This window comes from Jeotgalibacillus sp. 10bf12 (assembly GCF_055597105.1).
In genome coordinates, this window is sequence record NZ_CP200276.1 from 461,370 (window position 1) to 692,055 (window position 230,686).

General features: G+C 43.4%; 213 protein-coding genes, 4 pseudogenes, 4 riboswitches and 1 other annotated feature (2 of these 222 only partly in view). Of the genes and pseudogenes, 70 read left to right on the forward strand and 147 right to left on the reverse strand.

What is annotated here, in order from left to right; translation table 11 throughout:
• The 4 genes from DH10bf12_RS02140 to DH10bf12_RS02155 form a co-directional block, all read right to left on the reverse strand.
• A protein-coding gene (locus tag DH10bf12_RS02140) for a LamB/YcsF family protein (RefSeq protein ID WP_471736974.1) crosses the window boundary here: on the reverse strand, window positions 1-650 show its 5' portion. It extends 109 nt beyond the left edge of the window; only the first 650 of its 759 coding nucleotides appear in the window; its start codon is at window positions 648-650; its stop codon lies off the left edge, out of view.
• The gene (locus DH10bf12_RS02145) at window positions 637-1,635 is read right to left on the reverse strand and encodes a 5-oxoprolinase subunit C family protein (RefSeq protein WP_471736975.1); all 999 of its coding nucleotides are present in this window, start codon (window positions 1,633-1,635) and stop codon (window positions 637-639) included. Before DH10bf12_RS02145 ends, DH10bf12_RS02140 begins: the two co-directional genes overlap by 14 nt.
• A complete protein-coding gene (gene pxpB / locus DH10bf12_RS02150) occupies window positions 1,632-2,324 on the reverse strand; it encodes a 5-oxoprolinase subunit PxpB (protein ID WP_471736976.1) in 693 nt (230 codons plus the stop codon). The genes DH10bf12_RS02145 and pxpB overlap by 4 nt, the downstream gene beginning before the upstream one ends.
• A gap of 168 nt (window positions 2,325-2,492) precedes the next feature.
• Window positions 2,493-3,044, reverse strand: coding sequence for a VanZ family protein (locus DH10bf12_RS02155; RefSeq protein ID WP_471736977.1), 552 nt, complete (start codon window positions 3,042-3,044; stop codon window positions 2,493-2,495).
• A gap of 141 nt (window positions 3,045-3,185) precedes the next feature.
• Between DH10bf12_RS02155 and DH10bf12_RS02160 the strand changes: the two genes are divergently transcribed.
• Window positions 3,186-3,377 carry a hypothetical protein gene (locus DH10bf12_RS02160; RefSeq protein WP_471736978.1) on the forward strand — a complete coding sequence of 64 codons (192 nt, stop codon included), beginning with the start codon at window positions 3,186-3,188 and terminating at the stop codon, window positions 3,375-3,377.
• A 327-nt stretch (window positions 3,378-3,704) separates the two neighbouring features.
• Here the strand turns inward: DH10bf12_RS02160 and DH10bf12_RS02165 are convergent, their stop codons facing one another.
• Window positions 3,705-3,908, reverse strand: coding sequence for a hypothetical protein (locus tag DH10bf12_RS02165; protein WP_471736979.1), 204 nt, complete (start codon window positions 3,906-3,908; stop codon window positions 3,705-3,707).
• A 212-nt stretch (window positions 3,909-4,120) separates the two neighbouring features.
• Here DH10bf12_RS02165 and pulA point away from each other — a divergent pair, with 212 nt between their 5' ends.
• Together pulA and DH10bf12_RS02175 are read left to right on the forward strand one after the other, a co-directional pair.
• The gene (gene pulA / locus DH10bf12_RS02170) at window positions 4,121-6,985 is read left to right on the forward strand and encodes a type I pullulanase (RefSeq protein ID WP_471738173.1); all 2,865 of its coding nucleotides are present in this window, start codon (window positions 4,121-4,123) and stop codon (window positions 6,983-6,985) included.
• 208 nt (window positions 6,986-7,193) lie between these two features.
• A complete protein-coding gene (locus tag DH10bf12_RS02175) occupies window positions 7,194-8,135 on the forward strand; it encodes an L-lactate dehydrogenase (protein ID WP_471736980.1) in 942 nt (313 codons plus the stop codon).
• Window positions 8,136-8,346: 211 nt separating this feature from the next.
• Here DH10bf12_RS02175 and DH10bf12_RS02180 read toward each other — a convergent pair whose 3' ends face one another.
• Window positions 8,347-10,065: an ABC transporter ATP-binding protein gene (locus tag DH10bf12_RS02180; protein WP_471736981.1), complete on the reverse strand. Its 1,719-nt coding sequence runs from the start codon at window positions 10,063-10,065 to the stop codon at window positions 8,347-8,349.
• A 339-nt stretch (window positions 10,066-10,404) separates the two neighbouring features.
• Here DH10bf12_RS02180 and DH10bf12_RS02185 point away from each other — a divergent pair, with 339 nt between their 5' ends.
• Window positions 10,405-11,862 (forward strand): alpha-amylase, encoded by a 1,458-nt coding sequence (locus tag DH10bf12_RS02185; RefSeq protein ID WP_471736982.1) that lies wholly within the window; start codon window positions 10,405-10,407, stop codon window positions 11,860-11,862.
• Window positions 11,863-12,180: 318 nt separating this feature from the next.
• On the opposite strand, the gene DH10bf12_RS02190 is transcribed toward DH10bf12_RS02185, so the two are convergent.
• Window positions 12,181-13,551 carry an aspartate kinase gene (locus tag DH10bf12_RS02190; protein WP_471736983.1) on the reverse strand — a complete coding sequence of 457 codons (1,371 nt, stop codon included), beginning with the start codon at window positions 13,549-13,551 and terminating at the stop codon, window positions 12,181-12,183.
• A 265-nt stretch (window positions 13,552-13,816) separates the two neighbouring features.
• Here DH10bf12_RS02190 and DH10bf12_RS02195 point away from each other — a divergent pair, with 265 nt between their 5' ends.
• Window positions 13,817-14,608 carry an NAD-dependent epimerase/dehydratase family protein gene (locus DH10bf12_RS02195; RefSeq protein ID WP_471736984.1) on the forward strand — a complete coding sequence of 264 codons (792 nt, stop codon included), beginning with the start codon at window positions 13,817-13,819 and terminating at the stop codon, window positions 14,606-14,608.
• A gap of 44 nt (window positions 14,609-14,652) precedes the next feature.
• Here the strand turns inward: DH10bf12_RS02195 and DH10bf12_RS02200 are convergent, their stop codons facing one another.
• The 3 genes from DH10bf12_RS02200 to DH10bf12_RS02210 all read right to left on the reverse strand — a co-directional run bounded on the left by DH10bf12_RS02200 (window position 14,653) and on the right by DH10bf12_RS02210 (window position 17,581).
• The gene (locus DH10bf12_RS02200; RefSeq protein ID WP_471736985.1) at window positions 14,653-15,852 is read right to left on the reverse strand and encodes a peptide ABC transporter permease; all 1,200 of its coding nucleotides are present in this window, start codon (window positions 15,850-15,852) and stop codon (window positions 14,653-14,655) included.
• A gap of 19 nt (window positions 15,853-15,871) precedes the next feature.
• Complete coding sequence (locus DH10bf12_RS02205) at window positions 15,872-16,102, reverse strand: excisionase family DNA-binding protein (RefSeq protein WP_471736986.1); 231 nt, start codon at window positions 16,100-16,102, stop codon at window positions 15,872-15,874.
• A 213-nt stretch (window positions 16,103-16,315) separates the two neighbouring features.
• Window positions 16,316-17,581, reverse strand: a complete 1,266-nt coding sequence (locus DH10bf12_RS02210) for a helix-turn-helix domain-containing protein (RefSeq protein WP_471736987.1) — start codon at window positions 17,579-17,581, stop codon at window positions 16,316-16,318.
• Window positions 17,582-17,698: 117 nt separating this feature from the next.
• Here DH10bf12_RS02210 and DH10bf12_RS02215 point away from each other — a divergent pair, with 117 nt between their 5' ends.
• Window positions 17,699-18,997, forward strand: a complete 1,299-nt coding sequence (locus tag DH10bf12_RS02215) for an MFS transporter (protein ID WP_471736988.1) — start codon at window positions 17,699-17,701, stop codon at window positions 18,995-18,997.
• Window positions 18,998-19,050: 53 nt separating this feature from the next.
• Here the strand turns inward: DH10bf12_RS02215 and DH10bf12_RS02220 are convergent, their stop codons facing one another.
• The 5 genes from DH10bf12_RS02220 to DH10bf12_RS02240 form a co-directional block, all read right to left on the reverse strand.
• A complete protein-coding gene (locus DH10bf12_RS02220; protein WP_471736989.1) occupies window positions 19,051-20,259 on the reverse strand; it encodes an NAD(P)/FAD-dependent oxidoreductase in 1,209 nt (402 codons plus the stop codon).
• Window positions 20,260-20,343: 84 nt separating this feature from the next.
• Window positions 20,344-21,987: a diguanylate cyclase domain-containing protein gene (locus DH10bf12_RS02225; RefSeq protein WP_471736990.1), complete on the reverse strand. Its 1,644-nt coding sequence runs from the start codon at window positions 21,985-21,987 to the stop codon at window positions 20,344-20,346.
• 167 nt (window positions 21,988-22,154) lie between these two features.
• Entirely contained in the window at window positions 22,155-23,441 is a 1,287-nt protein-coding gene (gene aceA / locus DH10bf12_RS02230) for an isocitrate lyase (protein ID WP_471736991.1), read from the reverse strand.
• 73 nt (window positions 23,442-23,514) lie between these two features.
• Window positions 23,515-23,814, reverse strand: a complete 300-nt coding sequence (locus DH10bf12_RS02235; RefSeq protein ID WP_471736992.1) for a hypothetical protein — start codon at window positions 23,812-23,814, stop codon at window positions 23,515-23,517.
• A 313-nt stretch (window positions 23,815-24,127) separates the two neighbouring features.
• Window positions 24,128-26,290 carry a malate synthase G gene (locus tag DH10bf12_RS02240; RefSeq protein WP_471736993.1) on the reverse strand — a complete coding sequence of 721 codons (2,163 nt, stop codon included), beginning with the start codon at window positions 26,288-26,290 and terminating at the stop codon, window positions 24,128-24,130.
• A gap of 171 nt (window positions 26,291-26,461) precedes the next feature.
• Here DH10bf12_RS02240 and DH10bf12_RS02245 point away from each other — a divergent pair, with 171 nt between their 5' ends.
• Entirely contained in the window at window positions 26,462-27,016 is a 555-nt protein-coding gene (locus DH10bf12_RS02245; RefSeq protein WP_471736994.1) for a biotin transporter BioY, read from the forward strand.
• Between the two features lie 191 nt (window positions 27,017-27,207).
• Here the strand turns inward: DH10bf12_RS02245 and DH10bf12_RS02250 are convergent, their stop codons facing one another.
• The 16 genes from DH10bf12_RS02250 to DH10bf12_RS02325 are packed head-to-tail and all read right to left on the reverse strand — an operon-like array spanning window position 27,208 to window position 42,310.
• Entirely contained in the window at window positions 27,208-27,537 is a 330-nt protein-coding gene (locus DH10bf12_RS02250; RefSeq protein WP_471736995.1) for a helix-turn-helix domain-containing protein, read from the reverse strand.
• A 53-nt stretch (window positions 27,538-27,590) separates the two neighbouring features.
• Entirely contained in the window at window positions 27,591-28,487 is an 897-nt protein-coding gene (gene galU / locus DH10bf12_RS02255) for a UTP--glucose-1-phosphate uridylyltransferase GalU (RefSeq protein ID WP_471736996.1), read from the reverse strand.
• 23 nt (window positions 28,488-28,510) lie between these two features.
• Window positions 28,511-29,806, reverse strand: coding sequence for a glycosyl hydrolase family 28-related protein (locus DH10bf12_RS02260; RefSeq protein ID WP_471736997.1), 1,296 nt, complete (start codon window positions 29,804-29,806; stop codon window positions 28,511-28,513).
• Window positions 29,803-30,972: an NAD(P)-dependent oxidoreductase gene (locus DH10bf12_RS02265; protein WP_471736998.1), complete on the reverse strand. Its 1,170-nt coding sequence runs from the start codon at window positions 30,970-30,972 to the stop codon at window positions 29,803-29,805. Before DH10bf12_RS02265 ends, DH10bf12_RS02260 begins: the two co-directional genes overlap by 4 nt.
• Window positions 30,973-31,014: 42 nt before the next feature.
• Window positions 31,015-32,406 carry a lipopolysaccharide biosynthesis protein gene (locus tag DH10bf12_RS02270; protein WP_471736999.1) on the reverse strand — a complete coding sequence of 464 codons (1,392 nt, stop codon included), beginning with the start codon at window positions 32,404-32,406 and terminating at the stop codon, window positions 31,015-31,017.
• A gap of 25 nt (window positions 32,407-32,431) precedes the next feature.
• Complete coding sequence (locus DH10bf12_RS02275; protein WP_471737000.1) at window positions 32,432-33,718, reverse strand: O-antigen ligase family protein; 1,287 nt, start codon at window positions 33,716-33,718, stop codon at window positions 32,432-32,434.
• An 18-nt stretch (window positions 33,719-33,736) separates the two neighbouring features.
• Window positions 33,737-34,663, reverse strand: a complete 927-nt coding sequence (locus tag DH10bf12_RS02280) for a glycosyltransferase family 2 protein (RefSeq protein WP_471737001.1) — start codon at window positions 34,661-34,663, stop codon at window positions 33,737-33,739.
• A 45-nt stretch (window positions 34,664-34,708) separates the two neighbouring features.
• The gene (locus DH10bf12_RS02285) at window positions 34,709-35,488 is read right to left on the reverse strand and encodes a sugar phosphate nucleotidyltransferase (RefSeq protein WP_471737002.1); all 780 of its coding nucleotides are present in this window, start codon (window positions 35,486-35,488) and stop codon (window positions 34,709-34,711) included.
• A 44-nt stretch (window positions 35,489-35,532) separates the two neighbouring features.
• On the reverse strand, window positions 35,533-36,213 hold the full coding sequence (locus DH10bf12_RS02290) for a CpsD/CapB family tyrosine-protein kinase (RefSeq protein WP_471737003.1): 681 nt from the start codon (window positions 36,211-36,213) through the stop codon (window positions 35,533-35,535).
• The gene (locus DH10bf12_RS02295) at window positions 36,210-36,959 is read right to left on the reverse strand and encodes a YveK family protein (protein WP_471737004.1); all 750 of its coding nucleotides are present in this window, start codon (window positions 36,957-36,959) and stop codon (window positions 36,210-36,212) included. The genes DH10bf12_RS02290 and DH10bf12_RS02295 overlap by 4 nt, the downstream gene beginning before the upstream one ends.
• 1 nt (window position 36,960) lies before the next feature.
• On the reverse strand, window positions 36,961-37,668 hold the full coding sequence (locus DH10bf12_RS02300; RefSeq protein ID WP_471737005.1) for a sugar transferase: 708 nt from the start codon (window positions 37,666-37,668) through the stop codon (window positions 36,961-36,963).
• A 28-nt stretch (window positions 37,669-37,696) separates the two neighbouring features.
• Entirely contained in the window at window positions 37,697-38,557 is an 861-nt protein-coding gene (gene rfbD, locus DH10bf12_RS02305) for a dTDP-4-dehydrorhamnose reductase (RefSeq protein WP_471737006.1), read from the reverse strand.
• Window positions 38,545-39,567, reverse strand: coding sequence for a dTDP-glucose 4,6-dehydratase (gene rfbB, locus DH10bf12_RS02310; RefSeq protein ID WP_471737007.1), 1,023 nt, complete (start codon window positions 39,565-39,567; stop codon window positions 38,545-38,547). Before rfbB ends, rfbD begins: the two co-directional genes overlap by 13 nt.
• On the reverse strand, window positions 39,564-40,130 hold the full coding sequence (rfbC, locus tag DH10bf12_RS02315; protein ID WP_471737008.1) for a dTDP-4-dehydrorhamnose 3,5-epimerase: 567 nt from the start codon (window positions 40,128-40,130) through the stop codon (window positions 39,564-39,566). The genes rfbB and rfbC overlap by 4 nt, the downstream gene beginning before the upstream one ends.
• Before the next feature lie 15 nt (window positions 40,131-40,145).
• Window positions 40,146-41,150 (reverse strand): WaaS/CpsH family glycosyltransferase, encoded by a 1,005-nt coding sequence (locus tag DH10bf12_RS02320; RefSeq protein ID WP_471737009.1) that lies wholly within the window; start codon window positions 41,148-41,150, stop codon window positions 40,146-40,148.
• A gap of 29 nt (window positions 41,151-41,179) precedes the next feature.
• Window positions 41,180-42,310: an SDR family NAD(P)-dependent oxidoreductase gene (locus DH10bf12_RS02325; protein ID WP_471737010.1), complete on the reverse strand. Its 1,131-nt coding sequence runs from the start codon at window positions 42,308-42,310 to the stop codon at window positions 41,180-41,182.
• A gap of 469 nt (window positions 42,311-42,779) precedes the next feature.
• On the opposite strand from DH10bf12_RS02325, the gene DH10bf12_RS02330 reads away from it, so the two are divergent.
• Window positions 42,780-43,904, forward strand: coding sequence for a glycosyltransferase family protein (locus tag DH10bf12_RS02330; protein WP_471737011.1), 1,125 nt, complete (start codon window positions 42,780-42,782; stop codon window positions 43,902-43,904).
• Between the two features lie 44 nt (window positions 43,905-43,948).
• Here DH10bf12_RS02330 and DH10bf12_RS02335 read toward each other — a convergent pair whose 3' ends face one another.
• On the reverse strand, window positions 43,949-45,733 hold the full coding sequence (locus DH10bf12_RS02335; protein ID WP_471737012.1) for a S9 family peptidase: 1,785 nt from the start codon (window positions 45,731-45,733) through the stop codon (window positions 43,949-43,951).
• A gap of 349 nt (window positions 45,734-46,082) precedes the next feature.
• A riboswitch (FMN riboswitch) is annotated at window positions 46,083-46,217 on the forward strand.
• 134 nt (window positions 46,218-46,351) lie between these two features.
• Between DH10bf12_RS02335 and DH10bf12_RS02340 the strand changes: the two genes are divergently transcribed.
• The 3 genes from DH10bf12_RS02340 (at window position 46,352) to DH10bf12_RS02350 (ending at window position 48,455) form a co-directional block, all read left to right on the forward strand.
• On the forward strand, window positions 46,352-46,930 hold the full coding sequence (locus DH10bf12_RS02340) for an ECF transporter S component (RefSeq protein ID WP_471737013.1): 579 nt from the start codon (window positions 46,352-46,354) through the stop codon (window positions 46,928-46,930).
• A gap of 78 nt (window positions 46,931-47,008) precedes the next feature.
• Window positions 47,009-48,235, forward strand: coding sequence for a peptidase T (gene pepT / locus DH10bf12_RS02345; protein ID WP_471737014.1), 1,227 nt, complete (start codon window positions 47,009-47,011; stop codon window positions 48,233-48,235).
• 19 nt (window positions 48,236-48,254) lie between these two features.
• A complete protein-coding gene (locus DH10bf12_RS02350; protein ID WP_471737015.1) occupies window positions 48,255-48,455 on the forward strand; it encodes a hypothetical protein in 201 nt (66 codons plus the stop codon).
• A gap of 323 nt (window positions 48,456-48,778) precedes the next feature.
• Here DH10bf12_RS02350 and DH10bf12_RS02355 read toward each other — a convergent pair whose 3' ends face one another.
• Together DH10bf12_RS02355 and DH10bf12_RS02360 are read right to left on the reverse strand one after the other, a co-directional pair.
• Window positions 48,779-49,321 carry a hypothetical protein gene (locus DH10bf12_RS02355; RefSeq protein ID WP_471737016.1) on the reverse strand — a complete coding sequence of 181 codons (543 nt, stop codon included), beginning with the start codon at window positions 49,319-49,321 and terminating at the stop codon, window positions 48,779-48,781.
• 10 nt (window positions 49,322-49,331) lie between these two features.
• On the reverse strand, window positions 49,332-50,510 hold the full coding sequence (locus DH10bf12_RS02360; RefSeq protein WP_471737017.1) for an Alp7A family actin-like protein: 1,179 nt from the start codon (window positions 50,508-50,510) through the stop codon (window positions 49,332-49,334).
• Window positions 50,511-50,837: 327 nt separating this feature from the next.
• Between DH10bf12_RS02360 and DH10bf12_RS02365 the strand changes: the two genes are divergently transcribed.
• Entirely contained in the window at window positions 50,838-51,449 is a 612-nt protein-coding gene (locus DH10bf12_RS02365; protein WP_471737018.1) for a YIP1 family protein, read from the forward strand.
• A gap of 50 nt (window positions 51,450-51,499) precedes the next feature.
• On the opposite strand, the gene iadA is transcribed toward DH10bf12_RS02365, so the two are convergent.
• The 6 genes and pseudogenes from iadA to gltB form a co-directional block, all read right to left on the reverse strand.
• Window positions 51,500-52,672 carry a beta-aspartyl-peptidase gene (gene iadA, locus DH10bf12_RS02370; protein WP_471737019.1) on the reverse strand — a complete coding sequence of 391 codons (1,173 nt, stop codon included), beginning with the start codon at window positions 52,670-52,672 and terminating at the stop codon, window positions 51,500-51,502.
• Between the two features lie 10 nt (window positions 52,673-52,682).
• Window positions 52,683-54,116 carry a DEAD/DEAH box helicase gene (locus DH10bf12_RS02375; protein ID WP_471737020.1) on the reverse strand — a complete coding sequence of 478 codons (1,434 nt, stop codon included), beginning with the start codon at window positions 54,114-54,116 and terminating at the stop codon, window positions 52,683-52,685.
• Window positions 54,117-54,410: 294 nt separating this feature from the next.
• Window positions 54,411-56,444, reverse strand: coding sequence for a catalase (locus DH10bf12_RS02380; protein ID WP_471737021.1), 2,034 nt, complete (start codon window positions 56,442-56,444; stop codon window positions 54,411-54,413).
• 170 nt (window positions 56,445-56,614) lie between these two features.
• Window positions 56,615-58,184 (reverse strand): annotated as a pseudogene (locus DH10bf12_RS02385) (IS3 family transposase).
• An 84-nt stretch (window positions 58,185-58,268) separates the two neighbouring features.
• Window positions 58,269-59,756 (reverse strand): glutamate synthase subunit beta, encoded by a 1,488-nt coding sequence (locus tag DH10bf12_RS02390; protein WP_471737022.1) that lies wholly within the window; start codon window positions 59,754-59,756, stop codon window positions 58,269-58,271.
• A gap of 18 nt (window positions 59,757-59,774) precedes the next feature.
• Window positions 59,775-64,352 (reverse strand): glutamate synthase large subunit, encoded by a 4,578-nt coding sequence (gene gltB, locus DH10bf12_RS02395; protein WP_471737023.1) that lies wholly within the window; start codon window positions 64,350-64,352, stop codon window positions 59,775-59,777.
• Between the two features lie 442 nt (window positions 64,353-64,794).
• On the opposite strand from gltB, the gene DH10bf12_RS02400 reads away from it, so the two are divergent.
• Window positions 64,795-65,259: a glutathione peroxidase gene (locus DH10bf12_RS02400; protein WP_471737024.1), complete on the forward strand. Its 465-nt coding sequence runs from the start codon at window positions 64,795-64,797 to the stop codon at window positions 65,257-65,259.
• 128 nt (window positions 65,260-65,387) lie between these two features.
• Here the strand turns inward: DH10bf12_RS02400 and DH10bf12_RS02405 are convergent, their stop codons facing one another.
• From DH10bf12_RS02405 to DH10bf12_RS02420, 4 genes are all read right to left on the reverse strand, one after another.
• A complete protein-coding gene (locus DH10bf12_RS02405) occupies window positions 65,388-66,236 on the reverse strand; it encodes a glycerophosphodiester phosphodiesterase (RefSeq protein ID WP_471737025.1) in 849 nt (282 codons plus the stop codon).
• 146 nt (window positions 66,237-66,382) lie between these two features.
• Complete coding sequence (locus DH10bf12_RS02410) at window positions 66,383-67,375, reverse strand: zinc-binding dehydrogenase (RefSeq protein WP_471737026.1); 993 nt, start codon at window positions 67,373-67,375, stop codon at window positions 66,383-66,385.
• A 14-nt stretch (window positions 67,376-67,389) separates the two neighbouring features.
• Window positions 67,390-67,842 carry an ATP-binding protein gene (locus DH10bf12_RS02415; RefSeq protein ID WP_471737027.1) on the reverse strand — a complete coding sequence of 151 codons (453 nt, stop codon included), beginning with the start codon at window positions 67,840-67,842 and terminating at the stop codon, window positions 67,390-67,392.
• A gap of 16 nt (window positions 67,843-67,858) precedes the next feature.
• Window positions 67,859-68,155, reverse strand: coding sequence for a hypothetical protein (locus tag DH10bf12_RS02420; protein WP_471737028.1), 297 nt, complete (start codon window positions 68,153-68,155; stop codon window positions 67,859-67,861).
• A 122-nt stretch (window positions 68,156-68,277) separates the two neighbouring features.
• Between DH10bf12_RS02420 and DH10bf12_RS02425 the strand changes: the two genes are divergently transcribed.
• Window positions 68,278-69,072, forward strand: coding sequence for a TIGR00266 family protein (locus DH10bf12_RS02425; RefSeq protein ID WP_471737029.1), 795 nt, complete (start codon window positions 68,278-68,280; stop codon window positions 69,070-69,072).
• Between the two features lie 40 nt (window positions 69,073-69,112).
• On the opposite strand, the gene DH10bf12_RS02430 is transcribed toward DH10bf12_RS02425, so the two are convergent.
• Entirely contained in the window at window positions 69,113-69,541 is a 429-nt protein-coding gene (locus DH10bf12_RS02430) for a hypothetical protein (RefSeq protein ID WP_471737030.1), read from the reverse strand.
• Window positions 69,542-69,651: 110 nt separating this feature from the next.
• On the opposite strand from DH10bf12_RS02430, the gene DH10bf12_RS02435 reads away from it, so the two are divergent.
• The gene (locus DH10bf12_RS02435; RefSeq protein ID WP_471737031.1) at window positions 69,652-70,368 is read left to right on the forward strand and encodes a 3-ketoacyl-ACP reductase; all 717 of its coding nucleotides are present in this window, start codon (window positions 69,652-69,654) and stop codon (window positions 70,366-70,368) included.
• Window positions 70,369-70,584: 216 nt separating this feature from the next.
• On the opposite strand, the gene DH10bf12_RS02440 is transcribed toward DH10bf12_RS02435, so the two are convergent.
• From DH10bf12_RS02440 to DH10bf12_RS02450, 3 genes are read right to left on the reverse strand one after another with little or no spacing between them, the layout of a single operon-like run.
• Window positions 70,585-71,181 carry a class I SAM-dependent methyltransferase gene (locus DH10bf12_RS02440; RefSeq protein WP_471737032.1) on the reverse strand — a complete coding sequence of 199 codons (597 nt, stop codon included), beginning with the start codon at window positions 71,179-71,181 and terminating at the stop codon, window positions 70,585-70,587.
• A gap of 19 nt (window positions 71,182-71,200) precedes the next feature.
• Window positions 71,201-71,701, reverse strand: coding sequence for a hypothetical protein (locus DH10bf12_RS02445; protein ID WP_471737033.1), 501 nt, complete (start codon window positions 71,699-71,701; stop codon window positions 71,201-71,203).
• Window positions 71,702-71,703: 2 nt separating this feature from the next.
• Window positions 71,704-73,197, reverse strand: a complete 1,494-nt coding sequence (locus DH10bf12_RS02450; protein ID WP_471737034.1) for a GGDEF domain-containing protein — start codon at window positions 73,195-73,197, stop codon at window positions 71,704-71,706.
• A gap of 233 nt (window positions 73,198-73,430) precedes the next feature.
• On the opposite strand from DH10bf12_RS02450, the gene ytaF reads away from it, so the two are divergent.
• Window positions 73,431-74,048, forward strand: coding sequence for a sporulation membrane protein YtaF (gene ytaF / locus DH10bf12_RS02455; RefSeq protein WP_471738174.1), 618 nt, complete (start codon window positions 73,431-73,433; stop codon window positions 74,046-74,048).
• Window positions 74,049-74,129: 81 nt separating this feature from the next.
• Window positions 74,130-75,110, forward strand: coding sequence for a sodium:calcium antiporter (locus DH10bf12_RS02460; protein WP_471737035.1), 981 nt, complete (start codon window positions 74,130-74,132; stop codon window positions 75,108-75,110).
• Window positions 75,111-75,153: 43 nt separating this feature from the next.
• Here the strand turns inward: DH10bf12_RS02460 and rlmN are convergent, their stop codons facing one another.
• Window positions 75,154-76,215 (reverse strand): dual-specificity RNA methyltransferase RlmN, encoded by a 1,062-nt coding sequence (rlmN, locus tag DH10bf12_RS02465; protein ID WP_471737036.1) that lies wholly within the window; start codon window positions 76,213-76,215, stop codon window positions 75,154-75,156.
• Window positions 76,216-76,408: 193 nt separating this feature from the next.
• Between rlmN and DH10bf12_RS02470 the strand changes: the two genes are divergently transcribed.
• Together DH10bf12_RS02470 and DH10bf12_RS02475 are read left to right on the forward strand one after the other, a co-directional pair.
• Window positions 76,409-77,518, forward strand: coding sequence for a glycerate kinase (locus DH10bf12_RS02470; RefSeq protein ID WP_471737037.1), 1,110 nt, complete (start codon window positions 76,409-76,411; stop codon window positions 77,516-77,518).
• Between the two features lie 78 nt (window positions 77,519-77,596).
• The gene (locus DH10bf12_RS02475) at window positions 77,597-78,583 is read left to right on the forward strand and encodes an LLM class flavin-dependent oxidoreductase (RefSeq protein WP_471737038.1); all 987 of its coding nucleotides are present in this window, start codon (window positions 77,597-77,599) and stop codon (window positions 78,581-78,583) included.
• Window positions 78,584-78,770: 187 nt separating this feature from the next.
• On the opposite strand, the gene DH10bf12_RS02480 is transcribed toward DH10bf12_RS02475, so the two are convergent.
• A complete protein-coding gene (locus tag DH10bf12_RS02480) occupies window positions 78,771-82,442 on the reverse strand; it encodes a chitobiase/beta-hexosaminidase C-terminal domain-containing protein (RefSeq protein ID WP_471737039.1) in 3,672 nt (1,223 codons plus the stop codon).
• A gap of 272 nt (window positions 82,443-82,714) precedes the next feature.
• Between DH10bf12_RS02480 and DH10bf12_RS02485 the strand changes: the two genes are divergently transcribed.
• Entirely contained in the window at window positions 82,715-83,080 is a 366-nt protein-coding gene (locus DH10bf12_RS02485; RefSeq protein ID WP_471737040.1) for a PH domain-containing protein, read from the forward strand.
• A gap of 34 nt (window positions 83,081-83,114) precedes the next feature.
• Here the strand turns inward: DH10bf12_RS02485 and DH10bf12_RS02490 are convergent, their stop codons facing one another.
• Window positions 83,115-83,699, reverse strand: a complete 585-nt coding sequence (locus DH10bf12_RS02490; RefSeq protein WP_471737041.1) for a TetR/AcrR family transcriptional regulator — start codon at window positions 83,697-83,699, stop codon at window positions 83,115-83,117.
• A 162-nt stretch (window positions 83,700-83,861) separates the two neighbouring features.
• Here DH10bf12_RS02490 and DH10bf12_RS02495 point away from each other — a divergent pair, with 162 nt between their 5' ends.
• From DH10bf12_RS02495 to DH10bf12_RS02505, 3 genes are all read left to right on the forward strand, one after another.
• Complete coding sequence (locus DH10bf12_RS02495; RefSeq protein WP_471737042.1) at window positions 83,862-84,758, forward strand: ABC transporter ATP-binding protein; 897 nt, start codon at window positions 83,862-83,864, stop codon at window positions 84,756-84,758.
• On the forward strand, window positions 84,755-86,359 hold the full coding sequence (locus tag DH10bf12_RS02500) for an ABC transporter permease (RefSeq protein ID WP_471737043.1): 1,605 nt from the start codon (window positions 84,755-84,757) through the stop codon (window positions 86,357-86,359). Before DH10bf12_RS02495 ends, DH10bf12_RS02500 begins: the two co-directional genes overlap by 4 nt.
• Before the next feature lie 131 nt (window positions 86,360-86,490).
• Window positions 86,491-89,655 (forward strand): hypothetical protein, encoded by a 3,165-nt coding sequence (locus tag DH10bf12_RS02505; protein ID WP_471737044.1) that lies wholly within the window; start codon window positions 86,491-86,493, stop codon window positions 89,653-89,655.
• A 41-nt stretch (window positions 89,656-89,696) separates the two neighbouring features.
• Here DH10bf12_RS02505 and DH10bf12_RS02510 read toward each other — a convergent pair whose 3' ends face one another.
• The 8 genes from DH10bf12_RS02510 to DH10bf12_RS02545 all read right to left on the reverse strand — a co-directional run bounded on the left by DH10bf12_RS02510 (window position 89,697) and on the right by DH10bf12_RS02545 (window position 98,083).
• Window positions 89,697-91,115: a glycosyltransferase family 2 protein gene (locus tag DH10bf12_RS02510; protein WP_471737045.1), complete on the reverse strand. Its 1,419-nt coding sequence runs from the start codon at window positions 91,113-91,115 to the stop codon at window positions 89,697-89,699.
• Entirely contained in the window at window positions 91,115-92,149 is a 1,035-nt protein-coding gene (locus DH10bf12_RS02515) for a HEAT repeat domain-containing protein (protein WP_471737046.1), read from the reverse strand. The genes DH10bf12_RS02510 and DH10bf12_RS02515 overlap by 1 nt, the downstream gene beginning before the upstream one ends.
• Window positions 92,149-93,777 (reverse strand): GGDEF domain-containing response regulator, encoded by a 1,629-nt coding sequence (locus DH10bf12_RS02520; RefSeq protein WP_471737047.1) that lies wholly within the window; start codon window positions 93,775-93,777, stop codon window positions 92,149-92,151. Before DH10bf12_RS02520 ends, DH10bf12_RS02515 begins: the two co-directional genes overlap by 1 nt.
• Before the next feature lie 125 nt (window positions 93,778-93,902).
• Window positions 93,903-94,775 carry an amidase gene (locus DH10bf12_RS02525; protein WP_471737048.1) on the reverse strand — a complete coding sequence of 291 codons (873 nt, stop codon included), beginning with the start codon at window positions 94,773-94,775 and terminating at the stop codon, window positions 93,903-93,905.
• Window positions 94,776-94,816: 41 nt separating this feature from the next.
• Window positions 94,817-94,901, reverse strand: a riboswitch (cyclic di-GMP riboswitch).
• Window positions 94,902-94,950: 49 nt separating this feature from the next.
• Window positions 94,951-95,718: an ABC transporter permease gene (locus DH10bf12_RS02530; protein WP_471737049.1), complete on the reverse strand. Its 768-nt coding sequence runs from the start codon at window positions 95,716-95,718 to the stop codon at window positions 94,951-94,953.
• On the reverse strand, window positions 95,715-96,446 hold the full coding sequence (locus DH10bf12_RS02535) for an ABC transporter ATP-binding protein (protein ID WP_471737050.1): 732 nt from the start codon (window positions 96,444-96,446) through the stop codon (window positions 95,715-95,717). The genes DH10bf12_RS02530 and DH10bf12_RS02535 overlap by 4 nt, the downstream gene beginning before the upstream one ends.
• Window positions 96,447-96,539: 93 nt before the next feature.
• Window positions 96,540-96,872 carry a thioredoxin family protein gene (locus DH10bf12_RS02540; RefSeq protein WP_471737051.1) on the reverse strand — a complete coding sequence of 111 codons (333 nt, stop codon included), beginning with the start codon at window positions 96,870-96,872 and terminating at the stop codon, window positions 96,540-96,542.
• A gap of 56 nt (window positions 96,873-96,928) precedes the next feature.
• Window positions 96,929-98,083: an MFS transporter gene (locus DH10bf12_RS02545; RefSeq protein WP_471737052.1), complete on the reverse strand. Its 1,155-nt coding sequence runs from the start codon at window positions 98,081-98,083 to the stop codon at window positions 96,929-96,931.
• A 339-nt stretch (window positions 98,084-98,422) separates the two neighbouring features.
• Here DH10bf12_RS02545 and DH10bf12_RS02550 point away from each other — a divergent pair, with 339 nt between their 5' ends.
• Complete coding sequence (locus tag DH10bf12_RS02550; RefSeq protein ID WP_471737053.1) at window positions 98,423-99,073, forward strand: DUF429 domain-containing protein; 651 nt, start codon at window positions 98,423-98,425, stop codon at window positions 99,071-99,073.
• Here DH10bf12_RS02550 and DH10bf12_RS02555 read toward each other — a convergent pair whose 3' ends face one another.
• The 13 genes and pseudogenes from DH10bf12_RS02555 to DH10bf12_RS02615 form a co-directional block, all read right to left on the reverse strand.
• A complete protein-coding gene (locus DH10bf12_RS02555) occupies window positions 99,074-99,625 on the reverse strand; it encodes a TVP38/TMEM64 family protein (RefSeq protein ID WP_471737054.1) in 552 nt (183 codons plus the stop codon).
• 114 nt (window positions 99,626-99,739) lie between these two features.
• Window positions 99,740-101,383, reverse strand: a pseudogene (locus DH10bf12_RS02560) (AMP-binding protein).
• A gap of 444 nt (window positions 101,384-101,827) precedes the next feature.
• Window positions 101,828-102,040 (reverse strand): hypothetical protein, encoded by a 213-nt coding sequence (locus DH10bf12_RS02565; protein ID WP_471737055.1) that lies wholly within the window; start codon window positions 102,038-102,040, stop codon window positions 101,828-101,830.
• 60 nt (window positions 102,041-102,100) lie between these two features.
• Window positions 102,101-102,361 carry a hypothetical protein gene (locus DH10bf12_RS02570; protein ID WP_471737056.1) on the reverse strand — a complete coding sequence of 87 codons (261 nt, stop codon included), beginning with the start codon at window positions 102,359-102,361 and terminating at the stop codon, window positions 102,101-102,103.
• A gap of 55 nt (window positions 102,362-102,416) precedes the next feature.
• Window positions 102,417-103,487: a branched-chain amino acid aminotransferase gene (locus DH10bf12_RS02575; protein WP_471737057.1), complete on the reverse strand. Its 1,071-nt coding sequence runs from the start codon at window positions 103,485-103,487 to the stop codon at window positions 102,417-102,419.
• A gap of 292 nt (window positions 103,488-103,779) precedes the next feature.
• Window positions 103,780-104,406, reverse strand: coding sequence for an NUDIX hydrolase (locus tag DH10bf12_RS02580; RefSeq protein ID WP_471737058.1), 627 nt, complete (start codon window positions 104,404-104,406; stop codon window positions 103,780-103,782).
• A 78-nt stretch (window positions 104,407-104,484) separates the two neighbouring features.
• The gene (locus DH10bf12_RS02585) at window positions 104,485-105,114 is read right to left on the reverse strand and encodes an esterase/lipase family protein (protein ID WP_471737059.1); all 630 of its coding nucleotides are present in this window, start codon (window positions 105,112-105,114) and stop codon (window positions 104,485-104,487) included.
• 128 nt (window positions 105,115-105,242) lie between these two features.
• Window positions 105,243-106,268, reverse strand: a complete 1,026-nt coding sequence (locus tag DH10bf12_RS02590) for a LacI family DNA-binding transcriptional regulator (protein WP_471737060.1) — start codon at window positions 106,266-106,268, stop codon at window positions 105,243-105,245.
• Between the two features lie 29 nt (window positions 106,269-106,297).
• Window positions 106,298-107,146 (reverse strand): carbohydrate ABC transporter permease, encoded by an 849-nt coding sequence (locus DH10bf12_RS02595; RefSeq protein WP_471737061.1) that lies wholly within the window; start codon window positions 107,144-107,146, stop codon window positions 106,298-106,300.
• Entirely contained in the window at window positions 107,147-108,088 is a 942-nt protein-coding gene (locus DH10bf12_RS02600) for a carbohydrate ABC transporter permease (protein WP_471737062.1), read from the reverse strand.
• A 75-nt stretch (window positions 108,089-108,163) separates the two neighbouring features.
• A complete protein-coding gene (locus DH10bf12_RS02605) occupies window positions 108,164-109,447 on the reverse strand; it encodes an ABC transporter substrate-binding protein (RefSeq protein ID WP_471737063.1) in 1,284 nt (427 codons plus the stop codon).
• Between the two features lie 12 nt (window positions 109,448-109,459).
• Complete coding sequence (locus DH10bf12_RS02610; RefSeq protein ID WP_471737064.1) at window positions 109,460-110,803, reverse strand: GH1 family beta-glucosidase; 1,344 nt, start codon at window positions 110,801-110,803, stop codon at window positions 109,460-109,462.
• A gap of 210 nt (window positions 110,804-111,013) precedes the next feature.
• Complete coding sequence (locus tag DH10bf12_RS02615; protein WP_471737065.1) at window positions 111,014-111,256, reverse strand: type B 50S ribosomal protein L31; 243 nt, start codon at window positions 111,254-111,256, stop codon at window positions 111,014-111,016.
• Between the two features lie 167 nt (window positions 111,257-111,423).
• Here DH10bf12_RS02615 and selD point away from each other — a divergent pair, with 167 nt between their 5' ends.
• The 5 genes from selD (at window position 111,424) to DH10bf12_RS02640 (ending at window position 114,908) form a co-directional block, all read left to right on the forward strand.
• Window positions 111,424-112,488, forward strand: coding sequence for a selenide, water dikinase SelD (gene selD, locus DH10bf12_RS02620; RefSeq protein WP_471737066.1), 1,065 nt, complete (start codon window positions 111,424-111,426; stop codon window positions 112,486-112,488).
• Window positions 112,485-113,537, forward strand: a complete 1,053-nt coding sequence (gene mnmH / locus DH10bf12_RS02625; protein WP_471737067.1) for a tRNA 2-selenouridine(34) synthase MnmH — start codon at window positions 112,485-112,487, stop codon at window positions 113,535-113,537. The genes selD and mnmH overlap by 4 nt, the downstream gene beginning before the upstream one ends.
• Window positions 113,538-113,579: 42 nt before the next feature.
• Entirely contained in the window at window positions 113,580-113,942 is a 363-nt protein-coding gene (locus DH10bf12_RS02630; RefSeq protein ID WP_471737068.1) for a fluoride efflux transporter FluC, read from the forward strand.
• A complete protein-coding gene (gene crcB, locus DH10bf12_RS02635) occupies window positions 113,939-114,289 on the forward strand; it encodes a fluoride efflux transporter CrcB (RefSeq protein WP_471737069.1) in 351 nt (116 codons plus the stop codon). Before DH10bf12_RS02630 ends, crcB begins: the two co-directional genes overlap by 4 nt.
• 334 nt (window positions 114,290-114,623) lie before the next feature.
• Complete coding sequence (locus DH10bf12_RS02640) at window positions 114,624-114,908, forward strand: hypothetical protein (RefSeq protein WP_471737070.1); 285 nt, start codon at window positions 114,624-114,626, stop codon at window positions 114,906-114,908.
• Between the two features lie 10 nt (window positions 114,909-114,918).
• On the opposite strand, the gene DH10bf12_RS02645 is transcribed toward DH10bf12_RS02640, so the two are convergent.
• Window positions 114,919-115,266: a hypothetical protein gene (locus tag DH10bf12_RS02645; protein WP_471737071.1), complete on the reverse strand. Its 348-nt coding sequence runs from the start codon at window positions 115,264-115,266 to the stop codon at window positions 114,919-114,921.
• A gap of 211 nt (window positions 115,267-115,477) precedes the next feature.
• Here DH10bf12_RS02645 and DH10bf12_RS02650 point away from each other — a divergent pair, with 211 nt between their 5' ends.
• Window positions 115,478-117,679: an EAL domain-containing protein gene (locus DH10bf12_RS02650; RefSeq protein ID WP_471737072.1), complete on the forward strand. Its 2,202-nt coding sequence runs from the start codon at window positions 115,478-115,480 to the stop codon at window positions 117,677-117,679.
• A 38-nt stretch (window positions 117,680-117,717) separates the two neighbouring features.
• Here DH10bf12_RS02650 and DH10bf12_RS02655 read toward each other — a convergent pair whose 3' ends face one another.
• A complete protein-coding gene (locus tag DH10bf12_RS02655; RefSeq protein ID WP_471737073.1) occupies window positions 117,718-119,370 on the reverse strand; it encodes a glycoside hydrolase family 13 protein in 1,653 nt (550 codons plus the stop codon).
• 93 nt (window positions 119,371-119,463) lie between these two features.
• Between DH10bf12_RS02655 and DH10bf12_RS02660 the strand changes: the two genes are divergently transcribed.
• A complete protein-coding gene (locus tag DH10bf12_RS02660; RefSeq protein WP_471737074.1) occupies window positions 119,464-120,063 on the forward strand; it encodes a class I SAM-dependent methyltransferase in 600 nt (199 codons plus the stop codon).
• A gap of 447 nt (window positions 120,064-120,510) precedes the next feature.
• On the opposite strand, the gene DH10bf12_RS02665 is transcribed toward DH10bf12_RS02660, so the two are convergent.
• Window positions 120,511-121,974, reverse strand: coding sequence for a gluconokinase (locus DH10bf12_RS02665; protein ID WP_471737075.1), 1,464 nt, complete (start codon window positions 121,972-121,974; stop codon window positions 120,511-120,513).
• Window positions 121,975-122,273: 299 nt separating this feature from the next.
• Here DH10bf12_RS02665 and DH10bf12_RS02670 point away from each other — a divergent pair, with 299 nt between their 5' ends.
• Window positions 122,274-123,623, forward strand: a complete 1,350-nt coding sequence (locus DH10bf12_RS02670; RefSeq protein WP_471737076.1) for an FAD-dependent oxidoreductase — start codon at window positions 122,274-122,276, stop codon at window positions 123,621-123,623.
• Between the two features lie 137 nt (window positions 123,624-123,760).
• On the opposite strand, the gene DH10bf12_RS02675 is transcribed toward DH10bf12_RS02670, so the two are convergent.
• Together DH10bf12_RS02675 and DH10bf12_RS02680 are read right to left on the reverse strand one after the other, a co-directional pair.
• Window positions 123,761-125,302, reverse strand: a complete 1,542-nt coding sequence (locus tag DH10bf12_RS02675; RefSeq protein ID WP_471737077.1) for an esterase/lipase family protein — start codon at window positions 125,300-125,302, stop codon at window positions 123,761-123,763.
• A 317-nt stretch (window positions 125,303-125,619) separates the two neighbouring features.
• Window positions 125,620-126,597 (reverse strand): ring-cleaving dioxygenase, encoded by a 978-nt coding sequence (locus tag DH10bf12_RS02680; RefSeq protein ID WP_471738175.1) that lies wholly within the window; start codon window positions 126,595-126,597, stop codon window positions 125,620-125,622.
• Between the two features lie 167 nt (window positions 126,598-126,764).
• On the opposite strand from DH10bf12_RS02680, the gene DH10bf12_RS02685 reads away from it, so the two are divergent.
• From DH10bf12_RS02685 to phnC, 9 genes are all read left to right on the forward strand, one after another.
• Window positions 126,765-127,265, forward strand: coding sequence for a hypothetical protein (locus DH10bf12_RS02685; protein ID WP_404406151.1), 501 nt, complete (start codon window positions 126,765-126,767; stop codon window positions 127,263-127,265).
• Between the two features lie 17 nt (window positions 127,266-127,282).
• Window positions 127,283-127,450: a hypothetical protein gene (locus tag DH10bf12_RS02690; RefSeq protein WP_471737078.1), complete on the forward strand. Its 168-nt coding sequence runs from the start codon at window positions 127,283-127,285 to the stop codon at window positions 127,448-127,450.
• A gap of 105 nt (window positions 127,451-127,555) precedes the next feature.
• A riboswitch (TPP riboswitch) is annotated at window positions 127,556-127,659 on the forward strand.
• Window positions 127,660-127,739: 80 nt separating this feature from the next.
• A complete protein-coding gene (locus DH10bf12_RS02695; protein WP_471737079.1) occupies window positions 127,740-128,330 on the forward strand; it encodes a YkoF family thiamine/hydroxymethylpyrimidine-binding protein in 591 nt (196 codons plus the stop codon).
• Window positions 128,323-128,895, forward strand: a complete 573-nt coding sequence (locus DH10bf12_RS02700) for an ECF transporter S component (protein ID WP_471737081.1) — start codon at window positions 128,323-128,325, stop codon at window positions 128,893-128,895. Before DH10bf12_RS02695 ends, DH10bf12_RS02700 begins: the two co-directional genes overlap by 8 nt.
• Entirely contained in the window at window positions 128,888-130,267 is a 1,380-nt protein-coding gene (locus tag DH10bf12_RS02705; protein ID WP_471737082.1) for an ABC transporter ATP-binding protein, read from the forward strand. The genes DH10bf12_RS02700 and DH10bf12_RS02705 overlap by 8 nt, the downstream gene beginning before the upstream one ends.
• The gene (locus DH10bf12_RS02710) at window positions 130,239-130,934 is read left to right on the forward strand and encodes an energy-coupling factor transporter transmembrane component T family protein (RefSeq protein WP_471737083.1); all 696 of its coding nucleotides are present in this window, start codon (window positions 130,239-130,241) and stop codon (window positions 130,932-130,934) included. The genes DH10bf12_RS02705 and DH10bf12_RS02710 overlap by 29 nt, the downstream gene beginning before the upstream one ends.
• 190 nt (window positions 130,935-131,124) lie before the next feature.
• Window positions 131,125-132,030: a phosphate/phosphite/phosphonate ABC transporter substrate-binding protein gene (gene phnD / locus DH10bf12_RS02715; protein WP_471737084.1), complete on the forward strand. Its 906-nt coding sequence runs from the start codon at window positions 131,125-131,127 to the stop codon at window positions 132,028-132,030.
• Window positions 132,031-132,041: 11 nt separating this feature from the next.
• Window positions 132,042-132,794: a phosphonate ABC transporter, permease protein PhnE gene (gene phnE, locus DH10bf12_RS02720; protein WP_471737085.1), complete on the forward strand. Its 753-nt coding sequence runs from the start codon at window positions 132,042-132,044 to the stop codon at window positions 132,792-132,794.
• A gap of 12 nt (window positions 132,795-132,806) precedes the next feature.
• On the forward strand, window positions 132,807-133,547 hold the full coding sequence (phnC, locus tag DH10bf12_RS02725; protein WP_471737086.1) for a phosphonate ABC transporter ATP-binding protein: 741 nt from the start codon (window positions 132,807-132,809) through the stop codon (window positions 133,545-133,547).
• Window positions 133,548-133,746: 199 nt separating this feature from the next.
• Here the strand turns inward: phnC and DH10bf12_RS02730 are convergent, their stop codons facing one another.
• The 3 genes from DH10bf12_RS02730 to DH10bf12_RS02740 form a co-directional block, all read right to left on the reverse strand.
• Window positions 133,747-135,441, reverse strand: coding sequence for an FAD-dependent oxidoreductase (locus tag DH10bf12_RS02730; RefSeq protein ID WP_471737087.1), 1,695 nt, complete (start codon window positions 135,439-135,441; stop codon window positions 133,747-133,749).
• Window positions 135,442-135,564: 123 nt separating this feature from the next.
• Window positions 135,565-136,356: a cytochrome c oxidase assembly protein gene (locus DH10bf12_RS02735; RefSeq protein WP_471737088.1), complete on the reverse strand. Its 792-nt coding sequence runs from the start codon at window positions 136,354-136,356 to the stop codon at window positions 135,565-135,567.
• Window positions 136,357-136,797: a DUF2243 domain-containing protein gene (locus DH10bf12_RS02740; RefSeq protein WP_471737089.1), complete on the reverse strand. Its 441-nt coding sequence runs from the start codon at window positions 136,795-136,797 to the stop codon at window positions 136,357-136,359. It lies immediately after the preceding gene.
• A 155-nt stretch (window positions 136,798-136,952) separates the two neighbouring features.
• Here DH10bf12_RS02740 and DH10bf12_RS02745 point away from each other — a divergent pair, with 155 nt between their 5' ends.
• Window positions 136,953-137,819: a pirin family protein gene (locus DH10bf12_RS02745; protein ID WP_471737090.1), complete on the forward strand. Its 867-nt coding sequence runs from the start codon at window positions 136,953-136,955 to the stop codon at window positions 137,817-137,819.
• Window positions 137,820-137,860: 41 nt separating this feature from the next.
• Here the strand turns inward: DH10bf12_RS02745 and DH10bf12_RS02750 are convergent, their stop codons facing one another.
• The 3 genes from DH10bf12_RS02750 to DH10bf12_RS02760 form a co-directional block, all read right to left on the reverse strand.
• Window positions 137,861-138,364 (reverse strand): hypothetical protein, encoded by a 504-nt coding sequence (locus DH10bf12_RS02750; protein ID WP_471737091.1) that lies wholly within the window; start codon window positions 138,362-138,364, stop codon window positions 137,861-137,863.
• Between the two features lie 315 nt (window positions 138,365-138,679).
• Window positions 138,680-139,069, reverse strand: a complete 390-nt coding sequence (locus tag DH10bf12_RS02755) for a hypothetical protein (RefSeq protein ID WP_471737092.1) — start codon at window positions 139,067-139,069, stop codon at window positions 138,680-138,682.
• 68 nt (window positions 139,070-139,137) lie between these two features.
• Entirely contained in the window at window positions 139,138-139,590 is a 453-nt protein-coding gene (locus tag DH10bf12_RS02760) for a nucleoside deaminase (protein WP_471737093.1), read from the reverse strand.
• A 166-nt stretch (window positions 139,591-139,756) separates the two neighbouring features.
• On the opposite strand from DH10bf12_RS02760, the gene DH10bf12_RS02765 reads away from it, so the two are divergent.
• The gene (locus DH10bf12_RS02765) at window positions 139,757-140,317 is read left to right on the forward strand and encodes a DUF2179 domain-containing protein (protein ID WP_471737094.1); all 561 of its coding nucleotides are present in this window, start codon (window positions 139,757-139,759) and stop codon (window positions 140,315-140,317) included.
• A 40-nt stretch (window positions 140,318-140,357) separates the two neighbouring features.
• On the opposite strand, the gene DH10bf12_RS02770 is transcribed toward DH10bf12_RS02765, so the two are convergent.
• The 4 genes from DH10bf12_RS02770 to DH10bf12_RS02785 all read right to left on the reverse strand — a co-directional run bounded on the left by DH10bf12_RS02770 (window position 140,358) and on the right by DH10bf12_RS02785 (window position 143,623).
• On the reverse strand, window positions 140,358-140,807 hold the full coding sequence (locus DH10bf12_RS02770) for a GNAT family N-acetyltransferase (RefSeq protein WP_471737095.1): 450 nt from the start codon (window positions 140,805-140,807) through the stop codon (window positions 140,358-140,360).
• A 161-nt stretch (window positions 140,808-140,968) separates the two neighbouring features.
• Complete coding sequence (locus DH10bf12_RS02775) at window positions 140,969-141,880, reverse strand: HD domain-containing phosphohydrolase (RefSeq protein ID WP_471737096.1); 912 nt, start codon at window positions 141,878-141,880, stop codon at window positions 140,969-140,971.
• Window positions 141,881-141,950: 70 nt separating this feature from the next.
• Window positions 141,951-142,529 carry a hypothetical protein gene (locus DH10bf12_RS02780; RefSeq protein WP_471737097.1) on the reverse strand — a complete coding sequence of 193 codons (579 nt, stop codon included), beginning with the start codon at window positions 142,527-142,529 and terminating at the stop codon, window positions 141,951-141,953.
• 251 nt (window positions 142,530-142,780) lie between these two features.
• Window positions 142,781-143,623 carry a methyl-accepting chemotaxis protein gene (locus DH10bf12_RS02785; RefSeq protein WP_471737098.1) on the reverse strand — a complete coding sequence of 281 codons (843 nt, stop codon included), beginning with the start codon at window positions 143,621-143,623 and terminating at the stop codon, window positions 142,781-142,783.
• Window positions 143,624-143,800: 177 nt separating this feature from the next.
• Here DH10bf12_RS02785 and DH10bf12_RS02790 point away from each other — a divergent pair, with 177 nt between their 5' ends.
• Together DH10bf12_RS02790 and DH10bf12_RS02795 are read left to right on the forward strand one after the other, a co-directional pair.
• A complete protein-coding gene (locus DH10bf12_RS02790) occupies window positions 143,801-144,640 on the forward strand; it encodes an aldo/keto reductase (protein WP_471737099.1) in 840 nt (279 codons plus the stop codon).
• Window positions 144,641-144,776: 136 nt separating this feature from the next.
• Window positions 144,777-145,670, forward strand: a complete 894-nt coding sequence (locus tag DH10bf12_RS02795) for a fructose bisphosphate aldolase (protein ID WP_471737100.1) — start codon at window positions 144,777-144,779, stop codon at window positions 145,668-145,670.
• A 206-nt stretch (window positions 145,671-145,876) separates the two neighbouring features.
• On the opposite strand, the gene DH10bf12_RS02800 is transcribed toward DH10bf12_RS02795, so the two are convergent.
• The 9 genes from DH10bf12_RS02800 to DH10bf12_RS02840 form a co-directional block, all read right to left on the reverse strand.
• Window positions 145,877-147,460 (reverse strand): malate:quinone oxidoreductase, encoded by a 1,584-nt coding sequence (locus DH10bf12_RS02800; RefSeq protein WP_471738176.1) that lies wholly within the window; start codon window positions 147,458-147,460, stop codon window positions 145,877-145,879.
• A 159-nt stretch (window positions 147,461-147,619) separates the two neighbouring features.
• Window positions 147,620-148,123, reverse strand: coding sequence for a hypothetical protein (locus tag DH10bf12_RS02805; protein WP_471737101.1), 504 nt, complete (start codon window positions 148,121-148,123; stop codon window positions 147,620-147,622).
• A 111-nt stretch (window positions 148,124-148,234) separates the two neighbouring features.
• A complete protein-coding gene (locus tag DH10bf12_RS02810; RefSeq protein WP_471737102.1) occupies window positions 148,235-148,882 on the reverse strand; it encodes an IucA/IucC family C-terminal-domain containing protein in 648 nt (215 codons plus the stop codon).
• A gap of 35 nt (window positions 148,883-148,917) precedes the next feature.
• On the reverse strand, window positions 148,918-149,952 hold the full coding sequence (locus DH10bf12_RS02815; protein WP_471737103.1) for a FecCD family ABC transporter permease: 1,035 nt from the start codon (window positions 149,950-149,952) through the stop codon (window positions 148,918-148,920).
• Complete coding sequence (locus DH10bf12_RS02820) at window positions 149,949-150,953, reverse strand: FecCD family ABC transporter permease (RefSeq protein ID WP_471737104.1); 1,005 nt, start codon at window positions 150,951-150,953, stop codon at window positions 149,949-149,951. Before DH10bf12_RS02820 ends, DH10bf12_RS02815 begins: the two co-directional genes overlap by 4 nt.
• Before the next feature lie 62 nt (window positions 150,954-151,015).
• The gene (locus tag DH10bf12_RS02825; protein ID WP_471737105.1) at window positions 151,016-152,005 is read right to left on the reverse strand and encodes an ABC transporter substrate-binding protein; all 990 of its coding nucleotides are present in this window, start codon (window positions 152,003-152,005) and stop codon (window positions 151,016-151,018) included.
• A gap of 223 nt (window positions 152,006-152,228) precedes the next feature.
• Window positions 152,229-153,395: an MFS transporter gene (locus DH10bf12_RS02830; protein WP_471737106.1), complete on the reverse strand. Its 1,167-nt coding sequence runs from the start codon at window positions 153,393-153,395 to the stop codon at window positions 152,229-152,231.
• A gap of 416 nt (window positions 153,396-153,811) precedes the next feature.
• Window positions 153,812-154,702 carry an N-acyl homoserine lactonase family protein gene (locus tag DH10bf12_RS02835; RefSeq protein ID WP_471737107.1) on the reverse strand — a complete coding sequence of 297 codons (891 nt, stop codon included), beginning with the start codon at window positions 154,700-154,702 and terminating at the stop codon, window positions 153,812-153,814.
• A gap of 176 nt (window positions 154,703-154,878) precedes the next feature.
• Window positions 154,879-156,018, reverse strand: a complete 1,140-nt coding sequence (locus DH10bf12_RS02840; protein ID WP_471737108.1) for a M50 family metallopeptidase — start codon at window positions 156,016-156,018, stop codon at window positions 154,879-154,881.
• A gap of 229 nt (window positions 156,019-156,247) precedes the next feature.
• Between DH10bf12_RS02840 and DH10bf12_RS02845 the strand changes: the two genes are divergently transcribed.
• Window positions 156,248-156,811, forward strand: a complete 564-nt coding sequence (locus DH10bf12_RS02845) for a sugar O-acetyltransferase (protein WP_471737109.1) — start codon at window positions 156,248-156,250, stop codon at window positions 156,809-156,811.
• A gap of 56 nt (window positions 156,812-156,867) precedes the next feature.
• Here DH10bf12_RS02845 and DH10bf12_RS02850 read toward each other — a convergent pair whose 3' ends face one another.
• Genes DH10bf12_RS02850 through DH10bf12_RS02860 form a run of 3 tightly spaced genes read right to left on the reverse strand, consistent with a single transcriptional unit; the run spans window position 156,868 to window position 160,574 of the window.
• The gene (locus DH10bf12_RS02850; RefSeq protein ID WP_471737110.1) at window positions 156,868-158,217 is read right to left on the reverse strand and encodes a PTS ascorbate transporter subunit IIC; all 1,350 of its coding nucleotides are present in this window, start codon (window positions 158,215-158,217) and stop codon (window positions 156,868-156,870) included.
• A gap of 34 nt (window positions 158,218-158,251) precedes the next feature.
• Entirely contained in the window at window positions 158,252-158,533 is a 282-nt protein-coding gene (locus DH10bf12_RS02855) for a PTS sugar transporter subunit IIB (RefSeq protein ID WP_471737111.1), read from the reverse strand.
• 1 nt (window position 158,534) lies between these two features.
• The gene (locus DH10bf12_RS02860) at window positions 158,535-160,574 is read right to left on the reverse strand and encodes a BglG family transcription antiterminator (RefSeq protein ID WP_471737112.1); all 2,040 of its coding nucleotides are present in this window, start codon (window positions 160,572-160,574) and stop codon (window positions 158,535-158,537) included.
• A gap of 175 nt (window positions 160,575-160,749) precedes the next feature.
• Here DH10bf12_RS02860 and DH10bf12_RS02865 point away from each other — a divergent pair, with 175 nt between their 5' ends.
• Window positions 160,750-161,601, forward strand: a complete 852-nt coding sequence (locus DH10bf12_RS02865) for an HAD family hydrolase (protein ID WP_471737113.1) — start codon at window positions 160,750-160,752, stop codon at window positions 161,599-161,601.
• A gap of 65 nt (window positions 161,602-161,666) precedes the next feature.
• On the opposite strand, the gene DH10bf12_RS02870 is transcribed toward DH10bf12_RS02865, so the two are convergent.
• Window positions 161,667-162,929, reverse strand: coding sequence for a M48 family metallopeptidase (locus tag DH10bf12_RS02870; protein WP_471737114.1), 1,263 nt, complete (start codon window positions 162,927-162,929; stop codon window positions 161,667-161,669).
• A 146-nt stretch (window positions 162,930-163,075) separates the two neighbouring features.
• Here DH10bf12_RS02870 and DH10bf12_RS02875 point away from each other — a divergent pair, with 146 nt between their 5' ends.
• Together DH10bf12_RS02875 and DH10bf12_RS02880 are read left to right on the forward strand one after the other, a co-directional pair.
• The gene (locus tag DH10bf12_RS02875) at window positions 163,076-163,381 is read left to right on the forward strand and encodes a nucleotide pyrophosphohydrolase (RefSeq protein WP_039812614.1); all 306 of its coding nucleotides are present in this window, start codon (window positions 163,076-163,078) and stop codon (window positions 163,379-163,381) included.
• A 25-nt stretch (window positions 163,382-163,406) separates the two neighbouring features.
• Entirely contained in the window at window positions 163,407-164,162 is a 756-nt protein-coding gene (locus DH10bf12_RS02880) for an alpha/beta hydrolase (RefSeq protein WP_471737115.1), read from the forward strand.
• Window positions 164,163-164,206: 44 nt separating this feature from the next.
• Here the strand turns inward: DH10bf12_RS02880 and DH10bf12_RS02885 are convergent, their stop codons facing one another.
• Window positions 164,207-164,599 (reverse strand): VOC family protein, encoded by a 393-nt coding sequence (locus tag DH10bf12_RS02885; RefSeq protein ID WP_471737116.1) that lies wholly within the window; start codon window positions 164,597-164,599, stop codon window positions 164,207-164,209.
• A gap of 95 nt (window positions 164,600-164,694) precedes the next feature.
• Between DH10bf12_RS02885 and paiA the strand changes: the two genes are divergently transcribed.
• Entirely contained in the window at window positions 164,695-165,213 is a 519-nt protein-coding gene (gene paiA, locus DH10bf12_RS02890) for a spermidine/spermine N(1)-acetyltransferase (RefSeq protein WP_471737117.1), read from the forward strand.
• 47 nt (window positions 165,214-165,260) lie between these two features.
• Here the strand turns inward: paiA and DH10bf12_RS02895 are convergent, their stop codons facing one another.
• The gene (locus DH10bf12_RS02895; RefSeq protein ID WP_471737118.1) at window positions 165,261-165,737 is read right to left on the reverse strand and encodes a hypothetical protein; all 477 of its coding nucleotides are present in this window, start codon (window positions 165,735-165,737) and stop codon (window positions 165,261-165,263) included.
• 119 nt (window positions 165,738-165,856) lie between these two features.
• Between DH10bf12_RS02895 and DH10bf12_RS02900 the strand changes: the two genes are divergently transcribed.
• Window positions 165,857-166,258, forward strand: coding sequence for a (deoxy)nucleoside triphosphate pyrophosphohydrolase (locus DH10bf12_RS02900; RefSeq protein WP_471737119.1), 402 nt, complete (start codon window positions 165,857-165,859; stop codon window positions 166,256-166,258).
• A gap of 24 nt (window positions 166,259-166,282) precedes the next feature.
• On the opposite strand, the gene DH10bf12_RS02905 is transcribed toward DH10bf12_RS02900, so the two are convergent.
• The 3 genes from DH10bf12_RS02905 to DH10bf12_RS02915 all read right to left on the reverse strand — a co-directional run bounded on the left by DH10bf12_RS02905 (window position 166,283) and on the right by DH10bf12_RS02915 (window position 172,271).
• A complete protein-coding gene (locus DH10bf12_RS02905; RefSeq protein WP_471737120.1) occupies window positions 166,283-169,156 on the reverse strand; it encodes a DEAD/DEAH box helicase in 2,874 nt (957 codons plus the stop codon).
• A 1-nt stretch (window position 169,157) separates the two neighbouring features.
• Window positions 169,158-171,074, reverse strand: a complete 1,917-nt coding sequence (locus DH10bf12_RS02910; protein WP_471737121.1) for a 3'-5' exonuclease — start codon at window positions 171,072-171,074, stop codon at window positions 169,158-169,160.
• A 159-nt stretch (window positions 171,075-171,233) separates the two neighbouring features.
• Window positions 171,234-172,271: a DmpA family aminopeptidase gene (locus DH10bf12_RS02915; RefSeq protein WP_471737122.1), complete on the reverse strand. Its 1,038-nt coding sequence runs from the start codon at window positions 172,269-172,271 to the stop codon at window positions 171,234-171,236.
• A 108-nt stretch (window positions 172,272-172,379) separates the two neighbouring features.
• Between DH10bf12_RS02915 and DH10bf12_RS02920 the strand changes: the two genes are divergently transcribed.
• From DH10bf12_RS02920 to DH10bf12_RS02935, 4 genes are all read left to right on the forward strand, one after another.
• Window positions 172,380-173,483 carry a GGDEF domain-containing protein gene (locus DH10bf12_RS02920; RefSeq protein WP_471737123.1) on the forward strand — a complete coding sequence of 368 codons (1,104 nt, stop codon included), beginning with the start codon at window positions 172,380-172,382 and terminating at the stop codon, window positions 173,481-173,483.
• A 218-nt stretch (window positions 173,484-173,701) separates the two neighbouring features.
• Complete coding sequence (locus DH10bf12_RS02925; RefSeq protein WP_471737124.1) at window positions 173,702-175,003, forward strand: protoglobin domain-containing protein; 1,302 nt, start codon at window positions 173,702-173,704, stop codon at window positions 175,001-175,003.
• 21 nt (window positions 175,004-175,024) lie between these two features.
• Window positions 175,025-175,840: a GNAT family N-acetyltransferase gene (locus tag DH10bf12_RS02930; protein ID WP_471737125.1), complete on the forward strand. Its 816-nt coding sequence runs from the start codon at window positions 175,025-175,027 to the stop codon at window positions 175,838-175,840.
• A gap of 92 nt (window positions 175,841-175,932) precedes the next feature.
• Window positions 175,933-176,235, forward strand: coding sequence for a hypothetical protein (locus DH10bf12_RS02935; RefSeq protein ID WP_471737126.1), 303 nt, complete (start codon window positions 175,933-175,935; stop codon window positions 176,233-176,235).
• A gap of 35 nt (window positions 176,236-176,270) precedes the next feature.
• Here the strand turns inward: DH10bf12_RS02935 and DH10bf12_RS02940 are convergent, their stop codons facing one another.
• From DH10bf12_RS02940 to DH10bf12_RS02975, 8 genes are all read right to left on the reverse strand, one after another.
• Window positions 176,271-176,843, reverse strand: a complete 573-nt coding sequence (locus DH10bf12_RS02940; protein WP_471737127.1) for a DUF1349 domain-containing protein — start codon at window positions 176,841-176,843, stop codon at window positions 176,271-176,273.
• A gap of 89 nt (window positions 176,844-176,932) precedes the next feature.
• Complete coding sequence (argS, locus tag DH10bf12_RS02945; protein WP_471737128.1) at window positions 176,933-178,621, reverse strand: arginine--tRNA ligase; 1,689 nt, start codon at window positions 178,619-178,621, stop codon at window positions 176,933-176,935.
• Window positions 178,622-178,669: 48 nt separating this feature from the next.
• Window positions 178,670-178,882 (reverse strand) — a binding site (T-box leader).
• Window positions 178,883-179,037: 155 nt separating this feature from the next.
• The gene (gene rbsB, locus DH10bf12_RS02950; RefSeq protein ID WP_471737129.1) at window positions 179,038-179,973 is read right to left on the reverse strand and encodes a ribose ABC transporter substrate-binding protein RbsB; all 936 of its coding nucleotides are present in this window, start codon (window positions 179,971-179,973) and stop codon (window positions 179,038-179,040) included.
• A 33-nt stretch (window positions 179,974-180,006) separates the two neighbouring features.
• Window positions 180,007-180,939: an ABC transporter permease subunit gene (locus tag DH10bf12_RS02955; RefSeq protein ID WP_471737130.1), complete on the reverse strand. Its 933-nt coding sequence runs from the start codon at window positions 180,937-180,939 to the stop codon at window positions 180,007-180,009.
• A gap of 1 nt (window position 180,940) precedes the next feature.
• Window positions 180,941-182,410 (reverse strand): sugar ABC transporter ATP-binding protein, encoded by a 1,470-nt coding sequence (locus DH10bf12_RS02960; RefSeq protein WP_471738177.1) that lies wholly within the window; start codon window positions 182,408-182,410, stop codon window positions 180,941-180,943.
• A gap of 17 nt (window positions 182,411-182,427) precedes the next feature.
• Window positions 182,428-182,817 (reverse strand): D-ribose pyranase, encoded by a 390-nt coding sequence (gene rbsD / locus DH10bf12_RS02965; RefSeq protein WP_471737131.1) that lies wholly within the window; start codon window positions 182,815-182,817, stop codon window positions 182,428-182,430.
• Window positions 182,804-183,679: a ribokinase gene (gene rbsK, locus DH10bf12_RS02970; protein WP_471737132.1), complete on the reverse strand. Its 876-nt coding sequence runs from the start codon at window positions 183,677-183,679 to the stop codon at window positions 182,804-182,806. Before rbsK ends, rbsD begins: the two co-directional genes overlap by 14 nt.
• Window positions 183,680-183,690: 11 nt before the next feature.
• Window positions 183,691-184,662 (reverse strand): LacI family DNA-binding transcriptional regulator, encoded by a 972-nt coding sequence (locus tag DH10bf12_RS02975; protein ID WP_471737133.1) that lies wholly within the window; start codon window positions 184,660-184,662, stop codon window positions 183,691-183,693.
• A 312-nt stretch (window positions 184,663-184,974) separates the two neighbouring features.
• Here DH10bf12_RS02975 and DH10bf12_RS02980 point away from each other — a divergent pair, with 312 nt between their 5' ends.
• Complete coding sequence (locus tag DH10bf12_RS02980; RefSeq protein ID WP_471737134.1) at window positions 184,975-185,145, forward strand: Fe3+ hydroxamate ABC transporter substrate-binding protein; 171 nt, start codon at window positions 184,975-184,977, stop codon at window positions 185,143-185,145.
• A gap of 12 nt (window positions 185,146-185,157) precedes the next feature.
• On the opposite strand, the gene DH10bf12_RS02985 is transcribed toward DH10bf12_RS02980, so the two are convergent.
• From DH10bf12_RS02985 to DH10bf12_RS02995, 3 genes are all read right to left on the reverse strand, one after another.
• Complete coding sequence (locus tag DH10bf12_RS02985; RefSeq protein WP_471737135.1) at window positions 185,158-185,709, reverse strand: DUF488 domain-containing protein; 552 nt, start codon at window positions 185,707-185,709, stop codon at window positions 185,158-185,160.
• Between the two features lie 151 nt (window positions 185,710-185,860).
• Window positions 185,861-186,952 (reverse strand): ABC transporter permease, encoded by a 1,092-nt coding sequence (locus DH10bf12_RS02990; RefSeq protein WP_471737136.1) that lies wholly within the window; start codon window positions 186,950-186,952, stop codon window positions 185,861-185,863.
• Window positions 186,949-187,671 carry an ABC transporter ATP-binding protein gene (locus tag DH10bf12_RS02995; protein ID WP_471737137.1) on the reverse strand — a complete coding sequence of 241 codons (723 nt, stop codon included), beginning with the start codon at window positions 187,669-187,671 and terminating at the stop codon, window positions 186,949-186,951. Before DH10bf12_RS02995 ends, DH10bf12_RS02990 begins: the two co-directional genes overlap by 4 nt.
• Before the next feature lie 171 nt (window positions 187,672-187,842).
• Here DH10bf12_RS02995 and DH10bf12_RS03000 point away from each other — a divergent pair, with 171 nt between their 5' ends.
• The gene (locus tag DH10bf12_RS03000) at window positions 187,843-188,433 is read left to right on the forward strand and encodes a TetR/AcrR family transcriptional regulator (protein WP_471737138.1); all 591 of its coding nucleotides are present in this window, start codon (window positions 187,843-187,845) and stop codon (window positions 188,431-188,433) included.
• Between the two features lie 124 nt (window positions 188,434-188,557).
• On the forward strand, window positions 188,558-189,541 hold the full coding sequence (gene guaC, locus DH10bf12_RS03005; RefSeq protein ID WP_471737139.1) for a GMP reductase: 984 nt from the start codon (window positions 188,558-188,560) through the stop codon (window positions 189,539-189,541).
• A gap of 240 nt (window positions 189,542-189,781) precedes the next feature.
• On the opposite strand, the gene DH10bf12_RS03010 is transcribed toward guaC, so the two are convergent.
• Entirely contained in the window at window positions 189,782-190,276 is a 495-nt protein-coding gene (locus tag DH10bf12_RS03010) for a lactoylglutathione lyase family protein (RefSeq protein WP_471737140.1), read from the reverse strand.
• A 117-nt stretch (window positions 190,277-190,393) separates the two neighbouring features.
• On the opposite strand from DH10bf12_RS03010, the gene DH10bf12_RS03015 reads away from it, so the two are divergent.
• Window positions 190,394-190,735 carry a winged helix-turn-helix transcriptional regulator gene (locus tag DH10bf12_RS03015; protein ID WP_471737141.1) on the forward strand — a complete coding sequence of 114 codons (342 nt, stop codon included), beginning with the start codon at window positions 190,394-190,396 and terminating at the stop codon, window positions 190,733-190,735.
• Window positions 190,736-191,077: 342 nt separating this feature from the next.
• On the opposite strand, the gene DH10bf12_RS03020 is transcribed toward DH10bf12_RS03015, so the two are convergent.
• Genes DH10bf12_RS03020 through DH10bf12_RS03045 form a run of 6 tightly spaced genes read right to left on the reverse strand, consistent with a single transcriptional unit; the run spans window position 191,078 to window position 196,626 of the window.
• The gene (locus DH10bf12_RS03020; RefSeq protein ID WP_471737142.1) at window positions 191,078-191,836 is read right to left on the reverse strand and encodes a glycerophosphodiester phosphodiesterase; all 759 of its coding nucleotides are present in this window, start codon (window positions 191,834-191,836) and stop codon (window positions 191,078-191,080) included.
• A gap of 18 nt (window positions 191,837-191,854) precedes the next feature.
• Window positions 191,855-193,195 (reverse strand): ABC transporter substrate-binding protein, encoded by a 1,341-nt coding sequence (locus DH10bf12_RS03025; protein ID WP_471737143.1) that lies wholly within the window; start codon window positions 193,193-193,195, stop codon window positions 191,855-191,857.
• Window positions 193,196-193,209: 14 nt separating this feature from the next.
• On the reverse strand, window positions 193,210-194,016 hold the full coding sequence (locus DH10bf12_RS03030) for a carbohydrate ABC transporter permease (RefSeq protein WP_471738178.1): 807 nt from the start codon (window positions 194,014-194,016) through the stop codon (window positions 193,210-193,212).
• A 2-nt stretch (window positions 194,017-194,018) separates the two neighbouring features.
• Entirely contained in the window at window positions 194,019-194,942 is a 924-nt protein-coding gene (locus DH10bf12_RS03035; protein ID WP_471737144.1) for a carbohydrate ABC transporter permease, read from the reverse strand.
• The gene (locus DH10bf12_RS03040) at window positions 194,939-196,045 is read right to left on the reverse strand and encodes an ABC transporter ATP-binding protein (RefSeq protein ID WP_471737145.1); all 1,107 of its coding nucleotides are present in this window, start codon (window positions 196,043-196,045) and stop codon (window positions 194,939-194,941) included. Before DH10bf12_RS03040 ends, DH10bf12_RS03035 begins: the two co-directional genes overlap by 4 nt.
• A complete protein-coding gene (locus DH10bf12_RS03045) occupies window positions 196,042-196,626 on the reverse strand; it encodes a glycerol-3-phosphate responsive antiterminator (protein WP_471737146.1) in 585 nt (194 codons plus the stop codon). The genes DH10bf12_RS03040 and DH10bf12_RS03045 overlap by 4 nt, the downstream gene beginning before the upstream one ends.
• 447 nt (window positions 196,627-197,073) lie before the next feature.
• On the opposite strand from DH10bf12_RS03045, the gene DH10bf12_RS03050 reads away from it, so the two are divergent.
• Window positions 197,074-197,223 carry a BhlA/UviB family holin-like peptide gene (locus tag DH10bf12_RS03050; protein ID WP_471738179.1) on the forward strand — a complete coding sequence of 50 codons (150 nt, stop codon included), beginning with the start codon at window positions 197,074-197,076 and terminating at the stop codon, window positions 197,221-197,223.
• A gap of 118 nt (window positions 197,224-197,341) precedes the next feature.
• Here DH10bf12_RS03050 and DH10bf12_RS03055 read toward each other — a convergent pair whose 3' ends face one another.
• Window positions 197,342-197,893, reverse strand: a complete 552-nt coding sequence (locus DH10bf12_RS03055; protein ID WP_471737147.1) for a sigma factor-like helix-turn-helix DNA-binding protein — start codon at window positions 197,891-197,893, stop codon at window positions 197,342-197,344.
• A 161-nt stretch (window positions 197,894-198,054) separates the two neighbouring features.
• On the opposite strand from DH10bf12_RS03055, the gene DH10bf12_RS03060 reads away from it, so the two are divergent.
• The gene (locus DH10bf12_RS03060; RefSeq protein WP_471737148.1) at window positions 198,055-200,481 is read left to right on the forward strand and encodes an N-acetylmuramoyl-L-alanine amidase family protein; all 2,427 of its coding nucleotides are present in this window, start codon (window positions 198,055-198,057) and stop codon (window positions 200,479-200,481) included.
• A 32-nt stretch (window positions 200,482-200,513) separates the two neighbouring features.
• On the opposite strand, the gene DH10bf12_RS03065 is transcribed toward DH10bf12_RS03060, so the two are convergent.
• The 9 genes from DH10bf12_RS03065 to DH10bf12_RS03105 all read right to left on the reverse strand — a co-directional run bounded on the left by DH10bf12_RS03065 (window position 200,514) and on the right by DH10bf12_RS03105 (window position 207,720).
• Window positions 200,514-201,092 carry a hypothetical protein gene (locus DH10bf12_RS03065; RefSeq protein ID WP_471737149.1) on the reverse strand — a complete coding sequence of 193 codons (579 nt, stop codon included), beginning with the start codon at window positions 201,090-201,092 and terminating at the stop codon, window positions 200,514-200,516.
• Window positions 201,093-201,621: 529 nt separating this feature from the next.
• A complete protein-coding gene (locus DH10bf12_RS03070) occupies window positions 201,622-201,972 on the reverse strand; it encodes a hypothetical protein (RefSeq protein WP_471737150.1) in 351 nt (116 codons plus the stop codon).
• A 137-nt stretch (window positions 201,973-202,109) separates the two neighbouring features.
• Window positions 202,110-202,472 (reverse strand): GNAT family N-acetyltransferase, encoded by a 363-nt coding sequence (locus DH10bf12_RS03075; RefSeq protein WP_471737151.1) that lies wholly within the window; start codon window positions 202,470-202,472, stop codon window positions 202,110-202,112.
• Between the two features lie 113 nt (window positions 202,473-202,585).
• Entirely contained in the window at window positions 202,586-203,134 is a 549-nt protein-coding gene (locus tag DH10bf12_RS03080; protein WP_471737152.1) for a hypothetical protein, read from the reverse strand.
• Entirely contained in the window at window positions 203,134-203,424 is a 291-nt protein-coding gene (locus DH10bf12_RS03085) for a hypothetical protein (protein WP_471737153.1), read from the reverse strand. The genes DH10bf12_RS03080 and DH10bf12_RS03085 overlap by 1 nt, the downstream gene beginning before the upstream one ends.
• 185 nt (window positions 203,425-203,609) lie before the next feature.
• Window positions 203,610-204,569, reverse strand: a complete 960-nt coding sequence (gene nadA, locus DH10bf12_RS03090) for a quinolinate synthase NadA (RefSeq protein ID WP_471737154.1) — start codon at window positions 204,567-204,569, stop codon at window positions 203,610-203,612.
• Window positions 204,566-205,438, reverse strand: a complete 873-nt coding sequence (gene nadC / locus DH10bf12_RS03095; protein WP_471737155.1) for a carboxylating nicotinate-nucleotide diphosphorylase — start codon at window positions 205,436-205,438, stop codon at window positions 204,566-204,568. The genes nadA and nadC overlap by 4 nt, the downstream gene beginning before the upstream one ends.
• Window positions 205,407-206,978 carry an L-aspartate oxidase gene (gene nadB, locus DH10bf12_RS03100; RefSeq protein ID WP_471737156.1) on the reverse strand — a complete coding sequence of 524 codons (1,572 nt, stop codon included), beginning with the start codon at window positions 206,976-206,978 and terminating at the stop codon, window positions 205,407-205,409. The genes nadC and nadB overlap by 32 nt, the downstream gene beginning before the upstream one ends.
• A 325-nt stretch (window positions 206,979-207,303) precedes the next feature.
• Window positions 207,304-207,720 carry an organic hydroperoxide resistance protein gene (locus tag DH10bf12_RS03105; protein WP_471737157.1) on the reverse strand — a complete coding sequence of 139 codons (417 nt, stop codon included), beginning with the start codon at window positions 207,718-207,720 and terminating at the stop codon, window positions 207,304-207,306.
• Window positions 207,721-207,828: 108 nt separating this feature from the next.
• On the opposite strand from DH10bf12_RS03105, the gene DH10bf12_RS03110 reads away from it, so the two are divergent.
• Window positions 207,829-208,272, forward strand: a complete 444-nt coding sequence (locus DH10bf12_RS03110) for a MarR family winged helix-turn-helix transcriptional regulator (RefSeq protein WP_471737158.1) — start codon at window positions 207,829-207,831, stop codon at window positions 208,270-208,272.
• Window positions 208,273-208,359: 87 nt separating this feature from the next.
• On the opposite strand, the gene DH10bf12_RS03115 is transcribed toward DH10bf12_RS03110, so the two are convergent.
• From DH10bf12_RS03115 to DH10bf12_RS03140, 6 genes are read right to left on the reverse strand one after another with little or no spacing between them, the layout of a single operon-like run.
• Window positions 208,360-209,172: a sugar phosphate isomerase/epimerase family protein gene (locus tag DH10bf12_RS03115; protein ID WP_471738180.1), complete on the reverse strand. Its 813-nt coding sequence runs from the start codon at window positions 209,170-209,172 to the stop codon at window positions 208,360-208,362.
• Window positions 209,169-210,143, reverse strand: coding sequence for a DUF6005 family protein (locus DH10bf12_RS03120; protein WP_471737159.1), 975 nt, complete (start codon window positions 210,141-210,143; stop codon window positions 209,169-209,171). Before DH10bf12_RS03120 ends, DH10bf12_RS03115 begins: the two co-directional genes overlap by 4 nt.
• On the reverse strand, window positions 210,136-210,405 hold the full coding sequence (asbD, locus tag DH10bf12_RS03125; protein WP_471737160.1) for a petrobactin biosynthesis protein AsbD: 270 nt from the start codon (window positions 210,403-210,405) through the stop codon (window positions 210,136-210,138). Before asbD ends, DH10bf12_RS03120 begins: the two co-directional genes overlap by 8 nt.
• The gene (locus DH10bf12_RS03130) at window positions 210,402-211,634 is read right to left on the reverse strand and encodes an AMP-binding protein (RefSeq protein WP_471737161.1); all 1,233 of its coding nucleotides are present in this window, start codon (window positions 211,632-211,634) and stop codon (window positions 210,402-210,404) included. Before DH10bf12_RS03130 ends, asbD begins: the two co-directional genes overlap by 4 nt.
• The gene (locus tag DH10bf12_RS03135; RefSeq protein ID WP_471737162.1) at window positions 211,622-213,343 is read right to left on the reverse strand and encodes an IucA/IucC family protein; all 1,722 of its coding nucleotides are present in this window, start codon (window positions 213,341-213,343) and stop codon (window positions 211,622-211,624) included. Before DH10bf12_RS03135 ends, DH10bf12_RS03130 begins: the two co-directional genes overlap by 13 nt.
• Window positions 213,318-215,201 carry an IucA/IucC family protein gene (locus tag DH10bf12_RS03140; RefSeq protein ID WP_471737163.1) on the reverse strand — a complete coding sequence of 628 codons (1,884 nt, stop codon included), beginning with the start codon at window positions 215,199-215,201 and terminating at the stop codon, window positions 213,318-213,320. Before DH10bf12_RS03140 ends, DH10bf12_RS03135 begins: the two co-directional genes overlap by 26 nt.
• Before the next feature lie 131 nt (window positions 215,202-215,332).
• Between DH10bf12_RS03140 and DH10bf12_RS03145 the strand changes: the two genes are divergently transcribed.
• The gene (locus DH10bf12_RS03145) at window positions 215,333-216,523 is read left to right on the forward strand and encodes an MFS transporter (RefSeq protein ID WP_471737164.1); all 1,191 of its coding nucleotides are present in this window, start codon (window positions 215,333-215,335) and stop codon (window positions 216,521-216,523) included.
• 264 nt (window positions 216,524-216,787) lie between these two features.
• Here the strand turns inward: DH10bf12_RS03145 and DH10bf12_RS03150 are convergent, their stop codons facing one another.
• The 6 genes from DH10bf12_RS03150 to hppD form a co-directional block, all read right to left on the reverse strand.
• Window positions 216,788-217,117 (reverse strand): YerC/YecD family TrpR-related protein, encoded by a 330-nt coding sequence (locus tag DH10bf12_RS03150; protein ID WP_471737165.1) that lies wholly within the window; start codon window positions 217,115-217,117, stop codon window positions 216,788-216,790.
• A gap of 27 nt (window positions 217,118-217,144) precedes the next feature.
• Window positions 217,145-218,575: a Na+/H+ antiporter NhaC gene (gene nhaC, locus DH10bf12_RS03155; RefSeq protein ID WP_471737166.1), complete on the reverse strand. Its 1,431-nt coding sequence runs from the start codon at window positions 218,573-218,575 to the stop codon at window positions 217,145-217,147.
• A 112-nt stretch (window positions 218,576-218,687) separates the two neighbouring features.
• Window positions 218,688-219,839, reverse strand: coding sequence for a homogentisate 1,2-dioxygenase (locus tag DH10bf12_RS03160; RefSeq protein ID WP_471737167.1), 1,152 nt, complete (start codon window positions 219,837-219,839; stop codon window positions 218,688-218,690).
• Window positions 219,840-219,853: 14 nt separating this feature from the next.
• Window positions 219,854-221,128: a fumarylacetoacetase gene (gene fahA / locus DH10bf12_RS03165; protein WP_471738181.1), complete on the reverse strand. Its 1,275-nt coding sequence runs from the start codon at window positions 221,126-221,128 to the stop codon at window positions 219,854-219,856.
• 23 nt (window positions 221,129-221,151) lie between these two features.
• Window positions 221,152-222,102 (reverse strand): hypothetical protein, encoded by a 951-nt coding sequence (locus DH10bf12_RS03170; protein ID WP_471737168.1) that lies wholly within the window; start codon window positions 222,100-222,102, stop codon window positions 221,152-221,154.
• Window positions 222,103-222,108: 6 nt separating this feature from the next.
• Complete coding sequence (gene hppD / locus DH10bf12_RS03175; RefSeq protein WP_471737169.1) at window positions 222,109-223,230, reverse strand: 4-hydroxyphenylpyruvate dioxygenase; 1,122 nt, start codon at window positions 223,228-223,230, stop codon at window positions 222,109-222,111.
• A gap of 482 nt (window positions 223,231-223,712) precedes the next feature.
• Between hppD and DH10bf12_RS03180 the strand changes: the two genes are divergently transcribed.
• From DH10bf12_RS03180 to tnpC, 5 genes and pseudogenes are all read left to right on the forward strand, one after another.
• Window positions 223,713-223,955, forward strand: a complete 243-nt coding sequence (locus DH10bf12_RS03180; protein ID WP_471737170.1) for a YuzB family protein — start codon at window positions 223,713-223,715, stop codon at window positions 223,953-223,955.
• Window positions 223,956-224,027: 72 nt separating this feature from the next.
• Window positions 224,028-225,161 carry a Leu/Phe/Val dehydrogenase gene (locus DH10bf12_RS03185; protein WP_471738182.1) on the forward strand — a complete coding sequence of 378 codons (1,134 nt, stop codon included), beginning with the start codon at window positions 224,028-224,030 and terminating at the stop codon, window positions 225,159-225,161.
• Window positions 225,162-225,413: 252 nt separating this feature from the next.
• The gene (gene tnpA, locus DH10bf12_RS03190) at window positions 225,414-225,740 is read left to right on the forward strand and encodes an IS66 family insertion sequence element accessory protein TnpA (RefSeq protein ID WP_471736260.1); all 327 of its coding nucleotides are present in this window, start codon (window positions 225,414-225,416) and stop codon (window positions 225,738-225,740) included.
• On the forward strand, window positions 225,737-226,096 hold the full coding sequence (gene tnpB / locus DH10bf12_RS03195) for an IS66 family insertion sequence element accessory protein TnpB (RefSeq protein WP_204731097.1): 360 nt from the start codon (window positions 225,737-225,739) through the stop codon (window positions 226,094-226,096). The genes tnpA and tnpB overlap by 4 nt, the downstream gene beginning before the upstream one ends.
• Window positions 226,097-226,135: 39 nt before the next feature.
• A pseudogene (gene tnpC / locus DH10bf12_RS03200) lies at window positions 226,136-227,736 on the forward strand (IS66 family transposase).
• Between the two features lie 358 nt (window positions 227,737-228,094).
• Here the strand turns inward: tnpC and DH10bf12_RS03205 are convergent.
• Together DH10bf12_RS03205 and DH10bf12_RS03210 are read right to left on the reverse strand one after the other, a co-directional pair.
• Window positions 228,095-228,412 carry a DMT family transporter gene (locus DH10bf12_RS03205; RefSeq protein WP_471737171.1) on the reverse strand — a complete coding sequence of 106 codons (318 nt, stop codon included), beginning with the start codon at window positions 228,410-228,412 and terminating at the stop codon, window positions 228,095-228,097.
• Window positions 228,409-228,744 (reverse strand): DMT family transporter, encoded by a 336-nt coding sequence (locus tag DH10bf12_RS03210; protein WP_471737172.1) that lies wholly within the window; start codon window positions 228,742-228,744, stop codon window positions 228,409-228,411. The genes DH10bf12_RS03205 and DH10bf12_RS03210 overlap by 4 nt, the downstream gene beginning before the upstream one ends.
• A 63-nt stretch (window positions 228,745-228,807) precedes the next feature.
• Window positions 228,808-228,903, reverse strand: a riboswitch (guanidine-I (ykkC/yxkD leader).
• A gap of 295 nt (window positions 228,904-229,198) precedes the next feature.
• Between DH10bf12_RS03210 and DH10bf12_RS03215 the strand changes: the two are divergent.
• Window positions 229,199-229,597: pseudogene (locus DH10bf12_RS03215) on the forward strand (alcohol dehydrogenase catalytic domain-containing protein); the annotation flags it as partial.
• 97 nt (window positions 229,598-229,694) lie between these two features.
• Window positions 229,695-230,686 carry the 5' portion of an IS256 family transposase gene (locus DH10bf12_RS03220; RefSeq protein ID WP_471736684.1) on the forward strand. Its footprint extends 253 nt past the window's final position, so 992 of the gene's 1,245 nt are visible here — the first part of the coding sequence; it begins with the start codon at window positions 229,695-229,697; the stop codon falls past the right edge of the window.

A 230,686-nucleotide genomic window follows, 5' to 3' on the forward strand; every position in this document is an offset into this window, starting at 1 on the left:
TCAATGCTGATATCTTTTCCGTTTACGTCGCGTACAAGACCTTCTTTGACTATGCGCACCACCTGATGAACAGCCTGATCATCATTTTCGATGAGCGCATTACTTTGCGTTCTCGGCGTTAATGTACCGTCCGGCTGATACGTTCTGTCAGCAAACACCTCTGAAGCAGTTGTCAGACCGACATGCTTGCCTGCACGGATTAGTTCTCCTCCTGACAAGCCAAATAAAATCAGTTCAGGATCAAGATCATATACTGCTTTTGCAATCGCACCGGCAAGCTTGGCATCCTTTGCAGCTGCATTGTACAGTGCACCGTGCGGCTTTACATGCTGAAGCGTGCCTCCCTGTGCTTTAACAAAGCCGTAAAGCGCACCAATCTGATATAACGTGAGGTCGTATGCTTCCTCTTCAGATACGTTCAAATTGCGCCGCCCGAAGCCACTCAAATCCGGGAATCCCGGGTGTGCCCCAATCGATGTGCCATTTTCAAGTGCCAGCTCAACGGTTTTTCTCATCACAGAAGGATCACCGGCATGGTAGCCACAGGCAATATTCGCGGATGTAATAAATTTCAGTACTTCTGCATCATTACCCATTTGATAAGCACCAAAGCTTTCGCCCATGTCACAGTTCAGGTCAATCTTCACCATCTAATCCCTCCAGTTTCATAGTGATCATCCGTTTTAATTCCTGCCATTCTCTTTCACGTTTTTTAAATAGAACCTGCGCTTCCTGAATCGAAATTTCTTCAAAGCTGATTGATTCGCCAGGCTTTTTTTGGATCAAAGCAGGAAGGTCTACAGAAGCAATCTGCCCAATTTTCGGATAGCCGCCGAGTGTCTGCCTGTCTGCAAGCAGGATAATCGGCTGTCCGTCTGCAGGGACTTGTATTGTTCCGAAGGCGACGCCCTCTGAGAGCATATCTCCATTTAATCTGCACGCAAGATCCTCCCCATCCAGACGGAAGCCCATCCGGTCAGACTTCTTGGAAATTTTATAATCCTGACCCAAAAAGGATGTTCTGCTTTCCTCAGTGAAATCCTGATACTGTTTTCCGGGAATCACTCTCATGACTGAACGGCTGTAAACGTCGCTGGTGTAGGCACTTGATACAGACCAGTCAACCGGGTTATTTAATATACTTTCAAAAATTCTTTGTGTGCTAAGACTTCGTTCCCCAACTTCAATGACATCTTCTTTTTCAAGGCTGCGGCCTTCATACCCACCGATCTCAGCCCTGAGATAAGTGGATTTGCTGCCAAGCACCTCTGGCACGTTAAAGCCTCCGCCAACTGCGATTACGCCCCTGCAACCGACTTTAGAGAACTTCATATGTAATGTACTGCCTTTTTTCACTGCAACCGGTCGCCAAAGCGGTGCCGGCTTGTCATTAATGGTTGCAGAAAAATCCGCACCGCATATTGCAATCAGCTGATCTTCCTGAAACTCGATAGTCGGTCCTGTCAAAGTAATCTCAAGTACCGCTTCATCTTCCGGGTTTCCTACCAAATAGTTGGCTATGCGTAATGAGAATGTATCCATTACGCCTGAAATAATCATGCCGGATTCCTGATGCCCCCGGCGGCCATTATCCTGAATTGAAGACAGCAGCCCTGGTTCTACTACTTTCATCATGTCTGCCACTCCTCAAATTCATTTTCTGTAATTGCATAAAATTCAATTCTGTCTCCTGCCCGTAAAAGGAAGGATTCATCTCTTGTTAAGTCAAAAAGCTTTTCAGGCGTTCTTCCGATGATCTGCCATCCGCCGGGCGTTTCGATGGAATACACGCCGGTTTGTTTACCGGCAATGCCTACAGACCCTGCCGGAATGGCTGTTCTGGGATTATCTTTGCGGGGTGCTGCAATAGAAGCATCCAGTCCGCCGATATAAGGAAACCCAGGTGCAAAACCGAGCATATAAACGGTGTAATCACCATTTTGATGGCGTTTAATTACCTCATCAGGTGACATTCCGGCGTGCTGTGCCACTTCTTCAAGATCCGGTCCAAAATCACCGCCATAACAGACTGGAATCTTAACTGTCCGTTGCTTAAAGCTTCCACCCGTTTTCACGCCTGCCGCCTTTTCCTTCAGAAAAGATACAACGTGTGCATAAGGATCTTCTTTTTGAAGCAGCTGAGCCAGGTCATAATGAACTGTCAAGGAAGCATACCCGGGCACTGCTTCATATAACCAGTCCGGCTGCTCCTGTTGGATTTCATTTTTCAGACATTGGACTTCAGCCAGTACTTCGCTGCTTACTTCCTGTTTAAAATGAATCAATACCGCCTGATCACCGAGCGGGTGGTAAGTTACGTTCATCCAATTCCTCCTGTGCAATGGAAAATAACTGATGTCTATTTTAAATGTCGTATATTGTCTGAACATTCAACCCTTACGAAATAGATTATCGTAATGTGTGTTTTACTGCAAACCTTCTATTATTTATAGTGACTTGTTCACTATCATTTTAAATACAAAAAGAGATGCCTAAGCACCTCTTTTTGTATCACCCATTATTTTTATCATCACGCTTGTCAGCAGGTACATCAGAAAACCACCTGCTGTATTCATGATCAGATCATCAACGTTAAAGCCTCTCATCCATGCAATACCTAAGTAAGACAGGACAAGCTGAGTCGTTTCAATCAGCAGACTTGTGAAAAATAGAATCAGCAGTGCTTTGAAGAACCCTTTTCTAAACAGAGCCGCTAAGAAAAATCCGTAGGGCATAAACATGATAAAGTTATAGAGAGTTAAGCTTGCATTTTGAAAGAATGATTCACTTTGAAGGTTACGGTAAGTAGCCCATTCGTCTAAAAAATATAAAGGTTCGAGCTGAACTCTGAGTGGTGCATCCGGGTTAGGCGGAAAAGAAAGTGTCCCGAGTGTGACATGGACGACCGCTGTCACATAGATCCAAAATAAAATCAGCATGTATCTTTTTGAAGTTGATCGCTTTTTCTTGTTCAAGTCACGCGTTATTGCAAATAATCCGATGACTGCAGCTATGACAGCCGCCGGCAGCGCAATCGAAGTCATATATTTCCCTCTTTCTATTCGTCTAATCTTATCCTATTTGATTAACCCAAAAAAAGAAATCAAAACATTTTTCAGAAAATACGAAACTTTTTCCTTTTTTTAACGTCTAATACATATAAGTGTATTTTAGGAGGGAGATTGATGGTGCAGTTTGCAGGGAAATGGTCTGTATACATATTATTTCTTGCAGCAATATTGATTAGCATTGTACTTATTTTTGCTTTTTTATTTCGGGGAGATTTTATGGATCTTGTCATTGGGATTTTTCAATCTCCAGTAAGCGAGGATGACCAGGGGTTAGTGGATCTGGTGAAGTTTTATGTGTATGCCTGAACGACAGAAAAGCCCTTGATGCCCGTCACCTGACTGTGGTGAAGCGCATCAAGGGCTTTTTTCTTGTGTAATATGGGGATTCGGTCCATGCCTGCTGGTGATTCCCTTCAATTTAGAAAGTTATCCATCAGTTTGAATTTTAATCTCTCAAAATTGAAAATGATTGCTTCAATTTTGACTATGATTCATTCATTTGATTTAAATACGTGGTATTACCTTCAAACTGCGGAGGTATTCCATCATTCAGGTGCACAATTCAATCATTTCTGCATGCTATCCCTTCATCAATGTAAAATGCCATTTTCTCCACTAAAAAACCGGATCCCCTTATGATCCGGTTTCTCTCTCCTGCAGGTATTTCTCATACGCTTCTGCCACACGGTCTTTAGCCGGCTTCTCCTCAAGCGGTTTGGCCAGTTGAATCGTAAATAGAAGTGCAAAAGCAATGACGCCACCCACAATCGGTCCTGCGATCATAAAAATTATGGTAGCAACAAAAAGTCCTCCCAGAAAATATCCAACTACTCTCATGTAAAAACCTCCTATGAAAATACTCCCGTTTTCTGATCTTTCAGAACATATAGTCACAATTTGTTCACTAGTACAATAGATTCGTTTTGTGCAACTTTTGTGCAAACGCTTTCAATCAGACTATACTCACCTTATAATCCTAACCATACCAAACATTAGGAGGAATGTAAGTGAATCGCAAAAAGTTTCTTGCAGGATGGTTATCATTTTTAATGGTCATTTCTTTACTGCCGGTTGTGCAACCGTTTGCCTCAAATACTGCACAAGCAGAAAGTAATACATATTCAACATTAATTGTTCATTATGAGGAAGCCCCTGAATCAACTCAGGACTGGAACCTTTGGGTCTGGCCTGAAGGCGGCGATGGACAGGTTAACGAATTTACAGGCGAAGATGAGTTTGGAAAGATCGCAACTGTTGATCTTGAAGGTTCACATAATCGCATCGGCTTTATTGTAAGAACTGATACTTGGGAAAAAGACGGTGGTGACCGCTGGGCTGAGACTGAAGCAGGCGTTGCTGAGGTCTGGATCAAGTCCGGTGATGACACAGTCTACACTTCCCCGCCGGATGGTGAATACCGTGAGTTCCCTGAATTCAATGAAGTAGATGTCACGCTTCACTATTACCGTTTCGATGGAAACTATGAAGGCTGGAACCTATGGGCATGGCCTGGTGATGGCAATGGTGAGGAAATCCAGTTTACAGGTGAAGATGATTTTGGCGTGACTGCGAATTTTACCGTTTCAAGCGATGAGCTGTTCAATAAAGTCGGCTTTATCGTAAAGAAAACTGAAGGTGAAAACGCATGGGCTGACCAGGAGAACGGCGACCGCTTCATTACAAAAATCAATGAAGATGGCACCGCTGAAATCTGGATCGTTCAAAGTGATAAAGGTATTTACTATGATTCGAAATATATTGATTCTACACCGCGTATTGTCAGCGCAACAATTGATGAAGTAAACGAGATTACGTTGACGACTAATCTGCCGATCGATACTGCATCTGCAGATCCTGGCATTACGTTAAACGGACTGACGATTGCAGATATCCGTCCTTTTGAAGGGACAGATCCAGTGACAAACAAAGTGACGATTGAAACGGTGGAAGATATCGATCTTACACAGACTTACACGATCGAAACGGACTTTTTCGGCGATGCAACTGTTCAGGTTGGAAAAGTGGTTCGCTCTGAATCGTTTGATGAGATGTACTTTTACGATGGCGATGATTTAGGTAATACTTATTCGGAAGAACAGACTGATTTCCGTCTGTGGGCACCGACTGCAAGCGAAGCAAAGCTTGTTCTTTATGACACGTGGGATGCAACAGAAGGTGAAGAAATTGTCATGGATGCTGCAGAAAAAGGTACGTGGACAGCATCAGTTAAAGGCGACCTTCACAATCAGCTTTATACGTACAAAGTAAAGATTGGCGATGAATGGCGTGAAGCGGTTGACCCTTATGTACGCTCTACATCAGTTAATGGAGATAAAGGGGCAGTGCTTGATCTGGACCGCACGAACCCTGAAGACTGGGAGACATTCTCTAAAGGGGAAAGTCCTGAAGATGCAACGATTTATGAACTCCATGTTCGCGATCTGTCAATCCAGCCTGAGAGCGGCATTGAAAACAAAGGCAAATATCTTGGCGTGACTGAAAAAGGAACGACTGGTCCTGAAGGCTATGCAACCGGGCTTGATCACATTTTAAACCTTGGTGTGTCTCACGTTCAGTTCCTGCCAATCTATGATTACCGCACAGTGGATGAAACAAACCTGGATACACCTCAGTTCAACTGGGGATATGACCCGAAAAACTATAATACGCCGGAAGGTTCATATTCAACTGACCCCTATGATCCTGAAGTAAGAGTGACTGAACTGAAGGAAATGGTTCAGACGCTTCATGATGAGGACCTTGGCGTCATTATGGACGTTGTGTACAACCACATGTATGCAGTGAATGAATCGAATTTCCATCAGCTTGTGCCTGGCTACTATTTCCGCTATAACGAAGACGGCTCGCTTGCAAATGGGACCGGCGTTGGAAATGATACAGCCTCTGAACGTAAAATGATGCAGAAGTTTATCGTAGATTCTGTTTCATACTGGGCAGAAGAGTATGAAATGGATGGCTTCCGCTTTGATTTAATGGGCATTCATGACACAGATACAATGAATGAAGTGCGCGATGCACTTGATGAAATCGATCCTTCAATTATTGTGCTTGGAGAAGGATGGGATCTGAATACCCCGCTTGATGCTGAACTGAAAGCAAATCAGAAGAATGCTGAAGACATGGACCGCGTTGCACATTTTAATGACACAATGCGTGATGGCGCAAAAGGAAGCGTGTGGGAAGATACTGACCCGGGCTTTATCAATGGTAAACAGGGTATGGAAGACATCATGCGCCAAAGTGTAGCAGGCGGACTTGCCTATGACGACAGCTTTGCGACATACCGTGACCCTGATCAGGTCGTACAATACGTTGAAGCTCATGATAATCTGACACTGTGGGATAAGCTTGAGAAAACAAACCCTGATGCAACAATCGATGAAATGAAATCTATGCATAAGCTCGGTTCCTCAATCGTGCTGACGTCTCAGGGAATCTCATTTATCCATGCAGGACAGGAATTTATGCGCACAAAGGGTGGCGACCATAACAGCTACCAGTCACCTGACAGCGTGAACCAGATGGACTGGGAACGCCGTGCTGCATTTAACGATGAAGTGGAATACATGGCAGGCTTAATTGACCTTCGCCAGAACTATGATGCATTCCGACTAACAAATGCTCAGGCAATTAATGAGCGACTGACATTTGCTGCATCCCCTGCCAATACAATTGCTTATACGCTTCAGGAGAAAAAGAACCGTCACCTGTTTGTCGTGCATAACGCAAACAAAGATGCCGTTTCCGTTTCCCTGCCTGGTAAAGGTCCGTGGAAAGTACTTGTGAACAGTGAAGAAGCTGGAACTGAAGTATTGTCTGTGGAAAAAGGTAAGAGTGTTAAAGTGGATGGATTAAGCAGTATGGTATTACTGAAAGATGGAAAACTGAAGTAAGTATAAGACCCCTGATGCCTGATGAAGGATCAGGGGTTTTGTTTGTGAGTGCTTGTCTGGGGTATTTGTGGTTTAAGGATCAATATAAGGAGTTACAGCTTAACTTTTTTCTTTCACAAAAATATATTGTGAAACTATTCACAATATCATCTCTATCGCTTATAATGAAAACAGAACATCATTCTAATTGAAAAGGTGTGTTGAGAAAATGGTAAAAGGAAATCGCGTAGCATTAATTGGAACAGGCTTTGTTGGCTCAAGTTATGCTTTTGGACTGTTAAATCAGGGAGTAGCAGACGAACTGATTATGATCGACCTGAATGAAGAAAAAGCTAAAGGTGACGTACTCGACCTGAATCACGGGAAAGTCTTTGCACAGCAATCATTAAATATCTCATTTGGCACATACGCAGACTGTAAAGACGTTGATATCGTCGTGATTTGTGCCGGTGCGAACCAGAAGCCCGGGGAAACCAGGTTACAACTTGTAGAAAAGAACCTGAAGATTTTCCATTCTATCGTCACACAGGTAGTCGACAGCGGCTTTGACGGGATCTTCCTAGTAGCGACAAACCCTGTAGACGTCTTAACTTATGCGGTCTGGAAGTACAGCGGATTTCCAAAAGAGCGCGTGATTGGCTCCGGTACCATCCTAGATACAGCACGCTTCCGTTATCTGCTTGGAGAATATTTCAATGTCGCACCGCAAAACGTCCATGGTTATATCATCGGAGAACACGGTGACAGTGAGCTGCCAGTTTACAGCTCAGTTGATGTCGGTGGTGTAGCAGTGCTTGATATGATTAAAAAGCACCCTGAATACACGCAGGAAGATCTGGATGATATTTTCGTGAATGTACGTGATGCTGCCTATCAGATTATTAACAGTAAGGGTGCTACTTACTACGGCATTGCAATGGGTCTGGTACGGATTACAAGAGCGCTCCTCCATAACGAAAATAGCATTCTGACGGTTTCTGCACTGATGGAAGGTGAATACGGTGAGGAAGATGTGTATATCGGCGTTCCAGCTATTATCAATCGTAACGGTATACGCGAAGTCGTAGAGCTGAATTTAAGTGACAAGGAAAAAGAACAGTTCGCTCAAAGTGCAAATGTGCTGAGAGAGATTTTGAAGCCTCATTTTTAAGTGAAAAAACCAGCTGGTGCGCAGGCATCAGCTGGTTTTTTGTGGATATTTGTTATGTGGCGGAGTAGGTCAAATGACATGAAGTGGTGAACACTACGGGTTTTGCGTCGAACAATAGCATTTAAGTGGTGAACACTACCTGTTATCCGTCGAACACCAACCATTTCCCATCGAACATTCATTATTTCCCGCCGAACCAACAACCCCCTCATCACACCTGCTCATACTGAACCCGGTGCAGATTCGCAAAAATTCCGTCCTGCTTGAGCAATTCTGCGTGCGTACCGTCTTCCGCGATCCCCTCTTCTGTCACAACGACAACCCGGTCTGCTTTCCGGATCGTCGCAAGTCTATGCGCAATGACAAGCGTTGTACGTCCTTTCGCAAGCTCTTCAATCGCACCCTGAATCATCGCTTCTGTTTCTGTATCAAGCGCTGAAGTTGCTTCATCAAGAATTAAAATAGAAGGGTTCTTCAAGAACATTCTCGCAATCGCAATTCGCTGCTTCTGCCCGCCTGAAAGCTTCAATCCGCGCTCACCAATCTGCGTGTGATAGCCGAGCGGAAGTCCATCCACGACTGACTGCAGATTTGCTTTTTTCGCAGCCTCCATGATCTCTTCTTCTGTCGCATCAAGCTTTCCGTAAGCGATATTTTCACGCAGCGTTCCTGTGAAAAGGAAGACATCCTGTTGCACGATGCCGATCTGACTTCTGAGCGACTCCTTCGTCATATCACGAATATCCATCCCATCAATCTTGATCGCACCCTCTTTTACATCATAGAACCTTGGAATCAGTGAGCAGATCGTTGTTTTACCTGCACCGGACGGCCCGACGAACGCTACAGTTTCCCCGCGGTTCAGCTTGAGGGAAATATCGCTCAATACACCTTTTTGTTCATCATAGCTAAAGGATACACGGTCAAATTCAATCTCACCTTCTAAATGGTCAACCTCTTTTGCATCCGGACGGTCAGTGATGACAGGTGCCTGATCAAGTAAGTCTGTAAAACGTCTGAAACCGGTCATTCCTTTTGGATACATTTCAAGCAGCGCACTGATTTTATCAATCGGTTTAAAAAGAACATTAATGTATAAAACAAATGCAACAAGCTCTCCATAAGTCAGCTCGTTATTCAGGCTCAGATATGCCCCGAATACGAGTACAACGAGCACAATCAGGCGTGTCATGATATACATACCTGAAAGGCTGAACGCCATCACTTTGTAAGCGCCGACCTTTGACTGGCGGTAATGGCGGTTATCTGTCGTAAAGCGTTTAATTTCATGCTTTTCATTTGTAAATGACTGAACAACGCGCGCACCTGATACACTGTCTTCCACACGGGCATTTACTTCAGCAATATTGCCATACATCGCTTTCCACGCTGTATTCATTTTGATATTGGCATATGTAATCAGCCAGATCAGAAACGGTACAACAATAATCGCGATCAGCGCAAGCTTCACATTAATCGTCAGCATAATCCAGAACGCCCCGATAAATGTCATCACCGCAATAAATAAATCCTCAGGTCCATGGTGCGCCATTTCCCCGATATCAAACAGGTCGTTTGTGATCCGGCTCATAATATGACCGGTTTTTGTATTATCAAAGAATGAAAACGACTGTCGCTGCACGTGCTCAAACAGCTCCTGACGCATATCTGTCTCAATATTGATCCCGAGTTTATGACCCCAGTAGTTTACAACGTACTGAAGAGAGGTACTTGAGAGATAGAGAAACAGGAGCAGAAAGCTGACCAGGGTAATCGCCTGCCAGTTCCCTTCCGGCAGCAGGCTGTCAATAAACCATGACACCGCAAGCGGAAAGCCGAGCTCCAGAATCCCTACAACAACAGCACAGCTGAAATCAGCAATAAATAGCTTTTTATGTTGCTTATAGTAAGAAAAGAATCTTTTTAACATCATTCGTACTCCCTTGTGAAATATGTAACTTTTATTTTACAGCAACCAAAAAATAGTGCCACAACTATTTTCGATATACGAAATAAAATGGATTCAAAATTGTCTGATTACTTTATTTGCTCTATAATCACTCTATTAAGATTTTATTTTTAAATTTATAAAATTTAAACCCAGTTGTCCCTTGGAGTGAAGGACGAAGACTCCTGCGGCATAGAAGCGACAGCTGAGACCCCGGAGAGCGAAGCTTGAGGAGGCTCAGCGCGCGGCCGCGGAAAGCGAAGTCCTTCACGGAGAGGGACAGCGTTATTTAAAACGAACTATTAATAAGGAGGAATTCACGTGGAAAGAAATCACACAATGCTTCAATTCTTCGAGTGGCACGTCGCTGCAGACGGCGACCACTGGAAAAGACTAAAGGATGCCGCACCCGAACTGAAAGCCAGCGGAATTGACGCAGTCTGGATTCCTCCTGTTACAAAAGGTGAATCACCTGATGATAACGGCTATGGCGTATATGACCTGTACGACCTTGGAGAATTTGATCAAAAAGGTGACGTCAGAACGAAATACGGAACAAAAGACGAGCTACACGAAGCAATCCAGGCCTGCCATGAAAATGACATTCAGGTCTATGTGGATGTCGTCATGAATCATAAAGCAGGCGCAGATGAAAAAGAAACGTTTCAGGTCATTGAAGTAGACGCTGAAAACCGCCTTGAAGAAATCTCTGAACCATTTGAGATCGAGGGGTGGACGAAGTTTACTTTCCCTGGGCGTGACGGCAAATACTCCGACTTCCAGTGGAACTTTAATCACTTTAACGGCACAGACTTTGATGCCCGTGAAGAAAGAACTGGCTTTTTCAAAATCGTCGGTGAGGGAAAAGACTGGAATGATCAGGTGGATGATGAGTTTGGAAATTATGATTACCTGATGTTTGCAAACATTGATTACAATCATCCTGAAGTTCGCGACGAAATGATCAATTGGGGTAAATGGATGTCAGATACGCTGGATGCTGACGGCTACCGCCTTGATGCGATCAAACATATCAGTCATGAATTTATTGATGAGTTTATCAGACAGGTGAAAGAACATCGCGATGGTAACTTTTATATGGTCGGTGAATACTGGAACGAGGACATTGAAGCATGCGGCAACTTCCTTGAGGCCACTGATTATCAGCTTGATTTATTTGATGTCCAATTACATTATAAGCTGCACCGTATTTCTGAAGACGGCCGGGACGCTGACCTTTCAACTCTTTTTGAGGGAACACTTGTCGGTGAATACCCGATGAATGCTGTGACGTTTGTAGATAACCATGATTCGCAGCCTGGCGAGTCGCTTGAGTCATGGGTGCAGGACTGGTTCAAACAAAGTGCCTATGCACTTGTTCTGCTCCGTGCAGACGGTTACCCTTGCGTATTCTACGGGGATTACTTCGGAATTGACGGAGAAGATCCAATTGAGGACAAAAGTGAAGCAATCGATCCGCTGATTTATGCACGCTATCACTGTGCTTATGGTGAGCAGGACGATTATTTTGATCATCCTGCTACGATCGGCTGGGTCAGACGCGGCGTTGAGGAAATTGAGGGATCAGGCTGTGCCGTAGTTGTCACAGTTGGTGATGAAGGTGAAAAGAGAATGTTTGTCGGTGAACATCGTGCAGGTGAAGAGTGGACGGATTATACAAATTCGATTGATGAGCCTGTAGTAATTGATGATGAAGGGTATGGTACATTCCCTGTTCAAGCGGGCAGTGTTTCTGTTTGGGCCTTGCCGGCTGAATAATGAGATATAAATAAAAGCCGGAGACAGTGTGTCTCCGGCTTTTATTTATTATGGCTATTTTAGCGTGTGACACGGGTTGAAGGTGGGATATGGTTTTTCAATCAATCTGGTGGAAAAAGCGTCAATTTTGTAGATGATTGCTTCAATCCTGAAATGATTCATTCAATATGAGATTTAATTCCTTCATTTCACTTCAAAGCGATTTTTATCCTTCAATTCAGACCGTTATTCCCTCAACCTAAGATTATTCCCATCAGCGACGAACACTTTTGCATCAGCCGCTCCCTATCCTTTTCACCAACCATTGGTTCTACAACGCTATGCCTCCTGTCCAACCTCAGCCGGGAAATAAACATGGTACAGGCTGCGTACTGCTTTTTCAACGTCTGCTACATTCACACCAAACATCATGCTGACCTCACTTGATCCCTGGTTAATCATTTTGATATTGGCCCCTGCCTGAGCGAGTGCCTGCGTAGCTTTTGAAGCGATTCCAATTGTCTGGTTCATGCCTTCTCCGACGACCATAATCATCGCAAGATCACGCTCAACATAAAGATCCTCTACCTGGAGCTCTTCACGAATGCGATTTAGTACGCGTGCTTCCTGTCCGTTATAAAGCTGATGAGAACGTAGAATCACAGACATATTATCAATTCCTGATGGCGTATGCTCATAAGACACACCTTCATCCTCTAAAATGGCGAGCAGCTTGCGGCCAAAACCGAGCTCTCTGTTCATCAGGTATTTCGTCATGTTAATACTGCAGAACCCTTCATCACTGGCAATCCCAATGACCGGGTGCCCATCCAGTTCCCGGCTGGCTACGATTCTTGTTCCTTTTGCTTCAGGACGATTTGTATTTTTCACACAAACAGGGATTTTCTTATGAACGACCGGCTGCAGCGCTTCATCATGGAAAACCGAAAATCCCGAGTATGCTAGCTCCCGCATTTCACGGTACGTCAGTTCTTTTAATTCACGCGGCTGATCGACCATTTTCGGGCTGACACAGTAAATTGAATCTACATCAGTAAAATTTTCATATTCTGTGGCATCAAGTCCGGCCGCGATAATTGAACCTGTGATATCAGAGCCGCCACGCGGGAAAGTGACGATATTCCCTTCATAGGAGTATCCAAAGAATCCCGGTATCACCAGAACCCCCTCAATATCTTTCAATTTGGCAATCTCAGGATAAGATTCCGGCAGAATTTGTGCATTTCCCGGCTCATCCGTTACAATCATGCCTGCTCTTTTAGGCGAAATATAAGTCGCTTCTCTGCCAAGGGACTTTAAGTAAGTAGCCATCACTTTGGCGTTCAGGTCCTCCCCACTTGCTTTCAAACCATCAAGCAGACGGTCCTTTGACTGCCTGTACATTGAGATCACTTCATGAAGATGCCCTTCGACTTCTGTCATTAAAGATGAATCAAGCCCCAACTCATCGATAATATTCTGATACCTATTTAACACGGCCTGAAAAGATGATTCATCAAAGTCCCGTTCACCCACACTTTCAGCAAGACGGATGAGTAAGTCGGTTGTTTTTGTATCTCCTTCATGACGCTTACCAGGTGCTGAGACAATGACTGCTTTACGCTCAGGATCCGCTGCCAGGATAGAGGCGACTTTTTTATACTGAGTGGCACTTGCGACTGAACTGCCGCCAAACTTTACTACTTTCATGAAGGCAAAACTCCTTTTGTTTGTTTCATTTTCAAAACGTTTATATTCAGGTCAAAACACAAATGTTCTTTCCATAAAAACACTTGTATTTTCTAGAAAGATTTTAATGACAAGTATACAAGGTTCCCATGACTGTGTCACCCTTATTTGCTGAATATTTAAATTGATAACGCTTACAAATAATATTTTTTTGAAATTCGGGTTGTATTGCTTTAAAAAGGGAAAGGTACAAGCATGACTTGATACAGAAAGGCAGTGAAATAGAATGGGCAAAGTATTATTAACAGGCGCTTCAGGCGGACTTGGAACGGTTTTGGCTCATGCACTGAAAGATGAATTTGAACTGGTACTGACGAATCGTTCCACATCTGATGAACTTCCGGAGGAGCTGCCGTTTATTGAGGCGGATTTAAATGACTATGAGGCGATTGAAAGTATTTTTAAGGAACACGATATTGAAACTGTCCTGCACTTTGGCGGACTACCTGTGGAAAATGAATTTGAAGAGATTCTGGATGCTAATATACGCGGAACGTATCATATTTACGAAGCGGCAAGAGAGCATGGCGTGAAGAGAATTGTGTATGCGAGCAGTATTCATGCTGTAGGATTTCTGCCGGCGGAAGGTGCACCTTATGATACAACAACTGAAACACGTCCGGACACTTTCTACGGTTTGAGCAAAGTATATAATGAAGATCTCGGAAAGCTTTATCACGATAAGTTTGGCATGGAAGTTGTGAATCTGCGGATTTGTGGCTGTGTGGAGAAGCCTGATTCACGGGAGCATCTGATGATCTGGCTCAGTTATGCAGATCTGACCCAGCTTGTCCGCAAATCGATTACGGCTGATATTAACGAAGTTGTCACGATCTATGGCATTTCTAATAATAAACAGAGCTTTTTTACTGTAGATCCTGATAATCCACTTGGCTATGCGCCGGTTGATGACGCCAATGAATACATGGATGATTTACCAGATTCATTTGGGCATCCGGATGATTATAAATATGTGGGCGGACATGAATTTGTGAAGAAGGATGCTGCTGAGGACTAAAATAAAAAGGTGCCGGATCAGATCTGATCCGGCACCTTTTTTCATTAATTGGCTAACATCAGCCTGAGCTTTTTCCCATCTTCAATCATATTACCCCGAAAATCGCCGATCCCCGGTATATTGACAGTCTGCTTATTCACCAGCGGTTTTTCAGTTAAATTCAACTGTAGCTTATCTGCATGCAAAATGGACTGGGAGTAATGAGTAAGTGCCGGCTGATTGATCAGGTATTCCTGCTCCTGAATCTGCATCGTAACAAAATATTGATGTAGTAGCTGATGATCAACATTCACCATATTCATTGGATCAAAAAACACCGCTTTCATCGGACCTTCGATTGTCAGCTGATAACCGTCATAATCTGAAAAGGACTGGATCGTTTTCATTCTTGATTCCTGAACCATCCGGTAAATTCTCGATGCTTCCCCCTGCAATTTGTATTCACAATTTGCTTTAGCCCCATCACAAATACCAGCTTTTTCTTTTATACATTCATACAGCGTACACTCTTCATGAAAATATTGATGCTTCCACTCAGGATATAATTCATCAAGCAACAGACATAGCGCTAACCCGGAGCTATAGCAGCTTCTTCGTAAATGCAACTCCGCTTCCTCGTGCTGCAGCAGCTTTTCTTTATAACCGTTCTCTGCATCAGCCCCCTGTTGAAGAGATGCATATGCCTTCATTTCTGCGTACCAGGCAGGGCCTTCAATCGTTTCAATCAGGTTTTCATAATGAAGAGAGTCGCCGAGCAGTTCTCTTCTTTGCTCTCTCAACACGATAAAAGCCTTTAACTGCAACAGCCTCTCAGCATCAGAGGAGGCATCAATCGCTGCACGTAAAACGGTCCGCTCTTCCAGCCGAAGACTGATGTTCTCTTCAAGAAGCGGATATTGAACACCCAGCAATTCATCAGGAAATCTTTTTTCATCCATTAACGTCTGATAACCGTGAAACAGTTCATGCATTAAAATCGCATAAGTTCCTTCAAACGAACCTGGTTTCTCAACATTGACGATTGCAGTCGGCACATCCTCAAATAAAATCAATGTGTTTCCGACAAATCGCTTATCCCACTCAAAAACAAGCGGTTCATCCTCACCCTGACAAATCGGATGATTGAATACATACACGTACTCTCGATTATACAGCGCATAAGCAGTCATCCTGAAGCCTGGCCATATTTGATCAAGGTCTGCTGATTCCAGCTTTTCTTTGAGCTTTCTTGTAAAAGAAATCATCTGGTCACCTCCGTTTCTCTTAGTCTTCATCCTTCACATCATAACTCTCTGGAATCGGCTCATTCTTCCACTCTTCAATGAGCTCTTTTGCTTTTTCCACCTGTTTTAAATGCTGGTTAAATTGCTCTTTATTAATCAGGTATTGCTGTCCGTCATGAACAGCCTTAATTTTATTTTCATAGATCAGCTGTAAAATTGACTGCTCAGACATATCCAGATAGGCTGCTAATTCTTTTGTTGTAAGATACATTCTCTACACCCTTCATATGTCACGTATATTTCTATCATTCACATAGGTAATTATACACTCAAACCCTATAAATATCACCTTTTAAATTTCTACCCTGTATGACAGTCACATGACAAATTAACTATTTTCCCACAATTTTAAAGCAGAGACGCACTGTATAAACCGTAACAGTGCCCTCTGCCTGTATTCCCGCTATCTATAATCATAATCTTCTTATGATCTGTTATCCAAATTTGCTTTCGTTTTTTCCCATGTTTCCAAAATAAAATGATGGTACGGCGTCTCCGGCAAATCAGCTACTCTTGCTTTTGCCTGATCCGCATGAATCATTGCTGTTTCAGGATCGCCATTTTCAATGAGACAAAGTGCCATATAGGCATCTGCAGTGGCAAGCATGGAGATGTCGAATGGGTGATGGGCGAATGTTGGGAATTCAAATTGTTTTAGTTCCTCATACGCCTGATCAATATTTCCAAGACCGTAGTTTGCACTTCCGCGCTCCAGATATATAAAGCCACTTTCCTCCATCTCGGCAAACTCTTTGTTCTGCCTGATATCATTGAGCATCTGAAGAGCTTCTCCATGCTGCTTCAAATAAATGTTTTTATAATGAATTTCCATGAACATTGTGCTGGTGATGCCATCGTATCGCTCAGTGAATTCTGCGAACTGTCGTGATTTTTTTAACGCATAGCGCCTTTTCTCTTCATCGCCTTTTAATAACGAATGAAATGAAACGAGACGATAAACATCATCCATTAAGTAATAAATATTTTTACGCTTTGAAAAAGAAATAATGCTATCGAGAATTTCTGCTGCTTCCTCATATTTTCCTACCGCAAATAACAATACGGCTTCTAAATGATCTGATTCAATCTGCACAAGCGGATCCGCCAGTAACTCTTTTTTGTAGTAAGCTCCTTTGTAAACTAAAAGCTGATCAAGGGCTTCCTTGTAATCGTGCTGAATAAATTTATTCAGGACAATTCTCATTTGCGCTTTGTATACACTATGGTTCAATGACAAATATTCGTAGTATTCAATCGCCAGTCCAATATGATTCAATCCACTCTCACTTTTTCCATCATTTAAATCAATCCGACCTGCAATTTCATGAAAGCGACCAGTTTCATATGTTCTCGGTAAATCTTGATGAAGTATTTTTTCCAGCTCTTTTCTGATTTCCTGCTCGAGCCGTTGAAACTCCTTTAATGTCTTAGCCTGGTATACCGCCTGCATCATTTCTTCTATCTCAACCAGCTTCGTCTTCATCTCTTCACTCGACTCTTCAGCCAGCAAGAGCTGAACATTCACACCAAGCTGCTTTGCAATATGCTGAAGGCTCTCCATTGAAGGATTTGACCGTCCGTTTTCAATCAGACTCAGCATTCCTTTAGACATCACATCTCCTGCCACATCCACTAGCGTCATTTTCTTTTCTTTACGTAATTTCCGTATGTGTTCACCCAGACTGCTCATGCTGTTCACCCTCTGATTTCTTTTTGTTTAATTATATTAAACTTTTCTGTTGATTACAAAGAAAAAGCATGGTATGATTTGTTTAATTAAATTAAACTTTTGAAAAGAGGGGTTTATATGACCGACCAGCAGCGACTGCAAAAAGCCACCCGGAATTTGTTTTTCTTCACAGGCGGCGAGTTTATCGGCACGATTGGTGCACATATCTTTATGTTCGGGATCAGCTTTTTCGTTTTAACATTAACGGGTTCTGCTTCAAGCTTTGCTCTGACATTCCTTTGTTCGATGGTACCGAGAATTATACTTGCTCCCATTGCCGGTCATGTAGTCGACCGTCTGCCACGGAAAAAAGTTGTTGTGACTGCTCACGCCCTTATGACTGCGACAATGCTGCTGGTCTTTTTCTACACACTGTCATTTGGATTAAGCATGCCTGTTATTTATATCACTGCCGTACTCATTGCCATTTTTTCAACGTTTGCAGGCATCGGGCTGACCGCTTCTATTTCAAATTTCGTTGATGGTGCACGCATTCAGAGAGCCGTTTCATTAACTCAGTCCTCTACTTCACTGGCAACCATTCTGGGTCCTGTTTTAGGTGGACTGATGTATGGCTTCCTATCAATCGAAATGTTTTTCTTAATTCACGCAATCGCCTATGCTATTACAATGATTTGTGAAATAAATATTGATTTTTCTCTATATAAGAATGAATCGCACTCTGAGGTCACACAACAAAACGAACCGATGATTGCCAGTCTGAAAGCCGGCATTACCTTTGTAAAGGGACATCGTGTGCTGCTGCCCATTATGCTGGTGGCGCTTTGGGTAAACTTCTTTTTCATGGCAGCTGTAGTAGGACTGCCTTACATTATCATCGAAGTACTCGGTGCCACATCCAGTCAATTTGGATTGGTAGAAGCGATGATTGGTGCCGGAACACTTGCCCTTTCAGCCTTTCTTTCAACCCGTAAAGAATTTCAAAAGCCGATCCGGACGATGCGTTTTGGCATGATCAGTATTGGATTTCTATTTGCACTGTTAGCACTTCCGCTATTGATTCCAATGGGTTCGCCAGCATTTATCGTCTATTACATGGCTGTGAACTTCCTGTTTGGTGCAGCAATGATCATCATTAATACGCCAATCCTGGTGCTGATGCAAAAAACAACACCTGAGCATTACCGCGGAAGAGTCTTTGGACTCCTTGAAATGGTGGCATCAGGTATCTCACCAATCGGTCTGATCTTATTCGGCTTCTTATATGACTTTGCTGCCCCGGCGCTGATTATCCTAATTTCAGCCGCTCTCCTGATCCTAGTGACAGTAATCGGGTTACGACCTTCTAAAGTAGATGATGAATCTGCGATTGAAACAGTAGTAGAGGAACAGACAGCGAAGGTAGCTGAGGCTTAATTTTAAGATTTCACCCATTGAAAAAAGCCGGGAAGCTCCCGGCTTTTTCATATTCACTCTCTTCCCGGATCCACAATCGCCGCTTCATCCGGATCATGTTCTCCAAAAAGCATTTCACGCAGCAATTTTGCCCCAAGCTTACTGTACACAGTCCCATTACCGCCAAATCCAAGACAGTAATAAACCCCTTCCTTTTTTGGGTCCTTGCCGATAAATGGAAGACCATCTTCTGACTCTCCAAATGCCGCTGACCATAAATATTCAGCTTTAATGTCGAGTTCAGGGAAATGCTCTTTTACTCTGTTAATCAGTCTTTCACCGCGATCCTGAAGTTTTTCATCACTTACATCGGCATCCATCTTATCTTCATCCAGCCCTCCGGCGATTACTCTGCCGTCTTCTGTTGTTCTCATATAAAAGTAAGGACGCTTTGTTTCCCAGATCAGCGCCCGGTAAATCCATGACTCCAGATCTTCAACCGGGTTGGTTGTTATCGCATAGGTTCGATTTAACTCGCCGCCAAATCTGTCTGCTAAAGATTTTGCTTCATATCCGGTACAGTAGATGACGCGATCAGCAATGATTTTACCGTCAGCTATTTCTAACACATGCTTTCCGTCCACTGTCTGGAGGTTTTCAAGCAGCGTATGCTCATAGATTTGAACCCCACGTGTCTGCGCGCTTTCAAACAGTGATCTGATTAATCGGAATGGATTCACCTCTGCATCCCCATGCGTCATTAGGGCTGCCGGCTTTCTGAAGCCATATAACTCTTCAATTTTATCCGCTTCAAAATACTCTACTTCAAAGCCATGGTCAGTTAATGCTTTATATTCTTTCTTCAATTTTTCAATATCTGATTCATCTGATGCATAATACAGGCTTGGTCTTCTGATAAAATCCACTTTACCAGGCAGGGTTCCTGCTACCTTTTGCAGCTCTTCAACTGCATTCAGACACATTTTATAAAAGGTAACTGCTCTCTCTTCACCAATTTCATCTATAAATTCATGCAGCATTTTATCATTCGAATATTGAAGAAGGCCGGTGTTTGCGGATGAACTGCCTTCTCCGACACCACCTTTATCTACTACTGCAACCTTCAGCTGGGTATGGGACAGTTCTTCAGCACATAATGCACCTGCCATCCCCCCGCCTACAATCAGTACATCGATATGATGCTCTTCTTTTAAAGCCGGAAAAGACACGTCTCTTTCTGCAGTCTCCGGCCAGTATAGTTTCCCATTATGTAATTCAGTCATATTCTGCACTCCCTCTCTGTGTTTATTTATACCCTGCTCTGCTGCCTGGCAAAACTGCATAAAAAAATAAGCACGTCAGTGTGCTTATTTTCCGTACAGCCTCAGCATATTTTTCCCATTATCCTTCGCACTGTATAAGGCTTCATCCGCCTGTTTGATTAATTCACGCTTATTTTTCCCGTGGCGCGGATAAATAGAAATCCCCATACTGGAAGTGACATCAAGCTGCTGGCCGCTGATTCTGTAAGGCTTGCTCAGCGTATTTAATACTTCACCCGCTTTTTTCAGTGCATCTGCGTCATCTGAAATGTCCGGAAGCAGCACAAGGAATTCATCTCCGCCGAGTCTTGCTACGAGCTGGTTTTCATTCATTTCATTACGGATCCGGTTTGCAAAAAGTTTAAGCAAATCATCTCCGGCATCGTGACCGAACGAGTCATTGATTTCCTTAAAATGATCCATATCGATATAAAGTAGCGCAAACTGGCGTTGATTTTCTTTTGCGTCTGCAATAATCTCATCAATTTTTTCAGTAATGTGGCGGCGGTTTGGGAGGCCTGTCAGGCTGTCAGTGAACGCCATCTTTTTCAGCGCTCTTTCCGCTCTGTTACGCTGCGTCATATCCTGACCGACTTCATAGATTCCGATCGTCTCACCATTTACTCTGATTGGAAGTGTTTTAATTTTGAGCTCCACTTTGTTTCCTTTTTTATGAGACACCTCTGCAGTATATTCTACTGACTCTCCCTTTAGCGTTTTATGGACAGCTTCTTCATATTGCACTGATCGAGAATCAATATGACAAGATAAAAGGTGTGTATCCATTTGCAGAATTTCTTCTTTTGTGTAGCCGAGGATATCTGTTACAGCACCATTGACATCTTCAACATGGCCGTTTTTATCAATTGCCCAGATCATGTCCGGGTTCTCATCAAATAAAGACCTGAATCGCTCTTCACGCTCTTTTACTTCCCTTTCAATCTCCTTTAGCTGCGTAACATCTTTATACATGACAATTGCATAAGAGCTTTGATTCAGCTTCACTGGTCGATAGGAAGCCAGCACATCAATCACTCTTCCATCCTTACACACCCTCTGTCTCTTCATATTTTCAAACGCATGTCCGCTAAATAATTTTGCTAAAAAAGCTTCATGTTTTTCCTGATTATGCCCTGTGAAAAAAGGAGGAATTAAAACCCCCTGGATTTCATCTTCACTATAGCCAAGCATCTCTTCAAACGCCCGATTCACTCTATAGATAGAACCATCTTCATTCATAAAAAAAATAGCATCTGAGGCATGATCCCATACCAGACCAAGTTCAGCAGAAGTTTCAGCAAGGTTTTCTTCAAGTAATTTACGGTCTGTTACATCCCTAGTGATTGATAACACATGAGATACTTCATAATGCTCATTTAAAATCGGATTAAGTGTAGTCTCTCCAATCCACCCGTCTTCTCCAACCAACTCAAATTGAGTGTGCAACTTCGTATTTATTACCTCTATATACTTTCCTCTTATATAATCAGCACGCTCCGGGATATAAATATCTTCAAAACTTCTACCCAGAATGGCCTCGTCCAGACCCAGTTTCTTTTTTCCTTGCTCATTAATAAATTCATATATAAATTCAGGACCCGGAAGGACTTCAAGTATCAATACAATGTCAGATATCCTGTCCATCATCGTGATAAATGGGTATATACTATTTTCATATTTCTGTTTCATTAACTTAACCTCCATTCATCTGACATAGTACTTTTATCATACCACCATTGTACAAAAGTTAAGCGTGTCAATAGGCTAAAAAAATAATTTCAAATATGATTAACTTATTTACATAGAATAACTGAAAAAAACGCCCTATATGGAGGGCGTTTTTTTCAGTTATTCCATTATGCTTTCTGAAATTGATCTGCTTCTGTTGAGCCTGACAACGCTGTTGTTGAGGAAGTTCCGCCTGAGATCACCATAGACACTTCATCAAAGTACCCTGTTCCAACCTCGCGCTGGTGACGTGTTGCTGTGTAGCCATTCTCTTCTGCATCAAACTCTGCCTGCTGCAATTCAGAGTATGCACCCATGCCCCGTGCTTTATAGCCTCTAGCCAGTTCGAACATGCCGTAATTGAGTGAATGGAATCCTGCAAGCGTAACGAACTGGAATTTATACCCCATTTTACCCAGCTCCTGCTGGAATATTTCGATCGTTTCATCATCCAGCTTCTTTTTCCAGTTGAATGAAGGTGAGCAGTTATAAGCTAGCAGCTTACCAGGAAACTTCTCATGAATCGCTTCAGCAAATCTGCGCGCTTCATCAAGATTCGGTTCAGATGTTTCACACCAGATCAAATCTGCATAAGGTGCATATGCAAGGCCTCTTGAAATCGCCTGGTCAAGCCCATCATTTGTGCGGAAGAACCCTTCAGGTGTACGCTCACCTGTAATAAACTGATGATCGTATGGATCAACGTCACTTGTAATCAGGTTCGCTGCATTTGCATCCGTACGGGCAATGATTACTGTTGGTACGCCCATCACATCAGCTGCAAGTCTTGCCGAGATCAGGTTTTTAACGGCTGTCTGTGTTGGAAGCAGTACCTTTCCTCCTAAGTGACCGCATTTCTTTTCAGAAGAGAGCTGATCTTCCAAGTGAACACCGCCTGCTCCTGCTTCAATCATGGCTTTCGTTAGTTCAAACACGTTCAGGTTACCCCCAAAGCCAGCTTCCATATCTGCTACGATTGGGGCGAACCAGTATGTATCGCCCTTTCCTTCAGCCTGCTGAATCTGATCTGCACGCTGAAGTGTCTGGTTAATTCTTTTTACTACCTGCGGCACACTGTTTGCCGGATATAAGCTTTGATCCGGATACATATGGCCTGAAAGGTTCGCATCCGCTGCAACCTGCCAGCCACTCAGATAGATCGCCTTCAGTCCTGCTTTTACCTGCTGCATTGCCTGATTTCCAGTGAGGGCGCCAAGTGCGTTAATGTAATCTTCCTCATGCATCAGATTCCAAAGTCGTTCTGCACCCATTCTTGCAAGTGTCTGTTCGATAACAACTGACCCTCTTAATTTGATTACATCTTCCGGCGTATAAGGGCGCTGAACTCCTTCCCAGCGCTCCCCTTGCCAGTTTTGCTGTAGCTCTTCAACCTGCTGATTGTTTGTGTTTGTCATGATATCCATCCCCTTTTGTATTATTACAATTCATTTATTTTAAACTTGTTATATAACACAGTGGCCAAAAAAATTAATCTACATCAGAGCAACATTCAATTGCATCTTTGAAGGTATCATATTCCATCCCGCATGCTCTGCAGTGATTCAGTTCAACCCGCTCTTCACGCTTTCTGAATACAACAACGTCTGAGATCTGTTCCGGTACAATTTCAATTTCGCCTGTTGGGTGGTGGTGAAGGCGGTGTGCTTCGTTTCCGTAAACGAATAGCGTACCGTCCATTTCACGGTTTGTTTTACCGTTCATCAATTGCTGGGTTACCCACTTTTCAATCAGTTCCTGATTAGATGTACCTGTCATTTGTGTTTGCATTTGTCATCCCTCCAAATGGTTTTGTTTTCCTTTGATTGATATTAATATATAACAGAGTATTTTATTTTGCAACTGTTTTATAACAGAAAATTTAAATTTTTTTGAAAATGGGTTTGGCTTAGTAGTTTGGCGTGGATCGCAGCTCCAGGCGGACGCTTTTCGCGGCCGGGCGGTGAGCCCCCTCCGTGCCATTACAGGGGTCTCACCTGTCCCTTTCCGCCGCAGGAGTCGCCGCCTTCCGCTGCGATCCGCGCTGCAATTCATACTAAGTTTAAATTAATGCATTGTAATACAAAACTTTTACTTGCTAACTTTATGACTCTTTCAAAGCCATCATCTTCTCTTTATATTCCAGTCGTCTCTTGTGCAATATCGGTTCTGTGTACCCGCTTGGTTGTTTTGTACCTTCAAAGACCAGCTCTTTGGCTGCCTGGAAAGCGACTGACTCCCCGAAGTTCGCACTCATCGGCTGGTAGGCAGGGTCGGATGCATTTTGCTGGTCAACGACTTTTGCCATTTTTTCTAAGACCTGGATGACCTGTTGTTCTGTTACAACATTATGCTGGAGCCAGTTGGTGATGTGCTGACTTGAGATGCGCAGCGTTGCGCGGTCTTCCATCAGGCCTACGTTATGAATATCAGGCACTTTTGAACAGCCAATACCATGTTCAACCCAGCGTACAACATAGCCAAGGAGGCCTTGTGCGTTATTTTCAAGCTCCTGCTCGATGTCTTCAGGTGTCCACTGCTGATCTGAAAGTGGGATCGTCAGTAATGCAGGCTTGCGATTTGTGATTTGATTGCGCAGTGATGCCTGAATACTTTTCACCTTAAGCTGGTGGTAGTGAAGCGCATGCAATGTAGCCGCTGTTGGTGACGGAACCCATGCTGTGTTCCCACCGGCTTCAAGGTGACCGGTTTTCTGTTCCATCATATCTTTCATTCTGTCAGGCATTGCCCACATGCCTTTTCCGATCTGTGCTTTGCCTGGCAGACCGCATAATAGACCATTGTCAACATTTGATTTTTCATACGCATTCAGCCAATCGGACTGCTTCATTTCACCTTTTCTAATCACAGCACCAGCCTGCATAGACGTATGGATTTCATCACCTGTACGGTCAAGGAAACCTGTATTAATAAAGACGATCCGGTCTTTTACAATATAAATACAGTTTTTCAGATTCAGTGTTGTTCTCCGCTCTTCATCCATCACACCAATTTTAATCGTGTGACGCTCAAGCCCAAGCAGGTCTTCCACTGCATTGAACAAACGATTCGAAAATGCGACTTCCTCTGATCCGTGCATTTTCGGTTTTACGATATAAATCGATCCCTTTTCAGAATTTCTTCGATTTCCTTTAATATCATGAAGCGCAATCAGACTGGTAATGACCGCATCTGCAATGCCTTCAGGAATTTCATTTCCATCGCGGTCAAGGATCATTCCGTTTGTCATCAGGTGACCAACGTTTCTGATTAAAAGAAGCGAGCGTCCTCTCAGCTTCAGATCTCCACCATCACGACCTGTATAATAACGATCATCAGAAAGTTTACGATTAACGGTTTCCCCGCCTTTAACAAACCTTTCTGTAAGTGTCCCATTCATCAGTCCTAGCCAGTTGCGGTAGACAATTACCTTATCCTCAGCGTCAACTGCAGTAACTGAATCCTCACAGTCCATAATCGTTGTCAGTGCTGCTTCAACACATACATCCTTTACACCGGCTTTGTCTGTCTGACCAATCGGGTGCTTGTGATCAATTCTAATATCGAGATGCAGATCGTTGTGCTGTAATAGTACAGCCGTAGGGTGATCAGCAGAGCCCTGATGTCCCCTGAAAGCATCTGGATCTTTCAATGCCGTCTTCCCATCACTCGTTTCAACTGACAGCTGTCCATTTTCAATAAAATAACGTTTCACTTCTGCGTGTGACCCATTTTGAAGAGGGACTGCTTCATCCAAAAACCTTTTTGCATAGGCAATCACTAGCTCTCCCCGTTTCGGATTGTAGGATGACCCTTTTTCAGCGCCATTCTCCTCGCTGATCACATCTGTTCCATAAAGTCCGTCATACAGACTGCCCCACCTTGCATTCGCAGCATTGATCGCATACCGGGCATTATTCACAGGTACGACAAGCTGTGGTCCGGCCTGACTGGCGATTTCGCTATCAACGTTTTGAGTGGTAATCTGAAAATCCTCTACTTCATCTTCAAGGTAACCAATTTCTTTTAAAAAGCGTTCATAGTCTTCTCGCTGATCCTGCCAGTTGTATGACTGGTGCCATTCATCAATTTTCTGCTGCAGTTCTTCCCTCTTATGTAACAGCCGGCCGTTTTCAGGTGAGAACGCGTGGACAATCTCACTGAATCCATTCCAAAAATCTTCACTATTCATTCCGGTATCCACTAATGCCTCTTTTTCAATAAACTCATATAGTGCAGGATTTACCCGTAGACCACTCTTATTCATTTTTATCTTCCTCCTTTTGTTATATAACAGTTTATTTAATTATTTATTATTATATAACAAAAGATTTCAATTTCAACTGTTTTCTAAAATTTCTAAAAGTAGTAGCAACTATTCATTTATTTGTGTAAACTATAATTTGTTATAAGTTAACTCATTTAGGGGGGAATTCAAATGTCATCAGACCGTTTAAGAATGTATTTATTTAGCAGTATGTTAGCAGCCGTCACCGCAATTTTTGCACAGATTGAAATCCCGCTGCCACTGGTGCCCATCAGCGGTCAGACGCTTGCAGTCGGCATAGCGGCAACCATTTTAGGCAGCAGGTACGGTGCGTTTTCGATGGTGATCTATATGATGCTTGGCATCATTGGACTACCTGTATTTGCAGGCTTTGCAGGAGGCGCTCATATCGTAGCAGGTCCGACAGGCGGTTATATCGTAGGGTTTATTGCAGCAGCATTTTTCACGGGACTTTTTTTAGAAAAAACAGCATTTACATATAAAATGGCAATCATCGCTAATCTGATCGGTATGATCGTTACCCTTACATTCGGTAGCATCTGGCTCAAGATTCTGCTTGATCTCTCATGGCCTGCAGCACTGGCAGCGGGAGTGACGCCGTTTTTGGCAGTAGGTGTGATTAAGGCTTTGCTTGCGGCGTGGATTGGGATTGCTGTGAGGGATCGGTTAAAGAGTTCGCAGATGAGTTTTGGGAGGGTGGCATAAACCATCTCATATTTTACGATTAAAATCTTTATAGCTAGACTGTTAAGTAACAGAAAAACACTTGATATCAAGTGTTTTTCTGTTACTTATGATTTTATAACTGAACGCGATTTCAAGATCTTACATTTATATGAATCTCGATTTACTTCGATCTTCCTATCGTTTTTTACGTTTTGCCAAATTGTTTTTGGTTAACATTTGAGGTGTTTTTTAAACTTCAGATACTGTTGAAACTCAATAAAGTCTTCTTTGGACATTCCTTCTTTTATGCCTTCTTCTATTAACACAAGCCATTCCTGATCTAGAATTTCGTTATGAAAGCTCTTTTCCTCATCTACCAGGCTTTCTACAGATACTTCGAGTGTACTTGCAATTTTTGAAAGAATAAATAATGACGGGTTACTCTTCTTATTATTTTCAAGATTAGATAAATACGACTTTGATACATTGGATTTATTAGCTAAACGGGAAACAGAATACCCTTTTTTCAACCTAAGATATTTGATTTTATCCCCAATCATTTTCACTTCCCCTTTATTTTATTTAAGTACTCTCTAAAGAGAATCATTGGTTTTCAGTATGTTACTGTATTTTTTAATTCAATCGTTCTGACAACTTCCTTTAGATACTCTTTAAATTCCCCTTTAATAGATACATCATTTAATGCAAATTCAATAGTCGTTTTTAAAAATCCCAATGTTTCCCCAACGTCATAACGTATGCCTTCAAATTCGTATGCGTATACCTCCTGCATATGATTCAGCTTTTCTATTGCATCAGTAAGCTGTACTTCTCCTCCTGCTCCTGTTTCCTGATTTTCAAGCAACTTAAATATGTCTGGTGTAAGAACATATCTCCCGAGAATCGCAAAATTTGATGGAGCTGTTCCTAATGACGGCTTTTCTACAAACCCTTTAACATGAATCAGTCTCTGGTCTCTTCCTGCAGGATTGATAATGCCATACCGGTGAGTCTCTTCTTCTTTTACCTGCTGAACGCCAATGATTGACGTTCCTGTCTGCTCAAACTGATTCATAAGTTGCTTGATGCAAGGGACGCTGCTCTTTACGATATCGTCCCCCAGCAAAACGGCAAAGGGCTCATTCCCAATGAACTGACGGGCACACCATACAGCATGTCCTAAGCCCTTAGGTTCTTTTTGTCTAATATAGTGAATATTCGCTAAGTTTGAAGTAAACTTTACCTTTTCAAGTAAATCAAACTTTTCTTTCTCTATTAGATTCCGCTCTAACTCAGATGCATAATCAAAGTGATCTTCAATCGCTCTTTTTCCTTTACCAGTTACAATGATAATATCCTCGATCCCTGCAGCAACGGCTTCTTCAACAATATATTGAATCGTAGGCTTATCCACAATCGGGAGCATTTCTTTAGGCATCGCTTTAGTAGCCGGCAAGAATCTCGTTCCAAGACCCGCAGCAGGGATAATCGCTTTTTTTACTTTTTGCATATTATGATCCTCCTTCGAACGTTTTAATTACTCTTTAGAAATTCCTGCCATTCATAACCATCTTCAGTTGCAACACAGATATAAATTCGGTCGCCTCCACTACGTTCAACTAATATTGTCTTTCCTCTCCATAAAGCTGATGCTTCCGGAAGCTCTGTTGCTGTATACACACCCATACCGTCGAAGTAGCTCTGATCATTCATTCTGGTCAGCACTGGCGTTCCATCTTCATTGAGAAGAAACTGATTTTGCAGTAGTTCATCTTTATCCGATTTAAATCCTGTCAGCTCAAGACGACCTTCTGTACTATCCTGAGTTCGCAGCAGTGAAAGATTTCCGCCTGTTTCTGTATTAGTTTCTGTATAGAATGTATCTACTGAAACCATTGAATTCCATTTCATTGTAAAAATTGAAGAATCCGTTTCAATTTCGTTATCATATGCTCGTCCACCGATAATTTTTATATTTGAATCATTAATATCAAAAAATGCACTGTTTTCTTTTCGCAGGTTATTTCCCTCAAAGTGCGGACTGATCACCACCACGTTAAAGCAGTAGTCAAATTGAAAAGCTGTTTCCATATTGGCCCACTCAGCATTCAGTTGAATCAGTGTCATTTCACTGGCACGCTCAAACACAAACGGTACCACATCAGGTTCATACCGGTTATCCCGAAGACCGTTGGAGGTATAGATATTTTCTATCACGCTACCCGTATTCCCGCCTTGGGGTGGCACCAGATGGATCGCATTTTTAGCATATTGATACACATAGATGTTTCTCATATTTACTGAAAAAGCATAGTTTTCTTTATCCTGTGCAATGTAAAAGCCTCTGTAGACTGATACCATATGGATGCTTTCAAAGACTGAGTTAGCAACTTGTTCTTCAAACTGAATGGCATTGCGCTCAGTAAATTCACTCTGATCCCACCCTTCATAACTAAGTCCAAGGTTTCTGACATCATTTTTTGAGCCTGTAATCCTGAAGATCGGCTCATTTGCAGTACTGTAAATTACTGCTGTATCCATGCCTGAACCTTCAATTCTTTTTGAATCCACTTCAAGTGAACCGGTAATTAAGTAAGTCCCCGTCGGAAAATAAATATGATCATTCTCCTCCAAAGCCTGCCGGATCGCCTCTGTGTCATCCTGCTCACCATCTCCAACGGCTCCGTATTCCTTCACGTTCATGTAAGCAGAGTCTCCCATTTCCGGACGGGATTCTATTGTTCCGTGTGTCTTTTCATCCTCAGGCCAAAGCGAGATGAGGGCAATCACTCCGCTTAACAGCACAAGCATCATCATTAACTTTTTCATTTACTCGCCGCCTTGTATTGATTCAGCACTTTCTTTTCTGTTTCCAGCCAGGCGTTAAGCGCTATCGTTTCATCTATATCCACATCTGCCAATGAAATCAGCTGTCCTTCCTCAATATTATTCAGCAGCACTGCGTTTTCAAATAGTCCGATCGGTAAGTGGCCTTCATGTTCCTTAATTCTGACCGCCTCTCCTCTTACGTCGAAGCTGCCATTTGCTGATTGGATTTTTTCACCTTTTCTGATTGCTCTTTTTGCAATTGACCCTACACTAACGGAAGGTAATGATGAGTTATTGAGCAGCACGCCCCCACCATTCATTACACGCTTAATCGTTTTAACAATCTCAAGGTGGCATAAGTGATAGTTCTGAACGAGGGTATAAAATGGACCTGGACCAACCTTAAGATATTCAAGCGCACTCTGTTGATCTTCCTCATGCTCAGCTGTAATAAAAACACCAGCAGGACCTTGTGGACATAACACGTAGTCACTGATTGGACTTCCGAGCTGTTTTGCCTTTTCAGCTAGCTGCTCACCGCCTGATTTGATATCTGCAGCAGCGGGACCTAGTAAACCGTCCTGATAAATATCCACACCTAGGCCGTTTGAAACCAGTGCCTGTTCAATTTGAACTTTAGTACCGTCAGTAAATGATGTAACTTTCGCAAGGCTTAAATTGTTGCGCTTACTCCAATACATCATTTCATCACGATCCGGATTTAAATTGATAAACCCTTTAATGTTGCCGTACACAAGAGGTTTAAATCCCATCTGAATAATATCTTCATGCAGAGCTGCAATACATCCAGGCTGATCTCCCTCTGCTTCAGTTATAAAACCTCTTTCAGATAAATACGACCCTGAAGTGACATGCAGCTCAGCGTTCATTGTCACAACAGGTAATCCAGCTGAAAAAGCTTTCAAGACAATTTCCGTCCCATAGATCGGATCGCCGCTGCACTCTACAATGAGATCCGAATTGTCTATAAATCTGTCTACTTCATTTGTAAACTTCTCCTGATACGGAGATGAATGAAAGTCATTCAGGTTTCTTCTTGTCAGTACACTCGTTACTGTCATGTCTTTCCGCAAATGTAGTGCCCTGATCAGTCCAGTAGCGATAAACCCTGTGCCTACGATCCCTACTTTTGTTTTTAAGTACATTTTTTACACCTCTCACTCGTTAATGATGCTGCCTGTAAAATATTAAATCAGCTTTCTTGCAGGTCTCATTCTGATGATTTCTTTTCTGACCAGTCCATATACGCCTGTAAAATCAGCATATCCCTTTATGTGGAGCGCGCGGTAAACGCTGATAATCATATAGATTTGAGCAAGGACACCTGGCACTAAGAAGCCTAGCGCTACGCCTGCTCCTCCAAAATGCTGACCTGCCCAGCCAGCTGTTCCCATGGAGATGAAACCTGTTATGATCGTAATCAACATCAACTTTCTTTGAAAACCGGTCATTGCCAGCAAATTCGCTGCTGTGCCGCTCCAGATCACCATTAAGTGCTTAAAAGCAAGCAGGAAAAGAATCAATGCTCCACTTCCGTATACTTCTGATCCAAAGATAAGCCTTAATAATATCTCTCCAAAAAGTATAAATACTATAAAAAGCAGGAGCGCCGGAATGAAAGCTAAAGCAGTGACAGTCCTGAGCGTTTTTTCAAATTCTTTTATTCTGCCGGCTGCAAACTTGCTTGCAATCATCGGCTGTGTCACAGAGTTCAATATGATAAAAGGCATAGACATCAGAATCGCCAATTTGGCCGCCGCTCCGTAAATCGCTATATCGTGCTGAGTGCCAATGATACTGATCATCCAGATATCAGCCTGTGTAATAAAAAAATAACTGAGTGCTGTAATCATGAATGGGAAAGTAACTGGCAGGATCTTTCTTATTGATAAAGTTGGTTGATCACTGAAGTGTTCACTTTTTTTAATAACAGAAAGTTTTTTTATCAAAATAGCCAGCCCAAATATATTAGATGCTGAAATTGCGGTCACCCAAAGGACGATCACAGAATGGATGGATAAACTGTACCAGTCAAACTGACTGGTTAACGTCAGCAATACAATAAAAATGACTGTAGATGAAAGCCCCCCGAAGATCGTAGCGAGCTTAATATCCTGAAAACCTCTGAATGACTCTCCAATTACTACCTGAAAGCCATTTGCAATCATCCAGAAAATCAATACCAGCGTAATGGCAGTTAACCCTTCAATGCTGAAAATGTATAATGCGATCATTTCAGAAGTGAAGAAATATAAAATACCGACTGCTACTGACCCGGCAAGGGTACCCAGAAAGGCTGCTTTAATCATGTACAGGACATTGCCCGGCCTGTCCTGAGAAAGATTGTCCGCTACATACTTAACAACTGTTTGTTCAAAGCCGGCGGTGGATGCGTATGCGCCGAAGATCGCAATATTAAATACAAGAAAGTATAAACCAAGCTCTTCTGTCAGCAGAATCCTTGCAAGTGTCGCGTTGATCACTAACGTCATAATTGAAGTCGAAAACTTTCCGAGAAATGCCCATATACCTCCTGATCTGATCCTTTGACTGTCTGTTTCTGTAGCGCCTGTCGTCACGCCCGCTCACCACCTTTTTAATTCCCTAATCGATTTTCGCTTTAATCACTTTTAATGAATGCCAAGCCTCATCAGACTGAGCAGCAGCCTGCTCTTTTTTCTCCAGACTGTTTTTCACTGCCAGTGTTCCGAGTATAAAACATACATAAATGGTTGTTGTTTGAAGGAGAGATGCCGTCAAAAAAGAGTAATTAATAAACAGTGCCAGTGTTAAAATCTTGTGATGAGTAATAGAAAAGAACGTATATACGATAAAAATTGTGAATAAAATCCCTCCGATGATCCCATATTCAACAAGTAATTTAATGTAGGCAATCGGGTGAGCTGTAATATGTGAAGGAGATAATTCATCAAACGTGTAGTTAGCTGAATAATACTCCTGTACACTTCCTGCACCGTATCCAAAAACCACTGTTGATGTATCTTCTGTCCGGAAAAACTCTCCGTATGCCTGCCATGGTGCTATAAACCTTACATGTCCACTCGTTCTTGGTGTATTAAATTCCTCAAGACGTTCCACAAATATTTCACCATACCCCTGGGCGAACATAGTAAAGACTGAAATGCCACAGATCAGCGTGATCAGAATAAACTGAACAGGCTTCATTTTAATAAGCAATGGAACTGCTACAATCGCCAGGATAATGAACCCTGTGCCCGAAAATGACAGCAGCATTCCTACAAAGAACAGCATCATGACCATGATCCTTCTTCTTGTGATAAATTCAATAACCAGCCCAATCGCCAGCATCTTAGAGAAAAAAGACGGTTCAAGCATGAACATGCCGTTCGCTTTAATAATCGGTGAATCCCATGACATTGGGTTCAGCGTATTATAATCCTGCAAAATAAATTGATCTGGAAGCGACTCAAGCGGATCATAGAAACCTCCACCTGTGAACTGTGCTGCATATTGTCCGATTCCAATGATGGCAATAATGACCATCATCGTCTGATAAGTAGATAAAATATAATCCAGGCTGCCTTTTTTCCTGTGTATAAAAAGCAGCGGTAAGTAAAAAACAATCACAGACAGCAGGGAGGCGACACCGACTGACCTGAGTTCCATCAGTGCGTAAAAACTTACCAGGCTCAGCCCGCTTACTGCCAAAAGGAACAACGTCAGTCTCCGCTGATCTATCTCAATTGTGTTCAGTACATATAAGACTGTGATCGAGAGCAATGATAATAAAAAGACGGGGGAAAGTTGAATTTCTCCTACTGTAACGGCGAATCTCTGTAAGAATATAAGACTGAATAATATTAAAAAGATAAAAAATTTTTCTTTATTGGAGATTACCGATTCATTCACGCTTTCCCCTCCTCTCACCTAGTCCGAGAACTGTCCGATTTGATTTCTTACTCCATGTAAAGCGCCTTTAAAAATCATCCTGCTCCGCTTTAGCTTGTTATCTTTGTTAAAAACATAAAGCAGGTGGAATTTCACGATTCTGTATGCCATATAAAAAAGTGCTATCCCCTTATACTTGGGATTGTTCCTTTTTACAAACAAATAGCCATTCCGCATCAGATAGTACGCATAATGTGGTGATAATTCCTCTGACTTAGTTGAACTGGATTCCTTGTGATAGATCAGGGAATCCGGCACGTAAACGATTTTCATACCTGCTTTTTTTGCTTTCAGGTTCCAGTCAGTATCTTCATAGTAGATAAAGTAATCCTCATCCAGCCATCCGATTAATTCGATTAGTTCCCTGCGAAACAACATGCTGCATCCTACGACAAAATCCACTTCTTTTCTTTCATTGAACTTTTCCGACTCCGGCTGATCGATGCCATATGGTTTGCTTGTGCCAAGGTACTGATTGATAGAACCACCTGCAAACCACACTAGATTATTATTCATATTAATAATCTTAGACCCTACAATCCCGATTTCTTTATCTGACTCCATTTCTTCCACAAGTCTGGTTAGCGAATGCTGATCAGCAATTGTATCGTTATTAAGCATCCATAAGTATTCGTATCCCTGCTCATAAGCTGCTTTCATGCCGACGTTATTTCCGCCGGCACAGCCTATGTTACCGCCTGACTGAATCATCGTAAGCGGAATACTGAATGCCCCTGAAAGCTGGTCTGCTCTCAGCCTTTCATAAGATTGGTCTTTGGAGTCATTATCTACAAGAAAGACATGGAAGTTCTGATAGCTTAGCTTTTCAAGAGAATACAGGCACTCCACTGTGTCGTGATAAGCATTCCAGTTCAACAAAATAATCGCGACTGACTTCTCGTTCACGCAACAGTTCACCTCGTTTCAGTATTTTTTCTTAATAAAGAACAATCAGATCGTCGCAATCTTCAGCTTTTTCGCTACAGCCGGTACTTCCTGTTCTGTATCCTTCAGATCAATTACGATATTTTCAACAATTTTATTTGCACGGGCCAGCGATTCATGTGTACCGGCATCAATCCACTCACCTTCTACAATGCCAAATTGCAGTTCATTCATATGAATATAAGCATTATTCACATCTGTAATCTCAAGCTCTCCGCGTCGTGATGGCTGTAATGTTTTAATAATGTTGAACACTCTGGCATCATACATATAAAATCCGGTCACCGCATAATTTGATTTTGGCTGTGTCGGCTTTTCTTCAATCGAGACAATGTGATCCTTTTTCACCTCTGCTACACCAAAGCGCTGTGGATCACTCACTTCCTTCATAAGAATCTTCGCGCCTCTTCCCTGCTGCCTGAATTCTGTCACATACGGCGTAATATCAGTAGTGAAGATGTTATCTCCAAGTATGACAGCCATTAGATCATTCCCGACAAATTCTTCTGCAAGATCAAGTGCCTCAGCGATGCCGCCTGCCTGATCCTGCACTCTGTAAGTAAGTTTAAGGCCCATCTCAGAACCGCTGCCAAGAAGGTTAATAATATCACCAGCGTGATGTCTGCCGGTTACAATCATCATGTCAGTAATTCCAGCCTGCTTCAGCTTTGCAATTGAGTAAAAAATCATCGGATATTTTCCTACCGGAAGTAAGTGTTTATTCGTCACCTTCGTCAATGGGTTAAGTCTGGAACCTGTACCACCCGCTAAAATAATCCCTTTCATTACGCTCACTCCTTAGATTAAATTCTTAATAAAGAACAATACATTTAAAAAAAATGTGACTTTTTTAGTTTCCTTTTATCCTGGAGTACTATTCCGATAAAATGTGAATGTCCTTTTTTTAGATTTTCTTTTGCTTTCAGCGCTTTTTCTTTTTTTGTTTCCCCAAATCTGATCACCATGACAGAAGCATCTGAGCAACTTGTAATAATTTGAGCATTGGCGTTTTCCACAACAGGTGGACAATCAATCAGAATAAAATCGTACATCCGTTTGAACTTTTCAAGAATTACTGTCAATTGCTCTGTAATAAGGTTAATTCCCGCTTCTTTTTGCGATCCTGCCGTCATAATACTTAATCCCTCAACAGAAGTAGGTAAAATAGATTCATTTATTCTCATATGAGGGTCAGTCAAAATATCAGTCAGTCCATACTGATTTTTCTTTCTAAAAAAATAGTGGACTGCCGGCTTTCTAATATTCCCATCAATGATTAGCACTTTTTTTCCTTTTTGCGCCATAACGACACCAATATTCACCAATGCGGTGGTTGTGCCCTGTTCTTTATAAGCTGACGTCACGGCAATTGTCTTCATTGAAGTGCTCTGTGTGAGAAATTCAATATTGGTTCTGATCACCCTATACTGCTCACTGTAAGGTGACATTGGCTGCTGTTGCGTAATAATATACCTTTTATCTGCTTTGCTTTTTTTAGAAAGTAAGCTCATTCAGCCTCCCTCCCCAGTTTTTTATAGGTAGAATAAACGTGTTGAACGTCCTTCGCTGTTGCCTGCTCTTTTGGCTTTTTATGCCGCTCTTTAGATATCGTGCCCAGTATGGGACTGTTAAGCAGTGTAGCTGCGTCTTTCTCTGAATCAATGGTTGTACTGAAAAGTTTTTGTACAAATACAACTGAAAGACCAATACCGACTCCTGCAACAATTCCTACGATCATAAATAACATTGTCCCCGGACTGTTGGATTCTGCATTTAATTTTACTTCAGCCGGCGGAAAAAGCATCACGTTATCAATTCGCATAATTTCCTTTACTCTTTGCTGAAATACGTCAGCAGTTGCATTTACGATCTGAACAGCTCTTCCATAATCCGCATCCTTCACCGTAATCGTAATAACCTGTGAATCATTTTTACTTGTGACATCAATTTGCTTTTCCAGATCTTTTAAAGATGTATTGAGGTTCAGGTCACTGATCACTTTTTCAAGGACTACGTCAGAATAGATAAAGTCACTGTAGGTATTCGCATATTGAAAGTTTGTCATCACTGTGTTGTAATCCAGCGTTTCTGACTGATTATTGACGACAATTTTTCTGGAAGCTTCATATGAAGGATCAACCATATAGCTGGATACAAGGCCACCCAGTAAAGCGAACACCAACCCTGTCAACAGGATAAACACGATTCTTCTTTTAATTACTGACCAGAACTCCCGGATTTTTAGTGACTGCTCCACTTTAGTAGGCCCCTTTTCTCTGCAAAACATATAGTATGCTTTTTACTAGGATTTTCACATCCAGTGTCAGGGTTTGATGATGGATATAGTAGAGTTCAATATCCACCCGTTCAGGGTACCCCACTTCACTCCGGCCACAAATCTGCCAGTAGCCTGTCACACCCGGATCTACAGATAAAAACTGTGGAGCACGTTCTCCATATTTTTTGAGTTCTTCTTCGACAATTGGTCTGGGTCCCACCAGACTCATTTCTCCTTTAAGCACATTAATCAGCTGAGGCAGCTCGTCCAGGCTCGTCTTTCTGAGAAATCTGCCGATACGGGTTATTCTTGGATCATCCTCTGGCTCAAGCTTAAAGTTATTCTCGATATACTTCTTATACAGGATTTCGTTGTTTTTTAAATAATCTTCTGCATTCCTAACCATCGAACGGAACTTATAAATATAGAATTCTTTCCCATTTTTCCCAAGCCTGCGCTGTTTAAAAAACACAGGGCCTTTTCCTTCTCCAAAAAGGTAAGTAGCCGCAATACATAACAGCAGTGGCGATAACAGGATCAGACCGGCCAGCGAGCCCATTACATCGATGATTCTTTTTACTAATAGATAGGTTTTATGCTTATTCAGCACAAGACTGTTTTTTCTGACTGGTGTTTTGTAAGGCACAGCAATTGGTGCGGGTACCTCTCTTTCTCGATCCATTCTCATGATCTTCACCCTCTCTGACGGTATTTTCTTACGATGAAATCAAATAATGAGTCAGAAATTCTTCAAGCGCTTCTCTCCAGTGCCTCACCTCTGCAAAACCATTCTCTTTCCATCTGCCATGGTCCATAATTGAGTATGCCGGACGTGTCGCCGGACTGTTAAAGTCCTCCGTTTTACAAGGTTTAACAGATACGTTTTTGCCTGCTAGATGAAATATCTCTTTTGTAAACTCATACCAGGAACAGCTTCCTGAGTTTGATAGATGATAAAGTCCAAATTGATCTGTCATCATTAACTTTGCAATCGCATCTGCCAAATCGCCAGTATAGGTTGGGGAACCGAACTGATCATTGACGACAGTGACTGTCTGATCCTGTTCACCAGCTTCAAGTATTTTTTTCACAAAATTGTTTCCATATCTGCCGTAAAGCCAGGAAGTCCGAATGATGAAGTGTTCACTGAGAATCTCCCTTACATGGTCTTCCCCGCGAAGTTTGGATTCCCCATATACACTTAGTGGATTCGGAGTTTCCTCCTCACGGATCGGATATTGCGACGTTCCGTCAAATACATAATCTGTGCTGATATAAACCATTTTCGCTCCGATTTCTTTCACTGCCAGCGCTACATTTCTGGTTCCGGTTGCGTTTACTAAAAACGCTTTTTCAGGTTCCTTTTCAGCACGGTTAACATCTGTATAAGCTGCGGCATGAATCACTACATCAGGTTGATAGCTGTTCACCACACTTTGAACTGCTGCAGCATCTGTTACGTCAAGTTCAAGCCTGCTGAGACCTTTTACGTGATGTCCTGCACCGGTTAGTACCTGACACACTTCCTGACCCAGTTGACCTTTACTTCCTGTCACCAGTACTTTTAATGAGTGCATAACTGATCACCAGATTTCTTTGGATGATAAAATGAGTACGATCCATTCATTATATTTTCCCACCATTCTTTGTGATCAAGATACCATTCTATGGTTTCTTTAAGTCCTTCATCGAAATAATAGGAAGGCTTCCATCCAAGTTCAGTTGTAATCTTAGTTGGGTCGATTGCGTAACGCTTGTCATGACCTGGACGATCAGTCACGTATTTGATCAGATCTTTTGAAACATTCAGTTGATCTGTAATCATGTGAACAATCTCATTGTTTGTTTTTTCATTATGACCGCCGATGTTATAGACTTCCCCTGCCCTACCTTTATGGACAACCAGATCAATTGCATTGCAATGATCTTTTACATGAAGCCAGTCTCTGACATTACTGCCATCACCATAGATCGGCAGCTCTTTCCCCTGCAGCGCGTTGGTGATCAACAGTGGAATAAGTTTTTCAGGAAAATGATTAGGCCCGTAATTATTTGAGCACCTGGTAATGTTCACATTCATTCCGTATGTCTCGTGATAGGCTTTTACAAGTAAATCAGCTGCAGTTTTACTTGCTGAATAAGGACTGGTTGGTGACAGAGGTGTTTCTTCAGTAAAATATCCCGTCTCTCCAAGACTGCCATATACTTCATCAGTAGAGACCTGGACAAATTTACTGATGCCGAATGCTTTTGCTGCATCGAGCAGACACTGAGTGCCAAGCACATTGGTTTTAACAAATACATCAGGTCCAGTAATGCTCCTGTCTACATGAGACTCAGCAGCAAAGTTAACAATGGTATCGATACTGTATTGCTTAAGGATTAGCTCTACCAATTCTCTGTTTGTAATACTGCCTTTTACGAATACATAGTTTGCATGTCCTTCTACCTCTTGAAGGTTATAAAGGTTCCCTGCGTAAGTGAGCGCATCGAGATTGACAACAAAATGTTCTGTCTGCTCAGCCAGCAGGTGTTTGACAAAGTTACTCCCAATAAAACCTGCTCCGCCAGTGACAAGGTATCTCATGCTTTAACCCCCTCCCATGTAAAATCGTATTCAGCCTGGTCAAATAATGGATGATTGCTGTCTTTATCTGATAAGACAGGTGTTGAAACAGGCCAGTGGATACCGATTAACGGATCGTTCCACACAAACCCTCTATCATGTTCTCCTGCATACACTTCATCAACTTTATATTGCACTTCGGTATCTGGTACAAGTGTACAAAACCCATGAGCAAATCCTTTTGGTACTAAAAGCTGCCTGTGATTATCTGCAGTTAAGATATAACCCTCCCACTCTCCAAATGTCGGAGAGTTTCTTCTCATGTCCACAATCACGTCATATATAGCTCCACTAGTCACTTTCACTAGTTTTGATTGTGCTTTTGGATTTAATTGGTAATGCATCCCTCTAATCGTTCCGGCATATTTTGATAGAGATTGATTTTCCTGCACAAAATCTATATATAATCCATATTCTTCTAATGTCGTCTTTTTATAACTTTCCATAAAATATCCTCTACTGTCCAAAAACAGAGTAGGTTCAATTAACAGTGCATCTTCAAATTTTGTTTTAATCACCTTCATCAATGGATTCTCCTCTCACTTCACATTTGAAATGTTATGGATTAACTGTTTTCGGTCAAAAAAGATTTCATGTATCCACTCATTCAATGAATACTTCTCATAAGTTTCATTATCTGGATTTATATATTCCTCATAGATAAATGCCGAATCAATAACAGGCGCGTGACGATCTATCACACGGATATTCGAAGGATTGTAAAGGTCATAATCTCCGATTGATTCATTTGTTGTGATCAATTTTTTATGTGCACCAAATACTTCGATCGTCCTCATTGTGAGACCGTTTTGCTTCGGTCTTTCAATATCAATAATCACTCTGGATCTGTTAAAAAGCTGTGCAATCTCTTCTTTTGACAGCTTTTGATATTTAAGTTCACTTTTTCCGTACTTTCTTATATCCCGGTTGAAAAACCACTTTAAGTAATACAGTTTTTTACTGGGGTAATAGTGATAAAAGTAAAAATTCAGATTTTTTTCTTTAAGCTGATGCTCGATTCTTTTTAATACGCTGAACCTGTCTGTATGAACCGTGCCTATAAAAAGAACATCGATGTCCTGAATGGTTTTGGACTCAGCTGATTTTCTATACTCATCAATGAAAAATAATGGTCTGAAGTGCATATCTTTATAGCGGGCAGCGTCATTTTGATCAAATGTATAAACTGTGTCGAACATACTTTTGATTGCCTTGGAGTTTGGAGAATAACTCAGCGCATCCCACATATAAAGAATGAACTTTGCATTTTTGTGAATGCTTCTTAATCGTACTAAATGATCTTTTGATATGACTTCACCCTTAATTACAAATATAAAATCATAATCACGGTTTCTCGTTTTTTCTATTATATTGTTGTAATATGCATTATTTTTTGGTGCCAGCAGCTTTCTATTTACTCTGATCAGAGACTTAGTCAGAAAATCATTTTCAGGACGTTCGTCAAAATAATCCACTTCACAGCCAAACGACTCAAGCTTTTGACAAATTTCTCTTTCATAACCGAAAAAATTCGCTGATATCATTAATATCCTTTTACCTCTATACAGCGTCTTCATTTGTATAGGCCCTTTTCTTTCATTTCCTTCATGGCATGCTCATAGCGGTCTTCTTCTACTTCCTGACTGTTCACCCAATCTGTAAATTTTTTTATTCCCTCATTGAAAGTAAAAGAGGGTGTAAATGTAAGAGCTCCTGTCACTTGCGTTAAGTCAGCGAAATTGTGTCTGATATCCCCCAACCTGTAGTGACCACTTACATGCCATTTTACATTCGACTGATAGTGATAAAGTAACGCGCTTGCCACTTCGGTTACACTGACTGCTTTCCCAGTTCCAACGTTAAAGACTTTATGGTTCGCTTCATCAAGTTCAATCGCTTTGACCGTAGCATCTGTAACGTCATCAATGTAGACAAAATCTCTACTCTCCTCACCATCTTCAAAGATCATCAGATCGTTACCATTTTTAATTCTTGTTGAGAAAATGGATAGTATCCCTGTGTATGGATTTTTAAGTGATTGACCAGGACCATATACGTTTTGATATCTAAGCGCAACAGCCGGAATATTTAATGACTTCCCTGTCAGCATCACCAGATTTTCCTGGCCGAACTTTGTGAACCCGTAAACGGAAAGTGGGTTAATACGAGAATCTTCAGAAGTAGCCAGGACTTTTACTTCGCGTGAGCACTTAGGGCACTTCGCTGAAAAATCCCCTTTCGACAAATCTTCATCCGATCGGCTATCAGGGAATACTTCGCCATGGTCTTCACAAAAATACTTTCCTTCACCGTAAATAGCTCTTGATGATGCCACCACAATTTTTTTGATTTGCTGTTGATTTGCAGCAATCACATTCAGTAAATTCACTGTACCGTTAATATTGACATCAATATATTTTTCCACTTCATACATTGATTGGCCCGTTCCGGTTTCAGCAGCAAGATGTACAACAATATCAACATCTTTTAAAGCTATTTCAAGGTCCTCTTTATTTCTAACATCTCCAAATATGAATTCTACCCGGTTTTTTATCCGTTGGAATAATTCAGACTTTTGAGAGTCCTCACCATGAATCTGTGGTGAAAGATTATCTATTACTCTTACTTTGTATCCTTTCTCCAGTAACTTCATAGATAACGAACTTCCAATGAATCCCGCTCCACCTGTAATTAATATTCGCATGTTCTTACCTCCACTCCTTAATTCTCAATAAAGAACTTTAAAGGAAAAATAAAAAACAACCATTATGTTATTTTGTTCTTTAAAAAGAACGTTTTTCATATTGTAAACCCATTTCACTATAAAATCAATCATATTATAAAAGATTTTTGTGAATATTTTTCCTTTAAATTTATATGGTTAATTTATATCTATAAAACTTTCTTTATCAGCACGATCACTAATACCCAAAAGGGTGCTGTGATACATATACCTAGTACGCATCCCTTTGAAAATCCGGACTTCTCACTCATATTATTTATCCTCCCGACAGCTTTTAAATCTCACCTGATTTGTATTAGTGTAATTCATTTACAGAAAAAATTCTACACCGTTTGTTCTTTATGTAGAATATTTTAAGCATATATCTTCTTTTTTTCTTCGATATTCTTTATAATGAACAAAAGAACTAAAAAGAAATAGGAGTGATTTGATGAAAATACTGCTGATGGGTGTACAAAAAATCAAGTTTATGCCATATATCGACTTTTATCTCACCAACCTGAACACAGAGCAACATGAGGTTCATTTGTTATTTTGGAACCGTGATGGAAAAGAAGATTTGACAATTGATTCAAATATCGTCCTTCATGAATTTGAGCATATGCAGGAGGATGAAGTGTCGAAGGTTAAAAAAATCAAAGGCTTTATAAAGTATCGCAGACATGCAATGAAACTGATCAGAAAAGAACAATTTGATTTTGTCATTATCCTGAATACAGCAACAGGTTTTCTGGTGCAGGACCTTTTATGGACATCCTATCGAAAGAAATATATTTATGACTACAGAGACCCTACCCATGAAAACTTATTCTGGTACAAGTTACTGGTAGGAAGGATCGCAAAACATTCCTGCGTCACTTTCGTCAGCTCGGACGGCTTCAGAAAATTTCTACCTTCATACAATCATATTAATTCTTCACACAACCTTCTTACTGAAGCACTGAGAAAAAGAGACATAAGAAATCAACTGCCAAGAAAACATCATCCTGTAAGAATCCGTTACTGGGGAATGATCAGGGATGAGGAAATGAATAAAGTTTTGATTAAAAAGCTTGCTAACGACCCAAGGTTTGAACTTCATTACAATGGAAGAATGCAAAAGACAGGCAGAAATCTCGAAAGCTATTGTAAACAGCAGCAGATTCACAATGTATTTTTTCACGGTTCCTATCTTCCTCATGAACGTTACAAATTTATAAGAGAAACAGACATTCTGCATAACATTTATAAAGAAGATAAATTATTATCACAGGCAATGGGAAACAAATTTTATGACGGGATCATTCATTATATCCCTCAAATTTTCACAGCAGGGTCTTTCATGGGCAGAAAAGGTACTGAAAGCGGAACAGGGATAGAGTACGATCCTCAGGACCCTGATTTTGCAGACAATTTGTATAACTACTACGTTTCGATGAGGTGGAATCAATTTATCAAAAATTGTGATGATTGCCTTGATCAGATTTTGATTGAATATTACCAGGGGCAGCAGATTCTGCAGAACATATTTGACCCACGTTCTGAAATCATTAAACCCTCAAAAGCTACTTCATAGTATGATACAGGCTGAGACGTACTCGTCTCAGCCTGTTGTAAATATCAATTAATATATTGATCAAAAAACGCCAGCACTTCCTCATACACCATCATCTCATTCGCCTTCTTCGAAAACCCATGCCCCTCATCATCCAGCACCAGGTACTTCACATCACGCCCTTTTCCTTTCAGCGCTTCAACAATCTGATCGGATTCCGCTTTCACTACGCGCGGATCCTTTGCACCCTGGATAACGAACATTGGTTTTGTCATGGAATCGAGGTATTCGATCGGTGAGTCTTTAGTCAGTCTCTCTTTATCCTCTACCGGATCCCCCACCCACTGCTTCATGACAGGCTTCCAGTGTTCCGGAACCGATTCGATAAAGCTGAACAGGTTACATGGTCCGAAAATATCTACCACTGCTTTGAAGTAGTCTGCGTGACGGCCGTGGAGTAACAGTGCCATGTAGCCTCCGTAGCTTCCGCCCATGAGCAGGACTTTGTCGCGGTCAGCGAGTCCTTGTTCGAATAGATACTCAAGTCCTTCGATATTATCAAGGCGAGGTCCGTGGCCCCAGTCACCCTCTACCATTTTCGAGAACTTTAATCCATATCCTGTCGAGCCGCGGAAGTTTGGTGCGAAAATGCTGTAGCCGCGGTAGACCAGGAATTGAAACAGCGAACGGAATGTTGCACGTTCTGCTGCCTGTGGTCCTCCGTGGGGCCACAGAATCACATGACCATTGCTGTTTTCAGGTTTCGCTTTAAAGAACTGTGCTTCGATTTCGAGACCATCAAATGATTTGTAAGTGTGAAGCTCCGGCTCCGCCATTTCTTCTTCTTTTACACCCGGCACGTTGTATTTTGTCAGCTGCTTCCACTGCCCATCTTTTCTCATATAAATGTTTGCCGGTCTGACAGCGGTTCTGCCTGCGAGGTAAAGGTTGCCTGAATCAGCTACCTTCAGTCCTGCAATTTCAGTGGTTGGAATATCGATTTCATTTAATGACTCTTCTTTCAAATCAAATTGATAGAGCTTATCCTTTACTCCTTTTTCAACGCTGATATAGAGACTATTCGATGACTGATCATAGTGAACGCCATCGAAGTCTTCCATTTCAATCGCAGCCACTTTTTCAAATGATTCATCCTCTAGGTTAAAGCGGGCAAGATAGGAGAAATCTTCCCCGTAGTTCGTGGTAAAGTAAATCAACGTATCAGATACGAATTCCACACCTGAAACCGTATGCTGTTCTTCACGGTCCGGTGTCAGATAAACTTCCTGACCATCTTTTTTTACGAATGCCAGCACGTATGTATTTGCATAGTGCTTTACATAAACAACCGCCTGTTCATCAGGGCTTTTTGCTGTCAGGTACGTTGCTGCATCTTTACCTTCATGAATAATCTTTTCTTCTTGTTCCTTGATGTCATAGCAATATGACTTCAGGTAAGTCTGATCTTCTTTAGTAGAAGTATAGTACAGTCGCTCCCCGTCTTTACTCAGGTTCAGCCCCATATGACGTGCGCCTTCATGCGTGCGCAGCGGTTCAAGACTTCCACCCGTTGGCGGTACTGTATAGATCTGACCGTTCTCGTCCCCGTCCTGATCCATAATAGCAAGTATATATCGTCCCTGTTTGTCATACGCAAGCTCTGAACAGCTTTGATTATGGAAACTGAGCGGGTATGGAAATGCATTCGGCAGATCCATTGCCCAGAGATTATATTTCCCGTTTAAATTTGTACTGAAAACGAGCTGTGTTTCTTCTTTATTTACTGTAAATGTCTGAATGCCGAATGTCTGAAAGAAGTTTTCGACATCAGGCTGTCTGAAGTTAATCATCTGTTAAAATCCTCCCTGTTTGTTTCGTTCTCCGTAATATTCTATCTATTGATACTAAACTCCTTTTTTTAGTTGAAATTAGTAGGGATGATTTTATGCAGGCTGCGACTTTTGCAGCCAGATTAGAGAATAGAGCATTTAAAAGTGTGAGCAGCTACTTCAACAGTCTGAGTATGTCATTCAACCCGGGTGTGTCGCTACCTCAATCAGCGTGATACAGCACTCAACACGTCAGATACGTTACTCAAGCGAAGAATTTCATATCATCTCCGCGATGGACACCAGCCAAAACTTTTAAATTGAATCCTCATTCACTCTGCGCTATACTAAAATCCTAAACTAAATATCGTTCCATCTTCAGGGCAGGGTGAAATTCCCGACCGGCGGTAAATGTAAGAGTGAGCCCGCGAGCGAATAGGGAGCTATTTGCTGACTCCGTGAGAACCGGAGGCCGACAGTATAGTCTGGATGGGAGAAGATGGAGGCAAGAATAAGGGATAAGCGATAAGCTGACCCTTTATTTCGTGCTGAATTCTCCCTGCTGATTGCGCCGAATCTGCAGGGTTTATTTGTGTACGAAGCCGAAACTTCTGTGTGGAACGAGGACAGGAGCTACTCATGTTAAAAAACACACAACTTTTAGTTAAGCTATCTATGCTTAGCGCATTGGCATTTTTACTGATGATGCTCAATTTTCCACTTCCGTTTTTACCGGATTTTTTGAAAATTGACTTCAGCGATGTGCCAGCTTTACTTGCAGCAATCATGTTTTCACCAATGGCTGGTGTGATTGTTGAAGCACTAAAGAACATTCTGTACTACCTTTTTAAAGGCAGCGGTGTACCAATCGGCGAGCTTTCAAACTTTATTGCCGGATGCGCATTCATTCTGCCTGTAGCGTTCTTCTATCACAAACGCAAAACAAAAGGCGCACTTGCCAAAGGACTTGTTGCCGGAACTGTAATCATGGTTCTGCTGCTTGCAGTACTCAATTACTTTTTGATTCTGCCTGCATATGCGTGGTTCTTTGGAATGGATTACATGCTTGATCCAGCTGTTAAGTTAGGACTGACAACCGGCGCAATTATTCCATTTAACTTGATCAAATCAGCATGTGTCGCAGCACTATTTATTCCGTTATTCGTAAAACTGAAGCCGTGGATCCGTCAGCAGTCTATGCAAACCGGACCCGTTTAACAATTAAGCACCAGTCGGGCGTTTTCCTGACTGGTGCTTTTCCATGCTATAATAAAGAAAAATGCTGGAGGTTAACTCATGCAACAGAAACTGATGGACCGCTTGATTACATATGCAAAAATTGATACACAATCTGATCCGGATTCACCTTCTACACCTTCCACTGAAAAGCAGTGGGACCTGCTTCGCCATTTAGAAAAAGAGCTAAAGGAAATTGGCCTGGAAGAGGTTGAAACAGATGACCACGGTTATCTAATGGCTACCCTTCCTGCAAATACTGAAGGTGACATCCCAACAATCGGATTCCTTGCGCACGTGGATACTGCGACTGACTTCACAGGAACAAATGTAAATCCACAGGTAGTTGAATATAACGGTGGAGATATTCAATTAAATGAAAAAGTGACGATGTCTCCGGCTGAATTTCCGGAGCTGAGCAAATATAAAGGTCATACACTCATTACTACTGATGGCACTACGCTATTAGGCGCTGATAATAAAGCAGGTATTGCTGAGATCGTGACTGCAATGGAGCACCTGATCCAAAACCCTGACATTAAACACGGAAAAATTCGTATTGCTTTCACACCGGATGAAGAAATTGGCCGTGGTCCTCATAAGTTTGATGTTAAACGCTTTGATGCTGACTATGCTTACACAATTGATGGCGGCCCACTTGGAGAGCTTCAATACGAAAGCTTTAATGCAGCCGGTGCAAAGCTGACGATTCATGGAACGAATGTTCACCCTGGAACAGCTAAAAATAAAATGGTGAACTCACTTAAGATTGCAATGGAACTGAATCAGATGCTTCCTTTAGACGAGGCACCTGAATTCACTGCCGGCTACGAAGGTTTCTTCCATTTAATGCAGATAAATGGAGATGTTGAAAAAACTGAGCTTCAATATATCATCCGCGATCATGACCGCAATAAGTTTGAGAAGCGCAAATCTATATTGCAGCGCGTAGCAGATGAAGTAAATGCTAAGCACGGTGACGGGACTGTGGAACTGTCTATTGAAGATCAGTATTACAATATGCGTGAAAAGATTGAACCTGTGCACCACATTGTGGATATCGCTGAAGAGGCAATGAATGCACTCGGTATTGATGCGATCATTGAGCCAATCCGTGGTGGCACGGATGGTTCACAGCTTTCATATATGGGACTGCCAACACCGAACGTTTTCACCGGCGGGGAGAACTTCCACGGGAAATTTGAGTATATCTCTGTGGATAACATGGAAAAAGCGTCTCAGGTGATTGTTGAAATCGCCAAACGTTTTCCACATGTGGATAAGTGATTATTGAAAGGGGTACATTGTGGACTTAAGAAAACTTGATTTAATTTTAAGTGTCGTTTTACTGATTAATTCTATCCGGATTTTTTATCTGATTGTGACTAAAGAAGATCCGGTTCCATTTGATTATATGGTGTTATTTTTCTCTACTGTCGGAGCTGTTATTTTATTTATGAACAGCCGCCGCAGGAAGATGAAAGAAGAGGGTCGTTTAGAGGAATAAATTTTGATGGCGGGACATTTAGAATGTCTCGCTTTTTTAATCGCTACACTACACTTCAGGTAGACGCTTTCCGGACGGTTGTTGCTGAGCCTCCTCAGTCTTCGCCTTGCGAGGTCTCAGCTTCCAACTAATCGTCCCGGAGTCGCAGCCTTACGCTTCGTTCCACTGAATTGGTAATTCATCAAATCATTTTGTTTTTCAAACATGACTAAACACTCTTTTGTTCATAACTACAATTTTTATTTTTAGTATTTTTATAAAATATGTAATTTTATTAATAAAATAAAAAGGAATCTATAACCAATAGATTCCTTTTTAATCATTTATTTATTCATTTTATCCAAGAAACTTCCTAATAAATCATCTAAATCTTCTTCTTTTTCTTCCTGAACCTCTTCACGCTCTATTTCGATGGAGTCAATTTGATCAAGGTCATCAAATTCAGGCGTTGGCTGAACAGGCTGCGCTGACTGTGGCTCTCTAACAGGCTGTTGATCTTCTTCCTGCAGGTAAAGCGCCTCATCTACTGATAAAGAGGTACTGTTCATGGATGCCAGGATTGCTGTCGCTCTCACAGGATCATTTAACAGTTGATAGACGATGTTACCAAGCAATGCTTCAGAGTGTGCATGTCTGAGCCATGCCCGCTGTTCTTTGGATAACTGCTTAGGGATTGGTACGGTAATCGTCTCCCTTTCTTTCTGAGAGTTCTTACCGAGACCTTCAAGTGCAAATTCCGCAATTTTACTTGAGAAGTTTCTTTTTTCAGCTTCTTTCAGCCTTTGCAATTCCCTCAGCAAATGGTCCGGTGTATCAGAAGGCAGGCGAAATGTAATCGCCTGGCCCTTCTTAATCGTACCACTCATTTAGTACACCTTATTTTGAAGCTGCTTTCGCTTCAGTTTTCTTAGGAGCAGCTTCCTTATTATTTCTGCGCACAAAGTCATTGATCAGCTTATGATAAGCGTTAGCCATCATCCAGATGCTTTCTTTTTCATCTTCAAAGAAATCAATGTTGTAGCCATCCAGATTGTTATTGAGCGTCTTTAAGTACTCTTTTAACACCATCGAACCACCACCGACAAAATAGCAGATTTCTGTCTGTGAATTCTTAGCCCATACGTTACGAAGGTGACGGTATTCTTTCTTCGCCAGGTCAAGAAGGATGCGGTCAGTAATATCATGCACACTTGTACGTGACCCCTTAACCATGATGTGGTTGCGGTCATTTTTCTTTGTGATGATGTCTACTACATCACGGCGCGTATCCAGCTCTACACCATGGCGTGAGCGGATCTCTTCACGAATTGCTTCAAGTGATTCAGATACACCCAGGTTAAAGCCCTGTGCCTTATCATCGTCAACGTTTCTGTTGCGGATAACTGCGATATCTGTTGATAATCCGCCGATATCCTGAATTAGAATCTGCTTATCAATCAGGTCACGGTTAATGATCTTACCTTCGTTGTCCATCACAAGGTTAATAAATGCGGCAAATCCCTCAGGGTATACTTTTACTTCTTCAAATTTAATATTTACTTTCTTACCCTGGAACTTAGGTGTTACCAGGAATTCCACCTGATGTACCGATCCCAGAAGCTGAGAACGGAAACCTACGTCCTTGCCCTCTTTTACTTCTCTAAGAGGAAGTCCTGTTCCGAGTGTATAAGTTGCATCAATCACGTTATTTTTCGCTTCAAAGCCACTCTCAGCACGTGCTGCATCAAGTGCAATACTTGCAAATAGCAGTACAAGCGACTGATCTTCCTCTGATTTGCTGCTGCCAGGGTCCAATTCTGTCGCATTGTCACTCTTTGTTGCAAGATTACCAACACGGTAAATTGCGTTGTTATCCTGTAGGGCAGGGGAGTGCACACGGATATGTAAGCCATCCAGTGGATCTTTTTCGTGAAGATCTTCAATTCCGATTACCGGGCGATCCTCGCGATCTCTTGCAATAACGTTAGGGATATTTAGTTCATAGTCTGATTGGCCAAATAGAGCTTTTACTGAATCATTTCCAACATCAACTGCTGCAATTCTTGTTTTAGTCATAATAAACCTCCTGAAATAAATCTACGGATTAAATCCGCTCCTATTAACTTTATATAAGAGTCACTGAAACGTCAATCAATCTTAAGTACTGAAAAATCTGAAACGTTGTATACAAATAAGTATACATGTTTACCATTACGTACACATGCTGTTAAATCAGCATGTGTACAATATTGTTTACATGTTTACATAATTGTATACATAATGTTTACAATTTGTTTACAAGTATACGTTTTTGTATACAATCTATCTTTTCTCTATTTTAAGGAAAAATATGAAACTAAATGTAAGTACATCCGTATTAAAATGATAGGGAGGCGTTAGAAAATGAATCCATTTTTAACAGTTTGGTTCAAACCAAAAAGCACAACAGAATATATAATGGAAAATAAAACGATTAGATACTCCATTATCCTATTTATCCTGTCTACATATTCAAATGTTTTAGGAGGATTACAGGAGTCAGGCTTTGTCGTAGGCTGGTCGCCATGGTTAGTCACAATATTAATCATAATAGCCGGTCCTATCCTTGGGGTGATGGGGTTTTATGTAGGGAGCTGGCTTTATACGATTGTCGGTAAATGGATGAACGGGAGTGGGACGTTACACAACATGAGAAAAGCAATTGGTGTGACAGCCATACCTAACCTTGTCCTGATCCCTCTTTTATTAATATATATCCTCATCTACGGAGAGCTTTTTTTTCAGAGACCTGCGTGGAATGAGTTTACTTCACTGCCAACAGGGCCCTCAATGATATTAAACTTGATCACACTTGCAATCGGTATGTGGAATGTAGTAGTTGTTAGTAAAGTGATAGGAGTTGTACATGGCTTTTCTAGCTGGAGAGGGCTCGGGGTTTCACTTGTTATCGCTGTATCGCTGGGAATTCTCGCGATCCCGTTTATCTTTATCATTACTGGATTGATGCTAGCTTAAATTCATAAGAAAAAGCGCTTCTATATAACTAATTTCAGAAGCGCTTTTTGCTATTCAAACGTACCTTTAATAACAGCTTGTTGATGATCCACCATTAACTGTCCCATCGCTAACACACTGTCAATCAGGTAATCGTTTTGTTGTAAAAGAACAATATCAGCATCTTTTCCAACTGCAATGTCACCTTTTTGTGAGAGCTTTAGAATCTTAGCAGGGTTTCTGGTAATGACCTGAATCGCTGTACTAAGGGCGATTCCTTCATCAGTTACAGCGTCACGAACTGCTTCGAACAATGAGGTAACCTTGCCTAACTGCAGCCCGATTAACTCACCATCCTTATCAAAATCAGGAAGGCTTGCCTGACCATCAGATGTAAATGTAATCAATGCTGGATCTACGCCTGCTTCAAGCATTTTTTTCAATGCCAATGAGGACTTCACTTCCCCTTCCTCAAGAAACTTAGGAATTGTACTAGTTGTAAAGTCCACATATCCACCTTTTTTCGCATATTCGATCCCCGCTTCAAATAAATGAGGGTTCCGGTTAATATGAGTTGGATAGAACTGCTTAATCGGTATATCAGTTGTTTCAACCACCTGCTCTATCAACGATAAATGGTCATAGCTATCCCCTACATGAATATTAACGATGCCTGCCTTACCGGATAACATACCACCAACCCTTGCAGCAGATGCGATTTTAGCGAGCTCCTGAACAGTTGGTTGTGAAGATCGGTGGTCTGAGATGGCAATCTCTCCTGCGCCAATGACGCTATCGATCAGAATAAGATCATCTTCTATCTGTCCGGTCAGCGTTTTGACAGGAACCTGATATGAGCCTGTGTGCACATAACAGGTAAGTCCTTCTTCCTCAAGCGCTCTGGCTTTGGCAATGAGCGATGGCATTGTACGCGTTGTTCCGTCAGTACCGATGACCCCTACGAGTGTAGTGACACCACCGAGTGTGGCGTCTGTCAATTGCAGTTCAGGCGTACGCGTTTTATAGCTGCCTTCTCCTCCCCCGCCCATAATATGAACATGGGCGTCAATAAATCCGGGGACAGCGATCTTTCCATCCGCCTCGATTAGTGTAAGGCCTGGAGTGTGAGGAGGTAAGTCAATATGATCTTCAATCGCTGCTATGCGTTTATCAGCAATTAAGATATCTTTTACTCCAAGATGGTCAGGGCTATATACATCTGCCTGTTTAATCAGTGTTATCATGAAATCCCTCCTACTTTTTCGCAGGATATACCTTAAGCTTCTTCCCTTTAATCGTTGTTTCTTTTAAAGCACTGATGACCTTATAGCCTTTGCCATTATGAATTTCAATAAATGAGCAGGTCGGTTCGATCGTGATAATACCAATATCATCTGCCGTTACACCATCAATTGAAGTAATGGTACCGACAAAATCTCCGGCTCTCAGTTTTTTCTTCTTGCCGCCATTTATATAGATCTTTAAGATGTCTTCACTTACTTTTTCAATGGCCGCTGTTTTTCGTTCCTGCTGTTCTTCCATCTTAGACCAGAATGCACCAATATCAGCAGGTGGCACTGAATGAAGTTCAGTTAAGTCAGCGTTAGTGTAATCAATTATAGCTGCAAGGCGGTCATCTTCCCGACCTTCTTCAACAAATGAAACTACTTTACCGCTCTGACCTGCTCTTCCTGTTCTGCCGCTTCTGTGGGTGTATGCAGGAAGCTCAAGGGGCAGATCGTAGTTCAGAACTAACGATACATTAGCTACGTCGATGCCACGGGCAGCAATATCTGTTGCAATAAGATATCTGAAGTCTCCACGCTTGAATTCATTCATCACGTCAAAGCGCTCTTCCTGGACCATACCGCCATGAATTTTGTCGCAGGAATATCCCGCACGGTCAAGGCGCTCTGTTAATTCATCTGTGCGGTCCTGTGTTCGGCAGAAGATCATACATGTATCAGGGTTTTCACTCATTGTTATCTGCTTTAACAGCTCAAATTTCTTTTTTTCTTCTGTTTTCATGTAATAATGCTGAATCAGATCTTCCACTTTATGCTGAGAGGCGATTTCGAAGCGCTCAGGCGTTTTTAACCATTTAGCAGCCAATGACTCTACTTCCTCAGAGAAAGTCGCTGAGAAGAGCGCTGTGAGCCTCTCTTTTGGCATGAAAGCCATAATCGCTTCAACCTGTTCGATAAATCCTCTGTTAAACAGTTCATCTGCTTCATCAATGATGACATATTTTAACTTTGAAGGATCAAAGGTACCTTTTTCGAGGTGGTCCAGTAGTCTGCCCGGTGTTCCTGATATAATATGCGTTTTTTGTTTCAGTTCAAGTTTTTGTTTTGCAAAAGGCTGTCTTCCGTAAAGTGCTGCTGCTTTCAGGCGTTTGAAACGGCCGATCGCCAGTGCATCAAGACGGACCTGGTCTGCCAGTTCGCGTGTTGGCGTGATGATCAGTGCCTGAGGTTTATTTTCCTCCCAGACGACTTCATCACTGATTGGAATCACATAAGCGGCTGTTTTACCGCTCCCTGTCTGTGCTTTTGCCATCAGGTCGTGTCCAGCTTTTATGGCAGGAATGACCTGCTCCTGTACTTCTGTTGGTGCTGTATATGAAAGCTTCTCAAGTGCTTCTGTAATGGAAGGGCTGAGATTAAATTGTTGCCAGGTGTTTGTCATGTGTTGCTCCTTTATTGAGTGATGCTGTTTAGTATACCACGGAAGACACATAAAAAAGAGGCTCGGACATATTAAATGTCTGAGCCTCTTAAAACGTTTCGCTACGCTTCAGGCGGATGCTTTCCGGACGGTGGTTGCTGAGCCTCCTCGCCTTTGGCTGCGGGGTCTCAGCTTCCCACTAATCGTCCCGGAGTCACCGCCTTCAGCGAAGCTGCACTTAGTGTTTTCATAAAAGAAACCGTGCTATTTAAGGTCTTTAATCATACCTCAAATTCTGTTCAAATATCTAATACTTCAAACTTCACGACTCCAGTGACGGTGTTCTTTGATTGCTTCAATAAATGAATGTGTAAAGCTGTCTGCATCATTGCCATGTACGACACCAGGGCTGTCCGCAATCTCATTTGCTTCAAGCCACTTCGTTCCTTCATGCGTTGCACCGATTGGCTTAAAGTGCATAAACGCTTCATTCAGGAAGTAGGAGGTCGTCTGAACGAATTTTTTGCTGAGATCCTTACCACCTACTGCGTATAGTGCATCATAGAGCACAGAATCTGCAGTCAGGAAGGTCTGATCCACTTTCAGTTCAGAGCCGTCTGCACCTTTCAGTACACTCATGGTTTCACTCACCACTTCAATCTCTACACCTTCACTTTCAAGCTTTTCGACGATTGAAGGTACATTACCTTCAAACCCGTCACCTGCAATCAGCAGCACTTTACGCGTTTTTGCAGATTTAACTGTGTTTTCCTGACTTAGTGCAGGTGAAGACTTCGTTACACCTGAATCATTGCCCTGAGGTGCTTCAAGACCGATGTTTTTAGCTACTTCAGTTGCAAGCTCCATGCTGACATTTGCAAACATATCAACGACCTGCCGTCTTACTGACTCACTTTTAACTTTACCAAGCTCAAAGCTGAAGGCATTTGTCATATGCTCTTTTTCAGGCGCACTCATACTGTTATAGAAAAGGGTTGCCTGGGAGAAGTGATCCTTAAAGCTGTCACTTCTTGCGCGGACCTTACGCCCTTCCATCTTCTCCTGATAATGCTCAAATCCGCCTTCTTCCGGCGTTGCTGGCTCAGGCGTATTGTTCTCAAGAGAGTTCTTATGATAGGCTACTTTACCTTTATTAATGGTTTGTCTGCCATAGCCGTCACGCTGGTTGTTAAAGAACGGGCATACAGGACGGTTGATCGGAAGCTCATGGAAGTTAGGACCGCCAAGGCGGATCAGCTGCGTATCTGTATAGGAGAACAGTCGTCCCTGAAGCAGCGGATCGTTTGTGAAATCAATTCCCGGCACAAGATGCCCAGGATGGAATGCAACCTGTTCTGTTTCTGCAAAGAAGTTATCCGGATTACGATTCAGTGTCATTTTACCAACGATTCGTACCGGTACATCTTCTTCCGGCCAAAGCTTTGTCGGATCCAGTACATCAAAATCAAATTTGAATTCGTCTTCTTCAGAAACCAGCTGAACGCCAAGCTCGTATTCAGGATAGTCACCGTTTTCAATTGATTCAAACAGATCTGCTTTATGGAAGTCAGGATTTTTTCCGTTCAGCTTCTGCGCTTCATCCCATACAACCGAATGCGTACCAAGTACAGGCTTCCAGTGGAATTTCACAAAATGCGCTTTTCCTTCCGCGTTAATAAAGCGGAATGTATGAACGCCGAAGCCTTCCATCATCCTGTAGCTTCGCGGGATTGCACGGTCAGACATCGTCCACATGACCATATGGGCAGATTCCTGATTATTCGCTACAAAATCCCAGAACGTATCATGGGCTGAAGCTGCCTGCGGAATTTCATTATGCGGCTCAGGCTTTACTGCATGGACAAGATCCGGGAATTTAATTGCATCCTGAATAAAGAAAACAGGAATGTTATTTCCAACAAGATCGTAGTTCCCTTCTTCTGTATAAAATTTCGTTGAAAAACCACGCGCATCACGTGCAAGGTCGGCTGACCCTTTAGATCCTGCTACTGTTGAGAAACGTACGAATACAGGTGTTTTCCGTGAAGTATCTGTTAAAAAACCTGCCTTTGTCACATCTTCAAGTGAGTCATATAATTCAAATTCACCGTGGGCACCTGACCCCCGCGCGTGAACAATTCGTTCAGGAATACGCTCATGGTCAAAGTGGGTCATTTTTTCTCTGAAGTGAAAGTCTTCGAGGAGGGTCGGCCCTCTGACACCTGCTTTCAGTGAAAATTCGTCTTCTGATATTTTAAGCCCCTGATTGGTTGTCATCTTTTTACCGGAGTCATCTGTTTTGAACTGTTCAAGCTGCTGCTGCTTTTTGTTCGGATTTTCATTACTCAATGTAGTTCCTCCTTATGTAAATTTGTGATGAATCTGCCTTTATCTGTTTCCCTGTTAATTGTTTCGACAAACAAATTATGATGAGAATTTCAGAAAATAAAAAGCACCCCACTTTAAAAGTGATGAACTGCGCCCTGTCAAGTAGACAGTAAAAAAGAAAAAGGTTAGCACTACGCTGCGGCCTGGTACCGATACTCCATTGGTGCCAGGTTGTTTAATTTCTCTTGATAACGTCCCTCGTTGTAAAACCGCATATATTGATCAATGTCGTTGACCAATTCTTCATAACTCTTGTACTGTTTCAATTCATACCTTTCACATTTGAAGTGCCCGAAGAAGCTCTCTATCGGCGCGTTGTCGATGCACTTCCCAACGCGAGACATACTGCGCGTGATCCCTGCTTCTGTCGTGATGTAGCGGTATTCCTTCGAGGTATACTGTGACCCACGGTCGCTATGGAGTAGGGGAGTCGCGTCTGGGTTCGCTTCGATGGCTGCCTTCAGGGTGTCCATTACCAAGGCGTTGTTGTTGAAGTGACCGATCTGATAGGCTACGACGGACCCGTCGTACAGGTACATGATCACACTCAAATAAGCCTTATTCCCAAGACCATAATGGAGGTGCGTGATGTCCGTCACCCATTTCTGGTTGGGCTGACTCGCTGTGAACGCGCGATTCAAGATGTTATCTTCGATATTGACATAGCTGGTCTTCGTACAGTAGCCGTTTGACTGGCGAATGAAAGACTTCAGTCTGAGCTTGATCATCAGGCGACGGATCCGTTTGCGATTGTACTGCTTTTTGAACTGGCGGTTGATGAACATTGTGATCCGCCGGTAGCCCAGAATCCCCTGATGCTTGTTGAATATCTTTTTGATTTCTCCGAGTAGCCATTCATTTTCTTCCTCTTGGTCAGTCGGCGTATGGTTCAGCCATTTGTAGTAACCGGATCGCGAGACACCGACCAGTTGGCAGAGTAGTTGGATCGGCGCCTTCGTTTCCTCATGGTACTCATGGATCGCCTGGAACCGATGTAGATGACTGCCTATTCGCGCATTCTGTCCCTCCTTTCGATCTCCTTCAGCTTTTTTAAGAGGCCGTTTTCCGTTTCAAGATATTGATTACGATGGTCCAGTTCTTTGATGCGGAGCTTCAGTTTCTCTACTTCTGTCAGGTCCGGCTTAGACTCCAGGGATTTCCCGCGGCGATCGTGAAGTGCCGTCTCTCCGTCAGCCTGATATTTCCGTACCCATCCATAGACCTGTTGATACGAGACCTGATATTTCTCTGCAGCCCTGTGATAGTCAAGGTCGTGGGCGATTGCGAATTGGACGATCTCTATCCGTTCCTGTAGTGTTGTCTTACGTCCTGTACTCATCTTTTATTCCCCTCACTAGTGGATTTCAAGTCTCTCCCACTAGTGTAACGCTTTATCCACCTTCGTAAGACAGAGGAGGTTGAGATGTTGAAACGAGCACAGGTCTCACTGAGGCTCCCTTGACCCGCCAGATAATAGTCCACTGCCTGTCGTTTCAATTCTTGGGAGTACGCTTTCCAGGTCTTCGATTCCTTCAATCCGTCGATGCCATCTGATTGATATTTACGAATCCAATCTCTGAAGGTCTTTTCAGTGATCTGATAATCTCTTGAGACCACACCCACCGACTTCTTCTCCTCTAAGATAGATAACACTGCTTTTAATTTTTCATCTAATGTATGACCAGTCGTCCTTTTAGACACAAAAATGCCCCCTTCAAAGTAGTAGAGAATTTTTATTATTTCTCTGTCTACTTCGAAGGGAGCATATCATGAGGTGCCTGCTGTTTAAGGTAATACTGTCGAGCCCATCAGGTAGCGATCGCATTCGCGTGCTGCTTCACGGCCTTCATTGATTGCCCAGACAATCAGACTCTGCCCGCGTCTCATGTCACCTGCTGAGAATACGCCTTCTACGTTTGTACGGTAGTCGCCGTATTCAGCTTTCACAGTAGAACGTTCAGTTGTTTCAAGCTCAAGCTGATGAATGAGTCCCTGTTCCGGTCCGCTGAAGCCGATTGCAAGCAGGACAAGGTCTGCTTTCCAGACTTTTTCTGTTCCTGGAATCGATTCACGGATACGGTTGCCGTTTTCATCGATACGAAGCTTAACGTTGATTGTGTGTACTTCTTTTACGTTGCCATTTTCATCACCGACAAATTTAGTCGTCTGTACAGCGAAGGCACGTGGATCAGAACCGAATTTTGCAGCTCCTTCTTTTTGGCCGTATTCAATACGGTGAACAATTGGATACTGCGGCCACGGGTTACCCCTGGCATCACGGATCGATCCTTTTTTATCATAGATATCAAACTGAGTCAGGCTGCTGCACTCGTGACGGATCGCAGTTGCCAGACAGTCAGTTCCAGTATCTCCCCCACCGATAACGATGACATCTTTTCCTTTAGCAGAAATGTAATTACCATCTTCAAGGTTCGTATCAAGAAGGCTCTTTGTGTTGGCATGAAGGAAGTCCATTGCATAATGAATGCCCTTCAGGTCACGGCCTTCAACAGGAATATTCCGGTGCACCTGAGCACCACCGCAGAGAATAATTGAATCAAATTCATCACGCAGCTTCTGTACCGGCACATTTCCGCCGATCTCAGCGTTTGTTTCAAATTGAATACCTTCTTCTTTCAGGATATTCACACGTCTTTCAACAACTGCATACGGCAGTTTCATCTCAGGTATACCATATGTCAGCAGTCCGCCTACGCGGTCACTCTTTTCAAATACAGTGACCCAGTGGCCTGCTTTATTCAGCTGTGCTGCTGCAGCAAGACCTGCTGGCCCTGAGCCGACAACAGCAACCTTTTTACCTGTACGCTGTTCAGGCGGTTCCGGTACAACCCATCCTTCATCAAAGCCGCGCTCGATAATAGAACGCTCGACTGAACGGATGGCAACAGGGTCTTCATTAATTCCAAGTACACATGCCCCTTCACAAGGTGCAGGACACGCAATACCTGTGAACTCAGGGAAGTTGTTTTTCTCATGCTCACGCTCAAGTGCTTCCTTCCACTTCCCCTGATAGACAAGGTCATTCCATTCAGGGATTAAGTGGTTAACAGGGCACCCTGTTGTCTGTCCGTTGATTTCTGTTCCTGTGTGGCAGGTAGGCACGCCGCAGTCCATGCAGCGCGCTCCTTCCAGCTTCACTTCTTCTTCAGGCATCCGCGCAGTGTAGTCTTTCCAATCCTTAATTCGTTCTTTAGGATCACGCTCACGCTGCGAATGACGCTCATATTCCATGAATCCAGTAGCTTTCCCCATCAAATCCCTCCTTAAAGATTAGTGCGCAACGGCTTCACGCTTGCTTTCTTCAAATGCAGTCATCTCTGCTTCTTCCTTCGTTGAGCCACTTTCAATCAGTTCTGAAATACGTGTATTAATCTTCAGATACGCTTTTGGCACTACGCGGATAAACTGCTCTGAGTACTTCTCCCAATACGTTAGAATCCGTTTGCCGTGACCGCTTTCTGTATATTCAACATGCTTTTCAATCATGTTATAAACGTCCTGCTTCTCCTGTGAATCCACTAACGATTCAACAAGGACAAGCTCTTCATTACAACGCTCTCTGAATGAGCCGCTCTCATCGAAAATGTATGCGACCCCTCCGGACATACCAGCTGCAAAGTTACGACCGGTTTCACCAAGCACAACGACACGTCCACCTGTCATATATTCACACGCATGGTCTCCAACACCTTCAACAACAACTTCCGCTCCACTGTTACGGACACAGAAACGCTCTCCTGCCACCCCGTGGATGTAGGCTTCACCATCAGAAGCACCATAGAATGCTACGTTCCCGATGATGATATTCTTCTCAGGCGGGAATGTCACAATTGGATCCGGATGGACGATGATCTTACCGCCGGATAATCCTTTTCCTACAAAGTCATTGGCATCACCAATCAAACGAAGGGTCATACCCTTAGGAATAAAAGCACCAAAGCTCTGTCCTGCTGATCCTTTAAACGTAAAGTTAATTGTATCCTCAGGAAGTCCTTCTGCACCGTAGCGGCGTGAAATTTCACTGCCGAGCATTGATCCTGTTACTCGGTTAATATTCCGGATTGCAGTCGTGAAGAAGACTTTTTCCCCTTCTTCAATGGCTTTTTTCGCCTGCGGAATCAGCTCCTGGTAATCAAGCGTTTTTTCAAGCCCATGATCCTGATTATGCATATGATAACGGCCTACTTTTGCCGGAAGATCCGGTGAGTAAAGTAGTGGAGAAAGGTCGATGTCTCCAGCTTTCCAGTGCTCAATGTTCGGGTTGCGTTCAAGGAAATCTGTGCGTCCGATCATTTCGTTGACTGTTCTAAAGCCAAGCTCAGCCATGATTTCACGTGTTTCCATTGCAATAAATCGCATAAAGTTCTCAACATGGTCAGCATCCCCAGTGAACTTTTTACGCAGCTCCGGGTTCTGTGTTGCCACACCAACCGGACAAGTATCCAGATGACATACGCGCATCATGATACAACCAAGTACAACAAGTGGTGCTGTTGAGAAGCCATATTCTTCTGCTCCAAGCAGAGAAGCCATGACAACGTCACGTCCTGTCATCATTTTTCCATCTGTTTCAATCACAATTCTGTCACGCAGACCATTCAAGAGTAATGTCTGGTGCGTTTCAGCAAGACCGATTTCCCAAGGGAGTCCTGTATGCTTCAGACTCGTTCTTGGTGCAGCACCTGTCCCGCCGTCATAACCGCTGATCAGAACAAGGTCAGCACGCCCTTTTGCAACGCCGGCAGCGATTGTGCCGACTCCTACAGCTGATACAAGCTTCACGCTGATACGCGCACTCGGGTTCGCATTTTTCAGGTTATGAATCAGTTCTGCAAGGTCTTCAATTGAATAAATATCATGGTGCGGCGGAGGTGAGATCAGTTCAACACCTGTTGTTGAGCCACGCACTTCTGCAATCCATGGATATACCTTCTTACCCGGCAGGTGTCCACCTTCACCAGGTTTCGCGCCCTGCGCAACCTTAATTTGAATCTCATCTGCATTCACAAGATAATGACTCGTTACACCAAAACGGCCTGATGCAACCTGCTTGATCGCACTTCGGCGTGAGTCTCCATTTGGTGATGGCTTGAAGCGTTCAGGAGATTCCCCACCTTCACCGGAGTTACTGCGGCCGCCGATCCGGTTCATCGCAATCGCAAGTGCTTCGTGCGCTTCCTGCGAAATAGAGCCGTAAGACATCGCACCTGTTTTAAATCTGCGGCAGATCGCTTCTAGAGATTCAACTTCTTCAATCGGGATGGATTGTCCTTTTTTAAATCTCATTAAGCCTCTCAGCGATTGAAGATTTGCACCTTCTCCTGCCAGCAGCTGTGAGTATTTTTTAAATGCAGCATAATCATTCGTACGGCATGCATGCTGCAGTGTATGGATCGTACTAGGGTTATACGTGTGATGCTCTCCATCTGCACGGTACTGGTAATCATCACCTGAATCCAGGCTTGGCGTACCGGCGCGCTTATCTTTATATGCGCGGTCATGACGAAGAAGCACTTCTTTTTCGATCATATTCATTTTGATACCACCGATTCTTGACGGCGTTCTCGTAAAGTATTTATCTACTACTTCAGAGTGAATACCAAAGGCTTCAAAAATCTGTGCCCCTCTGTAACTCTGAATTGTTGAAATTCCGATTTTAGACAGCACTTTAATGACACCGTCTGTTGCTGCACTGATATAGCTTTCAACAGCTTCATCGTGCGTCTTACCTTCAATTTCGCCCGTTTTAATCAGATCGCGAACCGTTTCAAATGCAAGATACGGATTAATACCTTCAGCACCATAGCCGAGCAGCGTTGCGAAATGATGAACTTCTCTCGGTTCACCGGACTCAATTAAAATACTAACTTTTGTACGCGTACCCTGACGGATCAGGTGATGATGCAGACCCGCTACTGCCAGTAATGCAGGGATCGCAGCCTGACCTGCTGTTACACCGCGGTCAGAAAGGATAAATAATACTTTGCCATCTGCTACAGCCTGGTCAGCTTTCTCAAAAATAGCTTCCATCGCAGGCTCCAGACTGCCTTCCTTTGCATCAAACAGCGTTGAAAACGTTACTGCACCAAACCCATCAAGGTTTTGCTGGCGCAAAGATTCAAGCTCTTTATTATTTAAGATTGGTGTCTTAAGACGGATATGTTTACAGCTTTCAGGTCCCGGCGCAACAAGGTTCCCTTCAGGTCCAATTGTCGTTTCCACCATTGTAATCAGTTTTTCACGAATGGCATCAATAGCAGGGTTCGTCACCTGTGCAAACAGCTGTTTGAAATAGTTATATAAAAGCTGAGGCTTTTTTGACAGCACAGCAATTGGTGAATCATAGCCCATTGACCCGACAGGATCTTTACCCTCTGAGACAAGCGGCTTAATAATTTTATTTAATTCTTCACGTGTGTAGCCGAATGCAACCTGCTGCTCTGCAAGGTCTTCTCCTGTAATTTCAGGTGCAAGCTCTTTAGGCTCTTCCAACTCTTCAAGATCCTTCAGATTTGTCAGCCACTCTTTATAAGGCTGCTCAGAAGCAATTTGAAGCTTCACTTCCTCATCCGGAATAATTGTGCCTTTTTCAAGGTCAACCAGCAGCATCTTTCCTGGTGTCAGACGTTCTTTATACTCAATATCATCAGCAAAAATATCAAGGGCACCTACTTCAGAGCCAAGTACGATCATACCGCTCTTTGTCACGTAATAACGCGCAGGACGCAGTCCGTTACGGTCAAGGAATGCACAGATCTGGTTACCGTCTGTTGTTACAAGCGCAGCAGGTCCATCCCACGGTTCCATTAATGTACTGTGGTACTGGTAGAAATCGCGCTTTTCATCGCGGATTGTATGATCATTTGACCATGGTTCAGGCACCATCATCATCGCTGTATGTGCAAGCGAACGACCTGACAGGTGCAGGAATTCAAATGCGTTATCAAACATTGAAGAGTCACTTCCGTCGTCATCAATGACCGGCAGGATTTTTTGCAGTTCATCTTCGTTAAAGTGTTCAGACGCACACATTTTTTCACGTGCTCTCATCCAGTTCACATTTCCCCTGAGCGTATTAAATTCTCCATTATGAATCGTATAACGGTTCGGGTGGGAACGTTTCCAGCTTGGGAAGGTGTTCGTACTGAAACGTGAGTGGACTAGCGCTAGCGCGGATTTGAAGTCTGGGTGATTCAAGTCAATGTAGAAAGAATCCAGCTGTTCCGGGATCAGCATCCCTTTGTACACGATGGTTCTTGTTGAAAGACTGCTCACATACACATCTTCAAAGCCTTCAATGACAGGCAGTTCACGTTCAATTCTGCGGCGGATCACAAACAGCTTACGTTCAAAATCCATTTGATCCTTCAGATCGTCAGAAGCTTCAACAAAGACCTGGCGAATCGCAGGCTTTGATTTTGTTGCAACCTTACCAACGAATGAATCATTAATCGGTACCGGTCTCCAGCCAAGGAAGCCTTGTCCTTCTTCCTGAATGATCTGTTCAATTAACTCTTTACTTTTCATTCTCGTGTTATGTTCCTGAGGCAGGAAAACCATTCCTACGCCGTACTTACCTGAGTCAGGAAGAAATATATTCTCTTTTTCACATTGTTTTTGAAAGAAGCGGTGTGGGATCTGTGTCAGGATTCCGGCTCCGTCACCGGTACTTGTATCGGCTGACTGACCTCCACGGTGTTCGAGGTTACATAGAATGTTAATCGCATTCTGAACGATATTATGCGTCTTTTCCCCATTAATATTGGCGATCATACCAATACCGCATGCTTCGTGTTCGAGTTCCGGGCTATATAAACCCTGCGGATCCGGATAACCAGTCTTTTTCATCTAAACGTCCCCTCTCTTTTTTAAAAGTGTGAAAGTCGTTCTTCATTTGTGGTGAAGAGAGGCATTTGCCCATAGTACTTTCATTTTCGAACTAGTATATCATGAAAATAACATTCACATAAAATTCAGATAACGATTTTTATTGTATTTTTATGAATAAAAATGAATGAAAACGCTATCATATAGGGGTTTAGTATATACACAAAGCCCTTATACCCCTTGATATGTATACGTTTCTTTTAAATATGAAGAAAAATTCAAAAAAAAGATGATTTTTTATAAAAAAACACTCTCGCTATCTCAATCTCACATGATCATTACCTAATCATGTAAGAAAATTGGTACGATTTGATAATATTTCTGTACATGAGTGAACAAAAGTGCACGGCTTTTTTAATTTTGCTATGCTAAAGAAAGTGAAGACTTAAAAGGAGGCTTACATATGAACAAAGTTTATGATTATACGGTGCGCAAAACAAATGGGGATGTCATCTCCCTTGATGCCTATAAAGGACAACCGCTCCTCATTGTAAATACTGCAAGCAAATGCGGCTATACCCCTCAATTCAAGGGCCTGCAGGAGTTACATGAAAAATATGAGGAGAACGGTTTAGTTGTTCTTGGATTTCCATGTGACCAGTTTGCTAATCAGGAGTTTGAAAATATCGAAGAAACAACAGAATTCTGCCAGGTCAATTACGGTGTTACTTTTCCACTGATGGCCAAAGTACAAGTGAATGGCGAAGAAGCTGAAAACCTTTTTAAGTTTCTGAAAGAAGAAAACGGTGGGGACATTAAATGGAATTTCACAAAATTCCTGATCGATCGCAACGGCCAGGTAGCAGGACGCTACGAACCTGCTGTAGAGCCTGCTGAAATGAAGAAAGATATTGAGAAAGTTCTTTAATTGCTATATTTCAAATTTAATACAGGATGATAAGAATTAATTAACTCTCTAACGTTTTATTAAAACTTTAGTGAAGCGCAGCGGAACGAGTAAAGGGGCTCAGACGAGATTGTCTCAGCCCCTTTTTTCTATTCTGTCACCGTCTGAACTTCCTCTTCAACCGGCCATCTTGAAAAATCAGTGATAATCCCATCAACGCCGTAAGAAACAGCTTTTTGAATTAATCTCTTATCCTTCTTCGACCACACCAGCACTTTTCCGCCGCGGTCATGGATTTCATCGACTGTTCTTTTAGCAACAGCAGAAATATTAAAATTAATGTAGGTGGCAAATGAGGTCAAATCATCTAATTGCCATAATGATACGGGTACAAAAGAGGCTTTCATGAGGACTGCGATTTGGAGGTCCGGGTCGAGCTCATGGATACGCTTCATTGCGTCAATATCAAATGACTGAACGATGACACTTTCTGTTGCGGGATATTGTGATAATACTTCCACCACTTTTTCTTCAATGCCTGGATATAATCCAGGGTGCTTGACTTCAATCAAAAGCCCAACCTGCCCGTAAAATGATTCCATTAACTCGTTTAGCGTAATAATCGGCTCTCCATGATAGTCAGGGTGAAAATGAGAGCCTGCTTCGAGTGATTTTAATTCCTCAAGCGTCATATTTCTGATCAGACCGTTTCCATTTGTGGTTCTGTCGACTGATTCGTCATGCATGATAATCAGTTCGCCATCTTTGGATAAGTGCACGTCTGCTTCAATAAAGTCCGCTCCAAGCTCTATTCCTTTTTGAAAAGCTGCATGTGTATTTTCAGGCGCATAACTCGCTGCCCCTCTGTGAGCGACTGAGATCATCCCTTCAACACTCACTTCTTTAGCCGGCTGACTGATATACCCCACCAGTAAGATCAGACAGGCACTCAGTAATGTAAGGAAGGTCAGTCGCCTTCGTTTCCACATCCTGATCATTTTCAGTTCCCCCTCGTTCAATAAGTCTGAATTTTCTATTTATATAATAGTATATCACATTTCAATGAAGGTGGTGGGGGTATTTGTCCTGTATGGCTCATATAATAACCCCTGCAGCTTATTCACTGCAGGGGTATCTGTAAAACTTATGAAATGCTGAAACCAATCTTCCCAAGCTGTTCAGCCTTCTCTATCCGCTCAAAAGCGGCTTTATAATCTGATAAATCATATACCTGATCCATGACCGGATGAATCTGGTGCTGTTCAATAAAAGCGATCATGTCATCCAGCTCTTCAGCACTGCCCATTGTTGAACCGAGCAGATTCTGCTGTCCATAGAACAAGTCGCGCAGGTTAATCGTTACTTCATCACCTGCCGAAGCACCGAATGTCACGATTGTACCGCCTTTTCTAAGCTGTTTCAGTGATTTATTAAAGGTTGCTGCCCCGACGCACTCGATAACAAGGTCCATTTTTGTTCCTTCAAGCGCTTCTTCCCAGTTCCCTTCACTATCAATGGCATGATCAGCTCCAAGCTCAAGTGCCTTCTGACGCTTTTCTTCAGAGCGTGAAGTAACATAAACGGTAGCACCGGCTGCTTTAGCAAATTGAAGAAGAAATGTTGCGACACCGCTTCCGATACCAGGGATCAGCACTTTCATTCCTTCTTTCACCTGACCGCGCGTGAACAGTGCTCGATAAGCCGTCAGCCCCGCCAGTGCCACAACGCCTGCTTCTTCCCAGCTGAGGTGCTCAGGCTTTTTCACAGCATTATCCGCTGGTAAGACAATACTCTCAGCAAATGTTCCATGCCCAGGCAAACCTACAATATCAAACTCCGGTGGGGGTGCATCCGTATTGTGTTTCCAGTTGATGCCTGGATTCACAATGACTTCATCACCTTTACTGACATTCGTTACCCCTTCTCCTATTTCATCCACTACACCTGCACCATCAGATCCTACAACCAGTGCAGGATCCTCTTCTTTGTGGCGAGTTAAGACAAATAAGTCTCTATGATTAAGCCCGGCTGCTTTCAGTATAATGCGTACTTCCCCGGCTTTCACCTCAGACTGATCCAGTTCTCCGTATGTAAGACCATCCATTCCTTTTGGTCCTTTATGAAATACAGCTTTCATCAATAAAACCCCTCTCAAAATGAATTATTTGCTTCAATTGTCAAGCACTCTTTTCCTTTTCGTACGACAGATTTTCCATTTAAAAATGAATAAGGACCACCCTTACCGTCCACTGTCATAACTAATAACTGACCAGTTCCATAATTCAGTTCAATCAGATCAAATTCAGCAGATAAAGGCGGTGTCGTTTCCTCATAGATCCGGTTATGAAATGATTCAATGTCCAGATTATCGGGTACACCTAAAATGTTTTTACCATGCCCTTTTACACGATCAGCAATACCAAAGACGACACTGCCGCCTCCGCCATTAGACATACAGATTGCGTATTCAACCATCTTGCGCACGTTGTCCTCAGTTTTATTACTCCACTGTTTAAAGTCCAGATCCTGCCCTTCAAAATCATCTGCAACATGAGCGTCCAAGCGGCCGATCAGCTGCATAATCTGATGAATGGATTTCATCATTATCACCCTCAGCCATTTAAAATAACGGAATTATAAAGCTTGCAATCAACAGTATCACTGCAGCTGCAATTGATGGAGTAAAAAAGATCACTGCTTTTTCAAAACGTGGATTATAATGTCCATTGCTTTCAGTTACTGCATGCGCTTCACCCATATTAGAAAAAAGACCGCCTGAGGAACCGAAGAAGAAAGCGCCTGCTAAAAAAACCAGACCTGTAAACTGCCACTCCATAAAAGTAAAACTGACCAGCAGATAAGCGGCTGCAGTCATCAGGACAAGAAAGATCGCAAGCCAAATTAAATATCTTTTCATCCAATCCCCTTTCAACCTGCCTTAAATAGTATTCTTCCCTTTATAGTTTATCAAAAACATGTTCTGATTTTTCAGTAAAATAGGTTATGATGGAAGAAATAATGAAAAGGAGTGAAGGCAGTATGAATAATCATGAAATTGATTTCAAGCTTTATGGAGACGACATGCAGTTTGTAGAAGTGGAGCTTGATCCGCAGGAGACTGTAATTGCTGAAGCAGGCAGTCTGATGATGATGGATGATTCAATCAGAATGGAAACAATTTTCGGAGATGGTGCAGAATCCTCAGGCGGTTTAATGGGCAAGCTGCTTGGTGCGGGAAAACGCGTGTTAACTGGTGAAAGCTTATTCATGACTGCCTTCACAAACGAAGGTAGCGGAAAAAAGCACGTCAGCTTTGCATCCCCTTATCCGGGGAAAATTATCCCTCTTGACCTCAGTTCAATCGACGGGAAACTGATCTGTCAGAAGGATGCTTTTCTAGCTGCTGCTAAAGGAGTATCAATCGGCATTGAGTTCCAGCGCAAAATCGGTACCGGCTTTTTTGGCGGTGAAGGCTTTATTATGCAAAAGCTTGAAGGCGATGGAATGGCGTTTGTACATGCAGGCGGCACGATTCATAAAAAAGAGCTGGGGCCTGGTGAAGTGCTGAAGCTTGATACAGGCTGCCTGGTCGCCATGACAGGCGGAATTGACTACAACATTGAAATGGTCGGCGGGATCAAAACGGCGATGTTTGGCGGCGAAGGTTTGTTCCTTGCTACGCTGCGTGGTCCTGGCACTGTATGGGTTCAATCGTTACCATTCAGCCGCCTTGCAAGCCGCGTCTTCTCAGCTATGCCGCGTAATGGCGGCTCAAAAGGTGAAGGCAGCGCTGCAAGCGGACTGTTTGATATCCTCGGCGGTGACAGAAGATAAAGCAAAAGCCTCTCAGGGGACACCCCTTGAAAGGCTTTCATTATTCACCATATATTTCTTTATAAGCAAGTACCTTTAATGCTTTTAATTCTTCTTCAGTCAAAGATTGCTCAAGCTTACCGATCACTTCCTGCTCAGAAAGGTGTCCGGATTCCGCATCCGCCTGAATCTTTTGAAGCTCCCCAATCCCCACCTTCTGAATCATCACACGGGTTGCCTCTGCTCTAGTTGTAAATGCCAGGTCTTCGTCATGCTGCGCTGCCTTGGCCTCTTCAAGATAACTGCTTAAGACAGGATCCTGCTCAATATAAGTCTTTACCTGGTCCATCTCGCCAGTCTGCTCCAGGTCAGCAGTAACCGATTCAACGACCTGATCCGCTGCCATTTCAGTTCCGAAATAATAAACTGCATATAAGCCCCCGCCAATCACTACAGCAAAGACCATTAAACCAATCAACAGCTTTTTCATCATCTCACCTCAACAGCCATTATACAGAAAACCCCTTTTTTCTGCATGTTTTCGATAACAGGAATAAGTGAATAGTATAAAGAGAAATTGAATCAGAGAGGATGTACTGAATGCAAACACTAAAAGGTAAAAAAGCAATTATCACTGGCGGAAGCCGTGGGATCGGGGCTGCCACTGCGATTGAACTGGCAAAAGAAGGCGTCGATCTTGGTATTGTCGGAAGATCCGGGGAGCACCTTAATAACATTAAGAACCAGTTGAACCAATACGGGGTGCAGGTTGAAACTGCCGAAGCTGACGTCAGCTATGAAGAAGACATTCAGCACGCAATAAAAGAGCTGACTGATAAATTAGGACAGATTGATATTCTGATTAACAATGCCGGTGTCGGTGCTTACGGAGAATTTCTTGATCTGACAACGGAGGACTGGAATAAAGTGCTGCAGACAAACGTCATGGGTATTGTTCATACAACTAAAGCAGTCCTGCCGGGAATGATTGAGCGCAAAAAAGGAGATATTATCAACATTTCATCAATGTCAGGACTGAAGGGCACCAAAGGCTCAAGTGCCTACAGCGCATCAAAATTCGCTGTTAACGGCCTGACTGAATCACTCATGCAGGAGGTCCGCCCGCATAATATCCGGGTCTCCACGATTACACCCAGCCTGGTTGAAACTGACTTAACCCGTGGACAGGACGGAGAACGCAATCCTGATAAATTCACGCAGGCAGAAGACCTTGCAGAATACATCGTCAGCCTGCTGAAGCTTGAACAGCGCTCATTTATTAAGACCTCAGCAATCTGGGCGACAAATCCTTTTTAATTGTACTGACAGAAAAACATACAAGGATGGTTATCACAGAATAGACTTTTCCTATGACCCTTCTGCGAAGCGGAAGGTGGCGACTCCGGGACGAAAAGAGGGAAGCTGAGACCCCGTAAGGCGAAGCCTGAGGAGGCTCAGCAACCTCCGTCCGGAAAGCGTCCACCTGAAGGGCAGCGAAACGGTTACTACATATACTCTACCTCACAAAAACCTTTACTCTCCATACTCAAAAATCACAAACCGTTCATTATGATTATTCTCAACCAGACCCGGAACCGGAATCTGCTGTGTCAGATGAAAAGCAGAATGCTCTTCAATATGATGAATATATTCAACCGTTGGATAATACAGAATAATCGTTGCACGCCTCGGGTGCTTTTCAAGAGACAATGATATTCTGCTCAACACAGCCGAAAATATCTGGAGCGAAAAGGGATTAAAAAAGTAAAACACATCCTGATCAGCTTTTATTTCATATTTTTCAGCATAGGCTCGTTCAAACTGAATGCTGCCTTTTTTCAGCTTCCGTTTTGCAAGATAGGAAGATTGATTTTCAAGCGCCGCCTGATAAAGTCTCGGATTCATTTCAATCCCTGTGACATCAGTTCCAAACCGGTGGTGCAGATAAAATGAAACGCGTCCTTTTCCACATCCATAATCCACTACACTTCTCCCCTTGAGAGTATAAGCCTCACTTAACGCATCCAGCCCCACATAAGGCGTAGCTTCATAGCGGTTATGGTGAATGGAAGAACTGACCGTTTCAAGCAGGCTCGATGTCTGAATGGAAAGCTGTTGATCTTGTATCATGAGTCCCCCTCTTTCTATTTCAATCGATCATTTCTTCCGCTTTAAATTGCATTTTATTAAACACTTCTTCTTTAATTTCCAAAAGTGTTCGCGGGTTACTCGCAATATAAGAACTGACCACTAAATATTCTTTATCTGTTAAATGGGATTCTGATGATAGCCGGTCAAGTGCAGGCAGCCTGAAATCTTTAATTGGCAGATAGGCAAGGTCAAAAGGATGGCTGCCTTTCGTAATAATCACTTTGACGCCTTGTAATCTCGGGAAAAACATAGAATGATAATCCAGCTTAAGCGTAATGTCCGCAATGTCCGCATGCTTCAGCTGGGGCAAATGGCTTGGAAGTGCGGTAAAGAAAACCATCTGTTCATATGAATACACAAATTCATTAAGTGACAGCCCAAGCCTTTTTGCCACACGCTCTGCTTTTAATTTTAATGAGCGCAGATAAAGCGGTCTGGTTGTCATTAAAAAGACAGTGGTGAATGCAATAATGTTCAATAGTAATAGAGCATAATCCATTTCTAGACCTCCTGCCTGACTGCTACGCGATTTTTACCATGCTCTTTTGCCCCATAAAGCGCCTGATCAGCAAGCTCCACCACATCAAATGGATCCATGGAACCGTCAGACGCAGCTACCCCCAGGCTGACAGTCAGCTTTCCGCCCGGTTGCAATTCACCTTTCGGAAAAGCTGTTTCTTCCACTCTTTTACGAATTCGCTCAGCTACCATCATTGCCTGATCTTTTGCAGTACCCGGCAGTAAAATCACAAATTCTTCTCCCCCAAAACGGTAGGCAAGGTCATCTCCGCGCAGACTCGTTGTGATCACTGATGCAAGCTGAACAAGCACCTCATTCCCCAGCATATGACCATTTGTATCATTATAGTTTTTAAAGAAATCAATATCTAATAGAATAATAGAGAAAGAACGATTACAAAACCCTTCAGATAAAGACTGCTGGAATGCGCGCTGATTATAAAGATTTGTCAATCCGTCCTTTAAAGCCATTCTTTCAACTGACTCATACTGGCTCGCCTGCTGAAGCGCAATCGCTGCCTGGGTAGCTAATGGCGTAATGATATCGACATCGTGCATATTCAGCGGCTTTTGATTGACAAGGTTATCAATAATCACAACACCTGACTTCTCCCCATGATGGATTAGCGGAAGCACAACAAACTCCTTTAGGTTGAGCGTGTAATGAAAATGCATCATCAACTCATCCGATTCATCAATTTGCTTGACCAGCATCGGATGTCCTGTATTCATCACATTGGTCAGGAAGCTTTCCTGAGTGAGTGAAATCGTCATATCCTGTACAATTTCATTTAACAGCTGATCAGATTTTTCTTCTTCCTTTTTATCAATCAGATCAGTAAGTCCATAACGGTTCATCGTGATATTTTCCCAGATTCCAAACCCTTCTTCAGCTTTTATGGGTCCTGTCGCCATAATCCCTTTTAACACATGACGGTCCTCTCCCAGCAAAAAGATCATCGCACGGTTATAGCCAAGCCCGTGCCCGGCAGTCATAGAGGTTAAGATCGTTTCAAGCAGACGTTTTGTATTAAAGGTTTGCTGCATCGCCTGACTGACGTCTTTTGTCACATTCAGCTGCTTTGAATTGACCGTCAGGATTTTGAGCCAGTGATCGCGCTGACGACGAAGTTTTCTGACGTAAAACCTGACTGCGTATACAGATGTGGCAAATAAGACATAGGCAGCATAAACGCTGAATTCAAAATGCCCTGTAATTATCCATAAATAAATGGATGCCAGCACTGCAGCGATCATCCCTCCACTGAAATGGAAGCTTATAACGGTTGCAGCAATGACGAATAGTAACAGCCAGTGCGTATGTGAAGTTGATACAAGCCATTGCTCAATCAGAACCAGCAGCACTGTAGCCAGAACGAATATTAATCTATTTATATATCCACTAACGAAAAAGCGAAAGATATTAGCCAGAAAAGCCACAATTATAAAGGCTGAAGTTAAAAACAGTTCATCCATCGCCGTTCCCCCTAAATAGGTAAAATGTCATATTTTTATTATACGTTAACAAGGAATAATGAATCAATAAAAAAGAAAAAGATGGGTATTCATTTGATCAAAAAGTCAAAATGAGTTTAATATCCAATCACTCTTTCCTGACTTCTCTCACAATATCATGCTCATATCATACAATAGGCTAACACTCTTTTCAGGGAGATGAGGCTTTGCTTTTTATAGCAGGTAAAATCCTGTTGATTCTCGCAATCAGTTTAGACAGTTTCGGAGTCGGCATCTCTTATGGCCTGCGCCGAATTAAAGTTTCACTAGTCCCATTACTGACCATAATGTTCTGCTCAGGAGCGATGGTGTTTATCTCAATGACGATTGGATTACGCATGACATCTTTAATATCTGTTGAAATCATTGAAATTTTTGGAGGGTCCATTTTAATTTCAGTAGGATTAATCAGCATGTGCGGGAAGCTGATATCTCACCCTTCTAAAAAACAGCCTCATGCTGCTTCTCACCAATATAAAAAACACAGTTTGATCCACAAAACGAAATTAATCATAAAAGTTCTTAAAAAATCAGCTGAAGCTGATATCGATCGAAATGGCGAGATTTCCTTTCAAGAAGGTTGGTTATTAGGGATTGTCCTGGGAATAGACGCTTTTGGAGTTGGACTCGGTGCAGCATTACTGGGGTATTCACCAATCCTCACCGGTATACTTATCGCTATTTTAAGTGCTTTATTTGTGTTTCTCGGAATGAGATCAGGTTTTTATCTGGCAAGATGGCGATGGACACAAAAAATGTCTTTCCTCCCTCCCGCCCTGTTAGTTGGAATTGGTGTATTTTATATAATTTAAAGCCTGGTGAGTACTAAATTTACAGATTGATTAATAAAATCTGAAAGAATGAATGAATAAGAACGAAGAAAGGAGGAAAGAATGGTTTATGTAATTTTTTTATTTGCAGCGATTATTACTGTACTCGCAGCAATTGAACTATCAAATCATGCAGATCGATTGAGCGATAAAACTTCGATGGGCGGTCTAATGATTGGCACTCTGCTTCTTGCTGGTGCCACCTCGTTACCGGAAGTCACCACAAGCTTATCAGCTGTTTTTATTGCTAATCCTGATATTGCAGTGGGTAATATGCTGGGTTCTAACTTATTCAACTTATTTATTATAGCGGGCTTTGATTTGTGGTATCGAAAACAAAAAATATATCAACTTGCAGATAGCTATCATCTTCACACTGCTCTAATTGGTCTTGTGCTTTCTGTGATGATCGTGATTACGCTGGAAAAAGGAAGTGAGTTCACGTTTTTCGGCGCAGGATTGGGTTCATACTTAATCCTTTTCATTTATATCGTGGGAATGATGATCGTTAGTAAGATCTCAGATACTGAAAACTCCTCCTTAACGGCTCCCACTCAGGAAAACAATAAACAACCAAACGACCTCTCTGTCAAAAAAACTATTTTAGGGTTTATCTCAGCTGCGATCATTATCATGTTCGCAGGAAGTCTTTTATCAGTATCCGGCGATCGCATTTCAGAAATCACAGGGCTCGGCTCAACCTTTATTGGTAGCTTCCTCATGGCTGCCACTACGTCACTACCTGAAGCTGTAGCAGTTTTAGTTGCATTGCGGTTAAAGAATATTAATTTAGCCATTGGTTCCATATTAGGGAGTAACATGTTTAATATGCTGATCATTGTTATGACGGATTTCGCATATCAGAACGGATCAATCCTGATACACGTTTCCCCTTTCCATGAGATCACCGCAGCTGCAATTGCGATGATGTCTATTCTGATCATATATTCACTTTTACATGTTAAGCGATCATTTTACACAATACCTTCATTGCTGATTGTGTTATGTTATTGTATCGCCAGTTATTTTTTATATAATGGATAAAATTAAATACATAAAAAAGCTGGAGAAATTCTCCAGCTTTTTCTTATACTGCTGACTTCTTAATCTGTTTGCTTCGAAGCTGTCCGCAAGCTGCATCAATGTCAGTACCATGCTCTTGACGCACAACGCAGTTAATACCGCCTTTTTTAAGCGTATCGTAGAACTTCATGATATTTTCCTGCTTGCTTCGCTCATACTGGATATGCTCATCAACCGGATTATAAGGAATCAGATTGACGTATGCCAGGTGACGCTTGTTATAAAGCATTTTCGCAAGCTGGTGAGCTTCTTCCACATGATCATTTACGTCATGTAAAAGGATATACTCAAACGTAATTCTGCGATTAGTCTTTTCAAGATAGTAATCGATCGCTTTCATCAGCGGCTCGATTGGGTATGCACGGTTAATCTTCATAATACGCGTACGCAGTTCATCGTTAGGCGCATGCAGAGATAGTGCAAGGTTTACCTGAAGGTCTTCATCTGCAAAGTCATAAATACGGTTCGCAAGACCACTTGTTGAAACTGTGATGTGACGCGCACCAATTCCAAGACCTTTAGCCGAATTCACAACACGCAGGAAGCTCATGAGGTTATCATAGTTATCGAATGGTTCTCCGATTCCCATGACAACAATATGACTTACGCGGTCTCCATCGCCTTTTTCATCCATATACTTCTGAACACGCATAATCTGTTCAACGACTTCACCGCTTGTAAGGTCACGGCTCTTTTTCAGTAGACCACTTGCACAGAATGTACACCCGATATTACAGCCGACCTGTGTTGTTACACATACTGACTGACCATATTTCTGTCTCATCAGTACTGTTTCAATCAGATTTCCATCATGCAGCTTAAATAAAAATTTTACAGTGCCGTCTTCTGAATCCTGACGAATCTGAAGATCCAGGGTCTCAATGACAAAGTTCTCCTCAAGTAAATCACGGCATTCTTTATTGACGTTTTTCATATCTTCAAAAGTTGTGACTCTCTTACGATAAAGCCAGTCCCAAATCTGTTCTGCACGAAACTTCTTTTGACCATGTTCCATAAGCCAGGCAACAAGTTGCTCCAACGTTAATCCATAAATGGAAGTTTTCATTTTTACCCTCATTTCGAAAATGACATTCATCCTTCATTGTACGATGGGTACACCAATAATTGCAAGGGATTATACAAAACAAATCATAAAAACTTATAATTTTCAAGTATAAAATGATTATAATCAGAAATTTCTTTTTATAATACTCAGCTGATACAATAAAGCCAACTGATTGAAAGAGGAGCTGACCACAATGAAAATCGTCATCGCACCCGATTCCTTTAAAGGAAGCCTGAGTGCTGCAGAAGCAGCGCTGGCAATGAAAGAAGGTTTTCAACACGTTTACCCTGACGCTGAATACACCTTGATTCCAATGGCAGATGGCGGAGAAGGAATGCTTGAACCATTTACATTTAAAAAAGCAATTGTACCGGTTGAGATATCAGTAAAAAATACATATGGGCATGAGAAGAAAGCGAAGATCTGTATCGATGGTGACATCGCCTACATTGAATCAGCTCAGGCTGTTGGGCTTCCGGACTTCAAGCCGGAGGAACTGAATCCGATTCAGTCCACTTCATATGGCGTTGGTGAAATGATTGGCTATGCACTGGATCAGGGTTGTAAGAAAGTGCTGATTGGCCTCGGCGGAAGTGCAGTGAATGATGGCGGCGCAGGACTTCTTGAAGCACTTGGTGCACGTTACACTTATACAGATGAGTTTGATGGTGTTGTGAACCTCGGCCGTCTCCCTTTTATTCAGCGTGTGGACCTGACAACACTGGACCCGCGGCTGAAGGACATAGACCTGTTGATTGCCTCTGATGTGAATAATCCTCTGACAGGAAAAGAAGGCGCAACAGCCATTTTCGGACAGCAAAAAGGCGTTCAGCCTGAAGACATTCCAGTTTATGATGAGTGGATTGCACAATTTGCAGCGCTGACTGCCGCTGAATGGATTGATGCCCCCGGAGCCGGAGCTGCAGGCGGAATGGGATTCGCACTGCTCGCTGCCGGATGTCAGTTCGCACAGGGCGCAAAGCTGATCGGAGAGGAAATGGGTCTTCCCGATGCAGTGAGACAAGCAGATCTAATTCTGACTGGTGAAGGAAAAAGTGACGAGCAGACACTTTATGGTAAAGTTGCTCATTATGTAGCTGAGCTCGGCGCAAAAAATCATAAACCTGTTATTTTATTATCAGGCAGCCTGGATCATGAAGCTGAAGAGCTATTGAGCTTATTTACTGCAAGCTTCTCTGTGATGCATAATCCCTGTACGCTGGATTATGCAATCGCCAATGCAAACACCCTTACCGCTAAAAGGGCTGCTGAAATCGCTAAATTGATTCAGCTACAAGTGTGAGTACGTGAGCAAACCTGATGCAGATGAAGGACAGATCATGACATAATTGAGTCATTGAATCATGAGGAGGACTCAGTCATGAAACTTGGTATTTTAGATCAGGTGCCTATGCCTCAAGGTGCAAAACCATCTGATGTTCTAAATAACACTGTGGAATTGGCTACTTTCGCCGAAAAACTCGGATACAGCCGTTACTGGCTTGCAGAGCATCATAATACGAACGGCTTATTAAGTGCAGCCCCTGAGATTCTGATGACGCGGATCGCCTCAGCAACTGAGTCAATCCGTGTAGGGTCAGGCGGCGTCTTACTGCCTCAATACAGCCCTTTAAAAGTAGCTGAAACATTTAAAACAATAGAAGCATTATTTCCAGGCCGCGTTGATCTCGGTGTTGGCAGATCTCCCGGCGGCACAGAACGGACACGCGCTGCATTAACCGACAGCCGCGAGAGCATGATGAGCGCATTCCCAAGGCATCTGGATGACTTATATGGATTTATGCATAATGAACTACCGAAACAGCATGAATATAGAATGGTAAAGGTTACACCAAGATCGGGCAGTGCCCCTCCAATGTGGGTGTTAGGCCTCTCTCCCCGGAGCGCGAAGCTCGCAGCAGAACGCGGACTCGGCCTGACATTCGGGCATTTTATTAACCCGGATAAATGGGAGGAAACACTGCGCATATACCGTGAGCATTTTAAACCTGGTCAATTTGCTGAACCGGCTGTAAATGTAACTGTGTTTGTCGTTTGCGCTGAAACGCAGGAGGAAGCTGAACGCCTTGCACTGACACAGGATATGTGGCTGCTCGGGATTGAAAAAGGGGACTCCCAGGTCCATTCGCCTGAAAGCTTGAAGGATCGGGGGCTGACAACCGCAGACCTTGAAAAAATCCGCCACAACCGCAGGAGAATGATTATTGGAACACCTGGAAAAGTGAAAGCTTCACTTGAAGAGCTGAGTGAGAGGTACCAGACGGATGACTTTTTATTGATTACGAATATTTATTCCCTTGAAGATAAGAAGAAATCTTATGAGCTTATTGCCCGGGAAATGCTGTGAACCGCTGATTAGGCGGTTTGTTTATTTAGTCCGGTTGAGAGATAGGAGACCGCACCTGCTTATTTATGCTGAAAACCATTAGTTGAATCACCACTCTCAATCATTGAACGGTTACGCCTCCCCTTAGGCAACAGGTGTCTAATCTAAAAACCCCTGAAATCGCTAGAGCGAATTCAGGGGTTTTTCATTATGAAGCTTTTTTGCTTTTACCTTTCCCTTTACCCTTACCTTTACCAGGCTTTTCAACTTCAAGCTCAATCTCGTTACCTTCTGTATCATAAAGCGTTACGCCAGCTTTTTTCGCAGATCCGCGAAGCTCAAGCCTCTGGATATTTTCTGCTCCATTGATCACTTCCACATTTTTGTGCTGGATAATAACTGTATTTACTTCGTTTCCTTCAAAATCGTACGCTGCACCTGCTTCTTTTGCATGAAGTGCAACTTCAAGATCTCTAAGCCCTTCACCTTCAAAGCTTACGTTTGTGCCTCGAACCAATATTTTATCAACCCTCATTCCTTTTTCAGCAACAATATGAACATTGTCTTCAAAAATACCTAGGTTCTTTTGCTTATAATCAGCAAGGTTAACCACTTTCTTTTCGGGCTGTGGTTCTTCAGTCTTAAAACTGATCTGCGCTAATAGTGGATCATGGTCAGATGCACGCCCGTGAACTTCCATGAAGTCAGAGTTAATATGAACAATATCAAACTCTGTACGGTCTGCAAGGTTGTTACTCACAAGAATGTGGTCAAGCACCTGTGCATTTCCTTCATAGTTGTAAGTATAACGCTCTTCTTTTTCCACTCCATCAATCAGATTTGTCAGTTCTTCACCCTTCAATGCTTCAAGCGGTGCAGAGAATTCAAAATCATTCATATCCCCTGCAACGACAATGTTTGCATCAGGTGTCTGTGCCTGTACATCCTGAACAAAGCTGTTGATAATTGCTGCGAGTTCAACACGCTCAGCTTCACTGCCAAGGAATGGCGGCTGATTCTGACCAAATAGCGGCTGGTCCCCACCTTTAGAGTTCAGGTGAGTTCCTACTACAATGACTTCTTCGCCATTGAACTCAAATTCAGCTACAACAGGCTTACGTGTATTCGGGAATTCTGATGGTGCAATACGTCCAGGGTTCAGCGTCAGTTCGCCGTCCACAATTTCAATTGCATCATTTGCTCCACCCTGCTCTCCTTCAGTCAGCTGAACGCGTTCAGGGTTGTAAAGGAAACCGTTACGGATGTTACCACCCGGCTGTCCGCCGTCCTGCTTATCTTCAGGAGCCACTTCAGTATAAGCATATTCAGGGCCGCCAAGCGCGATAATATCATCAATCAGACGCTGAGCACTTCCCTCACCTGAAACAGTTCCATCATCTGTAGGACCATTTGTATCCTGCACTTCTGTCAGCGCAATGATATCCGGTGATCCAAGATCATTAATAAATGAATCAGCAATACGCTGTGCTTTTTCATCACTTGTATTAGAAGTATTTGCTGAGAAGTTCTCAATGTTATAAGAAGCAATTGTCAGCTCATCTTCTTTGTATTCGATTGTTGTAGAATCAGGCTCAAGTCCGCCATCTGTAAATTCAGGCTTCTGACCTTTTCCTGCAAGCACTTTATATTTTCCAAATCCGTAGCTCATTACACCAATTGCTGATGTAGTCAGCTCATCCCCTGTTTTCACAACAAAGTTATCATCATCTACATCGATAAATACACGCTCAGGGTTAAAGTCATCAGGCTTTACAATTGCACCGCCAGCCTGTGTATAAACTTCATCGCCTTTATTCGGAAGTACTGCAATTTCTCCGTATTTCTGAGGACCGCTCGCTGTACCGTCAGCTACCTCAACGCGCATACCTTCAATACTTTCATAAAAATCAATACCATCCTCTTCAGGATCAAATTGTGCAAAGTTATCATTATCAATCACTTCAGTCGGTACGTCGATTCCATTTTCCCCGCCAAGGACGACCGGTTCAGGAAGCTCAACACCTGAGGCGATTTTATTGATATTTGTTGATTCAATCTGCGTGACAGGGAGGTCATTGTCAAAACGGTCTCCGTACCCTTCAACAAAGAATTCAAGTACCGTTCCGCTTACCTCTACATGTTCACCTGCAGATAGTCCATGACTTCTTTGATATACAAGAATACCTTCTGACGTACGCGGGTCATCATCCGGAGTCAGTGACTGCATGTAAAAGCTGCTGCCATTTACTACGTAGGTTACGATTCCCTCAACATCAGGTACAGCAAGACCTTCATAAGGTGAAAAGTGCTCTGCTGCCTGTATATCATGAATGTTAATATCATCTGTCTGTAGCACATAACTGAATTCAGCTATATCACTTGCTGTCATACCTTCTTTTACAGCCACTGCTTTAAGGTCAGTGTTTTCAGTGATCGTTACGCCACCTTCATAAAGTGTGCTGTCTTCAGTCGGTACTGAACCGTCTGTTGTGTAATAAATTGATGCACCTTCAGTTTCAGTTGAAAGTGTAACTGTACCACCTTCTTCTACAAACCCGCCTGCAGGATCAGCTTTAACAGGGCGAACCTGGTTTGTATCAAAAATAACATCATTTTCAGAACGCGGAACCAGCTGATACGTTCCTCTGAATTCGCTGACTACGCCATTTACGACTTCATACGTACGGCCAGTCTGGATATCCATTTCTGATGCCGGACGAATGACAAGATCGTTGCCAAATTCATCAGTGGCATAGTAATTACCGCTGCCCGAAGAAGCGATATTTACATTTGAAGCAGTGACAAGTGTTCCTTCAAGTGCTTCACTAAGACCAGTTTCAGGAATCGGCTGTGGAGCAGGTGCTTCTTCCTGTCCAGTCACAATAACATCTTCAGCTTCAGCTGCAATTTGTGCAAGTCCATTGTAATCCTGAAGCTCACCGTATACAGAAATGATATCGCCAGGGGCAACATCTGCTGTTGATCTGACAACAATACCAGTTCCTGCATTCTGCATATAAATGTTGTTTGCGCCACCCTGGTTAAATACAGCACTTACTGTACCAGTTGTTGACACAATTGAACCTGTTTCCTGATTTCTAACGTCTGCAATACTTTCTTCAGTGACAACCGAATACTCATATGTTCTGACGTCACTGTCATCCAGTCCGTCTGCAGAAGCGTATACGTCAAATGTTGTATCTTCAGTTAGTGTAAATGGAGTGGTATATGCTTCATACTCACCGCCATTTTGAGAAACAAAGATTTCTGCATCAGCAGTTGAAGTAGAAAATGCTACTTCTGTTCCTTCAGCTACCTGACCTGCAGGCACGCTTGACTGAACAGCCGATACTTTAGTTGGATCTTCGTAGGAAGTCCATGTGATGTTGTCGACAGTCAGCTGTCTGTTAGATCCGACTTTCTTAAACTGAAGAACAAATGGTCCTTCAACATCCAGATTATCTAAACTGTAGTTAATTTTATCTCCGCCAGCTAAAACATTTGGCGTTGTGCCAACAAGTACGTCATTCACATAAACTTCTAGTTGACGAGCATTTGTTGAAGTGAAATCTGCTTTAACATCTAAAGAAAGTGATGAAATTCCTCCATCAACCTCAGAAGAAACTAAAACACTTCCAGCATCACGGAACATCAGTCCCTTCCCTTCAATAGAAGTAGATGCCCTTCCACCTGTATAATCCCAAGTTACGCCGTTATTCCCTTCAAATGAACCGTCCAGATAAGATGAACCGGTCTGAGTCCAATTATCAAACGTCTCTGTAAAGCTTGCCGCTTTTGACACAGATGAAAAAGGTGTCAGCAGGCTGAATACCATGACTAAAGCTACAAAAACAGCAAAGTGCTTTTTGTAAGGCTGCATTAATGTATTACCTCCTGGTTATGTATTCGTGCAACGTTAATACTAAAAGAAAAGTTTGGATTTCTCCACAATATTTAGAATCTTTACAAATAATTAATAAGAAAGTCCCTGTAAGCGGATTCATAATACATTCTTTTTACTTATGTAACATCCCCTTTTCAATCCGACTACATTTAAGATCGATCTTTAATACATTTCGTTTCTGTAATCCAATTTTTGGGGGTGACGTCTCGATATGACTCTATTAATATAGAGGTAAGGAGGCTGATACAATGGCAGATTTAACAGCAATGATGAACTGGACGTTTCTTGAAGAAATAGCTGTGCCCGCCGCTCTTGAAGCGCTGCTTGTTGAAGGGGAGGAGGCGAAGGTCGCTTACAAAACTGTACGTGATACCGCAGTGATTACGAATAAACGACTGCTCATCGCCGACAAACAGGGCATCACCGGTAAGAAAGTGGAGATCTATACAATTCCTTTTAAATCCATTGATATGTATTCATCTGAAAACGGCGGCACGTTCGATCTGAACGCTGAGCTTGAACTGTGGACAAGGTCCGGACGCTTTAAGCTGAATGTAAACAAAAAAGTGGATATTAGAAAGCTTGACCGTATTTTAGCAGAAGCGATTTTATAAAAATACGCCCCGGCGCTAATGCCAGGGCGTATTTTTATGATTTTTTTCCAATAATGCCGTAAAAGAAAATATTTGTGATGTCCTCTGTCAGTGGAAGGATACGCTCGTAAACTTCTTCACGCTGAAGATAGTCCTTCATCATCTGTATATAAAATAAAATTGCTTCATCAGACAGATTCTGATCTACATACCCTTCCTTTTTCCCTTCATCAAACAGCTGAATGAAATAAGGTAATGCTTTTTCAGCATAAACCTGCTCGATATAGTTACCTTCTTGCGCGTATTCTTTCATCAAATACTGGTAAAACTCAGGATGGATATTTGTTGATACCTGCTTTTTATTAAAAATCAGACCTTTAATTTTTTCAGGAAAAGTAACAGTGCTGTGCACAATTTCTTCAAACTGATTTGAGGCCTGATCCACGTAATATATAAATACTTCATGTATGAGATTATGTTTGCTTTCAAAATAATTATAGATGGTCACCTGTGACACCTGGGCTTTTTTTGCAATATCTGAAATCGATACCTTCTGAATCCCAAGCTCACTGAACAGCTCCATTGCCGCCTGGAGAATATGCTGTTTCTTTAACTCACGCCGCCGCTCAAATCCATTCATGCTGTCACCTCTTTTCTAATATCCTTTATCATCAATAGTGTAATAAAATTTATGAAATATAACAACGAATTGATTTCATAAAGTATTGTATTTTAATTTAAAAAGGTATATTATGAAATATATAAACATTAATATTTCATAACTTTCAAAGGAGGGTCACTTATGACCATTCTTCAAATTGATCATTTATCCAAAAGTTTCGGTAAATTCCAGGCACTGAATGATGTAAATCTTTCTATTCAAAAAGGTGAAATTTTTGGCTTCATCGGGCCAAACGGAGCTGGTAAATCCACGACCATCCGTATTCTGCTCGGCATTCTCAAATCAACTGCAGGCAGTGCTTCTATATTCGGGATGGACGTCTGGAAGGAGTCAGTTGAGATTCATAAACGGATTGCTTATGTCCCTGGAGATGCGAATCTCTGGCCAAACCTGACTGGCGGTGAAGTTATTGATCTGTTTTTAAAGCTTCGGGGCAGCAAAAGTACAGATAAAAAGCAGGAACTGATTGAAAAGTTTCAGTTAGACCCTACGAAGAAGTGCCGCACTTACTCAAAAGGAAACCGGCAAAAGGTTGCGCTGGTGGCTGCTTTCGCTTCAGATGCTGAGCTGTTTATTCTTGATGAACCGACTTCAGGGCTTGATCCATTAATGGAGCGTGTATTTCAGGAATATGTATTAAAGGCGAAAGCAGAAGGAAAAAGCGTCCTGCTTTCAAGTCATATCTTATCTGAAGTGGAGCGCTTGTGTGACAGAGTAGCAATTATCAGGCAGGGTGAAATTATTGAATCAGGCTCACTCGAAGATATGCGTCATTTAACAAGAACAAATCTAATTGTAGAAACAAAAGAACCACTTAATGGAATCAGAGAAATCCGGGGCGTCCATGAGGTTGTTGAAACTGAAAAAGGAACATCTTTACAGGTAGATGCTGAAGCGCTGGATGATGTGATAAAAAAAGTTAGCACACTTGGCATTCTCAGACTCGAGAGCACCCCACCGACACTTGAAGACCTATTCATGCGCCACTACGAAGGGACAGGAAGTGATCAGTCATGAACAGGAAATCTTTTTATCAGACTGGTGCACTTGTCAGGTTTTATTTGCGTACTGACCTGTTCAGACTACTCATCTGGATTCTTTCCATTACGGCGCTGACGATGCTGACTGCTTGGGCATTTGAAGACCTATATCGGTCAGAAGCTGAGCGTATGGCAGTGGCTGAAACGATGAGAAACCCTGCAATGACGGCGATGGTTGGTCCTGGATATGGTCTGGAAAATTATACAGCAGGTCCAATGATGGCCCATCAGATGCTGTTATTCACAGCAATCTTAGCTGCAGTGATGACAATTCTTTTGACCGCCAGACATACACGCGGCGATGAAGAAGATGGCCGTTTGGAAATGATTGGTTCACTTCCTGCAGGGAGACTGGCACCATTAACTGCTGTACTAATTACAATCGGAATCTCACAGCTGATTCTGGCGCTCGCGCTCGGCTTTGCTTTAAGTATACTCGGTATTGAAACTTTGCCTGCAGCCGATTCATTTTTATATGGTGCGGCAATAGGGGCAACCGGCCTATTCTTTGCAGGAGTGACCGCATTATTTGCCCAGCTTTCTGAAAGCAGTCGCGGGACGACAGGATTTGCTTTTCTAATCCTTGGCCTCGCATATATTGTGAGAGCACTTGGCGACGTCAGTAATGAAACTTTATCCTGGCTGTCTCCGCTTGGCTGGACGCTCAAAACAGAAGTATATGTGAACAACTATATCAGTCCGTTATTAATATTGATCGCCGGCAGTCTTATTTTTGCAGGAGGAGCTTTCAGGCTGCTGTTGAAAAGAGACCTTGGGAGCGGTCTGCTTCCGGCAAAGCCCGGGCGGCGTCACGCTTCTCCTCTGCTGCTCAGTCCTTTTGGTCTTGCATTCAGATTGACGAGAACAAGCATCATTGTATGGGGATTTGCACTGATGGCTATTGGCGCATCCTACGGCTCTGTGCTTGGTGATCTTGAGTCGTTTTTCGGGAGCAATGAGATGCTGAGCAATATGGTGAACCCGGATAGCGGACTATCACTGACAGAACAGTTCGTGTCAATGCTCATGGCAATTATGTCCATGATGGCTGCCATACCGGCGCTGATGTTTTTCTTTAAGCTTAAATCTGAGGAAAATAAAAATCGTATGGAAAATCTCTATGCAAGGGCTGTTTCCAGACAAAAAGTATTTTTGAGCTATCTGGCAATCGCTATTCTCTTTGGATCTCTGATGATGGTGATTGCGACTCTCAGCCTTTGGGGTGCATCTGTACCGGTAATGGATGAGCCTATGTCGTTTGGAACGGTCATGTTGTCAGGGCTGGTTTACCTGCCTGCAATCTGGGTGATGATTGGTATTGGAGCGCTTTTCACGGGATTGAAACCAGGAATTACTGCGGTTGCATGGGGTTATTTAACCTACTCCTTTCTCGTTGTCTATCTTGGTGGGCTTTTACAGCTTCCAGAATGGCCGGGCAGACTGTCACCTTTTGGTCATATGCCGCAGATACCGGGTGAGGACCTGAGTTTCACTCCACTTCTAATTTTAAGCGCTGTTGCCGTGACCTTATATGCAGCAGGCGTTTTCAGTTATAAACAACGGGACCTGAAAGGTTAATCAGATGATAGATAAGTCGTACCCACCTTTTATAAAAGGTGGGTATTTTATATTGTTTAATTATGACTTTCAAACTATTATTAACATAAGTAGATGAAGATGAAAATTTTAAAAAAGTGAGGTTCAGATGATTGAAAAAACTATTGGTTTTCATTGCAGGACTCATCATAATCGTTTCATTGCCGATCATTATATGGTTTTCAACAGATCAAACAGAATTGGATGTCAGTATCATCGATTATACGGTTCCTGACGAAAAATACCGTGAACACCACAGTTTAACCTGGCTATTGAATCACAATCATTATCAGAAAACTGATGGTACTGAATTTAATGAAGAAAATGATTATATCGGATTGAAGACAGATGAACAGGCTGAATCTGTCGACAATTATCGTTTCCCTTCTTCATTAACGGGGAAGGATTTAATTTACATTGCTGATACTTATGGCGTGTATGAGTCTGACCTGCCCTGGTCTGCAGACGTTGAGGCTACACCAGGGAGCAGCGACCTGATTGAGGGTGGGCTGATGCAGGAAGATTGGAACCTCATTAAAAATCAGGTGTTAAGTGAGGATACTGACCTTGTAATGGAGTTTAATTCTTTTGCTTCTCCCACAGCTGACAATGTAAAGCAGGATGTAATGGAATTCATCAAGGCAGATTGGACAGGATGGATCGGCCGGTACTTCCCTTCCCTCGAAGGCGAAGAAGTGCCGGCATGGATGATTGATCAATATGAGAATGCCCAGGGTGACTGGCAGTATGAAGGTGAGGGATTCATTTTACTGAACGAATCTTCGGACAGCATTCTCGTTCTTGATCACAATGATTTTGACGATACAGCAATCAGACTGAATTTTACTGAGAAAGGAAAGGAACTTTTTGACCTTGAAGATAGCCCAGGCTATCGTTATTGGTTTGATATTCTGCTCCCTCAGGATGAAGAAGACGTTGCAGCCTGGTATGACTGGTCACCAAACACAAGCGGCAGCGGGAAGCTGAAAGATGCAGGGATTCCTGATCAATTTCCTGCGGTGCTGCATCATACAAAACGACAGGCGAATATTACTTACTTCGCCGGAGACTATGCTGATGTTGAAAGTCTGCCATCATACTTCCAGGTTTCCGGTATGGCAACTGTGCAGAGATGGTTATCACCTGAAACATTTTCTCCTGATAAAAGCTTTTTCTGGCGGACAGCTGCTCCATTGATTGAAAAAACTTTTAATCTTGCAGCAGAAAAATCTAATGCTACAGCAGATCAAAGTTCAGCCAGGGAATCACAGGCTTCAATCAATGACATTTCATATCCTGCAAGAATAAACGAACAGCAGTATGAAGTTTACCGCGACAGTGAATGGCAGCCCATCACGATCAAAGGGGTTAACATGGGAATGGGTAAGCCCGGCTACTTCCCGGGAGAGGCAGCAATTACAAGAGAAGAGTATGATAGATGGTTCAAGATGATCGGAGAAATGAATGCCAATACAGTAAGGGTCTACACCCTTCACCCTCCAGCATTCTATGACGCGCTTGCTGCATACAATGAACAGGCACAAGAACCGATTTATTTGATGCATGGTGTATGGGCTGATGAAGAACCGCTAGAGGAAACGCTTGATGCTTTTAACGAAGAAAGTACCGAAGCTTTCAGAGAAGAGATTCAGCACATTACTGATGCTATTCATGGAAATGCAAATATTGACCATGTAACCGGTCATGCTTCCGGTGTATATCGGTCAGATGTTTCTCAATATGTGATCGGCTGGATGATTGGGATAGAATGGTATCCGATTATGGTTGATCAAATGAAATCGCAGTATCCTGATATGGAAGACTTTTCTGGAGACTATATTTCCACTGACAATGCAGATCCGATGGAGATCTGGCTTGCAGAGCAATTTGAATACCTTGTCAATTACGAGCTTGAAGAATATCAGAGCATGCGACCGTTAAGCTTTACGAACTGGGTTACAACAGATAACCTTGAACATCCGGCAGAGCCATCTGAACAGGAAGACCTGGCCACTGTGGACCCAAATCATATCTCTGTATCTGGTGATGTGGAAGAAGTCGGTATGTTCGCATCTTATCATGTGTATCCATATTATCCGGACTTTTTAAACCTTGAAGAAAAATACACAGAATTTATCGATCACAGAGGCGAGCCTAATAACTATGCAGGTTATTTAGCCGACCTGAAGGCAAGTCATGACCTGCCTATACTGATTGCAGAATTCGGTATCCCTGCTTCTAGAGGTAAAACACACGAAAACCCTTTCGGATGGAACCAGGGCTTTATTGAAGAAACAGAGCAGGGAGAGATCCTCTCAAGGCTGTACGAAGATATGATTCACCTTGATATGCTCGGAGGTCTTGTTTTCACATGGCAGGACGAATGGTTTAAGCGAACATGGAATACGATGGATTATGACAATCCGGACCGACGTCCATACTGGTCAAATGCACAGACAAACGAGCAGCAATTCGGTCTCCTCAGTTTTGACAGACACCTTGGAAGAATTAATGGAAAAGAAGACGAAGAAGCACAGAGTCTCGGACAATATTCCGGTCAAATCAAAGAACTGAAGGGGTTACATGACGAGCGATACCTGTACCTCCAATTAGATGTACCGGAGCTTTCAGAAGCTTTCTTTGATGATCAGTGGCTCGACCTTTACTTCAGCATAAGACCTGACAAAGGGATTGAAACCGGCGAAGGACCAGCTGACTTTAGAGCGAGATTCAAAGGGAAAGAGGCTGACCTGGAAGTAGCAGGCGATTATGATACATTTTACTTTGACTATGCTACAACGCTTGATATGATTCCGGCTAATGAAGAACCAGACGAGTTCCACCCGATCAGGCTGGCACTGAATAAGGCGTTTGTCAGACCCGACACAAACGAGCTGATACCGTTTGAGAGCTACGAAACCGGTGCATTAAAGTATGGCATTGGAGATCCTGATCACGAGGAATATGATTCACTTGCAGACTATTACTATACTGAAGATGGACTGATTGAAATCCGCATTCCCTGGATGATGTTAAATGCCAAAGATCCAAGCCAGCGGGAGTTCACCGGGGATATTCAGCAGGATGGCCTGACCTCATCTATCGAGATTGATGCGATCAACATTTCAGCTGCGATCATGAGCAGGAATGATCAAAAAGTGATTGAGCAGACACCTTTTGAGTCTTATAAGTGGGAAAAGTGGGATATCCCGCAATCTGAAGAAAGATTAAAAGATTCATATTATATACTGCAGGAATTATTTAACTCCAGTGAATAAGTAAAAGTCCGGGGCGTATTGTGTCCCGGACTTTTATTGTTTTACGCGGCTTCCTCTTCAGAAATCCCTTTTCGCTGCATATTCCCCCATGAACCTTTCTGCCGGATCGCAGCTATCAGGCCCTCACATCTCCATAAAACGGTCAGCGGACGATACCAGAATGCTTCTGTTAAAGACCAAGCGAATAGTTTCAGCAGGCTTTTGACATCCGGATATTTATGGTACGTCCATTCCTCCAGCAAAACAGCAAGGCTGGAAATTAATGAGCCGTATACGACCGTTGCAATAAACATAATGAGAGTGATTTCCCAGGAAATAAAGGCAAATAGCAGCCCGGCAATGATAATCACATAACCCAGCAATTCAAAGATCGCACTTAACAGCTCCACAAATAAATAATAAGGAAGCGCAAAAAGTCCGATCCCCTTATACTTTGGATTAAATAGCATTGATTTATGAGTCCAGAGCGTCTCTGCCAGTCCTCTTTGCCACCTTCTCCGCTGAGATCTGAGTGAACTGATCGTAGATGGCGCCTCTGTCCAGCAGACGGGATCCTGGATATACTCAATCCTCTGATCAGAACGCTCGTCTTTAATCGACTTATGCATTCTGACGATAAGTTCCATATCCTCTCCAACAGTGTTCACCTTATAGCCACCAGCTTTAATGACACGATTTTTCTCAAATACACCGAATGCACCTGATACGATCAGCAGCATATTCATTCTGCTCAAGCCCAGTCGGCCAATTAAAAACGCTCTGAAGTATTCAACGATTTGCATCAATACAATCGGCGTCTTCGGTAAAGCAATCTCTTCCACTTCACTCCTGACGATTCTGGAACCATTGGCAATCCGGACTGTTCCTCCAGTTGCCGTTACCTGTCCATTTGAATCAATAATCGGCTTCATTGTTTTCAATAGTGCATCCCTGTCTAATAAAGAATCTCCATCAATTGCTGCAAAATAAGGGTATTTTGAAAAGTTGATTCCTGCATTCAGCGCGTCCGCTTTCCCTCCATTTTGTTTCTGGATTAAAAAGAGGTGAGGGAATAAAGTTGATTGAAACGCACGCTCAACGTCAGCTGTATCAAAATAGCGGCGGATCGCCAGGTCAATCTCCTTCATTCTGAATTCAGTAATGACGCGCTCGCTCGTCTTATCAGAAGAACCGTCGTCTATCACAATGACTTCAAATTGCGGATAATTTAGTGCGAGCATCGATCTGGCCGTGCTGACAACGCCGACTTCTTCATTGTAAGCAGGTACTAATACCGAGATTGGAAAAGTATCCTTATTCATGGAAATTTCTTCAATATGCGCATCCCGATTCAGCTGACGCTCTTTTCTAATTCTCGGTCCTGCAACCATGAACATACCGATATACAGTAGAGAGACTGATGCCATATAAATAATTATGACGATGGCAGCAGTATAAACCAGCCAATTCAACCAATCCATTATCTGCTCACCCCCGTTTTTAAAGTCTGAAGCTGTCTTGCCATGTCCCTTGCATACGGGTCCTGGTGCCCTTCTGCTGCAAAGGTCAGCAGAATTTCACCATCCGGCATCTGCTTCAGTGCTTCGCATGCAGCAAATCGCACCCACCAGTTTGTATCTCCTGCCAGCTTCATCAAATCAGTAGAATATCGCGTCAGCTGCTGCAGCCCTGATAACCTCGCAGCATACATTCTTTCTTCCCACAATTCAGAAGTCAAAAATGGCACAATTTTATCTGCTGATGATATATATCTGTACTGACATAATGCCGCAAGTGCCTTGAGCCGGACTTCTTTTTCTGCATGCGTAATATGCAATTCCACATACGGCAGATGCTCATAGAAGCCTGTTTCACCAAAATAAGAAATCATACTAAGCTTTACCTGTACAGGAAGCTCCTGATCTTTCTTCAGGTTCTCTACCGACGTTGCCGGCAGCCTTCTGAAGCATTCCTTCATGAAACCAATAGAAATGGCGTCATCACTTTTCAGCATTTGAAGAACACTATCATCCCCAAATGTCGCCAGCACACGCAGTGACTGCCTGTACTCTTCATCTTTTTCTTTTAATGAAAGGTAGTGATGTTTCACATCTTTTTGAAGCACACTCATTTGATAATCTTCAATAAAGAAAAGCGTATTCACACGCTCTGCCCAGCTTCCTTTTTGCAGCACCTGCCTGTAATGATCAGCAAGAAAGCGTTCAGCGGTCTGTCTCATACGCTGCTCATTTTCAGCCCCTTTAATATTGGTGGCATATCCTGATAAGAGCTTCTCAAGCACTTTTATACGAATCAGCTTATCTGATGGCAATGAAGGTTCCAGGTCAGTCTCCCCGTCCAGATAAGCGAGATACCGGCCTAATATCTGCTTATAAATTCGATGAACCTGTTGATCATGACGGATTCCTTTTTGCTTGGAAATAGATAGATACATCAGCACAATGACCTGCAGCAGCAAAAACGCACCTGAAATCCATAAAATCACTGTGATCATTAGTTGAACATCCTTTCCATCATACGGTCAATTCTCGAAGCTACTTCCCTTACATTGAACGGCTTCACCATATAATCATCAGCACCAAGTCCGAGCGCCCTTTCAACCTCCTGATCACCCTGTCTTGCAGTCAGCATAGAAACAAGAATATTCCTTGTTCCGTAAGTTTCTCTCAGCTTTGCAAGTACTTCGATCCCGTCCATTTTTGGCATCATTCCATCGAGCAGGACCATATATTTCTTACCCGATACATACCAGTCGCCCTGCAGGAAATCTACACCATTTGAATAGGTTTTAATATCAACTGACCGTCCGCCAACTTTTCCGCGGCGCTCAAAGTGATCCTTCAGCATTTCTCTTACTAATTCATCGTCATCTACAACGATCAGCATCATTTGTTCAGTTGTCAGCTGCAGTTTAATAACTTCTGAGTATCGGACTGTACAATTACGTCCATTCTCCTTCGCAAAATAAAGAGATTTATCAGCACACTCGAGAATCTCTTTCACATGGACTGCCCCGTGCCACTCATGCAAACCTGCCGAAAAACGGACGTTAAACTCCTGATTACCTGCTGTAAATACCTGCTGGTTGAAAGCTTCGCGCCAGACCTCAACCTTTTTCTCAGCCTCTTCGTATGTTGTATCAGGTAAGATCACAGAGAATTCTTCTCCTCCAAAACGGATCAACCTTTCACCCGGCTCTTTGGTTTCCAGTATGATTTTTGCAAAAGCCTTTAATACTTCATCTCCTGCAGGGTGGCCGTAAGTATCGTTCACCTGCTTAAAATGATCAAGGTCTATCATAGCGAAAACAGCAGAATCCATTTTTCCATCAATCATTTTTTTAGTTACACTTAACACTTCCTGATCAAGGCAATCTCTTTTTAGTGCGCCGGTTAAGAAATCATTCCTGATTTGACCAAGCAGCATATTCCGCTGATAGATCCGGTTCTTTAAAAACGGGATAATAATATTTTCGTTAATCGGCTTTCCGATTACATCTAATACACCAGTTTCATAGGCCTCTATTCTTTTTGCATCCGTTAGCGCTCCACTAACGATAATAATCGGTGTTAAGTCTTTTCTCGCTTTTTTCATCATTTCACTAATTAATAACTCATCACCCTCAGATAACAAATCAAGATCCACGATCAATAAATCCGGCGATAGATCATAGTAATGTTCAAGTCCCTTTGATAGGTTCATAGTTGTAATCACCTGAAAATCATGTGCTTCTAGAAAGCCTTTCATTCTTTTAATGAACTCAACGTCCTTTTCGATCATCAGAATAAATGGGATCGCTTCCGGTTGAGGGGTCAGTTCATCCTGAATATTTTCTAGTTGCTCGATCGCAGCTGCTTCCTGATTAAACGCTGCGGTCTGCGCTGATGTAAAGAATTTCCTCCACTCTCCACCTGTTAAAATTCGTGCACCATCTTCACGCAGCTCCGCCAGAGCCTGTTCCGCCTGGTCAGATAAATCCATCAGCCCAATTGTCCCTGCGGTGCCTTTTAGTCCGTGAAAAAAACGATAGAGTTCATCTTCGGTAACGGCACCTTTTGCACCCCATTCCATTACCGTCTGTTCAATCCTTTTATTCAGCATGTCCTGATATTTTTTACTCATCTGCCCACATCCTATGTAAATGTTCGTATTTACAATCCTTTTTTCGTTCTTTTTTCCCTATTATACAACTCTTTTAACAACGAAAAAGAACTTTCCCGTAAATTTTGGAAAAGTTCTTTTGAATCTTAAGGCTTAAGCGCTCTCCAGCTTTCAGTATGGTGAATCGCAAAACCTTTAAAGCTCGTATAATTTTTTACCTGCTGATAGACCTGATCAAGCTCATGATTCATCACAGATTCGCTTTCCTGATAAAACGTCAGAAAATCACCTTCAGCTGTCTGACCTGTTTCAACACCAATCACAACAGGCTTCCCAAGCCTTTGACCAGTAGTCAGCTCGTGCAGCGTTAATGGGACAATCGCTTTAGCGGAATCACGGTACGCCATAATCGTAATACCGTCAGTATGCTGCTGCACCCAGTCAGAAAGCAGCCCGCTTCCGTACGTATTTTTATATTTAATCTCATCAAACCAGAAAGGAACGTCAGCTTCCATTCTGATATGTAACTGATCTGCTTTTACTGCAGCTTCTTTAATTAGAGACTGATAGGCTTTAACGACAGTCCCCCGTTTTGAATTCCATCTGCTATACAGGTAGGGCTCCACATCCAGATGAATGCCTTTAAAATCGGATTCTGCTGCTGAAGACTGCTGATACTGCTCCACCCATCCTAACGTCTGTCTGAGCTGAAGATATCCTTTTGGTGCAGCCCAGTCTGGTGCTCCATCAAGCGCATACACGTCGATCCCTCTTGCTGTTGCGCCTTGAATAAACGCACGGTAGACCTCTTTAGAGACGTCCCGGTCAATTTGCACATAAACTTTTGTGACCTGCTTTTCAGATAAAAACTCCAGCGTTTCAGGCGTTCCATCAATCAGAGACCACGGATTCCATAACCATGTGGCTTTTTCAATCGTTGAAGCCTTTGCCGGCATTCCCATACTTGACATCATTCCCATAACCAGACATAACAGAGCAGCACAAATAACCTTTTTCATTTTGTCCTCCATTCTATAAGGTGGTCCTCATAGAATGAGAACCCGGCAGCCAGACAACCATGTGAGTAACAGACAGGCTCACGGCTTTGCGTCCTTCCCTTTCGGAGAAGTTTGCCCTTATCAGATTCATTTTTAAAAATTATACGATCATTTCAGTTGTACGTCTACGCAAAAATTATTTGCTTTGTTTTTTCTCAGGTTTTAACAGCTGCATCCGTTCATTAAAGAGTGTCGGATAAGAAAGGAACCCTAGCATTGCGCTTGTTACAACAGCTGTTGTCAGCAGCAGGAAAATAATCAAAAGCTGGAACATCACAGCCTGAAGCGGATCTGCACCTGCAATAATCTGACCGCTCATCATCCCCGGCAGCTGGACGAGACCAATCGTCTTCTGGCTTTCAATTGTCGGGATCGTACTTGCCTGAACAGATGAGATAAGAGGTCGGTGAATCGCCTGCTTCGGCGTACCACCCAATGAGAGAATCAACTCAGTCTCAGCTTCTCTTGACTCTATTTCAGATGTGAATCGATTTAAAAATAAAATGGATAAAACCATAGAGTTCCCAATGACCATACCGCTGATTGGAATAATATACTGCGCAGTGGCAGGCGTAATATTCAAACCTAGTAAAATCCCCTGCGTTAACACTTCAATAAAGACAAATGTGACAATTAGTTTCCACGTGATCCCTTTAATGGAGACGCCTTTTTTACGTGCATTTTGAACAGCGGCTCCGATAATTAAAACAACCATTAAGAAAATATAGAAAAAGTTTTCAGCATCAAAGACAAACTGCAGGATATAACCAACCGCAAGAAGCTGGATGATCGCTCTGATTGTCGCAACCAGCGCATCCTTTTCAAGGCCAAGGTTCAATGTTCTCGAGAGTACAAGAGGAATTAATACGAAAATCAGTGATAAACCCAGTAAAAGAAAACTCATTCCGCTTCCCCCTTTACAAAGGTTTGAACGCGCGGATTCTGAGGGTCCTTCAGCAGACCGCTCTCCCCTGTTTCGACAAGCTCGCCGTCCATCATGACCCACGTATATTCGCCAATCGAGAGTGCCTGTTTCAGGTTGTGCGTGATCCACATAATTGTTGTGTGATATGTCTCATTAATTCTGACAATCAGCTCTTCAATTTCCTGCTGTGAGACACGGTCCAGTGATGAAGTGATCTCATCCAGCAGCAGAATCTCAGGCTTCATCACAAGCGTCCTGGCAATCGATACCTTCTGACGCTGACCACCTGATAGATCCTTTGCATCCCGCTCAAGGAAACCTTCATCAAGTCCGACCAGCCTGATCATCTCTTCTGCTGTCTCAGCAGGAAGCTCTTTGCCCTGCAGTTCAAAAGACAGTGCCATATTTTTACGAACAGTTCCAGGCACCATGGTCGCTGTCTGCAGGGCGATCCCCACCTTTCTTCTGAGCTCAACCGGGTCGTATGATGAAATTTTTTGATCGTCTATATAAATTTCACCTGAACCGGGAGAAATCAGTCCATTACAAAGTCTGAACAATGTAGTTTTCCCTGCCCCCGATGGCCCTACGAGCGTAGTAATACGGTTTTTGGGGAACCATCCGGTAATATCGTGAAGAATTTGTGTATCGCCTGATTGATAATTTACATGGCTGAACTGAATTGCAGCCTGAGCATCCTTTGTCATGATCATTACTTCCTTTTTTCTTATTTAAAATAATTATAATGTAATAATGATAATAAATAAAAGACAAAAAGGCAAGCTGATCAGCCTGCCTTTTTACTCTTCGAGAAGAGCAGTCATTTTATCAAGTGATTCCCTGAACTCCTCAACCCTTATAAAGCGTGCATCTCTCAGCAGTTCTTTACCTTCAGAGAAGATCAGCACGACAGGTACTGTAAAAATTGATAATTTCCCTGCCACTTCTTCATAGTCGTCTGCAAGAATATGCCCAAATTCAACCTCAGGGTAGTCCCCCATGACCTGCTGAATTTTAGGAAGCAGCGCATGACATACGCTGCAGCCATTTCTTGAAATATATAAAACACTTAAAGTCTGATTTATAAGCTTGTCTAACGCTTCATCTGAACGAATCTCAGTATATGGTCTCATATTCAGTTCACCTCTAACATGTCATTACCCCTGATTGATTCACTCTACACTGTTCATCAGTGCTGTTTTTTGAGCGTTGTACGATTAGCCGTTACCCATAGCATCACCTGAAGTATACCCATCATGCAGATAATCGCAGTCATGCCATAAAGTGCATTGATGTAGCTGCCGGTCAGATCATAGACGACACCGACGCCAAGTGGACCCAGTGCTGAAATGACGTAGCCACCGCCCTGTGACATTGCAGCCCACGCGCTTGCTTTTTGATAGGAATCAGTTTCAATAATCGGCAGCATTAATGCGAGCGGGAATAACCCACCTGCACCAAGTCCAATCAGAAGCATTGCTATCAGTGGCTGACTTCCTGCAATCAGCAGAATGACGCCGGTCAGTTCGATGACTGTACATCCAATCAGTGTTGGGAACACAAAGCCGAATCTCGCTACAAGACTTGGAATGATAAATGATGATGGAATCTGAATCAGAACGAATGCAGTCAGCATAGAACCCGCAACCACAGAGTTATAGCCCATACTCTGAATAATCGGCGCACCCCAGGCAGTAACAGAATAGAAAATGCTCGACATCAGCCCAAAGAACAATAAAATCAACCAGGCTCGTCCGCTTGTCCATGGTAATGCCGACTTCTCAGGCAGACCAGCCTGTTTTTTACCAGGGAACCTGATCCAGACAACCATTGCAGCAAGTCCAAGCACAGCCCAGATCGCAAGCGCAGTCTCCCAGTTGCCAAGCGACTCATAAATCGGTGCTGAAATGCCGGTCGCACTGCCTGCACCAATCGCCATTGAGACGGTATAAATCCCCACCACTCCGGGCTTTGTCGGAAAGTACTGTTTGATAAAGCCTGACACAAGCGGACCGGCTACACCAATCCCTACACCGGCTAAAAACGCCGTCACTATCAATAATGGAACTGTTCCGAAAAACCCTCTTAATGCAGTCGCAATGGTGATTAAGACGAGAGAATAGAAAATACCGCGTTCAAGCCCAACCCGCTCACTGATCTTTGTCGCAAACGGCGCAAAAATTCCCATGCATAACACAGGCAGCGTTGTTAACAGCCCGGCAGTTGTTCCACTCATACCCAGGTCCTGCTGGATCGTATCTAAAAGTGGCGCTACTGAAGTTATCGCCGGTCTGAGATTAATAGAAATTAAAAATAATGCAATGATGTACATCCAGATTTTCATGCTGTTCACCTGCTCATTTCAAGAATAAAAGCCTTGCCCTGGTGGCAAAGCTCTGTCATAACCTTACTTCTTTTTACAATGAATCTCTACTACTTTACACAATTTGTTCTCTGCTGCTAATGATAGCATGTGTAAAAAAGGACATTTGTCCTGAAATGAATATGCATGCCGCCATGGTTCGGGGATGTATTTCGTTCAGCTGTGCGGATTTCCGGTTCATCGCTGGAGATCATCGGCTCACCTGTTTGACTATTTGAACGCTGCGCACCCCACACACAATACCTGCTACTCTTACAAACTGGTATGATTAACGTATATTCTGCTTAAAGGAGCACGTCTATGATCATTATTGGAATCGATTTATCAGGTCCTGCCAATCACAAAGATACAGTGGCCTCAGCTTTTTATATGAATAACAATCATTTAAGCTTAAAAAAATCCATTTCAGACGCTTCAGACGATGAGATTCTGAAGCTTGTTGAGGAGTGCCTTACCGAGGGAGAAGTAACAGTTGGCATCGACGCCCCCTTATCTTATCAGGACGGAGGGGGAGACAGGCCGCATGATAAGGCCCTCAGAAGTGTGTTAAAAGCAGGAGGATTGAATGGCAGTTCCATCATGACGCCGACAATGACAAGAATGGTCTATATCACGCTTAGAGGCATCCAGCTCACACGAATGCTGCAGAATCTGAATAAAGACGATCTTGAGATTATTGAAGTGCATCCTGGCGCTGCGGTCGGCTTGAGGATGGAAGATCCCACACCAGCGCTCAGCTATAAAAAAGACCCTTCAAAAAGGGCAGAAGTTTTCCACTGGCTGCAAGAGCAGGGGATGCGTGGACTGACAGAAGATCTTGCTGAAACCACTCATTCCATTGATTCATGTGGTGCAGCGCTAGCAGCGTGGCATTACAAAGCACCTGATAAACAGCCGGCCTGGAGCTATGAACACACTTCAGCAGCACATCCATTTATCATGTGCTGCTGATCATGAGATCGTATCCATTTTATCGTTATGCATTTTACCGATCATCTTATAGACAACCAGCAGTAAAATAAACAACACGGTCGTTCCATACCACGGCAGCTCATGAATTGCTCCGCCAAAGGCAGTATAGATGACCGCTGGAGCAATGACACCGACCATAGAATAAATCATATATTCCTTACGCGTTTCAGTCATTTCCATTAAGTAAAAGGATAAAAGATGAAAATGGACAAATGGCATAATCCGAAGCACCATGATCTGCCCCACTGATAAATGACGATCCGGCAGTACTTTATCTTTCAGCTTTGAAAGTTTTTGTTTGAATGCCGGGAAGCGATAGATTAATGTATAAGAGACAAAGCTCATTAATGTGAGTCCGATAAATGACAGGATGGCACCTTCTATAAAACCAAACAACAGACCGCCTGCCACACATACTAAGATTACCGGCAGAAATAACAGCGGTCTGATAAGGTGCAGCAGGATAAACAGGGCCGGACCTAGCCAGCCTGACTCTTCGATTAAATGTTGAACTTCCGCCAGTTCTTCCAACTGAATCCCCTCCCTGCGTTACTTCAATATATGTTTAAAATCATCATATAGGCTTTTTAAGTAAATTGCATCATGAAAAAGCCGGACCTGCTGACAGATCCGGTTCATTCTCTATTATGACGTTTCAACGCCGGCTTTTTCAAGCGACATCTCTCTCAGCACGTATTTCTGGATTTTACCGGAAGCAGTCATTGGATATGCATCTGTAAATTCGATGTATCTCGGAATTTTATGATGCGATATTTTTCCACGGCAATCAGTTCTGAGTTCGTCTTCACTAAGGGATGAGCCCTCTTTTAAAATAACCCAGGCCATTAATTCTTCCCCGTACTTCGGATCCGGGACTCCGACAACCTGTACATCCTGAATTGACGGGTGCTGATAGAGAAACTCTTCTATTTCCCGCGGGTAAATGTTCTCCCCACCTCTGATAATCATATCCTTGATGCGGCCCGTAATCGCAATATACCCATCTTCATCCATGACCGCAATATCACCTGTGTGAAGCCAACCTTCATGATCAATTGCAGCATCCGTTGCTTCCTGATTTTTATAGTAGCCTTTCATAATCAGGTAGCCTCTCGTACACAATTCTCCCGGTTCACCGGTTTTCACTTCCTGTCCTGTTACCGGATCGATAATTTTCACTTCCACATCCGGGTGCGGCTTGCCGACTGTTGCGACGCGTTTTTCAATCGCATCATCCGGTCTGGTTTGCGTAATGACCGGTGACGACTCAGTTTGACCGTAACAGATCGTGATTTCATCCGCTCCCATATCATGAATCACTTTTTTCATTACTTCAATTGGGCAGGGTGAGCCCGCCATAATGCCTGTACGCAGTGATGATGTATCAAATGTATGGTAGTCAGGATGATTCAGCTCAGCAATGAACATGGTTGGCACACCGTGTAATGCCGTACACTTTTCTTCCTGTACAGCCTTCAATACCATAAGCGGATCGAACTGTTCAAGCAGCACCATTGTGGATCCATGAGTGACTGCTGCAAGTGTGCCAAGGACACAACCAAAGCAATGAAAAAATGGCACCGGAATGCACAATCTGTCAGTGATTGTAAGATTCATATAGTCACCAATGAGCTGCGCGTTATTGACGATATTATGATGGGTAAGCATGACACCTTTCGGGAAACCTGTCGTCCCGGAGGTGTACTAAATGTTAATGACATCCTGCACATCAATTGCTTCGAGTCTTTCAGTCAGTGCCTGATCTGAAATTTCACCGGCAAACTGACGGAATTCTGACCATGTATAAATACCAGGGTACTCATGATCGCTCATCACGATCACCCTTTTTAAATGCGGCAGCTTATTTTGCTTGAGGTTTCCTTTTTCAGAAGAAGCAAGCGCCGGACATACTGCGTTGATAATATCTATGTATGAGGTTCCTTTAAATTCCTCTCCAAGGATCAGCGTCGTTGCATCAGACTGCTCCAGCAGATAAGTGAGCTCAGCCTGCTGATAGTTGGTATTCACAGTGACCAGAACAGCACCCATTTTCCCCGTTGCGTACTGACTTAACAGCCATTCACGTTTATTGTCAGACCATATCGCGACATGCTCCCCTTTTCCGATCCCGATTCCCATAAATGCTTTTGCAAGCTCGTCTGTTTCCTGATCAAACTCGCTATACGTTTTTCGGATTCCATGCTCAGGATACACATACGCCTCCACATCCCCATATGAATGCGCCATGTCCTTCACCACTTGCCCGACCGTTTTATCAATCATGCCCATACCCCTTTCTCCCAGTTGTTCCCTTTTATATTATCACAAGATTCAGATAAATATAGTCAGAGTGTGAGAATTAGGTCATTGGAAAGATGGATTGGATCACGGTGGCGGGGGCGAGGTGGCGCGATCAGGAGTAGCGGGGGACGGAGGGATTTCCTTCATTTCAGTACTTATTCCATCAGAAGCGAATTGGATTCCTTCAATCTGAAATTTTTTCACTCAGAATTTAAAAAGATTCCTTCATTTAGATTTCATGGCGTCTATTTCCATCATCAATGAATTGGATTCCTTCAAGACGAACGCTTATCCCTTCAACAGATCACCCGATTCCTTCTCGATTCTCGATTCACGATCCGCAACTCACACTTACAACTATCTGCTGCTGAACAATTCTCCAGCCTTACAGACGAAAAAAGAGCTGGCACATTGTCTCCAGCTCCATCAAACCTAAACCTTCTCCAAAATATAAGCACGCTTTGTCTGGTAGGATGCACCGTGACTGTGAAAGCCCTCATACCATGAAACCACTCTGTATTCACGCGATGCATCAGTAAAGAGCTGGTCTTCATTGGAGGACAGCAATAAAATATCTTCATTTTCACTGATCTTCTGAAGCTCTTCCCCGGTATAATTTCTGCCTGGCTCAAGTAATTGGGTCATCTAACCACTCCTTTTTAAGAACTGGTAAGTCTTTTCCCAGTATATAGTCTCTTAAACCAATTACAGCCCACGCTCGGTTTGGAGCCTGCGGATATATTTCTGTGCTTCAGGCTGATTCAATCCCGTTTCGTCTCTCACAAACCGTACAACAATTTCTTCGTCCTGACCGCTTCTGATCAGATTGACTACCTGTTGCTCAAGTTTTTTATCATTACTCAGTCTGCCCGCGACATCCTGATGGATCTTTTTGTTATTGTTCATGACAACACCAATGATCAAAGCGAGCATCATCAGCGTCATAATTAATGCTACATATACCATATGAAAACGCCCTCCCTGACTGTTATTTTACCTCAGGAAGGGCGCTTGAAGAAAGTTATTTTACCTCGACTGTCCAGTTGAATTCATCAGACCTTCTGCCTGTCTGGATGCCGGTGATTGTGTCATATAGTTTTTGGGACAGCTCTCCGATATTGTGATCATTGAAGACCATTTTTTTGTCTCCCCAGTTTAGCTCGCCAACCGGTGAAATCACAGCTGCTGTACCTGTTCCAAATGCTTCTTCAACTTGTCCCTTGTCATATAAATCATATAGCTCATCGATTGAAATACGGCGCTCTGTAACAGGAATGCCCCAGCTATTCAGTACTTCGATAATTGACATTCGCGTGACACCTTTCAAAATACTGCCGCTCAGTGCAGGTGTTACGACTTCTCCATTAATTTTGAAGAAAATATTCATACTGCCCACTTCTTCAATGTAGCGTTTTTCAATGCCATCAAGCCATAGAACATCTGCGTTCCCTGCTTTTTTAGCGCCGGCCTGTGCCTGATAGCCCGATGAGTAATTTCCCGCTGTCTTCGCCATACCAGTCCCGCCTTTTACAGCGCGCGTGAATTCCTGTTCAACGTGTATTGTGACAGGCTTCAGCCCACCCGGGAAATAAGGTCCGACTGGAGAAAGCAGAATCATCATCCGGTACGTTTTTGAGGGGCTGACCGCAAGATTAGGTTCCGTTGCAATAATAAACGGACGGATATACAAAGAGTGTCCAGGTTTGGACGGTACCCAGTCTTTTTCTAGCTCAACTAACGTTTTTAAATATTCCAGCACCTGCTCTTCATCAACAGGCGGAATGCTCAGACGCGCTCCTGAAAGATTCAGGCGCTCAAAATTTTTCTCCGGACGGAACAGAAGAATCCTGTCGTCTTCTGTTCGATAAGCTTTTAATCCTTCGAAGATCGTCTGACCATAGTGGAAAATCATCGCTGCAGGATCCAGAGTCAGTGGAGAGTATGGTGTAATGCGCGCATCGTGCCACCCCCGCCCTTCTTCATAATCCATAATAAACATATGATCTGTAAACGTTGTACCAAAAGGGACTTCCTCAGATGGCTTCACTTTTAGCTGCTGTCTTTTTAAAATCTCTAATGCTTTTGTCTTCATCTGTCATAACTCCTTTTTTGGCTCTTTATTTGAACCATTGTACACAGAAGTTTTAATGATTAAAAGTACTAAAGTGAAAAAATTCAGAAATAATTGTATTTTCGCAGTGACCGGTTTGGTGGGGTTCGGGTTTGAATCCGGTTGGTTCGGCATATCACCCGGGTGGTTCGAGACTAAACGTGACCGTTTCGGCACTCACCACCATATCTTCGACACTCACCGGCCCCTGTTCGCCACTTCGGGTCAATTGGCTCATAAAAAAGTTCCGACCGGACAAATCCCCAGTCGGAACTTATGATTCTCCTATTAAAACTTTCTCTACAAACTCCTTCAGCACGCGCGCTGTCAGCCCCCAGATCACCCTGCCTTCATAGTGGTAAAAGTACTCTGCATATTGTCTTGTCTGCCATTTATACTCACGGCCATTGGCAATCAGGTCATATGGAAAGCCATCTTCAGGCTTCACTTCAACTTTAATAATGTGCTCATCCGGCTTTTCGTTTAAAAAGTAGGAAAGCGGTACAGTGAATACTTCTTCAACCTCTGCCGGATTTGGTTGAATCTCAGATTCATGATCAATAAAACCGACATATGTGCTGATTGTCATGCCAAAAGGGGATACAAGCTTACCAAAAGAATAGACACGTCCGATCGATGCATCGCCAAGCCCTAATTCTTCCTGGGCTTCCCGGACGGCTGCACCTTTCGCGCTGTCATCATCGCGATCAACTCTACCGCCCGGGAAGCAGACTTCTCCGGGCTGCCTGCGCATTGTCAGCGAGCGTACTTCAAACAGGAGATGAAGTCCATCTTCTTTTTTAATAAAAGGGATTAAAATAGAATAATGGCTTACAGTCTCTTCTCCGAGAATAATTGGTTCATGCGCCTGAAGCCGTTCAATGATCTTATATTCTTCCATGTCCTCAGCCCCGTTACTCTTTTTCTTAACTATATCAGAATTTCCTGCTCAGCAGTCGGCTGACCTGCGCCAAGTATGTTAATGAAAGCTGCCATGCCGAAAAAAGCGATCGATCAGTCCGGCAGTTTCAGGCTGATGATGAATTTGTTTGTGGTGGTATGGGAGAATCAGAAAGTCTTTTATATCAGGCAGCCAGACAGAAGCTGTTTCAACACGGCCATCATTACGCTCCCTGAGCATTTTTCCGAGTAAAAGTCCCGCACGGTCACCTGCAATCGCTCCGATCTCCACATTTGAAGGGGCAAATGGATATTGATGAAGGAAGTCCGGTGTAATAGAAATAAGCGTCTTATAAACCGCTGTGAAAGGACGGATCATGTGCGCTGCGCCAGCCAGACCGCTTCCCTGGTTTGGGGTTGCAATCAGTACTGCACGCGCTACTTTACCGGCACACACATGATCCGAAAGCACCTTGCGAATGACAATGCCGCCGGTGCTGTGCCCGACTAAAAATACTTTTTCACCATCCATGATCTTATTTTTCAGGCAAGCAGACAGCACCTCTGCTGCATGTTCAAAAGGCTGAAATCGCAGCTCAAATGAAAGTGTAATACAATCGTAACCCCTCTGACTGAGAAAACGCTCAAGCGGATACATATCTGCTGCACCTTTATTAAATCCATGAATCAGAAATACTTTATTGCCCATCAGTTTTTCACCTCTTTTACAGCTTTACAGTTTCCATTATTCTTTACATACCCTTCAACCTGATACATATATACTAACTGCCCATCCCATTTACATACAAAAAAACTGCCGCAGTACCCGGCAGTTTCTTAGTTGTTTGTCTGCAATGCAGCGCCTGTTGAATGCCTGATAACAAGTTCAGGTTCTACAGCCACTGTACTGGACTCAATATGGTTTTTAATCAGGTCAAGTAGTATGTGAGCAGCCATTTTGCCCATCTTCACTTTATCCTGTCTGACCGTTGTCAGTGGCGGTTCTACGTACCTTGCAGGCAGAATATCGTCACAGCCGATAATAGAGATATCATCCGGAACGTGAAGTCCGCGTTCCTTCGCTGCCTTCATCGCACCAATCGCCATCAGATCCGCGCTTGCAAAAACAGCTGTCGGCGTCTCATCCTGATCAAGCAGGAGGTTCATTCCGTCATACCCGCTCTTTTCAAAGAAGTCACCTTCGTAAAACCATTCGTCCTTTATCGGAAGACCGTAATACTTCAGCGTCTGCTTAAATGCACTCAATCTCGAATCTGCAACAAGAGAACCGTTCGTGCCGCCGATGTAAGCAATCTTACGGTGACCATTCAGGTAAAAATGTTCAACCACTTTTCCAGCGATACTGTTACTGTCACTCATGACATAGCTTGAAAAAGGTCCGGTCAGTTCGATATCCACGCCCACACATGGGATTGAACTCTGATCAAGCTCATAGACTGAGGACTCAACCTGGTCACCTGCAATAATCAGGCAGCCATCCACTTCAAAATGCTGACATCTGGCAAGATAGTTTTCCCGCACTTCAAAGAACTGTTCATTCGAAAATAAAATAAGGTCATAACCTAACTGACCAATTGTCTTTTTGAATTCATTCAGTACTTCAACAAAAACCGGATGGGTTAAATCAGCGTTAACCCGTCCGGCAAATACGACTCCAACTACATTGGTTTTTTTATCGTTGATCATGCGTGACTGGGAAGGACGATAGCCTTCGCGTTCCATAATTTCTATGACGCGCTTTCTTGTTTCCTGCCCGACATCATGATAGTTATTAATAATTTTAGAAACAGTAGCCTGAGAAACGCCGGCCAATTTGGCGATATCCTTAATGGTTACCTTCATTTTCCTAGACTCCCCGGTCTTCAGCACACTCAACTCTTTACAGCCCCTTGTGTAAGACTGCTGATAAACGCTTTGTTGAATAGCAGGAAGACAATGATTAATGGTACTGTTGCCCAGAATGTACCTGATAATATCATACCATAATCACGGCTATAGGAATCATTTAGCGCACGAAGTGCTACCTGAAGCGTATGGCTCGACTGGTCCTGAAGTACGACTAACGGCCATAAGAAGTCGTTCCATACATTCATGAAAACAATAATGCCAAGCGTTGCGAAAGCAGGAAGAATTGCCGGTGTTACAATGTTCCAGTACACTCTGAAAATTGAGCATCCATCAATACGTGCTGCTTCGATCAGCTCGTCAGGAACAGCTTCTTTAATATACTGACGCATCCAGAAGATCCCGAATGCATTGATCAGACCTGGTACAATGATTGCCTTCAAATCACTTAACCAGCCAAGCTGACTGATAATATAGTAGGTTGGAATTAATCCAAGCTGAGGCGGAATCATCATTGTAATCAGAATCAGCACGAACAGTACGTCGCGCCCTTTAAACTTAAGCTTCGCAAATGCAAAGCCTGCTAACGAGCATAAGAAAAGGCTTCCGACAGTAACGGCTACTGATACAATCAGTGAGTTCATCATTGCCCCAAAGAAATCGATTTGACCAAGTACATTTGTAAAGTTCGTCACAAGCTCAGGCCCAGGCAGAAGCGCAGGAGGCGTCTGGTTGATCACGTGATTTGGCTGAGTCGCCATGACAAACATCCAGTAGAACGGGAATAGTGATACAAGTCCGGCAAAAACAAGCAAGCCGTACAGGACGAATCTTCCCGAATGCTTTTTAGGTTGATTAACTGTTGCTTCTTTCATTTAAGCCTTCCTCGCTTTCCCGCGGCCAAGCCGGTTTGTAATTAACAGGTTTAATACTGAGAACACCATGATGATTGCAAACAGCACGATCGCTGTTGCTGATGCTGTTCCAAAGAAGTTACTTTCAAAAGCATCACGATACAGATAAGCTACAACTGTAATACCTTCTGGACGCAGGTTTCCGTTAAAGAAGATCAGTGGTTCCGTGAAAATCTGCAGTGACCCGATTGTTCCCATGAATACTGTAAACAGTACGAAAGGTTTTAACATTGGCAGCGTAATGTAACGCAGCTGCTGTGATAGTGTTGCACCATCAATTTTTGCAGCTTCATATAAATCATTTGAAATACTCTGCATTCCTGCAAGGAAAATGATCGTATTATAACCAACCCAACGCCAGAAAATCATCGCTGCAATCGCAATTTTTGCTCCCCACTCAGATTGGGTAAAGACAATTGGATCAACACCAAAGATGCCAAGGAAGCTGTTAACTAATCCGAATGATTGATTGTTAAAGATGATACTGAACAGAATCGCTACCGCCACAATTGATGTTACGTAAGGCATGAAGATTGCTACTCTGAAAGAATTCTTAAAGCGAAGCACCTGTGAATTCAGTGCATATGCAAGTAAAAAGGCTATAATCAGCTGCGGCACAGTCCCTAAGAGTCCAATCACAACGGTGTTATAAATCGACTTCCAGAAGATCGGGTCATTGAATATAATTGTAAAGTTGTTAATGCCGTTATACGTCATTTCTCCAAGGCCGTTCCACTTAAAGAAAGCAAGATAGAAGCTGAACAGCATTGGGAATAAACCGAAAATCGCAAAGAGAATGAAAAACGGAGAAATAAACAGATAACCTGCTATACTATGACGCTTTTCTTCAGTTAAAGATCGCCTTGCTTTTTTCTCAGTGTATTTCTCAGATTTTGATACCATTTTACAAGGTCATCTCCTTTTAATGAAAAGGGCAAGGAACCGGCTAAAGCGGACCTCACCCTTAGTAAATCTTATTTACTCACGCTCAAGACGCTGTTTGATTCTTTCCATTGCATCTTCCCACTCCTGATCAGGGTCTCCGCCGCTGCTTAATACATTATCCAGCGCCATCATAATTTCACCCTGTACAAGCAGGTAGTTACGTCCTTTGTACACATCATTTACCTGCTCAGCTGCTTCTGCGAATACAGCTGCTGTATTGATGTCACCAAAATACTCATCTGTATAACTTGTGAACTCTTCTTCTTCATATACAGCTGGTGTTGAAGGGAATAGTCCCATGTCTTTAAATGACTCCAGCTGATTTTCAGGAGATACTAACCACTCAATGAATGCATATGCTTCTTCCTGCTGCTCAGACTCTTCAGAGATCGTCAGGTAAGAACCGCCCCAGTTACCGGCACCTTCAGGCATTGTTGTAATCATCCACTCTTCAGAATCAGGTGCATTTCCTTTTACGACACCCTGCATCCAAGCTGGTCCAAGAAGTGTTGCGTAAGAACCTTCAGCCATACCCTGACCCCATTCAGGTGTCCAAAGCGGCATGTTTCCAACTGCATCTGCCTGAATCAACTCTACTGTATAGTCGTATGCTTCACGAATTTCAGCATTGTCTTCAACAATCAGTTCATTATCACGGTTGAAGTAATGTTCAGATGCCTGGTCACGCTTAGCGTTGAAGATCAGCTCTGCATTATCAACAACAGGCTTGCCAGTTGCTTCAGCAATGTCCTTTGCAAATGTTGCGTATTTATCCCATGTGTCAACTTCAGCAGCAAGTTCTGCAGGATCCGTTGGATAGCCCGCTTCTCCTACTACATCTGTACGGTAGTACATAGCAGTTGGTCCGATATCAGTTGGAAGACCAAACTGGAATTCGCCGTCAGCGCTTCCGCCTACGTTCCAAACCCAGTCAAGATAGTTACCCTGAACGTCTCCTGCACCAAGGTCATAAAGGTTCACGAAACGATCCTGTGCATCGCGGTAACGCTCGATTTCCCCAACCTCGATCATTGCGATATCAGGTGCACCCTGACCTGCTGATAATGCAGTGAATAAGTTATTGTGGTGGTCACCCATTTCAGTTGTCTGAATGTTAATTTCAACATCCGGATTTTCTTCCATATAAGCTTCTGCAAGCTTTTCGTAACCTGTTGTACCGAATACCCACATATCAATTGTGCCTGAATTGCCACCGCTGCTGTTCGAAGTACCGCTATCCCCTTCATCACTTGAACATCCTGCAAGTATTGCCATAACTCCCCCAGCTACAAGCCCTGCTTTTAGTACCTTTTTCATTCCTTCATCCCCTTAAATATGTTGTTGTTGAATCTTTAACCCATTGTTCAAAATAACCTGCTGAAACCATTTAGCGCTGTCTTTCGGAATTCTCTGTTGTGTTTTAAAATCAACATATACCAGACCAAAGCGTTTGCAATAGCCGAATGCCCACTCAAAGTTATCAAGGAAACTCCATGCGAAGTAACCTCTCAGATCAACACCTGCATCAATTGCGTCCAGGCAGGCATCAAGATGCTCCTGTAAATATTGAACACGTTCAGGATCCTGAACTTCTCCATCTGTTACCTCATCATCGTATGCCGCGCCATTTTCAGTGACGTAAATCACCGGGTTATCATAATCGTTTTTCAATCTGATAAGCAGATCAGATAATCCTTTTGCGTATACTTCCCAGCCCATTGCTGTCCGTCTGTGACCGCCGCCTTCGTGCCCGGCTTCAAGCCATGCACCCGGCTGATGTGTCAGATAGGAAATTGAATAATAATTAATACCAAGGAAATCTACAGCTGCTGACATTGTTTCAAGGTCTCCATCTTTTACGAAAGAGAAATCTGTATAAACACTGTAGTGGTCAAGCATGTCAGCAGGATATTGTCCTTTGAATACCGGATCAAGGAACCAGCGATTCAGGAAACCGTCCCATCTGACAGCAGCTTCTTCTGATGAAGCGTTTTCATTAAATGGATAAGAAGAATTCAGGTTCAATGTAATCCCGATCTCACCCGGAAGCTGTCTTTCTCTGAAGCGATTCACAACCACTCCGTGTGACAATAGTACGTGGTGAGCAGCCTTTAGGAATGCCGGAATATCGCGATAACCCGGTGCATGTTCACCTGAACCGTATCCAAGCCAGCTTACAACCCACGGCTCATTGTGTGTAATCCAGTTAGACACCCTATCACCAAAACGGTCAAAAATCACATCACAGTAATGAGCAAACTCTTCAACGATGTCTCTGTTCATCCAGCCGCCTTTATCCTGAAGCGCCTGTGGCAGATCCCAGTGGTAAAGTGTTACAGCCGGCTTAATTCCCTGCTGTTCAAGCTCTGTTAAAAGATTATCGTAGAACTGAAGGCCTTCTTCATTTACGACTCTGTCGCCGTTTGGAAAAATGCGTGACCATGAAATTGAAAAGCGGTACCATGGTACATTCAGATTCTTCATTAATTGAACATCTTCTTTATAACGGTTGATGTGATCACATGCGACTTCACCATGATCTCCGTTTAAAACCTTACCTGGATTCTTACAAAACTGATCCCAGATTGATTCTCCTCTTGATTCTCTTCCACCCTCAATTTGGAAAGAAGAAGTTGCAGTACCCCAAACGAAATTCTCAGGAAACTTTCTCATAGTCACCATCCTCAAATATTACGAAAACTTTTCGTTAAGTTTTTTATTAAAGTAAAATGTTTCGTTAATTTGGATTCTATACCTAAAATAAAGCGCTGTCAATATGATTTAAACAGATTTTTTTCGTAAATAATAATTTTATTACGAAACATATTCGTAAATTGTTAAAAAAAGCGCCACACCGGCATTCGGTATGACGCTAACATGAATTTAAAGGTTATATTTCTTTTTGAATCTTTCTGCACGACCATCTTTATCAGCGAATTTCTGACGGCCAGTATAGAAAGGATGCGTATCTGAGCTTACTTCTACTTTTAATAGCGGGTAAGTGTTTCCGTCTTCCCACTCAATTGTTTCATTCGATCCTTTTGTTGATCCGGTTAAAAATTTAAAGCCACTATTTGTATCCATGAATACTACTTTACGATATTCTGGGTGTGTATTTTGTTTCATATATATTGCCTCCTATATAATCAAATCGTAAACATTACGCTTTATATTAAAACATGTATTTCCTAATGTTGCAAGTCACTTGTTTTACCTGAACCTCTTATTAGAATGAAGTTTTTAATTTTGTGCTAAACTTAAAGGCATGAATCGAATATGAAAGGTTGATTTAAATGACAAACACAATCAAACTGACTTCGCTATCTTCAAAAGGGGGCTGCGGCTGCAAAATTGGTCCTGCTGACCTTGCACAAGTGCTGAAAAACTTACCGCAGGCAGAAGCAAACCCAAACCTGCTTGTTGGTCTCGATACAAGCGATGATGCAGGCGTCTATAAAATTAATGAAGAAACTGCTCTTGTTCAGACGCTTGATTTCTTCACACCAATTGTAGATGACCCTTATGATTTCGGCCAGATTGCTGCGGCAAATGCAATCAGTGATGTGTATGCAATGGGCGGCACCCCACTGACTGCGCTGAATATTGTGGCTTTTCCAATCTCAACGCTTGATAAGAGTATTTTGACTGACATCCTTCGCGGTGCAGGCGATAAATTAAAAGAAGCCGGCGTGACACTGGTAGGCGGTCACTCAATCGATGATCAGGAGCCAAAGTTCGGACTTGCTGTAACCGGTACGGTTCACCCTGATAAAGTCAGAGCAAACACAGGCGCTAAGCCTGGAGATAAACTGATCCTGACAAAACCGATCGGTGTCGGGATTTCCACAACTGCACTAAAGAATGGATTATTAAGTGATGAAGAAACGAAAAACGTGACAAGCGTGATGGCAACGTTAAATAAAACAGCGGCTGAAACAATGGCTGATTTCGATATACACGCAGCAACCGATGTGACAGGTTTCGGACTGCTTGGACACGCTTCAGAAATGGCAGCTGGCAGTGAAGCAGGTATCCGCATTTACAGCGATCAGGTCCCTGTTCTCCCTCGCGTACGTGAGCTGGCTGAAGGTGGTACGATTCCTGGAGGTACTAAAAATAATTATGCCCATTTAGACGGTAAAGTGATGTTCCCTGAAAATATGGATCAGATTGACCGTTATATTTTATGTGATGCAGTTACATCAGGCGGTCTGTTAATTTCAGTATCTGCTCATGAAAGTGATGAGCTTCTTGAAAAGCTGCGCGCACAGAATGTTGATGCTCATATCATTGGAGAAGTGGTCAATGATCATAGTGGCAAAATCAGCATCCAATCGTCTGCAGGTGAAAAGCGTTGACAAGAGAAATCAGCTTGAATGATTTGATGGAGGTTCACGAAAATAACGAACGGGTTCTAGTTGATGTCCGCTCACCAGGGGAATTTGAAGAAGGCTCTATTCCTGGGAGTGTCAATATTCCAGTGTTCAATAATGAAGAACGTGCAGAAATCGGAACCATATATAAACAGGTAGGGCCGGAAGCTGCAAAAGAACGCGGGCTTGAAATTTTTTCTGCAAAGCTTCCTGAGTTTGTTAAAGAGTTTCAGGATTTAGAGCGCCCTGTTTCAGTATTTTGCTGGCGCGGTGGAATGAGAAGCAAAACCGCTGCAACGACAACCGAATTAATGGGTGTTGATGTAAACCGTCTGACTGGAGGCATCCGAACTTACAGACAGTGGGTAGTACAATCCCTTGAATCATTTGATTTTACACCTGAATTACTTGTGCTGAATGGGTATACCGGGTCCGGCAAGACTGTGATATTAAATCAACTGAAAGAACAAGGGTATCCAATCATTGATCTTGAAAAGATAGCCGGTCACCGCGGGTCAATTTTTGGTCAGATCGGTTTAGAACCAAGCAACCAGAAAAAGTTTGATTCACTGCTGATTACTGAGTTAAGAAAATTAAAGAATTCTCCATATATACTGATTGAAGGTGAAAGCAGAAGGATAGGCCGGGTTCATATGCCGGATTTCCTTCATAAGAAAAAAGAAAATTCACCACAGCTATTTCTTGATCTCCCAGCTGAAGAGCGTGTTAAAAACATTTTAAAGGATTATCAGCCTGATCAGACGCCTGATCAGTTTATGGAAGCATTTGAAAAAATCGAACGCAGAATTCATACGCCAATTTCCCGGGAAATACGTGCTCTTTTGACAAACGGGGATTATGAGGAAGCCGTAAAGCTGCTGCTTATACACTATTACGATCCGCGCTATGAGCACTCAATCAGCTCACAGGATGGACTCCATACTTTTATTACGGCTGAATCGATGGATGAGGCTTATGAAAAAGTAAAAGCAGCTGCGGACTCGTTTCGCTATTCAGTAAGCCGTCAGCGTTAATGGCGGCTTTATTTTTAATTTCCAGATGAGCAGGTGATGAACATGCATGTGTGGTGGGTTGGACTTGGCGGGGCTGCCGGAGTGTGTCTGAGGGCTTTGGTTGATACGCTGTTTCAAAACAGCTTCCCTTTTTCAACATTAATCGTGAATCTTCTCGGTTCATTTCTACTCGGGTTACTTTCTACAGCTCCTATTAAGATGGGCAAAGGTATCAGACTTGCACTTACAACAGGACTGGTTGGCTCATTTACAACACTGTCAGCTGTCAGTGCAGAGCTATTCGAATTTCTCCAGACAGCACAATATGGATATGCAGTTTTATATTTTATGATCAGTCTGGCTGGTGGGTTTGTGCTTGCTTATAGCGGGATAATGACCGGGAGAAAAGCAGGTGGAAATATATGAGTCTATTCTTACTTGGAGCAGGAGGATTTTTCGGTGCAATCGCAAGATACTTCCTCTCCTCATATGGAAACGAAAAGTTTTCCTCGATTCCATTTGGTACATTGCTGGTGAACCTTATTGGGTCTTTTCTGCTCGGTATGGTGATCGCCCTGGAGCTGTCTACAGGTTATGATACACTCCTGGCAATAGGCTTTCTTGGCGCATTTACAACTTTTTCAACGATGCAGATTGAAGCAGTTCAACTTTTTGATGACAAGCAACGACTGCGCGCTATAATGTATTTGATTACAACATTTTCAGGCGGTACACTTTTTGCGGGGCTTGGGTATTTACTGATTGTACTGTAAAACGCGAAAAAATCTCCGGCTGCTGCCAGAGATGTCCGCAAGTTTATTTATATGGGGAAGAATTGTATGCCCTCTTAATCGCCAATTCGGGTGGTTGGATCCTTTTTCTTTAAGAAAGCCGCTGTCTTCCCGGCAGTCACGACAATGCAGCAAAATAGCGGTCCATTTATCCGCCACTCCACCGTTGATTTATGTGGTCACAAAGAATATTTACCCCCGGTTTAAGAGATTAAAACCACTTTAAACATATTCGTGTGAACCACCTATTATTTATAGTGATCCATCATTTAAATCAGCCATATCCATCAAATACAGCACAGAAAGGGGCAGTAAAATGGATCAAAAAGAAATAGAAGCATATATTATTAAGCAGTATCAGGAAGATGAACAGGTCATGGTACGCATATTCATTCAATGGTGCCAAGAGCGTGATCTGGACCCTGAAAAAGTTTACCACAAAGCTTATCCTGCACAGCCTCCTAATCCTCTTTTAAAAAAGCTGAAAGAAGAAAGCGAAGTATTTGATATGACCGTGGATTCCGGTACACTGATCAATGTCCTGCAGGTATTCGGTAATGATGACCTTGCATTTATTGTTTCAGAGTATGCAAAAAAATAACGTCAGGCTGCTACGGAAGCAGCCTGAAAAAATTCACCCACTCATGCGGCAACTGGTCCACACCAACCTCCTCATATAATTCATCCTCTCCGGTAATCACCACCTGCCAGTACAGTTCTGCCTTCATACCAGTCTTGTATCCGTTACGCAGCGTATTGACATTCAGATGAGAAAGCTTTTCTTTTAACCTATCCATCTCAAGTTCATTTAATTGAGATGGCTGGAGATCAACTTTTTCATGATTAACGATACCCGATCTGAATATATAACTTCTTTCAAAATCAATGACTGTCCTCAATGAAGTTCCCGCTGTGTCCGATATTCTGATCTCCAGCTGCTTCAGCTTGTTTCTATTCAAACCCCTCACTCCGTTTAGTTTTTTACTTTTATTTTATCAAAACTGACAAGAATTCTGAATCGAACGTAACAGTTCTTTAGACTTTTATAAAAATACAACTTTTTACACTAAAAAGACAATATAACCGTGACATACGTCACGTTTCGATTTATGATAGATGTAATTATTTGTTTCTTATATGAACAATTGCTTGTTAAAAGGAGGAGAATTCATGGATCACCTGAAAGCTGACCCCCAGTATTTGTTTGATTTCTTTACCGGACTCTATAAGATGGTTTTTTTGATGGAGGTAGATACGCAGGGCTATAAATATGCAGATGTCACTGCTGAAGCAGCACGCCTTGCCTCACTTCCTGAAGACTGGAAGGGTCGCTACATTCATGATATCTATGAGGAAAAAGTCTCAGCTCCTCTCATCAGCCAGTACGATGAAGCAGCCTCTAAAGGTGAGCCTGTCTTTTATTCTGATCAGATGAACAAGCTTTCCAATATTTCAGCGTACGCTGCCTCAGCTCTAATGCCGATCACAGACGACCATGGATATGTCAGATATATAATAGGACTGACAAATGACCTTTCAGACTCCACATCCACTAAATTGCTCGCTTCAATTGAAAATATTGATTACTTAACCGGACTTCCAAGTCTGTTGCAGGTTAAAGCAGAGCTTTCCAAAATGGAACATTCCTCATTTTCAATACTGTATATAAATATTGACAGGTTTAAATTAATTAATGAGTGGCTGGGGATTGAAGCCACAAATGAATTGCTCAAAAAAATCGCCAAACAGACCGCTACCCTGCTGCCACCTGAATCCATTTTAGGGAGAATTGATGGAGATGAGTTCATTGTGACAGTGACTAACCATACTGAAAATGAGGCCCTTCAACTTGCTAAGAACATTCTTTCATCACTGTCTCTTTTTACTTACGAGGTAAATAGTGTATCGATCCCGGTCACAGGATGTATCGGAATCTGTCAGAGTCAGGGTCACCCTAACTCAATGATCAGCAATGCATGCGCCGCTATGGTCGAAGCGAAACGGGAAGGCAGAAACTCGATCCGCCTGTTCAAAACAGAAAATCAGCATCAGGACAATATCGCTGAAGCGATTATGGAAGCTGAACTATATAAAGCGCTTGATCAGGATGAGCTGACCGTCTATTATCAGCCAAAGCTGCACGCCAGCACGAATCGCGTCCACTTTGAGGCGCTTGTCAGATGGTTCAGCCCTGTGCTTGGAACAGTACCACCTCTCAAATTCATACCAGTCGCTGAAAATACGACACTGATTCAGGAAGTGACAAGAACTGTTGTTTATAAAGTGTGCGAGGATATAAAAAATGCACCTGAACTTTTTGACACGGCTGTTACATCAATTAACCTGTCTGCCGCCTTATTTGAATCTGATTTAATTAACGAACATTTTATTCAGATTGTAAGTGATTGCGGGGTCAATCCTTCAAATATTGAGGTAGAAATTACTGAGAATATGCTGATGAAAAATCCGGTCAAAGGCGTGGAAATCATTAATTACTTAAAGTCACTCGGCTTTCGCGTCGTCATTGATGATTTCGGGGTGAGCTATTCATCTCTCAATTATTTAAGAAAATTTTCACTTGACGGTATTAAAATCGACAGGTCTTTTATCTCTCAGATTGATCATCACCATAATGAAAAAGATATCAGCATCGTGCATTTTATTATTCAGCTTGCCAAAAAACTGGACCTCTATGTTACGGCGGAGGGTGTGGAAACGAGAGAACAGTTTGATATCCTGACAAGCCTTGGCTGTGATGAAATACAGGGATATTATTTCAGCAGGCCTTTGCCACTTGAAAAAATCAAACATACAATTGACCATTTTTTCCACTGCATCGCTTCCGCAAGCCAGTCATATCTTGAAGCAGCTGTTACAACAGAGAAAACCGGGGAAGAGAGCCGACTTAAGGAAATTGAGCGCCTGCAGATCATCGATACACCAACTGAAGAGCGGTTTGACCGTATTACCCGGATCGTTAAGAATGCATTTCACGTACCAGTCTGTTTCATTTCAATTATTGATGATAAACGCCAGTGGTTCAAGTCATGTATTGGCATCCCTGACTATGACCAGACACTCAGGGAAGTCCCTCGCGATCAGGCTTTGTGCGACTACGTAATCAGACAGCAGGAAGCACTGATCATTGAAAACATAGCTGAGCACCCGGATGATAAGATCCGTGCGTTCTTTAAGATGAGCGGACTTCAGTTTTATGCCGGCCTGCCGCTAATATCAAGAGGTGAAATGATCGGAACGCTTTGTATGATCGATTACCTTCCGCGGAGATTTACTGACAAGCAATTTGACACCATTTCAGATTACGCTAAATGGGTGGAGTCTGAGATTGAACTTTATAGTTACCGGAGTTAAGTTCATAATAAAAGACAGCGCACAGGCGCTGTCTTTTATTAGTCTGCTGATATAATCTCATATACGCGGGCTTCATAAGGCTTCAGTTCAAGCGTATGAGGCATTACAGATCTTGCTTCAGCGTCCACCTTATAATTGCCAATCACAAGACGTGCCGCTTCACCTGACAAAGCTTCAGGGCTTTCTACTGAAAGTGTCTGCTCCGAGTGGTTCAGCGCAATCAGCCACGTTGTGTTTTGATAGGTTCGTTTATACATATAAAGCGGTTCTTTCTCTTTTGACAGATCCTCATAATCACCATACACCATCACCGGATGCTCTTTACGCAGTTCGACCAGGTTTTGATACGTATAAAACACAGAGCTTTGATCATTGAGCGCCTGCTCTACATTGATTTTTTGATAGTTTGGATTCACCTTAATCCAGGGCTCACCTTTTGTAAAACCGGCATGTTCCTGATCATTCCACTGCATTGGCGTACGGGAATTATCACGGCTGAGCAGCAGCAGGCCCTCAAATACTTCTTCAGGATCCCTTCCTTTTGCCACTTCTTCTTTATATTTATTTTTCATCGCAATGTCATTGTAGTCATGAATCGATTCGAACCGGACACCGGTCATTCCGATCTCTTCGCCCTGGTAAATATAAGGCATGCCGGGCAGCGTATGGAGCATGATCCCAAGGAGTTTCGCAGATTCAGTCCGGTAAGCACCGTCATTTCCGTAACGTGTAACCTGTCTTGTATGATCATGATTATTTAAAAACTGAGAGTTCCAGCCTTTCTCAAATACACCCTGATACCAGCTTTCCTGAATCTCTTTATACTTTGGGAGGTCCATGACAGGCATCTCATCGGCGACCTGAAAATGAAACAGGGTGTTCAACTCATGACGGTCTTCATTGACATATAACAGACCGGTCTCAGGATTCACAAAAGGAATCTCACCTACAGTCATCACGTCGTAATGAGACAGCACTTCACGGTTCATCTCCTGCAAATAATCATGAATGCCCGGATTATCTGCCAGATAACTGATATGTTCAGGATTTTCTGCATCCGGGAATCCTTCCTGCTTTGCCAGCAGATTAATGACATCCATTCTAAATCCATCAATGCCGAGATCCAGCCATGAACGCATCATACGGTAAATTTCCTCCCTGACTTCAGCATTCTCCCAGTTCAGATCGGGCTGCTCTTTTGCAAAAGAGTGAAAATAATATTCTTCAGTTTCCTCATCCTTGGTCCAGGTTGAAGGTTCAAAGTAAGAACGCCAGTTATTCGGTGGACCGCCATCTTTACCTTCGCGCCAGATATACCAGTTGCGCTTCGGATGATCTTTTGATGACTTTGAATCCAGGAACCAGGGGTGCTGATCTGAGGTATCATTGACTACGAGATCCATAATCACCTTCATACCCTTATGGTGGATCGCATCAAGCAACTCTTTAAATGTATCCATATCACCCGCTTTTTCCATAACGGATTCATAGTTTGATATATCATAACCGTTATCACGGTCAGGTGATTCATAGAACGGATTCAGCCAGATCACATCAACACCGAGCTTCTTTATGTAATCCAGCTTTTCAAGCACGCCGCGGAGATCTCCATACCCGTCACCATTACTGTCGTAAAAGCTGCGCCAGTAAACCTGATAGACAACTGCTTCCTTCCACCATGTCTTCTTCATGCAAATCCCTCCCTGCAAATGTAGCTCTATTATAACCGCTTACAAATGAGATTACTGCTCAGAACCATTATAATTCAATAGAGGAGTGATGAGATGAATGCATGGGATAGAAGATTTCAGAACAAAACGTATATTTACGGAAAAGAACCGAATGAATTCATTGTCTACGCACAGAAAAAGTTGGGTTTGAAAACAGGCTCATTGCTTGCAGTCGCTGAAGGAGAAGGCAGAAATGCGGTTTATCTGGCTGAAAAAGGACTCAGCGTCACGGCGTGGGATTATGCAGAAGAAGGACTAAAGAAAACGCAGGGACTCGCTACTGAAAGACACGTGCAGGTACAGACCGCGCTTGCTGATTTAACAGATGCAGAATGGACACCTGAAGCCTATGATGCGGTGATCAATGTGTTTGGTCATATTGATCCTGCAGGAAGACAATCAATGCTTGAAGGCATTAAAAGTACAATTAAATCAGGCGGCTATTATATCAGCGAAGTGTATTCGAAGCACCAGCTGCCTTACAAAACAGGCGGCCCGCCAAAAGAAGAGTTTTTATATGATGCAGAAGAGATGCTTGAAGCTTTTACAGACTGGAAAATAATTCACTTCTTTACCGGTGAAGTGACAAGACAGGAAGGCAAGCTGCATAACGGCCTTTCACATGTGATTCAAATCATTGCGCAAAAAATCTGAAAATGTTCCACGTGGAACAATGAAAAGCGGAAGGCGCTTGGTCAGCTCTGACGGGCATAAGACGCGGAGCGGAAAACGGGTGACCTTTCCCGTTTACCGATGCGTGGCTTATGACCCGAAGAGCTAGCGCCTGGAGCTGGATCTCACGAAAAGCGGAAGCAGGCGTTTAGGTCCGACAAGCTTAAGACGATCTGAGAGAAATGGGTGACCTTCCCCATTTTCTCAGGTTGGCTTATGACTCGAGGACCTGCCTGCTGGAGCTGGATCTCATGAAAAGTGAAGGGCGCTCGATCAGCTCTGACAGGCATAAGACGCGGAGCGGAAAACGGGTGACCTTTCCCGTTTACCGATGCGTGGCTTATGACCCGAAGAGCTAGCGCCCGGAACTGGATCTCATGAAAAGTGGAAGCAGACTTTGAGTAATCATACACACGTCAGGCTTTTGATTTATTCCGTCATCGCCTTGACGAACTTACTGTAGCGCTTATAAACCTTCATATATTCTTCATGCTGTTCTTTATCAGGCTCAGTACGTTCGCCTAAAGGAATGTTTTCTTTAATTTGTTTTAATGAATCCTTTTCACCTGATGACGTTAACACGAGCCAGGCAGCTCCCCAGGCGGCGCTATGGTGGCTCTCTGTCCGCTGCACGGGCTTATTAAAGATATTTGAAAGAATTTGAACCCAGAGTGCTGATCTTGAGAGCCCCCCATTGACGTAAATGACTTCCGCTTCTTCTCCGGCTGTTCCAAGCGAAAGGTAGATCTGATACAAGTTGAGTGTAATCCCTTCGAGCACTGCTCTTGCATATTGAGGTATACCGTGTGAGATCGACAGGCCGATCAGGCTTCCTCTTGCTTCCTGATTCCAGATAGGAGCACGCTCACCATTAATATATGGTAAAAACAACAACCCATCTGCTCCCGGACCTACAGTCTCTGCTTCCATGATCAATTCTTCATAAGTCCCATGATAATTCAACGTCTTTTTTAACCACTCTATGGCCACCCCTCCGTTATTTGTAGGCCCTCCTGTTATGTAATAATCCGGTGTGAATGCATAACAAAATACTTCGTGACCGCTACTGACAGTGAAGTGATTTGTCCACTTACGTACCGCACCGCTCGTACCGGCTGAAATGGTCAGACAGTTTTCATCAAGCCCGCTACTGCCAAGGTTAGCAAGCTGACCATCAGCTGATCCAATGATGAATGGTATATTCGGCGGAAGTTTTAAATAACTGGCAATAATACGATTGAGTTGTCCCAATTGGTAATCAGGAGGTACTGGTTTACCCACCTGACTTTCTGTGATTCCTGCTCTTTCAAGTATTTCATTATCCCATGTCAATGTTCTGCCATCCATCATGCCAGTCGCTGCTGCCATTGCATAATCAGTCACCCGTTCGTTAAACCATTGATAGATGATGTATTCTTTAATCGACATCAGATATTCAGCTTTTTGATAAGGTGGATATCCTGTTTTCTTCATCCATATCAGCTTAGTTAATGGCGACATCGGATGTATGGGTGTGCCTGTCCGCTCGTAAAAGGCAGAACCATCTGATCTCATCAATTCCATTGCCTGCTGACGGCTTCTGCCATCCGCCCATATCAGTGCTTTTGAAACCGCACGGCCATCCTTGTCTGTACAGATCAGAGAATGCATAGCGCTCGAAAAACCAATACCAAGAACATTTTCTGCGTTTGCACCGGTTTCATCCAGCACATTTTTTAACGCAAAAACTGCAGATGACACAATGACATCCGGGTCCTGTTCTGCATAACCATCCGTTGAATAAGAAGTTTTGATCAGCTGCTCTGTTTCAGCTTTTACTTTTCCAGCCCTGGTAAACATGACCGCTTTTACACTGGTTGTACCAAGATCAAGACCAATCACAAATTCCTTCATATCATCTCTTCCTTTGTAAAGATCATTTTTTACCACTGAGCTCATTACTTTATCAATCAAGCATATCACAGGATTCTCTTACCAGCTGTACTGAATTTTCTGCTTTACCAGATGTCATTTCCACTTGCAGCTAAGCTGAAGTTCAACTTTTTTGTTCTATTTTGAGGGGTGTGACGTATGATTAAAATTGTTTGTGAAATACTGAACAAAACACTTGCATTCTACTTCAAACCGTCGTATACTTAAGTCAATTACTGATTGTGAAGTTTTTCACAATTAAAATTAGGAGGAATTTTTACATGAAAATCGCAGTAATCGGAAGTACTCACGCTGGGACAGCAGCTGTAACGAATATGGCAAATATGTATCCTGAAGCAGATATTACAGTTTATGAGAAAAACGATAATGTGTCCTTTCTTTCATGTGGTTTAGCATTATATGTAGGCGGTGTCGTTGAAGATCCCCAGGGGCTTTTCTACAGCTCACCTGAACAACTGAAAAGTCTTGGTGTTACGATGAAAATGCAGCATGCCGTGCAGGAAATCGATACTGCGCGCAAGCAGATCAAAGCACTAAATCTCGTCACTGGTGAAGAAGTGAATGACAGCTATGACAAACTTGTAATGTCTACAGGCTCTTGGCCAATCATTCCGCCAATTGACGGCATTAAGCTTGATAACATTTTGTTAGCGAAGAACTTCAACCAGGCTAATACCATTATTGAAAAGTCACGTGACGTAAAACACGTAACAGTTGTAGGTGCAGGCTATATCGGCGTTGAGCTTGTAGAAGCATTCCAACAGGCGGGTAAAGAAGTAACGTTGATTGACGGTGTGGACCGCATACTGAATAAATATCTTGATCAGGAATTTACAGATCAGGTGGAGAAGGCGTTCATTGACCATGGCGTTGAACTGAGACTCGGTGAAACGGTTACTCGTTTTGAAGGTGAAAATGCTGTAGAAGCCGTTGTAACAAATGCAGGACGCGTTGAGACTGACCTTGTGATTATGTGTGTCGGCTTCCGTCCAAACACAGAATTGTTAAAAGGAAAAGTCGACATGCTGCCAAACGGAGCGATTAAAGTCGATGATTATATGCGTACAAGCGATCCTGACATTCTTGCAGCCGGTGACTGCTGTGCAGTGAAATATAACCCGACAGGTCAGGCCGCCTATATCCCGCTTGCAACAAACGCAGTCAGAATGGGCACACTCGTTGCACGCAACCTGATTGAACCTGTTATGAAAAACGTTGGTACTCAAGGTACTTCAGGGCTTCACATCTATGATCTGAATATGGCATCAACAGGCTTAACTGAAACAAGTGCTCAAGCGATGGATATTCATGTGAAAAGTGTCACAATATCTGAAAAGCACCGTCCGGAATTTATGCCGACCTCAGAAGATGTACTGCTGAAAGTCAGCTATCTTCCTGAAAGCCGTAAGATCATCGGTGCACAGGTACTGTCAAAAGCAGATGTGACTCAATCAATTAATACACTCAGCGTCTGCATTCAGACTGGCATGACGATTGATGAACTCGGCTTTGTCGATTTCTTCTTCCAGCCGCACTTCAATCAGCCATGGAACTTCCTGAATAAAGCAGGACTTGCAGCAGCTGAGACACGTAAGCCGGAGCTGGTCTGACTGAAATAGATAAAAATAAGCATTACAATAAAAAGCGCACTTGTAGGAAGTGCGCTTTTTATGTGTCGTTTCATATGCAATCTGAGGGACCGTTAATGAATTAAGCGTCCCCGACTTACGTATCAGCATTTAACCCCTTAATAAGCGACTCCTTCTTCATCTACAAAGACAGTCTCAATCACTGTACGCTGGAATTTGTCTCCGGCAGGTGTGGTACCTTCAACTTCTACAGTCATATTATAAGTCCCTTCTTCGGAAGGAATGGTGACTGCTTTACCACTTTGCTTAAATGTGCGGCGTTGCTGACCGATTCCCCTGTTTTCTTTACCGTCTCCCGCGGTAAATCCGATTTCACTGAACATCTGAATATCAGCAGGGAGCTGTGCTTTGTTTCTGAACCCGGGGTTTGTTTTCAAAGCCCAACTTCTCTTATTATCAGAAGGCTCAAGCGCCAGCTGATCGTTAAAACCCGAAGTAAATGTTACCATTAAAGCATAAGCAGACGCCTGGTCCGTTACCGTTTCCGCTGACCATTTTCCGGCTGCAGGATCTGTGATTTCAATCGTATGGTGATAGGCTCCGTTAAAAAACATCGTATCATCCTCATCAGCAGTCACTTCATAATCCCGCGCAGGACCTTGTGGCGCTTTTAACGTCACAGTCTCATGTGGTGTTGCACTCATCCAGTTAATCACAAGACTTTCCGCTTCATCTTCCACATAAAAACTCTCAGATGCTTTCCCATTCTGTTCTCCGCCCCTTAACAGCGTATCAAGCGGCTGGATCTCTTCTTCCTTTGCTTCCATCGTACTAAATGCTGAAAAAGCAGCTGCACGCTGTGTCGTTAAGTAAGGCTGGAAGATCGATAGTGTATTGTATCCTTTGTTAATCTCACCATGATTCCAGTTACCAACCGCCAGGCTTCTACTGTAAGGCAGCTGAGAACTCGCAACTGACACCACTCCATCGTTAGGCCCTGAAATGAAACCGCTTCCAAACCAATACGCGCTGAACAATGGTCCGGTACGAGTACCGGCAAGGGATAAATAGCTGTTCTGGCCAACTTCGAAGCGGCTATCAGTAATCGAACGGAAATAGTTCATCGTTCCAGTCTGAAGACTCTGCGTCCCCTCACTGTTTTGTCCAATCAGACTGGCAAGCCAGCCCAGTGACGTACTATTTGCCAGATCAGCAAGTTCACTGCCATAGTGAGGCGAGCTCAGCGTAATGACGTTGGATACAAGCGGGTATTTCCCCTCGTGGATCAGGGCAACCTGCGTATCAACGCCTCCTTTACTAAATGCAACAATGACAAGCTTTTTCCCGCCAAAATGGGCAGAGATTTCTTCAAGCTGTCCTGCAAGCATCGCACCATTATCCCAATAGCCTTTTGGCGTGCCACCGGAATCATTCAGCTCGACAAAAGCCGTCTCATATCCTGCAGCAACAGCACGGCTGTACATATCATTTTCGTTATACCAGACAGTCGAATCATTTGTCAGACCCTGAACGAACACAATTGCAGGTTTTGCAGGGTCTATGTAAGCAGGGGCTTCACCAATACTGATCGTTCCGGGAACAAGCGAATTACCCGGCGTCTTAAATCCTCCGGCAAAAGCGGCAGACGGCAGTGACAGAAGCAGAAACACAGCAATAAACAGGGAAAGCGTCTTTTTCATTTAATCTTCTCCTTTTAAATCAGCTGTACCGGGAAACCCCGACCATCTATGTATTTCGACATTCGGAAGGTAAATCCTGTATCTTTTGATAATTAAATTATTATTTATTTATGTGTTGGACGAGTTAGCGGAGTTGTCACTGTTTCCTTTTAGTATGTAGCATTCCCCGCCTGGATTGTCGTGATACACCCGGATACTTGTTACAATCTCCGCTGCACTTGTCGCAATCACCCGATTTCCATGTCATTTCTGTCCCGCTCACCTCCCTATACACATAAAAAAAGCCGGATATCCATTAAGATACCCGGCCCCACTCACTATTCTTTTTCAAATGTCTTCGTACTTCTTACTGTATTAATCGGACGCACCTTACTTTCAATCTCGTCCCGTTTCGGCTCTAAAAACGGTGGCAGTGACAGCTTCTCACCGAGCGTTTCATAAGGTTCATCACCCATAAAACCAGGTCCATCCGTTGCGAATTCAAAGAGAATCTGCGGTGCGACCCTTGAATACAGAGACTTAAAGAAGAAACGGTCAACAAAGCCTGATGTCGCAAAACCAAAACTCTTCATGCGCTCATCCCACTCATCAAGCATCTCTCTATCTTCCAGTCTGAAGGCTGCGTGGTGAACAGTGCCGAAGCCCTGCTGCGCCTGCGGTAGAAAGGTGTTGTGTTCGACAATGACACTAGCCCCGTTTCCGCCTTCCCCTACTTCGAATAAGTGAAACGATTTGTCTTCTGCCGTTTCTTTAAACAACATTACCTTCTCAAGCATTTCCTTAAAATAATCAAAGCGGTCAACGCGGACAAATAATGGCCCAAGCCCTGTAATTGCGTATTCAAGCGGTACAGGCCCCTGCTGCCACGGCGTACCTGCTTCTACCCCATGATCATTTTCATCTGAAATCAGCTGATACTGCTGATCATCGAAATCAACAAAAGAAATCGTCTTCTTACCGAACTGCTCATGCACGCCTTTATGCTTTACATTCAACCGGTCAAACCGCTTTTCCCAGTACTCAATCGCTGCATCACTCGGTACACGGAAAGATGTTTTAGAAATTTCGTTTGTGCCGTGATTTCCCTTCGGAATACCCGGGAAATCGAAAAACGTCATATCGGTGCCGGGGCTTCCTGTATCGTCAGCAAAAAACAGGTGATACGTCTGGATATCATCCTGATTGACTGTCTTTTTAACCAGTCTCATGCCAAGTACATAAGTGAAAAACTCGTAATTTTTTTCAGCACTGCTTGTAATCGCAGTCACGTGATGAATGCCTTTTAACGCTTTAATAGACATAATAAATGAGCCTCCTCTAGTGCAATTTTCATACACATAGCATCTAATGATTCCAGACTGAATGCAAGAATATTGACCGCTCAAGTGTTAAAAATGTAAATCTGCTGAAAAGTGCTTCATAATAAGAAGTAACTACCTTACCCGAAAGGAGGGGCAATGATATGAGTATTCCAAAAGTGGATTTTTACTTTGGCGCACTGCTGTCACACCTTGTCAATCGCGGGTTCTCACCTGTGATGAAAGAAGGCGGACAGGACCGGAGAATTTACGCGCTTGAAAATGAAACCGACAGCTATTTTATTTATGCTAAATACTCGTTTACACCCCGCTTTAAAAAAGAATCCCGTATCTGGACCTTCTCCTTTTACGATACAGAAATGGAAAAGACGCTCCGCAGCCAGCATGACAACCAGTATCTGTTCGCTTTCATCTGTGGTGAAGAAGACCTCCAGAACACTGAAATTATTTTACTGACAGCGAGTGAAGTCTCAGAGTGTATCAAGACGTCAGAGAACGGCCGGAAGTGGCTGACGATTGAAATGGCAGATCGCAAAAGAACACTTACTGTTCGCGGCAGTGCCCATTCAAAACCCGGCTATTCACTGAAAATCACCCGCAGCACCGACCAGCGTCTTGAAGAACTGCCAACCATGCTTTTTTAAAAAAGGAGATGGTCCTCATGATGACAATCATTCTAATCCTTTTTGTATTCTTTGTTACCTTCTGTATCAGTGCAGTGATGAACATTTTGAACCACACCACTCAGGGACGTCACTGGTTTTACTCCGTATTGTTCAGCCTCGTGATTGCGGTGATTGGCGTACTGATATTTGAACCGAGAGAATAACTTTTTAATAAAAAGGAATAATATGGTTCTGATTAGTTTTTCCGGGGTGTTGCACATTCCATTCTCTGGTGATATAGTGGTCGTGCACAGAAAATTAAATACCGTTATCTGCACTAGGGGTGCGAATTAGCTGAGATGTGAGCATTAGCTCCGATCCCTTATGACTCGATCAGGATAATACCTGCGTGAGGAAGTGTAGTGACTTCTCTTTTTATATCAGGAGCAGTGGCTACATCTTTCGCGGATGTGGTCTTTTTTTGTGCAAAAACTGCTCTGGGAGGAATACAAAATGGAATGTGGAACAAGCAAAATTGTCGGATGCCGTTTTTCGCTGCATCCAATGGCGGGAGATTTTATTCCGGTGATTAAAGGCGCGCTCGAGGCGACTGACCTGACTGGCGTCTGGAAGCATACAGATGATGTATCAACCGTGATCCGCGGACAGGAACAGCATGTATTCAATGTGATCAAAGCGATTACGCTCCATGCTGCAAAAACCGGTGAACATGTAGCCATCAATGCTACTTTTTCAGCAGGCTGCCCTGGTGATACTGCTGGTGACTCTTATATGGAGGCAGATCCAAACGTACACAATCACGATGATACGAAGCAATATGTATCTTCACAATTCGCACTCTACCCGATGAATAATCCGGATTATATGAGTGTCATTTACAGGGAAGTTGACCGCGCCAAAGAACGCGGTGTCTTCAATGATTCTATGCATTATGCAAGCGGGATTCATGGTGATATTCATGAGGTATTTGATTTTTATGAAGAGACTTTCGGTCAGGCAAGATCCGATGAGCACCGGCATTTAGTGATGACTGTGTCGATGAGTATCAACAGTCCATCTCATAAGGGTAACCATCATGCTTAAGAGCTGGAAGCTGAAAGAAGTTGTCATGATGTCGCTGTTTGCGGTTGTATTCGGCATTATTTACTTATTGTTTTTACATGTGGGGAACATTTGGGCATCTCTGATTGGTCCGATCGCTTATGAGTGGATCTTCGGGATCTGGTTTATCGTATCCATCATTGTCATGGCGATTATCAGAAAGCCGGGGGCAGCAGTGATTCCTGAGACGATGGCCGCTGCAATTGAAGTCATGCTTGGCAATGCAGTGGGCCCCCGCCTGATTTTAGCGGGCGTCATTCAGGGGCTTGGTGCTGAAGCTGTTTTTGCAGCAACAAGATATCGCCATTTTAACCTGGGTATTTATATGCTGGCCGGCGCCGGGGCTGCAGTATTCAGCTTTGTTTATGGCTACCTGATGGGCGGTTTTGCAGCATTAAGTACAGAATACGTGTTACTGATGTTTGTGATCCGCGTGATGAGTGGTGCGATTATTGCAGGAATTGGCGGTAAATACCTTGTTGATGCACTGCTTGCAACAGGTTCTCTGAGAGGCTACGCCATTACAAAGCGTGATGCGCATGCATAATGTCATCTCTCTGCAGAACGTCTCATTTCGTTTTCCGGATGATGCTGAGCCGGTGTTTGAACAGCTGAATTTCGAGGTGAAAGCCGGCGAACGTGTTGTGATTACTGGTCCAAGCGGGTGCGGAAAGTCTACACTTTTATACCTGCTTAACCGCCTTTATCCTGAAAACTGTGACGGGATCATCTCAGGACAGGTTGACCTGTTTGGAAAAGCAGCATCTGACTATGCACCGGGTGAAATTAACCAGCGGATTGCCACCGTTTTTCAGGATCCTGACAGTCAGTTTTGTATGCAGACAGTTGAAGAGGAACTCGCTTTTACACTTGAAAATGTGGGTGTACCTTCGGATAAAATTAATGACCGGATCGAAAAAGTATTACAGGAAACCGGGCTGGAGTCATTCAGAGATTCAGTCATTCAGACTTTGTCAGGCGGTCAGAAGCAGCGTGTCGCTACTGCGTGTGCCTGGGTATTGGAGCCTGAAATCCTGCTGCTTGATGAGCCGCTCACACATTTAGATCCGGTGACCGCTCAGGAGTTTGTTGCGTGGCTCCGCGGTCTTCATGAATCAAGAGATCTGACAGTGGTTGCAATTGATCATCAGGTTGATTTATGGGATGGATTTTTTGACCGGGAATGGCAGATGACTGCTTCAAAACCCGTTGAACAGGCAATTACAAGGGAGCCAATCCAGACAGCTCAGGTCGCAATGACAGCAAAAAACCTGACTGTAGATCCGATCGTTTCACCAGCCAGTTTTTCGCTAAAAAAAGGAGAGATTGCTGTTCTTGCAGGTCCAAATGGCAGTGGGAAATCCACGCTATTGAAAGCATTATGCGGGCTGAAATCCACTGGCGGACAGGTAGAACCAAAGCGGATCGGTTACGTCCCGCAGTCCCCTGAATTCTTATTCTTAACGAAGTCCGTCAGAGAAGAGCTTTTATTTGGAGGAGGTCAGGGCGCGGATAAAATACTGAAGCATTTGTATCTGGAGGAAGTCAGTGAATCAAACCCTTTCGCTGTCAGCCATGGTCAAAAGAGAAGGACAGCAATTGGCGCCATGCTTTGTGACGGGCGGCCTGTTATCGTGATGGATGAACCGACTGCAGGACAGGACAAAGCTGCTTTACGGGAGCTTGAAAACCTGATTATGGCACGTGCGAATGAGGGTATCACTTTTCTCATTGTGACACACGATATGGATTTTGCAGACCGCGTGGCAGATTTACTGCTGTTATTACATAAAGGCAGTCTGAGCGGACCCTATCGTCCACAAACAGTGTGGCAGAACCGGCAGCTGCTTCAACAGCACCGCTTATGTCCGCCATCCGGAGGTGAGTTGCATGATCAACCGTATGAATCCTTCGGTTAAGTTTATTGCGATCACCGTTTCAATGATCGCCATGGCGTTCTTTTTTAATCCATGGACGCCACTCGTGTTCTTTATTGGGGTTGTATTTAGCCAGCTGCTTTTCGCGAAAATCTCATGGAAAGTATGGAGTCTGATGATGCTTCCTTTCCTGCTTGGCGCAGTCGGCTATTTCTGGACAACACTCGTATTCGGCAATGAAGAGAGTACGCTCGGTACAGCATTGTCACTCAGCTTCCGGGTCCTTGCATTTTCAAGTCTGTCTCTGCTGTTTGTCTTTACAACAAAGCCGGTTGATTTCATTTTAAGCCTGATGCAGCAACTGAAGCTGTCACCGAAAATTGCTTACAGCATTCTCGTTGGCTATCAGTTTCTCCCTGTCTTAAAGGATGAATTTTTTCAGATTCAACAGGCGCAGCAGTTGAGAGGCCTTGAAGCGCCAAAGTCTCCTGTGAAAAGGGTTCTCGCAATGCGGCATGTCCTGATTCCGATGCTCGCAGGTGCTGTCAGAAAAGCGGAGCGTACAGCTTTTGCGATGGAAGCACGCGGGTTTACCGGTGAAGGCAATCGGGATTTTTACCGGAAAATTTCTGTGGGCCGTGTTGATGCAGCGGGTATTGCACTTTTTCTGCTCCTGCTGTGCGGGAGTATGGCTGCAGGGCTGTTATGAAAAACAGCTGGCGTAGGCCGGCTGTTTTTTTAATGAGGCAGGCCTGGGACTATTTACACTTTTCTATGAACAGGATGCGTTTTTCTGCGAACCAGCTGAACCACTCCCCCTACAACTTCTTTACACTTCCCCCAAATAAGCATAGAATTTAACTATTGTTAAAAATCAGATTGAAAAGAGGAAACATGACATGAAAAAAATGATGTTATCAGCTGCTGCACTATCAACTGCGCTAGTGCTTGCTGCATGCGGAAACGCTGAAGAAACCGAGGACACAGACCAACAAAGCTCAGGTGATGAAGCTTTCACAATCGGTGTCATCCCTGCCCAGACCGAGGGTGAAATGGAAGGCGCGATGAATAAGCTTCAGGATGTTCTGACAGAGGCACTTGGACGTGAAACGGAAATTGACGTTTATCCTGACTATAATGGTGTAGTCGAAGCAATGAACTTTGACCAGATTGATATGGCCTACCTTGGGCCATTAACATATGTGATCGCTCAGGAAAGAAGCGATGCAAAAGCGATTATTACACAGCTCGTAAATGGTGAACCGTTTTACCATTCCTATATCATTACACAACAGGATCAGCCGTTTGAATCGATTGATGATCTGCTGAGTGATCCTTCAGAAGTTGATTTTGCTTTTGGTGATCCGAATTCAACATCCGGCTCCCTGATCCCATCAATTGAACTGCAGGATCGCGGTGTATATGAATCTGAAGACAGCTATGAATTCAGTACAGTCCGATTTACCGGCTCTCATGATGCAACGGCACTTGCTGTACAAAATGGACAGGTTGACGCAGGAGCGATTGACAGCGCGATTTATAATCAGCTGATTGAATCCGGTAAAATTGATGACAGTAAGCTTAAAGTCATCTGGACGTCTGATCCGCTCTTCCAGTATCCGTGGGCTGTTACTGCAGGCACTGATGAAGAAACAATCACTACACTTCAGGAGGCATTCTTAGCGATCGAAGACCCTGAAATTCTTGATGCTTTCGGCGCTTCAGGCTTTACAGAGGCAACACCTGAAGATTATGACAGTATTTTAGATGCAGCGGAAAAACAAGGCATTTTAGATGCAGAGTAGGGCTGTCAGCTGTGTGGTTTAAAAGAAAGCATATTTTTCTTGCCGTTATTTTAACTGCCCTCGTTTTATTCAGTATGCGTGTAACTGAGTTCGATCTTGCAAAGTTTCGTGACTTTGGAAATATGATCGAATTTTTAGGTCAGTGGTTTCCAATGGATACTTCTAAGCTGCCGCTGATGCTTGAAGACGCCGGGGAGACACTCGCAATGGCGTTTCTCGGTAGTTTCCTTGCTCTACTGATTGCGCTGCCTGTCAGTTTTATCGCAGCTAAAAATACAGCACCAAAAGGGTTCTTTTATTTCTTAAGAACGAGCCTGAGCTTTATCCGGTCTGTTCCTGAGATTGTCATTGGTCTTATCTTGCTGACAATGCTTGGACTCGGTCCATTTCCCGCAGTGATCGCGATTATGATTCATAACATTGGTGTACTGGGCAAGCTGATTTCAGAGCTGATTGAAGCAGCTGATCCAGGTCCGCAGGAGGCCATGCGTGCGGTAGGTGCCAAGCGCTGGACTGCACACCTTTTCAGCATCCTGCCTCAGATCTGGCCGAATGTATTATCCCATTTTTTCTATCGTTTCGAAGTGGCGATCCGTACATCGCTTGTACTCGGATTCATCGGTGGTGGCGGTATTGGGCAGCGGCTATTCAATGATTTTAAGACGTTTCAATATAGCGCAGTCGCACTTGATGTCCTGATTATCATGATCATGGTTATCGTCATTGATTTTCTCACCAGCTATATCAGAAACCGTGTCATTTAAGGAGGGAACAGGATGATCGAATGTAGAGAGGTGTCAGTAACTTATCCTGGTTCTCAGACAACAGCACTCCAGGCGGTTAATCTGACATTTACTAAAGGTGAATTTATCTGTGTGCTGGGTAAAAGCGGTGCCGGAAAATCAACGTTTATCCGATGTCTGAATGGACTTCAGACGCCAACTGAAGGTGACGTGATTTACAGTGAACAGTCTCTGAAAAAGCTGAATGAAGCTGAACTCAGACAGATCCGGCAGCATACAGGCATGATTTTTCAGCAGTTTAACCTGATTCCGCGTCTATCTGTAATGCAAAACGTATTAACCGGACTGTTTGGCCGCCGCTCTTCATTTAAAAATCTGACAGGCCTTTTTACAAAAGAGGAAAAGTCGGCTACGCTGGCAGCGATTAATAATGTTGGACTGAATGGATTTGAAAATCGCCGCGTAGAGCAGCTTTCGGGTGGTCAGAAACAACGCGTCGGGATAGCAAGAGCCCTCGTCCAGCAGCCGGCCGTGCTGCTCGGCGATGAACCTGTTGCTTCTCTTGACCCCGGGACAGCCAATCAGATCTTTACGCTGCTGCGGGAGATGCATGATGACCTTGGTCTGCTGACAATCATCAACGTACATGACCTTCATCTGGCAAAGAAATACGCTGACCGGGTGATTGCATTGAAGGATGGCAGGGTGATTTTCGATGGATTGCCGGAGATGTTTGGTGAACATGAATATAATGAAACATATGGTGATAAATGAAAACTGCCGGACGCCTGTGTGCGTTCCGGCAGTTTTTCGTCTTCGGTGTGCGATACAAAAGTCCCTGAGTGGTGAAGATGTGCTATTAAGTGACGAAGGTGAGAGCATGAGTGCCGAAGTTCACAGGTTTTGCGTTGAACATCAACCCGGATACGCCGAACACACCCGATTTTCCCCCGAACACCCGCCATCCCACCGATCACTTAAAGTTATATTCCGTTACAATCTTTTCACGCTCAAGATAAGCATCATTATAATATTCAAAGTTAGATACACCAAGGAAAGAACCGGACATGCTGATGATATTGTCAAAGCCCATGCCCTGGAGTGCCATGATTGCGTTATACCCGCGCTGGCTTGTGCGGCAGTGAATATAAACCGGTTGATCAGCCGGTATTTCTGAGGTGCGTTCTCTCAGCTCACTTAAAGGAATATTGACTGCATGCAGCAAGTGCCCTTTTTCAAACTCATTTCGCTCACGGACATCTACGATAAATGCCCCTTCCTCAACAAGTGGTCTGATCTGACTGACAGGCACCTGCTTGAATCGGCCGTACAAGATATTCAATGCCACAAGCGCAGCCATATTCACGACATCTTTTGCTGTGCTGAACATTGGAGAATAACTGAGTTCAAGCTCTTTCAAATCCTCTAATTTCGCCCCCATCGTGATCATTGCAGCGATCACATCGATACGCTTATCTGCGTTTCCTTTTCCGATAGCCTGAGCGCCGAGAATCCGTCCGGTCGGTGTTTCGAATACAAGTTTAAAATGAAGCATATGACTGTCAGGCATAAGGCTTACTTTATCAGGCGCAATGATATAGACAGTGTCATAAGGTATACCGGCGCGCTTGGCATCCTTTTCATTCAGACCGGTTGCAGCTGCATTCTGATTAAATACATGAATGCTTGATGAACCAATGACACCTTTATTCTGGTGTGGAATTCCGTACATATGGTCAGCTGCTGCCCTGGCCTGGCGCTGTGCAGGTCCTGCGAGCGCCAACCTGACCGGCTCCTGAAGCAGGCGGTGATACACTTCAATCGCATCTCCCACTGCATAAATAGAAGGATCACTCGTGACATAATTCTGATTTACTTTCATACCGCCCGTTCCGCCGACTTCAAGACCAGCCTGCTCTGCAAGGGTTGTTTCAGGCTTTACACCGATTGCAAGAATCACCGCATCAGCCTTTAATTCTCTTCCGGACTGAAGCTCAATCACATCATCTTTCACCGCCTTCAGCCCATCTCCAACGACAAGTTCAATACCCTGATCGATCAGCTCCTTATGAAGAATCTGGACCATATCATAATCAAAAGGCGCCATAATCTGCGGTGCGAATTCAACAAGAGAAACATTTTTCCCTGCGAGGCGAAGGTTTTCAGCTACTTCAACCCCGATGAATCCACCTCCAATTACAGCGACATGCTTTACCCGGTCCTTCTGCATATACGCCTGAATCTTCTCTATATCGACTACATTTCTAACCGTAAATACGTGATCAGATTCGATTCCGTCAAGCTTCGGTACGATTGGCTTTGCTCCGGGAGACAGTACAAGGACGTCATAATTCTCTTGATAAGTATCACCTGTGAGGGTGTCTTTTACTTCCACTGTTTTCTCATCACGGTTAATACCTACGACTTCACTGTTCACTCGCGCTTCAAGGTTATGCTTCTTTTTAAATGCTTCAGGATTCATCATCACCAGGCGGTTGCTGTCTTCTACAATACCGCTCAGGTGATAAGGAAGGGAACAGTTTGAAAAAGAAACGTGAGGGCCTCTTTCAAACATGACAACCTCTGCAGATTCGTCAATTCTTTTTACACGTGCAGCAACTGAAGCTCCTCCTGCTACCCCGCCTACGATTACAACTTTTTTACCCATTATGATCCTCCTCTATGGAAACGACACGTTGTAGTAAATTTGTTTTTGTGAATCATTTCACATTTAGATTATAATACACCCGGGGGGTATATATCAAGGCATACTTTTCAACAATTTTAGCCCTCATATAGCATGTGAGGGCCTGGACGAGATCGTATAAACGCTTTGACGGGCACGATACCACTGATAACAAATGAGGATGATCAACACCAGATCGATGACATCGCCACCATAATACATCAGCAGCGCACCACCTTCCCCCGATGTTTGGCTGATGCCCTGCGGCGGATTTGCATAGATCATCTTAGAAAGAATTTTATGCCCTGCAAGAGCAAGAACCAGAACTGCTGCGCGATGGTAAAAGGAGTAACGGCGGGCAGTGAAGTCGATTTCCAATATGACATGTGTGAACAAATACCCTGCGAGAAATACATGCAGGTGAACAAGCATAAAAATAACCAGCGATGTATGCATGTGATGAAAAAGACTGGTCATATAGAGTACATAAAGACCGCCAATATTGAGAACCATACCAGTCACTGGTACGTGCAGACAGCGGATATACCTGCTATTTTTCATAAATGCCGACACCCGTCTTGCTCTAATAACCGGGAGTGATTTTAACATTAGCTTAAACGGCCTGGATAACACGATTAAAAGTGGCGACAGCATCCCCAGCAATAAGTGAACGACCATATGTAAAGTAAAATCTTTATGCGCAGCATCTGCAAGCGGACCTGCAAGACTGATGACAGCTGCTAATACGCCTGCAATGAATAGGCAGAAACGATACACAGGCCAGTTCGATTGCTTTTTGTATGTCAGGAAATAAAGGGTTAGTGCAATCACTCCAGCTGCCACAATGGCGATTTCGAATCCTGTGCCGGGTAAGGAAGCTTCATGTACATGCTCCATTTAACCTCCCTCCCTGTTAAAAGACGTTCTCTTCAACAAGACTGCTCCAATGATTAACAATAAAACCGCAAAGAGATTCCATGCCACATCATATAGAAAAATATCAACCCCATAGCGGATTTGGTGGATCTGTAATAGTTTATGGCTGACAATACCATCAAACAACTGGAAACCGCCTGCGCCAAGACATACGCTTCCAATCCATTTTGTCCAGTGAATATGTATTTTTCTTCTGAGATCTGCAAATAAAAACAGTCCGAACACAGCTGCAAAGAAGCCAAATGATGTCAGTAACCCATCTGTAAAAATACCAAATCCAGTTGTCGCACGGTCATAGAAATGATGCCATTGAAGCAGCTGGTGAAAAATGACTTCGTCAATGATCACCATCAATCCAATCCCGAACAGGATGCCTGACCAAAGATGCTGCTTTCTCTCCATCTTCCTCACCTCTTTTCAACGTTATTTTTCAATTACCCTCTTATATTTTCCTGAAACAGACATTCTCATGATTTACCAGTAAAAACTTCAGCCTAATGAATGATTGGTTTTAACAGGTGAAATATGGTTCAGTAGTACATGAAGGAGTGATTCAAATGACTGAAAAAAATCGCTTTAAAAGAGATGTAAAAGATCATTGGAGAGTTTCTTATAATCAAAATGGATATCCTCACGTACAGCAGGGCTGGATTTTGCCCCCTGAACGGATGAAGGAATTTGATCCATTTATTTTAATGGCAGATGACTGGTTCAAACGCGGAACATTTTCAGACCATCCACACAGAGGATTCCAGACCATTACGTATGTAGTTGATGGCAGACTTGAGCATATAGATAACCACGGGGGACATTCGATTCTAGATGCAGGAGATGTGCAGTATATGAATGCCGGATGGGCTGCTCGCCACGGTGAGGAAGCAGTGGATGATGACCTGATTCATACGTTCCAGCTCTGGCTGAACCTGCCGCAAGAGCTTCGGACAACCACTACTTCTTACCAGAACGTCTATTTTGAAGATGCACCGGTAGCAGAGGTTGATGGCGGCAGTGTACGCGTCTATTCCGGAGAAATTGCCGGGGTAAAAGGGCCGATGGAAAGCCTTGTGCCAATCACGATGACTGAAATCCGCCTGAAAGAAGGTGCTGAATACAAGCACGTGATTCCTGAAAATCACAATGGATTCTTTTATGTGACTGCTGGGGAGATCGAGGCTGGGGAATCATCCGTTCCACTTGCGAAAACGGATGTTGGCATCCTGACGTATAAAGAAGACGGAAGCGATGCAGAGAGTGAATTCACCATTCGCGCGAAGACACGTGCACGCCTGCTTTTTTATTCAGGTGTTCCACTGAAAGAGGATTATGTTGCCCACGGTCCATTTGTGATGAGCAACATGGATGAAATCCGTGATGCAATGCGTGATTTCCAGGCTGGGAAGTTTGGCAAACCTGCGGTGAAATAATGATTGAACCCGGGCACCCTTACATTGGTAAGGGTGCTTTTTTATGATGCACCTCCACCACTCGCGCTTCTGTTGCGTTTCTCAATCGCATTCACGCCCATAATCACGGCAATCAGCTCATCTGCTTCAAACAGCTCCGAGTGATTCGTCAGCTCATAAGCAGCCGTCTGAAAAAAGCCGCTGACCTTGCGGAAGGAGGCCACTTCATCCCTTGACGCATTTAAAACCGTATACTCTTTGGAAAATGCAGATGACTCAATCTCATATTCAAGTCCATCTTTAAAATAGCGGTATTTCTTCGTGAATAAAGACAATGCATTCTTCACAAAACCAAGCTCTTTCTCTCCGCGTTTAATCGTCCATTTGTTTGAGAAAAAGCCAAATCCGGCTTCAATTCCAGTGGTTCTATGGATCCCTTCGATTCTGATTCCTGAGGTGAAGGCGCTCATATGATCCAGCGTGCCGACTTTATCCTGTGACCCATTATAAATATCCGTCATCCCTGCAGAAAAAAACTGATCTGAAAAGTACACTTTATTTTCCATCTTTATCCCTCCTTATGTTTTATACGGAGGGAGATGGAAAATGTTTCATTTAGAATAGCGCCAAGAAAAACAGAAAGCAGGCGTTGAATGAAGTGGAAAGGTGAGCGAATAAACCTGATTGCTGATTGATAAAACAGAAACCTGATAGATAAATCAAGGCAAATAGCTGTTCAAGCTGAATCCTTCAGAATGATGACCCAATTAATCTAAAAAATGAGAGATAAATTCAAAAGCTGATAGATATAATTCATCCCGCCTATCACATTCAACAATTCCAGCACCACCACAAAAAAACCTCCAGCAGCAGCTGAAGGCTCAATCATTATTAAAAAGCACATAGATAAGCGGTCCTGCAAACATAAACGCCAGCAGTACATAAATACCAAGCACACCAAAAATGTCTTCAACATTGCCATTCCAAATGCCGATTGCAAAATACATCACAAAAGCCACCAGCATCCAGATCCAGGCTTTTCGCCAGCCAGCCTTCTGGTCAGGTTTTTGCCATTTAGCGAATAGATAGGTCACCAGTCCGGCAGGTATAGCGGTTAACAGAAATGCGAGGTTCAGATACTGACGATACTCCGCCTCAGGAAGCGTCCAGACATCCTGCGTTCCAAACGGCAGCGTCACCAGAAATTCCATGAGCATCACTGCAGCAAAGATCACGACACCGAAAAAAACGTCCTTTATGACGGCTTTCATCGCCAGCCTCTCCTTTCAAAAAAGGTTCTACTTATCTATACCCCTTTTTAAAAGAAAGTCACTCTATATCATTGTGATTCTTTGTACATTTTCATCGGGTTTTCCATGTCTTCTTCAAGTTCAACTTTTTTCATCTGAAGAGATCGTTTGTCACGCGTCTTCTGGAGATCAGCATAAATCTCAGCTGACTTCTCAAGTCCCGCCTCACCCGCTTCTTCCACTGAAGCACAGTAATAAATATCTGTCATTCCTGCAAAAGCCATTGTGGTAAAACACATTGGACATGGCTCTCCGCTTGCATACATTGTGTAGCCCGACAGATCATGAGACTGAATTTGTTCCTGAAGTCTTCTGATCGCAAGCATCTCAGCATGACCGCTAACATCATAATGAAGATGCAGTTCATTCACACCTTCAGCGACAATTTCATTATCCTTAACGATCACTGCGCCAAAAGGATGACCGCCTTCCCTTACGTTATCAGCTGCTAATTCCACTGCCTTTTTCAAAAATGCATCCATTTCATACGCCTCCTGTTATCTGATTCATGATCAGTATAGAACAATACCACCTTCTTTCAGAATAAAACGCTTCCATTAATGTTCAATGTCATAATTGTGTCACTTGCTCTTATGAAGCAACGCCTGCTACACTTAACAGAACGTTTTTAGAAAGAAGGTGTCACACTTGCTACAAGCTTTGATTATTTTTGTTGCCCAGCTGATTTTTGTTCCCGTATTGACCCTTCGTACAATTATGATGGTAAAAGGAATGAAAGGGAAAGCCTCAGCGCTTGGTACGCTTGAAGGTGTTATTTATGTTATTGCCCTTGGACTCGTGTTTAGTGATCTATCAAACTATTTAAATATGGCAGCCTACGCACTTGGTTTTGGTCTTGGTGTCTACCTTGGACAAATACTTGAGCAGCGGCTTGCAATCGGATTTGTGTCGATAGAAGTCAATATCATGAAGAAGAATGAAGAATTAATTCAGAAGCTGCGAAACGAAGGCTTCAGTGTATCAACCTCTGAAGTGGAAGGTATGAATGAAGCACGCCGTTATAAGCTTGACTGCACAGCAAGACGGGACCGTGAGCGTGAATTTATTAATATCGTCAGCTCGCATGAACCGAATGCATTCATCGTCTCTTATGAACCGCGAAACTTTAAAGGCGGTTATATCACAAAGGCAATGAAGCGCAACAGAAAGCGCGGTCTTCAGAAAAAAGAGGCATTAAAGAATTCATAAAAACCGGCTACGGGGCATGTGTCCCGGCCGGTTTTTTTATCTATAATTCGCGCTCAAACATGACCAGGTCGAGCCCACGTATGCCATGCTCATAGACCGGTGGATCATAGTCTGCAAAGTAGTCTTTCATAATCGAAAACATACGAAAGCCTGCTTTTTGATAAAATGCAAGATTTTCAATACTGGAATTCGCTGTGCCGACATTCATTGTCTTAAAACCATTATCTCTATATAATTTCACTGCAGCTTCAATGGCTGTTTTCCCAACCCCTTTTCCCCGCTGATCTTCCGCTATGGCAATGTTTTTCAGCTCCACTGTATGCTCAGACAGCGTAATCAGAAGCATCACTCCAGCAACTTGTTCTTTAATATGTATAACGTATAAATCTCCATAATCAATATACGAACGGACGGCATCTTCACTATCATCAGCTAAAAGCAGCCAGTCAATATAATGCGTACGCTGTTCATAAGGTATAGCTCTCAGCATCCTCGCGTCCCCCAGATATAAAATAAACCCCCTGATCCTAAGACCAGGGGGTTCCTCAAAATTTGCGGCGCCGGACCACGCTCCACAACGTGATAACATCCGAACGTCTTATGCAAACGAGCTCATCGCAACGTTTACTTTACGTGATCAACGGAAAAGTGTCAATCTATTTTTCCTTCCTCACGCAGGACTTTTTCAAATAAATCCACTACTGTCTCATCATATAAATTGCCTTTATGGGCTTTGATCTCCTCCAGAGCACTCTGCGCAGTCCAGGCTTTACGGTAAATCCTGTCTTCAGTCAGCGCATCAAAGGTATCACTGACTGCAATAATTCTCGCTTCAATCAGGATCTCATCACGTTTCAGACCGTCCGGATATCCGGAACCATCAAGTCGTTCATGATGCTGGTGTATGATTGGAGCCAGATCCTTATAATAAGTCTGTTCAACCATCGCAGCGCCGTCTGCAGGATGTTTTTTCATGATTTCATATTCTTCTTTTGTCAATTTACCCGGTTTATTCAGGATTTCTTCCGGGACGTTTACTTTGCCGATGTCGTGTAGAAATGATGCATGAGTTAACTTAATCAAATGTTCCGCATCTAATTTCATTTTCCTTGCTATACTTACCGAGTATTCAGCAACCCGTTGACTATGTTTTGATGTATAACGGTCTTTTTCTTCTACCTTCTCTGCAACTTCTCTCAAAGCAGCTATCTTCTCACTAACGCCAAAGAAACTCTTCTCGTTAGAAAATATCAGCATATTAACGTCTTCAAGCGTTTTAAAATGAACTGGCTCTTTCAGACCCTGAGAACAAATATAGTCTCCTGGAGAAACTTCTACTTTTTGTCCATCATAGTCTTCACATCTAATTTTTCCAGACAGGATATAATAAAACTCTATAGAACCAGGATTTTTTAAAGGATAAATATAGAACAACTTATCTTTATGAATTGCCTGGCGCATAATCTCCATGCCTGGACCATTAACAAGCAAATCAAGATTTGTATTTTTATTTTCCACACGCTCTAAAGGTTGATTTGATTTGTTAATACTAAACCCCCTCATTACAAAACCTCCTTGCATTAAAACAGAATGAGCATTAGATGCTCATTCTATTTTTAAAAATCAGTATACATCAGCGGCGGCCACCAACAACCTCAATCGGATCAATCCACTCTCTTGTATCACCAAAGCGTACATGCACCCAGCTGCATTTCGCCAGTAACCCAAGTTCAGCTGCTTCCTGAATGCCCTGATTTGTTAATGCAAGTGTCACATCATATACGTGCTTAATGATTGCATCACGTTCAGCTTCATATGCTGCTGTTAATTCAAAGTATGTTTGTACCTGTTTAGAAGATGAATTCAATACCTGATGCGCCTGTTCCAGCTGTGCCTCTTTTTCTGTAAGCACTTCATTTAATGCATGATTCTCCTGCCCGGACGCTTCAAGTGCAACTAGAATTGCTGTCTTTTCCTGCTTTAAAGTTAATATATGTGCAACTTCATCAAGTTGACTGATATCATTGAAATAATCACTTTTTAATGCATCTGTAGCAGCAACACCATGATCAATTTCCGAATAAATTTCATTGTTTTTCTCATCAACTACCTCTAATGCTTCTGAATGCGAAGTATCCCCATTAGCAAAAGCCGGTGTTGCCAAACTTAATAGTAAAACGAGTGAAAATAGTGCTGTCATTAATTTCTTCATTTTTACATCTCCTATCCTATTAGTTAGTTGCAATGCACCTTCTCAAATTCTTTTTCGAAATAACATCTCATCTGATATTACCTCTACTTTATCCCCCCTTTATTATACAATCACTAAGACAATAAGGCTATTATTTTTAAAATATTTCGAACATTTTTGTATGATTATGCAAAAGTTGTGTATATAAAAAAAGAACCCCCCTTTTATGAAATTAGAAGGGGGTAATTATGTGTATAAATATAGTCATTTAGTCACAACTCAGCTGCATATTCCTTAAGTTTCACACTCATTTCTTCTATTTCATTAATAAAAGATGAGATTTCTTCTGTCGCTGAGGCCTGCTCACGGCCAACAGTAACAACATTTTCGACCATTGACTGAATTTCATAAATAGAGGTCTGCATCAGCTTTAATGTTGAACTGATTTTTTCTGTAGACTCGAGCGTATCCTGTGATAATTTGCGAATTTCTTTTGCTACAATATTAAACCCACGCCCATGCTCGCCTGCTCTCGCAGCTTCAATTGATGCATTTAACCCCAGAATGTTTGTCTGACTTGCAATCTTCTTAATAATGTTTATCACTTCATCTGTATTTTCCATTGCCTCAGATGCTTCAGTCGATTGCTGCAGCAGTGACGAGGAGTAAGTCGCAAGGCCCTCTGAACCGCTATGTATAGAAGTGATCCTTTCATTTGCCTGGTTGATTGACTTAAAAATCTGATCAGAAATTTCCTGAAGTGCTTTTTCGTTCTGTTCCTGTATTTGAATTGCTATTGCACCGATTACATGTCCTTTTTCCAAAATCGGCGCTGCAAGACCTGTGAAAGAAATACCAAAAAATGCTTCAGGTACTTCTTGCTTAATGTCTTTTTTGTCCCGGATACATGCTGCAAGTGGTTCGTGAGGATCTATTGCACGACCGGCGCGCGCACCAATATCAATTTTTCTTCCCGGATAATAAGCAAGCCATTTTTCGGTGTCAACCACCCCTATGCCAACGTCAGGCAGCATTGCATGTACGGTCGGAATCACCTGTAAAAATGCTTCTAATTTATTTGTTGCTGTGTTATTTGAATACTCTAGTGATTGCATGAATATAACCCCTTTTATGTTTATACCTACTTTAGGTAATCAAAACTTTAGAACGACAAACTAAAGACCTATTCATTATATACGTAAAAGCGGCATCGTGCACACTGATCGTCACATTCATGTTTAAGCAAAATACTTAAGGGAAAAATCATAGAAAACTTACGAAGGAGCTTACTTATGACACAAATACCTGAATGGACAATGCATGATGGTTATACCATTCCTGTCACAGGCCTTGGTACATATACATTAAAAGGTGAAAAAGGTGTGGAGGCAATGACCGCTGCGATTAAAAACGGCTACCGTCTATTCGATTCAGCAATCCGCTACGATAACGAAGGTACATTAGGTGAAGCAGTGAAACGGTCAGGAATCTCACGGGATGAGTTATTTTTAACCTCAAAGCTGCGGGCACAGTATTATGACTACGACCGTGCACTTGAAATGATTCAGGAATCACTTTATCGTGCGAACTTAAGCTACTGGGACCTGTATCTGCTCCACTGGCCGAATCCAAAGCAGGATCAGTATGTCGAAGCATGGAAAGCACTCATCACCGCTCAGGAAAAAGGATGGATCCGTTCAATTGGTGTATGCAACTTTATGCCGGAGCACCTCGAGCGCCTTGAGAAAGAAACCGGTGTAAAACCAGTCGTTAATCAGATTGAACTGCATCCTTACTTTTCTCAAAAAGAACAGCGTGAATACAACAAGCAGCATGAGATTCTCACTGAGGCATGGAGTCCGCTTGAGAGAGCCGGCAGCGTCCTGAACGATGAGACACTTCAAAACATTGCAAATCAGCATAACAAGTCAGTGGGGCAAGTCGTACTCAGATGGATTTATCAGCTCGATACAATCTCACTGCCAAGATCATCCAATTCTCATAGACAGCGCGAGAACCTTGAATTGTTTGATTTTGAATTATCCGATGAAGAAATTGAAAAAATTAATGGCTTGACGCGGGAAGATGGAAGAATTGCCGATCAGGATCCGCGTGAATATGAAGAATATTAATGGTTCGGATCAGCAGCCCTCACTGCTGATCTTTTCTATAAATAAGTAAATTTTTTCATAAAAAGATGTTAGATGTGCTATTTAATAGGGAAGAGTATAGGTGGTAGAAAAATTACATATCAAAGGAGTGGAGAAAATGAATCAGAAGCAATTTGACAAGGTCAAGAACGGAAATGGTTTTATCGCAGCACTCGATCAGAGCGGTGGCAGTACGCCAAAAGCTTTACTAGCTTACGGTGTAGAGGAAAGTGCATATTCCAATGAAGATGAAATGTTCGATATGGTCCATGAAATGCGCACAAGAATCATCACTTCTCCTGCTTTTTCATCTGAGAAAATACTCGGCGCGATTCTCTTTGAACAGACAATGGATCGGGACATTGAAGGTAAGCACACAGGTGACTACCTATGGGAAGAAAAGGGCGTTGTCCCATTCTTAAAAATCGATAAAGGGCTCGCAGATGAAGAGAACGGTGTTCAGCTTATGAAGCCGATTCATGATCTGGACGAAACCCTTCGCCGGGCAAACGAAAGACACATTTTCGGTACAAAAATGCGTTCAGTTATTAATGAACCAAGTGAAGAAGGAATCGCAAAAGTCATTGACCAGCAATTCGAAGTTGGTAAACAAATTATTGCTGCAGGTCTTGTGCCAATTATTGAGCCTGAAGTCAATATTCATAGCAAAGATAAAGAACAGTGCGAAATGATTATGAAAGATGAGATTTTAAAGCATTTGAACAATCTCTCTGAAGACCAGAATGTCATGCTGAAGCTGTCTATTCCAACGAAAGCAAACTTCTTTAAAGAACTCGTAGACCATCCACGAGTTGTGCGTGTGGTCGCATTGTCAGGCGGCTACTCACGTGATGAGGCAAACGAAAAGCTGCGTGAAAATGACGGCTTAATCGCCAGCTTCTCTCGCGCACTTGCATCTGATCTGCGCCATGGTCAGACACAGGAACAGTTTGATGCCGGCCTTCAGGATGCGATTGATACGATTTATGATGCATCAGTAAACAAGAAATAAATGGGTTATACTGCCTGAAGCGATGATGCTTCAGGCAGTTTTTTGATAATTGCAGGATAGGTCAAATGACACTATTCTACGAATGAAGGGTCAGTTTCTAAGGACATCACCGCTTTTTCTGAGAACAATCACGGTTTTTCTAAGAACCCCTCAACACAAAATAAAAAAACACCGCAGACTCCAAAAGCCCGCGGCATGTCAGCAAATTATACAGTTGTCGTTTCTGCTTTAATCGGATCTTCAGCAATCGCAGCACCTGTATTCACTAAACCAAGTGCATCTGAAGTCGTTTCGTTAATTTCTTTAATCAAGTCCGGATGCTCAAGCAGATTTTTTCCGTAAGAAGGAATCATCTCTTTGATTTTCGGCTCCCAGCCCTTCATTTCGTCAGGGAAGCAGCGATTCAGTACATCAAGCATAACGGATACTGATGTTGAAGCGCCTGGAGAAGCACCAAGCAGCGCAGCAATTGATCCGTTTGCACCGCTGATCACCTCTGTTCCAAACTGAAGCGTTCCTTTGCCACCCTGTTTCGTATCCTTAATCACCTGGACACGCTGGCCGGCTACAACAAGCTCCCAGTCGTCACTGTTTGCATTTGGTACAAATTCACGCAGCGCTTCCATACGCTGTTCCTTTGATTGAAGCACCTGCTCAATCAGATATTTTGTCAGCGGCATATTTTTCATACCGGCTGAAACCATTGTTGTCAGGTTGTCTTTTTTTACAGAAGTAATCAGATCCATATTCGAACCTGTCTTTAAAAACTTCGGTGAGAATCCTGCGAACGGACCGAAGAATAATGACTCTTTGCCTTCAATCAGTCGTGTATCAAGGTGGGGCACAGACATTGGCGGTGCGCCAACCGGTGCTTTTCCGTACACTTTTGCATAATGCTTCTCAACGACCTCAGGCTTTTCACATACCATAAATAAGCCGCTTACCGGAAATCCGCCAACATTTTTACTTTCAGGAATACCTGATTTCTGAAGCAGGTGAAGACTACCACCGCCGGCACCGATAAAGACAAACTTCGCCTTATGATATTCAAGACGGTCATTTTTAAGGTCGCGGATTTTCAGTTCCCACTCACCATCTTCAGTACGTCTCATATCGTCAACCTGGTGCTTGTAATTAACTGATACGCCTTCTTCCGCTAAATGAGCGAATAATTTACGTGTCAGTGCACCAAAATTCACATCCGTTCCAGCATCAATTTTGGTTGCTGCGATCGGCTGATCCACCTGACGATTTTCCATAATGAGCGGAATCCACTCCTTCAGCTTTTCCGGATCATCTGAAAACTCCATTCCGGAAAACAAAGGATTGTCTGAAAGCGCTTTAAATCGTTTTTTTAAAAAATTGACATCTTTTTCACCATGAACCAGACTCATATGCGGAAGTGCCATAATAAATTCCTTAGGATTCTTAATCAGCCCGCTGTTCACAAGATGTGCCCAAAACTGCTTGGAAACCTGGAATTCCTCATTCACTTTATTTGCTTTCGTTACATCAATCGTTCCGTCAGCAAGTTCATTTGTATAATTTAATTCACATAAAGAAGAGTGACCTGTCCCTGCATTGTTCCACTCATTCGAGCTCTCTTCTCCTGCACTGTCAAGCCGTTCAAAAGCTTTTATATTCCAATCCGGAGCCAGTTCCTTCAGCAAAGATCCAAGCGTTGCACTCATAATACCGGCGCCAATTAAGATAACGTCTGATTTAATATGTTTGTTACTCATTTTTACCGTCCTTTTGTAAGCTAAGATTTTTTTGAAAAGCTTAAATATTATTTTTCGAACTATTTCTACATATTAATATTGTATCATTCTGGGGGATTCTTTCAAATCTTTATTTGTGCATGTCATACTGGGGACGGAGGTTAAAGTGCCGTCACACAGCACTTTAACCTCCGTCCCCAGGGTGCCCGCTTCCACTATCAGCAAAACTCATTCCAACCGGTTCCCAGACAGATTCTTCTGCCGCTCCATCTCTTTCTTCAACCGCTCACGCTGCCCTCTCAGCTCACGCGTAATCACCAACTCATCATTCACATCAGACGTCTTCAGCTTCAAATACTGATCAATGGCCTTTTCAAACCCGCGGCTCACTTCATCAATCGCTTCAATCAGCGTGTGATGCGTAAGCGGAATTTTATCCTGCTGGGTTGCCTTGTTTACCTTCTGCATCAAAATGGTCTCAGCATATAAAAGGTTGGCATACGTTTCAATTGACTCTTTGTTAACCGCCATCCCCTTAATGTCAGCCGCCATCTGGATCGTTCTGACAATCATACCGGTCATGGCATCAGGATCAACTTTTTTTCTTATAATTTTTCTTACTTTCGTTTCGCCGACACCAATTCTCAACGACTTTTCAAACGTCTGCAATGTCTGAACAAATGTTGAACGAAAGCGCTGTTCTTCCATGTTCTTCTTTATATTTTCAAACATGAGATCTCTCCCTTACTTAGTTGAAGGATTTTAGGACATTATATCAAAAAGTGGGGACGGAGGTTAAAGTGTCATCTCGTGACACTTTAACCTCCGTCCCCACACTGCACATTACCTCAATGGACAATTCCCGCAATACGGCTGCTCCTGCCCTTCCTTAATCTGATACAGCCTGCAGCACGTCTCCCTTACCGGAATCACGTCCCAGCTTTGTGGTCGCTGAAGGTATGTTGTAAATGGATTTGTTTCAACACCGGTCCACTTTGCTTCAGGGTCAGTCATTTCATTAAATAGGGCTTCGAGCTGTTCCTTTGGATACTCAGCAGCTTTTTTACGGAACACAGCCTGCATACGCACGGCGATATTTTCCCATAAAATCTTTTGGGGGATTTTACAGGTTTTAGAGAAGTGCTGAACCATTGGCGTCAGATGTTCTGCGAATACAACCGTTTTCCAGTCACGGTCCATTTCATGCACCTGATCACCTTCGAGTAATACGAAATGATCAAAGTGAAATGCTGCTTCTTTCAGCCAGTCCTTTTTTCCTTTATGAAGTCCGTAATATTCAAGCGCTGCAGCTGCAGTCATGACAGCATACCTTTTCATCACTAGGGAAGCTGCCGTTGACTCAAGCTTGATATCACTGACGCGTGCATAACGGCCAACGACTTCTGCGATCACATCTGGGGTTTCGAGCTGTTTAATTGGCACCCCTTCTCTGCCATGCTTTTTCTCAATCCGGTATTGTTCTAAGTCCATGATCAGTCTCCTTTTAAAAACGTTTAGTCATCACATTACTGGTTCCGGTAGCGAAACAGCAGGTACAGGAAGAATGGTGCGCCGATTGCAGCGGTGAATACACCTGCCGGAATATCAAGCGGTAGAAATATTGTGCGTGCCACAAGATCCGCAATGAGCACGAGAAATGCACCAATGAGCGCCGTCAGTACAGCAAGTCCCGGGAATGAACGATGAACGAGGCGTCTTGCGATATGAGGCGCCATCAGGCCTACGAATTCGATTCCTCCCGCATAAGCGGCTGCAGTTCCTGCGAGCATCACACTGCACATTAAAAAGATAAACTGCTGGAGCTGCACGCGGATCCCTACACTGACTGAAAAATCCTCACCAAGTTCTGTCACATTCAGTCCCCTGCCAAATACGATTAAAAACGGAATCGGGATGAGCAGCCACCAGATCATTGAAGTAACTTCACTCCATGAGGCAGCGTAAATACTGCCAGTCAGCCATATATAGGCCTGTGTAGTAGTAGCCGTATCACTCATTACCAGCATGAACGTCACACATGCCTTCATGATGGCAGACAACCCGACCCCGATCAGCACAAGCCTGATCGGGGTTACCCCTTTATTCCAGGAAATCAGATAGATCAGCAGAGCCGCAAGTACGCCGCCTGCAATCGCTGCAAGAGGTAAATATTGCAGACTGATGATCCCTGCACCAAATGAAATGAAAGTGACCGCCCCTAAAGAGGCACCACTTGTAATCCCGATAATATCAGGTGCAGCAAGCGGGTTTCTCACCAGACTCTGCAGGATCAGACCAGCTACACCCAGTGCCGCCCCAACTAAAATCGCCATTAGCGCACGCGGCAGGCGGAGTGTCTCTACAACAAATGCATGCTGATCAGTTTGTCCTGTGATCTGCATAAATACTTCAGTGATTGGAATCCAGTTACTTCCTGATGAGAGACTGACTAAAAATACGGTCATCACTGCCAGTAACCAGATCCCTGTTATCATCAGCCAGCGTCCCGAAAGCTGAATCGATACACGATCGTTAAATAAACGGAATGTCCACTGCTTCATCGTTTCGACACTCCTTTTTTAGCAAGGTAAATAAAGAAAGGTCCACCTATTAATGCGGTCATCACACCAATCGGTACTTCCTGAGGCGCGATCACCACACGGGCGATAATATCTGCCGCAAGCAAAACTGCCGCTCCTAAAAGACCGCTGTATGGCAGGATCCACCTGTAATCATTACCGACAAGACTCTTAGCCATGTGGGGGACAATCAATCCAATAAAACCAACTGAGCCAACAACAGCAACTGAACCGCCTGCAAGCACGATGACCAGCATGCCCATCACAAGTTTTGTCAGCCATACCTTCTGCCCAAGTCCTTTTGCGACATCATCACCAGATGAGAAAACCCCCATCGGCCGCGCCATAAACAAACTGATAACTAGAGCAGTTAACAGAAATGGAAGAACAGACATCAGCATGTCAAGGTCGCGTCCTGCAACTGAGCCTGAGATCCAGAAGAGAACCGTCTGAATCGACTGCTCGTCCAGTACGAGCATGCCCTGTGTAAATGATACAAATAAGGCTGACAATGCAACCCCTGCCAGAATAACCTTAATAGGTGTAAGGCCATCACGACCTAGACTTCCAAGGAAAAACACAGTCCCTCCGGCTATGGCAGCGCCTAAAAACGCAAACCACATATAACCTGAAAGCGATGAAACCTCAAGCCAGGTGATCGCAAATACAATAAAGAAAATTGCGCCGGCGTTGATCCCTAACAGATCAGGTGCAGCAAGCGGATTTCTCGTCAGCGCCTGTACAAAAACCCCTGCAAGCGCAAGGTTCATACCAATCACTAAAGAAATCAGTCCTCTGGAAAGACGTGAGGTACCGATAATAAGATGGTTTGTATTATTCGGATCATAGCTGATAATCGCTTCCCACGTTTCAGACAGGGGAATTGCCGTCTGACCAACAGCCAGACTTGTCAGAAACAGAAAGATAACAGTTGCGATCAAGCTGATCAGACCGATGAGTTTCAGTATAGGGGAACGTAACATGATAACGCCTCTTCTTTCATGAGAAAAAGGGGACGCAATATGCCTCCCCCTTCACTCAATTCTTATTCCTCAAGCTCAAAATATTCGTACATATCATCAAGCATCAGGTTCGCAGCCTGCAAGCCGCCAGCCATATTCCATGCAACCTCATCTACTGTAAATACATTCTCATTCTTCACAGCTTCAAGGTTCTGATAAAGCGGGTGAGCCGTCCAATCTTCAAATGTGTTCTGTACATCCGGTGTATCCTCCATGAACTGGAAGAACACGTCTGCATTCATCTGTGGAATGGCTTCCTTATCATTTAACATCACGATTTCTTCATTTTGACCCTGCAGTTCAATCGGCTCTTCAAATCCTGCTTCCTGCAGAATCGAACCTGCAAAGCCAGTTACATAGATACGTGCGTGATCTGCACGATAGTTCAATACAGCCGCACTCATCGGCCAATTTTCATTAGAAGCGATCTTTTCCTGGAAGTCACCAATACGGCTTTCCCAATCAGCTAAAAGCGTTTCAGCCTTTTCTTCTTCACCAAGCGCCTGACCAATCAGGTTCGTTGTTTCTTTAAAATCATAAATCGTTTCGTTTACAATTGTTGGTGCAATCTGTGAAAGCTGCTCGTAAATCTCTTCATGACGGATCTGTGAAGCAAAAATCACATCCGGCTCTAAAGCTGCAATCTCTTCAAGGTTAGGCTGCGTTTCCTGCCCCACATAAGTCACGTCCTGAAGGTCTTCTTTTATGTAATCATACATTGGTACCTGTACCCAGGACTCAACAACGCCAACCGGGGTTACGTCAAATTCAAGCACAGTATCAGTTGCGCCCTGATAAAGCGATACAACACGTTCAGGCTTTTCTTCTAAAGTAGTCGTACCCATCGCATGCTCAACTTCAATCGCGCCGCCTTCAGACTCAGTTTCTTCTGAAGCACTCCCATTATCTGATTCAGTTGCATCCGTTGATTCTTCCTCACTGCCGCCACAAGCTGCAAGTACGAAAGCAGAAACCAGACATGCAACAATAAATAACAATAACTTTTTGTTCATTTTCTTAACTCCTTTTAGTGATAATGATTTTCATTTGCAATATGATTGTATTATAAATGAAAACGATTATCAATAGATAATTGAGAATTATTTTCATTTATTTTTAGCGGCACAGCGGGGACGGAGTTGAGTGAACCACTTTTAGAATCATTCTAAAAACGAATCACCTAACTCCGTCCCCGCTGTGCACAACAAAAAAGCAGCCCGCAGACTGCTTTCTCATTTACTCATGATTAAATTGACGATACATTCTCACCACCAGTGGAACCACACTGAATAAGGCCAGAAACATAAAGCCTGTCGCAAGTGTGAACTGAGTCGCAATATAACCAAATCCTGTACCAGCTACAATCAGAACTGCATTAAAAACCAATGATTGAAAGGATTCAAGGGTGGCTCTGATTCCGTTATCTGCTTTTTCATGAAGCGCGCCCAGGATTAACGGCTCTGTCATACCGGCAGCGAGTAAAAAGAGAATGATCGCTGCAGCACCCAGCCAGTTCACCTGAAATGCTGAAAAAATCAGCGCCGCTGCACCAGCTAAAATAACGCCTGTAAGAAGACTCTCACGCCTGAATCTTTTTCTTAACGCGTGAGCAGCCAGCGCACCGGGTATTTGAACGACCAGAATTACCCCATAATACAATCCGAAAAATGATAGGCCGATCCCAGCATCCACAAGATAAAGCTGCCAGAACTCTTCAACAAACCCTGCTGCAAGTCCGACTGCAATGCCTAAAAAGAGAATATACACTAAGGCAGGCTCCCTTTTAAAAAACCTGATTGCCACAATGACCTGATCAGACATGGAGTACACCACATCATCAACTTGACGGACTGTATCTTTTAATAAAAATGCGAGGATAAAAGCAATTACCGTGCTGATCAGTGACAGCCAGTAATTAACTTCAAGCGGCACATATAAGGCTAATAAACTCCCTGACATCGCACCAATAAACAACGACATCATTTTGACTGCCTGCAGTCTGCCTAAGTACCAATCAAAGCGGTCTTCTTTATTAAGAGCAGTTAATGAATCATACAATAATGCATTTTCGGCTCCACTTAAAAAAGCGGCTCCGGCTGCAGCAAAAGCAATCGCCAGCGCAAACTGCCAGAATGAATCTGAAAAAATCAGGATGGCAAACATTATCCCTTCGAACAAAACGCCTGTTACAATCAGCGGCTTTCTGCCGATCCGGTCCGCCAAAACGCCCGACGGAACCTCCATCAGCAGCATGACTGCACCGAAAATAATCTCTGTCAGCACCACATCAAGCACTGACATTCCCCGCACTTCCCAGAACAACCGTTCAATCACATAGGCAGGGATGAATGAAAAGAAAAAACTGATACCATATAAAACTTTTATATTCCGTTTTGCGTTCATCGCTCAGTCGCCCCTCTCTTTAATTGTTGAGAAAGGCGATCCGGCGGTTCACGCGCTATTACTTAACTGGGCGGACGGGGCAATGTGTTCATACAACATTCCTTCTTTTACATATAAATTCTATCTTCTATTATATCATTACTATCTAAAGATTCAGTCTTCTATAGTGTGACGGCTTCACCTTCTGTCATATGATGCTGTGAATCCGCCGGTGTCATGTGTCCCGGTAACTTAATAACCGCACGTCCGCCGGGCAGTGACGACACAACGCCCGTATGTAAACCTCCTATTGAGATAAATCTTAACGGAGTTGAGTGCGCCACTTTTAGAATGATTACAAAAACGAATCACTCAACTCCGTCCCCACTGTGCCGCATAGAAAAAGACCACGCAGCTTTCACATGGTCTCATCTATATTAAACGGGCCTTTGCCCGGTATACGTAACGACTTCGCTTCTCGTCAGCGTCTTCCGCTGATCAAGTCTCGTGACAATATCCGGGTCATGCGATGGCAGATAGATTGTTGGATGGTAGAGGGCATACGAGCGAATGGCGCCCATTGTTGCATATGCGTGTTCAAATGAAGCTGAAATACCGGGAATCCGTTTGTCAGCTAACTGGAATTGATTGAAGGTCACATCACCTGCAAAGAACAGCGACAGCTCGCCATCGCGTACAATGACTGATAAATGTCCGTCTGTATGTCCAGGCGTTGATACAAGTGAAAGCTGAGGGTGCAACGAGTGATCTGCCCCTTTGAATAAAGCGTCTGACTCAGGAAAATCTGTCAGTTTGAACTCAATACCGGACGGCCAATTTTCTGATACAGCACCAAGCAGGAAGCGCCGGGACTGATCAAACTCTTTTCTCGACATAATCACAGGGATACCCGTCAGATCACTCAGTCCTCCTGCATGATCGGTGTGAGAATGCGTCAAGATTGTATAATCAATGGTCGCAGGGTCAATGCCGGCCCGCTGAAGCTGAGCGCCAATCGACTGAGACGGCTCAATGTTAAAGCGAATCAGCCTTTTTAATAGCCACTCATTTTTCGAATGATCCTTAAACCAGCCTTCCTCATTCACACGAGGCGTCTCACCCGTATCAATCAGCACCTTCATATCAGGAAACTCCACAAGATAACTCCAGATCGGCAGCCACTCTGTCCATGAAGGAGAAGCAACAAGCGCAGGAATCCGCAGCGCCTCCACCCCTCTCCACTGACGATACGGCTTCTTCACAGCAACCTGACCAGTCGAAAACGCATGCACCCGGACACCCGACAACCTGTTATCATACACCAGCATGTTCATCGTCCTCCCGTATTGAAGTTTTGACCTTATTATAAGAGGGCGTGAGAAAAAATGGGATGGCTGGAGGTGTTGTGGATGTGCAGAGGGTGAGACAGCGGGGACGGAGGCTGTTGTGCCATTTATGCAGAATACTCCATAATGATACACCACCTCCGTCCCCGGTAAGCTTATTAAAGAGCCTGTTCAACTTGCAGCCTGTTGCGTATCTCCTTCGTCACGTTCCGTTCTGCAGCCCCTTCAAGATAAAGCGGATGCCACTCACCAATGGAGAGATCCACCTTATCAAGTGAGTCTAACGCCTGTGCTTTGTCACCACGAACAATCGCAAGATAAGCATCACGCATATAGCGAGACACCTCATTTTTATCACTAATCAGCTGAAGTTTCCCTTCAATATCAGGCTCTTCATTTAATCTGCCTGCAAAGTAAAGACCTGTAGCCGCTGCAGTGTCGATCATATCCTGAAGCACTACCGCTTCATTCGTTCGTTCTTTAAAAGCTCTCCCTGTGGTCAGTTCAAGAAACCACTCAGGATTAGTCGTGTAATAATAAGATCCTACTGTGGCTAATAGGGATGAGGCAAGCGGCCAGTCCGGATAACGCTTAATGATGTGCTCCACCTTTTCAACTGTTTCTTTCTTCCAGTTACCTGTCCCTGTCGGATCCTCCTGCAGCAATTGATAACTGACTAAGATGACCTCTGAACCCGACTCTTTCCCCTTTAGAATAGAAATCATTTTCCCGTCTGTCAGCACACCGGTCGGAGTTTCTATATTTGCAAGGTTTGTCAGTCCAAGAAACAGGCTGACCATCGCAAATGTTAAAAGAATCCCGGATGGCCATATAAAATATGTGATCATCAGTGCAATGCCACCAGTGACAATATTTGAAACCGGGCCTGCATAAATCAATCTTAACAGCTTTTTCCGCATATCCTCTTCCGGAATCCTGTCAGGAAAACACATCATGGCACGTCCAATATAACCCAGTGCCGGCAGCTTAAAGAAAAAGCGGCTTTTCCCGTTCAATTTTGCATACACGAGTGGACCATAAGATAAATTCATCACTTCCATCCCGCCAAGCTTTCCACCAACCGCATGACCCGTTTCATGAATCATGAGGCTGACAATGAAGCTGACTACTGCCATAAGTAAAATAAACGTTACCCCACCCAACGTTATACTCACATCTTCTCTCACCATAAATGACGCGATCAAAAGCCCCATCACCGCACCAAAAAGAAGCTGCAGGGCCAGTACCTTAAACTTCGACTTTGGCTGAACTGTTTTTCTTTCACTGAACTGACTCATTGTGATACCCCTTTATCTCAGATAGCTTTGATAGGTTATGTACGTGCGGGAGTGCTGAAAGGATTCATGAAATAAAAGGGGCGGCACAGCGGGGACGGAGTTGAGCGCGACACTTTTAGAATAATTCTAATAACGAAACGCTCAGTCCCCAGTGTACCGGTGTATCACTAGCCACCCCACCACAAACATGAGAAACTAATAAAAAATTAATCCAGAAAAGGTGACCCGCATGAAATCTGAAAAACAAAAAATGCTCGCAGGTGAAATGTATGACCCGGCTGATCCGGTTTTAATGAAAGAGCGTGAGGAAGCAAGAAGGAAAGTCCGCCTGTTTAATCAGACAACTGAATCTGAAGGGGAACAGCGCGTCGAAATGCTGAAGGATCTGCTTGGCTCGACGGGCAATCATGTATATATGGAGCCGAATATCCGTTTCGACTATGGCTACAATACTTACGTCGGAGAGAATTTCTTCGCTAACTTCGATTGTACGATTTTAGATGTGTGTGAAGTCCGCTTTGGCGATAACTGTATGCTTGCGCCAGGCGTGCAGATCTATACAGCGACTCATCCGCTTGATCCAGCTGAACGGAATTCAGGCAGGGAGTATGCGAAGCCGATCACATTTGGAGACAATGTATGGGTTGGCGGCAATGCCGTCATCAATCCGGGGATTACTGTTGGTGATGATGCGGTGATTGCTTCAGGCGCTGTTGTGACGAAGGATGTTCCTGCAAATGTAGTGGTTGGGGGCAATCCTGCAAGAGTGATTAAGGAACTCGATGTAAAATAACTAAAAACCGGCTGACGGGATTCGAAATGAACCCCCTCAGCCGGTTTTATGATTAATTAAGCTGTTTTCTCTTTCTTTTTGAATGGAATTGCCATCAGCAGCAGAATCACAATCAGACTGATCACAATTGCGATTGGTCCTGCAAAGTTGGCAAGTGATCCGAAGAAGATACCACTTACACCAAAGTCTGCGTCAGAGAATGTTGTGTTGGCAAATCCAAGGTCTCCGAGTACCGGCAGCAGGAATACTGGGAGGAATGAGATAATGATCCCATTCACAAAGGAACCGGCAACCGCTCCCTTGACACCGCCTGTTGCATTTCCGAACACGCCGGCTGCAGCACCTGTGAAGAAATGCGGTACAACGCCCGGAAGAATGATGGTACTGCCTGCAAGCGCCATGAAGATCATGCTGAATAATCCACCGGCAAAGCTTGAGAAGAAACCGATCAATACTGCGTTTGGTGCGAATGTGAAGACAATCGGCACATCAAGTGCAGGTTTTGCATTCGGCACAAGCTTCGTTGAGATCCCTTTGAATGCAGGAACGATTTCTGCAAGCACAAGACGTACACCAGCTAAGATGACGAATACACCTGCTGCAAAGTTACCAGCCTGGATTAAAGAGAAGACAAGGAAGTTTGTTCCGTCACTCAGGTTTGCTTCGATAAATGCAGGACCCGCTGCAATCGCAACGATAAAGTACATCACGACCATTGTCAGCGCAATACTTACTGTACTGTCACGCAGGAATCCAAGTCCTTTAGGAAAGTTAATTTTTTCAGTCGATGTCGGTTCTTTTCCACCGACAGCTTTACCAACAAGACCGCTTAATGCATAACCAACTGCACTGAAATGTCCAAGCGCCACGTTATCATTACCTGTCAGTTTTCTCATAAACGGCTGAACAATTGCAGGGGACAGCGTCATGATAATCCCAAGTGCAACAGCACCTGCTGCAATCTGAGGAATCGTTGTGAAGCCTGCTACAGCCATGATGACTGCAAGCATACATGCCATATAAAGCGCATGGTGACCTGTTAGGAAAATGTATTTAAAACGCGTGAAACGCGCGATAAACACATTGACAATCATACCGAAAAACATAATGAGCGCTGTACTTGAACCGTATTCAGTTAACGCTAAGGCAACGATCGCCTCGTTGTTCGGTACAACACCCGCTACATTAAAGGCCTCTTCGAACATCGCGCCAAACGGTATCAGAGCGATTTCAAGAATGCCGGCTCCGGCTGCAATTACCAGGAACCCGACAAAGGTTTTTGTTGTGCCTTTCATCGTGTCAGACAGATTTTTTCTCTGTGCAATCAGCCCGATCAATGCGATCATCGCAACAAGAATGGCCGGCTGGCTTAAGATATCCACCAAAGTCGTCAAAACACCCGTCATATGCTCTCACCCTCTCTTTTTTTCTGTTCTCCTTTTAAATTAAGTTTCTCTCTTCTGCCATTTTGCGTACTTTTTCTCTCAGCTCGTCCATATCAATGATATTATCAAGTACGATCACTTCTCCTAAGTGCGAACCGCCTTCTGCGATATCCTTCGCAAGGAAAAATACATCTGCGTCACCCGGGGCTGCTGAACTTAAATCTGAATGAGATACTTCCACACCTGTAATCCCAAGCTCACCTAATACCTGATTGATATTCATCTCCACCATAAAGCTCGTTCCAAGTCCTGATCCACATACCGCTAAAATTTTCATTTTATTCTTCCCCCTTTTTAATAATATTGATAATTTCCTCTGCGGAAGTCGCATTCTTAATTGTTTGAAGCGCTTCATCATCGCCAAGAATCCTTGTTAATTGTGCCAATGCCTTTAGATGTGCTTCATTATCAACTGCTGCCAGGCAGACAAACACATCAATACTATGCTCTTCCTGATCAAGTAATCTCACAGGTTTTCTTGTTCTGAAGAATGACATCCCCACCTGATTAACGCCGGCATCCGGTCTGGCATGAGGAATTGCGATGCCTTTTCCGATATGAATATAAGCACCAACCTCTTCAACATTGCCGATCATGGCTTCCACGTATCTTGGCTCAACCGCCTCTGATTCCACTAGAGGTTCAGCTGCTTTTCTGATGGCTGTTTTCCAATCCAGTTCTTCGTCTGTAAAATGAATATTTTTTTCTGTTAATAATTCTGATAGCATTGGTTTTTCCCACCTTTTCTCTGTGTTATTTGCATATAAAAGCTCGACTAATTCTGAAATAAGCTTTTTCTCATTTTTTACATCTGCATTTCTTCTGACAATCTGCATAATTTGTTCTACTGATAAATTTCTATCATTCAGCTGAGGAAAAGCTGATGCTACAGCCTGAATCAAGTGCGATTTTTCCACAATCGACAGCAATGGCTTTACCTGATAGACGGGCTTCACCGATTCAACAGGTACGGTTGAAAAAATCACATCGTAATTCTCCGGGGACATCTGATCAATATGCTCTGTAGTATATACATTCGAAAAATCAATTCCCGGAAAAAGTTCACCCAGCTGAGATCTCAGCATGATTGATGAACTGACACCGTTTGAGCAGACAATCAAAGCTCTGACCCGCTCAGCTTCAGCATCATTGTGATTCTCAAGATAGCCGCCAAAATGAAGGGTGAAATAGCCTATCTCCGCTTCGCTGATCTTCTTTCCTGTCCAGATCTCAAGTGGATACAGGGACTTTTCCACAAACTGAAACAACTCGTGATAATCCTCTTTGATTTTCTCCGTCATCGGATTGATCAGCGGAATGCTGAACGTGATGCGAAAAAAGGTCGGTACAAGGTGGTTAAATAAGCTTTTAACCAGATACGCTTTATGACGAATAGGCAGCAGCGTATTTTTCTCAAACTCATCTATAATTTTTTCAGAGAGTCTTCGAAGAGGTGCATGATATTGCGGGTTTAATTCCTCCTGGCAAGTGAGTAATTGAATCGCCACAAAATACTTTTCTGTCTCAGCAGTTTCCTCAAATAAAAGATGTGCCAGATCAGTTGCGTAGGAGAAGATCTCCTGGTCCTCTAGAAGCGTTTTTTCATCCTCTTCAAAATGAAGACTTTCATGTTCAACACGTGCTTTCATGAAGATAAAGTGATACATCATCTCCACTTTTCTGCTTCTGACAAGCTGAATCGGGTGACCCTTTAAAAATGTATCAATCCCTTTTTGAACCTCTATCAGTTCCGTGTCCTTATGCCACGCTCTGAGTGTCGTGATCAGAATTTCTTTGCCAAGCGGCTTTGAAAGTAATGTGTTAATACAATAAATCGCAAATCTTCTTTGATCCATTTCAGTCCCGCTGATGACATAACCATTCATCCGCTGATACTCAAGCTGTACCTGCCACTCCCGGCACATTTCTTTTGTTTTCTTCACGTCAGTCAGCGCTGTATTTTTACTGACATTTAACAAAAGCTGATAGTGATAGCCTGAGATCATCTCCTGCTTAATGAATGTATACAGGTAGATCATCAGTGGACGATCTTCCTCAGAAACGATCAGGTCATTCCCTTTTGCTGTCAGGGCGGCTTCTTTTTTCATAAACGTTCTAATCTTGTCATCTGTGACTAACACCTGATTGTTCATAATGACTGTCGGCAGCTTCATCATCTTCAGTGTGCTATTTGCCTTTTCGAGCAAATAATCAAACTGACGCTCTGTTAAGTTCAGCTCCATCATCATTTCAGGCTTTGTAATCTGCTGATATTGAGTTAGTCTTTCAAGAAACTCGTAAGATTTCTGATCCAGCAAAGGTAGTCCCTCCGTTTCTTAAACCAATTGTAAAGCGCTTACAAAGCTGCTGCAATAACATTCAGGCCCAAATGGTGTGTGCGCTTTCAACACAAATTGGGCTCATCATTTCTTTGTCTGCATTTCATAACGACATTATACTTGAAGCAGGAAGACTGAAAAGGGGGATTTTATCTTGAAACCAAAAGCAATCGTACTTGATATGGATGGCACTTTGTTAAATGCGGAAAATGAAGTGGCAGAGAACTTAGTCTCTCTTCTGCAGCATCTCCAGCAGAAAGAAAACATACGCGTATTTATTGCTTCGGGCAGAACAAAACAGGAAATCGAAGAGGTACTCCCTGACGAGTTAAAACCCGATGGCATTGTTTCTGCGAATGGTATGGGCAGTTATATAGGAAGTAAGACTTTAGCAGAATACACGCTAAACCCAGGGCTCGTGCAAAATGCGATTGAGGATGCGCGTGACAAAAAGATTTATTATGAAGCTCACCCGCTTCATGGAGAGCGTTTTGCACTTGAAGAAGATCAGGCTTATTTCAAAGATATGTTCAGGGCTTCAAAGCCTGAGACTCTAATGGAAAACGAGCTTCATTCCAGAAGAGAAGCAGTTGAACAGCTGATTCACTGGACAGAAGCGCCAAGCTATGAGGGAAATGTAAAAGTTTATTTTTTCAGTATGAGTATCAGGGAAATCGAAGCCTGGAAACAATCACTGCAGCAGAAATCTGCAGTATACCAATTTTCAACCTCTTCATCCTCTATGCATAACGTAGAAATTATGGAACATGGCATCTCAAAAGCAACCGGTGTGAACAGCCTGCTGAAGGAGTACGGACTCACGCCTGGTGACCTGATGGCGATCGGTGACGGCGAGAATGATCTGCCTATGCTTGAGCTTGCAGGACATTCAGTTGCAATGCAGAATGCGGAGGATCTGGTGAAAAGTGCTGTGGATGAAGTAACGGAGTACAGTTATAAAGAAGATGGATTGTATTTGTTTTTGACCAAAAAACTTGTAATTTAATTACGCAAACCAAAATGACCAGCGGATAATCTTTTCAGATACCCGCTGGTCATTCTAATAATTCTTCACGCATGATCATACCTGTACTCTTCAACAATCCCCCTGCCGATATCAGGCTGATAAGGTGCCAGCTCCTGTTTGATTTTGTTCATTTTACCGGAATCGGGTGTAATAATCGGGACCCGGGAATCTCTTGATTTTAAATAATTGATCCTATAGCAGGTTGGCGGATGCGTATCATCTATTTTGGATTTTTCAAGTTCCCCGATCTTATGCAGACGGCGCTTTTCTTTATCAGGCATATCAGCAAATTGTTCAGTCAAAATGTCAAAGAAAGACTGCTTAGCCGTGAGTGCTGCTTTCCTGATGGCATAATAATAGACCGGATCGTACCCAAGCTTTTCCATAAGACTGATAGATGCTTCTCTGCCCGCTACTTTTGCTGCTACATCATCCGCAAAATACTCCGCACGCTGCGAATTGTGAAAAAGTAAATAGAGTAAACTGTAGAACAATACTTTCGGAAAAAATGCCAGCAGTTTTTGAACGTATGCACTTACCCACTCAAGTACTGTGTACTCAAATTGCATTTGCTCTGAAGTCGGCTCCAGCAGTTCTATCCATGTATAAACGGTAAATAATGCATAGCCTATGTAAGATTTCCTTGTCAGATCACCGTTAATTAAATGACCGATTTCATGTCCGATTAACGCTGCAGTCTCCTGTTCCTCCAGGACAGACAGAAGTGGCAAACCAAGCCTTAAAATGACCTTGTTTTTAATACCGATCATTTGAATAGAAGCATTATACTCACCATTCAGGATGATGCCATCAATCTGGCGGCTTCCCATATCCGCGCAAAGCCGGTCGAGCACTTCATACAGCTCAGGCAAGTCTTCACGGGTCAGGATGTGTTCCCCCTTTTCAAGTCCGGGTAACCTCGGACGCGCAAGCCAGGAAACCCCCAGCAGCAAAAAGCCTGACACGATTGCCGCAATGCTGTCAGTTTTCGCAATAAACAAGTAGACTGCTAACAACAGCAGGATCGCACTTATTAAATGAATGCCCGTTGCGAGTATATATGCCATTGCAGACTGTACAGTGAATGCAGGCTTTTCTGCTCTGCGATTGTGCTCTTTTTCATACAGCGCTTTACCCGCCCGCTCCCCAAATGCTGTATACATCCGTTCCAGCCTGGACTGTTGCTCTTCTGATTTATTTCCTTTGACATTATCCAGGCAGTGCTCACACCACTTCACATAACCAGGGTGAACGTCTATCATTTGGCCACAGGAAGCACAAGCCTCCAATTTCACAACAGCATCCATATAACCACTCCAGTATTCTTTTTAAAATAGTTTAATGGATTTTTAAGGAAAAATAAAGATGGATTTTACATTTTTCACGTGGCGTCGAATGATTAATCAGCACGCAATAGATGTGATACGATAAAAAGAAAAAAGGACTGACGCATGTGAACCAAATCGATGCCATCATTCAATCGATCAATGACTTCCGTGAAGAAAGAAACTGGGGAGCAGCACATAACCCGAAGGATTTAGCGATTTCACTATCTATCGAAGCCTCAGAGCTGCTGGAGGATTTCCAGTGGAAAAGCAGTGAACAGGCGATTGAGCAGAATATAGAGAACATTAAAGATGAGATTGCGGATGTCATGATCTATGCGCTGACTCTTAGCAGTGTGCTGGAACTGGACGTTGAGGAGATCATCAGGGAAAAGATTAAGAAGAATGGAATCAAGTATCCGGCTAAAAAATAGCTTTTACTCGAGAGGAGCAATCACGATGCCTTTATTTGAAATTAATCTTTCATCAACAGCTCTTGGGATTCAGACAGCTGTGAATGTGATATTGCCGATCAGTGTGGACCAGAAAAAGTTATCAGATGAACATACATATTCTTATGGTAAGGAGAAGTTCCCTGTACTTTATCTGCTTCACGGCGCTTCAGATGACTATTCCTGCTGGATGCGCTGGTCATCGATTGAGCGCTATGCTAACGAAAAAGGAATTGCTGTAGTGATGCCGAGTGCGGATCTCAGCGCTTATACAGATATGAAGCATGGCCATGACTACTGGACGTATATTAGCGAGGAGCTGCCTGCTTTTATTGAAGCAACATTTCCCGTTTCCACTAAAAGAGAAGACACTTTCGCAGCAGGGCTGTCAATGGGCGGATATGGCGCATTCAAGCTCGCACTGCGCAAGCCTGAAAAGTTTGCAGCAGCGGCTTCGCTTTCCGGAGCGCTTGATATGGCGGACCGGGTGCGAAAAGACAGGAAGTATGACAATGCTTTTGGCGATCATGCAGTGCTTGATGGTACTGAAAATGACTTACTGCATTTGGTGAAGACGGTTGAAATAGAGCTGCCACGATTGTTCCAGGCGTGTGGAACAGAAGATTTTCTGTATGAGGATAATATTCGTTTTAAGAAGCTTGCTGAAAAGCGCGGATTAGACTTGACGTATGAAGAGGAGCCTGGTGATCATAACTGGGCTTATTGGGATATGAAGATTCAGCGTGTGCTGGAGTGGCTGTAAGACGGCAATCCCCCTATGTTTACTATACAGGGGGATTTTATTGTTCAGATCAGATCAGGTGCCACAATCTCCACCTTCATTCGATCCGGATCTTCCATGAATACAGCGTAATAATCCTCTCCGCCTGCAAAAGGATGCCTGTCTTCATACAAAATTGTTACGCCTCTACCTCTCAACATCTCCGTCAGCTCATCTACATGTTCACGTGAATCTGCGTGAAACGCCAGGTGATTCAACCCGGTACGCTTGCGGTGATAAGGAACGTCCAGATAAGGCTCTTCTGTCTGCACAAATACCAGATACGTCTCGCCATACTTCCAGCTCCTCCCGCTCTCCCACTCCTGAAATAGTTCGTAGCCAAGCTCCTCAAGCAGCCACCCCCAAAATTCGGTGGATTTTTTCAAATTGGATACATACAGTTCAATATGATGAATCATTGCGTCACTCCTCTTACGTATTTCCATCTAAATGTGCTAGTTTTATATTATCAAAAAAGCAACTTACATATTGAATCACACAGGAGTGATAAAACATGACCATAGTATTTAGAACCTGCAACCTTGATGATCTATCAGTTTTACAGGAAATCAGCTATGAAACGTTTAACGACACATTCAAGGATCAAAATAGCTCTGAAAATATGAAGGCTTATCTGGATAAAGCATTTACATTGAAACAGTTAGAAACTGAACTGAACAATCCCCTTTCTACCTTTTTCTTTGTATACGTTAATAATGAAATTGCAGGCTATTTGAAGGTAAATGTTGAAGCGGCCCAATCTGAGGAAATGGGAGATGGCTCGCTTGAAATAGAAAGAATCTACATTCGAAAAACGCACCAGCAAAGCGGACTCGGCAGGCATCTGCTTGAAAAAGCGATCCAGACCGCTAAAGCCCATCAGAAAACGATGATCTGGCTTGGTGTTTGGGAGAAGAATGAAGGTGCGATTGCCTTTTACAAAAGAAATGGGTTTGTTGAAACGGGCGTTCATTCATTTTATATGGGGGATGAAGAGCAGTTTGATTTGATTATGAAAAAGCACCTGGATTAGCGATAAAATAGTAAAGGGTATCAGGCTGCACATACGCCTGACACCCTTTACTTATGTTCAATTCTTTTATGCGCTGTCATTCGTTCCCGCTGCGCTCTGAGTTCTCTACCGATCTTTATTTCCTCACGCATGCCCTCGGTCCGAAGCTCGTAGAAATGATCAACTGTCTTCTCAAATCCAATCGCAATTTCCTCAATTGATTCCTGAATCGTTTCATTTCTGATCGACAGCCCATCCTTTTTAGCCTGCAGCACTTCTCTCATCAGAATTGTTTCAGAATATAACAGATTTGCAAGCAGCTCCGCTCCATCCCGCGCTCCCGAAATCTTCTGCACCTTTGAGACAATACGCGCAGCTCTGATCATCGTCAGGTAATGCGGCTCAATCGGCTGATTCTGCTTTTGTGCCTTCTTGATCTTTTTTTCGTTTATATTTGCTAGCAATAATCCGTGAAATTCATAGAGTGTGTTAATGAAATGGTTTCGGAATTTTCTTTGTTTAAAATAGGAGATTAGACTTTTCATGTTGTGGGCTCCTTTATGGGAAATCATTGTGTTTATTATATCAGGAATTGACTGGGAGTTAACGCGCTGTATGCTTATGTTAAGATGAACTTATAATGAACAGATCAGGAGTTGTCGATATGAAAAAGAAAGTAAAAGTTGTAGCTGCTGTGATTGAGAACGAAAAAAATGAAATTTTATGTGCCTTGCGCGCTCATAATATGGCAATCCCAAATATGTGGGAGTTCCCTGGCGGAAAGGTTGAAGAAGGAGAAAATCTACAGGAGGCACTTGAAAGAGAAATCGCCGAAGAGCTTGAATGTGAGATCAAAGCTTATGATGTAATTAATGAAAACATACATGAATATGATTCGTTTATCATTGAACTAATTTCTCTGAAAGCTGAACTCGTTAAAGGGACACCGGTAACAACAGAGCATGCTAAATTAATCTGGATGCCTCGCGAGAACCTCGAATCTTTAGTTTGGGCGCCCGCTGACGTTCCGGCTGTTAAAGATGTGATGAACCAGATAAAAGTATAAAAGCAAAGGGCAGCCCCTTTGCTTTTATACTTGTTCATGCAGATAATCATAGATTTGACGGTCTATGCTTTCTTTTAGCATCAGATTCATCGTTACAACCGGCAGGCTTTCACCGCCGCTTTGCATCACTGTTTCTTCCACTGAATCAGAATCAGGCGTCACTTCACCAGCATAATAAAAGTCTCCACCCTCATCGTCGTCTTTTTTCACAAACAAATGCAGCGTATTTTCTCTTTGCTGAGACTCTGTAATTTCTAACACTTCGCTTGATGTCCTTCTTCTGCGACTTCTTGTATACCAGTGAAAAACTTCCGGATTAATAAATGTATCCTTATAGTTAACACTTGCTTCAACATCATCCTGCTTATGATAAGTTACAAAGATCGGGCACGTCTTATGCTTGGTTTTATATCCATAGATCGTAGACTGCTCATCCTTATCCCAATTCAGCAGCCAGCACGCATCTTTACGCGAGTACTTCTGAAGTCTGGTTAAAGGAACACTCTGGTCATAACGTTTCCCTCTTTTTAAAGACACCATCAGTACATCTTTTACGAGTTGATTAAACCAATCATCTTCTAACAACTCTTTAAAATTCATAGAAAGAGTGTAGTGGTCGCCATCCACCGTGATCAATGGCTCGCTACCGTATTTCATTTGGTCAGCAGACTTAAAGAAACTAAGGTTTAATACCCTCTCCATTGATTTCAATGTGTTAATGTCAGACCTCGCACCTTCACGCTCTAAGATCTCTACGAATCTCACAACATTTATTTTATCTGTTTCAATCAAATTCCAGACTAATAGTGCCTCATGAATTCTTTTACCAGATAGTATTTCTTTTGAGAGAAAAGTAAGTATCTGCTGATGACGTTGCGATAACAAAGGAGTTTCTTCTTTCATCACCGTCAAAAACGCTCCGTAATGATCCTTTTTATCAGCAATCACCACCGGATCAATTGAATGATGGTCATAAAAATCTTCCATCATCGGGATCCGGCCAATTCTGTTTTTAAGCTCCTGATAAGCATCCTTCATAACAGAAATATGCGTTAATTTCGCTTGCTGAATAGAAGCATACACTCTCTCTTTTGCAATTGCTTCAAAATTAATGGTTGATGTGCCTTTAATATAACTTCGATCAATCATTTTTCTTCTGACAGCGTCTTTATTTTGAGAGCGGTCACCGGAAAGCGCAATTGGAATCAGGTAATTGTTTTGATAATTACCGATAAAATCAATAACTGTTACGAAATCCTTTGTATCATGCTTCCTTAAGCCCCTGCCAAGCTGCTGAATGAAAATAATGCTGGATTCTGTTTGCCTTAGCATCACGACCTGATTCACACTCGGAATATCAATTCCCTCATTGAAAATATCGACTGTCAGTATGTAATCCAGCTGTCCATCTTCAAGTCTGGTGACTTCTTCAGAACGTTTCTCCTGTGAATCATCTCCTGTAAGAGCGACTGTTCTGTAACCTCTCTTATTCAGTTCAAGTGACAACGCATAAGCCTCTCGCTTTGAGCTGCAGAACATCAAGCCACATATCCTTTCACCTGAATGACCATAGTAATCTGTTTTTTCCACGATCTGATTTACACGTTCTTCCGATAAAAGGTGACTGAACAGCTCTGTTTCACGCTCTTTTCCATCAATCTCTAAGTCTGTCACCCCAAAATAATGAAACGGACAGAGCATATCTTCTTCGAGTGCTTCCTGAAGCCTGATTTCGTATGCAATGTTGTAATTAAATAATTTAAACAAGTCGTATCCATCTGTTCTCTCAGGGGTTGCAGTCATGCCAAGCATAAAAGCCGGCTCAAAGTAATCTATCATTCGCTGATAGGTTTGTGACCCCGCTCTATGACTCTCGTCAATTAATATGTAGTCAAATGCTTCAGTATCAAATTGTGCCATTGTTTCAGGCTTTGACATTGTTTGCACAGTAGCAAATAAATATTTCGCAGTTGTATCACGACTTGTGCCTGACAGAATGCCAAATTCCGCATCATCTCCACCAAGCACACGCTGGAAATCGGATTTTGCTTTTTTCAGAATCTGTTCTCTGTGAACGACAAAAAGCATTCGTTTCGGCCGGACCCTCCTGACGTCAAATGCAGCCAGGTACGTCTTTCCTGTTCCTGTCGCTGAGACAATCAGCGCCCGCTTCTCATTTGAATGTCTAATATCTGCAATACCCTGAAGTGCAGCATCCTGCATTTTGTTTGGGTCAATCTCAAGTGCGTCCTTCACTTTATTAACGGTATACGTGCCAGGAAACTCTGCAACACGATCCGGTAATTGTTCACGAAAAGCTTTTTCATAGTGTGCAATCCACTGAGAATTTAATTGAACTGCCTGATCCCACATATCTTGAAACTGATCTCTGAAATGATGAACAATATCTCCATTTTGGTGAGAATTCATTTTCACATTCCACTCATAATTCACTTTAAGCGCATTAGCTGTGAGATTTGAACTTCCAACGATTAAGGAATAATACTCATCATGCTGAAAAATATAGCCTTTTGAATGGAACCCTTCTACTTCAGCAATTCTAACTTCTACATTTTTCAGTTTCAGTAGCTCTTTAAAGATCTTTGGTTGATTGAAGTATTGATAGGTTGATGTAAGAATTTTTCCCTTTATGCCTTTTTCGTGAAGATCCAGCAGATAAGACTTTAAGGTTGCCAGCCCACTTTCTGTTATAAATGCAACAGAGAACAAAAATGACTGACAGGCCTTGAGCTCATCGGTCAAAGAAGTCAAAACATCCTGACGCTTTCCTGGCTGATTCACAAGAAGCTCAGGCTGAAAACGGCTGAACTGCGTATGATTTCTATTAATAAACCCTTTTTCAAGTGAATGCTGTAATTGCTTAATCATCTCATTCATATCAGTTCAACCTTCCTTCATTTATGACATCATTTTTCTCAAAGGAAAATCGCTCAGCCAGTACCGCATCAAAATACTTCGTAAACACAGACTCTCCGGAATAAGATAAACACAAATATTCCTTCGCTCTCGTCATTCCGATATATAGCAAAGATGCCTCCCGCTCGACGTCATCCTGTAATACAAATGGCATGTTATCAACATTTACAATGAATACTGCCTGAAAATCGAGTCCTTTACTGCTTTCAATTGTGCTGATCTTGACCATTTGATCGTCTTTTTGAAAATTGCGTTTGGATTCGCTATTTTCAGTAAGCCAGTAGTAGCTGATTCCTGCTTTTTTCAGTTCTCGCTTTAAAACATCTATATAGTTCATCTCATATGTTTTCTTTACGCGATATAACACCAGCATTTCGGAATAAGGAATTTTTTTATGTTCATGAAGCTTTTTCATCTGCCTTGCTACAATATTTGCTTCCTTTTGAAAAGAATCTGTCTTTAAAATGGCCGGCTCAAAACCTTTTCGTTTTGTGCTTTGCGGTGCGATAATTTCACCATCAAGCTCCTTCGCCACGACTTTATTCTTCAAGGCTGACTGTGACTGATAAAAATCCCAGGCGAACTTTACAATCTGAGCAGTATTACGATAGTTGATACTGAGGATTTTTGAACGCCCGCGAAAATCCAGTCCGGTATCCTGGACATAACTGCGTTTTCTTTTATAAATGGACTGAGCACGATCTTCTACTAGCAGCAGTGATTTTGTTTCTGGATTCAATAGCTCACTAACAAGCTCAAACCACTCCGACTCAAAGTCCTGACCCTCATCGATCAAAATCGCATCATACTTTGGTAAAATCGCTTCTTTGTTACGCAACTTCTTAACTAACTCAGGGATGTCCTGTTCTTTACACTTCACGTCATGTTTCAGCCAGGCATGAAAGTTCCTCACTTCAATCTGATGCCTTGTGCGATCGGATTCTTCATCAAAATCAAATAGGTTATCTGGCTCAGTCATCATCTGAGAGACCATTTGTTCAATAAAGCGAGATAGAGATATGTTGTAGCACAGGATAAGAATCTTCCAGTCAGGGTGATCCTTCGTCAGTAGCTTGGCACGACTTGCGAGTACGAGTGTTTTACCACTTCCAGCCACACCGCGGATCAGCCTGTTTTGACCCCCGATCTGCTTTGCCATATTTTCCTGATGCAGATCCATCGCTTTCACATTATGTAAAGATAACAGCAGCTGATCCTGATACGGCGAAGCTGGCTTAAACTCAGCACTGATCCGAACCTCAGGAAATAAATGATAGCGGATTGCATCAATGTCTTCTTTTGATAAAGGCTCCCTTAGGCGATATGGGACCGTAAACATATTTAAGATTTTTTCTATCAAATTTTCTTCTGAGAATGATTCATCATCCGGATTGATTTCATCCCTGGTTAACGAAAGAGATGGATCCACAATGCGATACAGGTCATTTTGAATAAAATCTTTTTGGGTCAAACGCGTAAATACAGCACCAGATCCATATGGGAACTTTAAATAAGATGCAAATTTCCCTTCTAGCTGAAGCAGATTTTTATCTTTTTTCAATGCGTTAACCAGGTGAAACATATTTTCCCGCGCCTGCAACATTGGGCTTTTTGTTTTAACCTGCTCGCCTGAAGAAGATACAATGATCCACTCATCCTGATTTAACTGAAACAGCGTGCCTTTCGTGTAATCTTTTACTTCAAGTACGACCAGACCCAGATCCGGTCCCACAATGACAAAATCAGGCCGACGTCCAAGCACATTCGGTTCGTAGTACACAATATAATCGTCAGGCAGGTATTCTTTTAACGTTCTGAACAGAAGACGCTCTCCCGCAGTGGCTGTTGATCTGATCGATTCCGGTACTGTATATGCCATTTGAAACCCTCCACTTTTCGACATTTGTGTCTATTATACTATATAACTCTTTATTTTTTTACATATTTTTGGATCCTTCACCTATTACTGCTTATGACAGTCTTAGTTTCCGTTTGAATAAAAAAATCAGCCCACTTGTCTGGACTGACTAACGATTATCTATGTAAACGGATATGCCTCAACAACACGCCCACTTCTCCCCCGTGTCGTCTCCGCCTGGGAAAGTGAATTCAACACCGCTTCCTCAGTCGCTTCTGCAGCTGCGGTAAATAATTGATTCATCACCGGATGATCTTCCCTCAACTGCTTTCTGGTTTCCACGGATGATGCTGGTTCATGCGGAATTTTATAGGCAGTTGAAAAAGCGATGACAATATCACCGCTGCCGTGACTGAAGTGGCTGCCTGTTCTGCCAAGTCCGATCCCGCAGCGCTTTGCCAGCCTTTGAAGCTGTCTGTCACTTAGCGGTGCGTCTGTTGCAAGGACAATCATAATGGATCCATCAGGTGTTTCATCAATGCCTTCTCCTTTTGATGCCATCCCATATCGTTCACGCAGAAACTCTTCCTTTTGACCAAAGTTGCTCAGTACAAGTATGCCAATCGTATATGGATCAGTTGCATTTTCAATCACTCTTGAAGATGTCCCGATCCCGCCTTTATAACCGAAGCAAACCATCCCTTTACCCGCCCCGACAGCGCCTTCTTCAGCCTGGTCTGTAGATGCACGTCGGATCGCATCAAGTGCATGATCAGGCTTAACAGGAAACTGTCGGATCGAATTCAGATAGCTGTCGTTGCATTCACCGACTACAACATTGATTGTTCCGGTTGTATCACCAATTTCCGGATTCTGTTCAAGCAAATACTCAAGCGTCCCCTGCGCAACTGCCGGCACCCCGAATGTATTGGTCAGCATAATTGGTGATTCAAGCACACCAAGTTCATTGAGCTGTACAAGTCCTGTTGTTTTACCAAATCCGTTCAACACATAGCTTGCAGCTGTTACTTTTTCGCGGAAAAGGTTGCCTTCGTGTGGAAGAATTGCCGTCACCCCTGTACAGGCACGATGACTATCATGGTCCAGCCCATGATCAAGTGTGATGTGACCCACTTTTACGCCCTTCACATCTGTTATACAGTTTTTTTCACCAGGCTTCAGCCGGCCAATGATGATACCTCTTTCTCTGATTTTCACATGGAACACCTCCTGAATTACGTATTTTTCATATGGCACTGCCTTATTAACTCGGTTATATTAAAGTTATGTAGGTATTACGTCTGAGCAAAGGAGAACAAAATAATCATGATCAAGGAATTGTTTTCTAATTTTACAATCTTAATCACATCATTGTTTTTATATACACAATTTACCCAGGCCTCGCCATTAGTGCGGGAATCCTCTGTCAGACGAAAAGTGGTCGCCGGGCTGTTAGCCGGTGTCTTGAGTAATATACTGATGCAGTACAGCATGGATTTTGGCTCGACCATTATCGACCTCAGGCATATCCCGATCTTACTGGTTGCTTTCTACGGTGGCAGTATCCCCGCGATCACAGCGATGTTACTTGTGATTTTAGGGCGTTTTATGATTGGATTCAACCTCTCATCTATTGCTGCCTTACTATTAATAGTAGCAATAACAGCATCAGCACTGTTTATCTTTAATACCCGCTTCAGTATACGAATGAAAATCTTTTTATCGCTCACAGCTTCTAATATCATTTTCACACTAGTCATCGTTTATCTGTTAAATGATTTGAGCATTCTGCCGCTGCTGATTTCTGTCTACTGGTCCATCTCTTATACTGCAGGATTCGTTTCTTTTTCAACAGTGGCATATATACGTGATAGCCAACAACTGATGAACCGCTTTAAATTAGAAGCGAAAACAGATGGTCTGACCGGACTAAATAATGTACGTCAATTTGATCAGATTTTTAACAACCTGTGTACACAAGCTGAAAAGAAAGAGGAACAGCTCTCCTTACTGTTTATTGATATTGATCATTTTAAGCAGGTCAATGACACATATGGTCATAATGAGGGTGATTTAGTACTGATTGAGTTGAGCAATGTATTGAAGCAGACTGTTCGCTCATTTGATATCGTCAGCAGGAATGGCGGAGAAGAGTTTACTGTGATCTTACTCGATTGTTCATTTAAAAAAGCGCGGGAAATCAGTGAAAGGGTGCGCAGACAGGTGGAACAACACCCCTTTAAACTATCAACGGGCGAAGTAATTATGGTGACAGTTTCAATTGGTCTTGCCTCCTATCGGGAGACAACCCGACAGCCGAAGCTTTTGTTAAAAGATGCAGATCATGCGCTATATAAAGCTAAACAATCTGGCAGAAATAAGGTTTGTTATCCAGTTGAAACTAAATTGCAGGCCGCGAGTCATTCATAATGACACCGCTTAACACACTCGGTTTAAAAAATAAGTGAGATCACTGTCCCTCTGGTAGAATATCTCATTTCTATATGATTGATCTTACAAAGTGATGTTTTCACAAAATATTTTATGAGGTATTCACTCTAATAAAAAACAGCCGATAAAATGGTTGTAATATTCAGACTTCATAACTGTTTGATTATTAGCTTATTGATACGACAGGGGGATTTATAATGAAGTGGAGAAATACTTCAGAAAACAAGAGAAAGCTTGTGACATTGCAACCTGCTAAAGGAACAATAGATCTAAGTAATAATAAAAATCTTCAAACTCAGATTGAAATGATTGAATTGACAGAAACAGATATTGGTATACTCGCCGGATTAAAAAGCCAGCTGCAAAGGGATGGCGTCATTACTGAGATGACAAATCAATTTTATAGAAGCATTGGACATGAACAGAAATTGATGACCATTATCGAACAACACAGCTCGATTAGCCGTCTTAAGAAAACACTTGAGCAGCACATCGCCAAAATGTTTGACGGGGTAGTGAATCAGGCATACTTTCAGGAACGGGTTGTCATCGCTAAGGTTCATGTCAGAATTGGTCTTGAGCCTAAATGGTATATTGCAGCGTTTGAATCATTATCACGCACGCTGATTCACTATATTTCAAAACAAAATTTCCCCCCGGATCAACTGGCCGACATCATCTGTGCTTTCAATAAGCTCCTGAACCTTGAACAGCAGCTTGTACTTGAAACGTATGAACAGGTCAACGAAGAAGAACGGGTGAAAATTCAGCAGCTGCAATTCTCCGTTAAAGAGAAAATCCTGGATACAACAAATGATCTCGCTGCCATTACCCAGCAAACGAATGCTTCAGTCGATGAGCTTAGCCACCAGGCAAATTCAATCCGTCATTCAACTATGAATAACCTGCAAAACATCAACGAGATTTCAGAAAAGTCTATTCAGGGTCAGAACTTATTAAATGCTCAAACAGAACAAATGGATGAGATGATCGACTCGATGAAAAATTTATTTCAGCGTATGTCTGGTGTACAGCAGGCGTCAGATCAGATTAAAAACATTGTTGAGGTTGTCACAGCAATTGCGAGCCAGACAAACCTGCTGGCATTAAATGCCGCAATCGAAGCTGCGCGTGCCGGTGAGCATGGCTCAGGATTTGCTGTTGTTGCTGCAGAAGTCCGCAAGCTATCAGAAGATACAAAGCAGGCAATCTCTAACGTTACCGGGCTGATCTCGACTCAAACCATTGAACTGTCTGATATGCAGACGTCAATTGACAGTATGAAAATGCTGATCGAAAATAACGCCAGGGGTTATGGAGAACTGACCGCTGCTTTTAATACAATCTTTCAATCAATGAATGACCTGAAAGCTCATGGTCAAAAAACAAACCAGGATGTAACTTCTATCACAGAAAGTATTGAAGAAATTCTCAATGCGATCGGCAGTATTAATCATTCATCGGAGCGGCTGATTACAGCCACTGAAGATTTTTCATAATCAGGAGATGGACGTGATCAAATGACTCAAATGCTTCAAAATATCGCAGGGCTAAAGAAAATGTGTGAACAATTCGATCACATACAGCTGAAATTGAATGAAAGCACAATTGAAAGTGGTCAAGGTGTAAAGGTTTTTCAGCAGACTGAAGATAAGCAGCTCATTGGTTATCTTGGTGTATATGGTTTCGGTGCGACGGCTGAGGTTTGTGGAATGGTGCACCCTGATTTCAGGCGTCTGGGAATTTTCACAGCTCTTTTCAACGAAGCGCTTGCGTTTATGAAGGGGGCGGGGTACAAGACGGTTCTGCTTAATTCACCTGCTTCATCAAGTGCCGGACAGGCGTTTATCCATCAAATTGGTGCTAGTTATAAGATGACTGAATATCAGATGAAATGGAACGGGAACGTGACCCCCGAGCCTTCTGAGAAGCTCGCTTTGCGAAAAGCACAGCCAGGTGACCGCTCATTTCAGATTAATCTTGATGCAGATGGATTTTCAATCCCGCGTGAAGAGGTGGAGCAGTTTTTTGATGCAGAGGTTGAAGACCCCTCAACAGTTTCCCACATCATTGAGTGGGAAGGTCAATCTGCGGGTAAGCTCCGGATCCATTTAATGAATGATCAGTATTGGATATACGGATTTGTCGTATCTCAAGAATTAAGGGGAAGAGGAATTGGCAGAAATGCGCTTTTGAACGTGCTTCATCAGCTCCAGGCAGACGGGCTTGAGGTTCATCTTGAAGTTGAAGCAGAGAATAAAGGTCCGCTGAAGCTTTATGAATCCTGCGGGTTTGAGGTATACCACGCGCAGGACTATTACACCTGCAAATCATGATCATTTTCTCATCAAATTCTAATCTTCTTCCCAGTTTAATCTTATATTAGGAGAGTAATATACAGATTGAGAAGACTTAAAGGAGAGAGACGATGAGAAATTTAATATTGGCGTTCATGTTCAGTACACTATTCATTGCGGGCTGCAGTGCAACGGCAAATGAGGGTGATCTGAATGCTTTTCCGGAATACGACAACTTGACTGAGCATTTCGATATAGAAAGTGTTTCAGCTGAAATTGCAGACGACAATCCCGGTGAACGCGTCATTCTTTTTAAAGACGAAAACGGTGAGGTTCAGTATAAAAGTATTTTTGTAAAAGAAACCGATCGCCATAAGATTGTGCAGACTGACGGACTGAATCTGTTTGATGATGTGATTGATGTAAATAAATAATGAAAAACAGAGCGCTGTAGACTGTTTTTTGTTGCTTATTCTATCTTCCACTTCGTCACTTCCACTTCAAACCCCTGATCAAGCTCATTTGGACTGCAGGCATAAGGCCCGATTTTAATTTCTTTTACACCATTCGGATTATGCAGGCGACCAATTCGGATCTGCTCACGGTTCCCCTGCTGGTCAATAAAATAAATTTCAACATCATTTGATTGATAAATGATTTCAAATGTCATTTCTTCAGATATTCTCGCATTCGGAAAGTTTTGCGTAGACCAGTCTGAGTATGCATGCGAGGTCACGACGCCTCCAAGATGAGAAGGCCCTTCAGGAATGTATTCAACTGAGCATTTGATCCAATTATCGTCATCTGCGTAAATTAAGATCCCCGCCTGATCAAAAGTATGTTCAGGTTTTACTTTGAAGGAACCGGTGCAGCGGAATTCTTCTGACGGGATGTTTTGTAATAAAGCGTGCCCTGTCATTCGATTGAACTGATAATGTGTGTTTCTCCAGAAGTCAGTGTCACCCTTTGTGTGAAAACTGAGTGTAGCATCCTGCTCACGTATTTTTTCCGGCTTATTCATCCACTGATAATTGTGCCACATAACTTATCCTCCTATGCTTTAATCTCTTACATGAATGATTATAATCAGTCTGCGCGGCATTCGCATATTTAAACTTTCCAGCCACCTCATTACATCTCCTCAGGTGCTTGCACACCAAGTAAATACAAACCTTCTTTCAACACAACTTGAACTGCATGAACCAGTGCCAGTTTCTCCTGTCTGCCTTCAACAGCATCCAAAATCCGCACGTTCCCGTAATACTGGTTAAACGACTTCGCCAGCTCAAGTACATATTTCGCTACCTGAGAAGGGTCATTCCCATCAAATGAACGTTTAATGGTTTCCGGGAAATCCATTAGACATTTAACCACGCGCCATGCCTGATCACCAGTATAAACCAGTGCTTCAGTGCTCTCATGATAGCCTCCTTTTCTTAAAATAGAGGATGCCCGCGCATGCGTGTACTGAACGTAAGGTCCTGTCTCTCCTTCAAATTTCAGCATTGCATCGAGTGAAAACTCCACGTCATTCAGACGATGATTTTTTAAATCGTGAAACATGACAGCGCCTGTTCCTACCTGGTAAGCAACCCGCTCCTTTTCAGCAAGAGAAGGGTTCTTATCTGCAATATTCTGACTCGCCAGACTCACTGCCTCATTCAGCACTTCCTCAAGCAGCACGACTTTCCCTTTTCGCGTAGACATCTTCTTGCCATCTTTCAGCATCATGCCAAACGGAACATGCTTCAGCCCCTGACTCCACTCATAGCCCATTTTTCCAAGCACATGAAACAACTGCTTGAAATGCAGCGTCTGCTCATTTCCGACGACATAGAGCGACCGCGATGACCCGTAAGTCTCGTGACGATAGATCGCAGCTGCCAGATCACGCGTCGCATAAAGCGTTGTGCCATCCTTCTTTTTAATCAGACAGGGCGGCATCCCTTCTGCCGTCTCCACCACAAGCGCACCATCAGATTCCTGTAAAAGCTGGTTCTCTTCAAGCAGCTTCACAACCCGCTCCATCTTGTCATTATAAAAAGCCTCTCCCTGCGTCGAATCAAACGTCACGCCGAGCAGCTCATAAATACTGTTAAACTCCTTCAGGGACTCCTCTCTGAACCACTTCCACAGATCACGCGCTTCCTGATCCCCGTCTTCAAGACGTTTAAACCAAAGGCGACCCTCATCAATCAGAGATGCATCATGCTCTGCTTCATCATGAAACTTTACATAGAGCGTCAGAAGCTCCTTAATCGGGTTTTCACGGATTTTCTCTTCATTTCCCCAGAGCTTATAAGCCGCAATTAGCTTGCCAAACTGCGTCCCCCAGTCACCGAGATGATTAATCCGTACAACCTCAAAGCCGTTCTTCTCAGCAATCCGTGCAAGCGAATGACCAATCACCGTTGAACGAAGATGTCCCATTGAAAAGGGCTTTGCGATATTTGGTGAGGAGAAGTCAATCGTGATGACTTCACTGTTCTCATGATTCAGGCTGCCATACTGCTCTTTTTGCTGGATCACTTCTCCAACCACTGAAGCCGAAACTGCTGATTGATCCAAAAAGACATTCACGTAGCCGCTGACCGCCTCCACCTTTTCAAAAAGAGAAGGTAGTTCAAGGTTGTCAGCGAGATCACCGGCAATCTGGTTAGGTGCCTTTCGAAAAACTTTTGCAAGCTCAAAACATGGAAATGCATAATCACCCATGTCGTCAAATTTCGGCTTTTCGATCAGCTGAACCACCTTTTCAAGCTCAAGCTGGTCCTTTAATTGTTTGTACAAAGCTTCTGCAAATAACGATTGATCGTTCATCAATTTTCCTCCTCCAAATAAAAAACGCCCGTCTCTTCTCCATACAGGAAAAGAGACGGGCGTTTGATTCGTCCGCGGTACCACTCTCATTGTTTTCACAACCACTCAAATTGATAACGGGGGTATCCCCGGCAGCTCCTACTCATTTTTCAGACCTGCATCTCCAAAGTGCGCTTCACTCCCTGCTTCATCACCGGGCTCCCACCGTCCCCGGCTCGCTATACATTCACAGTAAGCTACTCTCTTTGTCATTGACGTTTGTTTTTACCTATTATAACCATTGGATAAGGAAATACAATAGTTATTTTAGAGACTCATGCATTAATTTGGATAAAATACCCATAATGATACACTAACCTCAGTCCCGCTGTATCACAAAACCCCTCACATCCAACTGAATGCAAGGGGTCAAAATACTACTGTGTCACAAGCTCAAGCTCAACTGGCACGAATTCTTCTACCGATTCGCCGTCTAGTACTGCCTGTGCTGTATCAATCGCACTTACACCGATTTCATCAGGCTTTTGCGCTACTGTTGCTGCCATTGTTCCTTCTTCTACTGCTGCTACTGCATCATTAGTTGCATCAAAGCCGACAACCATAACATCTGACATCCCTGCTGCTTCTAGTGCTTCTACAGCGCCAAGGGCCATTTCATCATTGTGGGCAAATACTGCATCAAATTCCACACCGCTCTGAATAATGTTTTCCATAACAGAAAGTCCTTCAGCACGGTCAAAGTTTGCTGTCTGATTTGCAACGACCTCAATGTCACTTTCACCAATCACTTCGTTGAACCCTTCTCCACGCTCACGGGCTGCTGAAGATCCTGAAATCCCTTCAAGCTCAACAACATTACCTGAGCCGCCAAGCTCTTCCATGATGAAGTTACCAGCAAGACGTCCGCCTTCAACGTTATCAGAAGCAATATGCGTCACAACTTCTCCGCCTTCTGCGCTTCTGTCTACCGTAATTACTGGAATATCAGCGCTATTAGCTGATTCAATCGCAGATGCAATTGCTGCTGAATCAGTTGGGTTCACCAGAATGATATCTACTCCCTGCTGAATCAAATCTTCAATATCACTAGCCTGCTTTGCCGGGTCATCCTGAGCATCAACAACTGTAATGTCCATGCCTGCTTCTTCAGCCTGCGCTTCAGCACCTTCTGATAATGTAACAAAAAACGGATTATTTAATGTTGAAATCGAAAAACCGATTGTCCCTGCCTCATCACTGGCACCTTCATCGCTTCCTGCGTCTTCACTTTCAGAACCTGGAGAGTCTAGAGAACAAGCCGCCAAAACCAGTGACATCATCAGCATCAATGTTAAAAATAATCTTTTTTTCATTTTTGAACACTCCTTTTAAATTAGTTTTTATTATTAAGCAGCTTTTTTCCGGTCCAGCAATACTGCCAGCAGAATCACGCCGCCTTTTACCACCTGTTGATAAAAAGAAGATACATTCATCAAGTTGAGCCCATTATTAAGGACTCCAATAATTAGTGCACCGATTAACGTGCCGACAATCCATCCACGACCGCCAGTCAAACTTGTACCGCCTAATACAACAGCAGCAATCGCATCAAGCTCATATGCAGTACCGGCTGTCGGTTGAGCTGAGTTCAAACGTGATGTCAGGATAATCCCTGCAAGTACACTTAGCACACCTGTTAACGTATAGACACCAATTTTAATGCGGTCTACATTTAACCCTGCAAGTCTCGAAGCCTCTTCATTCCCACCGACTGAATAAACGCCGCGTCCAAATGTGGTTTTCTTCAGAATGAACCATAATACACCAAAAGCTAAAAACATCGTAATGACCGGGAATGGAATCCCGAAAACATACCCTTTACCAATCATCTGAAAAGAGAACGCATCTGAAAGTCCCGTTACAGGACGGCCTTCTGTATACACAAGCGTCAACCCGCGGTAAATCGTCATGGTTGCGAGTGTTGCAATAAACGGGGCAACCTTACCTTTTGTAATAATGATCCCGTTGAATGCACCCATGGCTGCACCGATCAGTAAGCCAATTAAAATAGCGAGAATCGGATCAAAACCTGATGTCATTGCACCTGCAGTCAGCGCTGCACCAAGCGCCAGCATTGAGCCGACTGACAGGTCAATCCCGCCTGTTAAAATGACAAATGTCATTCCGAATGCAATCAATGCGTTAATCGAGACCTGCCTTAAAATATTCAGGATATTGTTAAGGTCAAGGAAGTTCGGACTTAAAATGGATAGTACGACTACGATCAGTAACAATCCAAGGAAAGGACCGATTTTTTGGATAATACCTGAGTTTTTCAATTTACTCTCCTCCTGTTGCTGCTGTCATAATTTTTTCCTGATCCGCGTCTGTCCGGTTCATGATTGCAGTGATTTTTCCCTCATGCATCACAAGAATCCGGTCTGACATCCCGAGGATTTCAGGAAGCTCTGATGACACCATAATGATAGACACGCCTCTTGCAGTCAGATCATTCATAATCTGATAAATCTCTTTTTTCGCACCGACATCAACCCCTCTGGTCGGTTCATCGAGGATCAGTACGGAAGGGTTCGTCGCAAGCCATTTCCCGATGACGATCTTCTGCTGATTCCCTCCACTGAGCGACTTCGCTTCCTGCTCCGGTCCGGAAGTTTTGATTCTCAGTTGCTTGATTAGTTCAGTTGCTGAAGCATGTTCTTTCTTTGCATTCATCAGGCTCCATTTGGAAATGTTGTTGAACTGAGCAGTTGAAAGATTCTCCCTGACTGTCTGATTCAGAATCAGCCCTTCGCCTTTTCTGTCTTCAGTGACGAATGCCATCCCTGCCCGAATTGATTTCTTAGGCGTCGGCTTCTTCAGCGTTTTCCCTTCAATTTGAATTACTCCTGAGCTTTTATCAGCTCCGAACAGTGCTCTCATCAGTTCTGTTCTTCCGGCACCCATCAGTCCGGCCACGCCCAGAATCTCTCCCTCTTTCAGATCAAAAGAAGCTGATTTTACGCCGGTGGATGAAGACAGATTTTCAACTGTCAGCCTCACTTTTCCAGGTGTCACCTTTCTTTCAGGAAACTGTTCGCCAAGCTCACGTCCAACCATCATTTTTACAACTTCCTGAAAGTTGGTTTCTTTGATTACTCTCGTTCCAACTGAAGCACCATCTCTCAGGACGGTAATCCGGTCGCACATACTGAAGATCTCTTCCATCCGGTGAGAAATATAAACGATCGCTACATTTTTCTTTTTGAGACCATTCATCACGTTAAACAGTACATCAATTTCCTTTTTCGTCAGTGCCGCTGTGGGCTCATCCATAATCAGCACTTCACTGTTAGCAGACACCGCCCTGGCAATCTCGATCATCTGTTGCTGGCCAACTGAGCATTCTGCAGCAGACTTTTTGGGGTCAAGCTTGATGCCGAGCTCCATCAGCCAGGCTTTCGCTTCTTCATTCATTTCCTTATTTCTTAAAATGCCTGTTTTCCCGGCTGTTTTTTCTTTTCCTAAGAAGAAGTTTTCAGCAACTGTCAGCTCAGGAATGATATTCAGCTCCTGATGAATCACACTGATACCGGCTTTTTCAGCTTCTTTTGGGTTTTTAAAAGATGTTTTTTTCCCTTTGTAAGTGATTTCTCCCTGGTCTTTCGGATGAATACCTGTGAGAATTTTCATCAGCGTCGATTTACCTGCTCCGTTTTCACCCATCAGCGCATGAATCTCGCCAGGCTTTAAGTCAAAGGAGACGCCGGTGAGCACCTGAACCGGTCCAAAGGCTTTGTGAATGTCCGTCATTTCAATGATTGGCTTACTCAAAAGATCACCCCCGCGTGCAGTATGATATTTGCATATGGCGTATGTTCTCCCGTCCGAATGACTGCTTTTGCTGTAGATGTCTTCTGCTTGAATTGTTCATGTGATACTTTCTGAATGAAGTTGAATTGTTCATTTACAAGGCTGCTGAACGTGAGATTTTGAGTGTCTGCTTCTTCTGCAATGGTGACTGACTCAACCTCCATCTCTTTGATAACCGCTTTTAGAACCGTTTCTATATCCGGAATGCCAAGCGTAAGAGACAGATCAATTTTTTTCACATGCTCAGGTATCGGTAGCCCGCAGTCAGCAATCACAACTGTATCTGTATGACCAAGATCAGCCAGCACTTTCGTGATCTCACTGTTTAAAAAGTTACTTTTGCGCATGATCTTCGCCTCCTTCAAGCTGCTCGAGTGTCGGCATGGCACTTTGTGCACCAAGCGCTGTAATTGACATACTGGCTGCCTTGACTGCTTTTTCAACAGCCGGTCTTAAATCAAACCCCTGATCAAGAAACGCTGCAAGCGCTCCGTTGAATGTATCGCCTGCTCCAGTCGTATCAACCGGTGTCACTTTAGGTGCGGGTACCAGCACTTCTTCACTATTTTCAAAAAAGCTTGCACCTTCACTGCCTCTTGTAACAATTAATTTCTCTCTGTAGGCTTCATTAAAATTGCTTTCTTTCTTAAGGGCAGCTGCCTCGTGTTCATTTGGTGTGACATAGTCAGCAAGTTCCCACCATTCTGCCGGAAGCGGTTTAAATGGCGCGGGATTTAAAATCACGGTGCTGCCACTTGCTTTTGCCGCTTTCATCGCCTCTTCAACCGCTTCATCCGGAATTTCAAGCTGTACCAGCAGGACACCTCTATCCATTCCAGTGAGCGTCTCTTTGATATAAGTCCGGTCCACATGTCCGTTTGCACCGGCAACCACAATAATCTGATTATCCTGTTCAGCCACGACAATCGACGCGGTCCCTGTCGGCAAATGTGTAACCGGTTTCACATCAGATACATCAACATTTTCTTTCGTTAAGTGCTCAAGGTAACTCTCACCATAAAGGTCGTCTCCCACTTTACCGATCATTTTCACTTTGCCGCCAAGTCTTGCAGCTGCAACGGCCTGGTTCGCACCTTTTCCTCCAAACACTGTGGAGAAACCGGTACCTAAAATGGTTTCTCCCGGAAGCGGAAATCTTTCCGCTTCTGTGACAAGATCTATATTTAAACTGCCTGCTACTGTAATCATGCAATCACTCCTTATTTCGTTGACTGTCTGACGGTTAATTCCGCATTGAGCCTGACATGCTCAGGTGCCAATCCCGGATTTTCAAGCCGTTTGAGCAGCATCTCAGCTGCTTTCTTTCCAATCTGGTAGATCGGCTGCTGCATTGTACTAAGTTCCGGCGTAACTGCTGTACCCCACTCCACACCGTCAAAGCCCATCACTGAAAGTTCTTTAGGTACGTCAATTCCGAGCTTCGCAGCGGCTTTCAGTGCACCAATTGCCATGACATCGTTACCTGCAAAAATCGCATCAACCTGCTGATGCTTTGTTAACAGCTGCATCGTTTTCAGCATGCCGCTTTGAAGCTCATAAGACCCTTCCTGAATCATTTCTTCAAGACCGTTTTTCTGGGTGAAGTCTTTATACGCTCTCAGTCTTTCGCTTGAAGTAAAGACGTGTGAAGGACCTGCCAGGTGAGCAATTCTTTTACATCCTCTTTCAACCAGAAATTCAAGTGCTTTAAAACTGCTTTCATAGTTATCAATTGTGACAGAAGCAATTCTGTCATCTATATGGCGATCCAGTGCGATGACCGGTACACTAAGCGGCTCAAGGTGTTCCCATTTAAGCGTGTTAGAGACAACAATGACGCCGTCAATGTACTTTGACGTCATTCCTTTCAGATAATCAAGCTCATGCTGGATATTTTCATCACTGTTGAAAAGGATCGTTGTATACCCTTTTGGATACATGACATCTTCAACCGCTCTGACCAGCTGAGGGAAAAAGGGGTTTGTAATGTCAGGAATTAAAAGCCCAATTGTATTAGAAGATTTTTTAAAGAGACTTCTGGCTACGCTGTTTGGATTATATTGAAGCTCTTCAATCGCTTTCAGCACCGCTTTACGCGTATCTTCATGCACATATCCTTTATCATTGAGCACTCTTGAAACCGTTGCGACTGAAACACCCGCATGCTGTGCTACCTGCTTAATCGTTGCCATTTCACCACACCCTGGAATTTATGTAATCGGTTACATATTTTAGTTTTAGAAAACCGGTTACCTTTAAAAATGATTTTATGTAACCGGTTACACGTATTGTATAAGGGGATGAAAAGCGTGTCAAGAGGGGAATATATTTACAATTGGAACAAAAACCGCACGAAACGGTAAAGTCGTAACACATCCATTTGTCTGATCTGCTGTATCATCTTCATTTCTCCCTTCCTGCTCTCCAGTGAATTGTAAGTCTGCTTCATTTCATATAAACTTACTTCAACTTACAAAAAACAGAAAGAACAGGAGGCTTCCAACATGTTGTTTGACCCGCCAAAATGTACAAATTGCGGCAGGGAAATCGAGGGGGACGAGCAGGTGTATGCAAAACTCCGCTATCCGAAAAGAAAAGGATTTACTGAAATTAAAGCGTATTTAAGAAATGAAGCATCGTTTTTGTGTGAAGACTGCTTTGAAAAGAGGGCATGAGCTTATGCCCTCTTATTTGATCAAAGGATAGACAACCTCCCCGCTGTCTTCAATCACAGGCACCGCTCCCCATTGACCAAGCTCATGATCTACTAGCTTCGGCTCACCTTTTGTTCCCGGAATAATATGATGCACACGCCAGCCGTTTGCCTGCAGCCAATTACTGATAATCAGCCGATGACACCTGGCGGGATGATGCTCTGAGCACATATAAGCGACACTTTCCTTCTCAGCAAGCTTCACCAGCCCCCCAACGCCAACCTTAAATTCATCTGTCAGCGAATAATCCGCATAATTGTGAAAAGACCGGTTCTCCCATCCGGCATTCAGATCCTCTCCAACCTCACTTGATATTCTTCTTCTCCCACCCAGTTCCGGAAAATGCCGATAGCCGATCCCTGATTGTTCAAGCCACTTCTTCAAATTCTCCTTTTTAAATTGAGGGCTTCTCCGACTCCCCGGAAAAGCGCGTACGTCTGCTATATAACTGATATCTTCAGCCTTCAGCATATGTAGGAATTCTTCTTCAGTGTGTTTGTAATGACCGATTGTGTAGATTTTCAATATGAACCGTCCCCTTTCAATGCAAAGGAATCCATTCTTTATGTTCTCACTTAGTTCATACCCTTCATCCATCCCCATTATGATAAAAATGCGACCTTTCATTTTTTAAGAAAAGTGCCTTTGCCAACTGTATAGGCAAAGACACTTCAAATCATATTTTTCTATACTTTTTCAAAGCCGTTATATTGACGATCGTCAGAACAATCGCCAGACCAAGCAAAATCAGCAGGTCTATATAAATCTCACCTATCCCCTGCCCGAAAATCATGACAGCCTTTAACGCGTCTCCTCCATAATAAAGCGGCATAATTTTCGCAATCACCTGGAGCCACTCCTGCAGAGAATCGACAGGCAGTAGCCCTGCAAAAAAGATTTGCGGAATCACTACGATCGGAATGAACTGGACCATCTGGAGTTCTGAATTGGCAAAAGTGGATAGTAACAGTCCGAACGCCAGCGCTACAAAAGCAATCAGACTGTTAATCAGCAGCACATACCAGATGCTTCCTGCAATCTGAATGTCCAGAATATACGTACTGTAAAAGACCACAATGATGGTCTGTATAACGGCAAATATGCCATACCCGATCAGATAGCCAAACACAATATCAGAACGCTTTACAGGTGTGGCAAGCAATCGGTCGAGTGTGCCTGTCGTCCGTTCTCGTAAAAGCGATATACCTGAAATAAGAAATACAAAAAAGAAGACGAAGAATCCGATTAAAAATGGACTGATTGTATCGAAAAATGTTGTTTCGTCTGACCCAAACTCATATGCTTCATCCACATCCAATAACCCTGGCCCTTCATCCGGCTTAATCAGTCCGCTTTCAGCTGCCTTCATCATTACTTCCTCTACCTGCAAAGCGAAATGCTGCTGGCGAAGTCCTGCAACCTGTGCCTTCACACCACCAATCGTGGTAGTGGAACTTGCGTTATAAGTGACTTGAAGCAGGTCATCCTCGAAAAGAAAATAAGCATCCAGGTCTTCATTAAGCAGAAGTTCATTTATTGATTCATTCGGTTCTACAGAGACAAGACCAACATCCGCTTCTTCAAGCTGATCAATCATCTGATCCGTTAAGCCTGTTTCACCAATGCGTGCAATACTCTCCTGATCAGTCTGAAAGAGGAAATAAACAAGTGTCAGAATTAACAATGGTGCAACAAGCATTAACGCGAGTGTTCTGCGATCTTTAAAAATCTGCTGAATAATCCGTTCTGCTACTGCAAGCATCCTCATGCTGATTCACCAGCTTTCTTTAATAGAAAAATCGATTCAATCGAATCTGTGTTAAATTGATTTTTCAACTCCTGAGGCGTTCCGACTGCTAAAACTGAGCCTTCAAGTAAAAGCACCAGCCTGTCACAGCGTTCTGCTTCATCCATTACATGTGTCGTTACGAGAATAGAGCCACCCTGCTGCTTCAGTAACTGAAGCTTCTCCCAGATCTGCTTTCTCAGTCTTGGATCAATCCCAACTGTTGGTTCGTCCAACACAAGAATGTCAGGCTCATGCAACAGAGCCAGTGCTAAAGATAACCTTCTTTTCATTCCGCCGGAGTAATTCATCACCTTTTTTGATAAGTCGCTTTCTAAATCAACAAGACCCATACACTCACTGATACGCTGCTTCCTTTTGTTTTTAGGTACGCCATACAGCTTTGAAAAGAAAACCAGCTGCTGCTCAGCACTCAGCTCCATATACAGCGCATCAGACTGAGCCATATAGCCAATCTGATTTAACAACAAGCGGTTTGGCATGCGTTGATTCTGAATGGTCACCTTTCCCTCATCCGCTTTCTCCATGCCAATAATCGTTTTGACCACGGTCGTTTTCCCTGAACCTGATGGACCGATGAGGCCGACAATTTCTCCCTTGCTGACCGTAAAAGAAATATCTTTTAAAACCTCTATGTCCCCAAAAGATTTCGATATGCCTGATACCTCCACTGCATGCATATAAATACTCCTTTCTATTAGACAAAATATTGCTTAATGAACACTGTGTTGATTATAATCATATTAAATTGAGGAGATAATACAATCGTTATTTTCTATGTATTTGTTGATTAATTAACAATTTCAGGCTGATTGTCTATTATCGTTAAACTTTTTCAGAGGGGGAAAACGATGAAGCAGGATTTACGTGTGAAGAAAACGAAAAAAGCCATCCGGCATGCACTGCTCAGACTTGTAGATAAAAAAACATTTGCGCGGATCAGCGTCAGTGATATTTGTGATGAAGCTGAAATCAACCGGGGCACCTTTTATCTTCATTACACAGACAAGTTTGACCTGCTTGAAAAAATACAGCAGGAGCTGCTGGACCACTTATGGATGATTGTCACGACCAGAATGACAGAGAAGATAAATGTTCTGAAAGAAAAACCGGATAAATTGAAATTATTCGCAACAGAACTTTTTCATTATCTCGATCAGGAAGCCGACTTATTTTATATGCTGCTCGTCAAGACTGTGGACCCATCATTTCATAATCGACTAAAAGCACTCATTCAAAAAAACATGGAGAGACTCAGCCCACCTGCAGAAGAACCGGTGTCTTTTCATGTGGACTATGTCATGGCCTACGTCACAAGTGCCATCGTTGGCATGTTGCAGCACTGGCTTGCAAACGGGAGGAAAATACCGCCTGAAGAAATGGCTTTGCTGGTGGTAAAAATCAACCTGAACGGACCAATGAAAATGATGAGTGCAGAATAATGCTCTTTTCAGAAATTCTTTCAGTGGTTAAATTGACATCCTATCTAAAACACTGTAAATTACTAAATGTACGAACAATAATTTAAAAAACTAATTAAAATATTCGCCTTTAGGAGTGTTTCATATGGATAATGTATTTGATTACGAGGATATTCAATTAATTCCCGCAAAATGTGTCGTTGACAGTCGATCAGAATGTGATACATTAGTAAAGTTTGGCAAGCATACATTTAAGCTGCCGGTCGTACCTGCTAACATGCAGACGATTATCGATGAAAAGATTGCAGTGCATTTAGCTGAAAACGGTTACTTCTATATCATGCACCGGTTCGAACCGGAAGCACGTATAACATTTATCAAAGAGATGGAGTCAAAAGGACTGATTACATCGATCAGTGTCGGTGTGAAATCAGAAGAATACGGATTTATCGAAGAACTGGCTTCTGCTAACCTGGTGCCTGACTACATCACAATCGATATCGCGCACGGTCATTCCAACGCAGTGATCGAAATGATCAAACACATCAAAAAGCATCTGCCTGAAAGCTTTGTGATCGCCGGAAACGTCGGTACACCTGAAGCAGTGAGAGAGCTTGAGAATGCAGGCGCTGACGCAACAAAAGTGGGCATCGGGCCTGGTAAAGTATGTATCACGAAAATCAAAACCGGCTTTGGCACAGGCGGCTGGCAATTAGCAGCACTTCGCTGGTGTGCAAAAGCAGCAAGTAAGCCAGTCATTGCTGACGGCGGCATCCGTACCCATGGCGATATCGCAAAATCAGTCCGCTTCGGCGCATCAATGGTGATGATCGGTTCGCTATTTGCCGGTCACGAGGAATCACCTGGCGAAACAACTGAAGTAGACGGCAAACGCGTGAAGGAATACTTCGGCTCAGCCTCAGAATTCCAAAAAGGCGAAAAGAAGAACGTTGAAGGCAAGAAAATGTTCGTTGAGCATAAAGGTTCCCTTCAGGATACACTGACTGAAATGGAACAGGATCTGCAGTCTGCGATTTCATATGCAGGCGGGAAAACACTTGAGTCGATTAAGCATGTGGATTATGTTGTGGTGAAGAATTCGATTTTTAATGGGGATAAGGTTTATTGAGTTTGGGTTGTTTGTGAAGGTTCGTGGAGTGCTGGTCACGATGTTCGAGGGAAAACATGTGGTGTTCGGCGTATAATAACTGATGTTCGGCGTATCACACGTCATGTTCGACGGAAAACCCAAGTGGTTCGACGCTTCCCAGACGAACTTCGACACTTCATGACATTTGACCTATCCCACACAAACGCAAAAAAGCGGCTGGCGCACATCACCAGCCGCTTTTTCTGTATAACCAATTGATTAATAAGCACCCGCCGAATACGTCATCTCATAGCTGTGCGTATAAATCTCGAAAATATTGCCAAACGGATCTTCTACATATACCATTTTGAACGGCTTATCATCTGGATAATATTCACGGATCGGCATACGCTGTTTCCCGCCGTGCGCAATAATTTTCTCAACAAGCCCCTCAATGTCAGGATCCTGCACGCAAAAGTGGAAAATGCCTGTTTTCCAGTATTCAAAGTTGTTATCAGGCTGCTCATTTTGCGGAAATTCAAATAGTTCAATGCCGATTTTATCACCAGTTGAAAGGTGAGCAATGCGGAACTCCTCCCAATCATTGCCGAATACGTCACGGCACATCTGTCCAATTGCCGTATCATCATTGTACACAGGCGACGGCTCCATCATCGTATACCAGCCAAATACCTCGGTATAAAATTTCACTGCTGCATCTAAATCCGGAACAGAAAGTCCGATGTGAGAAAAGTTTCTAGGATAAGTTGTCATGTTAAATTCCTCCTCAATTCGTTTGACACCCCTATTATAAAGGGGTATTCTTCTACACAACAGAGTGCACTTTTTGGGAAGATACTACCCAAAAAGGTAGTAATGGAGGGATCATTCGTGACAGAAGAGATTCACGTTGATGATAAAGGAAAACTGAAATGCTCGATTGACTATACGTTAAATAAAGTCGGCGGGAAATGGAAGCTCGTGATCCTCTGGCATGTCACATTCGATGGCACTCAGCGATATAATGAGCTGCGCAGACGACTGCCCGGCATTACTCATAAAATGCTCAGCCAGCAGCTGAAGGAACTTGAACAGGATGGACTCATCATTCGCACGCAGTACAACGAAATGCCGCCAAAAGTTGAGTATTCAATCTCTGAAAAAGGTCTGACGCTTAAACCGGTTCTTGAAGCGATGCATGTGTGGGGAACGGAGCAGGGCGACATTGGCTGAGCTGTGAAAATTATTTGGCTGGTTAGTGGTTCAGGACATTTCGGGGCTCGTTCAGGAGATTATCGCTGGTGTCCCGAAAATTACCCGTTATGTTCAGGAGATTACATCGGTAGTTCAGAACTAATCAGCTGACCTTCCGGAAAAAGTGACATTTGACCTAATCCACATAAACGCAAAAAAGCGGCTGGCGCGCATACCAGCCGCTTTTTCTATGCTGCCCGGCAGCAGGGGTTCCGCCGGGCAGCGGGTGGCACAGCAGGGGATGGAGTTGAGCGTTACGTTTTTGTTATCATTACAAAAATGACTCACTTAACTCCGTCCTGCCCTGTGCCAATTTTAGAATCATTTCAAAATCGACACAGCAACCTCCGTCCCCGCTGGTTCACCAAGCGCCTTCCTCAACCTTGCCGGCGAATCCGTAAACACTGCATCAACAAACCCCGGTGCTATGCCTTTCAAATCTTCCGGCTCATTAACCGTGTAAAGCCTGATTGGCAGACCGGCTGCTTCTGCGCGCAGTGATTCTGCTGTGTGCATGAAGCCCGGTCGCGCATGGATGGCATCTGCACCGAGGTGTCGCGCACATTTAACGATACCGTCAACGTTGTCCCAGACGAGGACTGCGATTGAAACAGACTGACTGATCTCACGCACGTGCCTCAATGTCTCGAGGTTAAAAGAAGAGAGAACGACTCTCTCCTTCAAATCATGGCGTTTAACTGCATCAATGACAACCTGCTCAATTCCCGGATATGGCTCACGATCGGTTTTCAGCTCAATATTCAGCTTAAGGTCTGTCCGGGAAATCCATTTCAGCACTTCTTCCAATAGCGGGATCGTTTCATCCTTACAAGCCTGGTTATACCAGCTGCCTGCATCAAGCTGTTTGAGTTCAAATACTGTCAGGTCTTTCACCGCGCCCGTTCCATTCGTTGTGCGGTCTACAGTTTCATCATGAATGACAACGGCTTCTCCGTCCTTTGAAAGCTGTACATCAATTTCGATTCCGTCTGCCTTTTCACGCAGTGCCTGTCTGAAAGCGGCCATGGTATTTTCAGGACACATCGTGCTTGCCCCGCGGTGAGCATAATAGGTTGTCATATGCGTGCCTCCCTTAGTTCAGTTTCCGTTCTTTGCTGCCTCTACTTCAAGTGCACGATTGGTTTCTTCTGCTGCCTGATCCAGCGCTTCCTGAGGATCTGCTCCCTGATACAGGCTTTCCATTGCGTTAACAACGCGCTGTCTTGCTTCAGGGAATACTGAAATCAGTGCGCCGCCAGTTGCTGCGTTCGCCTGTGTTTCTTTTAACTGATCAACGGTTACTTTCAGCTGTGGGTACTGCTCCCACTGGTCCACAACGATCTGCTCATCGTATGCTGCCGGGTTGATTGCAAAGTAGCCTGTATCAACGTGCCACTGCGCCTGTGCTTCAGCTGATGATGCGTACTTCATGAATTCCCATGCACCCTGCTTCTGCTCAGCATCGACTGCTTCAGCCATCCAGAGTGACGCACCACCGATGATGACACCGTTACGCTCTGCATCGTCCGGCACTGGCAGGTAACCAACACCTACTTCAAACGGTGCGTTATCAATCATCCCTTTTACACCAGCAGATGAATCAAGAATCATTGCAGTTGCGCCCGATTGGAACGCAGCACGCATGTCATCCCAGTTTTGACCTGAGTTATAGAATGTCCCATCATCATGCATATCCTTGATCAGGTTAAATACATTCAGCCCTTCTTCTCCGTTAAATACTGCTTCAGTCGCCTGGCCTTCGCGACCATTTTCAGCGTCTACAAAAAGTCCGCCCTGCGCTGCGACAAGCTCTTCAAAGAACCAGCCATAATTTAAAATCGAGAAGCCCTTCTGGTCGCCTTCAGTCAGTGCTGTTGCCGCTTCCTGCAGCTCACTGTACGTCATTGGCGCCTGCTCAGGATCAAGTCCTGCCGCTTCAAATGTATCCTTATTGTAGATGAGGACCGGTGTTGATGAGTTAAATGGCATTGAGTACTGAACGCCGTCTACGCTGTAATAGTTTGTGATATTCTCTTCCCAGATTGATGTATCAAAGCCTTCTTCATCAATAAAATCCTGCACAGGCTGGATATGCCCTGAATCGACCATAAATTTTGTACCGACTTCAAACACCTGCATCATGGCAGGCGACTCATCTGTCCCTGCAACAGTATTCAGCTTTGTCAGCGCTTCTTCATACGTTCCCTGGAAGACAGGCTCAACCTCGTATTCTTCCTGTGATGCATTGAAATCATCCACTAATGTATTCAGTGCTGTCTCAAGCTCACCGCTCATCGCATGCCAGAATACAACCTCCGTTTTGCCTTCTTCAGCCGGAGCTGCTGTTGCATCTGTTGTCTGAACTGCCTCATCCGTTTCACTTGAACATGCTGCTAACAGTAGTGCCATTGCAGTTGAACCGATCCAAAGCTTTTTCATTGATTGTTTCCTCCTTATTTTAGCGCCCCTTGTGTGAGGCCTTCCTGCAGTCGTTTTTGTCCTGCGAACAATAGAATCAATGTCGGTAAAATCACCATGACCACGCCAGCCATTACAACGCCCCAGTCACTTGCAATCTCCTGGGTCTGCATCTGCTTCAGACCAATCTGAACAGTGCGGTTCGCTTCATTATTCGTGACAAGAAGCGGCCATAAATACATATTCCATGCCGTTAAAAAGCTGTAAATCGCAAGCGTCGTGATCGTCGTTTTTGCAACCGGCAGCACAACCCCTGTGAAAAATCTGAGCTTGCTGATCCCCGCAATCTGGGACGCTTCATACAACTCTTTTGGAATCGTCTTGAACTGCTGGCGCAATAAAAACGTACCAAATGCCATCGCGAAAAACGGAATCGTCAGCCCTGCATAGCTGTTCAGCCAGCCAAGTGACTGCACCGTCTGGAAGTTCGGCACCATCGTCGCTTCCCACGGAATCATCATGGTGGAAATAAACAAATAGAAGATCCACTCACGTCCCTTGAACTCAATAAATACAAACGCAAACGCCGCCAGACTGCAAAGTACCAGCTGCCCAGCCATAATCAAAACTGACACAACCAAACTGTTCCATAAATACGTTAAAAGCGGCACCCGCTCAAAGGCAGAAAAATAGTTTGCAAGAGAGAAAGTTTCCGGCCACAGCGAACCCTGCAGCACCTCTCCACCCTGCATAAAGCTTATGAGAAAGGCGTAAAGAATCGGGAACACCATCACAAGTCCTGAGACGGTGAGCGTCATATAAAGTAAAACCTTTTTCCCCATGCTCACTGATAGTGCACCTTCCTTTCACCGATTTTGAACTGAAGCACCGTCACCACAAGTACCGCTACAAACAGCAGCACAGCCTGGGCACTCGCAGAACCGACGTTATAATTGATAAACGCATCCTTATAAATCGAATACACAATCACATTCGTCGACTCCATCGGTCCCCCTTTTGTTAGAAGGTCAACCTGTCCAAACGTCTGAAATGCATTGATCAGCGAAACCGTTGTCACGAAAAAGAGTGTCGGTGACAGCATCGGCAGCGTGATTTTCCGCAGCTTATAAGACTCACTCACACCTGCAACCCGTGCACTTTCATATAATGACTGGTCAATATTCTGCAGACCGCCCAGCAGGATCAGAAAAGCAAATCCCGTATTCATCCAGATCGTCGCAACCGACACTGACAGCAGCGCATACTGTGGATCAAGCAGCCACTGCACACCAGGGATATTCAGCGCGCCCAGTATGCGGTTGAACAATCCAATCGACGGATTAAATAGAAACATCCAGATCACAGAAGACGCTGCCACACTCATCCCCATCGTTGCTGAAAACATTGTACGGAAAAGCCCAATGCCTTTTAGCTTCTGATTCGCTAAAATCGCCAGTGCCGTCGCAAGCACTATTCCTGCAGGCACCGTATAAAGGACAAACAGCGCAGTCGCCTTTGCACTCAGCTGAAAGCTCGTCGACTGAAATAGATTCACAAAGTTCTCCCAGCCGACAAATACAACCGGCACACCCTGCGAATCCGTTAAAAACAGACTTAAGTATACAGTCCGGACCATTGGGTAAAAGAGAAATACACCGAAGAGAATCAGTGACGGCAGTAAAAACAGCATGCCGGTCATCCAGTTTGACCAGGCCCGCTTTCTCTCCGCCTGACGATCTGAAGACAATTCAGGCTGAATCGTTGTCATAACGACACCTTCTTAACAGGCGCCGGTTCACATACAATCCGCTCACCCGTTTCAGCTGAAAATAACGCCAGATGACGGTCATCCACACAGATCCTGATCTGCTCACCCGGCTGAACGCTGCTTTGCCCTGGCCACTTCGCAATCCACTGCGTTTCCTCACCAAAGTCGAATGTCACAAGCGTTTCAGTCCCAAGAACCTCAACATTTGCCACCTGGACTAAAAAGCCAGGCTCACTATCCTTTGCAAGCGCAATATGCTCAGGTCTCACACCAAGTGTGACTCGTCCGGATCCGATCTTCTGCTTCATATCTGCAGTGACCGGCGTCATCCAGTGGCCATCTGCAACAAGAACAGAATCCTTCATTTCAGCATCGATTAGATTCATCGGCGGCGAGCCGATAAAGGACGCTACAAACGTATTTGCCGGATTGTTATACACATCAAGCGGCCGTCCAACCTGCTGTACATCCCCGTCTGATAAAATCATCATCCGGTCCGCCATCGTCATCGCTTCTGTCTGGTCATGCGTCACGTAGATCATCGTTAAACCAAGCTTTCTCTGAAGCTGTCTGATCTCAGAGCGCATTTTTGCACGAAGCTTTGCATCAAGATTTGAAAGCGGCTCGTCCATCAGGCAAAGCGGAGCCTGAGTCACAACTGCACGTGCTAACGCTACTCGCTGACGCTGCCCGCCTGAAAGCTCACGCGGCTTCCGCTTCATATAATCACTAAGCCCAAGCATCTCGCATACTTCCTTACAGCGATTCTGCTGTTCCCTCTTTGAAACCTTTTTGACATGAAGGCCAAATGTGATATTCTGCTCCACTGTTAAATGCGGATAGAGTGCGTAATTCTGAAACACCATCGACAGATCACGCTCACTCGGACTCAAAAGGTTCGCCCGTTTCCCGTCTAACGCAAGCTCTCCTGAAGTAATCGATTCAAGTCCCGCAATCATGCGGAGCATCGTACTTTTTCCGCACCCTGAAGGTCCAACGAGCACAAAAAACTCCCCTGGCTCAATCATCACATCAATCGCTTTTAACACTTCCTGCTTACCATCATAGGATTTCGTAATCCCTTTTAACTCCACTTTTCTCATCGAATCACCTCCACAAGCGGCTTCCAAAGGTGCGTTCTCCCTGTAGAAACAGCTGTCGCACCACGTTCAATCGCCTTCTCCATCTGTCTGCGGTTCTGAATCAGGCCGCCCGTTATAATTGGAATATCTGTTTTCTTTTTTACATGTTCGATCAAATGCGGTACCACACCAGGCATCAGCTCCAGAAAATCAGGACGTGCCTGCTCCGCACTCTCAAGTCCATTTTTCAAAGCATCTGAATCGATTAAAAACAGACGCTGTATCGTTATTAACCCTTCTTTTTTCGCAGCTGCAATCAAAGAGGGTTTCGTTGTCACAATCCCCGTCGGCTGCACATGCCGCGCGATAAACTTTAATCCTTCACGGTCATAGCTGATCCCCGGAATCTTCTCAATATGTAAAAATACATCCCGGTTATGCTCTTTCAAAAAATCAACATACCGCTTAATCACCGTGAGATTTCCTAACAGTAAAAAGGCCGCCTGAATGTCTGTCTCAACAAATGCCTCAAGCTGCTTCGGCTCTTTAATCGATGCAATCACCTGAGACTCTTTCAATCTTTCTAAAAACAAAACGCTCACTCCTTTTCCCCGGCAGGCATAAAAAAATCCATGAAAATACAAAGAGGCCTTCTCTCGTTTTCATGGTTCTCATCAAGTCATACCGGACTGCTATTCACTTGTCTTTCACACGTTTGATGTTACAGCTGGAATGTTAAGCACGTTTTAAGGAGATGTGTGGGAATTGATAAGGTTTTGTTAATGTGGTGTCCATGATAGGGACTAAGGTTTCGTTACTACGAAATATGCACTTCCGAGACAGAGACTGGTGGTTCTTCTTGGTACGTGGAATATTGGGTGATGTCTTTAGTTAGGCAGCATGAAAATCTATATAGTGAACAAGTCAATATTTAAATATCTTGGTTTACAAAATCCTTTTTTATCTCTCTTACATACAGAGAAAGGAGAGTAAATACTAATGGATAATTCTTTTATTGAGTACTTGGCTACTCAGGGTATTTTTGCGGTATTTTTGCGGTATTTTTTGGCTTACTCTTTTTATATGTGTTAAGAACAAGTAAAAAGAGAGAAGAAGAATACAAAAAAATGATTGCGCTTCAGCAAGAAAATCTACCTGAGATCAAAAAGCTTTTGACTATATTGTCAAAGGAAAAATGATTGAAGAAGAACCTGTCCTAAATGGCAGGTTCTTTTTTGTTCACTATTTTTAATGCATTAAATATACGATATAATAAAAATAGAAAGCGTTTTTTCTTGTGGTTTGGTCGCCCAGGAATTAGAATGCTTTCTTTTTTAGTGTTTCATCAATAAAGTATAGTGTTTTAATTTTTTGAAGTGCTTTATTCTTTGACTGATTGACTGCTTGTCTGGAAATCCCCATATAGTGTGCTACCTCAGTAACAGAAAAAAAACTAATGTAAATGCAGTCAATGATAAACGCCTCTTTTTCAGATAACACTTCCATCATTTCTAATAGCTCGATCTCTGACCCTAAAGTTGTCTCCCCGATGTAATCTTCAAAGTCTAAAATCGCTTCATTAGTCGTTTGGTTCCTCGTTTTTTTAGAAAGACGAATGTATTCGTATTTTAATGAATTCGCGATATAGGTGAAGATGACCTTATTATTCTGGTCTTTAAATTTTTCTAGAGGTAATTTTTTTATCACTTTGATTAAATGTAACGTTAGATCTTGTCTAGTGTCTTCTCCTCTAAGAAGTCTTCCGTATTTATTAATAATTGGACGAAAAACTTCTATTAATGTTATTAGATTCTCCTCCTGTTCTTCTTTTTTAGCTAAAAGTACTAAAGAATAGAGATTATTAGACATTTCCTCACCTCCGTAGAAACATTATAACAAACGTATGTTCGTATTTTGGGGTGGTTTTTAAAATAAATTTAAATTTTTTGCTTTACACTTTCTCTCTTTTTCACTCTGTATATGGGTGACTAGTCAAAAAAGCCGGCAAAAACAGAGAGGAAGATAAGAATATGTCAGTAGGAAATTATTTAAATCTTATGCCACATATGAGTAGTTGGAGAGTATATGCTATTGGAAGATCACCCGTGGCAGGGAATGAAGTTGGCAGCTTAGCGCCAGCAATGTTTGGCGGATTATCATACCGAATCACGGGAAACCCAAGCACTGATCTTTATACAATCCAAACAGAGAGTTTTGGAACTGTGAATATTTACGCCCCTCGTGATAACGATAGTTCAATCACTACGATTGCTCAGTTTGATAATCAATCAAATTCAACAGGATCAGGGGATTACTTGAACTTACAGCCCCACATGACTTCATGGAGAGTGTACTCTGTCGGAGCTAGCCCAGTGGCAGGGAATGAAGTGGGTAGCCTAGCACCAGCAACATTTGGAGGTCTATCTTATCGAATTCTCGACGAACCCTCAGGAGATCTATATACAATCGAAACAGAAAGTTTTGGTCGTGTGAACATTTTTGCCCCACGTGATCCAGATAGTACTATTTCAAACAGTCCAGAGTTCTCAAACGGTGGTGATCGAGGCTCTTCTGAAACAGGGTCAGGAGAATTTTTAAACCTTGCCCCTCATATGGATTCTTGGAGAGTCTATCCATTTGGTGTTAGTCCAGTGAGTGGAAACGAAGTCGGAAATTTGGCGCCGTCACGCTATGGTGGATTATCATATGAAATTCTTGGACAACCTTCACCCAATTTATATACGATTTTGACGGAAAGTTTTGGTCGGGTGAATATTTACGCTCCCGAAGACAACGACAGTTCCTTTACATCTTCTCCACTTTACCTAGATTTCGCAGATGGTTCTGCTGGAGCAACTCATGGTAACTATTTAAACTTGATGCCACACATGACTTCTTGGAGAGTGTACCCTTTGGGTGTACCAATGGTGGCAGGGAATGAAGCAGGTAATCTTGGTCCGTCTCTTTTCGGTGGATTGTCTTATAGAATCCTAGGCTCAACAGGTACAGATAGTTATACAATTAGCACGGAAAGCTTTGGGACAGTCAATATTTACGCTCCAAGAGATGATGATAGTTCGATCACTTCTACTCCTGTTTTTGGTGAAGTTAGTGGAGGTACAGAATCTGGAGGCGGAAGTATTATCGTAAATGATGATCCGATTATCTCGAATCCTAATGGTGTAAAGATCTTTCTTGACGCTGGTCATGGCGGTCATGACGACGGTGCATCCGGAAATGGTCTTATTGAAAAAAACGTGAATTTGACAATTACGCGTGAACTTGGCCGAATCCTTGCTTTAAATGGCGCTAATGTTCAATTTAGACGTTCATATGACACATACAATAAATTAGATGAAATTGTAGATATGGCTAATAGTAGCGGTGCAGATCTATTTATTTCAATTCATTGTAATGCAATTTTTAGCGCCACAGTATCGGGGACAGAATGTTTTACGGATAACCCTTCGCCTGCAGAATCACAATTATCAGCAGCGATCGCAGAATCCATTTCTTCACGTATGGGGATATACAATCGAGGAGCAAAGCAGGAAAGCTTTAGAGTTATTAAAGATACTAGGATGCCAGCAATTTTAGTTGAAACTGGTTTTCTAACGAATAGCGGTGATTCATATTTACTTCGTACACAGCCAGAAGCGTTTGCATCTGCAATTGCATCTGCAATCATTTCAAATTTAGGTTTAGTTCCATCTGAACCAATTCTCACAGAAGAAGAAAAAAGGAAGTTGGTCAGAGAAGAACGCGAAAGAATAATTGAAAATTTTAGAGAAGCATATTTTCCTTTTCGTGAACATGTAACAGTGAAAGATGCTCTTCCAGTATTGGAGACGGGTGGAGATGGTGATTATGAGGCTCAATTTACTTATGGACCATTTAAAGGGAAATTTATTCTATCTAAACATCTTAAAACAACAGGCTTCTCTAATGCTAAAGCTATTGTAAAAAATGGAAAAATCGAAGGTGAAATTGGGGCGAATATTAACAATAAAATCACCGAAAATGTAGAGGATTTTGGGATTGGATTGAACGCTGCTAGCGACAAAGGTTTTGCAGTCCTAATGAAAGTTGGCGATATTCAACACTCAATCGGCTTTGATGAAAACGGAAACCCAAAGTTTACCATTACTTTAAATATGCCGGATATTGTTATTGTTGACGGAGTCGAAGCAAATCTATCAATTCAAATAGAGCTTGTGTTTGATCCTGATGTTCCTCAATTTCTAGAGTTTATTACGGTACCACAAAAAGAGGCTTTTAAAGAGGCTGTTAATAATCCTAAATTTCAAGCAGTGGCAGGCACTGCTGTTGTTCTCGCTTTAATTGTTGGGGGAATATGGTTAGTATTAGCTGTCCCTTCTGCGCCGATTTGGGCACCTCCAGTATTCTTAATGCTGTTATTAACTGACGAAATTAAAAAAATCATTGATGAAAATTAAAGATAAAAATGACCGTCTCTTATGAGAGACGGTCATTTTTCCACGATTGAAACATTTTCTTCTTTTCGAAGAGCTTCAATAATTTCCTTTACTGATCTTTCGTGCGCTTCTGTTCCTTTCTTTGGCAAAAAGAACTTTACGGCTCTAGGACTTCTTCCGTAATAGAAAAGAAAATTATTAGAGGTGGAAAAAACAAAAAGTTTAGCATGACTTAAATATTCTTTTTGATTAGGTCCGAAAAAAAATGTTCGCTTTCTTTTATTAAAACCAACCTGCAGCTGAGTTTGTCCCTTATTCATTTGGGTTTTGTAAAATTTTTTTGCCAGAGCGCCTGGCATAGCTTTCATAACAAAGTGGATAATAACCACAAAAAAGAGACCAGAAATACTCATCAATATTGCTCCTTCATTATTTAGTTCTGTGAGTTGTGAAGGGGTTTCGGCGAGAATTTCATTCTCCTTTCTGAGAGATAGATAACTTAAAAAAGTAATCAAAGGAGTAATAAAAATTGCAAACCAATAAGCAAATCTATATGCAGGTAGATTTCTCATTAATTCTACCGAATCAGCAAATGTTAAATCGACTTTCGTATTTACTACATCATTACTCATACAAAAATCCTCCAAACAAATATTTATTAACTAAATAAATCATAACATATATTGTTGAACCACACTTCTCACCTTTGTAGTCCCCAAAGTTTCACGCCAATGTTCACACTAATAGATAGTTATTAAAAACAATCTAGTAATCGTGAGACTTAAAGATAGTATTTGATGAAACGCTCTAAAAACGATGGTTTTTGAAAGGCTAATGAGGAAGATAAAATCTTCTTCTTTTTTTATTATTTATCTCAAAATTCATTTTAAAAATTATAGTTCATACACGTACATTTTTGATATAGTTAATTCAATAATGGAGATCGAAAGGTGTGTCACTTAGGGTGAAATTTCGCATCTATTTTAAGATTTATTTTGCACTGTAAGGTAGTTTTAAAAGTCCGATTTCTCATCGTTTAAATTGAGAAATCGGACTTTTTATCATTGTCTGTCTTGAAATTGTGATATCACTATTAAGAAAGATGATTACCTGCGATTAAATCTTATGCATGTGATGTTAAAGGAAATAAGAAATGTTTATTTAAATTTTTATTAACGGCCGAACAAACAATTGATCATTTCTCTCTGTTATCAATTCTGTGTAAATGTCTTCAACGTCAAAATCTGGTGTAAAATAGAAATTTTTTGTCTCCGTCTCGACAGAAACAATGTCAGCTAAAAATCTTTCCAACCCAACTCTTGTTTTGCTGATTACATCAAAAATATGAAGTACATGATTCTCCTGTTTAAAGATGACAATCAGTTGCTTCTCTTCGATATAATAAACGGCGTCATTGAAAGCGAGGATAAAGTAAAACATTAATAAATGTTCATCTCCTTTTGTCCCCAGTATTGAAGAAACAGGTATTCTTTCAGCTGCAAACTCCTTCATTATTTTGAAGTCTGTCTTATTATTAACATCTAGTTTGCGTAATGTGAATTTTTTATCACTTTATATTCTCAACTCTGAAGTTTTCAAGCTGAAACTACTTTCTTGAACTGGCTTAAAACTAAATTTTGGATAAAATTCTAGACCCGTCTCATTGGAGAATAAGTAAAGAAAGTCATAGTTCTGTTCATATTTTTTATGATATGATCCATCAGTTTAGCTGCCAACCCTTGATGACGATAATCTGGATGAGTCATCACAGTTCCCACTTGGATTGCTTTGTATTCCTCTCCATCAGAGACTATTACCATCTTATTGATGGAAGCATTCGCAATGACTTTTTCTCCATCTACATAGGAATAACAAATAAAGTTGTCATTCCAGCAGCCCTTGTTATACCATTCTTTAAAATCCAATTCAAATACGTGCTTTGCCAGTTCATTAAAACTTTCCTTATGTCTTTCGTTCTGCTTGTAGTCACTGATTAGTTGATATTCGCTCATAATATATCCTCCATTTTTTAAAATTAGTTAAAACCTTTTTTGCAATGGTTAACAGATTATTTTTCAGTTCTCGGCACTTACCTCCTTCAAATGGGAGCATGCAGTCGAAAACGTCACGTCTTAGAAAACCAAAAAAAGACCATGAGAAGAAGTCTCTTCTCATGGTCAAATTTCTGCATATTGTGAATATGCCTATTTTGAAAAATAGGTAACCTCAAAAATGTAATAAGAAGTGGCCAAAGACCATTACCTATAAAACCTCCTGGCCCGAATCCAGCAATATTTTGAATAGCAGCTGCGACCTCACTTACTACACTTTCATCAAAGTCTAATTCAAACGCTTCTTGTACGATCGTCATTGTGAAGTTAGAAAGCAATACATTTAGTTGCCAAATAGCATTAATCATTTCCATTAACGCTACATAAACTTCTTTCCCCACTCCTTTTGCCCAGTTCCATGGCATCCAGTCTCCTGAGTAGTCAACGTAGGTATCTAATTTACAGTGACTTTGAGGGTGTTCGTTATATTCAAGTTCAACTTCGCCTATATAGTCGCCATTCTGATCTTGAGACACTAAGCTATCTTGAACATTTGCGGATGCTAGAATTTGAATTAAAATATTAATCAAGAAGATTAGTAACGATTGAAAGACTCTTCGCATTACTCATTCGTCTCCTTTATTACTTTAGATTTCAGATCAGCAGTTAATGACTCAAACCCAGCTAAATAACTGTATTTAGTCCTTTTCCATTCACCCTGATCATTCTTTATTACTTCCATTTGTTCAGTAGCAATACTTTGATTATCAGGATGCTCATAGACAATTTCATAAAAATAACGTTCGTCGTTTGCTTTCCACTCAGTCAAAGTATAATTTTCAATAGCTAAGTCATTTACAGCTCCCTCTTTTGGATCTAGTACATTAGTACTTTGATCAATCAGTTCCAACATAGTGGATTGATCTTTTTGTAATGATGCATTTACCCACTCTACAGCTATATTAGAAGGGCTTTCTCTTTCACTGTTACTACAAGCTGCAGTAGTAGCAAAGACAAATATCCACCCAAGACTTATTATTGTTTTCTTCGTACATAAACCCCCGATTTCAGCCGGGGGTCAACAATCTCTATTTTTATCTATCCAATCGCAATCATCCGATCAATCGACAGTTTCGCCTGATCAGCCGTTTCTTTATCGACTGTAATCACATGATGATTTTCCTTCAATGCGTCCAGCACTTTCTCAAGCGTAATCATTTTCATAAACGGGCAGATGGCGTGTTCGTTTGCTGCGATAAAGCGTTTATCAGGGTTCTGCTTTTGCATTTGATGGATGATGCCGACTTCTGTTGCGATGACGAATTCGGATGCATCAGCGTTTTTCGAGTGCTTCAGCATATTTCCCGTTGAGAGGATATGCGTTTTTTCTTTTGGCAGGACGCCTTCTGACATCAGGTACATGCTCGAGGTTGAGCAGCCGCATTCCGGGTGTACGAGCAGATCAGCGTCCGGATGCTTTGCCATGACATCATCAACCTGATCAGGCTGAATTCCGGCGTGAACGTGGCATTCGCCCATCCAGATCTGCACGTTGTCACGACCTGTTTCCTTTTGTACAAAAGAACCGAGAAACATATCCGGTAAAAAGAGAATTTCCTGGTCTGCGGGAATCGAGTTCACGATATCCACTGCATTTGATGAGGTACAGCAATAATCACTTAAAGCTTTTACTTCAGCAGTCGTATTTACATAAGCTACGACTACTGCTCCCGGGTGCTCAGATTTCCACTGGCGCAGCTGATCTGCTGTGATGGAATCAGCAAGTGAGCAGCCCGCTTCAAGATCAGGCAGCAGCACTGTTTTTTCCGGATTCAGAATCGCAGCTGTTTCCGCCATAAAGTGAACGCCGCAAAAGACAATCACATCAGCCGTTGTTTCAGCGGCTGCACGTGCAAGCATCAGCGAATCTCCTAGCACGTCTGCGATATCCTGGACTTCAGGAATTTCATAATTATGTGCCAGAATAATGGCATTACGCTTTTCTTTCCACAGTTGGATTTCTTCAACCAGACGGCTTTTCGTTTCAGTCATTGTCATATCAGGGTCCCTCTTTCAGATAATTGATGAATATCATTAGTAGTTACTTTTACACTAATATCAAGCGCTTGATAAGAATGGGTCAGAAAACCGAGCGAAATATAATCTACACCGCAGTCTCTGTAATGGGCCAGGTTTTGAAGTGTGATGCCTCCTGATGCTTCCGTCACAATATGAGCAGGCACAAGCTTTTTCAGCTGAATGATTTCTTCAGGGGTACGATTATCAAACATAATCACATCCGCTCCCGCTTCCACAGCTTCTGTCACCTGTTCCTTCGTTTCAGTTTCCACTTCAACTTTCACCATATGACCGGCACGTTCACGAACCTTCTTTACTGCCTGGCTGATCGAGCCTGCAAACGAAATATGATTATCCTTGATCATGATCCCGTCATACAGACCATATCTGTGGTTATAACCACCCCCGCAGCGCACTGCATATTTTTCAAGCATGCGCAGGCCAGGCGTTGTTTTTCTCGTGTCACATATTCTTGTATCCTTTGCTCCAAGCGTTTCAACTGCTTTTCGCGTCAGCGTTGCAATACCGCTCATTCGCTGGACCAGATTCAGAATGACCCTTTCTCCTTTTAGTAAAGCTGAAACCTTTCCTGATACAACGCCCAGCTGCTGTCCTGCCTGAATGGAGTCACCGTCTTTCACAAAAAGGCTGACCTCAATATCTGTGTCTAAAAGAGGAAATCCCGTCAGCATCATATCCTGCCCACAGAACACCCCATCCTCTTTTGCCAAAAAGACGATTTCACCTTTTGTATCATCTGTAAAAATCGTATCTGTCGTGAGATCCTGCTCCCAGATATCCTCAATCAAAAATTGCTCAATGCACAAGCGAAGTTTTAGCGTGTTCATATACAATCCCCTTTTCCCCTTTGATCTGATGAAGCATTGTTCTTCCAGCCCAATTGTTGTTATCTTCATCAGGATAGTCACTTCTGAAGTGACCGCCGCGGCTTTCATTACGTTGTAAAGCTGCTTCAGTGATAAGCGTGGCGGTTACGCCCATAAAAATCCTTGTCAGTTCGTTCACAGCATACGCATCAAGCCCGCTGATTCCTTTTAGCTGGAATTGCTCCAGCCATCGTGTTTGTTCTTCCAGCATGTCTTTTGACCGGATAATGCCGACATATCTCATCATCCGGTTCTTCAGCGTTTTTATATCAGGCAGCTTTTCTTTTTTATGGAACATAGTCTGGACTTCTTTTTGTAAAGGCTGAAATGAGAGTGTTTCAGTAGCTGCGTTAAGTAATCCGGCAAGCCGCTTTCCCTGATACAGCCCTTCAAGCAGCGAGTTACTCGCCAGACGGTTTGCTCCGTGAAAACCGGTGCAAGCAGCTTCCCCGATTGCATACAGTCCATTAACAGATGTTTGACCGGCCAGATCCGTTTTAATGCCGCCCATTAAAAAATGGCTGCCCGGTGAGACCGGGATTCTGCCTGCTGAGAGATCGATGCCATTTTGCACACACAGGGCTGAAACAGACGGAAACCGCTCTTCGAAATGGTCGATTTCACTGATATCCAGATAAACTTTTTGACCATTTTCTATATGATTAAAAATCGTCTGGGAGACAATGTGACGGGGTGCCAGATCCATTAATGGATGCACCCCTTCCATTACACGTACGCCATCCCCATTCACAAGCACAGCTCCCTCTCCACGGACAGCTTCTGAGATCAGCCCTTTTGTCTCACCATTTATATGTAAAAGTGTCGGATGAAACTGAACAAACTCCATATCTGCAATCTCAGCACCAGCAAGATACGCCATTGCTACTCCGTCACCTGTTGCTGTCAGAGCATTTGACGTATAAGCATATAATTGTCCGCAGCCTCCTGTTGCCATTACGATATGACGTCCGTAGAAACAATGAATGTTATTGTGTATGTCTTTTGCTTTCACGCCAATACACCTGTCTGCTGTATAGTCCATGATCAGTTCATAGCTGAACATGTTTTCCGTTACAATGACATTCGGATTCAGCTGACTGAGCAAATGCTCTACCATATTTCTACCAGTTGCATCCCCGCCGCTATGAACAATGCGGTGCCTGCTATGCGCTCCTTCAAGACCAAGCTGTAAACGGCCCTGCTCATCATGATCAAAGATCGTTGAAAAAGGATGAATCAGCCCTTTACCCTCCTGTACAATCGCACGCACAGCGCGTTCATCATTATGGAAGCCGCCTGCCTTCAGGGTATCTGCCGTATGATATTCAGCGCTGTCATCTGATCCAACAACCGCAGCTACCCCGCCCTGTGCTAAAGAAGAATTACCGTGTCTGATCATCGATTTTGTGAGTATTTTCACATTCAAGTCCGTTCTGATTAAAGAAGCCAGCTGCAATGCTGCAATGCCACTGCCTACGATTAATACATCTTCAACCTTCATCGTGAAGACCTCCATTTTTACATGTGTCTTTACACATGTCATGTAAATATATTTACATATATAAAAATGAATTACAAGATGTTTTTGATGAAGGGTGTGTAGGAGGCAGGTTCGTGGAATATGGAGGGTGGTTCGCAGCTTAAGTGGCAATGTTCGCAGAATCACGTCATTAGACCTGCATTGCTAACCACTAAAAAATCCCCTGACCGGATAAACAGTCAGGGGATTTTTATAATTGGCACATAGGAACAGAGTTTACTGAGTCAATTTAGCATTATGCTAAAAACGGCTTACTTAACTCTGTCCCGGCCGGGTATATTTTCTATTAAGCAGTACGCACGTTAAAGTTAACATCAATGTTTCCACGCGTTGCATTTGAGTAAGGGCATACCTGGTGGCCTTCTTCTACCAGCTGGCGTGCTGTTTCTTCGTCAACGCCTTTGATCAGAACGTCCATTTCAACTGAGAGCGCGTAGCCTGCGTCACCTTTATTCAGTGATACATCTGCTTTGATTTCAGAACCGTCATGCTTAATGCCTTTTTGCATCGCAACGATGTTCATAGCTGAGTCGAAGCATGCTGCATAGCCTGCTGCGAAGAGTTCTTCAGGGTTACTTTTGCCTGCAGTGTCTGCACCTGGCATTGGCATTGCAAGTCCAAGATCAAATGAGCCGCTTTCTGCTGTTACGCGTCCTTCACGTCCGCCTACTGCTGTTGCTGTTGATGTAAATAGCTTTTTCATGAATGATTCCTCCTGTTAAATGTGGTATATTTAAATTGTGTACAATTTAATTTTATACAACTTAAATAAATTTGCAAATGATATGATTCCGGAGAGGAGAATTTTTTTATGAACCCTTTACAACTATCCAATCAATTATGCTTCCCCTTTTATGCCATTTCTAAAGAAATCATTAAGCGCTACCGTCCTTTTTTAGCGCCGCTGAACCTGACATATCCCCAATATCTCGTGATGCTTGTGCTATGGGAAAAGGATGTTGTTACATTAAAATCAATCGGGGAACGCCTTCAGCTCGATTCGGGTACACTCACACCGCTTGTTAATAAGCTGATTCAGACAGGCTATATCGAAAAAACACGCAACCCGGACGATGAACGGCAGCTGATGATCAGATTGACAGAAGCAGGAAAAGAACTTGAACATCAGGCAAAAGACATTCCTGCAAAAATTAATGAAGTCTTAGGCTTGAGTGCTGAAGAATATGACGTGTATAAAAAGATGCTGGATGAACTGGCTTGTAAGCTTGACCTACAGGATGATGGGCGTTGTTAATGCGGCTCACCCGGGACGGAGTTAGCCGGTTCACTTTTAGAATCATGACAAAAGTGAATCAACTCCGTCCCCAGTGTGTCGCTATGCCTAAATCACAAAAACACCCTCACGTACCATCGCCCCGTCCATCTCAAGCACATCCTTCACATTCGGACCAAACCATTCAAGTGAAGCCTCTGCATCACGGGGGAGAAGCCTTAAAAAACCCTCATAATCAACCGCACCTTTAAATAAAGGAACCATGCCCTCTCTTGATCCGGCTGCGGCATAGACGTTGTGCGGGGCAAATACGCCAAGGTGCTCTCTTGCCGTAATATTTTTTAAATGAAAGTGCACCGTGTATGGCTGAAGGTCTGCCAGTGCTTTTGCCGGATCAGCACCTGATTCCCAGACGTGCAGTACGTCAAAGTTAATGCGAAGCGCGTGATGATTCACTTCTTCAAGCAGTTGGATTGTAGAGTCAAGGCTGTCTGTCAGTGTGCCGGGGTGTGTTTCGACAACTGCCTGCTGACCTTCTGCATGCAGGAAGCTGCAGACGGTCCGGAGCGCACAGACAAGATCGGCTCGCTCTTCAGGTGTCGTTTCCTCGCTGCCTTTTTTCCCGACAAACGTTCTGATTTTATTGGTCCCCCAGCGCTTTGCGAGCTTTGAAAGCTTCATGGTTTCCTCAAGCATCTGATCTGTTTCAAGCTCGAGCGGCAGGTAGTCACTGATCATACTGATATAAAGCCCTTTTTTTCTGATCCATTCTGCGCCATATGAAGGATCGTCAGCAAGGTTTTTAGCATGAACACCCCAAAGTTCGATTCCCTCAAAGTGATGTTCTTTTGCCCAGTCTGCAATATGGTCAATTGAGAGCAGATGATGGCGAAATGAAATTGTACAGATTGAGAGCTTCATCCTGCTGTCACCTCTTTCGCTGCCTTTTGATGCATCCATGCTTCAAAACTTTCCTGAAGCCCTTGTTTGATCCTGGATTCAAGCGCCTGAAGCTCATCTATTTTTTGAAAAATGGTCTCAGCCACAGCCGGATCTTCTGTTTTTGCATATTTCATCGCGCGGTATTGAATCGTTGTAAAGCCGCGTTCGAGCTTTTCGATTTCATCACACCACGCTTCAAATTCATCTTCATCAAGCTTCAGCTCATTCCAGAAGTATGCGAAGGCGTGCTCATAAGCATATTTTCTGATGGCCAGTACCGGCAGCTGCTTCAGGACTTTTGACAGCTTGGACACCGGTTCCCGCTCCCCTTCTGTGTAAGATGTAACAATGCTTTTCACTGCATCGAGAATCGGGTTCTCATGCAGCTTCATACACGTATTGAAATAAGCTTCTACTGTTTCAGAACCTGGTGTGATCACCTGGGATGCATCAAATAGGTAGCCTCCACCGACAGCCGGCTCGTCTATCGCCTGTAAAATCCGGTCTTTAGGCAGTACGCCTTCCCATCTGAAATCAGGATCAAGCATCATCCACTCATCCTCATGTTCCGTTTTTTCAAGCATGACATAATGCGGGAATGGGGAATGGTGAAACTTGTTTTCGCGTTCAGGTAATTTAGACAAATCCAGCATGACCATCAGATATTCGTCATCTGATTTCCCCTCCAGCAGCCGGAGCATTTCCTCTATGTTTTTGTGCTTACTTTTTAAAGGATCGTACCATTCATTGAGCTTGATGCCATACAGCATTTCATACCACGTCCGGAAGAAAGTATGATCAATCCTGGTTGAGTGATAGGTGATTGTGCCGTCCTCCATCACATCAAAATCCGCATCCCACACACCGAAGTAGTAGGGCCTGTGGTCTGCCTGTGTTGATTTTTTAATCGCTTCGCAGACGCAGCTGACAAAGCAGTGGACTTTAATCATGAGCAGCTTCCTCCCTTTCCTGGTGCATAAGAAACTCCGCCAGACTGTCGACCGTGTAGAAGTCCTTTGGCGAAAGAGCTTCATCCGGAATGGATACGCCTGCTTCGAGTTCAAGACATAAAATCAGCTCAAGCATCATGACTGAATCGATATAGAGATCTTCGTTCAGACGGGCATGCTGGTGAAATTGATCTGCTGAAGCCAGCTTGAGCTCTTCTTTGATTAAGCGTTCGATAAGATTGATATAGTCTTCTTTTGTCATACAAACAGCTCCGATACTTGTTTTCTGCTTACTTTTCCATTCGCAAGCTTTGGAATATGATCCACTCTGACCCATGTGGTCGGGATCTGATATGGCGCGAGATAGCTGAGGCACCATCCGCGCAGGTCTGTTTCAGCGATTTTCCCCGCTGATGCATAGTATGCACATACACTTTCTCCTGATAATTTATTCGGCTTTTTCACGACCACTGCATCATCAACGCCAGGTGCACGCAGCAGCACATCCTCTACTTCCTGGGGATATACATTCAGTCCTGCTACATTAATCGTGTCGTCTATTCTTGCAATGAATGTCAGCATGCCCGCTTTAAGCGTGCCGAGATCTTTCGTGCGGACCTCTTCATCATTTTTAAATACAACAATTTCTTCAGGGTGACCCGGTTTTCCGGCTGTCAGTTCCAGATGCGGGAGCACAAAGCCCATTTCACCGGTTGAGGCCACATCAGGGTTGATGCTGATACATCCCGCTTCAGAGCAGCCGTACTGCTGAAGAACAGTACCTGAGACTGCTTTGATTTTTTCAAACCAGACAGCTGGAAGCAGTGTTCCTGATGTCATGACGCGATCGAATATCTTTTCACCTCTCGCAAGTCTAGCCATCGTATGTAAAATAACCGGTGAAGCATAAAACAGATGCTTGTCATATTCCTTCACCTTTTTTAATAAATAAGCAGGGTTAACGCCTGACAAAATAACCGGCTCTGAACCGCGCGCAATGGATGCGAGAACGCCGCAAATCAGCCCGTATGAGTGTGAAATGGGACATGCAACAAGTGATGGTACATCTGAATCCACCGGCAGCACCTTCACATAGCCTTCAAGCTCTTCATCAATCGAGCGCCACGTACGCTTGATACATTTAGGGTCGCCAGTTGTCCCTGAACTCATCTGAAGCAGACCGCCTTCTTCGTCGATCACTTCACCCTCAAGCTCAACCGGTGAATGAAGATCTCCATAAAACAGCATCGTACACGACGCACGTTTTGCCATTTGCACAGCTCCATCCTCAGGCGTCGCTGCGTGAATTGGCAGCACAGTGCCACCTCTCTGCTTTGTATACAGGCAAAATGTAATCCATTCAAACGGATCAGACAGGCAGACAGCAATGCGCCTGCCTTCCATTTCCACTGAAACAGACATTTGATTAAACGCTTCGAACCTTCTATCAAGATCTGCCTGACTGTAAAATTGATCATCTATATAGAACATGCCGGTTCATCCTTTCTGTCAAATTCATTTGGAACAAGATGTCTGTGCTCACCTGACATCAGCTTCTTTTTCAGCAGGGATTCTGTATAGATGACAGGCTGCCACATACCAAGTGCTGCGTGGCGCTCTTTTAACTCAGGACGTGAACAGAAATGACCATCAATCAGCTCGTTAGCCAGCTGCCAGAAGTGCTCTTCAGCAAACCCTTGCCGCTCAAGACAATACGACAGGTCCGCAAGGTTAAAGACAAACAGCGTATCCATAACCAGCTCCCGCAGTGCTTCTTCATCTCTCATTCGGTAAAACTGACCGTCTGGTGCACATTTAAATACAGGATGAAGCTTTTCAAAATCGGGAACAGCCTGCATATCTCGTACAAACGCTTCTGTGTACTCCACACTTTCATGAAAATCGCGTATCACAATCTTTTCAGGCCAGCCATTTCGATGCACCAGCACCATATTTTGCGCATGGGCTTCAACCCCGATACCATGAGCCACCAGGAGATGCCACACCGGAATCACAGCCACTTCAATCAGCCGCTTGACCCAGGCTTCCACACCATATTGTTCAAGCCAGGGGTTAATGAACAGCTCCCCGTCCCGCTCAAGTAAACACAGCGCTGTAAAAGGTACGGCTGCTTCATCTTCTGATACATATCCTGATACGTTTTCCCGCCAGATGGCTCCGAGCTGTCCGGTTAATGCTGCAGAACCCGCCTCTGCCATGACACCTGCATATTCCTGAAGGACAATCAGCTTTTCTTTTAAAAATGGGTCTGAACCGACTGCTCCATCTATCCACTTTGAAATTGCAGGGGCAGCGCAAACGGACTCCGGCTTCAGCGTCCGCAATGATGAAGTATTCACCATATTCATCGGCAGCTTCAGGTGCGCTTTTTCCGGCGAAGTGCTGTTGATTAACGTTCTGACTGACTGAGTAGCCGTATACCGTTCACCTGCCGCATTCACCCGGACCATCAGTTTTTCAGCTAGCAGAGGCGTGAGTTCATCCTGAAGCGACTCCCACTGCCATGGATGGACAGGTAAAAGCGTGTAATCTTTCCATTTAAGACCGAGCCGCTCCATCTCAGCTGAAACCGCTGACCAGCCTGCCTCACCGAACTCCTGCTGCCAGAACATTTTTTCATCACTGGCTATCGAAAGTGACGTGATTTCACGGCAGATCGCAGTCCAGATGATGGTGAACGATTGCCCCGCTTCAGGTCCATAACGCGCATGATCCTCCACTGAAAAGCCGGTTCTCGCTTTATAGGACGGATGATAAGGATGACCTTCAATCAGCCGGGATTCCAGTTCTTCAAATGTCAGATTCCTTCTCGATAACGGCGGCACTGCATACACATCATTCCATCTGCTGAGCGCTATGGTCTGCATCCATTCTGTCCGCAGTTCACTCACCTTTTGTTCAGGAATAAAATCCTGCAGCAGATCCTCAAGCGTTGCCTGATTCCATTTTCCATCCTGCTCATATACGACAGGTCCTGTCAGCCTGACACGGTTAAAGGCCGACCTTTTTCCGCGACACTCATAGCTGCGGCGCTGCCCGTGCATGACGAAGACTGATTCAGCGGGCTCGCCTGAACGCACCTCCTGAAAAGGAATCAGACTCTCAAACAACAATGCCTCCACAAGCTGCCTGATCACGCGGATTGTATGCGGATCAGACACTGACGTATACATTTGCATAAGTATGCCCCTTTCTTTCTTTTGCGAATGGATTGTTGACCTCTGTATACACTGCCTGCTCAAGTGCTGCCTCGAGCTCATCAACATCATGGAGACGCGTTAAAAGGTTCGCTTTACAAGGCAGTTTTTTTGCGTTTAAAAGACCGGACACAAAGCGCTGTCCGCGTCCTGAACACGTCTTTTCCAGTGATTCCAGCTGAGCTCTCACCCAGTCAATCAGCTCATCTTCACCTATCAGCCCATCTGCGCCAAAACGGTAGATCACGGAAGCCAGCTGATTCATAAAAGCGTAATAGGTGAAGCGGTCTTCAATCAGGGATTCTGTGTAAAAGAGCTCCGGTGTTTTTTCAAGCCGGGGCTCTATTTCAAGCAGCTGCTCTCTTTCAGTGTCAGCCAGATAATAGCCCTGGTTATCCCTGTAGTAATAAGCATCAGGATATCCTTGAGACAGGTCGATCAGACTGTTTTGCTGATGAGCTTCAAGTGCAATTCCGTGCTGGTCATATAAGTGAATCAGCGGCTCAATTGCATGACGCCAGTAGCGTTTAAACCACTGCAGGCTGACCGATTTCACACATTTCTCTGCGCCCGCAACCTGCGTGATTACGCTGTGCAGCTTAGACTGTTCTCCAGGAAGCGGATCCTGTGTTAAAGAAGCGATCGAACAGATTCCGCTTCCCTTTTCACCTGAAAAAGGGTTGGCTCTCAGAATCATTTCAAATCCTGATTCCTCCATCGCAGGAAGCTTGATCGTTAAGTACGCCGGGTCTTCGATCATATGAAAGTGCGGATACTCGTTTAAAAATGGCAGCTTTCCCATCACTCTGGTCATGATTAATCCCGCTTTTAACTCATGACGCTTATTGACTCTCAGGGAATTTGTCAGCTTCACCGGAATTGAAAACTTCAGCATCCATTCTTCTGCAGGTGTATAAAGCGTTCTGAATGATGAAGTCGCAGTGTATGTGGATCCAAGCGTACCAAGGCTTTTCAGTGTGTTCTGCTCAATAAGCTGCTTCACGTGATCCTGCTGCAGCAGCCACTCTGCCTGTAAAGGGTGCATCGGAATCAGACAAAAACCTTTTGTAACACTGATGTCGGGCATCACCCGTCTGACTGCTTCCATCAGGATCTCATTTGTTTTTTTATGTAATAGACTTTCTTCTTCGATCAGGCTTTGGTGCACTTCAAAATAGTGAAGCGGGAAGTTCCCTTTCAGCTCCGGTGCAAACCTTTCATGCTGCCAGCACGCCATGCCCTGTCTGCTTTTTGGTGTCGGATGCAGCCAGTGGCCAAACAGCAGTGACTGTTCAGATTCGATAAAAGACTGCTCCGGGTCATTCAGCCTGTGAGCATCACTCTGACGTCCCTCGATATAAGCAGTCATTGTATGACAGCTGTCGAGCAAACGGACGAGCAGCTCATCATAATGTGTCCCCCGTTCTTTAAAGTGAAGCTCCTGAATGGCATGAATCATCACCGTAAAGTAATCTGTCTCCTCCCATCCTTTTGCAGATGAACGGGAGGTAAATACCCTGCCGAACTGGTGTCTGCCAACGACTGTTGATTCATAGATCACTTCAAGCAGGCAGCGGATTGACTGATGAGGCAGTTTAAGCTCAATCCACCTGGAGCCACTCAGACCCTTCGGCAGGCCGTACCGTTCCCATTGATCCGTACCATACCAGCTGCCCATCTCAGTCTCCCGCAGGTAACTGTTCATAAATGCCTGAAATGAAGCCTGTTCTGCAATCTTTTTTGCCTGGTCTGTCATCACTTCACCGTTCCTTTCATTACTGATAACGATTCTCAATAGATAATGAAAAAATAACCTTTTTCGGATAAAAGGTTTTCTCATTTTTATTCATCTGCATCCTGTCATTCCCTCATTAGGGAAAATTGCTCTTTTCATTTATCTGCGTTCTCATTATAATTGAAAATGATTCTCATTTTCAATAGGTCTAATTTCATGAAGAAGGACTGTTATAGATGATTAAGAACAAAAATATATGGATTTTACTCACAGGAGAATTTATCGCAGGATTCGGATTATGGCTTGGCATTATTGGAGACCTCGCATTTATGCAGGATAAAGTCCCCTCTGATTTTCACAAATCACTGATCCTTGCAGCCGGCATTCTTGCTGGCATTGCGCTTGGACCACTTGCCGGTAAAGCGGTTGATCAGATGAAGAAGAAAACCATCATGCTCTATGCAGGTGTCGGCAGACTGATCAGCACCGGATTTATGCTGGTTGCGATCGAGATAGGCTCAATTGCATGGATGATTGCTTTTCTGGTCTCAATTAATATTGCAGCAGCCTTTTATTTCCCTGCACTTCAGGCTGCAATCCCGCTTGTGACTGAGAAAAGTGAGCTTATAAAAATAAATGGATTACATATGAATATTTCAACCGTGTCGAGGATTTTGGGCACTGCAGCGGCAGGACTATTTTTGAGCCTGATGTCGTTGACCATGCTGTATATCATTGCCGGAATCGCTTATGCAGTGCTGCTTTTACTAACGTCGCAGTTAAATATTGAAGAGAAAAAAGAGGAAGTTGAGCAGGTACCGCCCGGGGAAAAAGAGAAACGGGGCTTCATGAAGGTATTTCCAATTATGAAGGAGCATCCGGCTATTATTCCGACCATGCTGCTGACACTCGCTCCGCTATTATTTATAGGCGGCTTTAACCTGATTATTATTAATGTGAGTGAAATTCTTGAGGATCCTTCCGTAAAGGGGTGGCTTTATACAATTGAAGGTGTGGCATTCATTCTTGGTACGCTGTTTGTCAGACGCTATGACCACAGCATGCCTGCTAAAAGTCTGTTCGTTTTCGCCATGCTGATCGGGCTGTCACAGCTGATGCTGATCTATGTGGCGTATGCTCCTGTTGCCATGCTGTCATTTGCTCTGTTCGGATTTGCTGTCGGAAGCTTCTTTCCGCTCGCGACTACGATGTTCCAGACAACCATACCGACGCCGTACCACGGAAGGTTTTTCTCATTCCGTGGGATGCTGGATGACTTTATCTATCAGTTCATCCTCATTGTAACTGGACTGCTGCTTGATACGCTGGCACTGCAGCAGATGATGCTTGGGTATGGGTTATTGTCGATTGTGCTGGCGTTTGGGTATTTGGTGAGGGTACGTGGTGTGCGGCTGAGTGGGGTTTGAGGGATGTTCACGATCATTCGGAGAATATTGGGCGATGTTCGGAGAAAAACATGCCTTGTTCGGAGAATAGACGCGTATGTTCGAAGAAAAACCCGGGTGGTTCGCAACTAAATGGGCCACCTTCGCAGAAAAGTGTAATTAGACCCATACTCAAAATCGCAATAACCCCCGGCTGATCGCTCAGACGGGGGTTATTGTTTATTGCGGCTCACCCGGGACGGAGTTAGCCGGTTCGCTTTTAGAATTATGTCAAAAACGAATCACTCATCTCCGTCCCCGCTGCGCCGCCTGCTCTGTTACCGCCACCCCACTCATCTCCCTCATCAAAACAGCACGCAAACCACTGCCATCACGGTTCAGACAGCGCTTGATCCGGGACACCATACTCGATCTGGCATTTGTTTCGTGCTCAATCGTTTCATAGGTGTCTCCGTTCATGAGTCTTCTCGCGACCTGGTAGCGCTGGATAAAGGCTTCTAGCTCTTTTCCGGTGGCGATGTCTTCAAAGAAGTCATAGCATTCTTCGATGGTCTGGAGTGAGATGAGTGCTTCGAAAAACTGATCGCGGTTTGCCCTTTCCTTATCTGTTTTCATGTTGTCTATCCCCATTCAGTGAGTTGATCAGAGTACCATTTTCTTCTCTTCCATTTCTTCTTCCGCATACACTTCTCCTGCTCCTTCAGGCGGTAATACAGCCAGGAAACGCGTGTAGCCCAAAATGATGGCTAAGATTGGGGTAATGATACAGAAAAAGCTGAATAGTACGTAACCCATGCCCACGCTTAAAGTAGACATGATGAATGCACCGGAGACGCCCCATGGTACGAGCGGATGGACAACTGTGCCCGCATCCTCAAGCGTTCTGGAAAGGTTTTTCGGGTGCAGCCCTGCTTTTTTATACGCATTTTCAAGCATCTGTCCTGGTAAAATGATGGACAAATACGCTTCTCCGATCACAACATTTACACCGATACAAGATAAAACAGTTGTTAAAATAACGTTACCTTTTCTGTTTAAAAAGCCGGCAATGCCTTCAATGATGACCTGATGAAAGCCAATCAGCTGGATGAGTCCACCAAATGCCAATGCAACGAGGATGATGGAGACACCAAACATCATACTCGCGAGACCACCCAGCGATAACAGACTGTCGACTGCTTCCACACCGGTTTCAGCTGTGTAGCCAAAGTGTGCAGCTGCCATGATGTCTCCAAGCGATGCATCAGGCGCTGTGTAGAATGCAGTTAACACCGCGATAAACAATCCGCAGATCAGCGTTGGAATCGGCGGAACTTTCCTCAGCGCCAACACGATAATAGCAAGCGGAGAGAGCAGTGTGACTGCACTTAATGGAAACTGATCCTGCAAAATTGTGATCATTTCCTCGATTTGAGTCAGGTTTGGATTAACAAATCTTGAATCAAGCCCGATGACTGTAAAAATGCCCATTGTAATCAGCAGTGCCGGAACCGTTGTCCATAGCATGTAACGGATATGTTCGAAAATATCCACTTTACCGATTGCTGATGCAAGGTTTGTTGTATCAGATAATGGCGACATTTTATCACCAAAGATCGCGCCACTGACGATTGCACCCGCTGTCATCACAGGTGAAATCTCCATGCCGTATGCAACGCCCATCAGCGCAACACCCATTGTGCTGATCGCACTCCATGAGCTTCCTGTCATAACGGAGACGATCACACACAGCACGACCGCTGATAAAAGGAAGAATTGTGGTGATAAAATGAGCAGACCGTAATAAGACATCGTTGGCACGGTCCCATTGAGTGCCCACACACCAATGACGACACCGATCAGACAGAGGATCAGAATGGATGAAAGCCCCGCTGATATGCCTTTCACCATTGCTCCTTCGATTTCTTTCCATTTAAAGCCGATGAAGTAGCCGTAGATTGCAACAGTTGAGGCCACAATCAGGATTGGGATCTGCGGTGCGACCTGATAATGCAGGATACTGACACCTAACACAAAAGTAAGAAAGACAATTAACAGAACAGAAATTAAAAATGACGGTTTGCGTGTTTTCATTCTATTCCTCCCTGAGCTTATTTTGTACATCATGTAAAAACAATCATTTTTTTACATCTGAATGCAGCAGAATGCGGGGGAGAAAGCGGATGCCCCCCTCCCCCTGCAACCTTTATTTCCAGCTGTACTTATAGTCCTTATCCTCAAACTGATGTGCCTGCTTAACCACTTTTAACGGCCGAAATGTATCGATCATAACCGCAAGCTCGGTTGTTTCTTTCTTGCCGATACTCGCTTCGATTTTACCGGGGTGAGGACCATGCGGGATGCCTGAAGGATGCAGTGTAAACGAGCCTTCCTTGACCCCTTTTCTACTCATGAAATTCCCTTTTACGTAATACAGCACTTCATCACTGTCCACGTTGCTGTGATAATAAGGTGCCGGGATCGCTTCCGGATGATAATCATACAAACGCGGTACGAATGAGCAGATGACAAAGTTGTTTGCTTCAAATGTCTGGTGGATCGGCGGTGGCATATGTACTCGTCCTGTGATCGGTTCAAAGTCACTAACGTTAAAGGTATATGGGAACAAGTAGCCATCCCATCCAACGACATCAAGAGGATGATGACCAAATGTATGCAGGTGCATAAAGCCCCTGGATTTTGTTTTCACGTGATATTCGTTTCTGTCATCATGGGTTTCAAGCTTCTCAGGTCCGTGAAAATCCCTTTCACAAAATGGACTGTGCTCAAGCAGCTGACCGTGAACGTTACGGTACCGCTTTGGCGTTGTAATCCAGCTGTTTGTCTCAATGACGAGAAACTTTGTATCACCTTCATCAGGCACCACGCGGTAGATTGTACCGATTGGAAGTACAATGTAATCACCCGGTTTATAAGGAAGTGTTCCAAATGTGGTTTCCACCTTACCTGAACCGTAATGGGCAAAGAGGACCTCATCCCCATCACCATTGCGGTAAAAGTAATCCATTGCTTTTGTCGGCCGCGCAATACCGATCAGTACGTCCTCGTTCCCAAGCACATAACGTCTGCCTGACACGGCATCAGTGTCTTCCTGCTGATCAGGCGAATCGATCAGGCGCGGCGCAAGTCCCTGCTGCTCTTCGTATTCAACGGCGCAGCTTCCAAGCAGCTCAGATTCCACCATGCTTGTCGGCGGATAATGGTGATAAAGAATGGACTGAATTCCTGAGAATCCTTTAGTCCCCATGACCTGCTCACGGAAAAGCGATCCGTCTTCTTTTTTAAACATCGTGTGTCTCTTCTTAGGTATTTGTCCCATCTGCTTATAAAATGGCATCTTCTCTTGACCTCCTACTTCATCGTATCCGCAGCTACTAAAGCTGGTAATATCCGTCCCGTTACTTCTCCAAAACCGATTCTGTAACCGGCTCCCTGGCACCAGCCGGTGATGATGATTTCATCTTCATCCTCCACCCAGATCCGCTCTTCACCATTTGCAAGCTGAATCGGATCGGTTCCACGCCATGTCAGCTCTAAAAAGCTGCCCCGCTGCTCCCGTTCAGGTCCGCTGATCGTACCTGACGCAAGCAGGTCACCTGCTCTCAGGTTACATCCTGACACAGTGTGATGGCTGACCTGCTGTGCCATACTCCAATAGAGGTGGCGGAAGTTTGTTGAGATGATCCGCTGCGGCTGCTCCATTTTGCTGCCCTTCAGATATACCTCAAGATGAATATCAAAGGAGCCTGCACCCGACTGCTTCAAATAATCAAGTGGCTCCGGGTTCTGCTCAGGTCCGCTTACTCTAAATGGTTCAAGCGCTTCTAACGGAATGACCCATGGCGATACAGATGTCGCAAAGCTTTTCGCTAAAAATGGACCTAGCGGCTGATACTCCCACGCCTGAATATCCCTCGCACTCCAGTCATTGACAAGCACCAGTCCGAAAATCTGAGCCTCTGCGTCAGCCATTGCAACCGGCTTCCCCTGCTCATTGCCAGGTCCGATAAACCAGCCCATCTCAAGCTCAATATCCAGCTGCTGACTCGGGCCATATACCGGAAATTCCTGATCAGGCTTTTTCATCTGACCGTTCGGACGACGCACATCCGTGCCGCTCACCACAACTGAACTCGCACGTCCGTGATAGCCAACCGGCAGATGCGTCCAGTTTGGCATTAGTGCATTTTCTTTACCTCTGAACATTGTCCCGACATTCGTGGCATGCTCTTTTGACGCATAAAAATCTGTATAATCACCAATCTGAGCCGGCAGTAAAAGTGTGACTTCCTTCATCGGCACAAGCGCTTTTTCACGCAAAACTGCATTGTCACGCAGTTCAGGCTCATTCTCATCCAAAAGGCGCTGAACCTCCGTTCTTACAAGCTTCCACGCAGGCTTTCCAAGCTTCATAAACTCATTTAGCGAAGGCTGGTTGAAGACCTGCTCTTCATTTAACCCGGCACGCTTGAAAAAGCCTTCTTTTTCAATCACTGATAAGTCCAACACGTATTCCCCAATCGCAACACCAATCCTCGGCTCATCACCTGAAGGCTGAAATACGCCATATGGCAGGTTTTGAATTGGAAAGTGCGATAATGAATCTGTTTCGATAAATGATCTCATCACTTCTGACCTTCCTTTCCTGTTTACAACAGCTGAAGCGCCTGCAGGTCCTCCCGCGGTTCATCAAAGCTGCAGCTGCCAAACGAATAAAGTGCTGCAGTACGCAGCTGTCTGATCTCTTCTGTATGAACTTTCAGATCCTTCCACCCAAACCCATCCTTTTGAAATGAGAAATGAGCTGAATGCTGATCAGCTAATATGTAAGCGATTTCATTTTGTTCCAAACGATGAATCCGCCCAAGCATTGCAGCGGTAAATACATTTAAAAAACCATGCATGTCAGTCTGAACTTCTTCACGATACATGCGTACCGGATGATGAAGCCCTGCTGTAAATTTCTGCGGAATGTTCCTGTCACTGCAGGCTTTCAGTACAAATGCAGCCTGTTCAACAGTTGGAAAGGCATCCGCTGTGACGCCGCCCATCCGCAGCTTGAAGCCGATCTTTTGTTTAGCGGAATCATTGTAGTTGCTGATCTGATCTAGCGTTCCAATGATATGCTGCTCCCATTCACTGCTGTGCAGAGGCGTTGTGACTTCAAAGAATAACTGCGTGTCGCCAGTTTTAGCAGCTGCTTTGTTGAAAATGCTCTGATCCGGAACACCTGGTGGCAGCGGGAGTTCAAGCATCGAAACGGTCACAAGATCGCTGTACTTAGCCGTGAATTCAGTCAGCATGTTCATATCTGAATGAAAGTGCTCAAACCACGTTTCACTGTCAGCAGGCCTTCCTGTCACAGATAAATCCAGCTTCCTGTCTGCTGAAAACAGATGAAGATAAGCCTCCAGCTCAGAGATTCTTCCCACCGGCATGACGAACTTTCCAAGCATCCAGGCATCTGCGTGCTGCTGATATTCAGCATAGTTTCGGATCGCCTCATCCAAAGAAAGCTGCGCCGGTGGAAACAAACCGGCGTAGTCAATGATCTGTGCTAAATATGCCTGCGTACTCGACTGCAACTTTTTTACAGACATACGCGTTTAAATATTCCCTCTGCGTTCCTGCTCACGCTCAATTGATTCAAATAATGCTTTGAAGTTTCCTTCTCCAAAACCTCTCGCACCTTTACGCTGAATGATTTCAATGAACAGCGTAGGACGGTCTACAACGGGCTTTGTGAAAATCTGCAACAGGTAACCTTCATCATCGCGGTCCACTAAAATATTGAGCTCCTGCAATCTTTGCACGTCCTCATCAATATCCCCTACGCGCGCAGCAAGATCTTCATAATAAGTAGCCGGTGTCTGCAGAAATTCAACGCCGTTTTCATGCAGGGCATGGACCGTTGAAATAATATCATTTGTCAGCACAGCTAAATGCTGAACGCCGGGGCCATTATAGAAGTCGAGATATTCCTGAATCTGCGACTTACGCTTCCCTTCAGCAGGCTCATTAATTGGAAACTTGATGCGGCCCGAACCGTTTGTCATGACCTTAGACATAAGAGCAGAGTAATCCGTCGAAATATTCTCATCGTCAAAGTGCTTTAACACATTAAAGCCGAATACTTTCTCATAATAAGACGTCCACTCATCCATTCTCTCAACGTTTCCGACCACGTGATCAATACCAACAAGGCCGATGGTTTTTGATTTACTTGGTCCATCATAAGGCTCGTAACCAGGAAGGAAAGCACCTTCGTAATCAACGTTTTCAACGAGTGTGTGAATCACATCTCCATATGTACCGATAATCGCTTTTTTCACCGTACCGTTTTCATCCTTTTCAGTCCATGGCTCACGGATCCCTGTTCCGCCGCGCTCCACTGCTCCGAAATATGCTTTATCAATATCAGACACCTCAAGCCCAATGTCCTTCGTACCTTCACCATGCAGCTTCACAAACTCAGCAATATCCGTCTGGTCTGTCAGAGAACCGGTAATGACCAGTCTGATCACGCCCTGCTCAAGCACATAAGACACTCTCTCACGGCTGCCAGTCTCAAGTCCTCTGTACGCCTTGATTTCAAAGCCAAACGCATGGCAGAAAAAATACGCCGACTGCTTTGCATTCCCAACATACAGCTCTAAATGATGAAAGCTTTCAACCGGAAAAATATCCTCCACTGTTTCCTGCGTTACTTCAGTTACATCCTTTGCCATTTTTAGTTCCCCCTTGAAAAATTTAGAATCTTTCAAAATCTTAATCTTTAAATTTAGACTTTGCAAACGCTTACTTTAACGCATGAAACTATTAGAAGGGTAAAGGTATAAGAGCTTTTAAAAGATCATTCTTATATAAAATCTGTCAGTGCTGTAAAGGGAGATAGTAAATGTTATTTGGCTGTTTAAAATTAATTATTTTAAAGCTCAGCATCGATTTTGCACAGTTGATGATTGTAGCGTAAGGGGGTGACTCCTGCGGCAGGAAGGGACGTGTGAGACCGGGCATGGCGAAGCCTGCGGGCTCACCGCCCGTCCGCGGAAAGCGTCCCCCTGAAGCGGAAATCAGCAGCCAAACTTACAGAGGAGTTACTTTATCACGATCATGCGGTAATGCTTTCACACCGATCCTTGCGCCGGAGAAAATCTCATTCCTATAATCACCTCAGACAGCTTGATTCTAATCAGGGAGGTTTGATCTTGTGACGCATCTCATAAAGTTTTGCCCGAATAACTTTAAAAAGAAGCTCAACGAAACAAAAACTGCTGTTAAGCAATTATCTGATGTGCAGGTAATGGAAAATAAGTGTCTCAATTATTGTGGTCAATGTATTGTAGAACCTTTTGCGATCGTTAATGGGAAAGGTGTTTTCTGTAAAAAGCCAGATGAGTTGTATCCGGCGATTCAGGAGAAGCTCTCCTGTTCAACGGCTTTATTTAAATAGAAAAATGTAAGCGCTTTAATTAAACGTTATTTCACCAAAATATATACTCGGGAGGCTATTCGATTGAAAACAATGACACAAACAACACCTGCTATTTCTGCAGATCTATTTGAAAAAATGCAGGAGCATGAGCAAATTGTATTTTGCAACGACCCTGTAACCGGACTGAAAGCCATCATCGCAATACATAACACAACACTTGGCCCTGCAATCGGTGGTACGAGAATGAGAAATTATGAATCAACTGAAGAAGCGCTTGAAGATGTACTGCGTCTGTCAAAAGGGATGACCTACAAATGCGCTGCAGCTGACCTGGACTTTGGTGGAGGAAAAGGTGTCATTATCGGTGATCCGGCGACTGATAAAACACCGGAATTATTCCGGGCATACGGTCAGTTTGTGGAGTCATTAAACGGCCGCTTTTATACCGGAACGGATATGGGAACTGTACTTGAGGACTTTGTTCATTCACACCGCGAAACGAACTGTATTGCAGGACTTCCTGAGGAATACGGAGGGGGCGGCGAAACTTCCATTCCGACTGCACTTGGCGTTCTTTACAGCATTAAAGCAGTAGCCAAAACACTTTACGGCACTGAAAACCTGCTTGAAAAAACTTTTTCGATTCAGGGGCTTGGCAAAGTCGGCTTCAAGCTGGCAGAGCATTTGCTTGAAGAAGGTGCGAACCTTTATGTAACAGATATCAACCTTGATACAATCGATGCGCTCGTTCAAAAAGGTGCATTTATGGGCAGAAGCGTCATTCCTGTAAATGGAGATGCAATCTATCAGGCTCCTGCAGACATGTTTGTGCCGTGTGCGATTGGCGGCATTATTAATGAACAGACGATTCAGCAGCTGACTGTAAAAGCAATTGTAGGAGCAGCGAATAATCAGCTTTTAACAGAAGACCTTGCACTTGTGTTAAAAGAAAAAGGGATTTTGTATGCGCCGGATTATATTGTGAACAGCGGCGGGATTATCCAGGTAACAGATGAGCTGTATTCACCAAACAAAGAGCGCGTGCTGAAAAAGACAAAAGCGATTTATCATTCACTTTTAGAGGTGTTCGAGCAGTCGACGCAGCAGAATATTACGACGGTTGAAGCGGCTAATGAGATTTGTGAACGCAGAATTGAAGGGAGAAAGAACCGGAATAGCTTTTTCTCACCGAGGAAGCGGGCGAAGTGGGATGTGAGACATTGATTCTGGGGTTCGTGGAATACTGGTAAGCGTCAAACGAACCACACCTTCTGTTGTGTAACCTTCCGTGACAAAATGAAGGAAATCAAATATGTAACGAACGTGTTCAATCAAGCTACGATTTTTTCTACTTTCTCTTCACATAGACATTTCAAACGGATCTTAAGCCAGATGAAATGCTCCTTTCTTCGAAAGGTACACCGACTGCCTCTTATCCTATGAACACATTGGTTATATGGAAGGTGTGGTTATTGAATGGATGTAAAAGAAAGCTCAAATCACGTGCCAAGTGGATACGTAGAAAAGATGTCGCGTATCTATGAAGAGTGGCGTGAAAGTGACTTATCATTAAAAGCATTTTGCGAGACTCGGGATGAAGTCACGTACAGTCAGCTTCATTATTTTAGAATGACTTACCGGCCAGAGGATATCCAACAGGAACGTCCAACTGGATGGGCAAAAATCAATATGCAATCCCCTACTACGAAGCTCGACCTGCACGTAGGGCCATATAAAGTTGTGATCCCTCCGGGATTTGATAAAGAATTATTAACTGAACTGCTGGAGGTGATCACGCCATGATTCTTCAACCGGAATCTATACGCAATATATACCTCGCTCAAGGCGTGACAGATATGCGATTATCCATTGATGGTCTTGCGGCCATCGTACAGGAAACGTTTGAATTAGATCCGTGTTCTTCAGATATCTTTTTGTTTTGTAACCGTGAACGGGATAAAGTGAAGATTCTACACTGGGAGCACAATGGTTTTTGGCTGTATTATCGCAGACTTGAAAATGGCCGATTCCGTTGGCCCGAAGGGCGTGAAGATGAAACCACTTCTCTGAACCCTAAACAGTTAAAGTGGTTGTTAGAAGGACTGACGATTGAAGATGGAAAAGTTCATCCGAAACTTTCCGGCATGAAAGTTATATAAGGGGTAGACCTCAGACAGAAGGTGTCGTACCCTAGGGGTATGAAAAAACAAACGACACCTTCTCATCCTAAAACTTCAAATAAAGACCGCATTCATGAACTGGAAAAGCGTAACGAAGAGCTCGAAGCTCTTGTCTCTTGGTATGAAGGCCAATTCAAACAGCTTCAAACCGAGAAATTCGGCCGTTCCAGTGAAAAGACGAATACCTCCGATGGTCAGATTGAACTTCCACTTTTTAATGAAGTAGAGATCACTCAAGATTCAGCACATGAAGAACCACAGTTAAACGAAAGCGATCTCGTTTCAAGCACTCAAAAAAACAAGCGAAAGCGTTCATCACATGAACTGAACCTTCCGGTTGAAAAAGTCACTTATCATTTACCTGAAGCTGAACGAAATTGCGAAAGCTGCGGGCATGACCTACACGTTATGACGACAGAAACAAACCGCACACTTGAAATTATTCCGGCCAGTGTCAAAGTCACTGAACACGCGCAAGAAGTATATGCTTGCCGTCAGTGTCAGGAATCTGGGATTGAAACACCTATTATCAAAGCGCCAAAACCGGCATCAGTCTACCCTAAAAGCATGGCATCTGCCTCATCGATGGCTTACGTGCTGACCCAAAAATATCAATCTGGTCTCCCTCTGTACCGTCAGGAACAGCTCTTTAAACAACAGGGGATTCCTCTTTCGAGACAGACAATGGCGAACTGGGCAGTTTATGGGGCTGATCAATGGTTATCACCATTAGTGACACAGATGAAGGCTAAAATGATGAAGGAAGCTGTCTTACATGCAGATGAAACGTCTGTTCAAGTGCTGAACGAAGAAGGTCGTGCAGCTTCATCAACTTCTTATATGTGGCTCTATCGGACTGGTCAGACTTCTTTTCCGTGCGTGGTTTACGATTATAAAACCACTCGTGCCGGAAAAAATCCGAAGGAGTTTCTTAAAGACTTCAAAGGATTTCTTCATGTGGATGGCTATGCAGGCTATCACAAAGTTGCGAACGTGAAACTGTCAGGTTGTTGGGCGCATGCGCGAAGATACTTTGTTAAAGCTGCCAAGAGTGCCCCGAAGAAAAAAGGGGAACTGTTAAACCTCCCTGAACAGGCAGTTCAAAAAATTGGGCAGCTGTATAAGATTGAAAAAGAAATACGAGAGCTGAACTTAAATAGCGATAAACGTCACCAGCTTCGAAAAGAAAAAGACTGCCATTTGCGGTGGCTTACTTAGAGTGTCTGAAAATCATTCGTCCAACTGTGTTGCCGAAAAGCCCTTTGGGCGAAGCCATTGTATACTCACTCAATCAAAAAGATGCTTTGCTTACCCCCTTTTCAGATGGTCGACTTGAAATTGATAATAATTTAGCTGAACGTAGTATCAAACCTTTTGTGATCGGCCGAAAAAACTGGTTGTTTTCGAATTCGATGAAAGGCGCAGATACCAGCGCACTTATTTACAGTGTGATCGAATCAGCTAAAGAAAATGATCTAAAACCGTTTGAATATCTCACTTATTTATTTGAAAAAATGCCAAACACAAATCTGTCTGATCAGCAGAATCTGGATCAGTTTCTGCCGTGGTCTAAACAAATACCTGATCACTGTCGAATTGAAAAAGTAAACAAGCATTAAGTAAAAGCCGTCCCGAAGGGTACGGCTTTTCTGTTGCCTCAAATATCATCATCAAAATAATCAATGTGTGTTTGCTTTGACGCTTACGAATACTGGGCGATGTTCGGAGAAAAACATGCCTTGTTCGGAGAATAGACGCTGGTGTTCTTAGAATAACCCGGGTGGTTCGCAACTAAATGCACCACCTTCGCAGAAAAGTGTAAAAAGACTTATACCTAAAATCGCAATAACCCCCGGCTGAGCGGTCAGCCGGGGGTTATTGTTTATTGCGGCTCACCCGGGACGGAGTTAGCTGATCCACTTTTAGAATCATTCTAAAAATGAACAACTCATCTCCGTCCCCGCTGTGCCGCTTCATTTAACTTGTCACTACTCTCAATCCAACAACCGCCACCACAATCAGTGACAAAAAGAAAATACGCTTACGGTCTGCAGGGTCTCCGTAAAAGATCATCCCTACGACGACACCGCCGATCGTTCCCATACCGGTCCAAACGGCGTAGGCAACGCCAAGCGGAATCGTTGTCATAGCAAATGACAGGAGGTTCAGGCTCGCAATAAAGCCGCCGATTAAAAAGATAAATCCGCTGATCTTTTTGCCTGTTGCGATCCGCTGCATACCGTTTACACCGATCACTTCACAGAACCCTGCAATAATTAATGCAATCCAGCTCATGATTCGTGCGCCTCCTTCCCTTTTTCATCCGTGACAAATTTCAGACCGATCACGCCAACAAGCAGCATCAGTACAAAGAATACGACGCCTGCATTGATGCCTGCCTCAAAGAAGATCATATCTACAATCACAGTACCTAATGTACCGAGTCCGACAAAGACTGCGTAAACTGTTGCTGTCGGCAGGCGGGTTGAAGCCATCAGTAATCCGGTGAAGCTCACAATGATTGCTGCGATTGTGAGCGTCCACGTTAATCCGTCATTCGCATATTTCAGACCGGTCGCCCAGCCGATTTCAAATAATGCCGCAACTGCTACGACAAACCACCACATAAAAATCGCTCCTTTTCTCTCTACAAAAATAAAAAACCCGGGACATATCACTTGTTAAGTGGTATCTCCCGGGCTTTTCTCCCTCCGTGTACAAAGATCGCTCTTTGCGCTTTCTCTCGGACCAGACCCATATTTGGCGGAACCCTAGAAAGTCTCTTATGTCTATGGAGTTTTCGGTACTCATGTTAGTACGAATGGGGTGTGAAGTCAAGTGAAGGGATCAGTCTGCATGTGACTGTACATGTACACCCCGGGGACGGAGGTGAAAGTGCCAAGCGGTGACACTTTCACCTCCGTCCCCAAAAAATTCAGACATTGTTCAATATTTCACAATCTTTATCTGTGAAAAAATGATAAGCTTAATGTGTAGTCAAGATTTACTTTAATTGGTACTAAAACCAACTGTAAAGCTGGTCAAAACTCATCTTATTTTGGTAAAAGGAGAGGTTACACGATGAAAGCTGTAGTAGTAAATCCAACATCAAAATCAAACATTGAGGTCATTGAAAAGGAATTGCGCCCTCTAAAAGCTGGAGAAGCACTGGTGGATGTGGAGTATTGTGGCGTTTGTCATACAGACTTACACGTAGCAGCGGGCGATTTTGGTAATGTGGAGGGCCGTGTGCTTGGACATGAAGGAATCGGCATTGTGTCTAAAGTTGCTGATGATGTGACCAGTTTAAAAGAAGGTGATCGTGTCAGCATTGCCTGGATGTTTCAGGCATGTGGCCGATGTGAGTATTGTACGACAGGCCGGGAAACTTTTTGCCGTAACGTTCAGAATGCCGGTTACAGCGTAGACGGCGGAATGGCTGAACAGTGTATTGTGACAGCTGATTTTGCTGTAAAAGTGGCCTTGTAAACTAAACTGTGTAAGTAAGAGTGCGTACGACTTTTACTTCGCAGTTTAGTTTTTTATTGCTAAGATAATTTCATATGGTTGGAGGAGGATGGGTATGGTGAAAAAGGATCGAAATGCTAAAGCGAGTGAGTTGGCCAAACAGATACTAGAGACGTATGAACCTGAATCCGTACAAGATATGCAGGAAGCTCTTAAAGACATCTTTGGTCCAATGTTTGAATCTATGCTAAAAGGCGAGATGAATCACCATCTAGGTTACCAGTCCAACAGTAAAGAAGAGAAAGAATCACTCAACAGAAGAAATGGTTATGGGAAAAAGACGCTTCAAACGAGTTCTGGTGAACTGGATATTCAAGTGCCACGTGATCGAGATGGATCATTTGAACCTCTACTAGTCCCAAAGCGTAAAAAGAATCTCTCTGAGATGGAGGATAAGGTGATCTCGATGTATGCACGAGGTATGTCACAACGTGATATCTCATCTACAATTGAGGAGATCTACGGCTTTTCTATCTCTCACGAGATGGTCTCAGACATCACAGACAGTGTTATGCCAGATCTTGAAGAGTGGCAATTTCGCCCACTTCAAAGCTGTTATTCATTTTTATTTGTAGACTGTATGTATACCACCATTCGTAACCACCACGAGACGAGAAAGTATGCCGTTTATACGATTCTCGGTTATACAATCGAAGGTAAAAAAGAGATCTTGGGTTTGTGGTTAAACGAGACAGAAAGTAAACACAAATGGATGCAGATCTTTGATGAGATTAAGTCCCGAGGCGTTGAAGACATCTTTTTCATTTCGATGGATGGTGTCAGTGGATTAGAAGAAGGCGCAAGAGCTATATTCCCAGAGGTCGTGGTTCAGCGATGTATTGTTCATTTAATACGCAACTCTGTGCGTTATGTGCCCTATAAAGATTACCGGGCTTTTACCAAGTCTCTTAAAACAGTGTATGGTGCTCCGAATTTGAAAGCTTCCCGTAAAGCCTTTGAGGAATTTGAAAAGCAGTGGACACAATATCCTGGTGCCATTGATGTCTGGAGAAGAAACATTCTACATGTTGAACAGCTCTT

Coding starts and splice junctions, on each gene's coding strand:
- DH10bf12_RS02145 (WP_471736975.1), bottom strand. CDS start 1,635: ATGATGAAAGTAGTAGAACCAGGGCTGCTGTCTTCAATTCAGGATAAT.
- pxpB (WP_471736976.1), bottom strand. CDS start 2,324: ATGAACGTAACTTACCACCCGCTCGGTGATCAGGCGGTATTGATTCAT.
- DH10bf12_RS02155 (WP_471736977.1), bottom strand. CDS start 3,044: ATGACTTCGATTGCGCTGCCGGCGGCTGTCATAGCTGCAGTCATCGGA.
- DH10bf12_RS02160 (WP_471736978.1), top strand. CDS start 3,186: ATGGTGCAGTTTGCAGGGAAATGGTCTGTATACATATTATTTCTTGCA.
- DH10bf12_RS02165 (WP_471736979.1), bottom strand. CDS start 3,908: ATGAGAGTAGTTGGATATTTTCTGGGAGGACTTTTTGTTGCTACCATA.
- pulA (WP_471738173.1), top strand. CDS start 4,121: ATGGTCATTTCTTTACTGCCGGTTGTGCAACCGTTTGCCTCAAATACT.
- DH10bf12_RS02175 (WP_471736980.1), top strand. CDS start 7,194: ATGGTAAAAGGAAATCGCGTAGCATTAATTGGAACAGGCTTTGTTGGC.
- DH10bf12_RS02180 (WP_471736981.1), bottom strand. CDS start 10,065: ATGTTAAAAAGATTCTTTTCTTACTATAAGCAACATAAAAAGCTATTT.
- DH10bf12_RS02190 (WP_471736983.1), bottom strand. CDS start 13,551: ATGAAAGTAGTAAAGTTTGGCGGCAGTTCAGTCGCAAGTGCCACTCAG.
- DH10bf12_RS02195 (WP_471736984.1), top strand. CDS start 13,817: ATGGGCAAAGTATTATTAACAGGCGCTTCAGGCGGACTTGGAACGGTT.
- DH10bf12_RS02200 (WP_471736985.1), bottom strand. CDS start 15,852: ATGATTTCTTTTACAAGAAAGCTCAAAGAAAAGCTGGAATCAGCAGAC.
- DH10bf12_RS02205 (WP_471736986.1), bottom strand. CDS start 16,102: ATGTATCTTACAACAAAAGAATTAGCAGCCTATCTGGATATGTCTGAG.
- DH10bf12_RS02210 (WP_471736987.1), bottom strand. CDS start 17,581: ATGAGCAGTCTGGGTGAACACATACGGAAATTACGTAAAGAAAAGAAA.
- DH10bf12_RS02215 (WP_471736988.1), top strand. CDS start 17,699: ATGACCGACCAGCAGCGACTGCAAAAAGCCACCCGGAATTTGTTTTTC.
- DH10bf12_RS02220 (WP_471736989.1), bottom strand. CDS start 20,259: ATGACTGAATTACATAATGGGAAACTATACTGGCCGGAGACTGCAGAA.
- DH10bf12_RS02225 (WP_471736990.1), bottom strand. CDS start 21,987: ATGAAACAGAAATATGAAAATAGTATATACCCATTTATCACGATGATG.
- aceA (WP_471736991.1), bottom strand. CDS start 23,441: ATGACAAACACAAACAATCAGCAGGTTGAAGAGCTACAGCAAAACTGG.
- DH10bf12_RS02235 (WP_471736992.1), bottom strand. CDS start 23,814: ATGCAAACACAAATGACAGGTACATCTAATCAGGAACTGATTGAAAAG.
- DH10bf12_RS02240 (WP_471736993.1), bottom strand. CDS start 26,290: ATGAATAAGAGTGGTCTACGGGTAAATCCTGCACTATATGAGTTTATT.
- DH10bf12_RS02245 (WP_471736994.1), top strand. CDS start 26,462: ATGTCATCAGACCGTTTAAGAATGTATTTATTTAGCAGTATGTTAGCA.
- DH10bf12_RS02250 (WP_471736995.1), bottom strand. CDS start 27,537: ATGATTGGGGATAAAATCAAATATCTTAGGTTGAAAAAAGGGTATTCT.
- galU (WP_471736996.1), bottom strand. CDS start 28,487: ATGCAAAAAGTAAAAAAAGCGATTATCCCTGCTGCGGGTCTTGGAACG.
- DH10bf12_RS02260 (WP_471736997.1), bottom strand. CDS start 29,806: ATGAAAAAGTTAATGATGATGCTTGTGCTGTTAAGCGGAGTGATTGCC.
- DH10bf12_RS02265 (WP_471736998.1), bottom strand. CDS start 30,972: ATGTACTTAAAAACAAAAGTAGGGATCGTAGGCACAGGGTTTATCGCT.
- DH10bf12_RS02285 (WP_471737002.1), bottom strand. CDS start 35,488: ATGAAAGGGATTATTTTAGCGGGTGGTACAGGTTCCAGACTTAACCCA.
- DH10bf12_RS02290 (WP_471737003.1), bottom strand. CDS start 36,213: ATGAGCTTACTTTCTAAAAAAAGCAAAGCAGATAAAAGGTATATTATT.
- DH10bf12_RS02300 (WP_471737005.1), bottom strand. CDS start 37,668: ATGAGAATGGATCGAGAAAGAGAGGTACCCGCACCAATTGCTGTGCCT.
- rfbD (WP_471737006.1), bottom strand. CDS start 38,557: ATGCACTCATTAAAAGTACTGGTGACAGGAAGTAAAGGTCAACTGGGT.
- rfbB (WP_471737007.1), bottom strand. CDS start 39,567: ATGAGATACCTTGTCACTGGCGGAGCAGGTTTTATTGGGAGTAACTTT.
- rfbC (WP_471737008.1), bottom strand. CDS start 40,130: ATGAAGGTGATTAAAACAAAATTTGAAGATGCACTGTTAATTGAACCT.
- DH10bf12_RS02320 (WP_471737009.1), bottom strand. CDS start 41,150: ATGATATCAGCGAATTTTTTCGGTTATGAAAGAGAAATTTGTCAAAAG.
- DH10bf12_RS02325 (WP_471737010.1), bottom strand. CDS start 42,310: ATGCGAATATTAATTACAGGTGGAGCGGGATTCATTGGAAGTTCGTTA.
- DH10bf12_RS02330 (WP_471737011.1), top strand. CDS start 42,780: ATGAAAATACTGCTGATGGGTGTACAAAAAATCAAGTTTATGCCATAT.
- DH10bf12_RS02335 (WP_471737012.1), bottom strand. CDS start 45,733: ATGATTAACTTCAGACAGCCTGATGTCGAAAACTTCTTTCAGACATTC.
- DH10bf12_RS02340 (WP_471737013.1), top strand. CDS start 46,352: ATGTTAAAAAACACACAACTTTTAGTTAAGCTATCTATGCTTAGCGCA.
- pepT (WP_471737014.1), top strand. CDS start 47,009: ATGCAACAGAAACTGATGGACCGCTTGATTACATATGCAAAAATTGAT.
- DH10bf12_RS02355 (WP_471737016.1), bottom strand. CDS start 49,321: ATGAGTGGTACGATTAAGAAGGGCCAGGCGATTACATTTCGCCTGCCT.
- DH10bf12_RS02360 (WP_471737017.1), bottom strand. CDS start 50,510: ATGACTAAAACAAGAATTGCAGCAGTTGATGTTGGAAATGATTCAGTA.
- DH10bf12_RS02365 (WP_471737018.1), top strand. CDS start 50,838: ATGAATCCATTTTTAACAGTTTGGTTCAAACCAAAAAGCACAACAGAA.
- iadA (WP_471737019.1), bottom strand. CDS start 52,672: ATGATAACACTGATTAAACAGGCAGATGTATATAGCCCTGACCATCTT.
- DH10bf12_RS02375 (WP_471737020.1), bottom strand. CDS start 54,116: ATGACAAACACCTGGCAACAATTTAATCTCAGCCCTTCCATTACAGAA.
- DH10bf12_RS02390 (WP_471737022.1), bottom strand. CDS start 59,756: ATGGGGAAAGCTACTGGATTCATGGAATATGAGCGTCATTCGCAGCGT.
- gltB (WP_471737023.1), bottom strand. CDS start 64,352: ATGAAAAAGACTGGTTATCCGGATCCGCAGGGTTTATATAGCCCGGAA.
- DH10bf12_RS02400 (WP_471737024.1), top strand. CDS start 64,795: ATGAACAAAGTTTATGATTATACGGTGCGCAAAACAAATGGGGATGTC.
- DH10bf12_RS02405 (WP_471737025.1), bottom strand. CDS start 66,236: ATGATCAGGATGTGGAAACGAAGGCGACTGACCTTCCTTACATTACTG.
- DH10bf12_RS02410 (WP_471737026.1), bottom strand. CDS start 67,375: ATGAAAGCTGTATTTCATAAAGGACCAAAAGGAATGGATGGTCTTACA.
- DH10bf12_RS02415 (WP_471737027.1), bottom strand. CDS start 67,842: ATGATGAAATCCATTCATCAGATTATGCAGCTGATCGGCCGCTTGGAC.
- DH10bf12_RS02420 (WP_471737028.1), bottom strand. CDS start 68,155: ATGAAAAGATATTTAATTTGGCTTGCGATCTTTCTTGTCCTGATGACT.
- DH10bf12_RS02425 (WP_471737029.1), top strand. CDS start 68,278: ATGAATAATCATGAAATTGATTTCAAGCTTTATGGAGACGACATGCAG.
- DH10bf12_RS02430 (WP_471737030.1), bottom strand. CDS start 69,541: ATGAAAAAGCTGTTGATTGGTTTAATGGTCTTTGCTGTAGTGATTGGC.
- DH10bf12_RS02435 (WP_471737031.1), top strand. CDS start 69,652: ATGCAAACACTAAAAGGTAAAAAAGCAATTATCACTGGCGGAAGCCGT.
- DH10bf12_RS02440 (WP_471737032.1), bottom strand. CDS start 71,181: ATGATACAAGATCAACAGCTTTCCATTCAGACATCGAGCCTGCTTGAA.
- DH10bf12_RS02445 (WP_471737033.1), bottom strand. CDS start 71,701: ATGGATTATGCTCTATTACTATTGAACATTATTGCATTCACCACTGTC.
- DH10bf12_RS02450 (WP_471737034.1), bottom strand. CDS start 73,197: ATGGATGAACTGTTTTTAACTTCAGCCTTTATAATTGTGGCTTTTCTG.
- DH10bf12_RS02460 (WP_471737035.1), top strand. CDS start 74,130: ATGGTTTATGTAATTTTTTTATTTGCAGCGATTATTACTGTACTCGCA.
- rlmN (WP_471737036.1), bottom strand. CDS start 76,215: ATGAAAACTTCCATTTATGGATTAACGTTGGAGCAACTTGTTGCCTGG.
- DH10bf12_RS02470 (WP_471737037.1), top strand. CDS start 76,409: ATGAAAATCGTCATCGCACCCGATTCCTTTAAAGGAAGCCTGAGTGCT.
- DH10bf12_RS02475 (WP_471737038.1), top strand. CDS start 77,597: ATGAAACTTGGTATTTTAGATCAGGTGCCTATGCCTCAAGGTGCAAAA.
- DH10bf12_RS02480 (WP_471737039.1), bottom strand. CDS start 82,442: ATGCAGCCTTACAAAAAGCACTTTGCTGTTTTTGTAGCTTTAGTCATG.
- DH10bf12_RS02485 (WP_471737040.1), top strand. CDS start 82,715: ATGGCAGATTTAACAGCAATGATGAACTGGACGTTTCTTGAAGAAATA.
- DH10bf12_RS02490 (WP_471737041.1), bottom strand. CDS start 83,699: ATGAATGGATTTGAGCGGCGGCGTGAGTTAAAGAAACAGCATATTCTC.
- DH10bf12_RS02495 (WP_471737042.1), top strand. CDS start 83,862: ATGACCATTCTTCAAATTGATCATTTATCCAAAAGTTTCGGTAAATTC.
- DH10bf12_RS02500 (WP_471737043.1), top strand. CDS start 84,755: ATGAACAGGAAATCTTTTTATCAGACTGGTGCACTTGTCAGGTTTTAT.
- DH10bf12_RS02510 (WP_471737045.1), bottom strand. CDS start 91,115: ATGGATTGGTTGAATTGGCTGGTTTATACTGCTGCCATCGTCATAATT.
- DH10bf12_RS02515 (WP_471737046.1), bottom strand. CDS start 92,149: ATGATCACAGTGATTTTATGGATTTCAGGTGCGTTTTTGCTGCTGCAG.
- DH10bf12_RS02520 (WP_471737047.1), bottom strand. CDS start 93,777: ATGAGTAAAAAATATCAGGACATGCTGAATAAAAGGATTGAACAGACG.
- DH10bf12_RS02525 (WP_471737048.1), bottom strand. CDS start 94,775: ATGAAAAAGGTTATTTGTGCTGCTCTGTTATGTCTGGTTATGGGAATG.
- DH10bf12_RS02530 (WP_471737049.1), bottom strand. CDS start 95,718: ATGAGTTTTCTTTTACTGGGTTTATCACTGATTTTCGTATTAATTCCT.
- DH10bf12_RS02535 (WP_471737050.1), bottom strand. CDS start 96,446: ATGACAAAGGATGCTCAGGCTGCAATTCAGTTCAGCCATGTAAATTAT.
- DH10bf12_RS02540 (WP_471737051.1), bottom strand. CDS start 96,872: ATGAGACCATATACTGAGATTCGTTCAGATGAAGCGTTAGACAAGCTT.
- DH10bf12_RS02545 (WP_471737052.1), bottom strand. CDS start 98,083: ATGAAAATCTGGATGTACATCATTGCATTATTTTTAATTTCTATTAAT.
- DH10bf12_RS02550 (WP_471737053.1), top strand. CDS start 98,423: ATGATCATTATTGGAATCGATTTATCAGGTCCTGCCAATCACAAAGAT.
- DH10bf12_RS02565 (WP_471737055.1), bottom strand. CDS start 102,040: ATGACCCAATTACTTGAGCCAGGCAGAAATTATACCGGGGAAGAGCTT.
- DH10bf12_RS02570 (WP_471737056.1), bottom strand. CDS start 102,361: ATGGTATATGTAGCATTAATTATGACGCTGATGATGCTCGCTTTGATC.
- DH10bf12_RS02575 (WP_471737057.1), bottom strand. CDS start 103,487: ATGAAGACAAAAGCATTAGAGATTTTAAAAAGACAGCAGCTAAAAGTG.
- DH10bf12_RS02580 (WP_471737058.1), bottom strand. CDS start 104,406: ATGGAAGAATATAAGATCATTGAACGGCTTCAGGCGCATGAACCAATT.
- DH10bf12_RS02585 (WP_471737059.1), bottom strand. CDS start 105,114: ATGGGCAATAAAGTATTTCTGATTCATGGATTTAATAAAGGTGCAGCA.
- DH10bf12_RS02590 (WP_471737060.1), bottom strand. CDS start 106,268: ATGAAGGTAACCATTAAGGATATCGCCAAATTGGCCGGCGTTTCTCAG.
- DH10bf12_RS02595 (WP_471737061.1), bottom strand. CDS start 107,146: ATGAAAGAAGCAACAGTTAATCAACCTAAAAAGCATTCGGGAAGATTC.
- DH10bf12_RS02600 (WP_471737062.1), bottom strand. CDS start 108,088: ATGGTATCAAAATCTGAGAAATACACTGAGAAAAAAGCAAGGCGATCT.
- DH10bf12_RS02605 (WP_471737063.1), bottom strand. CDS start 109,447: ATGAAAAAGGTACTAAAAGCAGGGCTTGTAGCTGGGGGAGTTATGGCA.
- DH10bf12_RS02610 (WP_471737064.1), bottom strand. CDS start 110,803: ATGAGAAAGTTTCCTGAGAATTTCGTTTGGGGTACTGCAACTTCTTCT.
- DH10bf12_RS02615 (WP_471737065.1), bottom strand. CDS start 111,256: ATGAAACAAAATACACACCCAGAATATCGTAAAGTAGTATTCATGGAT.
- selD (WP_471737066.1), top strand. CDS start 111,424: ATGACAAACACAATCAAACTGACTTCGCTATCTTCAAAAGGGGGCTGC.
- DH10bf12_RS02630 (WP_471737068.1), top strand. CDS start 113,580: ATGCATGTGTGGTGGGTTGGACTTGGCGGGGCTGCCGGAGTGTGTCTG.
- crcB (WP_471737069.1), top strand. CDS start 113,939: ATGAGTCTATTCTTACTTGGAGCAGGAGGATTTTTCGGTGCAATCGCA.
- DH10bf12_RS02640 (WP_471737070.1), top strand. CDS start 114,624: ATGGATCAAAAAGAAATAGAAGCATATATTATTAAGCAGTATCAGGAA.
- DH10bf12_RS02650 (WP_471737072.1), top strand. CDS start 115,478: ATGGATCACCTGAAAGCTGACCCCCAGTATTTGTTTGATTTCTTTACC.
- DH10bf12_RS02655 (WP_471737073.1), bottom strand. CDS start 119,370: ATGAAGAAGACATGGTGGAAGGAAGCAGTTGTCTATCAGGTTTACTGG.
- DH10bf12_RS02660 (WP_471737074.1), top strand. CDS start 119,464: ATGAATGCATGGGATAGAAGATTTCAGAACAAAACGTATATTTACGGA.
- DH10bf12_RS02665 (WP_471737075.1), bottom strand. CDS start 121,974: ATGAAGGAATTTGTGATTGGTCTTGATCTTGGTACAACCAGTGTAAAA.
- DH10bf12_RS02670 (WP_471737076.1), top strand. CDS start 122,274: ATGAAAATCGCAGTAATCGGAAGTACTCACGCTGGGACAGCAGCTGTA.
- DH10bf12_RS02675 (WP_471737077.1), bottom strand. CDS start 125,302: ATGAAAAAGACGCTTTCCCTGTTTATTGCTGTGTTTCTGCTTCTGTCA.
- DH10bf12_RS02685 (WP_404406151.1), top strand. CDS start 126,765: ATGAGTATTCCAAAAGTGGATTTTTACTTTGGCGCACTGCTGTCACAC.
- DH10bf12_RS02690 (WP_471737078.1), top strand. CDS start 127,283: ATGATGACAATCATTCTAATCCTTTTTGTATTCTTTGTTACCTTCTGT.
- DH10bf12_RS02695 (WP_471737079.1), top strand. CDS start 127,740: ATGGAATGTGGAACAAGCAAAATTGTCGGATGCCGTTTTTCGCTGCAT.
- DH10bf12_RS02700 (WP_471737081.1), top strand. CDS start 128,323: ATGCTTAAGAGCTGGAAGCTGAAAGAAGTTGTCATGATGTCGCTGTTT.
- DH10bf12_RS02705 (WP_471737082.1), top strand. CDS start 128,888: ATGCATAATGTCATCTCTCTGCAGAACGTCTCATTTCGTTTTCCGGAT.
- DH10bf12_RS02710 (WP_471737083.1), top strand. CDS start 130,239: ATGATCAACCGTATGAATCCTTCGGTTAAGTTTATTGCGATCACCGTT.
- phnD (WP_471737084.1), top strand. CDS start 131,125: ATGAAAAAAATGATGTTATCAGCTGCTGCACTATCAACTGCGCTAGTG.
- phnC (WP_471737086.1), top strand. CDS start 132,807: ATGATCGAATGTAGAGAGGTGTCAGTAACTTATCCTGGTTCTCAGACA.
- DH10bf12_RS02730 (WP_471737087.1), bottom strand. CDS start 135,441: ATGGGTAAAAAAGTTGTAATCGTAGGCGGGGTAGCAGGAGGAGCTTCA.
- DH10bf12_RS02735 (WP_471737088.1), bottom strand. CDS start 136,356: ATGGAGCATGTACATGAAGCTTCCTTACCCGGCACAGGATTCGAAATC.
- DH10bf12_RS02740 (WP_471737089.1), bottom strand. CDS start 136,797: ATGGAGAGAAAGCAGCATCTTTGGTCAGGCATCCTGTTCGGGATTGGA.
- DH10bf12_RS02745 (WP_471737090.1), top strand. CDS start 136,953: ATGACTGAAAAAAATCGCTTTAAAAGAGATGTAAAAGATCATTGGAGA.
- DH10bf12_RS02750 (WP_471737091.1), bottom strand. CDS start 138,364: ATGGAAAATAAAGTGTACTTTTCAGATCAGTTTTTTTCTGCAGGGATG.
- DH10bf12_RS02755 (WP_471737092.1), bottom strand. CDS start 139,069: ATGAAAGCCGTCATAAAGGACGTTTTTTTCGGTGTCGTGATCTTTGCT.
- DH10bf12_RS02760 (WP_471737093.1), bottom strand. CDS start 139,590: ATGGATGCATTTTTGAAAAAGGCAGTGGAATTAGCAGCTGATAACGTA.
- DH10bf12_RS02770 (WP_471737095.1), bottom strand. CDS start 140,807: ATGCTGAGAGCTATACCTTATGAACAGCGTACGCATTATATTGACTGG.
- DH10bf12_RS02775 (WP_471737096.1), bottom strand. CDS start 141,880: ATGAGGGGGTTTAGTATTAACAAATCAAATCAACCTTTAGAGCGTGTG.
- DH10bf12_RS02780 (WP_471737097.1), bottom strand. CDS start 142,529: ATGAAGAAATTAATGACAGCACTATTTTCACTCGTTTTACTATTAAGT.
- DH10bf12_RS02785 (WP_471737098.1), bottom strand. CDS start 143,623: ATGCAATCACTAGAGTATTCAAATAACACAGCAACAAATAAATTAGAA.
- DH10bf12_RS02790 (WP_471737099.1), top strand. CDS start 143,801: ATGACACAAATACCTGAATGGACAATGCATGATGGTTATACCATTCCT.
- DH10bf12_RS02795 (WP_471737100.1), top strand. CDS start 144,777: ATGAATCAGAAGCAATTTGACAAGGTCAAGAACGGAAATGGTTTTATC.
- DH10bf12_RS02805 (WP_471737101.1), bottom strand. CDS start 148,123: ATGTTTGAAAATATAAAGAAGAACATGGAAGAACAGCGCTTTCGTTCA.
- DH10bf12_RS02810 (WP_471737102.1), bottom strand. CDS start 148,882: ATGGACTTAGAACAATACCGGATTGAGAAAAAGCATGGCAGAGAAGGG.
- DH10bf12_RS02815 (WP_471737103.1), bottom strand. CDS start 149,952: ATGAAGCAGTGGACATTCCGTTTATTTAACGATCGTGTATCGATTCAG.
- DH10bf12_RS02820 (WP_471737104.1), bottom strand. CDS start 150,953: ATGTTACGTTCCCCTATACTGAAACTCATCGGTCTGATCAGCTTGATC.
- DH10bf12_RS02825 (WP_471737105.1), bottom strand. CDS start 152,005: ATGAACAAAAAGTTATTGTTATTTATTGTTGCATGTCTGGTTTCTGCT.
- DH10bf12_RS02830 (WP_471737106.1), bottom strand. CDS start 153,395: ATGAACGCAAAACGGAATATAAAAGTTTTATATGGTATCAGTTTTTTC.
- DH10bf12_RS02835 (WP_471737107.1), bottom strand. CDS start 154,702: ATGCTGGTGTATGATAACAGGTTGTCGGGTGTCCGGGTGCATGCGTTT.
- DH10bf12_RS02840 (WP_471737108.1), bottom strand. CDS start 156,018: ATGAGTCAGTTCAGTGAAAGAAAAACAGTTCAGCCAAAGTCGAAGTTT.
- DH10bf12_RS02845 (WP_471737109.1), top strand. CDS start 156,248: ATGAAATCTGAAAAACAAAAAATGCTCGCAGGTGAAATGTATGACCCG.
- DH10bf12_RS02850 (WP_471737110.1), bottom strand. CDS start 158,217: ATGACGGGTGTTTTGACGACTTTGGTGGATATCTTAAGCCAGCCGGCC.
- DH10bf12_RS02855 (WP_471737111.1), bottom strand. CDS start 158,533: ATGAAAATTTTAGCGGTATGTGGATCAGGACTTGGAACGAGCTTTATG.
- DH10bf12_RS02870 (WP_471737114.1), bottom strand. CDS start 162,929: ATGGATGCTGTTGTGAAATTGGAGGCTTGTGCTTCCTGTGGCCAAATG.
- DH10bf12_RS02880 (WP_471737115.1), top strand. CDS start 163,407: ATGCCTTTATTTGAAATTAATCTTTCATCAACAGCTCTTGGGATTCAG.
- DH10bf12_RS02885 (WP_471737116.1), bottom strand. CDS start 164,599: ATGATTCATCATATTGAACTGTATGTATCCAATTTGAAAAAATCCACC.
- paiA (WP_471737117.1), top strand. CDS start 164,695: ATGACCATAGTATTTAGAACCTGCAACCTTGATGATCTATCAGTTTTA.
- DH10bf12_RS02895 (WP_471737118.1), bottom strand. CDS start 165,737: ATGAAAAGTCTAATCTCCTATTTTAAACAAAGAAAATTCCGAAACCAT.
- DH10bf12_RS02900 (WP_471737119.1), top strand. CDS start 165,857: ATGAAAAAGAAAGTAAAAGTTGTAGCTGCTGTGATTGAGAACGAAAAA.
- DH10bf12_RS02905 (WP_471737120.1), bottom strand. CDS start 169,156: ATGAATGAGATGATTAAGCAATTACAGCATTCACTTGAAAAAGGGTTT.
- DH10bf12_RS02910 (WP_471737121.1), bottom strand. CDS start 171,074: ATGGCATATACAGTACCGGAATCGATCAGATCAACAGCCACTGCGGGA.
- DH10bf12_RS02920 (WP_471737123.1), top strand. CDS start 172,380: ATGATCAAGGAATTGTTTTCTAATTTTACAATCTTAATCACATCATTG.
- DH10bf12_RS02925 (WP_471737124.1), top strand. CDS start 173,702: ATGAAGTGGAGAAATACTTCAGAAAACAAGAGAAAGCTTGTGACATTG.
- DH10bf12_RS02930 (WP_471737125.1), top strand. CDS start 175,025: ATGACTCAAATGCTTCAAAATATCGCAGGGCTAAAGAAAATGTGTGAA.
- DH10bf12_RS02935 (WP_471737126.1), top strand. CDS start 175,933: ATGAGAAATTTAATATTGGCGTTCATGTTCAGTACACTATTCATTGCG.
- DH10bf12_RS02940 (WP_471737127.1), bottom strand. CDS start 176,843: ATGTGGCACAATTATCAGTGGATGAATAAGCCGGAAAAAATACGTGAG.
- argS (WP_471737128.1), bottom strand. CDS start 178,621: ATGAACGATCAATCGTTATTTGCAGAAGCTTTGTACAAACAATTAAAG.
- rbsB (WP_471737129.1), bottom strand. CDS start 179,973: ATGAAAAAAAGATTATTTTTAACATTGATGCTGATGATGTCACTGGTT.
- DH10bf12_RS02960 (WP_471738177.1), bottom strand. CDS start 182,410: ATGACGGACATTCACAAAGCCTTTGGACCGGTTCAGGTGCTCACCGGC.
- rbsD (WP_471737131.1), bottom strand. CDS start 182,817: ATGCGCAAAAGTAACTTTTTAAACAGTGAGATCACGAAAGTGCTGGCT.
- rbsK (WP_471737132.1), bottom strand. CDS start 183,679: ATGATTACAGTAGCAGGCAGTTTAAATATAGATCTTGTCACAGAAGCG.
- DH10bf12_RS02975 (WP_471737133.1), bottom strand. CDS start 184,662: ATGGCAACGATTAAGCAGGTAGCACAGCATGCGGGTGTTTCAGTCGCA.
- DH10bf12_RS02980 (WP_471737134.1), top strand. CDS start 184,975: ATGTTGTTTGACCCGCCAAAATGTACAAATTGCGGCAGGGAAATCGAG.
- DH10bf12_RS02990 (WP_471737136.1), bottom strand. CDS start 186,952: ATGAGGATGCTTGCAGTAGCAGAACGGATTATTCAGCAGATTTTTAAA.
- DH10bf12_RS02995 (WP_471737137.1), bottom strand. CDS start 187,671: ATGCATGCAGTGGAGGTATCAGGCATATCGAAATCTTTTGGGGACATA.
- DH10bf12_RS03000 (WP_471737138.1), top strand. CDS start 187,843: ATGAAGCAGGATTTACGTGTGAAGAAAACGAAAAAAGCCATCCGGCAT.
- guaC (WP_471737139.1), top strand. CDS start 188,558: ATGGATAATGTATTTGATTACGAGGATATTCAATTAATTCCCGCAAAA.
- DH10bf12_RS03010 (WP_471737140.1), bottom strand. CDS start 190,276: ATGACAACTTATCCTAGAAACTTTTCTCACATCGGACTTTCTGTTCCG.
- DH10bf12_RS03020 (WP_471737142.1), bottom strand. CDS start 191,836: ATGACAACCTATTATGCTCACCGCGGGGCAAGCACGATGTGTCCTGAA.
- DH10bf12_RS03025 (WP_471737143.1), bottom strand. CDS start 193,195: ATGAAAAAGCTTTGGATCGGTTCAACTGCAATGGCACTACTGTTAGCA.
- DH10bf12_RS03030 (WP_471738178.1), bottom strand. CDS start 194,016: ATGGGGAAAAAGGTTTTACTTTATATGACGCTCACCGTCTCAGGACTT.
- DH10bf12_RS03035 (WP_471737144.1), bottom strand. CDS start 194,942: ATGACAACGATTCAGCCTGAATTGTCTTCAGATCGTCAGGCGGAGAGA.
- DH10bf12_RS03040 (WP_471737145.1), bottom strand. CDS start 196,045: ATGAGAAAAGTGGAGTTAAAAGGGATTACGAAATCCTATGATGGTAAG.
- DH10bf12_RS03055 (WP_471737147.1), bottom strand. CDS start 197,893: ATGTCTAATAATCTCTATTCTTTAGTACTTTTAGCTAAAAAAGAAGAA.
- DH10bf12_RS03060 (WP_471737148.1), top strand. CDS start 198,055: ATGTCAGTAGGAAATTATTTAAATCTTATGCCACATATGAGTAGTTGG.
- DH10bf12_RS03065 (WP_471737149.1), bottom strand. CDS start 201,092: ATGAGTAATGATGTAGTAAATACGAAAGTCGATTTAACATTTGCTGAT.
- DH10bf12_RS03070 (WP_471737150.1), bottom strand. CDS start 201,972: ATGAAGGAGTTTGCAGCTGAAAGAATACCTGTTTCTTCAATACTGGGG.
- DH10bf12_RS03075 (WP_471737151.1), bottom strand. CDS start 202,472: ATGAGCGAATATCAACTAATCAGTGACTACAAGCAGAACGAAAGACAT.
- DH10bf12_RS03080 (WP_471737152.1), bottom strand. CDS start 203,134: ATGCGAAGAGTCTTTCAATCGTTACTAATCTTCTTGATTAATATTTTA.
- DH10bf12_RS03085 (WP_471737153.1), bottom strand. CDS start 203,424: ATGTTGGAACTGATTGATCAAAGTACTAATGTACTAGATCCAAAAGAG.
- nadA (WP_471737154.1), bottom strand. CDS start 204,569: ATGACAATGACTGAAACGAAAAGCCGTCTGGTTGAAGAAATCCAACTG.
- nadC (WP_471737155.1), bottom strand. CDS start 205,438: ATGAACACGCTAAAACTTCGCTTGTGCATTGAGCAATTTTTGATTGAG.
- nadB (WP_471737156.1), bottom strand. CDS start 206,978: ATGAAGGTTGAAGATGTATTAATCGTAGGCAGTGGCATTGCAGCATTG.
- DH10bf12_RS03105 (WP_471737157.1), bottom strand. CDS start 207,720: ATGAAAAAGCTATTTACATCAACAGCAACAGCAGTAGGCGGACGTGAA.
- DH10bf12_RS03110 (WP_471737158.1), top strand. CDS start 207,829: ATGAACCCTTTACAACTATCCAATCAATTATGCTTCCCCTTTTATGCC.
- DH10bf12_RS03115 (WP_471738180.1), bottom strand. CDS start 209,172: ATGAAGCTCTCAATCTGTACAATTTCATTTCGCCATCATCTGCTCTCA.
- DH10bf12_RS03120 (WP_471737159.1), bottom strand. CDS start 210,143: ATGATTAAAGTCCACTGCTTTGTCAGCTGCGTCTGCGAAGCGATTAAA.
- asbD (WP_471737160.1), bottom strand. CDS start 210,405: ATGACAAAAGAAGACTATATCAATCTTATCGAACGCTTAATCAAAGAA.
- DH10bf12_RS03130 (WP_471737161.1), bottom strand. CDS start 211,634: ATGTTCTATATAGATGATCAATTTTACAGTCAGGCAGATCTTGATAGA.
- DH10bf12_RS03135 (WP_471737162.1), bottom strand. CDS start 213,343: ATGCAAATGTATACGTCAGTGTCTGATCCGCATACAATCCGCGTGATC.
- DH10bf12_RS03140 (WP_471737163.1), bottom strand. CDS start 215,201: ATGAGAAAACCTTTTATCCGAAAAAGGTTATTTTTTCATTATCTATTG.
- DH10bf12_RS03145 (WP_471737164.1), top strand. CDS start 215,333: ATGATTAAGAACAAAAATATATGGATTTTACTCACAGGAGAATTTATC.
- DH10bf12_RS03150 (WP_471737165.1), bottom strand. CDS start 217,117: ATGAAAACAGATAAGGAAAGGGCAAACCGCGATCAGTTTTTCGAAGCA.
- nhaC (WP_471737166.1), bottom strand. CDS start 218,575: ATGAAAACACGCAAACCGTCATTTTTAATTTCTGTTCTGTTAATTGTC.
- DH10bf12_RS03160 (WP_471737167.1), bottom strand. CDS start 219,839: ATGCCATTTTATAAGCAGATGGGACAAATACCTAAGAAGAGACACACG.
- fahA (WP_471738181.1), bottom strand. CDS start 221,128: ATGAGATCATTTATCGAAACAGATTCATTATCGCACTTTCCAATTCAA.
- DH10bf12_RS03170 (WP_471737168.1), bottom strand. CDS start 222,102: ATGTCTGTAAAAAAGTTGCAGTCGAGTACGCAGGCATATTTAGCACAG.
- hppD (WP_471737169.1), bottom strand. CDS start 223,230: ATGGCAAAGGATGTAACTGAAGTAACGCAGGAAACAGTGGAGGATATT.
- DH10bf12_RS03185 (WP_471738182.1), top strand. CDS start 224,028: ATGACACAAACAACACCTGCTATTTCTGCAGATCTATTTGAAAAAATG.
- tnpA (WP_471736260.1), top strand. CDS start 225,414: ATGGATGTAAAAGAAAGCTCAAATCACGTGCCAAGTGGATACGTAGAA.
- tnpB (WP_204731097.1), top strand. CDS start 225,737: ATGATTCTTCAACCGGAATCTATACGCAATATATACCTCGCTCAAGGC.
- DH10bf12_RS03205 (WP_471737171.1), bottom strand. CDS start 228,412: ATGAGCTGGATTGCATTAATTATTGCAGGGTTCTGTGAAGTGATCGGT.
- DH10bf12_RS03210 (WP_471737172.1), bottom strand. CDS start 228,744: ATGTGGTGGTTTGTCGTAGCAGTTGCGGCATTATTTGAAATCGGCTGG.